General features: G+C 41.4%; 193 protein-coding genes, 4 tRNA genes, 2 other RNA genes and 1 riboswitch (2 of these 200 cut by a window edge). Of the genes, 98 read left to right on the top strand and 101 right to left on the bottom strand.

Going from position 1 to position 230,686, the window contains the following annotated elements; translation table 11 throughout:
• The 16 genes from ACFQZX_RS09900 to ACFQZX_RS09975 all read right to left on the bottom strand — a co-directional run.
• On the bottom strand, positions 1–2,014 hold the 5' portion of the coding sequence (locus ACFQZX_RS09900) for an ABC transporter permease (protein ID WP_377114492.1). Its footprint begins 353 nt before the window's first position; 2,014 of the gene's 2,367 nt are visible here — the first part of the coding sequence; its start codon is at positions 2,012–2,014; the stop codon falls past the left edge of the window.
• Between the two features lie 135 nt (positions 2,015–2,149).
• On the bottom strand, positions 2,150–4,606 hold the full coding sequence (locus ACFQZX_RS09905) for an ABC transporter permease (RefSeq protein WP_377114495.1): 2,457 nt from the start codon (positions 4,604–4,606) through the stop codon (positions 2,150–2,152).
• A gap of 33 nt (positions 4,607–4,639) precedes the next feature.
• Positions 4,640–7,051, bottom strand: coding sequence for an ABC transporter permease (locus tag ACFQZX_RS09910; protein ID WP_377114498.1), 2,412 nt, complete (start codon positions 7,049–7,051; stop codon positions 4,640–4,642).
• 15 nt (positions 7,052–7,066) lie between these two features.
• Positions 7,067–9,490: an ABC transporter permease gene (locus ACFQZX_RS09915; protein WP_377114501.1), complete on the bottom strand. Its 2,424-nt coding sequence runs from the start codon at positions 9,488–9,490 to the stop codon at positions 7,067–7,069.
• Positions 9,491–9,547: 57 nt separating this feature from the next.
• Entirely contained in the window at positions 9,548–11,971 is a 2,424-nt protein-coding gene (locus ACFQZX_RS09920; protein WP_377114503.1) for an ABC transporter permease, read from the bottom strand.
• Between the two features lie 262 nt (positions 11,972–12,233).
• Positions 12,234–14,603 carry an ABC transporter permease gene (locus tag ACFQZX_RS09925; RefSeq protein ID WP_377114506.1) on the bottom strand — a complete coding sequence of 790 codons (2,370 nt, stop codon included), beginning with the start codon at positions 14,601–14,603 and terminating at the stop codon, positions 12,234–12,236.
• 23 nt (positions 14,604–14,626) lie between these two features.
• The gene (locus ACFQZX_RS09930; protein ID WP_377114509.1) at positions 14,627–15,652 is read right to left on the bottom strand and encodes a DUF4097 family beta strand repeat-containing protein; all 1,026 of its coding nucleotides are present in this window, start codon (positions 15,650–15,652) and stop codon (positions 14,627–14,629) included.
• A 158-nt stretch (positions 15,653–15,810) separates the two neighbouring features.
• Positions 15,811–18,204, bottom strand: coding sequence for an ABC transporter permease (locus ACFQZX_RS09935; protein WP_377114511.1), 2,394 nt, complete (start codon positions 18,202–18,204; stop codon positions 15,811–15,813).
• A gap of 20 nt (positions 18,205–18,224) precedes the next feature.
• Entirely contained in the window at positions 18,225–20,627 is a 2,403-nt protein-coding gene (locus ACFQZX_RS09940) for an ABC transporter permease (RefSeq protein ID WP_377114513.1), read from the bottom strand.
• Positions 20,628–20,886: 259 nt separating this feature from the next.
• Positions 20,887–23,292 (bottom strand): ABC transporter permease, encoded by a 2,406-nt coding sequence (locus ACFQZX_RS09945; protein ID WP_377114515.1) that lies wholly within the window; start codon positions 23,290–23,292, stop codon positions 20,887–20,889.
• Between the two features lie 49 nt (positions 23,293–23,341).
• On the bottom strand, positions 23,342–25,699 hold the full coding sequence (locus ACFQZX_RS09950; RefSeq protein ID WP_377114517.1) for an ABC transporter permease: 2,358 nt from the start codon (positions 25,697–25,699) through the stop codon (positions 23,342–23,344).
• 40 nt (positions 25,700–25,739) lie between these two features.
• Positions 25,740–28,133: an ABC transporter permease gene (locus ACFQZX_RS09955; protein WP_377114519.1), complete on the bottom strand. Its 2,394-nt coding sequence runs from the start codon at positions 28,131–28,133 to the stop codon at positions 25,740–25,742.
• A 38-nt stretch (positions 28,134–28,171) separates the two neighbouring features.
• On the bottom strand, positions 28,172–30,529 hold the full coding sequence (locus tag ACFQZX_RS09960; RefSeq protein WP_377114521.1) for an ABC transporter permease: 2,358 nt from the start codon (positions 30,527–30,529) through the stop codon (positions 28,172–28,174).
• Between the two features lie 34 nt (positions 30,530–30,563).
• Complete coding sequence (locus ACFQZX_RS09965) at positions 30,564–32,993, bottom strand: ABC transporter permease (protein WP_377114523.1); 2,430 nt, start codon at positions 32,991–32,993, stop codon at positions 30,564–30,566.
• A 264-nt stretch (positions 32,994–33,257) separates the two neighbouring features.
• Positions 33,258–33,935, bottom strand: coding sequence for an ABC transporter ATP-binding protein (locus ACFQZX_RS09970; protein ID WP_377114526.1), 678 nt, complete (start codon positions 33,933–33,935; stop codon positions 33,258–33,260).
• A gap of 134 nt (positions 33,936–34,069) precedes the next feature.
• Positions 34,070–35,323, bottom strand: coding sequence for an efflux RND transporter periplasmic adaptor subunit (locus ACFQZX_RS09975; protein WP_377114528.1), 1,254 nt, complete (start codon positions 35,321–35,323; stop codon positions 34,070–34,072).
• A 309-nt stretch (positions 35,324–35,632) separates the two neighbouring features.
• On the opposite strand from ACFQZX_RS09975, the gene ACFQZX_RS09980 reads away from it, so the two are divergent.
• From ACFQZX_RS09980 to ACFQZX_RS10005, 6 genes are all read left to right on the top strand, one after another.
• Entirely contained in the window at positions 35,633–36,991 is a 1,359-nt protein-coding gene (locus ACFQZX_RS09980; protein WP_377114531.1) for a sigma-54-dependent transcriptional regulator, read from the top strand.
• Positions 36,981–38,333, top strand: coding sequence for a sensor histidine kinase (locus ACFQZX_RS09985; protein ID WP_377114534.1), 1,353 nt, complete (start codon positions 36,981–36,983; stop codon positions 38,331–38,333). The genes ACFQZX_RS09980 and ACFQZX_RS09985 overlap by 11 nt, the downstream gene beginning before the upstream one ends.
• Positions 38,334–38,418: 85 nt before the next feature.
• Complete coding sequence (locus ACFQZX_RS09990) at positions 38,419–38,994, top strand: thioredoxin family protein (RefSeq protein ID WP_377114536.1); 576 nt, start codon at positions 38,419–38,421, stop codon at positions 38,992–38,994.
• A gap of 146 nt (positions 38,995–39,140) precedes the next feature.
• Positions 39,141–41,024 (top strand): molecular chaperone HtpG, encoded by a 1,884-nt coding sequence (gene htpG / locus ACFQZX_RS09995; protein ID WP_377114539.1) that lies wholly within the window; start codon positions 39,141–39,143, stop codon positions 41,022–41,024.
• Positions 41,025–41,234: 210 nt separating this feature from the next.
• Positions 41,235–41,747 carry a DUF4251 domain-containing protein gene (locus ACFQZX_RS10000; protein ID WP_377114542.1) on the top strand — a complete coding sequence of 171 codons (513 nt, stop codon included), beginning with the start codon at positions 41,235–41,237 and terminating at the stop codon, positions 41,745–41,747.
• Between the two features lie 4 nt (positions 41,748–41,751).
• Positions 41,752–42,018 carry a hypothetical protein gene (locus ACFQZX_RS10005; protein WP_377114544.1) on the top strand — a complete coding sequence of 89 codons (267 nt, stop codon included), beginning with the start codon at positions 41,752–41,754 and terminating at the stop codon, positions 42,016–42,018.
• Positions 42,019–42,040: 22 nt separating this feature from the next.
• On the opposite strand, the gene ACFQZX_RS10010 is transcribed toward ACFQZX_RS10005, so the two are convergent.
• The 15 genes from ACFQZX_RS10010 to ACFQZX_RS10080 all read right to left on the bottom strand — a co-directional run bounded on the left by ACFQZX_RS10010 (position 42,041) and on the right by ACFQZX_RS10080 (position 57,935).
• Entirely contained in the window at positions 42,041–42,967 is a 927-nt protein-coding gene (locus ACFQZX_RS10010; RefSeq protein ID WP_377114547.1) for a sugar phosphate isomerase/epimerase family protein, read from the bottom strand.
• Between the two features lie 89 nt (positions 42,968–43,056).
• Positions 43,057–45,660: an MGH1-like glycoside hydrolase domain-containing protein gene (locus tag ACFQZX_RS10015; protein ID WP_377114549.1), complete on the bottom strand. Its 2,604-nt coding sequence runs from the start codon at positions 45,658–45,660 to the stop codon at positions 43,057–43,059.
• 8 nt (positions 45,661–45,668) lie between these two features.
• Positions 45,669–46,742, bottom strand: coding sequence for a dipeptidase (locus ACFQZX_RS10020; protein WP_377114551.1), 1,074 nt, complete (start codon positions 46,740–46,742; stop codon positions 45,669–45,671).
• A gap of 15 nt (positions 46,743–46,757) precedes the next feature.
• Positions 46,758–47,870 (bottom strand): D-TA family PLP-dependent enzyme, encoded by a 1,113-nt coding sequence (locus tag ACFQZX_RS10025; RefSeq protein ID WP_377114554.1) that lies wholly within the window; start codon positions 47,868–47,870, stop codon positions 46,758–46,760.
• 9 nt (positions 47,871–47,879) lie between these two features.
• The gene (locus ACFQZX_RS10030) at positions 47,880–48,344 is read right to left on the bottom strand and encodes a RidA family protein (protein ID WP_377114555.1); all 465 of its coding nucleotides are present in this window, start codon (positions 48,342–48,344) and stop codon (positions 47,880–47,882) included.
• A 105-nt stretch (positions 48,345–48,449) separates the two neighbouring features.
• Positions 48,450–49,529, bottom strand: a complete 1,080-nt coding sequence (locus tag ACFQZX_RS10035) for a hypothetical protein (protein ID WP_377114556.1) — start codon at positions 49,527–49,529, stop codon at positions 48,450–48,452.
• 85 nt (positions 49,530–49,614) lie between these two features.
• Positions 49,615–50,415, bottom strand: a complete 801-nt coding sequence (locus ACFQZX_RS10040) for a hypothetical protein (RefSeq protein ID WP_377114557.1) — start codon at positions 50,413–50,415, stop codon at positions 49,615–49,617.
• A gap of 6 nt (positions 50,416–50,421) precedes the next feature.
• A complete protein-coding gene (locus tag ACFQZX_RS10045; RefSeq protein ID WP_377114559.1) occupies positions 50,422–51,975 on the bottom strand; it encodes a phosphatase PAP2 family protein in 1,554 nt (517 codons plus the stop codon).
• 3 nt (positions 51,976–51,978) lie between these two features.
• On the bottom strand, positions 51,979–52,914 hold the full coding sequence (locus ACFQZX_RS10050; RefSeq protein ID WP_377114562.1) for a hypothetical protein: 936 nt from the start codon (positions 52,912–52,914) through the stop codon (positions 51,979–51,981).
• 166 nt (positions 52,915–53,080) lie between these two features.
• Positions 53,081–53,635, bottom strand: a complete 555-nt coding sequence (locus ACFQZX_RS10055) for a hypothetical protein (protein ID WP_377114565.1) — start codon at positions 53,633–53,635, stop codon at positions 53,081–53,083.
• A 95-nt stretch (positions 53,636–53,730) separates the two neighbouring features.
• Positions 53,731–54,426 (bottom strand): class I SAM-dependent methyltransferase, encoded by a 696-nt coding sequence (locus ACFQZX_RS10060; protein WP_377114568.1) that lies wholly within the window; start codon positions 54,424–54,426, stop codon positions 53,731–53,733.
• A gap of 33 nt (positions 54,427–54,459) precedes the next feature.
• A complete protein-coding gene (locus ACFQZX_RS10065) occupies positions 54,460–54,951 on the bottom strand; it encodes a DUF421 domain-containing protein (protein WP_377114571.1) in 492 nt (163 codons plus the stop codon).
• Positions 54,952–55,057: 106 nt separating this feature from the next.
• On the bottom strand, positions 55,058–55,855 hold the full coding sequence (locus ACFQZX_RS10070; RefSeq protein ID WP_377114573.1) for an SDR family NAD(P)-dependent oxidoreductase: 798 nt from the start codon (positions 55,853–55,855) through the stop codon (positions 55,058–55,060).
• 37 nt (positions 55,856–55,892) lie between these two features.
• A complete protein-coding gene (locus ACFQZX_RS10075; RefSeq protein ID WP_377114576.1) occupies positions 55,893–56,753 on the bottom strand; it encodes an SDR family oxidoreductase in 861 nt (286 codons plus the stop codon).
• A 24-nt stretch (positions 56,754–56,777) separates the two neighbouring features.
• A complete protein-coding gene (locus ACFQZX_RS10080; protein ID WP_377114578.1) occupies positions 56,778–57,935 on the bottom strand; it encodes a zinc-dependent alcohol dehydrogenase in 1,158 nt (385 codons plus the stop codon).
• Between the two features lie 175 nt (positions 57,936–58,110).
• Between ACFQZX_RS10080 and ACFQZX_RS10085 the strand changes: the two genes are divergently transcribed.
• The 7 genes from ACFQZX_RS10085 to smc all read left to right on the top strand — a co-directional run bounded on the left by ACFQZX_RS10085 (position 58,111) and on the right by smc (position 66,155).
• A complete protein-coding gene (locus ACFQZX_RS10085; protein WP_377114581.1) occupies positions 58,111–58,950 on the top strand; it encodes an MBL fold metallo-hydrolase in 840 nt (279 codons plus the stop codon).
• A gap of 193 nt (positions 58,951–59,143) precedes the next feature.
• Positions 59,144–60,004, top strand: a complete 861-nt coding sequence (locus ACFQZX_RS10090; protein WP_090466905.1) for a sigma-70 family RNA polymerase sigma factor — start codon at positions 59,144–59,146, stop codon at positions 60,002–60,004.
• Positions 60,005–60,057: 53 nt separating this feature from the next.
• Positions 60,058–60,765: a deoxyribonuclease V gene (nfi, locus tag ACFQZX_RS10095; RefSeq protein ID WP_377114584.1), complete on the top strand. Its 708-nt coding sequence runs from the start codon at positions 60,058–60,060 to the stop codon at positions 60,763–60,765.
• A gap of 13 nt (positions 60,766–60,778) precedes the next feature.
• Complete coding sequence (locus ACFQZX_RS10100) at positions 60,779–61,096, top strand: hypothetical protein (RefSeq protein ID WP_377114586.1); 318 nt, start codon at positions 60,779–60,781, stop codon at positions 61,094–61,096.
• Entirely contained in the window at positions 61,080–61,733 is a 654-nt protein-coding gene (locus ACFQZX_RS10105; RefSeq protein WP_377114589.1) for an ATP-binding cassette domain-containing protein, read from the top strand. The genes ACFQZX_RS10100 and ACFQZX_RS10105 overlap by 17 nt, the downstream gene beginning before the upstream one ends.
• Before the next feature lie 11 nt (positions 61,734–61,744).
• Positions 61,745–62,530: a PhzF family phenazine biosynthesis protein gene (locus ACFQZX_RS10110; RefSeq protein WP_377114592.1), complete on the top strand. Its 786-nt coding sequence runs from the start codon at positions 61,745–61,747 to the stop codon at positions 62,528–62,530.
• Between the two features lie 82 nt (positions 62,531–62,612).
• Positions 62,613–66,155, top strand: a complete 3,543-nt coding sequence (gene smc / locus ACFQZX_RS10115) for a chromosome segregation protein SMC (protein ID WP_377114595.1) — start codon at positions 62,613–62,615, stop codon at positions 66,153–66,155.
• 49 nt (positions 66,156–66,204) lie between these two features.
• Here smc and ACFQZX_RS10120 read toward each other — a convergent pair whose 3' ends face one another.
• Genes ACFQZX_RS10120 through ACFQZX_RS10135 form a run of 4 tightly spaced genes read right to left on the bottom strand, consistent with a single transcriptional unit; the run spans position 66,205 to position 69,362 of the window.
• A complete protein-coding gene (locus ACFQZX_RS10120; RefSeq protein ID WP_377114598.1) occupies positions 66,205–67,752 on the bottom strand; it encodes a S41 family peptidase in 1,548 nt (515 codons plus the stop codon).
• 59 nt (positions 67,753–67,811) lie between these two features.
• Positions 67,812–68,426 carry an HAD family hydrolase gene (locus ACFQZX_RS10125; protein ID WP_377114600.1) on the bottom strand — a complete coding sequence of 205 codons (615 nt, stop codon included), beginning with the start codon at positions 68,424–68,426 and terminating at the stop codon, positions 67,812–67,814.
• Positions 68,410–68,703: a hypothetical protein gene (locus ACFQZX_RS10130; RefSeq protein WP_377114603.1), complete on the bottom strand. Its 294-nt coding sequence runs from the start codon at positions 68,701–68,703 to the stop codon at positions 68,410–68,412. Before ACFQZX_RS10130 ends, ACFQZX_RS10125 begins: the two co-directional genes overlap by 17 nt.
• On the bottom strand, positions 68,703–69,362 hold the full coding sequence (locus ACFQZX_RS10135) for an ABC transporter ATP-binding protein (protein WP_377114606.1): 660 nt from the start codon (positions 69,360–69,362) through the stop codon (positions 68,703–68,705). Before ACFQZX_RS10135 ends, ACFQZX_RS10130 begins: the two co-directional genes overlap by 1 nt.
• A 174-nt stretch (positions 69,363–69,536) precedes the next feature.
• Here ACFQZX_RS10135 and sucC point away from each other — a divergent pair, with 174 nt between their 5' ends.
• The 3 genes from sucC to ACFQZX_RS10150 all read left to right on the top strand — a co-directional run bounded on the left by sucC (position 69,537) and on the right by ACFQZX_RS10150 (position 72,179).
• A complete protein-coding gene (gene sucC / locus ACFQZX_RS10140) occupies positions 69,537–70,730 on the top strand; it encodes an ADP-forming succinate--CoA ligase subunit beta (RefSeq protein ID WP_377114609.1) in 1,194 nt (397 codons plus the stop codon).
• Between the two features lie 182 nt (positions 70,731–70,912).
• On the top strand, positions 70,913–71,443 hold the full coding sequence (locus ACFQZX_RS10145) for a YceI family protein (protein ID WP_377114611.1): 531 nt from the start codon (positions 70,913–70,915) through the stop codon (positions 71,441–71,443).
• A gap of 115 nt (positions 71,444–71,558) precedes the next feature.
• Positions 71,559–72,179, top strand: coding sequence for an L-threonylcarbamoyladenylate synthase (locus tag ACFQZX_RS10150; RefSeq protein WP_377114613.1), 621 nt, complete (start codon positions 71,559–71,561; stop codon positions 72,177–72,179).
• A 13-nt stretch (positions 72,180–72,192) separates the two neighbouring features.
• Here the strand turns inward: ACFQZX_RS10150 and trpA are convergent, their stop codons facing one another.
• A complete protein-coding gene (gene trpA / locus ACFQZX_RS10155; protein WP_377114616.1) occupies positions 72,193–72,963 on the bottom strand; it encodes a tryptophan synthase subunit alpha in 771 nt (256 codons plus the stop codon).
• Between the two features lie 142 nt (positions 72,964–73,105).
• Here trpA and ACFQZX_RS10160 point away from each other — a divergent pair, with 142 nt between their 5' ends.
• The 4 genes from ACFQZX_RS10160 (at position 73,106) to ACFQZX_RS10175 (ending at position 78,021) form a co-directional block, all read left to right on the top strand.
• Positions 73,106–74,608, top strand: a complete 1,503-nt coding sequence (locus ACFQZX_RS10160) for a sodium:solute symporter (RefSeq protein ID WP_377114618.1) — start codon at positions 73,106–73,108, stop codon at positions 74,606–74,608.
• Positions 74,609–74,686: 78 nt separating this feature from the next.
• A complete protein-coding gene (locus tag ACFQZX_RS10165) occupies positions 74,687–75,394 on the top strand; it encodes an LOG family protein (protein WP_377114620.1) in 708 nt (235 codons plus the stop codon).
• Between the two features lie 94 nt (positions 75,395–75,488).
• Complete coding sequence (locus ACFQZX_RS10170; RefSeq protein ID WP_377114622.1) at positions 75,489–76,751, top strand: TCR/Tet family MFS transporter; 1,263 nt, start codon at positions 75,489–75,491, stop codon at positions 76,749–76,751.
• A 7-nt stretch (positions 76,752–76,758) separates the two neighbouring features.
• Positions 76,759–78,021, top strand: coding sequence for a TCR/Tet family MFS transporter (locus tag ACFQZX_RS10175; RefSeq protein ID WP_377114624.1), 1,263 nt, complete (start codon positions 76,759–76,761; stop codon positions 78,019–78,021).
• Here the strand turns inward: ACFQZX_RS10175 and ACFQZX_RS10180 are convergent.
• On the bottom strand, positions 78,005–78,598 hold the full coding sequence (locus ACFQZX_RS10180; protein ID WP_377114626.1) for a DUF502 domain-containing protein: 594 nt from the start codon (positions 78,596–78,598) through the stop codon (positions 78,005–78,007). The two genes, ACFQZX_RS10175 and ACFQZX_RS10180, sit on opposite strands and share 17 nt — an antisense overlap.
• Positions 78,599–78,617: 19 nt before the next feature.
• Positions 78,618–81,077 (bottom strand): bifunctional UDP-N-acetylmuramoyl-tripeptide:D-alanyl-D-alanine ligase/alanine racemase, encoded by a 2,460-nt coding sequence (locus ACFQZX_RS10185; protein WP_377114629.1) that lies wholly within the window; start codon positions 81,075–81,077, stop codon positions 78,618–78,620.
• A gap of 56 nt (positions 81,078–81,133) precedes the next feature.
• Between ACFQZX_RS10185 and ACFQZX_RS10190 the strand changes: the two genes are divergently transcribed.
• The 12 genes from ACFQZX_RS10190 (at position 81,134) to ACFQZX_RS10245 (ending at position 92,547) form a co-directional block, all read left to right on the top strand.
• Positions 81,134–81,616, top strand: coding sequence for a regulatory protein RecX (locus tag ACFQZX_RS10190; RefSeq protein WP_377114631.1), 483 nt, complete (start codon positions 81,134–81,136; stop codon positions 81,614–81,616).
• A 107-nt stretch (positions 81,617–81,723) separates the two neighbouring features.
• Positions 81,724–81,799 (top strand) — tRNA-Gly (locus tag ACFQZX_RS10195).
• A gap of 46 nt (positions 81,800–81,845) precedes the next feature.
• Positions 81,846–81,931, top strand: a tRNA-Leu gene (locus ACFQZX_RS10200).
• A gap of 256 nt (positions 81,932–82,187) precedes the next feature.
• Positions 82,188–83,912 carry a serine hydrolase domain-containing protein gene (locus ACFQZX_RS10205; protein ID WP_377114634.1) on the top strand — a complete coding sequence of 575 codons (1,725 nt, stop codon included), beginning with the start codon at positions 82,188–82,190 and terminating at the stop codon, positions 83,910–83,912.
• A 444-nt stretch (positions 83,913–84,356) separates the two neighbouring features.
• On the top strand, positions 84,357–85,124 hold the full coding sequence (locus ACFQZX_RS10210) for a DUF6882 domain-containing protein (protein ID WP_377114636.1): 768 nt from the start codon (positions 84,357–84,359) through the stop codon (positions 85,122–85,124).
• 495 nt (positions 85,125–85,619) lie between these two features.
• Positions 85,620–86,462 (top strand): hypothetical protein, encoded by an 843-nt coding sequence (locus tag ACFQZX_RS10215; protein ID WP_377114639.1) that lies wholly within the window; start codon positions 85,620–85,622, stop codon positions 86,460–86,462.
• 632 nt (positions 86,463–87,094) lie between these two features.
• Positions 87,095–87,748, top strand: a complete 654-nt coding sequence (locus tag ACFQZX_RS10220) for a GNAT family N-acetyltransferase (RefSeq protein WP_377114642.1) — start codon at positions 87,095–87,097, stop codon at positions 87,746–87,748.
• 94 nt (positions 87,749–87,842) lie between these two features.
• A complete protein-coding gene (gene argG, locus ACFQZX_RS10225; RefSeq protein ID WP_377114645.1) occupies positions 87,843–89,033 on the top strand; it encodes an argininosuccinate synthase in 1,191 nt (396 codons plus the stop codon).
• Positions 89,033–89,383 carry a cupin domain-containing protein gene (locus ACFQZX_RS10230; RefSeq protein ID WP_377114647.1) on the top strand — a complete coding sequence of 117 codons (351 nt, stop codon included), beginning with the start codon at positions 89,033–89,035 and terminating at the stop codon, positions 89,381–89,383. The genes argG and ACFQZX_RS10230 overlap by 1 nt, the downstream gene beginning before the upstream one ends.
• Positions 89,364–90,359, top strand: coding sequence for an N-acetyl-gamma-glutamyl-phosphate reductase (argC, locus tag ACFQZX_RS10235; protein ID WP_377114650.1), 996 nt, complete (start codon positions 89,364–89,366; stop codon positions 90,357–90,359). The genes ACFQZX_RS10230 and argC overlap by 20 nt, the downstream gene beginning before the upstream one ends.
• Before the next feature lie 54 nt (positions 90,360–90,413).
• A complete protein-coding gene (locus tag ACFQZX_RS10240) occupies positions 90,414–91,544 on the top strand; it encodes an aspartate aminotransferase family protein (RefSeq protein ID WP_377114653.1) in 1,131 nt (376 codons plus the stop codon).
• 52 nt (positions 91,545–91,596) lie between these two features.
• Complete coding sequence (locus ACFQZX_RS10245; RefSeq protein WP_377114656.1) at positions 91,597–92,547, top strand: acetylornithine carbamoyltransferase; 951 nt, start codon at positions 91,597–91,599, stop codon at positions 92,545–92,547.
• A gap of 55 nt (positions 92,548–92,602) precedes the next feature.
• Here the strand turns inward: ACFQZX_RS10245 and ACFQZX_RS10250 are convergent, their stop codons facing one another.
• Positions 92,603–93,853 (bottom strand): cation:proton antiporter, encoded by a 1,251-nt coding sequence (locus tag ACFQZX_RS10250; RefSeq protein ID WP_377114659.1) that lies wholly within the window; start codon positions 93,851–93,853, stop codon positions 92,603–92,605.
• 27 nt (positions 93,854–93,880) lie between these two features.
• Positions 93,881–95,176, bottom strand: a complete 1,296-nt coding sequence (locus ACFQZX_RS10255; RefSeq protein WP_377114662.1) for an NAD(P)/FAD-dependent oxidoreductase — start codon at positions 95,174–95,176, stop codon at positions 93,881–93,883.
• A 204-nt stretch (positions 95,177–95,380) separates the two neighbouring features.
• Here ACFQZX_RS10255 and argB point away from each other — a divergent pair, with 204 nt between their 5' ends.
• Positions 95,381–96,172, top strand: a complete 792-nt coding sequence (gene argB, locus ACFQZX_RS10260) for an acetylglutamate kinase (RefSeq protein WP_377114664.1) — start codon at positions 95,381–95,383, stop codon at positions 96,170–96,172.
• Between the two features lie 2 nt (positions 96,173–96,174).
• Positions 96,175–96,990 (top strand): pyrroline-5-carboxylate reductase, encoded by an 816-nt coding sequence (gene proC / locus ACFQZX_RS10265; RefSeq protein WP_377114667.1) that lies wholly within the window; start codon positions 96,175–96,177, stop codon positions 96,988–96,990.
• Here proC and ACFQZX_RS10270 read toward each other — a convergent pair.
• Positions 96,987–98,165: a threonine aldolase family protein gene (locus ACFQZX_RS10270; protein ID WP_377114669.1), complete on the bottom strand. Its 1,179-nt coding sequence runs from the start codon at positions 98,163–98,165 to the stop codon at positions 96,987–96,989. The two genes, proC and ACFQZX_RS10270, sit on opposite strands and share 4 nt — an antisense overlap.
• Before the next feature lie 241 nt (positions 98,166–98,406).
• Complete coding sequence (locus tag ACFQZX_RS10275; protein WP_377114672.1) at positions 98,407–98,613, bottom strand: hypothetical protein; 207 nt, start codon at positions 98,611–98,613, stop codon at positions 98,407–98,409.
• 342 nt (positions 98,614–98,955) lie between these two features.
• Between ACFQZX_RS10275 and ACFQZX_RS10280 the strand changes: the two genes are divergently transcribed.
• Complete coding sequence (locus tag ACFQZX_RS10280; RefSeq protein WP_377114674.1) at positions 98,956–99,081, top strand: hypothetical protein; 126 nt, start codon at positions 98,956–98,958, stop codon at positions 99,079–99,081.
• 51 nt (positions 99,082–99,132) lie between these two features.
• On the top strand, positions 99,133–99,348 hold the full coding sequence (locus ACFQZX_RS10285) for a hypothetical protein (protein ID WP_377114677.1): 216 nt from the start codon (positions 99,133–99,135) through the stop codon (positions 99,346–99,348).
• A 146-nt stretch (positions 99,349–99,494) separates the two neighbouring features.
• Here the strand turns inward: ACFQZX_RS10285 and ACFQZX_RS10290 are convergent, their stop codons facing one another.
• From ACFQZX_RS10290 to hscB, 5 genes are all read right to left on the bottom strand, one after another.
• Positions 99,495–100,163: an FISUMP domain-containing protein gene (locus ACFQZX_RS10290; RefSeq protein ID WP_377114680.1), complete on the bottom strand. Its 669-nt coding sequence runs from the start codon at positions 100,161–100,163 to the stop codon at positions 99,495–99,497.
• A 51-nt stretch (positions 100,164–100,214) separates the two neighbouring features.
• Entirely contained in the window at positions 100,215–100,520 is a 306-nt protein-coding gene (locus tag ACFQZX_RS10295) for a tyrosine-type recombinase/integrase (protein WP_377114683.1), read from the bottom strand.
• Positions 100,504–101,442 (bottom strand): phage integrase SAM-like domain-containing protein, encoded by a 939-nt coding sequence (locus ACFQZX_RS10300; RefSeq protein ID WP_377114687.1) that lies wholly within the window; start codon positions 101,440–101,442, stop codon positions 100,504–100,506. Before ACFQZX_RS10300 ends, ACFQZX_RS10295 begins: the two co-directional genes overlap by 17 nt.
• Before the next feature lie 119 nt (positions 101,443–101,561).
• A tRNA-Leu gene (locus ACFQZX_RS10305) sits at positions 101,562–101,641 on the bottom strand.
• A 20-nt stretch (positions 101,642–101,661) separates the two neighbouring features.
• The gene (gene hscB, locus ACFQZX_RS10310; protein ID WP_377114690.1) at positions 101,662–102,186 is read right to left on the bottom strand and encodes a Fe-S protein assembly co-chaperone HscB; all 525 of its coding nucleotides are present in this window, start codon (positions 102,184–102,186) and stop codon (positions 101,662–101,664) included.
• Between the two features lie 50 nt (positions 102,187–102,236).
• On the opposite strand from hscB, the gene ACFQZX_RS10315 reads away from it, so the two are divergent.
• From ACFQZX_RS10315 to ACFQZX_RS10325, 3 genes are all read left to right on the top strand, one after another.
• Positions 102,237–103,028: a cobalamin-binding protein gene (locus ACFQZX_RS10315; protein ID WP_377114693.1), complete on the top strand. Its 792-nt coding sequence runs from the start codon at positions 102,237–102,239 to the stop codon at positions 103,026–103,028.
• A gap of 79 nt (positions 103,029–103,107) precedes the next feature.
• A tRNA-Leu gene (locus tag ACFQZX_RS10320) sits at positions 103,108–103,192 on the top strand.
• A gap of 208 nt (positions 103,193–103,400) precedes the next feature.
• Positions 103,401–103,835, top strand: coding sequence for a BLUF domain-containing protein (locus ACFQZX_RS10325; RefSeq protein WP_377115325.1), 435 nt, complete (start codon positions 103,401–103,403; stop codon positions 103,833–103,835).
• A gap of 37 nt (positions 103,836–103,872) precedes the next feature.
• Here the strand turns inward: ACFQZX_RS10325 and ACFQZX_RS10330 are convergent, their stop codons facing one another.
• Both ACFQZX_RS10330 and dinB read right to left on the bottom strand, forming a co-directional pair.
• Entirely contained in the window at positions 103,873–104,622 is a 750-nt protein-coding gene (locus ACFQZX_RS10330; protein WP_377114695.1) for a DUF481 domain-containing protein, read from the bottom strand.
• Between the two features lie 55 nt (positions 104,623–104,677).
• Positions 104,678–105,862: a DNA polymerase IV gene (gene dinB, locus ACFQZX_RS10335; protein ID WP_377114697.1), complete on the bottom strand. Its 1,185-nt coding sequence runs from the start codon at positions 105,860–105,862 to the stop codon at positions 104,678–104,680.
• Between the two features lie 71 nt (positions 105,863–105,933).
• On the opposite strand from dinB, the gene ACFQZX_RS10340 reads away from it, so the two are divergent.
• Positions 105,934–106,536, top strand: coding sequence for a 2'-5' RNA ligase family protein (locus ACFQZX_RS10340; RefSeq protein ID WP_377114699.1), 603 nt, complete (start codon positions 105,934–105,936; stop codon positions 106,534–106,536).
• 1 nt (position 106,537) lies between these two features.
• Positions 106,538–107,113, top strand: a complete 576-nt coding sequence (locus ACFQZX_RS10345; protein WP_377114702.1) for a 2'-5' RNA ligase family protein — start codon at positions 106,538–106,540, stop codon at positions 107,111–107,113.
• On the opposite strand, the gene ACFQZX_RS10350 is transcribed toward ACFQZX_RS10345, so the two are convergent.
• From ACFQZX_RS10350 to ribD, 9 genes are all read right to left on the bottom strand, one after another.
• Positions 107,094–108,059: a YpdA family putative bacillithiol disulfide reductase gene (locus ACFQZX_RS10350; protein WP_377114704.1), complete on the bottom strand. Its 966-nt coding sequence runs from the start codon at positions 108,057–108,059 to the stop codon at positions 107,094–107,096. The two genes, ACFQZX_RS10345 and ACFQZX_RS10350, sit on opposite strands and share 20 nt — an antisense overlap.
• A 198-nt stretch (positions 108,060–108,257) precedes the next feature.
• Positions 108,258–108,356, bottom strand: an RNA gene (gene ffs, locus ACFQZX_RS10355) — signal recognition particle sRNA small type.
• Positions 108,357–108,466: 110 nt separating this feature from the next.
• A complete protein-coding gene (locus ACFQZX_RS10360) occupies positions 108,467–109,156 on the bottom strand; it encodes a DUF6624 domain-containing protein (protein WP_377114705.1) in 690 nt (229 codons plus the stop codon).
• 67 nt (positions 109,157–109,223) lie between these two features.
• Positions 109,224–110,240, bottom strand: a complete 1,017-nt coding sequence (gene bioB / locus ACFQZX_RS10365; RefSeq protein WP_377114706.1) for a biotin synthase BioB — start codon at positions 110,238–110,240, stop codon at positions 109,224–109,226.
• A gap of 121 nt (positions 110,241–110,361) precedes the next feature.
• The gene (mgtE, locus tag ACFQZX_RS10370) at positions 110,362–111,711 is read right to left on the bottom strand and encodes a magnesium transporter (RefSeq protein WP_377114709.1); all 1,350 of its coding nucleotides are present in this window, start codon (positions 111,709–111,711) and stop codon (positions 110,362–110,364) included.
• 108 nt (positions 111,712–111,819) lie between these two features.
• The gene (locus ACFQZX_RS10375; RefSeq protein ID WP_377114712.1) at positions 111,820–113,214 is read right to left on the bottom strand and encodes an outer membrane protein assembly factor BamB family protein; all 1,395 of its coding nucleotides are present in this window, start codon (positions 113,212–113,214) and stop codon (positions 111,820–111,822) included.
• A gap of 31 nt (positions 113,215–113,245) precedes the next feature.
• Entirely contained in the window at positions 113,246–113,860 is a 615-nt protein-coding gene (locus ACFQZX_RS10380) for an IMPACT family protein (protein WP_377114715.1), read from the bottom strand.
• An 8-nt stretch (positions 113,861–113,868) separates the two neighbouring features.
• Positions 113,869–114,738 carry an EamA/RhaT family transporter gene (locus ACFQZX_RS10385; protein ID WP_377114718.1) on the bottom strand — a complete coding sequence of 290 codons (870 nt, stop codon included), beginning with the start codon at positions 114,736–114,738 and terminating at the stop codon, positions 113,869–113,871.
• Positions 114,739–114,749: 11 nt separating this feature from the next.
• The gene (gene ribD, locus ACFQZX_RS10390) at positions 114,750–115,802 is read right to left on the bottom strand and encodes a bifunctional diaminohydroxyphosphoribosylaminopyrimidine deaminase/5-amino-6-(5-phosphoribosylamino)uracil reductase RibD (protein ID WP_377114721.1); all 1,053 of its coding nucleotides are present in this window, start codon (positions 115,800–115,802) and stop codon (positions 114,750–114,752) included.
• 33 nt (positions 115,803–115,835) lie between these two features.
• On the opposite strand from ribD, the gene prmC reads away from it, so the two are divergent.
• Complete coding sequence (gene prmC / locus ACFQZX_RS10395; protein WP_377114723.1) at positions 115,836–116,717, top strand: peptide chain release factor N(5)-glutamine methyltransferase; 882 nt, start codon at positions 115,836–115,838, stop codon at positions 116,715–116,717.
• Here prmC and ACFQZX_RS10400 read toward each other — a convergent pair.
• Complete coding sequence (locus ACFQZX_RS10400; RefSeq protein ID WP_377114726.1) at positions 116,714–117,619, bottom strand: site-specific tyrosine recombinase; 906 nt, start codon at positions 117,617–117,619, stop codon at positions 116,714–116,716. The genes prmC and ACFQZX_RS10400 overlap by 4 nt on opposite strands.
• A gap of 40 nt (positions 117,620–117,659) precedes the next feature.
• On the opposite strand from ACFQZX_RS10400, the gene aroQ reads away from it, so the two are divergent.
• Positions 117,660–118,088, top strand: a complete 429-nt coding sequence (gene aroQ, locus ACFQZX_RS10405) for a type II 3-dehydroquinate dehydratase (RefSeq protein ID WP_377114729.1) — start codon at positions 117,660–117,662, stop codon at positions 118,086–118,088.
• A 116-nt stretch (positions 118,089–118,204) separates the two neighbouring features.
• Positions 118,205–120,679, top strand: coding sequence for a mechanosensitive ion channel family protein (locus ACFQZX_RS10410; RefSeq protein WP_377114732.1), 2,475 nt, complete (start codon positions 118,205–118,207; stop codon positions 120,677–120,679).
• Here ACFQZX_RS10410 and ACFQZX_RS10415 read toward each other — a convergent pair whose 3' ends face one another.
• Genes ACFQZX_RS10415 through ACFQZX_RS10425 form a run of 3 tightly spaced genes read right to left on the bottom strand, consistent with a single transcriptional unit; the run spans position 120,680 to position 124,482 of the window.
• On the bottom strand, positions 120,680–121,747 hold the full coding sequence (locus ACFQZX_RS10415; protein WP_377114735.1) for an SGNH/GDSL hydrolase family protein: 1,068 nt from the start codon (positions 121,745–121,747) through the stop codon (positions 120,680–120,682). It lies immediately after the preceding gene.
• A 13-nt stretch (positions 121,748–121,760) separates the two neighbouring features.
• Positions 121,761–124,121, bottom strand: a complete 2,361-nt coding sequence (locus tag ACFQZX_RS10420; protein WP_377114738.1) for an endonuclease MutS2 — start codon at positions 124,119–124,121, stop codon at positions 121,761–121,763.
• A complete protein-coding gene (locus tag ACFQZX_RS10425) occupies positions 124,102–124,482 on the bottom strand; it encodes a DUF4296 domain-containing protein (protein WP_377114740.1) in 381 nt (126 codons plus the stop codon). The genes ACFQZX_RS10420 and ACFQZX_RS10425 overlap by 20 nt, the downstream gene beginning before the upstream one ends.
• 41 nt (positions 124,483–124,523) lie before the next feature.
• Here ACFQZX_RS10425 and ACFQZX_RS10430 point away from each other — a divergent pair, with 41 nt between their 5' ends.
• From ACFQZX_RS10430 to ACFQZX_RS10445, 4 genes are all read left to right on the top strand, one after another.
• Entirely contained in the window at positions 124,524–125,204 is a 681-nt protein-coding gene (locus ACFQZX_RS10430; protein WP_377114743.1) for a YggS family pyridoxal phosphate-dependent enzyme, read from the top strand.
• A 145-nt stretch (positions 125,205–125,349) separates the two neighbouring features.
• Complete coding sequence (locus ACFQZX_RS10435; RefSeq protein WP_377115328.1) at positions 125,350–125,769, top strand: GNAT family N-acetyltransferase; 420 nt, start codon at positions 125,350–125,352, stop codon at positions 125,767–125,769.
• On the top strand, positions 125,766–126,578 hold the full coding sequence (locus ACFQZX_RS10440) for a DUF3298 and DUF4163 domain-containing protein (RefSeq protein WP_377114745.1): 813 nt from the start codon (positions 125,766–125,768) through the stop codon (positions 126,576–126,578). Before ACFQZX_RS10435 ends, ACFQZX_RS10440 begins: the two co-directional genes overlap by 4 nt.
• Entirely contained in the window at positions 126,579–127,835 is a 1,257-nt protein-coding gene (locus tag ACFQZX_RS10445; RefSeq protein WP_377114748.1) for an aspartate kinase, read from the top strand.
• Positions 127,836–127,846: 11 nt separating this feature from the next.
• Here ACFQZX_RS10445 and ACFQZX_RS10450 read toward each other — a convergent pair whose 3' ends face one another.
• The 5 genes from ACFQZX_RS10450 to ACFQZX_RS10470 all read right to left on the bottom strand — a co-directional run bounded on the left by ACFQZX_RS10450 (position 127,847) and on the right by ACFQZX_RS10470 (position 131,923).
• Positions 127,847–128,560, bottom strand: coding sequence for a DUF92 domain-containing protein (locus tag ACFQZX_RS10450; protein ID WP_377114751.1), 714 nt, complete (start codon positions 128,558–128,560; stop codon positions 127,847–127,849).
• A gap of 34 nt (positions 128,561–128,594) precedes the next feature.
• A complete protein-coding gene (locus ACFQZX_RS10455) occupies positions 128,595–129,338 on the bottom strand; it encodes a menaquinone biosynthetic enzyme MqnA/MqnD family protein (RefSeq protein WP_377114753.1) in 744 nt (247 codons plus the stop codon).
• A gap of 12 nt (positions 129,339–129,350) precedes the next feature.
• The gene (locus tag ACFQZX_RS10460; protein ID WP_377114756.1) at positions 129,351–129,977 is read right to left on the bottom strand and encodes a histidine phosphatase family protein; all 627 of its coding nucleotides are present in this window, start codon (positions 129,975–129,977) and stop codon (positions 129,351–129,353) included.
• Between the two features lie 94 nt (positions 129,978–130,071).
• Positions 130,072–131,265, bottom strand: a complete 1,194-nt coding sequence (mqnE, locus tag ACFQZX_RS10465) for an aminofutalosine synthase MqnE (RefSeq protein WP_377114759.1) — start codon at positions 131,263–131,265, stop codon at positions 130,072–130,074.
• Between the two features lie 133 nt (positions 131,266–131,398).
• Entirely contained in the window at positions 131,399–131,923 is a 525-nt protein-coding gene (locus ACFQZX_RS10470; protein WP_377114762.1) for a hypothetical protein, read from the bottom strand.
• A gap of 98 nt (positions 131,924–132,021) precedes the next feature.
• Here ACFQZX_RS10470 and ACFQZX_RS10475 point away from each other — a divergent pair, with 98 nt between their 5' ends.
• Positions 132,022–133,137, top strand: coding sequence for a trans-sulfuration enzyme family protein (locus tag ACFQZX_RS10475; RefSeq protein WP_377114765.1), 1,116 nt, complete (start codon positions 132,022–132,024; stop codon positions 133,135–133,137).
• 11 nt (positions 133,138–133,148) lie between these two features.
• On the opposite strand, the gene ACFQZX_RS10480 is transcribed toward ACFQZX_RS10475, so the two are convergent.
• From ACFQZX_RS10480 to ACFQZX_RS10495, 4 genes are all read right to left on the bottom strand, one after another.
• A complete protein-coding gene (locus ACFQZX_RS10480) occupies positions 133,149–133,832 on the bottom strand; it encodes an SIR2 family NAD-dependent protein deacylase (protein WP_377114767.1) in 684 nt (227 codons plus the stop codon).
• An 81-nt stretch (positions 133,833–133,913) separates the two neighbouring features.
• Positions 133,914–134,486, bottom strand: a complete 573-nt coding sequence (locus ACFQZX_RS10485) for a DUF6580 family putative transport protein (RefSeq protein WP_377114770.1) — start codon at positions 134,484–134,486, stop codon at positions 133,914–133,916.
• Between the two features lie 48 nt (positions 134,487–134,534).
• A complete protein-coding gene (locus ACFQZX_RS10490) occupies positions 134,535–135,611 on the bottom strand; it encodes a YncE family protein (protein ID WP_377114772.1) in 1,077 nt (358 codons plus the stop codon).
• 11 nt (positions 135,612–135,622) lie between these two features.
• Positions 135,623–137,647: a TonB-dependent receptor plug domain-containing protein gene (locus ACFQZX_RS10495; RefSeq protein ID WP_377114775.1), complete on the bottom strand. Its 2,025-nt coding sequence runs from the start codon at positions 137,645–137,647 to the stop codon at positions 135,623–135,625.
• A 95-nt stretch (positions 137,648–137,742) separates the two neighbouring features.
• A riboswitch (cobalamin riboswitch) is annotated at positions 137,743–137,946 on the bottom strand.
• Between the two features lie 111 nt (positions 137,947–138,057).
• Between ACFQZX_RS10495 and ACFQZX_RS10500 the strand changes: the two genes are divergently transcribed.
• A complete protein-coding gene (locus ACFQZX_RS10500; RefSeq protein ID WP_377114778.1) occupies positions 138,058–138,939 on the top strand; it encodes an SRPBCC family protein in 882 nt (293 codons plus the stop codon).
• A 100-nt stretch (positions 138,940–139,039) separates the two neighbouring features.
• Here the strand turns inward: ACFQZX_RS10500 and ACFQZX_RS10505 are convergent, their stop codons facing one another.
• Genes ACFQZX_RS10505 through ACFQZX_RS10515 form a run of 3 tightly spaced genes read right to left on the bottom strand, consistent with a single transcriptional unit; the run spans position 139,040 to position 144,445 of the window.
• On the bottom strand, positions 139,040–140,467 hold the full coding sequence (locus tag ACFQZX_RS10505) for a dihydrolipoamide acetyltransferase family protein (protein WP_377114781.1): 1,428 nt from the start codon (positions 140,465–140,467) through the stop codon (positions 139,040–139,042).
• 44 nt (positions 140,468–140,511) lie between these two features.
• Positions 140,512–141,759 (bottom strand): competence/damage-inducible protein A, encoded by a 1,248-nt coding sequence (locus ACFQZX_RS10510; RefSeq protein ID WP_377114784.1) that lies wholly within the window; start codon positions 141,757–141,759, stop codon positions 140,512–140,514.
• 1 nt (position 141,760) lies between these two features.
• A complete protein-coding gene (locus ACFQZX_RS10515; protein ID WP_377114787.1) occupies positions 141,761–144,445 on the bottom strand; it encodes a putative LPS assembly protein LptD in 2,685 nt (894 codons plus the stop codon).
• Between the two features lie 104 nt (positions 144,446–144,549).
• Between ACFQZX_RS10515 and ACFQZX_RS10520 the strand changes: the two genes are divergently transcribed.
• Together ACFQZX_RS10520 and ACFQZX_RS10525 are read left to right on the top strand one after the other, a co-directional pair.
• The gene (locus ACFQZX_RS10520; protein ID WP_377114789.1) at positions 144,550–145,473 is read left to right on the top strand and encodes an N-acetylmuramoyl-L-alanine amidase family protein; all 924 of its coding nucleotides are present in this window, start codon (positions 144,550–144,552) and stop codon (positions 145,471–145,473) included.
• Positions 145,474–145,492: 19 nt separating this feature from the next.
• Entirely contained in the window at positions 145,493–146,437 is a 945-nt protein-coding gene (locus tag ACFQZX_RS10525) for an MlaD family protein (RefSeq protein WP_377114792.1), read from the top strand.
• A gap of 147 nt (positions 146,438–146,584) precedes the next feature.
• On the opposite strand, the gene ACFQZX_RS10530 is transcribed toward ACFQZX_RS10525, so the two are convergent.
• The 4 genes from ACFQZX_RS10530 to ACFQZX_RS10545 form a co-directional block, all read right to left on the bottom strand.
• On the bottom strand, positions 146,585–147,502 hold the full coding sequence (locus ACFQZX_RS10530) for a ribonuclease Z (protein WP_377114795.1): 918 nt from the start codon (positions 147,500–147,502) through the stop codon (positions 146,585–146,587).
• Between the two features lie 19 nt (positions 147,503–147,521).
• Entirely contained in the window at positions 147,522–147,899 is a 378-nt protein-coding gene (locus tag ACFQZX_RS10535; RefSeq protein WP_377114797.1) for an STAS domain-containing protein, read from the bottom strand.
• A 52-nt stretch (positions 147,900–147,951) separates the two neighbouring features.
• Positions 147,952–148,896, bottom strand: coding sequence for a phosphoribosylaminoimidazolesuccinocarboxamide synthase (locus tag ACFQZX_RS10540; protein WP_377114800.1), 945 nt, complete (start codon positions 148,894–148,896; stop codon positions 147,952–147,954).
• 106 nt (positions 148,897–149,002) lie between these two features.
• Positions 149,003–149,965, bottom strand: a complete 963-nt coding sequence (locus tag ACFQZX_RS10545) for a PhoH family protein (protein WP_377114802.1) — start codon at positions 149,963–149,965, stop codon at positions 149,003–149,005.
• Positions 149,966–150,067: 102 nt separating this feature from the next.
• Between ACFQZX_RS10545 and ACFQZX_RS10550 the strand changes: the two genes are divergently transcribed.
• From ACFQZX_RS10550 to ACFQZX_RS10565, 4 genes are all read left to right on the top strand, one after another.
• Positions 150,068–150,844 carry an SAM hydrolase/SAM-dependent halogenase family protein gene (locus ACFQZX_RS10550; protein WP_377114805.1) on the top strand — a complete coding sequence of 259 codons (777 nt, stop codon included), beginning with the start codon at positions 150,068–150,070 and terminating at the stop codon, positions 150,842–150,844.
• A 117-nt stretch (positions 150,845–150,961) separates the two neighbouring features.
• Positions 150,962–151,390 (top strand): hypothetical protein, encoded by a 429-nt coding sequence (locus tag ACFQZX_RS10555; RefSeq protein ID WP_377114807.1) that lies wholly within the window; start codon positions 150,962–150,964, stop codon positions 151,388–151,390.
• 31 nt (positions 151,391–151,421) lie between these two features.
• Positions 151,422–153,248, top strand: a complete 1,827-nt coding sequence (locus ACFQZX_RS10560) for an ABC transporter ATP-binding protein (protein ID WP_377114809.1) — start codon at positions 151,422–151,424, stop codon at positions 153,246–153,248.
• Positions 153,249–153,355: 107 nt separating this feature from the next.
• Positions 153,356–154,753 carry an MBL fold metallo-hydrolase gene (locus ACFQZX_RS10565; protein WP_377114812.1) on the top strand — a complete coding sequence of 466 codons (1,398 nt, stop codon included), beginning with the start codon at positions 153,356–153,358 and terminating at the stop codon, positions 154,751–154,753.
• A gap of 3 nt (positions 154,754–154,756) precedes the next feature.
• On the opposite strand, the gene ACFQZX_RS10570 is transcribed toward ACFQZX_RS10565, so the two are convergent.
• Positions 154,757–155,320 (bottom strand): hypothetical protein, encoded by a 564-nt coding sequence (locus tag ACFQZX_RS10570; RefSeq protein WP_377114814.1) that lies wholly within the window; start codon positions 155,318–155,320, stop codon positions 154,757–154,759.
• Between the two features lie 355 nt (positions 155,321–155,675).
• Here ACFQZX_RS10570 and ACFQZX_RS10575 point away from each other — a divergent pair, with 355 nt between their 5' ends.
• Genes ACFQZX_RS10575 through ACFQZX_RS10585 form a run of 3 tightly spaced genes read left to right on the top strand, consistent with a single transcriptional unit; the run spans position 155,676 to position 159,369 of the window.
• Positions 155,676–157,457 carry a carbamoyltransferase family protein gene (locus ACFQZX_RS10575; protein ID WP_377114816.1) on the top strand — a complete coding sequence of 594 codons (1,782 nt, stop codon included), beginning with the start codon at positions 155,676–155,678 and terminating at the stop codon, positions 157,455–157,457.
• Positions 157,402–158,370: a glycosyltransferase gene (locus ACFQZX_RS10580; RefSeq protein ID WP_377114819.1), complete on the top strand. Its 969-nt coding sequence runs from the start codon at positions 157,402–157,404 to the stop codon at positions 158,368–158,370. The genes ACFQZX_RS10575 and ACFQZX_RS10580 overlap by 56 nt, the downstream gene beginning before the upstream one ends.
• Positions 158,371–158,376: 6 nt before the next feature.
• Positions 158,377–159,369 carry a glycosyltransferase family 9 protein gene (locus ACFQZX_RS10585; RefSeq protein WP_377114821.1) on the top strand — a complete coding sequence of 331 codons (993 nt, stop codon included), beginning with the start codon at positions 158,377–158,379 and terminating at the stop codon, positions 159,367–159,369.
• Here ACFQZX_RS10585 and ACFQZX_RS10590 read toward each other — a convergent pair.
• From ACFQZX_RS10590 to ACFQZX_RS10605, 4 genes are read right to left on the bottom strand one after another with little or no spacing between them, the layout of a single operon-like run.
• On the bottom strand, positions 159,296–160,426 hold the full coding sequence (locus ACFQZX_RS10590; protein WP_377114823.1) for a glycosyltransferase family 9 protein: 1,131 nt from the start codon (positions 160,424–160,426) through the stop codon (positions 159,296–159,298). The two genes, ACFQZX_RS10585 and ACFQZX_RS10590, sit on opposite strands and share 74 nt — an antisense overlap.
• Positions 160,407–160,988 carry a D-glycero-alpha-D-manno-heptose-1,7-bisphosphate 7-phosphatase gene (locus ACFQZX_RS10595; RefSeq protein ID WP_377114825.1) on the bottom strand — a complete coding sequence of 194 codons (582 nt, stop codon included), beginning with the start codon at positions 160,986–160,988 and terminating at the stop codon, positions 160,407–160,409. Before ACFQZX_RS10595 ends, ACFQZX_RS10590 begins: the two co-directional genes overlap by 20 nt.
• A complete protein-coding gene (locus tag ACFQZX_RS10600) occupies positions 160,988–162,262 on the bottom strand; it encodes a glycosyltransferase family 4 protein (RefSeq protein WP_377114827.1) in 1,275 nt (424 codons plus the stop codon). The genes ACFQZX_RS10595 and ACFQZX_RS10600 overlap by 1 nt, the downstream gene beginning before the upstream one ends.
• Positions 162,259–163,236: a glycosyltransferase family 4 protein gene (locus ACFQZX_RS10605; RefSeq protein WP_377114830.1), complete on the bottom strand. Its 978-nt coding sequence runs from the start codon at positions 163,234–163,236 to the stop codon at positions 162,259–162,261. Before ACFQZX_RS10605 ends, ACFQZX_RS10600 begins: the two co-directional genes overlap by 4 nt.
• Before the next feature lie 509 nt (positions 163,237–163,745).
• Between ACFQZX_RS10605 and ACFQZX_RS10610 the strand changes: the two genes are divergently transcribed.
• The 3 genes from ACFQZX_RS10610 (at position 163,746) to ACFQZX_RS10620 (ending at position 167,903) form a co-directional block, all read left to right on the top strand.
• Positions 163,746–165,242 (top strand): MFS transporter, encoded by a 1,497-nt coding sequence (locus ACFQZX_RS10610; RefSeq protein ID WP_377114832.1) that lies wholly within the window; start codon positions 163,746–163,748, stop codon positions 165,240–165,242.
• 157 nt (positions 165,243–165,399) lie between these two features.
• The gene (locus ACFQZX_RS10615) at positions 165,400–166,389 is read left to right on the top strand and encodes an SDR family oxidoreductase (RefSeq protein WP_377114835.1); all 990 of its coding nucleotides are present in this window, start codon (positions 165,400–165,402) and stop codon (positions 166,387–166,389) included.
• A gap of 209 nt (positions 166,390–166,598) precedes the next feature.
• Positions 166,599–167,903, top strand: a complete 1,305-nt coding sequence (locus tag ACFQZX_RS10620; RefSeq protein WP_377114837.1) for a PQQ-dependent sugar dehydrogenase — start codon at positions 166,599–166,601, stop codon at positions 167,901–167,903.
• Between the two features lie 63 nt (positions 167,904–167,966).
• Here the strand turns inward: ACFQZX_RS10620 and argS are convergent, their stop codons facing one another.
• Positions 167,967–169,733 (bottom strand): arginine--tRNA ligase, encoded by a 1,767-nt coding sequence (gene argS, locus ACFQZX_RS10625; protein WP_377114840.1) that lies wholly within the window; start codon positions 169,731–169,733, stop codon positions 167,967–167,969.
• Positions 169,734–169,904: 171 nt separating this feature from the next.
• Here argS and ACFQZX_RS10630 point away from each other — a divergent pair, with 171 nt between their 5' ends.
• From ACFQZX_RS10630 to ACFQZX_RS10670, 9 genes are all read left to right on the top strand, one after another.
• On the top strand, positions 169,905–171,347 hold the full coding sequence (locus ACFQZX_RS10630; RefSeq protein WP_377114843.1) for an arginine deiminase family protein: 1,443 nt from the start codon (positions 169,905–169,907) through the stop codon (positions 171,345–171,347).
• Positions 171,348–171,427: 80 nt separating this feature from the next.
• Positions 171,428–172,354, top strand: coding sequence for a citrulline utilization hydrolase CtlX (gene ctlX, locus ACFQZX_RS10635; RefSeq protein WP_377114846.1), 927 nt, complete (start codon positions 171,428–171,430; stop codon positions 172,352–172,354).
• Positions 172,355–172,466: 112 nt separating this feature from the next.
• Positions 172,467–173,861: an arginine decarboxylase gene (locus tag ACFQZX_RS10640; protein WP_377114848.1), complete on the top strand. Its 1,395-nt coding sequence runs from the start codon at positions 172,467–172,469 to the stop codon at positions 173,859–173,861.
• Between the two features lie 402 nt (positions 173,862–174,263).
• Positions 174,264–176,357: a HEPN domain-containing protein gene (locus ACFQZX_RS10645; RefSeq protein WP_377114850.1), complete on the top strand. Its 2,094-nt coding sequence runs from the start codon at positions 174,264–174,266 to the stop codon at positions 176,355–176,357.
• Positions 176,354–177,139: a uroporphyrinogen-III C-methyltransferase gene (gene cobA / locus ACFQZX_RS10650; RefSeq protein ID WP_377114852.1), complete on the top strand. Its 786-nt coding sequence runs from the start codon at positions 176,354–176,356 to the stop codon at positions 177,137–177,139. The genes ACFQZX_RS10645 and cobA overlap by 4 nt, the downstream gene beginning before the upstream one ends.
• Positions 177,117–178,622 carry a TSUP family transporter gene (locus ACFQZX_RS10655; protein WP_377114854.1) on the top strand — a complete coding sequence of 502 codons (1,506 nt, stop codon included), beginning with the start codon at positions 177,117–177,119 and terminating at the stop codon, positions 178,620–178,622. Before cobA ends, ACFQZX_RS10655 begins: the two co-directional genes overlap by 23 nt.
• Positions 178,623–178,624: 2 nt before the next feature.
• Positions 178,625–179,344: a phosphoadenylyl-sulfate reductase gene (locus ACFQZX_RS10660; protein WP_377114856.1), complete on the top strand. Its 720-nt coding sequence runs from the start codon at positions 178,625–178,627 to the stop codon at positions 179,342–179,344.
• On the top strand, positions 179,341–180,246 hold the full coding sequence (gene cysD, locus ACFQZX_RS10665; protein WP_377114858.1) for a sulfate adenylyltransferase subunit CysD: 906 nt from the start codon (positions 179,341–179,343) through the stop codon (positions 180,244–180,246). The genes ACFQZX_RS10660 and cysD overlap by 4 nt, the downstream gene beginning before the upstream one ends.
• A 79-nt stretch (positions 180,247–180,325) precedes the next feature.
• The gene (locus tag ACFQZX_RS10670) at positions 180,326–181,576 is read left to right on the top strand and encodes a sulfate adenylyltransferase subunit 1 (RefSeq protein WP_377114860.1); all 1,251 of its coding nucleotides are present in this window, start codon (positions 180,326–180,328) and stop codon (positions 181,574–181,576) included.
• A 69-nt stretch (positions 181,577–181,645) separates the two neighbouring features.
• Here the strand turns inward: ACFQZX_RS10670 and ACFQZX_RS10675 are convergent, their stop codons facing one another.
• From ACFQZX_RS10675 to ACFQZX_RS10695, 5 genes are all read right to left on the bottom strand, one after another.
• Entirely contained in the window at positions 181,646–181,885 is a 240-nt protein-coding gene (locus ACFQZX_RS10675) for a DUF3820 family protein (RefSeq protein ID WP_377114862.1), read from the bottom strand.
• 21 nt (positions 181,886–181,906) lie between these two features.
• Entirely contained in the window at positions 181,907–182,827 is a 921-nt protein-coding gene (locus ACFQZX_RS10680) for an MBL fold metallo-hydrolase (RefSeq protein WP_377114864.1), read from the bottom strand.
• 81 nt (positions 182,828–182,908) lie between these two features.
• On the bottom strand, positions 182,909–183,385 hold the full coding sequence (locus ACFQZX_RS10685; RefSeq protein WP_377114866.1) for a DUF4920 domain-containing protein: 477 nt from the start codon (positions 183,383–183,385) through the stop codon (positions 182,909–182,911).
• Between the two features lie 35 nt (positions 183,386–183,420).
• Positions 183,421–185,799: a GAF domain-containing protein gene (locus tag ACFQZX_RS10690; protein ID WP_377114868.1), complete on the bottom strand. Its 2,379-nt coding sequence runs from the start codon at positions 185,797–185,799 to the stop codon at positions 183,421–183,423.
• Positions 185,800–185,916: 117 nt separating this feature from the next.
• Positions 185,917–186,531 (bottom strand): phosphatase PAP2 family protein, encoded by a 615-nt coding sequence (locus ACFQZX_RS10695; RefSeq protein ID WP_377114871.1) that lies wholly within the window; start codon positions 186,529–186,531, stop codon positions 185,917–185,919.
• Positions 186,532–186,651: 120 nt separating this feature from the next.
• Here ACFQZX_RS10695 and ACFQZX_RS10700 point away from each other — a divergent pair, with 120 nt between their 5' ends.
• The 6 genes from ACFQZX_RS10700 to ACFQZX_RS10725 all read left to right on the top strand — a co-directional run bounded on the left by ACFQZX_RS10700 (position 186,652) and on the right by ACFQZX_RS10725 (position 194,918).
• Complete coding sequence (locus ACFQZX_RS10700; RefSeq protein ID WP_377114873.1) at positions 186,652–187,890, top strand: Pycsar system effector family protein; 1,239 nt, start codon at positions 186,652–186,654, stop codon at positions 187,888–187,890.
• Positions 187,874–189,928 (top strand): polyphosphate kinase 1, encoded by a 2,055-nt coding sequence (gene ppk1, locus ACFQZX_RS10705; RefSeq protein ID WP_377114876.1) that lies wholly within the window; start codon positions 187,874–187,876, stop codon positions 189,926–189,928. Before ACFQZX_RS10700 ends, ppk1 begins: the two co-directional genes overlap by 17 nt.
• On the top strand, positions 189,925–190,770 hold the full coding sequence (locus ACFQZX_RS10710; RefSeq protein WP_377114878.1) for an SdiA-regulated family protein: 846 nt from the start codon (positions 189,925–189,927) through the stop codon (positions 190,768–190,770). Before ppk1 ends, ACFQZX_RS10710 begins: the two co-directional genes overlap by 4 nt.
• A 12-nt stretch (positions 190,771–190,782) precedes the next feature.
• Positions 190,783–191,472, top strand: coding sequence for a hypothetical protein (locus ACFQZX_RS10715; protein WP_377114881.1), 690 nt, complete (start codon positions 190,783–190,785; stop codon positions 191,470–191,472).
• A 56-nt stretch (positions 191,473–191,528) separates the two neighbouring features.
• Positions 191,529–192,710, top strand: a complete 1,182-nt coding sequence (locus ACFQZX_RS10720; RefSeq protein ID WP_377114883.1) for an acyl-CoA dehydrogenase family protein — start codon at positions 191,529–191,531, stop codon at positions 192,708–192,710.
• Between the two features lie 141 nt (positions 192,711–192,851).
• Positions 192,852–194,918: a tetratricopeptide repeat-containing sensor histidine kinase gene (locus ACFQZX_RS10725; protein WP_377114886.1), complete on the top strand. Its 2,067-nt coding sequence runs from the start codon at positions 192,852–192,854 to the stop codon at positions 194,916–194,918.
• Here ACFQZX_RS10725 and ACFQZX_RS10730 read toward each other — a convergent pair.
• A complete protein-coding gene (locus tag ACFQZX_RS10730) occupies positions 194,874–196,241 on the bottom strand; it encodes a GH1 family beta-glucosidase (RefSeq protein ID WP_377114889.1) in 1,368 nt (455 codons plus the stop codon). The genes ACFQZX_RS10725 and ACFQZX_RS10730 overlap by 45 nt on opposite strands.
• A gap of 290 nt (positions 196,242–196,531) precedes the next feature.
• Between ACFQZX_RS10730 and ACFQZX_RS10735 the strand changes: the two genes are divergently transcribed.
• From ACFQZX_RS10735 to rnpB, 5 genes are all read left to right on the top strand, one after another.
• The gene (locus ACFQZX_RS10735; RefSeq protein WP_377114892.1) at positions 196,532–196,990 is read left to right on the top strand and encodes a DinB family protein; all 459 of its coding nucleotides are present in this window, start codon (positions 196,532–196,534) and stop codon (positions 196,988–196,990) included.
• Between the two features lie 15 nt (positions 196,991–197,005).
• Positions 197,006–197,419 (top strand): hypothetical protein, encoded by a 414-nt coding sequence (locus tag ACFQZX_RS10740; RefSeq protein WP_377114895.1) that lies wholly within the window; start codon positions 197,006–197,008, stop codon positions 197,417–197,419.
• Positions 197,416–198,078: an SCO family protein gene (locus ACFQZX_RS10745; RefSeq protein ID WP_377114898.1), complete on the top strand. Its 663-nt coding sequence runs from the start codon at positions 197,416–197,418 to the stop codon at positions 198,076–198,078. Before ACFQZX_RS10740 ends, ACFQZX_RS10745 begins: the two co-directional genes overlap by 4 nt.
• Positions 198,075–198,497 carry a c-type cytochrome gene (locus tag ACFQZX_RS10750; RefSeq protein ID WP_377114901.1) on the top strand — a complete coding sequence of 141 codons (423 nt, stop codon included), beginning with the start codon at positions 198,075–198,077 and terminating at the stop codon, positions 198,495–198,497. Before ACFQZX_RS10745 ends, ACFQZX_RS10750 begins: the two co-directional genes overlap by 4 nt.
• A 53-nt stretch (positions 198,498–198,550) precedes the next feature.
• Positions 198,551–198,922: RNase P RNA component class A (rnpB, locus tag ACFQZX_RS10755), an RNA gene on the top strand.
• Between the two features lie 47 nt (positions 198,923–198,969).
• Here rnpB and ACFQZX_RS10760 read toward each other — a convergent pair.
• Positions 198,970–200,520, bottom strand: a complete 1,551-nt coding sequence (locus ACFQZX_RS10760; RefSeq protein WP_377114904.1) for a M20/M25/M40 family metallo-hydrolase — start codon at positions 200,518–200,520, stop codon at positions 198,970–198,972.
• Positions 200,521–200,698: 178 nt separating this feature from the next.
• Between ACFQZX_RS10760 and ACFQZX_RS10765 the strand changes: the two genes are divergently transcribed.
• Complete coding sequence (locus ACFQZX_RS10765; protein WP_377114907.1) at positions 200,699–201,352, top strand: OmpA family protein; 654 nt, start codon at positions 200,699–200,701, stop codon at positions 201,350–201,352.
• Between the two features lie 17 nt (positions 201,353–201,369).
• A complete protein-coding gene (locus ACFQZX_RS10770) occupies positions 201,370–201,831 on the top strand; it encodes a PRC-barrel domain-containing protein (RefSeq protein WP_377114910.1) in 462 nt (153 codons plus the stop codon).
• Positions 201,832–201,854: 23 nt separating this feature from the next.
• Here the strand turns inward: ACFQZX_RS10770 and ACFQZX_RS10775 are convergent, their stop codons facing one another.
• The gene (locus ACFQZX_RS10775) at positions 201,855–204,011 is read right to left on the bottom strand and encodes an FUSC family protein (protein ID WP_377114913.1); all 2,157 of its coding nucleotides are present in this window, start codon (positions 204,009–204,011) and stop codon (positions 201,855–201,857) included.
• Positions 204,012–204,199: 188 nt separating this feature from the next.
• On the opposite strand from ACFQZX_RS10775, the gene ACFQZX_RS10780 reads away from it, so the two are divergent.
• Positions 204,200–206,773: a phosphoenolpyruvate carboxylase gene (locus ACFQZX_RS10780; RefSeq protein ID WP_377114916.1), complete on the top strand. Its 2,574-nt coding sequence runs from the start codon at positions 204,200–204,202 to the stop codon at positions 206,771–206,773.
• A 28-nt stretch (positions 206,774–206,801) separates the two neighbouring features.
• Here ACFQZX_RS10780 and ACFQZX_RS10785 read toward each other — a convergent pair whose 3' ends face one another.
• Together ACFQZX_RS10785 and ACFQZX_RS10790 are read right to left on the bottom strand one after the other, a co-directional pair.
• Positions 206,802–207,521 (bottom strand): ThuA domain-containing protein, encoded by a 720-nt coding sequence (locus ACFQZX_RS10785; protein ID WP_377114919.1) that lies wholly within the window; start codon positions 207,519–207,521, stop codon positions 206,802–206,804.
• A 41-nt stretch (positions 207,522–207,562) separates the two neighbouring features.
• Positions 207,563–209,272: a GMC oxidoreductase gene (locus ACFQZX_RS10790; RefSeq protein ID WP_377114922.1), complete on the bottom strand. Its 1,710-nt coding sequence runs from the start codon at positions 209,270–209,272 to the stop codon at positions 207,563–207,565.
• Between the two features lie 133 nt (positions 209,273–209,405).
• On the opposite strand from ACFQZX_RS10790, the gene ACFQZX_RS10795 reads away from it, so the two are divergent.
• Positions 209,406–210,251: an MOSC domain-containing protein gene (locus ACFQZX_RS10795; protein ID WP_377114925.1), complete on the top strand. Its 846-nt coding sequence runs from the start codon at positions 209,406–209,408 to the stop codon at positions 210,249–210,251.
• Here ACFQZX_RS10795 and ACFQZX_RS10800 read toward each other — a convergent pair.
• Positions 210,232–211,332 (bottom strand): SMP-30/gluconolactonase/LRE family protein, encoded by a 1,101-nt coding sequence (locus tag ACFQZX_RS10800; RefSeq protein WP_377114928.1) that lies wholly within the window; start codon positions 211,330–211,332, stop codon positions 210,232–210,234. The genes ACFQZX_RS10795 and ACFQZX_RS10800 overlap by 20 nt on opposite strands.
• Positions 211,333–211,518: 186 nt before the next feature.
• Here ACFQZX_RS10800 and ACFQZX_RS10805 point away from each other — a divergent pair, with 186 nt between their 5' ends.
• Entirely contained in the window at positions 211,519–213,852 is a 2,334-nt protein-coding gene (locus tag ACFQZX_RS10805; protein WP_377114931.1) for a penicillin-binding protein 1A, read from the top strand.
• Between the two features lie 54 nt (positions 213,853–213,906).
• The gene (locus ACFQZX_RS10810) at positions 213,907–217,125 is read left to right on the top strand and encodes a tolB protein precursor (protein ID WP_377114933.1); all 3,219 of its coding nucleotides are present in this window, start codon (positions 213,907–213,909) and stop codon (positions 217,123–217,125) included.
• Between the two features lie 87 nt (positions 217,126–217,212).
• On the opposite strand, the gene ACFQZX_RS10815 is transcribed toward ACFQZX_RS10810, so the two are convergent.
• Positions 217,213–217,575 carry a GIY-YIG nuclease family protein gene (locus tag ACFQZX_RS10815; protein WP_377114936.1) on the bottom strand — a complete coding sequence of 121 codons (363 nt, stop codon included), beginning with the start codon at positions 217,573–217,575 and terminating at the stop codon, positions 217,213–217,215.
• A gap of 85 nt (positions 217,576–217,660) precedes the next feature.
• Between ACFQZX_RS10815 and ACFQZX_RS10820 the strand changes: the two genes are divergently transcribed.
• From ACFQZX_RS10820 to ACFQZX_RS10845, 6 genes are all read left to right on the top strand, one after another.
• Positions 217,661–218,437 (top strand): XRE family transcriptional regulator, encoded by a 777-nt coding sequence (locus ACFQZX_RS10820; protein ID WP_377114938.1) that lies wholly within the window; start codon positions 217,661–217,663, stop codon positions 218,435–218,437.
• Positions 218,438–218,523: 86 nt separating this feature from the next.
• Entirely contained in the window at positions 218,524–218,871 is a 348-nt protein-coding gene (locus ACFQZX_RS10825) for a hypothetical protein (RefSeq protein ID WP_377114941.1), read from the top strand.
• A gap of 66 nt (positions 218,872–218,937) precedes the next feature.
• On the top strand, positions 218,938–220,053 hold the full coding sequence (locus ACFQZX_RS10830; RefSeq protein ID WP_377114943.1) for an aminotransferase class I/II-fold pyridoxal phosphate-dependent enzyme: 1,116 nt from the start codon (positions 218,938–218,940) through the stop codon (positions 220,051–220,053).
• Positions 220,046–220,657, top strand: a complete 612-nt coding sequence (bioD, locus tag ACFQZX_RS10835; RefSeq protein WP_377114945.1) for a dethiobiotin synthase — start codon at positions 220,046–220,048, stop codon at positions 220,655–220,657. Before ACFQZX_RS10830 ends, bioD begins: the two co-directional genes overlap by 8 nt.
• Before the next feature lie 31 nt (positions 220,658–220,688).
• Positions 220,689–221,576 carry a 3-hydroxybutyryl-CoA dehydrogenase gene (locus ACFQZX_RS10840; protein WP_377114948.1) on the top strand — a complete coding sequence of 296 codons (888 nt, stop codon included), beginning with the start codon at positions 220,689–220,691 and terminating at the stop codon, positions 221,574–221,576.
• A gap of 81 nt (positions 221,577–221,657) precedes the next feature.
• The gene (locus ACFQZX_RS10845) at positions 221,658–221,939 is read left to right on the top strand and encodes a hypothetical protein (protein ID WP_377114951.1); all 282 of its coding nucleotides are present in this window, start codon (positions 221,658–221,660) and stop codon (positions 221,937–221,939) included.
• A 44-nt stretch (positions 221,940–221,983) separates the two neighbouring features.
• On the opposite strand, the gene ACFQZX_RS10850 is transcribed toward ACFQZX_RS10845, so the two are convergent.
• The 5 genes from ACFQZX_RS10850 to ACFQZX_RS10870 all read right to left on the bottom strand — a co-directional run bounded on the left by ACFQZX_RS10850 (position 221,984) and on the right by ACFQZX_RS10870 (position 225,702).
• Positions 221,984–222,502, bottom strand: coding sequence for a tetratricopeptide repeat protein (locus ACFQZX_RS10850; RefSeq protein ID WP_377114953.1), 519 nt, complete (start codon positions 222,500–222,502; stop codon positions 221,984–221,986).
• Positions 222,503–222,841: 339 nt separating this feature from the next.
• A complete protein-coding gene (locus ACFQZX_RS10855; RefSeq protein WP_377114955.1) occupies positions 222,842–223,084 on the bottom strand; it encodes a hypothetical protein in 243 nt (80 codons plus the stop codon).
• Between the two features lie 37 nt (positions 223,085–223,121).
• On the bottom strand, positions 223,122–223,871 hold the full coding sequence (locus tag ACFQZX_RS10860; protein WP_377114958.1) for an ABC transporter ATP-binding protein: 750 nt from the start codon (positions 223,869–223,871) through the stop codon (positions 223,122–223,124).
• The gene (locus ACFQZX_RS10865) at positions 223,868–224,734 is read right to left on the bottom strand and encodes an ABC transporter permease (protein WP_377114961.1); all 867 of its coding nucleotides are present in this window, start codon (positions 224,732–224,734) and stop codon (positions 223,868–223,870) included. The genes ACFQZX_RS10860 and ACFQZX_RS10865 overlap by 4 nt, the downstream gene beginning before the upstream one ends.
• Entirely contained in the window at positions 224,734–225,702 is a 969-nt protein-coding gene (locus ACFQZX_RS10870; protein ID WP_377114963.1) for an ABC transporter substrate-binding protein, read from the bottom strand. The genes ACFQZX_RS10865 and ACFQZX_RS10870 overlap by 1 nt, the downstream gene beginning before the upstream one ends.
• Positions 225,703–225,816: 114 nt before the next feature.
• Between ACFQZX_RS10870 and ACFQZX_RS10875 the strand changes: the two genes are divergently transcribed.
• The 4 genes from ACFQZX_RS10875 to ACFQZX_RS10890 form a co-directional block, all read left to right on the top strand.
• Positions 225,817–227,064 (top strand): TPR end-of-group domain-containing protein, encoded by a 1,248-nt coding sequence (locus tag ACFQZX_RS10875; protein WP_377114965.1) that lies wholly within the window; start codon positions 225,817–225,819, stop codon positions 227,062–227,064.
• 63 nt (positions 227,065–227,127) lie between these two features.
• Complete coding sequence (locus ACFQZX_RS10880; RefSeq protein WP_377114967.1) at positions 227,128–228,273, top strand: methionine aminotransferase; 1,146 nt, start codon at positions 227,128–227,130, stop codon at positions 228,271–228,273.
• A gap of 56 nt (positions 228,274–228,329) precedes the next feature.
• A complete protein-coding gene (locus tag ACFQZX_RS10885; RefSeq protein WP_377114970.1) occupies positions 228,330–229,112 on the top strand; it encodes an amidohydrolase in 783 nt (260 codons plus the stop codon).
• A gap of 91 nt (positions 229,113–229,203) precedes the next feature.
• Positions 229,204–230,686: the beginning of a GH92 family glycosyl hydrolase gene (locus ACFQZX_RS10890; protein ID WP_377114973.1), read on the top strand. It continues 1,550 nt past the right edge of the window; the window shows 1,483 of its 3,033 coding nt (coding positions 1–1,483); its start codon is at positions 229,204–229,206; its stop codon lies beyond the right edge, outside the window.

The raw sequence follows: 230,686 nt of genomic DNA on the forward strand, positions 1-230,686 counted from the left end.
GGCAGGTAAACGTTACCGCCATTGAACCTAAAACCTGCTCGCTTTGAAATTTTTTGTCGAAGTTTTCATCTGTAAAAGTGTATTCAAACGGATAGGCAGGATTATATTTTTTATATAACTGGTTAAGTAACGCAATGCTATTAGATGCAGATAATTGCGGGTTTAAACGTAACCCGATATTCCCCGACCAACCGGCTACAAAACCGATAATGGTTGGTTTAACCGGTTCGTAAGGCGATCCCCATACAAAATTGTCTACTACACCTATAACTGTACGTTCAGCGCCCATCCATTTGATGACCTTCCCTATCGGGTCCTTAAAACGCATCAACTTCACCGCAGCTTTATTAAGGATAACGGCGGTAGAGTCCGACGGTCGCCCTGTATCAAAATCCCGCCCCTCTACAATCTTTAATTGATAGGTATTAACAAAATGATGCGTTACTCCAATGCAATCTATCGGCACCTTATCTTCACCAGGTAATTGGCCGGGCCAGTAATTCTTCCAGTTGGCGCTGGTGATTTTAGTGATGGGTTCAGAAATCGAGGCGCCGTCTGATATCGCTCCGGCAGCAATAGCCTCCTGTCTAAAGCTTTCAAACTTATTGTACATAGCGCCATCTACCGGCATCTCAATTAAACCGCTTTTATTGTAGCCAACGGGTTTATTTGCAATAAAGGCTATTTGCCTGTATACGGCTATACTGCCCAATATTAAACAAATGGAAAAACTGAACTGGAACACAACCAATGCCTGCCGCGGTTTAAAAGCAAATGTACTTGCCGTTAACTGGCCTTTGATAGCTTTAACTGCGTTGAAGGATGACAGATACAAGGCCGGATAACTCCCTGCAAGTGCTCCGGTTAATATGGTAACAGCCAATGCCATGCACCAGGCTGCCGGATTAAGGTAAGGTACAGACAATTGAATATGCATAGTGTTGTTAAACACCGGGGCCAACAACATCATTAAAAGTATCGATATCAAAAAAGCGAGCAGCGCCATCAACACCGATTCGGTCATGAACTGCTTTATTAAAGCAAAACGCCTTGCCCCTATTGCTTTACGTACGCCCACTTCCCGTGCCCTGCGCTCAGACCGTGTCGTAGAAAGGTTCATGAAATTGATACAGGCTATCAGCAATATGCCCACAGCCAAAAGCAGAAATAGCCGCACATAGTTAATGCTTCCACCTACGTTTACTCCATTTTTGAACTCGCCGTATAGGTGCAGCCGGTTGTATGGGTACATAAAAAGCTTGATATCTTTATCAGGCGCAAAATACTTTCCTATCAGGTTTTTGATCCTGGCGTTTGCCGATGCAACTGACGCACCTTTCTTTAATAAAACATAAGTTGCGTAAGCATAATTATCCCACCCTGTATCTTTAAGCCAGGGCTGCTGGTCCATAAAACCTTCCCATGGAATAACTGCCTGAAATTTAAAGGAGGAATTGACAGGATGATCTTTGATAACAGCGCTTACCTTCAACGGAAACTGATCATTATATCTTATTACTTCCCCTATAGGGTTTGTACTGCCAAAAATTGCTTTAGCTACAGATTGTGTAAGTATAATGGACTTTTCGTCTGTAAGCGCCGCCGCTTGATTACCTGCTACAAAATCAAAACTGAATAACCGCATTAATGACGGGTCGGCCGCCACGGTTTGTAACTTCAGGGCTTTGTTTTCATGCGCAATCAAAGCGCTCATTGCCTCGCTCATACGGGCAGCGCTTTCTACTTCGGGAAAATCTTTTTGCAATACAGCGGCAAGGGGCCGGGGTGTAATATCCTTGGTTTTTATCTCGCCATTATTTGGCTGGTTTTTAAATACCTGGTAAAGCCTATCGTTGTTGGTATGGAATCTGTCAAAACTATACTCGTTATATACATAAAGCAGCAGCATAAAACTTACCGCCATACCAATTGCAAGTCCGCTGATATTTATACATGATGATACTTTGTTATGTATGATATTTCGCCATGCTATTTTTAAGTAATTCCTGACCATCTGCTTAGGTTTACAGCTGCAATATCAACACTTTAAATATTAAAGCCTAAGCATTTAACATATCTTAACTAAACAAAAACAGCAATGCTAAAGCATTGCTGTTGAACTTATTTGGTTTTTTGGAATTTGGCGGGTTTACTCGCTTCTTAAACTCTTTACCGGATTTGAAACAGCCGCTTTTACTGTTTGCAAGCTTAAAGTACAAAGCGCTATAAACAACATCCCTGCCCCGCTAAGCGCGAATATCCACCAGCTGATGGTTGTGCGGTCGGCAAAGTTTTCCATCCATTTGTGCATGGCATAATAAGCCAGTGGTGTTACCAGTACAAAGGCCAGTACAATCAGCCAGATCAACTCTGTTGAAAGCAGTGTTACTATTTGGGTTACGGTTGCACCTAACACCTTACGCACACCAATCTCTTTGGTGCGCAGGCTGGTAGTATACATGGCCAGCCCTAACAAGCCAAGGCAGCTGATGAGTACAGATAAGCCGGTGGCCCATGATAAAAGTGTTGAGGTATGTTGCTCTTCTGTATAAAATTTAGCAATATCTTCATCGAAGAACGAGTAGTCGAACTCATCATCAGGATATACTTCTTTCCAGGCCTTTTCCATTGTGCTGATAGCAGTCTTCCATTCGTGTCCACCGGCAGTTTGCGGTTTAAGCGCTAAATGGAAGGTACGGTTATTATAGCGGGCAGGCTCTATAATAGCTAATGGCTTTATAGGCGAGCGTAATGATTTCTGATAAAAGTCGGCCATTACTCCTACTACCTGGCGCTGCTTGCTGTTGTAATCAAGTGTGATACCAACTGCGTCTGCCGGGTTTTTAAAGCCCAACGCCCGTGCGTAGGTAGCGTTAATAATGGTAGCCTTGCCTGTATCGGCCTCGGTAAGGTTTCGCCCGGCCAGGAACTTAATGCCATATACCTTGACATAATTTTCATCGCCAAACTTTTGCTGAAGATCTACCTTAACCTCTTTTTTACCGTCTTTATAAGTTACTTCTGTTGAGTGGATACCACCAGATGAAGGCGCCTCGCCACCAACAGCCATCATGCTGATCTGCGGGATAGCGCTTATTTTGTTTCTGAAAACATCTTTTTTGTCGGCGGTGCCTTTCCAGGGTGTATGAACCGTTAGTATGGCGTCTTTTTTAAAGCCAAGGTCCTTATGCAGCGCATAATAAATTTGCTTGCTTACCAGGATGGTAGCCATTATAAAGAATTGCGCAATTACAAATTGAGTAACCGTTAATGACTTTCTTAACCATGCATTTCGTGTTTTAGCGGTATTGGTACCCGCCTGATTCTTTAACACCGATACCGGTTTATATCCGGATAATACCAGGGCAGGGTAAAAGCCAGACAGTGTACTTACCACCAGCGTAAGCATTACTAAAAATAAAATGATGCCCGGGTGTATAAAATCGGCTTTAACGCCCTCGGGTATAAAATCGGCAAATAGTTTTAAGATAACCGGTGTAAGGCCTACTGATATAATAACAGCAAAAAGAGTAACCAAAAAAGTTTCGCTCATAAATTGCAGTATCAGCTGACCACGCCTGCTACCCATAGTTTTACGTATACCTATCTCTTTTGCACGCTGCGAAGCCTGGGCAGTGGTAAGATTTATAAAATTGATACAGCCCAGCAGCAATAAAAACCCTGCTATCACCAGCAAACCATACAGGGTGGTTTTGCTTGCTGTACGGGCGCCATCAAAGTTGCTGTAGTTTTGGTCGAAATGCATATCACTCAGCTTTTGCAAATGAAACTCGGTAGTGCTGCTCCTATTTTCCGGTGTTTTTGGTACACGTTTACTGCGTAATACATTAAGCTGTTTAGTTACGTTTGCCGGGGACGTATTAGCTGCAAGCTTAACCATTAGTACAGATGCAGAATTTGTACTGCCCCACTCGGTAGGCTGAAAATAATCTTTAAAAAGGCTGTTAACCTGCCCGGTGCTGTAAGAGATAAAATCATGAAAGGCAAAATCGGTATTGCCTTTCAAATCCTCCACAATACCAGTCACCGTTGTTTTAACCGAGTCTTCGTAAACAACCTGTTGTCCCAGCATTTGAGCGTATTGCATTCCAGGAAAGTACTTTTTTGCCTGGCTGGCTGTCAATACAACCTGGAACGGCTGGGCCAAAGAAGTTTTAGGCGAGCCGGCAAGCCAGTTATATTCAAACATATCAAAGTATCTGCCGTCGGTTATAGCTATGTTTTTTTCTTTTTTAAAAACTACCGGTGCGTTTGCATTGCTTTTAATTTCAACACGAGGTTCCCAAAGCGTATAAATAGGCGCCGATTTTTCAATGCCGCTTATATCAGTTTTAACTGCTTCAACCAATGGAGTGCATACTCCGCCGTTATACCCTACTTCGCCCGAAAAGGAGTATTGTGTTACTATGCGATAGATGTCTTTATCGCGCCCGTTAAACTTATTGAAAGTGAAATCAAATTGTACTATCAGGTAAATTACCAGTGCAGCGCTGATGCCTATAGATAATCCAATAATATTTATTCCTGTAAAAAATTTATGCTTCCTGAATCCGCGCAGCGCAATTTTAAAATAGTTTTTTATCATGATCGATTGTGGTTTAGTAGTTGTTTGGGGTATTCATTCGCTCCGCAGGCTTTTTACGGGGTTTGTTAAAGCGGCTTTAAACGCTTTGTATCCAACGGTAAGCCAGGCAATAATTAATGATAAACTTATAGCCGTGATGAACATCCCTATACCGGGATGTATACGATAAGTAAAATCCTGCAGCCATTGGTTCATGAAATACCATGCAAACGGCGCCGCAACGCCAAATGCAATTAAAATAAGTAAAGTAAATTCTTTAGAGAACAGGTAAACGATACTGCTTACCGATGCGCCGAGCGTTTTGCGTATACCAACCTCCTTTGTGCGCTGCATGGCCATGAAAGAGACCATGCCATATAACCCAAGGCAGGAAATGAACACCGCTATACCGGCAAAGATTTTATAAAGCTGGGATAGCTGACTTTCCTTTTTATAAAAGTTGGCTATTTTTTCATCCAGAAATTTATAGGTGTAAACATCATCCGGAAATGTTTGGTTCCAGATGTTTTGAATGGATGTAAGGGTTTGCTTCAGATTATTATCCTGAACCTTGATATTGGCAATCTCATACTGTTCTGCCCATGAAGCCATAAGCACCGGCGGTATCTGATCACGTAACGAGGTTGTGTTGAAATCTTTTACAACGCCTACTATCCGGGCTGATTTATCATCCCATACAGTAATTTTCTTGCCGATAACATCTTTGGCCTGTTTTACTCCCAGGCTTTTTACAAATGCCTCATTCACTACAAAACCGCTTATGGTATCGCTAAGATTGTAGGGCCCGCCGGCAACAAACTTGATATTGTAAATTTTATAAAATTCCGGATCGGCCCATTTTAAGGAAACCTTAAAATCTTCTTCTTCTGGTTTATCATTGTAATTAATGGTTGTACCCCAATTTTTATTATCGGAAGGACTTCCAAAGCTATAACTGATATCTTTAACACCGGGCAAAGTTAAAATACGACTGCTTAATGATTTAAGTGTGTGCCTGCTGAGGCTATCGTTAGGCAACTGAACCGTTAACATGGCATCCTTATCAAACCCAAGCGGGCTTGTCTTAAAATAATCCAACTGATTGATCACAATAATTGTTGCTATAACCAGTACCTGGGCTATACCAAATTGTAATACCACCAGGCCGCGCCTTAAAGTAATACCTTTTTTGTTGCCGGATGTCACCTTGTTTTTAAGCGCCTTTACGGGGTTATAACCCGATAACACAAGGGCCGGGTAAGTGCCCGAAAGTAAGGTTATGGAAATGGTTGCGATTACTAAAAAGCCCAGCACATTAGGGTTTTGTATAAAGTTAGCCGTAAGATCAAGCTCGAGTAACTTATTTAACCATGGCAACACAGCTATACTCAAAACAACTCCTAAAACCACTGCAAATACGGTTATAATAAATGTTTCGCTCACAAACTGCATGATGAGTGATAAACGTGCGCTACCCAAAACTTTCCTGATGCCAACTTCTTTTGAACGGTTTACTGCCTGCGCAGTAGCCATATTGATAAAGTTTACGCAGGCTATGATGATAAGGAAAATACCTATAAGCGTTAGGGTATTGATCAACTCTTTACTAAATATATGGCCATTGAAAGCACCAACCCTTACATCAAAGTGCATATCGGTAAGCTTTTGCAAAACTAAATAATCAGAAATTTTCTCATTCCCGCGTTGCGCTTTTGTAAAGCCGTTTAAAAACTTATTAAAATTTGCAGCAGTAACATTTGGCGGCAGTACAACAAAGCAGTTATGAGCGCTCATATTGCTTCCCCAGTCTGTCAATATCGGCCCCTGGTCAGTGCTTTTAAGTGTAAGATATGATGCAGCGATATCAAACGGAATATCAGTATTGCGGGGAGGATTTTTCAATACGCCAATAACCTTCAGGTTTACCTTTTTTTCGTAAGTGATGATCCTGCCGGTTGCATTATGCCAATTACCAAAGTATTTTTCGGCAATACGCTGTGATAGCAGCACCGTGTTTGGCTCTGTCAATGCTCCTTTTTTATCTCCTTCAAGCCATTCAACATTAAACATCTTAAGTATTTCTGGCTCGGCAAAATACACGTCATCATCTTTAAACTTTTTAATCTGGTGATTACGGTCATCAGTAATAGTAACGAGTGCATTTTCACCGTTGAAAATTGATGCAACCAAAGGCAATTGCGGGTAGGCTAACCTTAATGCCGGCCCTGTAGGGAACGGCACACCTTGCTTGTATTTAATACCATCCGGCGCATGTCGTTCCGTTATAACACGGTATATTTCATTTTTTCTGTCATGAAACGAATCAAAACTGGTTTCAAAGCCAATAACCAGGAAAATAAGCAAGCCAGCCGTTATTCCAATGGCTAAACCTATGATATTTATGGTAGTGTAGCTCTTATTTCTAAGCAAGCTTCGCCATGCGATCTTAATATAATTTTTAAACATTGTTGTAATAATATTCTATTCGCTTTTTAAACTTTTAACCGGATTTGTCAGCGCTGCTTTTATCGATTGGAAGCTAATGGTAGCAAAGGCGATGATTACAGCGCCTGCTGCTGCAGTGGCAATTATCCACCATTTGATACTACTATGATAAGCAAAACTATTCAACCATCCCTGCATTATATACCAGGCCAGCGGCGAAGCTATCAGTATAGCTATGATCACCAGTTTTATAAAATCGGCCGATAGCATAGTAACAATGGTTGAAACGTTTGCGCCAAGTACTTTTCTGATTCCTATTTCTTTGGTGCGCTGTTCGGCAGCATAAGCAGCCAGCCCAAATAAACCAAGGCAGGCTATAATAATGGCCATTGTGGTAAAATAAATAAAGATGGTACCTATGCGCTGTTCAGTACGGTAGGTTGCGTCAAACTCTTCATCCATAAATGAGTAATCGAATTGCAAATTTGGTGATACAGCCTGCCACTTGGCTTTTATACGGCTTATAAGGCCGCTCATATCAGCCGTTTTTACCTTTAGTGAAAGCTGACCGTGATTATCTGATAAAGTGAATACTAAGGGTGTAACGTTATCACGCAGCGAGTTAAAATTAAAATCTTTAATAACACCTACTATATGCATACGCTGCAGCTTTAATGCTTTATCATCCATAGGCAAATAAAGTTCCTTGTTTATTGGATTGGTAAAGCCTAACTGCCTTGCAGCCGACTCGTTGATAATCAGCGATAGTGAATCGGTTGTGTAATCTTTTGAAAAATTTCTGCCGGCTGTTAGCTTCATACCCATTGTTGGCACATAATCTTCATCTATTTCCCAAAGCTGGGTAGCAAGCGCTGTTTTGCTATCCCTGGCCTCGCTGGTAAAAAACGTAGTGCTGTTACGGTAACCGCCGGTTGGTGTAAAGCCTGTTAAAGATGCGCTTTTAACTTCAGGTAAGCGTAGTAGCTCCTGTTTTAAGGGTTTTACCCCTTCACCCAGATTATTGGTATTTTTTATAATTACTACCTGATCGCGGTCATAGCCCAGATTTTTACTTTGGATATACCTAAGCTGATTATAAATAACCATAGTACCTATTATCAGGAAGATGGATATACCAAATTGAAACACAACCAGAAAACTGCGTAAAAAGCCCCCTTTAAAACCAGTTGACAACTTTCCTTTCAATACATCTATCGGTTGAAACGCCGAGAGAAAAAACGCGGGATATGAGCCTGCAAGGCTTCCGATCAGAAATACGCCTGCTAACAGACAGGGTATCAACCACAACAAAGTTTGCGAGGTTAATGCAATTTCTTTACCGGATGTTTCATTAAACAGTGGCAACAACAACACTACCCCTATTACCGCGATAACGGTTGCTACAAAGGTTACGATGATAGATTCTGACAGGAATTGTGCGATTAGAAATTTCCTGGCCGAGCCCAGCACCTTGCGTACGCCCACCTCGCGCGCCCTGTTTGATGAACGCGCTGTTGACAGATTCATGAAATTAACGCAGGCAATAAGTAGTATAAAAATCGCTATAGCAGAAAAGATATATACATATTGTATATTACTGTTACTTTCCATCTCTGCAATACGGTTTGAGTATAAATGAATATCCTTCAACGGGGTAAGGTTCATTTTATAATAATTACCCCCTTTTTCAAACTGATCAAAATTTATCCTGATAGCCGCCTCCAGTTGTTTGCCAACGGTTTGCCTTGTCATTTCAGGTAACTTTGCTTCCAATTTTTCTGGACTCGCACCTGGTTTCAATAAAACATAGGTATTATAATTATTGGTTAGCCAGTTCTCTATTTTGCTATCTGCCAAACCTTCCATCGATAAGAAAAAATCGAACCTGAAATGCGATTGTTTAGGCATGTCTTTAATTACACCGGTTACCTTGTAGTTTAATGAATCGTTCATTAAAAGCATTTTGCCAACTACATTGGTGCTGTTAAAATACTTTTTTGCCACGGTCTCGTTGATTACCACCGTGTTAGGTTCCTTTAGTGCAGTATTTGGATCGCCCTGGATCATCGGCAGGGTAAACACTTTAAACAGCTCCGGATCGGCATAAACAACGCCGTGTTCCTGCACATTCTGGTCGCCTTTCCTTATCTTGTACTCTCCCCAGGTTCTCAGGCGCACCACCTTCTCAACTTCAGGAAAGTCTTTAATAAAAGTGGCCGCCAAAGGCGCCGGTGCTTCTGCAAACGACCTGGTTTGGCCGGCAAACTTTACATCATTGTTAACACGGTAAATACGGTCGGCCTTTGTATTATACCTGTCATAACTTAACTCATCAATCACATAAAAAACAATCAGCATACAAATACAAAGCCCCATTGCAAGGCCAAGCACATTAATAATTGTGAATGCCTTATTTTTTATTAAACTCCTGTAAGCTGTTTTTATATAGTTTTTGAACATGACGATAAGATTAAATGATCAGTAATTTTAAGTATTACCATTAGTTAAACAGACAGATTACTCGCTCCGTAAGCTTTTTACAGGGTTGGCCAACGCTGCTTTGATAGTTTGAAAACTTACCGTAATAAATGCAACACCAAGCGCCATCAAACCTGCAAGTGCAAATACCCACCATTGTATATCTATGCGGTAAGCAAAGCCCTGTAACCATTTATGCATGGCAAACCAGGTTAATGGCGCGGCTATAATAACCGCTAAAGCAACAAGCTTTAAAAATTGTATAGATAGCATATTGGTGATAGTGACTGAAGACGCACCCAGGACTTTACGAATACCAATTTCTTTAACGCGCTGACGTATGCTAAAAGCCGACAAGCCAAACAGCCCAAGGCTGGCAATAATTACAGCCAGTATAGCAAATGAGGTAAATATTTTTCCGGTGCGCGCCTCTGAGACATATAATTGCGCAAACTGGTCATCAAGGAAATTATAGCTGAACGGCGTACCCGGGTGAAAGCTTTCCCACTGCTGTTTAACCGCTTCTATAAGGTTATGCATATCGGCAGCCTTTACTTTTACCATCATGCTGCCGTTACTGTGGCCATAAAGCATCATTAATGGTGCTATTTTTTCTTTGGCTGATGAATAATGAAAATCCTTAACAACGCCTACAATGGTAAACTCATGCTGTCCCGAGCGCACAATGGTTTTACCTATCGGGTCGGTTTTGTCCAAACCAAGCTCTTTCACTGCACTTTCATTTACAATTACAGCTGCTGAATCTGCGGGGTATGCAGGTAAAAAGTTTCGCCCAACAGCCATTTTCATGCCCATAGTTGGCAGGTAATTTTCATCTATGTGGTAAATGTTTGCATGTACCTCGGCATGTGGTTGATTATAATTATTTGAAGATGATTTCAAAAAGATCTGGGTACCATCAGCCGTGCGGATAGGCACATCACTGGATATTGCTGCGTTAATTACACGCTTATCCTGCAATAGCTGATTGCGGAAAGGCTCCAGATTATTTTGCAGGGTATAAACATCATTCAGTACCAACACCTGGTCTTTATCATAACCCAGCTTTTTGTTTTGCATAAAGTTTAACTGCTGGTATACTATGAAAGTAGCAATGATGAACGCCGTGGAAATAGAAAACTGAAACACAATAAGGCTGTTGCGCAGCAAGCTTTTACTTGCCTTTACATCACTGCTGCTATTACCCTTTAATACGTTAAGTATTTTAAATGATGATATGAAAAACGCAGGGTAAACACCTGCTGCTAAACCTACTACAAGTGCAACCAATAATTCTATAGCAATTGCCATGTAGCTTAGGTAAAATTTAATAGATATGTTTTTACCCGCAACATCATTAAAGTATGGCAGCAGTAAATATACCATTACAACAGCCAGCACCATTGCCAGGGTAGTAAGTAGTACGGATTCTGTTAAGAATTGAGATACCAGGCTGCTTTTGAGTGAACCTAATACTTTGCGTATACCAACTTCTTTTGAGCGTTTGGCAGATGCAGCGGTAGATAAATTGGTGAAGTTTATGCCCGCAAGTACTAAAATAAATATTGCAAGCGCGCCAAATATGTAAACATAATTAATATCGCCATTAGCTTCGCGTTCGTATTTGGTGTGCGAGTATAGGTGTATATCGGTTATAGGGGTTAAAGTAAATTTAAATGTATTTACCGATTTTTGTGCCTCGGCAAGGCTTATGCCCATATCCCGCTGAATTTCCGGCACTACATATTTTGCAACTAACTGAGGGAAACGCGCTTCAAGCTTTTTAGGGTCGGCTGTTTTATTAAGCAACAGGTAGGTAAAAAAGCTAACATTGCTCCAGGTTTGGGGGCGGTTTTGTGTAAACGTGATAAGGCTCATAAAGGCATCACCATGAAAGTGTGAATTATCGGGCACTTTGTTGATTACTCCGGTTACCTTCATGGGTTGTTTTGCTACCAGCAATGTTTTACCCACAGCATTGTCTGCCCCGAAATATTTTTTAGCTAAGTCTTTTGTAATAACTATGGAGTTAGGATTGGCCAGGCAGGTGGCTGCATCACCGTCTATAAGTGGTATTGAAAACAGTTGCAGGAAATTGGCGTCTGCGCGCACAAAGTTGCTTTCTTTAAACTGTTGGTTACCATATTCAACAAATACCGGTTGATTGGGCGACATACGGGTAGATGCCTCTATTTCTGGGAAAGCGTTTTTCATGCCCTCGCCTACCGCTATATCTACTAATGGATAATTGTCAGATCCGCCATTGGCCAAAACCCCAAGGTTTACCCTGTATAATTGCTTTGAGTTGGCCGAATAAGTATCATAAGTAAGCTCCTGGTAAAGGTAACCGCTTATCAGCATACAACAGGCTAAACCTATAGCCAGCCCAAACATATTTATAAAGGAAAACACCCTGTTTTTTGTAAGGCTTCTCCATGCGATGGTTAGGTAATTCTTGATCATGCTGTTAATATCTTTAAAAAGATACCAAAACAATAATAATATGATTTTCAGGTGATTAAGTACGAATAGTATGTTTTATCCGTACGCTTATGTAACACCTGCTGTTCGGATTTGATACAGTCTGGTGGTGAGTAATGAATGGTGAATGGTAAAACTGCAACAATTTTTTTTGATTAAACTAAAAGAGTGAATAACATTATGTGTTATTCACTCTTTTAGTTTAATTTTTAAAAAGTGGTTAGCTCTAACACTACTCACTAAATTATTCGCTGCGAAGGCTTTTTACTGGATTTGCTAAGGCTGCGCGAATAGCCTGGTAGCTGACTGTGGCAACGGCTATTATAACAGTGATCAAACCCGCTACTACAAACATCCACCAGCTTAAGGTAATGTGATATTCGTAATTTTGCAGCCATTTGTTCATCATCCATATAGCAAAAGGCACAGCTAAAACTATCGCGATAGCAACAAGCTTCAAAAAATCTTTAGATAGTAACGCCGCCAGATTGGTAACACTTGCACCTAAAACCTTACGCACGCCTATTTCTTTAACGCGCTGCTCTGCCGCATAGGCTGCTAAACCAAATAAACCAAGGCAAGATATTATTATGGCAAGGCCGCCAAACAGGTTGGCAAGTGTAGCCAGCAGTTTTTCGTTTTGAAACTTCTTTTCAAAATCGCTATCCACAAAGTTTACCGTTGGCGGGTAAGCCGGATTAACGTTTTTAAGCGCTTTGTTAATGGCTTCCACATTTGCGGTTATGCTTTTACCAGGATTTAAACGCACATCAATTACAGACGAATAATCACCTGCAAACTGTGTCATCATGGGCCTTGTTTTTTCATAAGGGGAGCCCCATACAAAATCCTGGTACACACCTACTATGGTCATCCTTGCATCGCCCCAGTTAATGATAGTGCCTACAGGATTTTTTAAATTCATCACTTTAGCAGCCGACTCGTTAATCATCACCGTTTTGCGGGCAGTATCAAGCGGATTAGATGACGAAAGTTCGCGCCCGTCCAGTAATTTAACACCTGCTGTTTTGGTAAAATCATCCCCAGCATGAAATATATCAATTAAAACTGTCTGATCATCCCGCTTGCCTGGCCAGCTCACCCCCCATGTGTTATTACCTGACGATGTTATGCTGGCCGAAAAGGTGGTGCCGCCGGTTATTACACCATCGGCCTTTAATTTATTGATTAAAACGTTGCTTTGTTTTTGCAGGTCGCCCTCTATCGGTATTTCCACCAGGTTATTTTTATCAAACCCTGTAGATTTATCCTGAACAAATTTGATTTGTTTGTAAATACATATCGTAGCAATGATAAGGAAAACCGCAAAGCCAAACTGAACCACCACTAAAACCTTGCGCAGCGATAATGCTGATGTGCTACCCTTAAACAAGCCCTTCAATACTTTAATAGGCTCAAATGCCGATAGATAAAACGCCGGATAACTCCCCGCCAGCAAACCGGTAAATAAACCGATACCAATTAATGCTGCCCAGGCCTCCCACTGGCCAAATGGCAATTGCAGTTGTATGCCTAAAAGGGTATTAAAATATGGTAAAGATACAATGACGATAACCACCGCTATAGCTGTTGAAAGTAACGACAGGATAACCGACTCGGTAATGAACTGGCTGATAAGCGCTCCCCTGCCAGAACCAATGGCCTTACGGATGCCTACTTCTTTAGCCCTTTCTTCAGACCGGGCGGTGCTTAAATTCATAAAGTTTACGCATGCTACTAACAATAAGCATATAGCTAACAGCACAAATAACTTTATCTGATCTATCATCCCCCCCGCCGGTTTGCCGTTTTCAAAATTGGAATACAGGTGGAGCTTTGGAAACGGATACAAAAACAATTGGTTGGTATTACCGTCGTTATGGCGGGCTACCATGTCCTTCATTATTTTATTGGCTCCGCCCAATGCGGCCGGGCTTTTTAACTGTACAATGGTACGGGCAAAGTTGCTTCCCCATGATGCATCTTTGGCCCATGCGTTCGAGTCTTCAAACATCACCCATGGCATCACAAACTCAAACTGAAAGGTAGCATTTGAGGGCACATCCTTAATTACACCGGTTACCTGTAAAGGCAACTGGTTGTTGCGTTTGATTATCTTACCAATCGGGTCCTCATCTCCGAAAAGTGTTTTAGCCAGCTTTTCGGTAACCACTACCGAGTTAGGTAATTTTAGGGCATTGGCTGCGCTTCCTTTAACGAAATTGTAAGAGAAAACATCAAAAAAACCGTCATCGGCAAAAAGGCCTTGTTTTTTGAAACTGTTGTTTTTATAAGTCAATAAACCTTCGGCGGTGTAATTTATCACTCTAACCGCTTTCACTACGTCTGGTATCTCGGTTTTGATGGTCGCGGCAGCCAAACGGGGTGTAGATCCGAAGGTATAAGTCTTACCATCGCCCTGCTGGTTATTTTCTACCAGGTATATGTTATCGATGTTATTAAACTGCTTATCAAAATTTAAATGATAGCTCACATACAACAATAGCAGCAGGCAGCTTGCCATGCCTAATGCCAACCCGCCTACATTTAGAAAAGAAAACCCCTTGCGTTTGGTAATGTTACGCCACGCGATTTTAAAATAATTCCGGATCATGAGCCTGATATTGAAATAAGTGTTTAGTTAGATGCTACATTTATACTGCCATCAGCATGTACTTCAACCAATGCGCCGCCACCGTTAAGTTTGCCTACAACCTCTTCTTTTTCTTTACGCCCCTTGAAGTTGCCGCCCGCGTTAAGGCTTACATTATCGCCGCGAAGATCCAGATCCAACCCCTGTTTTGCAGGTAACCAAAGGTCTACATGGCCTGCGCTGCCATCAAGCTTAACATATTTATCTACGCGTGCCATTTGTACGTGTATGCTGCCGGCACTGGTACCTGCATCAACACTGCCTGAAATGTTGTTGAGGCTAACGCTGCCCCCTGATGTACTGGTGATCAGTTCGCCATCAATATTGCTGCCTTTAATACTACCACCACTGGTTTCGGCATTGATAGTGCCTTTTAAATCATTCAGGTTTAAAGAGCCGCCGCTGGTTTCAAGGCGTATTTTACCATTGCAATTTGTAGCGGTGATGCTACCGCCGCTAGTCTCCAGGTCAATATCATTCTTGCTGTTAATAACATTAATGCTGCCACCACTGGTTTCACCTTTGATTCTACCGGAAACACTATTCACCCTAATACTACCACCACTGGTTTCAAAGTTTTGCGACCCGCTAAGGTTATCTATCTGGATACTGCCACCGCTGGTATTTAAGTTGGTAGAAGTTTGGCTGTTTACATAAACTTTAAAACCAATACTTAACGACCGCCTCCAGTTCATGTTATTTCTGCGGCTTTTAGCGGTTGCATGCAGTTCGCCGTCATGAATGTCAATGTTCAGGATATAATCTTCCTCAAGGCGCTTTTTAATCTCCTCCTTGGTTAAATCCTGGTTGTTGTTCCCTACCACATATACATCAATATGGGGTTGCTGGCTTGTGCTGCCACTTACCAAAATGCTGCCCCCGCTGGTATTAACAAATACATTTTTGATACCATCGTTAGCTAACGAGCGGGTATAGTAAGGTGCTCTATCGGTTTGGGCAAATGCAATTGCAGGCGCTGCAAGCATTAAAAGGAATAGGTGCTTTTTCATAATTGTGTTTAAGTTTCTTATAAGATGCTCTTTTTATCTAATTAGTTGCATGTAGCGAGTAGTTAACGGTGAATAGTGAATTATAAATGGTGAGTGTTACTTGAAGCACTTAAAATATCCATTAACTATTCACTACTATTTATTCACCACTCACTGCCTCATTCGCTTCTCAGGCTTTTTACCGGGTTTGCCAATGCGGCCTTTATCGACTGGAAGCTTACAGTTACCAATGCAATTACTATAACTGCAGCAGCCGATATGATGAATAACCAACTGCTGATTGTTGCGCGGTAGGCATAATCCTGCAGCCAGGCATTTGTTGCGTACCAGGCTAAAGGCAATGCAATGATGATCGAAATAAAGACAAGCTTTATAAACGATGCAGATAAGGATGCGCTGATGTTAAGCATACTTGCGCCAAGCACTTTACGGATGCCAATTTCTTTAACCCTTTGTTTGGCTACATAAGATGACAAACCGAAAAGCCCCAAACAAGCCAGTGCAATGGCTATGGCAGCAAATACGTTAAGCGCTTTACCAAGTCTTAGCTCCGAGTTATATAAGGCGTTAAAATCATCATCCAGAAAACGGTATTCAAACGGACGGTAAGTGATCAGCTCTTTCCATTTAGCCTCAAGGTGACTGATAGTTTGCGGGATGTTATTACCGCCGATTTTTACCAGCATCATACGGCCTCGTGGCTCGGGGAACAATACAAGCGGTTTTATAGCATGGTGTAACGACTCGAAATTGAAATCTTTAATAACCGCCTTAACAAAACCCGGCCTTGATGCATCAAGGTACATGCGTTTGCCTATGGCCTGCTCGGGCGTCCAGCCCAATTCTTTAGCAGCCGACTCATTCAGGATAAATTGATAAACGTCCTGCTTATAATCATCGTGCGATACATCTTTAACATCCTGCTGCGTAAAATCCTTCCCTGTTAAAATATGCAGGCCTGTGGTTTTTATAAAATCTTCATCAACAGGGTTAGCCGTAACCGCTATCTGCTGGCTTTCGGGCATTACGTCGTTACGCATATTGTAGCCGCTTACAATGTTTATCGGCGGATTAACGCATCGCGAAACACTTAAAACGTTTTTATCGGTTTTAAATTCGTTTTTTATCAGGTTAAGCTGATTTAGCATACGAGATTCATAGGGTAAAACAACCACCCTTTCACGGTTGTACCCTAAATCCTTATTACGGATAAAGCTAAGCTGCTTTTGTATAATAATAGTTGAGGCGATCAGCATCACCGAGATTGAGAACTGGAAAACAATAAGCGCTTTACGGGTAATTTGCCCCGAGCCTGTGTTTTTGAATGCGCCTTTCAAAACTTTAACCGGCTGAAAACTGGTAAGTACCAGCGCCGGATAACAGCCAGCTAAAAAGCTCACTATTATTACAACCATAATTGCCCCTATCAAAAACGGGGGTGCAAAAAAGGCACCTATGTGCAGCTGACGGTCGACAAGGTTATTAAATGATGGCAATACCGCTATTGCCACAAATACACTGATAATAATTGCGACAAACGATATCAAAACCGATTCGCCAATAAATTGCCAGAATAATTGCTTTTTGCCCGCACCTATAACTTTCCGGACACCAACTTCCTTTGCCCTTTCCATAGAGCGGGCTGTGTTGAGGTTTACATACGTAAAACAGGCTATAACTAATATCAAAATAGCAACTGCTTCCAGTATATAAATGTACCTGATGTTGTTGTTGGGTTCAAATCCATCGTAAGGCGAGTGCAGGTGAATACTTTTAAATGGCTCCAGTGTAAAATTAATACTTGCTCCCTGCCCGGCCATTTCCTTTTGCATAAACGGACCTATCTTGGCTTGCAAAGGCTTAATAGCAGCCGGATCTTTTAATAGTAAAAAAGTAGTGTAGTTTGCACTCCAGTAACTTTGTTCTTCATTAGTAATGCCTAACGATGAGAAAGAGGCGAGAAAGTCAAATTTAATCTGCGAATTTGAAGGACAATCCTGCATAACGCCGGTAATCTGGTATAAGATGCTGTCGTTATCTATCTTTAAACTTTTACCTACAGGGTTTGCATCACCAAAATACCTTTTGGCGGTAGATTGTGTAAGCACCACTTTATGCGGTGCATTAAGCGCTGTCCTTCTATCTCCTTTTAACAATTGGAAAGAGAACATTTTGAAAAACGATGAATCTGCATACATGAACGACTTTTCGTTAAGCAACTTATCGTTGTATTGTATAACTACATTATCGTTGGACATACGTACCGCATCGGTAACTTCCGGAAAAGTACGTTTGAACACAGGCGCTACCTTAACACTTGTGTAATTGCCCTTTTTTGATTCGGAACCTCCATTAAATTTATATTCCATTATCACACGCGCAATTCGGTCGCCGTTTTGCTGCATATCATCATAGTTCAGCTCATGTATAATATATATACCAATGAGCAGACAACTGGTCAGGCCGATCACAAGGCCGAATAAATTGATAAAAGTAAATCCCTTGTTTCTCCACAAGTTTCTCAGGGCTATTTTAAAGTAATTCTTAATCATGATATAGTATAGTAGTTCAATTATTCGCTTTTTAAACTTTTAACCGGGTTGACAGTGGCTGCCTTTACCGAACGTACACTTACAGTAGCTAATGCAACTATTGCTGCTGCTCCACCGGCCAGAACAAAAACCCACCAATGAATATCTATTTTATAAGCAAAATTTTGCAGCCATTTATGCATGGCAAACCACGCAATCGGGAACGAAATAAGCACGGCTATACCTACCAGTTTCATCAGGTCGGCAGTTAATAATTTTACAATCCCCGCTACGCTTGCACCCAACACTTTACGTATGCCAATCTCTTTAACGCGTTGCTCTGCAGTAAATGTTACCAGTCCGAATAAACCAAGGCAGGCAATGCATATAGCCAGGATGGTAAATGCTAATAAAATATTACCCTGTTTTTGCTCTGTTTGATACTGAGCAGCAAAGTTCTGGTCGAGGAAATGAATCTCAGCTTTGTTTTCAATATCGAAGGCGCTGTAAATTTTAGTTATATAATCCAGGGATGCCTGGATGTCATTGCGGCTGATGCGTACATATAGATTGTCTTTATCTTTTGCCTGTGCCGGCAGGGACAATACCATCGGCGCTATTTTATGCTGAAGTGAGTAAGTATTAAAATCCTTCACAACCCCAACTATGGTTTGCTCAATTACATGGCCATTGCCATCAACGCCGGTACGTACACGCTTGCCTATCACATCCTTCCATCCCATCTCTTTTACAAGAGTTTCGTTTACAATAATGGCATCGGCTACATCAGTGGTTATGCTTTTTGAAAAGTTACGACCGGCTGCCATTTTTATCTGCATGGCCGGGATAAAATCTTCGTCGATCTGCAGGTTTTGTACAATTTTAGATTCTGATGTAGCTTTACCATCCGGGCCAAGATTGAAATCGCCACCACCGATATTATTATTACCTATAGGATTACCTGCCACGCCAACCGCCTCAATATGCGGATTTTGCAAGAGCTGTTGTTTAAGCGCATCTACCTTGCTGCGTACATCACGGTTGTTTATATGGAACGTCAGCGTTTGTTGCTTGTTGAAACCAAGCTCTTTTTTGTTAAAGTAGTTCAATTGCTGGTAGATGATGAATGACCCGGCTATCAATACAATGGTGATGACAAACTGAAATACCACCAGCCCTTTACGGAACATAACAGTAGTTAATTGATTACCAGTTTGACCTTTCATTGCAGAAATTGTCTTGAAGCCGGATAAAAATAAGGCCGGATATATACCGCTTATTAAACCTGTCATCAGTGAAAAAATAATGAATAAAGCAACAGTATTAACCGTACCAAATTGTAATAACTGCAGGGTTTTGCCCGATACCTGGTTAAAGTAAGGCAAAGACAGTTGTATAAATGCGGATGCAATGGCAGTTGCTATGAAAGTGAGTAATATACATTCGGCGAAGAACATGGCCACAAGCTGCCCCCTGCCAGAGCCGATGACCTTGCGTACTGCAACCTCTTTAATCCGAATGGATGCGCGGGCGGTTGTAAGGTTTACATAATTGATGATGGCTATCAACAGTATTAGTAAAGCGGTAATAGCAAACACATAAACATAAGTAATATTGCCATTGCTGCCCAGTTCATAACTCAGGTTTGAATGTAAATGTATGGATGTTAGCGGCTGCAGTTCCAGCTTAAATTTCATCGGCCCAAGGTCTTTCTGAACATACTTGCTAAAAAACGCTTCACCGGATGCCTCGATCTGTTTATAATCGTCTGCATTTTTAAGTAGCAGGTAGGTATAGATAGATGAGTTGCCCCAGTTTAAATTATAGCCGCTGTAATAATCAGCCGGAAATGAGCGTAAAGCTTTAAAAGTGAAATGTGAGTTTTCCGGTACATCCGCAATAACGCCACTCACAGTTGTTGGTGTGCCGTCAAGCAAAACAACTTTATCCACTACATCGCCGGTGCTGCCAAAAATGTTTTTGGCTAAAGTTTCTGTTAGTACAATTGAGTTTGGTTTTGCAAGCGCATTTGCTTCATCGCCATATAAAAAGTGGTAAGTGAATATTTTGAAGATACTGTTATCGGTAAACAGCATGCTGCCTTCATTAATGGTTTTATCACCATAGGTAATTTTACTTCCGCCTTCGGCATCTATACGGCAGGCTTCAACCACCTGCGGAAATTCTGATTTTAAAGTAGGCGCATAAGGCGGCGAAGTAACCGCCAGATCAAACTTACCACCATTCCATTGCCCATGCTGCGTTACCCTGAAAATACGATCGGCCTTGGTGTGGTAGCGGTCATAGTTCCACTCATCGGCAACATAAAGTGTAATCAGCCAAAAAGCAGCGATGCCTATTGCTAAGCCAAAAATATTTATAAAAGAAAACGCCCGGTGCTTATGCAGGTTCCTCCAGGCTGTTTTAATATAATTTTTAATCATGGCGATGTAGTTTGGTATTGTAAACTTAAACATAATGCCATAACCATAAAATATTAATTTACAGCAATTTATAAACAAATAGTACAACAGGGCTTGTTCGCATGTGTAACACCAACTGTTCGGTTATGATACAATTGGGTGATGGTCGATAGTCCATAGCAGATAATCCATAGTCATAGATTATAAATCATGGAATTGTGAACTATAAACAAGCTTAATCCTTACTATCGACTATAATCTATAGACTATCGGCTTTATATCATTCGCTTCTTAAGCTTTTAACCGGATTAGCAATTGCTGCCTTAACGGCCTGAAAGCTGATTGTAACAAAGGCTATTGCCACAGCTAAAGTACCAGCTATTAAAAATACCCACCATTGCATCTCAATACGGTACGCAAAATTTTGAAGCCATAAATTCATTAACCACCAGGCTAATGGAGAAGCTATAAGCAACGCGATAAATACCAATACAATGAAATCAACCGATAAAAGCGATACAATGCCTGATACCGTTGCACCAAGCACTTTACGGATACCTATCTCTTTTCCGCGTTGCTCGGCTGTAAAGGCAGCTAACCCAAACAACCCAAGGCACGAAATTATGATTGCCACAATCGCAAACACAGCCATTAAGCCCGATGATTTCGCGTCGTTGCGGTACATATTATCAAATTCCTGATCTACAAACTTGTATGAAAACGGCTCGCCCGGAAAGTTTTGCTTCCATATTCCCTCAATTGCTTTTATGGCGTCCGCTTGTTTATGGGGCGCTACCTTTACCTGGAAATTAAAGCACCATTCATCATCGTATCTGATAACGAGCGGAGTTATCTTTTCATGAAAGCTTCTGAAATTAAAGTCTTTAACAATACCTATTACGCGGCCCGTATCGCCCTGGGCAACAAAACGCTGGCCAATGTAAGGCTTATGAAGGTTAAACTCGCGGGCGGCTGTCTCATTTAGTATCACGTTATGCTGGTCGGCATTGCCCTGTAAAAACCATCTGCCCATAGCCATCTTTAAATTTACAACACGTGTATAATCATTGTCGACACTTGCAAATGTAATTGGAGGTACAAAATCCTTCGGACGGCCATCCCAATCATTGCTTTCGCCGGATGATGAACTATTATTGTTGAGTACCGATTCAAAATTAGTAAGCGAAGCAGACTGAATTGCTGATTGCGATAACAAGCTTTGTTTAATGGTTTTCATAAACGCGGCCCGCTGTTTGTCCTCGTATTTTTTAAGCAAATTATAGGATACATTGAATGACATTACCTGCGAGCGGTCATACCCCGGGTTTTGGTTACGTATAAAAGCCAGCTGACGGTATATGGTTATAACCCCTACAATCAAAAATATGGAAAAGGTGAATTGCAGTACTACCAGAGCCTTACGTAATGATACATCTTTTAAACGCAATACGCTTGCCCCTCTGAAAGTATTAAGGGGTTTAAACGATGATAACAATAAGGCCGGGTAAATGCTGTTTAAAACAATGGTACCAAACAAAGTACCCAGCAGAATTAACCATAAGTAGCCCGAGCTTACCGACAAGGTAAAATTACGCTCTGTAAAGCTATTGAACGATGGCAGGCAGGCCGCTATAATTAAAATAGTTAAGGCCAGCGCCATAACACTTATCAGTGCCGACTCGGCCACAAACTGCATAAAAAGCTGGGACCGCTCTGCCCCCACTATTTTTTTGATGCTTACTTCTTTCGCCCTTAAACTGGCCCTGGCTGTGGTTAAATTAACATAGTTGATACACGCTATCAGTAATAATAAAATGCCCAGGATAACAAATATGTAAACTATCTTTTTTTCTCCGTGAATAATGCTGGAGTTTTGCAGATCATTTTCAAAGTGCATGTCGGCCAAAGGTGTTAAACCGATCTCCAGGTTCTTTTGCTTACGGTTTTCTTCAAGGATGGATTTTATTTTGCCAGAAACAGTTTTTGTGTTTGTACCAGGCCGTAGTTTTAAAAAAGTAAGGTAATAGAAATTCCCCCACTGCAGTTCATTTTTTTGCTCTTTTACATCTGCAAACCGTGCGGCAACGGGTATGTAAGCATCAAACCTGAAGCTGGAATTTGCTGGAGCATCTTTTACAATGGCCTGTACCTGGTAATTGTTGGAGTCTATTTTAATTATTTTACCAATAGCATCCTGATTGGCAAAGTATTTTTTTGCTTTGCTTTCAGATAATATAATGCTAAATGGATGCTGATTAAATGCTGTAGCATTACCGCTTACAAAATCACTTTTAAACACTTTAAACCATTTCTCGTCTACATAAGCTGCATTTTCTTCCGGAAAAAATTCGCCATTTATGTTAAAGTAAACTGGTGCGTAGTTAACTGGCTTTATCCTTGTCACTGCTTCTACTTCGGGCAATTGTTTTTTAACAGCATCCCCTACAAGGTATGGCGAGTTTTCCCATACCCATGTGGTGGTTTTGTCTAAGGCCAGATAGTTTTTTATCCGATAGATGTTTTGGGCATCAGGCTGGTCGGTATCAAAGCTTAGCTCGTTTTGTACCCATATAAAAATGAGCACAGCGGCTGCCATACCAACAGATAAACCGGCAATATTTATAAAGCCTGTCGATCTGTGTTTCCAAAAATTTCTCCAGGCGGTGTTGAAGTGAGTTTTTATCATATCAATAATTTATAGCGATCAGTCAATTATTTCTTTTTCAGGTTAGGATTTATTCTACCCGAAGGCTTTTTACCGGGTTTGCAAGCGCAGCCCTTATGGTATTAAGGCTCACAACTACCAGCGTTAAAAACAGTATCAAGGCGCCAACCACACCAAAAAGCCAAATACTAATGCCAATATGGTAAGTATATTTCTGCAGCCAGTTATGCATTAAGTACCAGGTAATGGGCACGGCAATAACAAAGGCAATCAATACCAATTTCAAAAACTCTGTTGATATCAGCATCAGCAGCTGGCGTACCGTTGCCCCAAGTACTTTGCGTACGCCTATCTCCCGGAAACGTTTTTCGATGGTGAATGATGCCAAACCTGCAAGGCCTATACAGCATATAAATATGGCTAACCCGGCAAATATGTTGGTTATGCGGCTGATTAATTCTTCGGTAGCAAATTTCTTCCCAAATTCCTGATCTACAAACTGGTATTCAAACAAGTTCTGCGGATCATATTTTTTTACCATGCCTTCCAGTAATGATAAGGCTTTTTGCGGCTGCACACCATTCTTAAGACGCACACTTACAACACTTGAGCCATTAGGGCTATAATATACCATCAATGGGTCAACCGGGTCAAACGGTGAAGCCATAACAATGTTATCAATTACCCCTGCTACGGTATATTTTCTGGGGCCATAACGCATAACCATGCCTATGGGGTGTTTCAGGTTCATGGCATCTACAGCTGCTTTATTAAGGAGCATTACTGATGAATCGCCGGGTGTATTTATGAAATCGCGGCCCATTAATACTTTTGTGCCCATTGTTTTTGTGAAATCAACATCGGTTTGCAAACCCGAAAAAATAATATCAGCATTTGCAGGGCGGCCATCATAGTCCGGGGATGGCGACTTCCACCAGATCTCAGTAATGGGCGATGAAGTACGGGTGACCGAGCTGACCATATTGGAGTTAAACAGGTCCTGCTTTATTGCCGCGTAATTTTTATTGATATTATCTGACGATGGTATCATGATCAGATTATCCGGATTATAGCCTATACTTTTATTTTTAATGTGCTGTATTTGCTGATAAACTATAATAGTAGCTGAAATCAGCAGGATGGACATCACAAATTGCCCTACTACCAAAATGCGCCTTGGCAAAATGGCCGCTTTGCCAGCAGCAAAAGTGCCTTTTAATACCTTAACAGGGTTAAATGACGACAGGTATAATGCCGGGTAACTGCCTGCAACAATACCAGTAAAAACGATGATCGCGAGTGCACCAAGCAGGAAAGCCGGTTCAAAAATATGGAGGTGCAGATTTTTGTTAACCAGCGAATTAAACAACGGCATTGTTACAAATACTACAACAATGGCCAACACAAAGGCTATTAATGCAAGTATTACGGATTCAAAGAAAAACTGGGTGACCAGTTGCTTTTTATCAGATCCTAACGTTTTTCGGATGCCTACTTCTTTCGCACGCTTTTCACTGCGTGCGGTGCTAAGGTTCATGAAATTAACGCAGGCAATAAGCAAAATGATAAGTGCTATAATGGTAAATAAGCGCACATATTCTATCATCCCTCCTACATTTTTGCCATCCTTAAATTCGCTGTATAAGTGCCACTTATTCATCGGGAAGGTATAGTAGGTGCTTATTTTATCATTAGTTGCGTGCTGATGCTTGACCTGATCGATATATTTGTCTACAGCGGCCATATTTGCGTTTGGCACTGTTTGTACAAACACACTATGCGATGAATTATACCACTCATTCATCCTGTTTTTGATGTCCTGGTTGGTGTAGTCGAAAGGGATAATGAAATCAAATTTAAATGTTGAGTTACCGGGCGGGTCTGCTATTACCGCGCTTACTTTATAATTATTGCTGTTATCCAGTTTAAGTACTTTGTTTATCGGATCGGCGTTCCCGAAAAAGGATTTGGCGGCCGATTCGGTAATTACTATTGATTTAGGATCTGTGATAGCTGTCGCAGGGTTTCCTTTCAGAAATTTCCAGCTAAAAATATTAAAGAATTGTTCGCTAACCTGGTAAAGGTCCTTTTTAACTTTTATACTGCCATATTGCGCAATGTGCGATTCCTGATGCGTTGTAACAACTGCCCGTTTTATCAACGGATTACCGCCCTCAATTGCTTTAGCCAAGGGCAAAACCATATTGGGGTCGGTAAAAATATTGTTTTTAAAATCCCGCGTAGCCATTACCTGATAAATGTTATCATGGTCGGTATGGAACTTGTCGAATGATAACTCATCCTTTACCCAAAGAAAAATAAAAATGGTACATACCATACCTATAGTTAGCCCTAATATATTAGTGAGGGCAAAGCCTTTATTGCGCACCAGGTTGCGCCAGGCTATTTTAACATAATTCTTTATCATAATTCTTTGGTTTAATGGTGATTGGGTTGTTTATTATGGTTCAGTCATTATTTTTAAGGCTTTTTACCGGGTTGGCCAGCGCCGCTTTAACAGATTGTATGCTAATGGTTAACAAGGCGATAGCCATAGCGCCGATTGCGGCTATGATAAATACACCCGCGCTTATAGTAATTTTATATGCAAAATCCTGCAGCCATTTTTGCATAGCATACCAGGCAACAGGCACAGCAATTACTATGGCGATGATAATGAGTATCATAAACTCTGTAGCCAGCAGTCCGATGATTCTTGAGACACTTGCACCTAAAACTTTGCGTATACCAATTTCTTTGGTTTTTACCTGTGCGGAGTAAGTTGCCAGGCCAAAAAGGCCCAGGCAGGAAATGATAATAGCTATAGCAGAAAAGATGTTGAACAGATCCCCTTGACGCTGATCGTCAGTGTACAGGTTACGGAAACTTTCATCTAAAAATGCATAGGTTAACGGTATATCATCGTTATACTGCTTCCAAATATTTTGAGTGGCCGCTATAGCGCGCTTTGCATTTTTATTAGTTGTTTTGATATACACACGCCAGCAGCTTTGCGGCCGGTATTGAAAAACAATAGGTTCTATCTTTTTATGCAGGGTCTGAAAGTTAAAATCTTTAACAACCCCTATTATCGTTCCGTTGATGGTTTGTATACGCAGGCGCTTGCCTACAACAGGGCCTTTAAGCCCCATTTCCTTAACCGCTGTTTCATTAATGATAAAGTGAGAAGTATCCGCTACTGAGCCGGTGAAATTGCTGCCCTCGACAAATTTTATCTTGAAAAAATCAATAATATTTCTTTCACCATGTATCTGATTGAACCACAGGTTATCCCCTTTAGGTTTACCATCCCAGTCGTTATCTCCGGTAGATGAGCCGTTGACTACTATATTGCGGCTCGATCTGGTAACAGCCAGTATGGAAGGGTCTTTTTCCAGTTCGGCTTTCACGGCATCCCAATGATCATGCATGTCATTGCGCATGCTGAAGGATAGTATGTTTTCCTTATCATACCCCAGGTCTTTAGAAAGCATATATTTCAATTGCTTTCCAATGATCAGGGTGCCAACAATCAGAATTACAGATACTGTGAATTGTAGTATAACCAGTATCCGCCTAAACGCTACGTTGCCAATACTGGCAGATATTTTTCCTTTAAGAGCTTTTAGCGGCTCAAAAGATGATAACAGCAATGCCGGATATATACTTGAGGCTACAAGCGTACCCAGCAGCGTTATCAAAATACAAGCCCAGATATTGAAGTTGGTTAAACTTAAACTGATCTGCTTGCCGGAGAACTGGTTGTAGTAAGGCAGCAGTAGATACATTAATACAAATGCAAATATTGCCGCTACAACAAACAAGAGGGTAGTTTCTACAACAAACTGCATAAACAGCTGAAGTTTACCGGCTCCAATTATTTTACGCATACTTACTTCTTTAGCGCGCAGCATAGATCGTGCTGTAGAAAGGTTTACATAATTTATACAAGCGATCACCAGTATCATTATGGCAACAATAGCAAAAGTGCGCACGGTAGACATACCGGCATCCGTACCATCTGCCTGGTATAAGTGCATTTGGGGCAGTGGCTGGGTGAGGTATGGCACAGGAGCATCTTCTGGTTTTTGACGTTCATGCACTGCCTGCAATTTCTTTTCAAGTGTTTTTATATTAGTATTTGGCTTTACCAGCAAATAGGTTTGGAAACCAAATGCCGACCAGTCTGCATCCATGGATGATATGACAGTTTTACCATCGTAGCTGGTTTTGTTTTTAACGTATGCCAAATAGTTGAACCTGCTTAACGGCAATAGTACCTTATATTGAAAACTTGAGTTTACAGGATAGTCGGGTATCACACCGGTTACCTTTACCTGCTCATTCTGCCCCATAATCACAAACTTGCCTATGGGGTCATCTTTACCAAAATATTTTTGAGCTATACTTTGTGTAATAACTACCGAATTGTTATCGGGAAATGGATGGCGTTTATCGCCTTTTATCAACGGAAAATCAAATACGCTGAAGTAAGATGGGTCTGTAAAAGCAAAATTATCCTCGTAAAAAACCTTGTCTTTATATTTGAAAGGGGCGCTTCCCACTCCCATTATACGCACACCGTCTGTAACCTCTGGTATTTCGCTTTTAGCAAAGGTTGCCACAGGAGCAATAATGTTATTAAATATCTGTTTGCTGATGCCTGTGCCTGCAACTATTCCAACTTTGTAAATATTGTCGGCCTTTTTGTTAAACCTGTCAAAGCTTAGCTCATCCTGTACCCACAGCAGCATAAATAAGCCAACCACCAGGCCAACCGTTAACCCTGTTACATTTATGGTAGCGTAAAACTTATTTCCCAATATGTTTCGCCAAGCGGTTTTGATATAATTTTTTATCATTTCTGTAGATGTTAGTAACCGACAATTATTTGTTTTTTTTATTCGCTTCTGAGGCTTTTTACAGGATTAGTAAGCGCGGCTTTAACAGCCTGCGAGCTAACTGTTAATATGGAAATAAGCGTAGTTAAAATTGCTGCTATTATAAATACCCATACACTTATATCTACCCGGTACGAGTATTTAAGCAGCCACTGGTTCATTAAATACCAGGCAATTGGCACCGAAAGGGCAAAGGCTACCCCTACCAGTTTAAGAAAATCTTTTGACAGCATGGTGGTAACACCAAACACCGAGGCACCTAATACCTTACGGACACCTATTTCTTTGATGCGGTTTTGAGCCATGTAAGTGGCCAGCCCGAACAAACCGAGGCAGGATATAAAGATGGTAAGGCCTGCAAACAACGAAGCAAGTGTGCTCATGCGTTGCTCATCCTGAAACTTTAAGCCGTATTGCTCATCTACAAAATTGTAATCAAACGGGTATTCGGAGTTGTATTTTTTGAAAACACCTTCGGCCAGTTTCAGGCATTCGGCTACGGATTTTTTATCATTCAGTTTGTAATGTATTACATTGAACCATGATGCCGGGCCATGAATAACCATTTGTTTAACAGGTTCATAAGGAGATTGCAGTATAAAATCCTTCACTACTCCCACCACAGTCAGCTTCCTATCGCCGTTACGTACAATCTGGCCTACCGGATGTTTAAAACCCATAACTTTAACAGCGGCTTCGTTCAGCATGATAGAGGTTGAATCGCCCGGATATCTGGTAGCATCAATATCACGGCCGTCCACTATCTTAAGGCCCATTGTTTTAGTGAAGCTGCCATCTGTATTAAATACGTTAAAGTCTATTTTAGCGCCCTCCTGTTTACCATCCCAGGTATAGTCCCAGGTGTCGCTCCAACCTTCGGTTATTGGTGCGCTGGTTTTGCTTACAGCAGTGGCTGCACCACTTGAAAGCAATTCGTTTCGTATTAGCGAATAATTTTTATCAATTGTGCCAGTCATAAATGTGTATACCAATTTATTTTTGGCATATCCAGTATCCCGGCTTTGTGCATAATCCAGTTGGTTCTTAACTATGATAGTGCAGATGATGAGCACTATGGCAAATGTGAATTGGGTAACTACTAAAATTTTGCGTGGCGAAATTGCCGCATTGGCCGCTTTAAATGTACCTTTTAACACTTTTACCGGCGCAAATGATGATAGGTACAGTGCTGGATAGCTTCCTGCTAATAAACCGGTTAATAGGATGAAGCCAAAAACGATAAGCCAGAAAGACGGATTACTATAGGGTATAAATAATTGCTTTTGAGTAAGTGTATTAAATCCGGATAACGAAAGCTGTACAATTAGTAAGGCTATCGCACCAGATATGATGGCGATCAGAATCGACTCTCCCATAAACTGAGCTATCAGGCTGCTTTTACCGGCACCAACTACCTTGCGTATGCCCACTTCTTTCGCACGCTTCTCGCTCCGGGCGGTGCTTAAATTCATGAAGTTGATACAGGCTATCAGCAAAATAAAGCCGGCAATAAGGCTGAATAGCTTTATCGTTTCTATTTTGCCCCCAACCTGCTTTCCTTCCTCAAAATTCGAACGAAGCCTCCATTTACTTGCCGGGTGTACAAATACGTCTATATCCTTTATATCGGAGTGTGACCGGGTAATATCTTTTACGCGTGCGTTAAAAAACTGTTCGGTAACTCCTGGCTTTAAAGTAATGTAAGTTTGTACCGAGTTGTTACCCCAGTTAGTATCTTCGCCGCCACTTGTTTTTTCCCAGTATTTCCAGGGCATCAGGTAACCAAACTTAAACCTGGTATTATTGGGCAGATCTTTCATTATACCGGTTACGGTAAAATAATCTACGCTATCAATTTTTATTGTTTTACCATAGGCATCCTCATTACCAAAAAGCGCTTTTGCAGTAGTTTCAGTTAATACAATGTTTTTCATCGTATTAAGCGCGGTATGAGCATCACCTTTTATCAGCGGAAAGCTGAACATGGTCAGAAAGTCAGGGTCAACAAAGTTTCCCTGAAGGTTCATGCGTTTATCACCAACGGTAAATAAAAAGTTACCGCCCGTATTGCGCGATGCCTCATCTACCTGCGGATAGTCCTGTTTAAGGGCCTTCATCATGGGCTTTGGTGTGGTGTTCCAGCACCAAAGTTTACCATCAAACCTTGATTTATTGTACATGGTATACAAGCGGTCCTTCTTATCATGGAATTGATCGTAGCTAACCTCATTTTGCACCCAGAAAAGTATTAAAGCCGCGCTGGCCATACCTACTGCAAGGCCGGCTATGTTGATGGCTGTGAAACTTTTGTTTTTCATCAAGTTTCTCCAGGTGATTTTCAGGTAATTCTTAAACATTTTTATCGTGGTTTTAAATAAAACTATCTGTTGATTATTCGTCTTTAAGGCTGTTAACGGGGTTTGCCAATGCTGCTTTAACCGACTGAAAACTTATAGTTATGAATGCTATAAAAAGGGCCGAGCTGCCAGCTACCGCTAAAACCCACCACTGGATGTTTATGCGGTAGGCAAAATCCTGCAGCCATTTTTGCATCAGATACCATGCTAATGGCGACGCGATGATTATAGACAGTACCACCAGTTTGATAAAATCCACGGAAAGCATGTTCACAATGGCGCTTACGCTGGCGCCTAACACCTTGCGTATGCCTATCTCCTTTGTACGTTGTTCCGCCGCGTAAGCGGCCAGGCCAAACAGGCCTAAACAGGCTATAATAATAGCCATCGTAGTAAATATGACAAAGATTCCGCCCACGCGTTGCTCGCTGCGGTACATGGCATCAAAATCCTGGTCCATGAATGAATAATTCATCTGCAGGTTTGGCGACAGGCTTACCCACTCATTTTTTATCTGACTTATTAAAGCAGGCAGGTTAGCGGTATTCACCTTTATGCTTAAAGCGCCATTGTTTTGGCCAAAAGTCAAGATAATGGGCTCCACTTTTTGCCTAAGCGACCTAAAGTTAAAATCTTTAACCACCCCTATTATGTGGTAAAGTTTGGTGTTAGACAGCTCGGTTTTGCCACCTAAAGACTGGTACAGATTTTTATTTACCACATCTTTAAACCCAAGAAACTTCGCCGCAGCTTCGTTGATGATGATAGCCGAAGAGTCGGTAGCCATCTCCTTAGAAAAATTGCGTCCGGCTGCCATTTTCATTCCCAGGGTTGGTATATAGTCGGCATCCACTTCCCAGGTTTGCGGGAATAACGATTCTTTCTGATTCAGGGTTGCATCCTTAAAAAAGATACGTGTGTTGCCCCAGCCCGATGTTGGTAAAAACCCGGTCATAGTTGAATTGACAACACCCGGCAGCTTTGCCAATTCCTGCTTAAATACGCTTGCTTGCCCGTTAAGCTCGTAAGCGTTTTGCACTATAAGCACCTGGTTACGGTTATAGCCCAGGTTTTTTGTTTGTATATAATTTAACTGATTATAAATAACCAGCGTGCCAATTATCAAAAATATAGATATGGCAAACTGGAATACCACCAGGAAATTGCGCAGGAAACTGTTTTTAAATCCTGTTGAAAGCTTGCCTTTTAATACAGCAATTGGCTGGAAGGCTGAGAGAAAGAATGCAGGATAAGAACCCGCTAAAGCACCTACAGTTAACACAATTCCAAACAACACAGGTAGTATCCACTTAACGGATGATGCAGTAAGGATTATGCTTTTACCAGAAAGCTGGTTGAATAGCGGCAACAACAGCATCCCCGATATAACTGCAATAACAGCTGCAAACAGTGTAACCATAACCGACTCGGCCAGGAACTGAAATATCAGATGTTTGCGGGATGAGCCAAGCACTTTTCTTACACCAACCTCGCGTGCGCGGTTGGCAGAGCGTGCCGTGCTCAGGTTCATGAAATTAACACAGGCTATAAGCAGGATGAATATGGCGATAGCCGAGAATATATAAACGTACTGTATGGTGCTATTTGCCCCAAGCTCGCCTACCCGCGCTGATTTAAGATGGATATCATCAAGCGGAGTTAAATTTAAACGGAAATAACTCCCGCTTTTTTCAAATTGGGCATAACTCATCCCAATTTCTGACTGCATTTGGTCGCCGCTGAACTTTTTTAAAAACGCGGACAAACTTGTTTCAAGCTTTTTAGCGTCGTTTTTATTTTTTAACAGCACATAGGTGTTATAATTATTCTCCAGCCATCTGTTTGACCGGCTATCCGGAAACGACTCCAGTGAAACAAAAAAATCATAATTAAAATGCGATTGCTGAGGAATATCCTTTATAACTGCTGTTACTTTAAAATTATCTTTTTCGTTAAAAACGATGGTTTTACCTACAGCCTCAGTGGTGTTAAAGTATTTTTTGGCGGTAGAAGCTGTTATGACAACAGTTTGCGGATTATTAAGTGCTGTTTTGACATCGCCGCTTATGGCAGGCAAGGTAAACATGCTGAATAAAGAAGCATCTGCAAAAGCAATGCGGTTCTCTATCATTGTGATGTTTCCTTTTTTAACATGCGTTGTCCCGGCTGCTTTAATCCTGGCTGATTCAATAACAAAGGGATACTCCGCTTTAAGGGTTTTAGCCAGTGGCGGCATACAAACTGCATAAGCCACCTGGTTATCACCAAGTTTAAGATCGGCATTTACCCTAAAAATGCGTTGATGATTTACATTGTATTTGTCGTAGCTAAGCTCGTCAACCACGTAAAGCACAATCATCAGGCAGGATGTAAGGCCCAAGGCCAGTCCCAGTATATTTATGGCAGTAAAGCCTTTATTTTTGTAAAGGCTTCTGAATGCGGTTTTTATATAGTTTTTTAACATGGCAAATTGATTATTATGTTATTGCCCGCAGATATATACTGGCTTAGTTAAGGAGCGTATTCTTACTATCTGTTGTTAAACTGCAATGTTTATAAAGAAACAGCTTTGATTATATGAGGTACAGGAAGCCAATTTTAAGTTGATTTCTTAAAACATTGCGATATTTTTGGCAAAACTCAAGCTAACCCCTCTGCTGTTCGGGCAGCAGAGAGGGTAAGCAGGAGGCACACTTAACTATATACTATTAACTAAAGATCAGTAGGTTTATACCATAATATTTTCCATCACGGTTTGTCCGTCCAACAAACGGATAATACGGTGACTATAACGGGCATCGTGCTCAGAGTGGGTAACCATTATAATGGTTGTTCCCTGCTCGTTAAGGTCTGTTAAAAGTTCCATTACATCGTTACCGTTGCTGCTATCCAGGTTACCGGTAGGCTCATCCGCAAGTATCAGCTTTGGTTTGTTTACAACTGCACGTGCAATAGCCACACGTTGCTGCTGACCACCCGATAATTGCTGCGGGTAATGGTTACGACGGTGCATGATCTGCATTTTATCAAGCACTTCTTCTACCCTTTTAACACGTTCTGCCGCACCTACACCGGTGTAGATCAACGGAAGCTCTACGTTTTCAAAAACGGTAAGTTCATCAATCAGGTTAAAGCTCTGGAAAACGAAACCGATGTTATGTTTACGCAGATCGGCACGCTTGCGCTCGTTAAAATGAGCAACTTCGATACCGTTGAAAACGTAACTGCCTTCATCCGGATCATCAAGCATACCCAAAATATTTAGCAGGGTTGATTTACCGCAACCTGAAGGACCCATAATGGCCACAAATTCGCCGGTATCAACATGCATCGATAATTTGTTCAATGCAATTGTTTCTACCTCTTCTGTACGATAGAACTTCTCAAGATTAGTAATTTTTATCATTTGGCCTCCTTAAATCCTTCCGCCATTTCGTGCGGAAGGATTTGTTGTTAATTGTGATTTATGTTTTGATTTAATTATCTCTTTCTATTTTTTATCAGACGCTTGTTGTAATGGTTAAGTTGCACCTGATGCTATCATTCTTTTAGCACTAATTCCTGTATATCACCATAATTTTCGTAGCTCGAGGTTATAACTTTATCGCCAGGTTTTAAGCCTTGCAATACTTCGTAGTAATCAGGGTTCTGGCGGCCAATCTGTATGTCGGCTTTATAAGCTGTTTTGCCATCCTCACTTACTTTGAATATCCAGTTACCACCGGTTTGCTGATAAAAGCCACCTTTAGGCACCAGTAAAGCTGTGGTCTCGTCGCTAAGTGCCAGGCGTATCTGTAATGTCTGTCCTTTACGGATACCTTTAGGCACCGCACCTACAAATTGCATATCAACCTGGAAACGGCCATTGGTTACCTGTGTATACACCTTTTTAATGGTAAGCTTATAAGTTCTATCAGCGAAGGTAAAATCGCCCATCAAACCGTTAAATATACGCGACAGGTAATGTTCTTCCACATCAACACGCACTTTAAAACCGTTTTGCGCATCTATCTGGCCCAAGTGTTCACCTTTGTTTTTGTTCTGGCCAACCTCAGCATCCATAGATGTCAGCTGCCCGTCTATAGGCGCCCTTAGTGTAAGGCTTCCAACTTTTTTACGCATCAGTGTCAATGCGTTTTTCATTTGCGCGTAATGCTCCTGCGCCTGTTGTTCCTGTTGTTTGGTAAGGGCAGTATCCTGCTTTAATATCTGTGTAGTAAGGCGTTTGCGGCGCAATTGATAATCATAGGCATTTTTAGCAGCCTGGTATTCCTGTAAACCAATGGCTTTTTGCTCGTAAAGGCTTTTATCAAGCAGGTATACACGCTCCGCTTCTTTAAAGGCGTTGTCAACATCGGCCATCTGGTTTAATTTGGACACAGTATTTTGCTGGGCATTGTTGTGCGCAATTTGCATCTGCGTTTGCTCACCAAATACCGCCGACTCCTGAGAGGCAAGACTAAGCTCTTCGTCAATATTTGAAAGCTTTAATATTGGGTCGCCTTTTTTAAGCATGGCGCCATCTTCAACATATTTTTCTTCAACTTGCCCGCCTTCAACAGCGTCAAGGTATATAGTAGTAAGGGGCATTACCACACCATTAACCGGGATAAACTCCTGGAAAGGCCCTTTCTTTATTTCACTAACAGTTATGCGCTCAGTATCAACATTTAACTTACTTTTTCCCGACGTAAATAATATGCTGCCGGCAACCAAAACCACAACACCTGTAACACCGGCAATGGTCATCAGGCGCTTAGTACTCCATTTCTTTTTTTGTATAACTCTGTCCACGTTGTTTATTAATGTTTGATAAGTGAATACAAAAACACATGCCACAAATTAAACAACTGTTTTTCAGTAACTTAAAGCAAAAAGTCTATATTTCACCGTTCGCTTCTGTTACAGCATGTGTTCGGTTATGATACAGTGTTATTTTAAAGCCTGTTAAAGGTGTATCATACATCATACTTGATTATCAGCGCAATACTTATTATAAGCCGAATGGTACGATATTTCGTGGTAAAATATTAAATTGCATGAGCATATTTACATTATATGTAATATGATGCATATACCAAACTAATCACTGGCAATACATATATGATACTTAAAAAAGCCAATATTTTAATAGTTGATGACGACCCAGATGTACTTACCGCTGTTAAGCTATTGCTAAAACCAATTACACAGGAAATCATCACTGAAAAAAATCCTGAAAACCTTAACTGGCTGCTGCAAAAAAATCAGATAGACCTGGTATTGCTGGATATGAATTTCAATAGCGCTATCAATACCGGTAATGAGGGTATTTACTGGCTGCGTAAAATAAAAGAGTGGAAACCAAACGTATGTGTCATCATGATTACTGCTTATGGCGACATCGACCTGGCGGTACGCTCGTTGAAAGAAGGCGCAAACGATTTTGTGGTAAAGCCATGGCACAACGAAAAACTGATAGATACCATTACTGATCTGCTGGATAAAAAGGAAGGCGGTACAAAGGCAACAAAATCTGGCGGGAAGAGCTCAACCGGCCAAACTAACATACTTGGCGAATCGGAAGTAATGGAGGACATCTTTCATAAAGTGAATAAAATAGCCCCTACCGATGCCAATATATTGATACTTGGTGAAAATGGCACAGGTAAGGACCTGATGGCTAAAGCCATTCATGAGCGCTCTTTACGCGCCGACAAGCCTTTTGTTAAGGTGGATGTTGGCGCGCTTACCGATTCACTTTTTGAGAGCGAATTGTTTGGCCACAAAAAGGGTGCCTTTACAGACGCTCGTGAGGACCGCATGGGCCGCTTTGAAGAAGCCGAGGGCGGCACTTTGTTTTTGGATGAGATTGGTAATATCACGCTTCAGCAGCAGGCCAAATTGCTCACCGTACTGCAAAACAGGCAGGTTACACGCCTGGGCACCAACAAACCGGTTGACGTTAATATCCGTTTGATATGCGCTACCAACGTACCATTGCAAGAGCTTGCCAATGAAAATAAGTTTCGGAAAGACTTAATTTACCGTATCAATACGGTTGAAATTAATATGCCACCGCTGCGCCGGCGTGCCGAAGATATTGTGGTACTTGCCAGGCACTTTGCTAAAATGTACAGCAGCAAATATCTGAAGCCGTCTATGAACTTTGACATTACTGCTCTTAACAAGTTACGCAGCTACAGCTATCCGGGTAACGTACGCGAACTGCAGTATACTATTGAACGGGCAGTTATCATGGCTGATGACAGCCTGCTTAAGGCCGACGACCTGATATTTTCCGTATTGGAATCGCCCGCTGAGAGTATTGTAGATGAGGATAACATCCAGTTAAGTACGCTTGAGAAGAATGCCATACTGCGCGTTATCGACAAGCATAACGGAAACATCACCCGGGCCGCAAAAGAATTAGGTTTAACACGTACGGCACTTTACCGCAGATTGAGTAAGTATGATATTTAACCGTTACGAATGGCGGCTGGTGCTGCGTGTGTTGCTCCTGTTTATTGCAGTTACAGCTACCGCCCTTGTGGTTATAAACGGGCACAGTACTTTTTTATACGCGGTGATAACCGTGCCACTGGTGGTTTACTCCTTGCTTGATCTGATACGCTTTAATAAAAAGGCGCAGGACGAGGTAAACCAGTTTGTAGAATCTATACATTACCGCGATTTTTCGCGCCATTTTGATGTACGTAAAGCACCTAACGAACTTAAACCCCTGCGTAAAGGCTTTAACGATATCAATACCACCTTTAAGCTCATAAGCCGCGAGCGCGAGACGCAATACCATTATCTGCAGAAAATATTGGAACTGGTAGACACCGGCATTTTAAGTTACGAGCAGGAAACCGGCGAGATCAGCTGGATAAACGAAGCTTTTAAATCGCTCATTGGCATTCCTTACTTAAAAACCATCCATTCCTTACAAAAGCGCGAGCCGTTACTGTACGCTGATGTGATTAAACTAAAGCCTGGCGAGGCTAAGGTAATGACTATTACCCGCGAGCAGCAACAGATTAAAATGCTGGTAACAGCAAGTATTATGCGCAGCGAGGATACCTTGTATAAACTGGTTGCATTTCAGAATGTGAGTGAGGCTTTGGATGAAACGGAATCAAAAGCATGGTCTAAACTGCTGAACGTAATGACGCATGAGATCATGAACTCGGTTGCGCCTATTTCGTCCCTTGCGGATACGTTGAAAAACCGTTTACAGGCCCCGGATATTGGCGAGAATTTGCAGCACGCAGATTTGGAAGATATTGAACTGGGGGTAGATACCATTAAACGCCGCAGCGAAGGATTATTAAAATTTACTGAAAGCTACCGTAGCCTGAACAAAATAACCAAGCTGGACCTGAACAAAATATTGGTGCGGGATATGTTTGAAAACCTGAACAGCCTGATGACGCCAACGCTTGAGAAGAAAAACATTGAGCTTGACATTATTCTGCGCGATCCGGCACTTACCATTGAGGCTGACATTAACCTGCTCGACCAGGTGCTGATCAACCTGTTGGTAAATGCCATTGAGGCAGTTAAAGACCGTGAAGAACCACAAATTATATTACAGGCGGATCAGCAGGCTGGTAAACTACAGGTTAAAGTGATTGACAATGGTGTTGGAATGCCTCCTGAACTGATGGATAAGATATTTATTCCTTTCTTCAGCACCCGTAAAACGGGCAGTGGCATAGGCCTTAGCTTATGTAAGCAGATCATGCTGCTGCACAAGGGTAATATCCAGGTACAATCTACCGAAGGTAAGGGGTCGGCTTTTATCATGACTTTCCCGGTTTAAGTTATTCGGCATACTTTAATAACCAGTTTTCAATCACTTTCCTTAATGTATATTTAAGTTTGTAATTTAGTATAAATCGCCAGTCATGAAAAAATATACCCTTATAATAGCACTCTTATTTGCGGCTAAAATTGGTTTTGCGCAGGAAGTTACAATGCCATCTTCAGAAAATGTTTTAAGAAATGCGTACGCAAAGGCAGCTAAAGAAAATAAAAATGTAATGCTGATTTTTCATGCATCGTGGTGTGGATGGTGTAAAAAAATGGAAGCATCAATAAATGATCCACTTGTTAAAAAAATGTTTGATGATAACTACGTGATTACTACACTTGACGTAATGGAACAGCCTGCGAAAAAAAGCCTGGAAAATCCCGGTTCTTTAGAGGTAATGACCAAACTGAAAGGCGAAAAGTCGGGCCTGCCCTTTTGGGTAATACTTGATGCTACTGGCAAAGTTTTAGCTGATAGCCAGATACGGCCTGCCGGCGCTTCTTTAGATACCTATGGAGACAATGTTGGCTGCCCGGCAAGTGAAAGCGAGGTAGCTACCTTCACTAAAATATTAAAAGCAACCTCTAAGCTGAATGATGGGCAATTAACTGTAATAGCTAAACGCTTTGCATTGAACCAGCCTTTTCCTGTTACCAAAACTTCCAAATAAGATTTATATAAAATTTCGCTTTATAAGGCGATTTGTAATCAATCGTCAGCTTTAGTATCCTGCCAATTTGTCAACCGCTGGCCTTTTGGAACACGCATTGATATTGAGCTTACATCACTTTTAATTAAACAAAAACACTCAATACAATGCAAGAAAAAGGAACCATCTCGATACATACCGAGAACATTTTTCCCATCATTAAAAAATTCTTATACTCTGATACCGAGATTTTTTTACGTGAGCTGGTATCAAACGCGGTAGACGCTACTCAAAAAATCAAACGCCTTGCTTCCCTTGGCCAGTACAACGGCGAGCTTGGCGACCTGCGTGTTGAAGTTGCATTTGATGCCGACAAAAAAACCATCACCATATCTGATAATGGTATAGGTATGACGGCTGAAGAGATCAAAAAATACATCAACCAGATAGCATTCTCTGGCGCTACCGAGTTTATGGAGAAATTCAAGGAGGCTAAAGATGCCAACGAGATCATCGGTCGCTTTGGTTTAGGCTTTTACTCGGCATTTATGGTGGCAGATAAAGTTGAAATTGAAACCTTAAGTTATCAGGATGGCGCTACTCCTGCTCACTGGGTTTGCGATGGCAGCACCGAGTTTGAGATAAGCGAAGGCAGCCTGGCCGAACGAGGTACCGAAATAACGCTTCATATTAACGCTGAATCTGAAGAGTACTTAAGCAAACATAAACTGCAGGAAATATTAGATAAGTATTGCAAGTTTTTGCCGGTGCCTATTAAGTTTGGCACCCGCACAGAAAGTGTTGAAGATGGCACCGACGATGAAGGTAAACCAAAATACACTTCTGTTGAGGTTGATAATATTATAAACGATACTAACCCTATCTGGACAAAATCGCCAAACGAACTGAAGGATGAGGATTATCTTAAATTTTATAAAGAACTTTATCCCTTCAGCGAAGATCCGTTTTTCTGGATACACCTTAATGTTGATTACCCTTTCAATTTGACTGGTGTATTATACTTCCCTAAGCTGAAGAATGATTTTGAGTTTCAAAAAAACAAGATCAAGTTATTCTCCCGCCAGGTATTTATCACCGAGGAAGTAAAAGACATTGTGCCTGAGTTTTTGATGCTGCTGCACGGGGTAATAGATTCGCCTGATATTCCATTAAACGTATCGCGTAGCTTTTTACAGGCCGATAGCAACGTTAAAAAGATCAACAGCTACATCACTAAAAAAGTAGCTGATAAATTGGCAGAGCTGTTCAAAGCAGATCGTAAAGCTTATGAAGAGAAATGGAGCGATATTGGCCTGTTTGTAAAATATGGTGCAGTAAGCGAAGAGAAATTTTACGATAAAGCGAAGGATTTCTTACTGCTTACCAATACTAAGAAAGAAAACTTTACCCTTAACGAGTATAAAGATAAGGTTGAAGGCACTCAAACAGATAAAGATGGCCAGCTAATTTACTTGTACACCAACGATGCTGAAAAACAGGATGCTTTTGTACAGGCTGCCGATAGAAAAGGCTATGATGTATTGTTGATGAACTCTCCTATTGATAATCATTTCATCAGCCACTTAGAGCAAAAGCTGGAAAAAACTTCCTTAAAACGTGTTGATGCCGATGTAGCTGATAAGCTGATCAAAAAAGACGATGCGCCTGAGCATGTACTTACCGAAGAGCAATCAAAACAGATAAAAGAGATATTTGATAAAGCTATAAATAAGCCGGCTTACAGGGTCGAGCTGGAAAGCTTAAACCCCGATGAATTGCCTGTAACCATAACCATGGACGAGTTTATGCGCCGTATGAAAGACATGGCAGCCATGGGCGGCGGAATGGGTTTTTACGGCAGTATGCCTGATAACTATAAAGTTATAGTAAATGGTAATCACAAACTGATAACCCGTATACTGCAGGATGATAACGCTGAAACACAGGCACAGCTTGCAAAACAGGCTTTTGACCTTGCATTGTTATCACAGGGCTTACTAACCGGTGCAGACCTTACTGAATTTGTAAACCGCAGCGTAAATCTGATATAAACACAGATCAAGTAAATTTTCAGGCCGCTCTTGTTATCAGGAGCGGCTTTTTTTTGTGATTATTTATGGAAAACATCTCACCGCTGCATCTTGATGTTAAAACAAATGATCATGCAAAAAAATAATCGTAACTTATTAAAAACCATCAGCTATACTTTAAACTTAAGACAGTATAGGCAGTCTAATTTTAACAATTTCAGAGACATTCAAATGAAAAAAATATTATCAGTAATACTTGCTTTTACCTTATGTACAGGCGTATTACAAATAGCTAATGCACAAAACACCAAGGCCGAAAAAAACGCGGCTAAAGCAGCGGAGATGAAAACGATGTTAGATTCAAAGAAATTCACCTTTATAGCTAATTATGCTTATCCGGGTTACGGCGGACAACGTTATTTAACACCCAATTACGATGTTAAAGTTTCGCAGGATACCGTAGTATCTTACTTGCCTTTTATGGGTGTGGCTTATATGGGCGCGGGATATAACAACAGTGAAGATGCCGGTATTAAATTTACCTCAACTAACTTTAGCTATGACCTTACTGCAAAAAAGAACGGCATGTATTACCTGGTTATCAAACCAATAGGGGTAAAAAATGTTAACCAAATGATATTCAATATAGCGTCTACCGGATATGCTGACCTTGTAGTATTAAGTAATAACCGCGAAAGGATGCGTTTTACCGGACTTGTACAGCAAACCGAAACAAAAAAATAAAATCATGTTAATAATCAGCGTCCCATCATCCACTTCTTTAACTAACGCATTTGATCAATTCGATCTGCCCAGGCCATTATCAGGTACTGACACAGAGGGTACCGATACCATGGTATTACTGTTTGAAGATGAGGAAGAAGCAATTGAGTACTTAGATGCATTGGAAGATTATTCAACCGGGCTTGATGACGATGCTATACAAAAACCATACATCAACGCCCTTGTTAGCGCTATAAGTAATGATGATTTTGTGCAGGGTTATTTAAGATAAACCTGCACAAATCCCATAACTGCTAAACGTTTATGTTCTTGTTGATGTATTGCATACTGCTGGCGATGCTTGCAAAAGGATCTTTAGGCATATCATGTTCTACAAAAAAGCTTTGCATACCTGCTATTGATGCAGCTGCAAAAAATGGCTTAAAATCAATTGTACCACTGCCAACAGGCATTATATTTTCCCGGCTGGCATCCAAGTCCTTAACGTGCCATAATGGATAACGCCCCGGGCTCGCCTTGAACATATCAACTGGGTTCTTGCCTGCCTTAACAGCCCATGCCAGGTCAAGTTCCATCTTCACGTTTTTAGGGTCTGTTTCTGTCAACAGCAAATCATACGGAACTTTATCACCAATTGGTTTAAATTCCATATCGTGGTTATGATAGGCAAAAGTAAGTCCGGCTTTTGCAGCTGCCTCTCCGGTTTTATTTAATACATTGATAGATGATTTCAATTCCTCGAGCGTGGCGGTTGGTGTATTGGCACAAACCAGATATTTTACACCACCTTCTGCAGCTTCATCTACCAATTGCTGCATATTTTCCTGCAGGTTAGGCATCGGTGGTATCACCATCGGCTTACCATCAGGCATGGTTGGCATTTTGGCACCGTCAGGCAATTTAAATGGAGCACCCAATACGTGATGCGATTTCCAGCTAAGGCCTAAACTGTTGGCCATTGCTTTAAACTCTTTGGGTTTCATTCCGTAATAACCGCCTTTTTTACTAAAAGCCGATTCCAGCTCTTTATAACCGTCCGCAGCGATCTTAGTTAGCGAGCCTTTTACATCTTCATCAATTACATTAAAAAATGTAAATAGTTGTACACCTACCGAGTGCTTAGCGGGTTTAAATAAACCGGTAGCCTTAGCCGGTAATACTGCACTACCCAGCGCCAGCGTACCCGCGCTTTGTATAAATTTACGTCTGTTTAAGTTCATATAAAGTTAGATTTAGTTTTGATTGGTAAGTAAATCTAACTCAATGTTTTGAAAGAAAGAAATTTATTGTGTCTGATAAACACAATAAATTAATGATAAAGGCAGTTTGCTATTAACCCTGTCCACCCTGTTTGATGCGCTGCACCTAAGCCTTTACCGGTATCGCCATCAAAATATTCATAAAACAGGATATGATCTTTAAATTCAGGATCGGTCTGGACCTTTTCGTTTTCGCCATTAGCGGGGCGCCGACCTTCACCATCTTTGACAAATAAAGCAGATACCCGACGGTAGATTTCATTGGCTACTTCTTTAAAGTTCATCATGTTACCAGATCCTGTAGGGCATTCAACCTTAAAGTCGTCTCCGTAATATTCATGAAAAATGTTAAGACTTTCAATGATCAGGTAGTTAATAGGCAACCATACCGGGCCACGCCAGTTGCTGTTACCACCAAACATATTGCTGTCGCTTTCTGCAGGAGTATAACTTATGCTAAAGTTTTCGCCATCAATAGTAGCTGTAAAAGGATTATCCAGGTGGAATTTAGACACCGAACGTATACCATATGGGCTCAAAAACTCATCCTCGTTAAGCATGTAACTTAAAATACCCTTCATTCGATGACCACGCAGCAGGCTTATAAGGTGTTTACCATCCCGGCTTTTCTGATCCCATCGTGATACAAGCGCGGCAAGGTCAGGCCTGTTCTCAGCAAACCAATCCAACCTGTTCCTAAAGATCGGGTTGTTGGTAATATCGTCATCATCCAATACCTCTACTGCAAAAAGCGGTGTAAGCCCTACTATACTGCGTACGCGCATCTTTTCGGCCGTACCATCCGGCATACGTAGCTGATCGTAAAAAAAGTTATCTGTTTCATCCCATAACCCATCCTGGCCACCTTCGCCTAAGCTCGCCATCGCACCAGAGATGTATATAAAGTGCTCAAAATACTTGGATGCGATATCTTCATAAGCTTTATTAGTTTCGGCAAGTTCGGCAGCCATGGCCAGCATGTTAAGCGAGTACATGGCCATCCAACTGGTACCGTCAACTTGTTCCAGGTGGGCGCCGTTGGCAAATTTAGTGTTACGGTCAAATACGCCAATATTATCCATGCCCAGGAAACCTCCCTCAAAAATATTGTTTCCTGCTTCGTCCTTGCGGTTTACCCACCAGGTAAAATTGAGCATCAGTTTATGAAATATACGCTCCAGGAAAAAAGTATCCCCTTCGCCATTATTAGCCTTTTTATCCTGTTGGTAAAGTTTCCAGGTAGCCATGGCATGTACGGGCGGGTTAGCATCACTAAAATCCCACTCGTAAGCCGGTAACTGCCCGTTAGGGTGCATATACCAGTCGCGGATTAAGAGTGTGAGTTGATTTTTGGCAAAAGCCATATCAATATCCGCTAACGGTATACAATGGAACGCCAGGTCCCAGGCTGCGAACCAGGGGTACTCCCATTTATCGGGCATGGAAATAATATCTCCACGGTTGTTGAAGTGCTGCCATTTGCTATTACGCCCATGTAAACGTTCTGCCGGGGGTTGAGGCCCTGCCGGGTCGCCATTAAGCCATTGATGAATATCAAAGTAATAGAATTGCTTGTTCCATAGCATACCGGCATAAGCCTGCCTGCGTATCATTGCCTTATCAGCATCATTATTAACCGGAAGCAATTCTTCATAAAACTCATCGGCCTCGTGTTTTCTGGTATCAAATACACTATCAAAATTATCAAAGGATGTGTTTGATAAATCGCCCAATTTCAAACGTATCACATAGCTTTCGCCGCCTGCTATCTCAATATCATAATTAAAAGCAGCCTTAGTACCTTTATTAGCCGGGTTAACTGTTGACGCCTTTGCTACAATGTATTCATTAATCCCATCCTTATAAAAAGACCCTTCTGTATGCTGGGCGGTAAACCGGTCGGTATTTGTTTCGTTATCACAAAACAGAATTTCCGGTTCACCTTCGGCTACCAGGCAGCACTCATCAAGGTCACGGTGCTTAATATTGATCCTGTTTTTCGAATCTGTTGAAAATTCAGGTTTATAATCATCATATCCCCAGGACCAGGTATTACGAAACCACAAGGTTGGCAACACACTCAATTTAGCCGGCTGCACGCCACGGTTCTGAACGGTTATCCTAACCTCGATCTCATTTGGCGATTGCTTGGCATATTCAATAAATACATCAAAATATTCGTTGTCATTGAATATCCCGGTATCCATAATCTCAAACTCCGGCTGTGTACGGTCGCGGTTTTGGTTTTCCGCTACCAACTGGTCATACGGAAATGCTTTTTGCGGATACTTGTAAAGCATTTTCATGTACGAATGTGTAGGCGTATTATCTAAATAGTAATACAACTCCTTAACATCCTCGCCATGGTTTCCTTCAGCATTACTCAGCCCAAAGAAGCGCTCTTTAATAATATGATCCTGCTTGTTCCATAAAGCCACCGAAAAACAAAGCAACTGTTTGATATCGCAAATACCGGCAATACCGTCCTCGCCCCAGCGGTATGTTTTGCTACGCGCTATATCATGTGTTACATAATCCCAGGCATCACCATTTGCGCTGTAATCCTCTCTTACTGTTCCCCATTGGCGGTCGCTTACGTAAGGCCCCCATTTTTTCCATCCACTTGTTTGTAGTCGTTCCGATTCGGCCCCCATATCTCAATTTATAATTTCCAGGCGTTCCTTAAGAAACGCAGCCAATTATCATACATCATATTGGTTATATCTGTTTGCGTATAACCCCGTTTTTTAAACAATTCAGGAATCATTTGCAAGCCAGCTATAGTTTCCAGGTCATAGGGGCATTGTTCGCGACCAAAAGCACCATCTAGGTCGGTACCTAAGCCAACATGATGTGTATTACCGGCTATCTGGCAAATATGATCGATATGATCAACCATCACTTCTAAACTACAGTTCATACCTTTTGGTGTCGATTGCCCTCTAACCCAATTGGGTACCATCATCCAGGCATCAAGCGCAGCACCTATTACAGCACTGCGGTCAATCAGGGCCTTTATCATATCATCGCTATACTGCCGATTATGGTTAACAAGTGCGCGGCAGTTGTTATGGCTTGCCCAAACAGGCCCGTTAAAGTTATCAAGCGCCTGCCAAAAGGCATCATCGCAAAGATGGGTAGCATCTAAAATGATATTCAGTCGCTCCATTTCCTTAAGCAAATGTATGCCATCGGCCCCCATTTTACCGGTAGCATCTGTACCGTTTGCATACCGGCCGGGGCCGTAATGTGCGGGGCCCAAGGCCCTAAGGCCATAATTGTAAGCCTTTTCCAAATAACTGATATTAATGATGGAATCGGCACCTTCTAAACTTAAAATATACCCTACCGGCTTATGAGTGGTAATGGAGTCATTGTTCCACAAATTAATGTGTTGTTCAAGATTTTTGAGGTTGTTTATCTGTACCATCTCTCCCGCATCTTCCATGGCATTGTACCAGGCAAGTTGCCCCTGTGTTTGTGCCCAGGCTTGCGCGGGTGAATGCCAGCCGGGTAAGGGATTGTTGGGCGCCACATAACGCCCTATCTGTGTTGCAACCACCAGGCCGATGTTCCCCTTACGCAGTTCGGGTAATGACACTACGGCCTTTCCCCTGTCCGGCTTATCGGTAAGCCCTTGTTCCCGCTGATTAATTTCGGCTACGGGCCTTGTAAGGTCGCGGTTCCATTCAAGCGCGTTCATGCTCAGGTCCAGGTGAGCGTCTATGATAAACATAAGCTGTGGTTGGTTTTAAACAGTTATTTTACGATTGCGTGCCTCTGTGATCCATTCGCCGGCTAAATAACTGCCTTTGATCGTTATCACTTTTTCATACAATGCTACAGTTGGGCAAATATGATAAGGAAGACCGTACAGCACGTCGCCTATCTTGTAGGAATGATTCTCTTCCGTTTCGGCCACTAAATGTTCTTCGCTCTGGCTTATCAATTTTAATTCAGGCGCATTTAGAAAATATACTCGCTTAGCCAGTTCATTTTCTGCTGCTACCGATTTATGCCCCAGATCGATACAAACTTTATTCTTAGCAGGTAATGATATAACACGGGCAACCACCAGCACGGCAGGTTCAAATTGCTGTTCGGCAAATGCCAACTGATAGCCCCTGTCCCAGTATACAAAAGTACCCGGGCAACATTGTATATTATGCTGTTCCATTAAGATTGGCAATGTAGGCGAACTACTGCAAACCAGCTGCAAATTTGTGTAACCAGTATTTTGCAAAGCATTCTGCAGCTCCAAAACCGGCTTAAGGGCTGCCAGCGCTTTTTCCCGGCGTGTACCATAATCGGCATCGTGAATATGTCCGTCGTAAGCATGCAGCCCGGTAAGTTTAAGGTTTTTAAAATCCGCGATAATATTAATTAAAGGTTGTGCTTCCTGGGGGGGTATACCTGTCCGGTCCATGCCCACATTTAGGTCGATATAGATATTGATGGTTAACCCCGCCTTTTCAGCTTCCTGGTTTACCATTTCGGCCGTTGCAGCATTATCTACGAGGCAAGAGTAACCCGTTTGCGGATATTTAATGATCAGCTTTATCAATCTTTCAAGCTTTTGCAAGGTAGGCTGATAGGCCAGCAAAACATCCGGCGCCTGGTTACGGCCTAACATCTCTGCCTCGGCAATAGTAGCACATTTAAATTTATTGATACCGGCGCGCAGCATCATTTGGGTTACCTCATCACTCTTATGCGTTTTCACATGAGGGCGAAGCCGGGTAACATCATTGATCATGGCAATCAATGCGTTAATATTGCTCTGTACCCTATCTGGGTAAACAACTAACGCTGGTGTATCCAGTCTGTTTTTATCATTAATGTGATACCACTCTGAAGCTTGCATAGTAATGATTTAAACAAGTTCAAACATGGCTTCAATCTCTACCGGAATATTATCCGGCAACGAGCCCATTCCTACAGCGCTGCGAACGCCTATGCCATTCTCCTCTCCCCAAACTTTCGCAAAAAGTTCGCTGGCCCCGTTTATGATGTATGGATGCCTTTCAAAATCGGGCGTGCAGTTCACCATTCCCAAAACCTTAATTACACGTTTCACCCTATCAAGGCTGCCTAATTTGGCTTTGATGGTTGCCAGCATTGCCAGGCCCACCTGCCTTGCTGCAAGTTTTCCATCTTCCATGTTGATGGTATCACCAATCCTACCAATTATCAATGAGCCATCATCCTGTACGGTGCCATGGCCCGATAAGTAAAGGTATTTGCCATCTATTAAGCATGGCTTATATACGCCAAGTGGTTTTGGAGCGGGCGGCAGGCTTAAGCCTAATTCCTTAAAGTTTTGTTCAGCTGAGTTCATATTGTAAAGCTATAAAACTAAATTTTCAATGCAAATCTGCGTCGCTTTAAAAAACAAAAGGCAGGGAAACCACGCCCTGCCCTTGCTTATAATATAACCAATTGATTAAAGTTTGAACGAGATACCGAAGTTTAATGAATAATCAGCGAATGCGGCATCGCCATTTACATAAGTGCCGGTCCTTTCCGAGTTTGCCTTATCTGTTACGCTTTGCGTGCGATCTCTTTTTACCGCTACTGGCACGTTTGCAAATATGTTGAACTTTTTAAAGCTATAGTTTACTGATGGCTCAACAGATAACACATAACCAGGGCGACGGAACGCATCGCTTTTGCCAATAAGATCATACACGGGGATACCTTCGATACGGCCACCTGCTGACAGTGTTAGTGCCTTGAAAGCACCGCTGAGCGTATAATTAAAACCTAGGCGTGCAAGAAACTGATCTGGCACACTCATAATATCTTCATTGGCCAGGTTAGCACTTAATGTTTCACGGTAGGTACGGGTACCGTTTGTATTACGCGGGTTGGCCATGTAATATAAGTTAGTGTAACCGCTGAATTTACCACCCAGGTTTAAGTATCCGTTTATCTCCGCAATAATGCCAACACCACCATCGCCTAATTGTATAGATTGGTCAACCGGCCTTTTAGAAGGGCTTACATTGTAAAAGTTACTCATGTAGTTATAATCGCCGGTTGGTAATTTTACGCCTAAGCCAACCTGAATGTTACCATTATGAGACTTATGCGTATCAAACAACCAACGGTTACCTACAATGCGCATATCACCAAAGCCATGAGAATAGGAACTATGACGCTCTTTGCCACCATGCTCATATAATGATGAGCGGGTGTTGATGAGATAAGGTATACCAACCGTTACCGACCAATATTTATCAAACGTACGGGTAAGGCTCAGGTCAATAGTATTTTGCCAGTTGATTACCTCGTTATGTAATACCTGTCTTTGCTTTTGCTCCTCTGTGCCTTTAAAGTGCCTAAAGGAACGGAAATAGCGGTATGATGCTGTAAAATACCACCCCTTATCTGAATTGGCATTAAGAACAGTATCAAAAATTGGGTGCTCCATAGTATTAAATGCACCATTTCCACGAATAGCTACGCAACCTTGCGCGTTTGATTTCAACGAATTAAAAAGCATGATTATAGCCATGCTCATAAAAAATTTATAAGTCAGTTTCATTTTTTGTGAATGATTAGGAATAAGTGTAAATGCCTGTTGCAGGCTATACCGGTTTAATTAATTAGGTTGATATTGTTATATTTTTTGAGATATGCGTATAAGATTTCATGAATCCGGGCTTGATAATCAGCCATAAGGCTATCAGGGTGCCATAACTTCCGCCGCGTTCTATCCATTCAAATAATTCATACTTAGGGTAAAATAACTCGCTGGCAACTTTCCAGATAACAAATAATAACACAACGTACCTGACTGGCTTGAGCAGGACGATGACTGCAGCTAACAACTCAAATACGCCAACGATCTGTGCAACCTTTGCCGGATCTGAAAACCCTAAAGCGGCGTACTGATTAAGCAGACTCTTTTTCTGGATCAGGTTAAGCCATCCATGCCCGGCAAGTAATAAAAAGCCTACCATTTTTAAGCAATTGTAAATGTTATGGATAGTGCGCTCATCTGCTTGTGCGTTCGGGTCAATCGGATCAAGTAAATGCTTAAAGCTTTTGATACCGCCAGATAATATCAGCATGGCCAACGGTGCCCCAAAATTACCGGCACGTTCAATAAATTCGGCAAAGGGTTCGCCGGATGCAGGCCTTAAAAAGGCAGTGAGACCACCCCAAATAACAAGCCATAAAGCAATAGCCCGCATAGGCCTTAACAGCATAACCATGCCAAGGGCTATATCGGCCGCGCCAACCCAGGGCATTAATGCGTAGGCTGTTTTTGTATCAATGCCAAATACAGCAAAATAGTTACACCATATCTGCTTGGTAATGATACCGAATGAACCATGGCCAATAAAACACATGGCTATAGCTATGCGTAAAACGTAATGTATTTGTTGTTGATTTTTGATCATGTTTATTTATTTATCAGCTCCATCTGCTTTGGCACGCATAACCGCGTACTCTCCTACCTTAATACCTATTTGCAAACCAACTTCACAATCGCTTCTGTAATGTATGGCACCATAAAGCCTTGACATTGCCGCCTCATGAGCCATATTCATAAAGGCTTGTTTTTTTTCTGGTACCAGATGCCCTAAAATAGTAGCCGCAGCACCACTGAAATTTGAGTGCCCGGATGTGTACGATGGAAAGTTTGGTATACCTGTGAGCGTTTTGATATCAAACATAACTTGTGTTGGGCGCGGGTTAAAATAATAGTATTTAGCATCCCAACATACAATTGCGGCATCCATTTCGGCCATATTCAATAAAGCCAGGTTACGCGCCCAGCGTACTTCGCTGTAGTTGTGCTTAACAAACTCATCGGCTGCTATACTGTTCCAGTGTCCCGGTGGGGTAACGGTACCTACACCATCGGCCCAAAAGGCCACTATACGCTGATGCTCGCGACTGTTGTTTCTGCTCATGGCCAATACCTCATCGGCCTCTTTCTTAAACTCTGGCGAGCTTGTTGAATACGGTGCGGGCGGCCTCAGATCAACAACAGTTTGTGGTGAAAACAGAAAAGGAATCACCTTTGTAAATAACGGCAGCATAGGCGGCCTTTTAGGTAGTTCAAGGCTTATCCACGGTAACTGCCCGGTAGAGCGGGTATCGTTTTCCAGTTTAGCCCAATCATCTTTAGTACCTATTGCCTTACCAGCGTTATCTGTACGTGCACGGGCTAAAAACACATCGGCAACCTGTTTACCTAATGATTCACCGGCGTCCATATCCGAACGTGTATTTGCACCTGCCATTATACGGTAAAGTTTCTCTTCGGCTGCTTTCTGACGGATATATTCCAAATCACCCGGAAAAAGCAACTCCATCATTTTTGAAGTAACACCTGCTACAACAGCATCTTCGCTTGGGTAAGCAGGCAGGTTTGACTGGGGCACAAGCGCTTGTATGCTCGCATCTGTTTTGTATGGTGCCGGGCGATTAAATTGTTTCTTAAATTTCCATGCCTGCACCAAAGCATCATATTGCGCGGCACTTACATAGGCATAAGCACGTGCCGCATATGGCGGGTTAGAGAATGGAAACAAAGGATAAGCCAGCGGATTAGCCGCACTGGGCGCCGGATAAGTACCATCATCATTTTGGTAAGGCGGTAAGTTATGCTTGGCCACAAGATCACGTAATATCTCGTTCCATCTTAATACCGAACCAGCGCTCCAGTATTTTATGATATCTTTTTGTTCCTTGGTTAAATTACGCTGATAACTTTTTATCTCATTTAGATCAGCCAGGTAGTTTGGTGAGGTAACAGCATCAGGTGTAGCAACTGTAAATGTAGACGATGCTGTAAGCACAGGTGTCCAGGTATCGGCATCCAGATCCTGATCAGATGGATTGAGCGCCGGATAAACCTCGTTGCGTTCAACTATATCCTTTTTGCAGCCGGCGTTAAAAAGCGATAATCCTAAAAGCACCACCGCTGTATATTGAGTTATGATTCTTTTCATCGCTTATTTTTCTGATTTATCTTTTTTTACTGAAAACACATAGTACACTCCGCCAAAGGCAGATAAATTCTGGCCATAGTTACGTCCTTTTAATACATAGCTTCCGCCGGCTGTAAACTCTAAACCGGGTATCGATTGAAACATATACTTGAACACTGCGCCCGCAGCTGTAGCCTCCATATTATTGCTTGGAAAAGGCATGTTGTTTTTAGTGATATCAAAGCCGCCAATAGTATTCATGTGCGTTAAAGTGGCCTCAGCATTAAATTTTAAACTGCGAAAACCAGTACTGAATAAAAAGTTGGTTACGTTGGGCATGGCTACCTGGTTGGTATAATGCATTTGGGTGGTATAGTAGGCGTCGCGGTCAATAGTGATATTGTCCCTGCGCATGTACTGCCCGGCACCAGCTACAAAGAAGCGGCCTATCTGATAGTTTACGAGCCCCCTAAGTGCAATATTTTTACTGCGGACGCCTATAGACAACGGCAGATAATCGGCCTGATAATTACCTAAAGGCAAACTTCCGGAAGCAATTGCATGAAAAGTAAGAAAACCGCCACCTAACTCCTGGTTAAACGCCAGCCACTTTACAGCCAGATTAATATCCTGTATACCTGTATTGTTTTTTAAGGTACCTGCAGATACATGTGTTTGCACATAGGGAACCATAAAAAGCACGTTTACTTTGTTACTTAAACCATAGTTTCCGCCAAGGGCAATGATATCGCTGCTAACAGTGCCCAGATTTAAGTTTTCTCGTTTAAAGGTGCCCTCCCAGTACTTATCCCAACTGTTATGAGTATAAACACCGGCAGCACAAAAGTAATTTTTTGGTATCATAAGCGCGTCGGTTTCGGTTTGAGCTACTGCCACGGTAGACAGCATGATACCAACAAGCGCCATACAATACACTTTATATTGTAAAGCTTTTTTCATAAATGGTTAATTAAAAAATTGGAATATTAGCATCAGCAACTGACAATCTCACTAATCAACTGCTGATGCTAAGCAAAGTATTTATGATGCCTACGTAAGCGCTCTGACAAAGCGCTTGGTAATGTCATTATGAATACAATTGCTGAAAAAAATCAAATGCTATTAATCAACCTATGGTGTTGGGCGGTTTGCCCGGAGATTCGATGTAAGGATGAGATAATATAGAAGATAAATAGTTATCTCGTTTTAAGGATTGGTCTTCAAAGCTAAGAAAGCTGTATTTAAAAACAGGATTATTGTATTCGCTGACAGGCGAATTTAATTTTTTTACAGGTGCCTCCTGTCCTTTTTTGCTAAGGGGCGCATCACTTACATTTTTCGCGATTATAGTATTAGCGTTAAAAAGTTTGTTTTTTACCTCGTTAGCCACGCAAACCAGGTACATGGTATCACGGGTCATTTTAACACCTACATAATTATAAAAGCCGTTTTTTAATTGTATCTGGCCTTGTATCCTTTCATAATCAGGCCAGTCATGCATGCCAGGGTTGTGTACCGGTACTTTTATCTGAACAAGTTGGGTAGCGTCAACTTTGTTTTCATAAATTTCTTTGACAATCTGTTGCTCGGAGCGATGAATAAAATATTCGAAGATGAGCGTATAACCACCTGCATTAAACAAGTGAACACTTAGCAGCAGTATTGCCAATAATTTTCTCACCAACAGGGTTATTTTAGGGTTATAACGATGTAAATTTATTTATTAAATTGAATATAACAAATTTATTACAACATTTTTAACCCTCTGATATACAATCAATCAGCAATAAACGTTAAACGCGCTAAATATTGATCCATATCATCCTCAAACAGCATTTCTGCCTGCCAGCCTTCTTCAACAGCAATCGTTTTTAATGTTTCAAAATCGATGTACAGCCATTTAAACCAATCAGTTTTTTGTCCCCTATACATGTATTGATATACTAATTCGCCATAGTAGCTGTCTTGTACAGGGGGTTGGTAATCATATAAATAAGCAATGTCAGACGAGTCAAACAGCAGCTGCCCACCTTTGTTTAACAGATTTTTTGCATGTTTAAAAAAAGCCCGCAGCCTGTTAATAGTACCACATAAGCCAATACCATTCATCATCAGCAATAAGGTATCATATTTTTTTGAATTGAAACTAAAGATGTCAACCTGAAAAGCATTTATAATTCCTCGTTGTTGCATAACCGTTACAGCAAGCGTGGAAATATCTATAGCCGTGACTTCAAAATTTCTTTGCTGCAGTACTAAAGCATGGCTGCCAGCACCTGCACCAATATCTAATATGGTTCCCAGGCAGTTATTCAATGCAACCTGTTCTAATTCGGGCATTTCGCATTCCGTACGAAAGTATATTTCAACAGGCATTTCTTCTTTTGGCCCATACTTGTTGTTGATCCAAAGTTTGTGATTGCCGTTTTGTTTAAAGTAATCAAATAATGCTTGCCCGAATATATCTTTCACTTTTGTGCTTTTTAACAAAGTAAGCGAAATGATTTATTTTTTCTTTTTTACAACGCTCAATTCACCGGTATTCTCACGATAAATTTTATCTACATCATTGTAATCTTCAGTATTAGCTTTAAGTCGTACATCGCTCATCAGGTCATCCTGTGTCATGAGGCATTTACGCAGGTTTTGCTCATGTATACGCCCATTTTCAAAAAGCACTTCCCTGTCTCCTTTTATAAACTTGTCAACCCATTTACGTTTGGTGATCAGCCATGCCAATGCCCTGTGTAAAATTACCATTGCAAGGCAGGCCCCTACTGTAGACCAAAAGGGCGAGGCGCCCACTATAGCCCTGCTTAGCACTGCGCCAAATATTATCTGGATGATTGTATCAAAACCCGTCTTTTTTGCAAATGTACGTTTGCCGGAAATGCGTATCAGTGCCATTGCTATAAAATAAATAACAACCGCACGGGCACTCATCTGATAAACTGTGAGATCTTTCCCTTCGCCAAATATTTTAATTAACAAATCCATAACAGTATATTAATAATACTGATAAGATTATTGTTTGAATACGAGCTACAGTAAAAGCAAAAGAGGCGGATAATCTATCCGCCTCCCCATTTTAATAACGATTATGTTATTTTTTATCAACAGGCTTTTGCATTTCATTCATGTTATGCGCTACCATAGTCTCAGGCATAATATTGCTCATACCCACCATCATTTTATTTTTAAAGCCCGATGTTACTTTATCATCACCAGACATTAAAGCATCGTAACCATCTTTTGCCACATCCGCCGGGTTAGATAACGAAGATTTATCCTGTACTATTTTAGCATCCTGCATATGTGCTTTATTGAAAAAGTCGGTATCCGTAGCACCGGGCAATAAAGCAGTTACTGTGATGTTATATTCTTTCACTTCTTCCCTTATTGCTTCTGTAAGCGATAACACATAGGCTTTAGTGCCATGATATACTGCTTGCCATGGGCCCGGAGTTACACTCGCTATTGATGCAAGATTAAGTATTTTACCTTCATTACGGGCTACCATTTCTTTAAGAAAGTGCTTGGTTAAAATGGTCAAAGCGCCTATGTTAAGGTCGATAATATTTAGCTCACGCTCTATATCGTTATCTTTAAACAAACCATAAGCACCCTGCCCTGCATCGTTTACCAAAGTATCAATCTGGTAGCCTTTAGCGGTAACCTCCTGGCAAAATTCAAATACGTGATTACGTTTCGACAAATCTTTTTCAAAGCCTATTACCTGAATACCCTCCTGCTTGAATTCTCGGGCTTTGTCTTCCAATATTTGTTTTTCGCGCCCTACTATAACCAGGTTGTATTTATCCTTTGCAAAAAGTTTTGCCAATTCATATCCTATTCCGCTGCTGGCCCCGGTTATGAGGGCCCATTTTCCTTGATTGCTCATTGTTTTTCGTTTTAATGTTAGATGTTTGTTTTTTAGTTTATCCGTTGACTACCTCGCCACCGTTAACGTGGATTACCTGCCCGGTGATATATGATGAATCATCTGAAGCAAGAAATACGTAGGCCGGCCCCAGTTCTGATGGCTGCCCCGCCCTTTCCATAGCCACATCTGTACCAAACGATTTAATTTTATCTTCCTCAAAAGTCGATACGATAAGCGGCGTCCATATAGGCCCTGGCGCAACTGCGTTTACACGTATTTTCTTTTTTGCAAGATTTGTGCCTAAAGAGCGGGTGAACGCAGTTATAGCACCTTTGGTTGATGAATAATCTATTAAATTTGGTGATGAACGGTATGCCGTTACAGATGTAGTGTTAATGATTGTATCACCTTCCTGTAAATGGTCTAAGGCTGCAGTAGCAAAATGAAAGTATCCAAAGATATTGGTTTTATAAGTAGTTTCCAGTTGTTCTTGGGTTATATCCTGCAATTCCTGCTGAGGAAATTGCACAGCAGCATTGTTAACCATGATGTTTAACTTACCAAATTCCTTTACCGTTTTTTCTACGGCTTGTTTCGCAAATGCCCTGTCTTTTACATCGCCTTGTATCAATAAACATTTGCGCCCTGCTTCCTCAACTATTTGCCTGATATCTTCAGCGTCCTGACTTTCCTCCAGATAGACAATAGCTACATCGGCCCCTTCTTTTGCAAAATGCACAGCAACTGAACGTCCTATGCCGCTATCGCCACCGGTAATTAAAGCCACTTTTTCTTCCAGCTTACCGGCTGCTTTGTAGGTAGGTTTAATATATTCAGGCTTCGGATCCATCTCAGCCTCTACACCCGGCTGATGTTCCTGCTTTTCTGCTACTTCTACTCCTTTATCATTTTCCATAACGTACTTTTTAACTGTTTACAATTAAGGCTTTAAAACCACTTTAACACAATTGTCTTCCTTCTTTTGAAATATATCGTACCCTTTAGATACATCACTTAATGGCAAGGTATGGCTGATGATATCATCCAGCACAACCTTTTCCTCTTTTACCAGGTCAATTAGATGGTCAATATAATTTAACACCGGTGCCTGTCCCATTTTAAGAATAATACCTTTGTCAAACAGCCTGTGCAATGGGAAGTTATCATAAGTTGACCCGTAAACACCCATAATGGTAACAGTCCCCATTCTTCTGACCGCTTTAAATGCCAGATCCAAAACTTTCATGCTGCCTATTTCAAAATTGATTGCTGCTTTGGCTTTATCAATAAAAGTGCGGTCCGGTTCAAAGCCTACGGCATCAACACAAACATCAGCGCCGCGGCCGCCTGTCATCTCGCGGATGGCTTCAACTACATCAACCTCGTTCGGGTTAAGCGTTTCCACTTTGTTCACAGCACGGGCTTTATCTAAACGGTAATTTAAAGGATCAATAGCAATCACCCTGCTTGCGCCGTTCAGCCATGCTGCTTTTTGCGCCATCAAACCAACCGGCCCTGAACCGAATATGGCTACTACTTCGCCGCCCTTTAGCTGTGCCCAGTCAATGGCCGACCACCCTGTTGGAAAAATATCGGTCAGGAACAGCACCTGCTCATCAGTCATATTATCTGGTACAACACGCGGACTAATATCTGCATACGGCACCCTTACATATTCCGCCTGTCCACCTGAGTAACCACCGTAAAGATCTGTATATCCAAACAAGGCCGCGCCTTTTTGGTCAAGCATATCTCCGTCCGGGCCATAGTGTTTGTAATTTGAGTTTTCGCACGCAGGCGATGCGCCGTGCTGACAAAAAAAGCAATGTCCGCATGCTATCGGGAATGGTACTACCACACGGTCACCTCGTTTTAAATTAGTGATATCTGCGCCAACCTCTTCAACAATACCCATAAATTCGTGGCCCATTACCATAGGCTCTTTCTGCGGAACCCCGCCACTAAGTATATGTAAATCTGACCCGCAAATTGCTGTAGACGTAACTTTTAATATTACATCCCGGGAGTTTTCAATGCGGGGATCTTCAACTGTATCGTATCTGATGTCACCTGGTTTATGGAATACTGCTGCTTTCATAGTATTTGTATATAATTAGTTTTAAATATAACAGTGGTTGTTTTTTATAGTTTCAGGAAATTTATTTAATGTGTAAATAAAACATTATCTAAAATCATTAATTGAATGCTATTATAAAGCAAACAATCCATCCTTAATCATACTGTATTGATAAAATCGCTATACTTGATGCACCATGAAATTACATACAATAGACACAGGTTTTTTTAAACTAGATGGCGGGGCAATGTTTGGTGTAGTGCCAAAATCGATCTGGCAAAAAACCAATCCGGCTGACGATAAAAACCTTTGTACCTGGGCTATGCGCTGCTTATTGATTGAGGAAGGCAACCGGTTGATCTTAGTGGATACCGGCATAGGCAATAAGCAGGACGAAAAATTTTTCAGCCACTATTATTTGCATGGCGATGCTACGCTTGACAGTTCTCTGGCTGCTAAAGGTTTCCACAGGAACGACATTACTGATGTGCTTTTGACCCATCTCCATTTTGATCATGTGGGTGGTGCGGTAGAAAGACTTGGTGATAAATTGCAGCCTGCGTTTAAAAATGCTATTTATTGGAGCAATGCCCAGCATTGGGATTGGGCTGTTAACCCTAACGAGCGGGAAAAAGCATCTTTTTTGAAGGAAAATATCCTTCCTATACAGGAAAGCGGTCAGCTCAAATTTGTTGATACGGTAGATGGTATAAGTTTTACAGAAGATATTACCATACGATTGGCTTATGGACATACCGATGCCATGATGTTGCCTCAGATCAACTATAAAGGAAATACCATTCTTTACATGGCCGATTTATTACCATCTGTAGGGCATTTGCCGCTACCTTATGTAATGGCTTATGATATGTTTCCTCTAAAAACTTTAAATGAACGAAAGTTGTATTGGAATGAAGCAGTTGAAAAGAATTACATTCTTTATTTAGAACACGATCCTGTAAATGAATGCTGCACTTTGCAACAAACCGAAAAAGGAATACGGGTAAAAGATGTATTTAAATTAGAAAATGTTTAACTTAGATTATTGTTAAATTAACACCAAACCTAAACCGTAAACCACAAAAATTATTCCAAAAATGCCTAAATAATTACTTTCTCATTTTATGGTAAAATACTGGTTTTCTTTGTATAAAAGTGGTATTTTAAGAAACAAATTTGTACCTTTGCACGTTCAATTCTAAATCAAAGAATCGAGGCTAATTAAATAAATGAGACAACTCAAAATAACTCAATCCATTACCAACCGTGAGTCACAGTCCCTCGACAAATACTTGCACGAAATTGGTAAAGTTGACCTGATAACTGCCGAAGAAGAAGTAATCTTAGCACAGAAAATTAGAGAGGGCGACCAGGCCGCATTAGAGCGTCTGACAAAAACCAACCTTAGGTTTGTTGTATCGGTTGCTAAACAATATCAAAACCAGGGGCTTACCCTTGGCGACCTTATTAACGAAGGTAACCTTGGCTTAATTAAAGCAGCAAAGCGCTTTGACGAAACAAAAGGTTTCAAATTTATTTCATACGCGGTATGGTGGATACGCCAATCTATTTTACAGGCCATTGCCGAACAAAGCCGTATTGTACGTTTGCCATTAAACCAGGTAGGTTCATTAAGTAAAATAAGCAAAGCTTTCTCAAAACTTGAGCAGGAGTATGAGCGTGAGCCATCACCTGAAGAGCTTGCTGATATTTTGGAAACAACTGTCGATAAGATATCAGACACGCTAAGCAACAGCGGCCGCCATGTATCTATGGACGCACCATTTGTACAGGGCGAAGAAAACACCCTATTGGATGTACTGGAAAACCAGGAGCCGAATACCGACTCGATATTGATCAATGAATCATTATCGGAAGAGATCAAACGCTCATTATCCACTTTAACAGAGCGCGAGCGCGAAATCATCGTTTTGTTTTTTGGTTTAGGGACCAATCATCCTCTGTCGCTTGAAGAAATAGGCGAAAAATTTAACCTGACACGTGAGCGTGTACGCCAGATAAAAGATAAAGCATTGCAGCGGTTAAGACATACGTCCAGAAGCAAGATATTAAAATCATACTTAGGTTAACAATAAAAAAACCTCCCTTAAACAAGCGGAGGTTTTTTTATGTTATAAAAAATATGGAGGATCCGAGCGGCTATGAGTTTTTTACACCTGCAGAGGCAATTGCTTACCAGGAAGAATTGCGCAATCGAATCACGATAAAGGAATTGATAAAACCTATCAAAACAATTGCCGGCGCTGATATATCATACAACAAATACTCAGAAATTTTATACGCTGCAATTGTGATGTTCAAGTACCCCGAGATGCAGGTTATTACTACATCAACGGCAATATCTCACACCTCTTTTCCTTACATTTCTGGCTTATTGGCTTTTAGGGAGGTGCCGGCATTATTTATAGCCTGGAATAACCTTTATATTAAGCCTGATGTGCTTGTACTTGACGGCCAGGGAATAGCTCATGAAAGGCGCACAGGTATAGCTACACATTTCGGCCTGCTTACCAACGCGGTTACCATAGGTAGTGCTAAAAGCCGCCTTGCTGGTAAATATCAGGAACCGGCCAACAGTACATTTGCAGAAAGCCCCATGTATGATAAAGACGAGCAGATTGGCGTTGCCTTACGAAGCAAAAAGAATTGTAACCCTATTTATATATCGCCCGGGCATAATATCAGCATACCGCAAAGCGTTGATGTTATTAAAAATTGCATTCGCGGCTACCGCATACCTGAGCCCACAAGGCAGGCACACCTGTTAGTAAATAAAATCAGAATAGAGCACGGGGATAACAATACTACACAGCTGGGGTTGTTCGATTGACAAGTAAACAACTATGTTAAACTCAAAAGGCGTAGTAAGGCAATTCAATAAACCTTATTATACGATTAACAACCTTATTAGTATTATTTGCGTGCTCGGTTTAATTAAATACGGAGCCGGTTTTATAGCTTTGGCCATTTTATTCAAACTCTCAGGATATGCGTTTCTGATACTTTATCAGCATTACGTTAAAAACAGGTCTATTTTATACTTTCAAAATGCCGGCTTTAGCATACGCCGTTTATACCTGCGCTCGTTCGGAGCAGACATGATCAGATTTTTATTACTTGGCTTAATAACAATATTCATACTGCATGGTATTAAAAGTTGACAGTGTGGAACTTGCCTTTGGCAACCGTAAAATATTACAGGATGTTTATTTAAGCTGCAGGCAAGGTGAAATAGTAGGTTTACTTGGCCGTAATGGCTGCGGGAAATCGTCACTATTAAAAATAATTTTTGGCGTATTAAGCTGTAACTACAAACATGTAAGTATTAATGATAATTATATCGTTAAAGGGTACTACAATAACCGTATAGCTTATTTACCACAGCACAACTATCTACCGGGAGAAATTAAAATAAAAGACCTTGCACCTGTATTAGTTGATCCTTTGTTTTGGGCTGAGTTTTCCGATCATTCGATATATAAAACGACCTCCAATTCAACACCTTCCGAATTATCCGGCGGCCAATTGCGTCAATTGGAAACACTCATGATCATTTACAGTCGTGCCGACTTTATTTTGCTGGATGAACCTTTCACCCATATCACACCTGTTATGGTGGATGAATTTAAGCACATCATAAAAAGATGTGCCGCTAAAAAAGGGATCATAGTTACAGATCATCAATATTATAACATCCTGGACATCAGCGATCGGATTATACTTATTAAAGATGGTTGTACTAAACATATCACTGACAACCAGGAATTAGTTACTTACGGTTATCTTAGCAGATACTAAACAACACTGTCATGACTATCAAAATTTACCAGGCCGACGCCTTTACAGATAAACTTTTTGGTGGCAATCCTGCAGCTGTTTGCCCGCTGGATGAGTGGCTGCCCGATGCAACCATGCAGAAAATCGCGATGGAGAATAACCTTGCCGAAACCGCATTTTTTGTTAAAAAAGACGATGGTTATTTACTGCGATGGTTCACACCAGAACTTGAAATTGACCTTTGCGGCCACGCTACACTTGCATCCGCCCATATCATTTTTACCGAATTAGGTTATGGCAAAGACACCATATATTTTGATACCGTAAAGGCAGGTACTTTAATAGTTAAACGTGATGGTGACAAATACCTGCTTGATTTCCCGTCGCGGCCACCTTTTGCAGCGGATATTCCGGAAGGCTTGATAGCAGCTTTAGGCGGTGTAAAGCCGAAAGAAGTATACCGAGCGCGCGATTATATGCTGGTTTATGAAAATGAAGAGCAGATAACAGCAATGGTGCCTGATCATTCTGCATTGGCAAAAATTGACACACTTGGCGTTATAGTAACAGCGCCAGGCAAAGATGTGAATTTTGTATCCCGATTTTTTGCACCTGCAGCAGGCGTGCCGGAAGATCCGGTGACTGGTTCGGCACATTGCAACCTCATCCCCTACTGGGCAAGCAGGTTGGGTAAAAACGAGTTACATGCCTATCAGTTATCCAGCCGCAAGGGAGAGCTTTGGTGCGAATTAAAAGGTGACAGGGTGATAATGGCAGGTAAAGCGGTTACCTATTTAAGAGGCGCTATTGAGGTGTAATTAGTATTGGTAAGCACTTTTAGCTTTCGGTTTAAATCCTTATTTTAAGCCCTTGTTTTAGGTTGAGCACGCGTCCTGATTAATGCAACTTACTAAATTAGAAATTAAGGGTTTTAAAAGCTTTGGCGATAAGATCACCATCAATTTTAATGAAGGTGTTACCGCCATTGCAGGCCCTAATGGTTGCGGCAAGAGCAACGTAGTAGATTCTATCCGCTGGGTTTTGGGTGAGCAGAGCACACGCATGCTGCGGTCGGAGAAAATGGACAACGTTATTTTTAACGGTACCAAAAGCCGTAAGGCAGCTAACCTTGCCGAAGTATCGCTAACCTTTGACAACACCAAGAACATCCTTCCTACAGACTTTTCGCAGGTTACTTTAACACGCAGGCTATATCGTACCGGCGAAAGCGAATATCGCTTAAATGATGTACAATGCCGCCTTAAGGACATCACCGACCTGTTTATGGATACCGGTGTAGGGCCCGACTCCTACTCTATCATCGAGTTACGGATGATAGATGAGATCATCAATAATAAAGAAGGGTCACGCCGTAATTTGTTTGAAGAAGCATCGGGTATATCCAAATACAAGCTCCGCAAGAAGCAAACCTTCAATAAGCTTAAAGATACGGAAGCTGATCTGGAACGTGTTGAGGACTTGCTTTTTGAGATTGAAAAGAACCTCAAAACTCTTGAGAACCAGGCTAAAAAAACAGAGCGTTATTACCGTTTAAAAGATCAGTATAAAGCACTCAGCATATCGCTGGCATCTTTTCGCATTGCTAATTTCAGCAAATCGCTTGCCCAAATAGAGGACAAAGAACAGGCCCAACGTATAGAGAAATCTGCCATAACCACACAGATAGACACCTTGGAGGCGGCTTTGCAAAAGGACAAGCTGGAAAGTATCACTCGTGAAAAAAACCTGGCAGCGCAGCAAAAAGCCAATAATGAGTTTACTGCCAAAATTCGTGCTTATGAAAGCGAAAAACGGATAAAGAACGAACAGCTTAAACACCAGCAGGATAAAGAAGCCCGTTTAAAAGAAGAGTTGGAACGGGATACTAATCAGCACAAGCATGTTCAGTACAACATCAAGCGGCTTAATGAGGAGAAGCTTCAGGAAGATGAAAACCTGCAGGCCATCACTCGAAAGGTTGCCGAACTAAAGGAGGCTGTTGACGAACTACGCGAGCAGCAGGCCGAAGCACGTAACGAACTGAATGAACTGAACTCGGTAAGTAACCGCCTACAAAGCCATGTTTATAAGGTTGAAAAAGATATTGATATCCTAAACATACAACAGCAGGCGCTTGAGCAGGAAAGCCAGCGCAATATGGAGGATACCACCAATAAAGAGGCTGAGCTTACCCTTTTCAATACCGTTGTAGCAGAATTGAGCAATCGGGTTGAGACGCTTAAAAATGAATACGAACTTGCCGTTGATGCTGAAAATAAACTGCAGGAGCAAATACAGCAAACAGAAAGCGAACTTAAAACGGTAACAGAAAGTATTGCTGCTGATAGCCGTAAACTCGATGCAAGGCAAAACGAATACAACTTAACGAAAAGCCTGGTGGACAACCTCGAAGGTTTCCCGGAGTCGATACGTTTTTTAAAGAAGACTTCCGGCTGGGCTAAAACGGTTACTTTGTTTAGTGATATACTGTTTTGTAAAGAGGATTATCGTGTAGCCATTGAAAACTACCTTGAACCGTTTATGAATCACTATGTGGTGAATAATTACGAAGAGGCAATCGCGGCAATTAACCTTTTAAGCAATTCAGCCAAGGGGCGGGCTCAATTTTTTATATTGAGTAACTATAAAGATGAACCTGCTATCAACAACAGCCTAATTGATTCCGCTGCAATTCCGGCCCTTTCTGTAATTGAGTTAGACGACCGGTATAAGTCATTGTGTACTCACCTGTTAAACGGCGTTTACCTTGTAAACGATAGCACCGATAATGATATTAACGGATTACCACTGCCTGATGGTGTTGTTTTAATAGGTAAAAGCGGTAAATTCAATAAATCGCAACATACAATGGCAGGCGGCTCGGTAGGTTTATTTGAAGGTAAACGTATTGGCCGGGCCAAAAACCTGGACAACCTGCTGAAAGAAATCAAACAGTCAGAAACCCGCATACAAACCCTGAAAAGCAATACGGAAGAACTTCAAAGCCGTTTAACAGCTTTGAAAGCGGCTGGTAGAGCTAACGAAATACGGCAAAAACAATTTGAACTTAACCAGTTGAATACTGAACTGGTAACCGTTAAAACAAAGCAGGAACAATATCAGGCGTTTATAGAAAACAGCCTTAACCGTAAGCAGGATATAGCCAACAAAATAGCAGGCATTAAACTGGAGATAGCAGATCTTGGCCCTCAACTTATCGACCTTAAAGATCAAAAGCAAACGCAAACCGAACTAATGGTTGAAAAGCAGGCTTTGTTTAATGAACTGAATGAGATGCTTACTATCCGCTCTAACGCTTATAACCAGGAAAATATTCGCTTCCATCAGCAGCAAAACAAAGTATCTGGCCTGGTTAAAGACCTTGAATACCGCGAAACACAGCTTGAGCATCTTGATGCACGGATTAATCAAAACAGCACCGAACTTGAAAAAGTAAAGGCCCTGATATTAGAAAACCTGCAGCAAACCGGCGATAGTGACGATAACCTGCTGGAAATGTACGAGCAGAAAGAAGCGTTGGAAAAAGGCACTGCTGAAGCCGAGCAGGAATATTATAAATGGCGGGCAGCTATCACCGAAACCGAGAACGAAGTGTCAAAGCTGCGCCAGCAAAAAGACCGTACAGAGGCAATAGAGAACGAATTAAAAGACCAGCGCAATAACCTGAAGCTGGAGCTAAATGCCTTACGCGAAAGGCTTTCGGTTGAGTTTAATGTTGACATCAATGACCTGCTTGAACTGGAGGCTGATGAAACAGAAAACGAAGAAGAAACACGCGAAAAAACAGAGAAGCTGAAACGCCAGCTGGACGACTTTGGCGCCATCAACCCCATGGCTGTTGAAGCTTATAACGAAATGAATGAGCGTCATGGATTCATTCAATCACAGAAAAAAGATCTGGCAGAAGCTAAAGCTTCTTTGTTAGCTACCATTCAGGAAATTGACGATACAGCCAAAGAAAAGTTCATGAATGCTTTTATATTGGTTAGGGAAAACTTTATTAAGGTATTCCGGTCATTATTCAATGAGGAGGATTCCTGCGACCTGACCCTTACTGACCCTGAACATCCGCTGGAATCTGACATTGATATCATTGCCAGGCCAAAAGGTAAGCGGCCGTTATCCATCAATCAGTTATCTGGGGGTGAAAAAACGTTAACGGCTACGGCAATTTTGTTTTCGCTCTACCTGCTAAAGCCTGCTCCGTTTTGTATTTTCGATGAGGTTGACGCGCCGTTGGATGATACCAATATTGATAAATTCAATAATATCATTCGTAAGTTCTCAAAAGAATCGCAATTCATTATCATATCGCATAATAAACGCACCATTGCCTGCACAGATATTGTTTATGGTGTAACAATGGTTGAGCAAGGTATTTCCCGGGTAGTACCTGTAGACCTGCGCGAACTTGCCGATTAAATAAAAAAAGCCGGACATGTTTAATATCCGGCTGTAAAATTTTTATATATCAGTTAGGTTTAAGATTTTTCAGAATCATTCCTTTAAATTTATTCCCATCCATTTTTATACCTGCTTCTCTCGATTCGTCGGCTGAAAAGGTTTGTCCTGCTGCCAAACTTTGAACCCTCGGGCCAGATTCTTCAAATGTTCCTTTATTTACATAATTCAACGCATAAGAAAGTAATAGTTCAGAAGGATCGCCAAAATCTTTAGTCAAATCATCAGCGGCCTCTTTACCCGGATACTTTGATGAGCCTGGTTTCATACCTGTATAGTAGCCTCCCTGAATCAATGAATTCTTTGTCTCAAATTGTGGAACATAAAGCTCATACTTGTTAATTTTAAGTGGAAAAAAGCCAACTGGCTTTCCGTAGCTGGTAGTGCCTATAAGCTTTACATTTAAACCAGAAACAGGGATCAAATTGTTGATAGTAAGTTCGCTGGCTGATGCCGTGGAACCGGTTACTATAAAAAAAACATTGTTTAAACTTAAGTTTGGCAAACCAGACTTTGAAAACAGGGACACATTATCATCTGATTTAAAGCTATAATCAAACATGGTATAATGTTTTCCCTGAAAGGTGAATGGCTGATTTTTGAGTATTGTTGCCTTACCGTTAGCCATTGTTTCATTAAAGTACATTTTAAACATAACGGTACCATTAACCGTAGAAGGCGCAATCAGATTTGTCAAATATTCTGCAGTTTCAACTTCTCCCCCACCATTATAACGCAGATCGACCACCAGACTGGAAATATTTTCCGACTTAAATGTATTGAATGCGGCAAGCAATGGTGCCTGCGCCAGTTCTAACGACACAAAACTGTTAAAGGCAATATAACCAACTTTTTTACCATTCGCTTCAATCACTTTTGAAACCAATACAGGGTTTTTTTGATAATTAGAGGCAGATAACGTAGCATCAAACTTTGAGCCATCTGGCTTTTTAAGTGTCATGGTAATGCTTTTGCTATAAGCATAAGCGTTCACAATAAATTTAACGTTTGGGCCGCCCTTATCATACTCTAACCCACTGCCACTACGGCCATTTATAGCGGTGATTTGATATCCGCGTTTGATACCTTTTACATCGGCAGGCGACCCCGGATAAACATATTTTACACGCAAGTCCTCATCTGTTTCATAAGCCGGGGCAAAGCCAAAATCCTTTTGTTCACCATTCAATTCACCCGAGGTAGAGCCATCATCGATAAAAGAATATTTAGCATAGCCGGGAGCATCTTCATAGTACTCATAAGCTTTGCCGGTTTCAGGGTTTACGGTCTGTTGAGTCAATGCGTCAACTTCATTTGATAAAGCTTCTAAATCTGTGGAACCATTATATGCGCGCGGATGAAACTTGGCGTAAGTAGGTAGCAGGTCATTCCAGTAATAGGTTTGCTGCGCGTATAAATAAATCGAGTCTTTGATCAAGTCAAGTGTCGAACCCTCCTTCGATGGCCCGTCAACTCCGGGGGTGAATTTATTATCTTTCTTACACGAAGCGATAAAAATTGCTGAAAGCAAAAAGACGGAGTATAATAGTTTTCGCATACTTTTATTAATATTCAGAGAGTTAACGGTGTTAATTTACATAAATTATACTGTGGTAATTATATTATTTCATCAGCTCCGGCATAATCTATACCGCATGCCTCTGCACATAGAATATCTGTTTCAGAACCAGAAATCATAAAAAGGTCCCTTCGCTCAAAATTGTGCTCCTGCATTAACCGCATTATAATGTCAGGTTCAGGTTTTGGTAGGGTTTCATTCGCAAAATAGCAGGTTAAATACGGCTCAAGCCCGTGCCACTCTACCTGTCTTATTTTGTTCAGTTGCATTTGAGGATCACCGTTTGTTACAACGAATACCTGTTTGCGGTCTGTTACAATCTCCTGCAGAAATGCTAACATATTTTTATACAGCAAAAGCTTTAAAGGCAATCTTGATGTTAACAGCATCAGCTCAAGTTTACTGCGGTATTTCTCATCAATATCGAGTTGATTTAAAAGCGCATTATAAACTTCTTCCTCACCTTTAGTATTATACGTATTTATCATCAGCTCGGTTGTCCTTGCTGCGTTATTTAATTCGGTATACTCCAAAAGATTAGCAAACAGGTAATATATCTGGTAATAGTAATCCTTGGCAGGAAAAAGCACATTATCCAGTTCAAAAATAAAAGCTTTCTTACGCTGATCTATATCGTTATAAGTTAGTGGCATCAATCAAATCGATATTGTATTCATAAAACAACTGACTGGATTTTAACAAAACATCCGCTTCTGCCCGGCTGAGCAGGTAAACGGTTTCAACTTTATTATCCAGGCAAAGCGTCAGCATCTCGTGGGTATAGGTATCACTTGCGGGGTTGGGCAGTGTAAGCATTTTCATAAAAGCCGGCACCTCATTGTAATCGCCTAATATAACATCTGCATCATCTAACCCTGCTTTAAGCTGGTATGCCCTTGCTGAAGTTGCTGCGGTTATAAGTACTTTCACTATAAACTTTCTACAATTAAACCATCTTTCATTAATATGGTGCGGTCGGCCATATCCGCCAGATCTTCATTATGTGTCACTATCACGAATGTTTGATTAAAATCTTTCCGAAGTTTTATAAATAATTCATGCAATTCCAGTGCATTTTTAGAGTCGAGGTTACCTGATGGTTCATCAGCAAATATCAGGGCCGGGTTGTTAATCAATGCACGGGCCACGGCTACCCTTTGCTGCTCCCCTCCAGACAATGCCCCGGGTTTATGCGTTATCCTGTGCTCCAGGCCCAGCATTCTCAGCAGTTCTACGGCTTTCTTTTCAGCCTCCTGGCGAGGTGTTCCTGCAATAAAAGCAGGAATGCAAACATTTTCTAAAGCCGTAAATTCTACCAGTAAATGATGGAACTGAAAAATAAATCCTATTCGCTGATTACGAAAAATACTTAGGTTTTTGTTATTGAGCTTACTTACCTCTGTACCATCTATATAGATATTGCCTTTGTCGGGTGTATCTAAAGTACCCAATATATTCAGCAAGGAACTTTTACCTGCTCCGGATGCACCAACAATGGTTACTATCTCCCCTTTTTTTACTTCCAGATCAACTCCCCTCAGAATATGTAGGTTGCCGTACGATTTATGGATGGATTGCGCTTTTAGCATAAGACGAAGTTACTATTTTTTGCCCCTATTGTATAGGCAGATGAACAAGAGCGTAGTACTTTTGTAAAAAATCAGCAGCAATGCTGCTATTAATGAAACTAATATTCATTATAAGCGCTATCAACTTTAAAATAAAAAACAAAATTGTAGCTTTACCGCAAATACTTCGACAATATGAATATTCACGAATATCAGGGCAAAGCTATTTTAAAGAGCTTTGGCGTAAGAGTACAGGAAGGCATTCTTGCTGAAACGCCGGAAGAGGCGGTTTCTGCAGCGCAAAAAATGAAAGAAGATTTCAACTCCGACTGGGTTGTGGTAAAAGCGCAGATTCATGCCGGCGGCCGTGGTAAAGGCGGTGGCGTAAAGCTGGCCAAAAATCAGGATCAGGTAAAAGAGTTAGCCAGCCAGATCATCGGTATGCAATTGGTTACCCCGCAAACCGGCCCGGAAGGTAAAAAAGTTAGCAAGGTTTTAATTGCGCAGGATGTTTATTATCCAGGCGAAAGCGAAACCAAGGAATATTACATGAGCGTACTGCTCGATCGTGCAAAAGGACGTAATATCATCATGTACTCTACCGAAGGTGGTATGGACATTGAAGAAGTTGCACACTCAACTCCTGAAAAAATATTTAAAGAAGAAATTGATCCAAAAGTAGGTTTGCAAGGTTTCCAGGCACGTAAAATTGCCTTTAACCTTGGTACAAGCGGCGAAGCATTTAAAGATATGGTTAAATTTATAACCGCTCTTTACAAAGCTTATGAAGCAACAGATTCTTCACAATTTGAGATCAACCCTGTCCTGAAAACATCTGATAATAAAATTTTGGCTGTTGATGCCAAGGTAAACCTGGATGATAACGCATTATACCGCCATGCTGATTACGCGGCTATGCGCGATACCGCTGAAGAAGACCCTACCGAGGTTGAAGCAAGCAAAAGCAATCTTAACTATGTAAAACTTGACGGTAACGTAGGTTGTATGGTTAATGGTGCAGGTTTGGCAATGGCTACTATGGATATCATTAAACTTGCCGGTGGTGAGCCTGCCAACTTCCTTGACGTTGGCGGTACTGCTAACGCGCAAACTGTTAAGGCTGGTTTTAACATCATCCTGTCTGATCCTAACGTTAAAGCTATCCTGATCAACATTTTCGGTGGTATAGTACGTTGTGATCGAGTAGCACAAGGTGTGATTGATGCTTACAACGAAATTGGAAACATTCCTGTGCCAATTATTGTTCGCTTGCAGGGTACTAATGCCAAAGAAGCTAAAGAACTGATAGATAACTCTGGTTTGAAAGTTTATTCTGCGATTTTGTTAAAAGAAGCTGCAGAACGTGTTAAAGAAGTTTTAGCACAATAATATATAGTTGCTTAAGTATTAAAGGGGGCATCTGCCCCCTTTTTTGTTAAAATCAATAAAACAATAATGTTGTCAAAACTTGTTATTAATCTAATTGTCTGACTATTGTAATATCAAAAAGTAAATTATATGTTTAAACATACAATTTATACCTTTGTCTAACAAAACAAACTAAAAATATCATGGCAACAACAAAATGGGTATTAGATCCAATGCACTCAGAGGTTCAGTTTAAAGTTAAACACCTTGTAATATCAACAGTGACGGGCTCGTTCAAAACTTTTGAAGGCTCCCTGGAAACAGAGGGCGATGACTTTGATGATGCAACAATCGATTTTTCATTAGATGTTGACAGCATAGATACCAACCAGGGCCAGCGTGATGAGCACTTGAAAGGACCTGATTTTTTTGATGCTGCTTCGCATCCAAAAATTACTTTTAAATCAACATCATTTACAAAAGATGGCGATGATTATAAACTTAACGGCGACCTTACCATTAAAGGGGTTACTAAACCAGTTACCCTTGATGTTGAGCACGGTGGTACTGCTACTGATTTTTATGGCAATAACAAAGCTGGTTTTGAAGTAACGGGCAAAATTAACCGTAAAGAGTTTGGTTTGACATGGGATGGCGTAACAGAAGCTGGTTCAATTGTAGTTGGTGAAGACATTAAACTGATCATCAACGTACAATTCGCTAAACAGGCATAAAACTTATTGCAATTGATTAATGACAGATTGATTGCTTCATATATTATTGAGCCATTCCTAACGGAATGGCTTCTTTTTTTTAAAACTATTTACGGTTTATATTTGCTGTACCAGTATGCTGATTAAGATATATCCCGAAAATCCAAATCCGAGGGCCATCGAGCAGGTGACAGATGTATTACGCAAAGGTGGTCTGATCATCTATCCTACCGATACAGTTTATGGTTTAGGCTGCGACATTACAAACCAGAAAGCTATTGAAAAGATAGCCCGGTTACGAAACATTAAACCGGAAAAAGCCAATTTCTCTTTCATTTGCTACGACCTTAGCCATATATCTGATTATATCAAACCAATAGATAACGCCACCTTTCGCTTGCTGAAGAAAGCATTGCCAGGGCCATTCACATTTATCTTCAATGCCAGCCATGCAGTACCAAAACTTTTAAGTTCCAATAAAAAAACAGTGGGTATACGTGTACCGGATAACAATATAGCCCGCGAGATAGTGAAAGTTTTAGGTAATCCTATCCTATCAACCTCTATACATGACGATGACGACATTATTGAGTATTCAACAGACCCCGAGCTTATTCATGAAAAATATCAGGAACTGGTTGATATTGTGATAGATGGTGGTTATGGCGAGAATATACCTTCAACTGTAGTTGATTGCACATCAGGCGACTTTGAGATTTTGCGCGAAGGTAAAGGTGATTTACAGGAATATTTATGATATAGATAAAAGTTTAGCCCTTGATACTTTTTATAAAGCCGGGGATTTGAGCAAGATAATTCTCCTGAGCAAGCAGTTTCACAAACGCGCTACCTACTATAGCCCCATTTGCATATTCACAAGCTTTTGAAAATGTCTGATGATCTGAAATACCAAATCCGATGATCGCCGGATTATTTAATTCCATGCCTTTAATGCGTTTATAATAACCTTCTATACTTTCGGTAAGTTGAAGGTTGCCGCCGGTTATAGATGAAGATGATAAAAGATATATAAAACTATTGCTCAGCTCATCTATTTTGCGTATGCGCTCCTCAGAGGTTTGAGGTGTAACTAAAAATATATTGCTCAGGTTATTATCTTCAAAATAATCCCGGTAAAGCATTTCATATTCATACATTGGCAAATCCGGCACAATTACCCCATCAACGCCAACGGCTGCTGCTTCTTTGCAAAAACGCTCAACCCCGTATTGAACTATTGGATTAACATACCCCATCAACAATACAGGGACATTAACACGCTCGCGTAAACCTTTAAGTTGATCAAACAAAGCGTTAAGCGTCATGCCATTGTCTAAAGCAATTTGTGAGCTGTTCTGGATAATAGGGCCATCAGCAACCGGATCGGAATATGGAAACCCAACTTCCAGGAAGTCGGCGCCCGCTTTTTCAAGCGCCTCGGCAATATCAAGCGTGCTGTTAAAATTCGGGTAACCGGCAGTAAAATATATAGAAAGCAAATTTTGTTTCTTTGTCGAAAACAGTTGATTGAGGCGATTCATTTGAACAGTACTATTGAGCATAAACATCCGGCTGAACAGTTGTAATGCCGGCGCACAAAAATATCGTTAATAAATATCTTTTCCGCTTTTTTGTTTACTATATCATAATCATTTACTTTAGGGCACAACGTTAAATTAAATTATGTCGCCCGGAGTACTTCTTACATTTATTATAGGTTACTTTTTGGTGTTGATGGTTATTTCATACCTCACATCACGCAAGTCATCAGACAATGATACCTTCTTTATAGCAAACCGTAATTCCAAATGGTACCTGGTTGCTTTCGGCATGATAGGTACTGCGCTTAGCGGTGTAACGTTTATTTCTGTACCCGGTAAAGTCGGCGCCCCAAGCGGCGACCAGTTTGCATACTTTCAATTTGTATTGGGCAATGCCGCAGGCTTTATAGTCATAGCCACGGTGCTTTTACCGCTGTACTACCGCATGAAGTTAACATCAATTTACAGTTATATTGAGCATGCCTTAGGTACATGGAGTTACAAAACTGCAGCAGCTATATTTTTATTAAGCCGCACTATAGGTTCTGCTTTCAGGCTTTACCTGGTGGTTATTGTGCTGCAAAGGTTTATTTTTGATAGCTACGGTATACCCTTTAGTATTACGGTACTGATTTGCCTTCTGCTCATCTGGTCGTACACGTTCAAAGGTGGTCTAAAAACCATTATTATAACCGATAGCCTTCAGACACTGTTTTTGGTTTCATCCGTGTTTCTGTCGATATATTTTATATGCCGCAGCCTGGACATGAACATCTTTCAGACGGCTGAGGCTATCAAAGAAAGCAGTTATTCAAAGATTTTCTTTTTTGAAAATTTCCTGAGCAGTCATTTTCATTTCAGTAAACAGTTTTTAGGCGGATTATTTATTACCGTAGGCATGACCGGCCTGGATCAGGACCTGATGCAGAAAAACCTGAGCTTAAGCAACATCAAAGAGGCGCAAAAAAACATGTTCAGTTTTACAGCGGTTTTTGTAGTGATAAACATATTTTTCCTGAGTGTTGGCGCCCTGCTGTATATGTATGCAGCTAAAAATGGCATCACTGTCGAAAAAACCGATTACCTGTACCCTACTATCGCGTTAAAATATTTAGGCATTATACCTGCCATGGTATTTATGCTGGGGCTAACTGCGGCAACCTTTGCCACTACCGATTCGGCGCTTACGGCTTTAACTACATCTTTTTGTGTTGACTTTTTAGGCTTCAATAAACGAAAGGACACAAATAGCAAGAAGATGGTTAACCTGCGGCACTATGTGCATATCGCTTTTTCCGGCCTGATGTTTTTAACCATTATTGCGTTTAACGCCCTAAATAACGATGCTGTAGTAACTGCCATATTTAAAGTTGCTTCATACACCTACGGCCCGTTGCTTGGTTTGTACAGCTTTGGCCTTTTCATGAGCAGCAGGCAGGTTAATGATAAATTTGTTCCCTTCATCTGTCTAATTTCTCCGGCGGTTTGTTACTTTTTAAGTACCGATTCTAAAGAAATATTAGGCGGTTACGTTTTTGATAATGAGTTGATCATTGTAAATGGGCTGATCACGTTTATGGGGCTTTGGCTTACATCAAAACAAAGGCTTAATCAGCCGGTTGCCAGTTTAAAAGGCTCAGTATAAAACTTACCAAACAAATTATTGTAATATATATACCTTCCGGATTTAGCTCATTCTGTGCGTCCGGATTAAATTTTGAACATGACTGGTGACGAGAAAATAAGACAAGCATTTGAAAACAGGAACTGGCAGGAAATTAAGGTAACCGATTCCTGGCAGATATTTAAAATAATGGCCGAGTTTGTAGACGGCTTTGAGAAACTGGCTAAAATTGGCCCATGCGTATCTATCTTTGGTTCGGCGCGTACACATATTGATAATAAATTTTACAAAATAGCCGAAGATACCGCACGATTGTTAACAGAGCGGGGCTATGGGGTTATATCCGGTGGTGGCCCGGGAATTATGGAAGCAGCAAATAAAGGCGCTTATGAGGCAGGAGGTAAATCGGTAGGCCTGAACATTGAGCTTCCGTTCGAGCAATTTCATAATAAATATATCGACAGGGATAAACTGCTGGAATTTGATTACTTTTTTGTGCGGAAGGTAATGTTCATGAAGTACTCACAGGGCTTTATTGTTCTACCTGGCGGCTTTGGCACTATGGATGAATCATTTGAAGCGATTACACTCATACAAACCGGTAAAATTGCACGCTTTCCGATAGTATTTGTAGGCCGCGATTATTGGGGTGGCTTGTTTAAATGGGTGGAAGAACGCATGCTGGACGAAGAACATAACATCAGCCCTGACGATTTAAACCTTTACCGCGTGGTTGATACCGCTGAAGAAGCTACCGAGCATATCTTCCGTTTCTACGATAAGTATGTGCTGAAACCAAACTTCTAAAATTCAATAGCCGGCTCTGTTTACAGACCAGCTATTGAATTAAACTCTGGCATTAGCTGAATTAATTAAATATTAGTTGTTTATTTACAACTTAATGGACCCGCTACAACCTAAAAAGAAACAGGCTGCCCTACGCTTTATATTTGTAACGTTATTAATTGATGTTATTGGCCTTGCCATTATTATACCTGTTTTTCCTAAACTGATTGAGACACTTATACATGGCAACATCAGCCAGGCTTCACGGTACTCTGGGTTGCTGCTTGTGGCTTACGCGGTAATGCAATTCTTGTTTTCGCCAATGGTTGGTAATTTAAGCGATAAATATGGCAGGCGACCGGTATTGTTGTTTTCGCTGCTTGGTTTTGGTATCGATTACCTTTTCCTGGCATTTGCTCCAACTATTGGGTGGCTATTTGTAGGCCGGGTTATAGCAGGTATTACAGGCGCAAGTTTTACTACGGCATCTGCTTACATAGCTGATGTAAGCGAACCTGAAAAACGCGCGCAGAACTTCGGAATGATTGGCGTAGCATTTGGTCTTGGTTTTATCATAGGCCCGGTTATAGGCGGCATATTAGGTAAGCTGGACACCCACTACCCTTTTTATGCGGCGGCGGCCCTTGCACTGCTTAATGCTGCTTATGGTTTCTTTATTTTACCCGAGTCGTTAGATAAAGAACACCGCCGAGAATTCAGTTGGAAGCGGGCTAACCCCATGGGTTCATTACTTCAGCTTAAAAAGTATCCGGCGGTTATAGGCCTGGCTGCCTGCTTATTCATCGTTTATTTTGCAGGCCATGCCGTACAAAGCGTATGGACGTTCTACACTATAGAAAAATTTAAATGGAGCGAAGATACCGTTGGCTATTCATTAGGCTTTATTGGCTTGATGATAGCACTTGTACAAGGCGGTCTTATACGTGTTGCTATCCCTAAACTTGGCCAGCAGCGCAGTATCTGGCTGGGATTAGTATTATACGCTATAGGGATGCTGCTATTTGGCCTTGCAACTAAAAGCTGGATGATGTTTGCTTTTATGATACCTTACTCTTTAGGCGGTATATGCGGGCCGGCATTACAAGGTGTTATGACTAACGAAGTACCCAAAAACGAACAAGGCGAACTGCAGGGCGGACTTACCAGTTTAATGAGCCTGAGCTCGATTTTTGGTCCCTGGTTCATGACTTACGTATTTTATTATTTTACAAGCCCTAAGGCGCCTGTATTTTTACCAGGTGCACCTTATTATATTGCTGCCGCTTTAATGCTGATAGGCGCTATTCTGGCCGTCCGCAGTTTCAGGAAAGAAAAACAATCCGGCGATAATGTTTATTATAACAGCAGCCTTCATTAAATAGCCCATGACTAAAACCGCCCAACACGGCAAAGCTGCATTAGGATTCATTTTTGTTACCATCTTTATTGATGTACTTGGTTTGGGTATCATAATCCCTATTCTGCCAAAGCTTTTGGAGGAACTGGCTGGTGTTGACATCAGCATGGCAAGCCAGTACAGTGGCTGGCTTACTTTTACTTACGCCACCATGCAGTTTATTTTTGCGCCGGTTTTAGGCAACCTGAGCGATAGATATGGAAGGCGGCCTGTACTGCTTACTTCGTTATTCGGTTTTGGTATCGATTACCTGTCTATGGCCTATGCCCCTACTATTGCATGGTTGTTTGTAGGCCGCTTTATAGCCGGTATGGCCGGCGCAAGCACCACTACGGCAACGGCATACATAGCAGATGTAAGCACGGGAGAAAAAAGGGCGGCAAATTTCGGACTTATTGGCGCGGCGACTGGCCTTGGTTTTATATTGGGTATTGGCTTAGGTGGCTTTTTGGGTGAAATTGGTATTAAAATACCGTTTTTGGTTGCAGCGGGCCTGGCTTTTTTAAACTTCTTTTATGGCCTTGTGGTACTGCCCGAGTCGTTGGCAAAAGAGAACAGACGAGCGTTTATGTGGAAACGGGCAAACCCGGTAGGCTCGTTATTAAGATTGCGCAAATACTCGTTAGCGGTAAGCACACTTATAACTGCCTATACCATTGTTTATATAGGCCAGAAAGCGGTAGAAAGTGTTTTGCCATTTTATCTTATCGAAAAATTTAAATGGACCTTACCCAGCATCAGCTCTTTAGGTATATTCATAGGATTACTTATCGCGGGCATACAAGGCGGTTTTGTACGGTGGACTATCCCAAAATTTGGCCTTAGGAAGAACATACTTGCCGGTATAGCATTTTACGGCATAGGTTTGATACTGATCGCCTTTAACAACGTTGGGTGGCTAATGTATATTTTTATGATACCTTATTGCCTTGGCGGCCTTGGTGGCACGGCGCTGCAAGGCTTTATATCAGACCATGTACCCGCAAATGAGCAGGGCGAATTGCAGGGCGCATTAACCAGTTTGGTAAGCATAACAACTGTTGTTGGCCCACTCCTCATGACAAGCCTGTTTCATCACTTCACAACCAAAGAATCTGACATATATTTCCCTGGAGCACCATTTCTTATGGGCGCTATATTAATGATGATAAGTGTACTGTTAACAATCAGAAGCTTTAAAAAGAAAGACGACTCTAAAACTTTACCGCCAAATACTATTCTAACCCACTAACCCCACCGGATATAACAAACTTCATCATATCAGCGGCATTCTTATCAACGGGCTTAACCTTGCTTGCTGATACAATTACTACCTGCCCCGCAAAAGAGTAAGAGTACGGAAAATACACGGCTACATCTCCAGGTAAATCAAGCTTGGAAAGGTCCTTTTGTACAAGAAATCCAATTTTTTTCAAACCGAACTCATTTATCTCTACAATAACGGGTTCGTTGAATTTCTTTTCTTCGCCTACGAAGGCTTCAGTCAGGTCTTTTATGGATGAGTATAAGAATTTAAACAAAGGCAGGCGGTTAATCCAACGATTAAACCAGGCCTTTATAGGGTCTGTAATTACATTGGTTACCAATATGCCGGCTATTAGCAAGGCAACGATCACGGTAAGTATGCCCAGACCGGGTATGTATAATGGTTTTCCCTGGCTATCTACCCAAAATTCGCTGCTCAGGTTGAGCGCATTATCTATACGAGATATGATCCAGAAAACCAGGAAAAAAGCCGCGCCTAAGGGCACTACTATCAGCAGCCCCTTTATAAAATAGTTTAATAGCGCACGGAATACTTTAGACATCTGCCAGCAGAAAAAAAATCTACTCGTAAAAGTACACTCTTTTTACACGCTGTGAAACATTTGTTAATATTTCGTAAGGTATAGTGCCAATCTGTAATGCAAGTTCCTCTATACGCTGCTGCTCATTGAACACTATTACTTCATCGCCTTCCCTTACCTCAACATTGCTTACATCCAACATGCACATATCCATAGTAATATTGCCTACAGTAGGCACCAGCACGCCGTTTACCAGCATTTTACCCACCCCATTACCAAATGCCCTTAAGTAGCCATCAGCATAGCCTATACGCACGGTGGCTATCTTACCATCGGCCTTTAAGCTGCCGTTACGCATATAGCCTATGGTTTCAGCCGCCGGGATTCTTTTCACCTGCGATACGGTTGTTTTTAAGGTTGCAATAGGTTGCAACCCCGTGTCATCACGTGATACAGCTCCGTCTACACCATATAACCCGATACCCAGCCTTACCATATCATACTGTGCGTTAGGCCAGCGGGTTATACCAGATGTATTGGCGATGTGTTTGATAACTTGATAACCCAGTGCATCTTCTATTTGCCGGAAAGCGTTTTCGAAGGAAGTGATTTGTTTTAAGGTGAAAAGGTCATGCTCTTCAGCATCGCTGGCTACAAGATGCGAGTAAACCGACTTTACACGGATATACGGGTTAATTTCCAGCATGTCACAAAGCGTTTCTATTTCAAAAGCTTCAAATCCCACACGGTGCATGCCGGTATCAATTTTAATATGAACAGGGTAACTGCTAATCAATTCATCCTGCGCAAACTTTATGAACTCATCATATAAGGTAAAACTGTACAATGCCGGTTCTAATTTATAGGCAACAAGTTTGTCAAAAGCAAGAGGTTCGGGATTTAAAACCATTATCGGCAACTCAATGCCGCCTTCCCGTAAGGCTATTCCTTCATCTGTATATGCTACAGCCAGATAGTCGACCTTGTTATATTGAAGCACATTAGCTACTTCAAAAGTACCGCTGCCATAAGAAAAAGCCTTAACCATGGCCATTATCTTTACACCAGGCTGTAACTTGGCCTTATAAAAGTTAAGGTTATTAATCAGCGTATTAAGGTTGATCTCTAAAATGGTTTCGTGAGCCTTTTGTACAAGCGCCCGGCTTATCTTTTCAAATTCAAAGCTTCTTGATCCCTTTATCAAGATCGTCTCTTCATGTAAATGCAGGCGAACAAGATCTTTAAGTAATGAAGGTGTATCTGTAAAGAAATAGGTTTTTGGTACATCAAATAACTCTTTGTACTCAGCTATTGAGTTGCCTACTCCTATCAAACGGTCAATCTTAGCATTGTTGATTAGCCGTGCCACCTGCTCATATAATGCATTTAGCTGCAGGCCCGATTGGTATATATCCGAAAGTATAAGTGTTTTCTTTTGATGCTGATTTTGCTGGCTTAAAAAATTCAGAGCTATTTCTAATGATTGAATATCAGAGTTGTAGGAGTCATCAATAATAGAGCAGTCATTTATACCATCCTTCAGCTCCAGGCGCATGCTTACATTGGTAAGGCGCTCAATACGTTCATCGCATTGGGCTGGTGTATAACCCAAAGCCAGCATAGTTGCCCAGCAAACGATAGCATTCTCAATAGACGCTTCATCTTTAAACGGAACCAGGCATTCTATCTCCTCTTCTTTATATATAGCCCGCATATAGTATTTGCCTGAGATAGATGTCTCGCTGAATACATATAACGTGGCGATATTAAACTTACGGCTCCAGGTAAAGCACTTACGCTCTCGCATATCATCCGGAAAATCTATCAGCAGGTCATAATTGTAAACGATCTGTTCGCAGTTTTTGAAAAGCTTTAACTTCTCCTGTAGTTTTTGTTCGGGCGAGTCAAAGCCTTCGTCATGAGCTGTGCCCATATGTGTAAGTATACCTATATTAGGTTGTATAATAGCCTCAAGCTTATCCATCTCAGCGGGTCTTGATATACCAGCCTCAAATATCCCAAGGTTGTTTGCCGAGTTGATCTGCCAAACAGATAAAGGCACACCTATTTGCGAGTTATAACTTTTTGGGTTACGTACAATATTTTTTTCGGGGCACATTAACTGGTATAACCACTCTTTTACAATTGTTTTTCCGTTACTGCCGGTTATCCCTATTACATCAAGACTAAACTGCTTGCGATGATATGCTGCAAGTGATTGTAAGGCGGTAAGTACATCCGGCACAATCAGGAAAGTAGCATCTGTAACCGCCATATCAGGCTGGCTGTTTACAACAAAGCTCCTAACTCCCCGTGTGTAGGCATCTGCAATAAATTCGTGCCCGTTACGGCGGCCGCTGAGCGCAAAAAAAAGCGATGTAGCACGGTTATTGATTCGCCGGCTATCAGTTACCAGTATGGTTATGGTTATATCTTCAGCTATATTGCCAGATGCAGAAATAATGCCTTTAATCTGGCTTACAGTATAGGTAGCTTGCATGGTACTAATTTGTGTATATTTCTGCAAAGAGAAGAATTTTGACGAATTTTGGTTTGATGGAAGCCTCTAAAAAAATTAAAATAACTGATATAAATACCGCTATGGCGAAAGCCGAGCATTACTGCGCTTATCAGGAGCGCTCCCAGCAGGAGGTGCGCGATAAACTGTATGAATGGGGCCTTTGGCCAGATGCCGTTGAAAATGTTATAACCGGGCTGATAGAAAATAACTTTTTAAACGAAGAACGTTTTGCAAGGGCTTATACGCTTGGTAAATTTAACCAAAAAGGATGGGGTAAAATAAAAATAAAGCAGGGTTTAAAATTTAAACGGGTATCCCCTGCGCTTATAAAAAAATCGCTCTCCATGATAGATCCTGATAATTACCTGGAAAAGCTGACAAAGATCCTGGAGAAAAAAGCCGCTACTATTTCCGAAAAGGAGCCTTTTAAAAGGCATTATAAACTACAGCAGTATGCACTTAGCCGCGGATACGAAACAGACGTTACCGCTGATGTTTTGAAAGCCAGCAACTTATAAAAAACTTAAAAAAAAGTTAACTTTTTACTTGCAGAAGATTCATTTCTCTCTATATTTGCACCACGCAAACGCAATAAGACAGTTATTTCAAGTATGCGTAAACCATTGCGAAAGTAGCTCAGTTGGTAGAGCACGACCTTGCCAAGGTCGGGGTCGCGAGTTCGAATCTCGTCTTTCGCTCCAATCCCTTCCCAGCCGAAGGGATTTATTTTTAAAAGGTTAATCACCTGCCTGGGTGGTGGAACTGGTAGACACGCAGGACTTAAAATCCTGTTGCACTTAAATGCAGTGCGGGTTCGATTCCCGCCCCAGGTACAAACGTTCGCAAGTTGCTAAGCACTTGCGAACGTTTTTCATTTAAATCACTTCTAAAACTCCACGCGAGCAAACTGCCAAGGTTAGTTGTTCAGTAGTACGGATCAATACAAAAACCTGGAGCAAACAGCGGTTCGCACTCAAAACCTTCGTTTTAACGAGGAGCGCTTCTTTTAGAGTTTAATGCCCATTCTTGAGACTATCATACTAGTTAAAAACAGATTTTTAAAGATTAGAAAATGTTATTTTTAGCGTTATGAAGATGCTGTTATTATCCCTTTTGTTAATTACTACCAGCGCTGTTGCGCAGCAAACTGCTGACCAAACCGATCTTATCAAAACTTCTGAACAATATTTTAACGAAAAAATGGCATCTGACCATATTGTCGGACTGAGTGCTGCTATCATACTCGATGGTAAGGTAATCTGGCAAGAGGGGTTCGGTTATGCCGACAGAGAAAACAAAATTGCAATGACGCCTCAGACGGTGGTCAATATCGGTTCTATAACCAAGACCTTTACTGCATTGGCATTGATGCAGTTAAATGAGCAGGGGAAACTGGATATTAATAAACCGTTAAAAACCTACCTACCCATATTTCGCCCGATGGCAAGGCCGGGCATCAGTCCAGATAAGATCACGGTGAGAGCGGTAATGACCCATACCTCAGGCATCCAATCAGACATCTGGAAAAACTCGGACCTGGAAAGCGGAAAATATACTGATATTCCTGGCTTTATAAACCAGACCTATTTGTTATACCCGCCTGGCATGGTAGGGCTTTATTCAAATGCGGGCTATAATTTACTTGGTAATGTCATTAAGGTCGTTAGCAAAGAGGACTATGCTGATTATATTCACCGCCATATCCTTGATCCTTTAGTTATGTCGCACAGCGGATTCGCTATGGACAGCCTACAGAACCGAAGTAAAATATATGCCTATGGACAAAACTTCAAGGTGTTTGAACTCCGGGATATCGCTTCTGGGGGTATTTACACAGATCTGAATGATTTTACTAAATACGCGACAGGCTTGCTGAAAGCTTACCGGGGCGAAACCAATTCTATTATTAAAGCGAGCACCATTCATGAGATGTTCAGCCTCCAAAATGTATCGGTACCGATAGAAACCAACAAGAAGGGCTTGGGCTGGTTTATGTTCAAAAACGACTCGACCTTTGCAATGTACCACGCAGGCAGCGCTGGTTTTGCCCAGGCCAAATTGCTGCTCTTTCCAGAGAAAAATGCTGCTGTTATAGTAATGACCAATACAGCCGAGGGAGGACAGGCGGCAGAAGATTTCTGCTTTAAACTGCTGCCCAGGTTCGGACTGCGTATTTCTGATCTATTTCCTGCTCCGGTAACGGGGTTAGTCAATGATACTTCTCATATTGTTCAGGTGTCCCCAGCCGATCTAAAGAAACACGAAGGCAGCTATGCTAAAGCGACATCTTATGCAACCATTTCTGTAGCGAATAAATACCTTAGAATGCGTGAGAACGATAAAATAACTATCTTGAAGCCGCTCAGCGCAAATCAATATGCGCCTTATGAGGTTAGCGGCAAGGATACGCTGATGAAAAATAGTAACCAGCGTTTTTTCTTTACCAACATCCGGGGGTATCATTATCTGATCCAGCGGAATGGAGAAAGGGAGTATAGCTGGGGTTATCAACTGAAGCCGATCGACGTCAGTATTTGGCAGAAGCGAACAGGATTATACCATCAATACGGTTATCAGATGCTAATCGGCGACAGCAAGTTTAAAAGCGTTGAGCTGTACATTACCCCAGATAAAGTACTGATGTGCCGGCTCAAGACTATGGGCAGTACCAATGAGATCCCTTTGGATGTTATCGACAATAACCATGCACTTTCTTCAGGCGTTAACGCTGGATTTGGCGGCTTTACGGTTACCTTTAAGACAAATAAAGGAGAGCGGTTGGTAGATTTTGCCGGTATAACGTTCCGTAAATAACCAGTACCATTAAATATCCTACAACTACTTAATTATTAACTGGTATTTTTTCATCTTTCCGACCCTTTCCTGGCTTTGTATGTCATCGGCGATAATAAACACGCCTAATTGCTGAGTCGGCAAAAATGCTAGTAAGATTAAAGCTCTTATCCTCCTTGAATAATATGCATGTTAAAATGATGCTTGGCAAGTTATGTTCAGTTTTAACAATTGTTGCATACCCGCTTTGCTCCGGTTATTCATATCAAAAAGCTGATTGGGTAAATTTCCCATCACACTTCATTCTTTTAAATGTTTGAGAGTTCAATAACTTCTAAAAATAATCAGAAATTTGGATCTTCTAATGTACAAATGCTATGACCATAAGTTGAACGTATATTTGGCTTACTGTGTCTTTATTATGGGATATTGAGTTTATTTGTTTAAGAAAGTAGTACCCAACTGATGCATGCGTCAAAGCAAAATTTTGAAGATTATAAAAGTCGCTGTGTGACAGATATCATTTCATTGCAACCTGAGTTCATGAAGTTGTATAACATTGACAGCTATGAACATTGGTTTTATGATCATGTTACCGGTGCTTTTCATTTCAAATCAGACGATGGGAGAAATCTGTATTTCAAATACGTCGATGTTGGATCATTTTCTACAAAAACCAACACATGGAATTGGTCATGGAATAGTAGCTCTATACCGAAACATGTTAGCAGACCTCTGAAAAAGGTAACAACCTTTGGTGCAGATAACAACTTTGAACAACTAACCAAAGGATTATTTGAAGGCGATGAATATACTGGCTGGGAAATGACAGCAATTTCAGCAAAATTGCTAAATACAATTGGTTGTTATCGAATCCCTCAAGACCACTTATTCATTTATTTCATTTTTACAAATGAACTAACTCACGAAGAATACGAGGATTTAAAAGATAAATATGTTAATTGCAACAAACATATTTCAGACAAAGTAGCCTTTGTATGCCAACATCTAATCAATTATACTTCTGTTGGCTTTCATGAGGCATTTGATTCTGACCCAATGATTCATCCTTACGATGACCGTCAAGCATGGTGTGATGAATGCGAGAAAATAAGACTTAAAGAAGGTAAATGGACGGATGAGGCAATGACTCTTGCAAACATCAAAGTAGTTTGTGACCAATGCTATTTTGAAATTAAAGAACGGAACCAGACAAATGAAAGTATCTCGTAAGTGTCTGTAAAATTTGCACATCGCCTTAAACACTCGCTTCTATTCAACTAACCTCAATTAACCATCAGGTTATCAACACTTTATTATCACAAAACCAAGCCGGGCAATTACACCGGCTTTTTAATTATCCTTACCCTCTATTTCCATTTTATGACATTGCCAATTGTCTCATCAAACCATCACCATTTCATACTTTTCGCGTGATGCTTTTATGTGCGATATGCTTTTATTTGCCCAATTATACAAATTGATCAATGGTAGCATAAGGCTATCTCCAAACAATCAAGGTGCTACTTCTTTGCTGATAGATACTTTTTCCTATTTAATCAGAAAGAAAATGATATTATGCTACCCTCTTATCGGAATTGTTAAGTAGTTAAACACTGGCCGATTAAATGCTGTTTATTGTTATTCGTCTGCCAGAATTGGCTGTTTAGCGACAATATTTTCTATAATATTTTAAGAGACCAAACTTTGTCTTGTTAAATTATTGTTATGACTAAAAAGCTATCCGGAAAAAGCATCTCCGGCATTTTATTTTTTGTATTGCTTGCGTTTACACTATTTAGTTCCTGTAAAAAAAGCGCAGATATTAAAAAGGATGACGACAAACCAGATACGCTTGGTGGTTATTATACTGATAATTATATACCTAAAGAAGGGTATATCTATGCTTATAAGTTCACCGCCGAAGATGGCTCTGCTCACACAATTTACAAAGGAAATTTAGGTAGTAAGGATTCTGCTGGTATGAAGGTCTCGGAAATCATGACCACCATGAGTTTTAATGGAGAAGAACTTCACCTGAAAAATAAAATGTATGATAGAAATGGTACTACCATAACCACAGTGTATGCCGCACAGGAATGGGCAAGATACCTGAACATGATGCGAAAAAACGTTGAGGAATCGGGAGGCCAGATACTGCAGACAAGTTTAACAGGCATGCCTTTTAACATGATAATGGAAAACCAGCCAAAGGTTGGCAGCTCTTTAAAGTTTACCGGCGGCCCTACTAAGTTTTACCTTAAAGCCGTTATGGGTACAGGTTCAAATGCCCTGCTATATGAAAGCCGCCAGACCATTACCAGGTATAACGGAACAGCGGTGCGCCAGGAAACTGTCGAGATCCCGTCAGGAAAATATGATTGCACTGTATGGAAATACGATGTTGATAATAGAATTGATACTTATATAAACGGTAATTTGGCAAATACCTTGACTTCTACTGATAAGCTTACCGTATGGACCAAACCTGGTTTAGGTGAAGTTTTATCCATACAGGAAAATACTAAAAGTGGAACCAGCACAACTGAATTGATTACAATAAGCAGATAATTGCAGGATTGCTACTATAAAAGCATTTATGCCTTTAAATATAACTCAGCATTCATCCTTATGGTGCTAATGATCAAGCGATTGATTGCATTCTATCACACTTTCATAACAAAATCTTCTTTTATTCTAAACTATAGGTAAACGTAAGTATCCATCACACATAGTCGCATTAATCAATGTTATCTTCGGGGTAATAGTATTTATCATTATTATCAATGTCCTACTTATATTAAATCGTAGTATATATGCTACTTTGTTAACCTATTATTTCTCAATTGTAATGTTTTAATTTCATCGTTAAATAATAGCAGTTTTTTCTTGCATAAATAAAATATAATGCAATAATTTGCACAAATTTAAAAGCCACTCAACTTTTAATATACAATGAAAAAACAAAATATAAACAGAATGAACACCAAGGCCGTATTTGCCTCTGTTAGCGCTGTTTTGTCTTCTGTTATTTTGTTTTTCTCTCCATGCCGACGACGGGTGTTTATCCCTCGGTTTTGAATTGCTTCAGGAGCCTTTACCCAAAACAAAGAAGCCGACTTAAACTTCTTTACACAATGTCCATCTAATTATTAAGGCAAACAAAGCCAATAATTTACCGGTAATTTTTCTGTTTATTTATAATGACCATACAAGATTTTGATATAATCGTAGCATCTGCACAACACGCAGACTTTGCGCCTATAATTTGTGATGAGATGGCCGAGTCGGCAAAGGCGCGCGGTACAGGTATAGCACAAAGGTCGCCCGAATATGTTGCCAATAAAATGCTTGAAGGCAAGGCGGTAATAGCGCTACACAAAGACGGTACCTGGGCCGGCTTCTGTTATATTGAGACCTGGAGCCATGGCGATTTCGTTGCTAACTCCGGACTGATTGTGAATCCTGTTTTTCGTAAGGTAGGTTTGGCAAAAGCCATCAAGGAAGAAATATTTAAACTTTCGCGTAAAAAATACCCTAAAGCTAAGATATTTGGCCTTACAACCGGCCTTGCTGTAATGAAGATAAACTCAGATTTGGGTTATGAACCAGTGACTTACTCTGAACTTACCCAAGACGAGGAGTTTTGGAAAGGCTGCCGGAGTTGTGTAAATTACGATATTTTGATGAGCAAGAACCGCAAAAATTGTATGTGTACAGCTATGCTTTTTGACCCTGAAGAGATACAAAAACAATATGAGGAAAAAATGAAAAAAATCACTCATAAGGCTACGCTTTTGGAGCGTATTGAAGCTGCGATTAAGCGTAGAATGGAGAAATTTGTTTCAATTACTTAAAAGCAAAATTATAGACACAAAACCTGCGTCAGCTTAATAGCATTTATTATAACATAATACCAGATGCGAAGTATCGCATCTCTACCAAAAAAAAATGGAGAAAAAGAAAGTAGTACTGGCATACAGCGGCGGATTAGACACATCCTTTTGCTGTATTTATTTAACACGCGACCTTGGTTATGAGGTACACTCGGTAATTGTAAACACAGGCGGTTTCAGCGATGAAGAACTGAAGAGCGTTGAAGAACGTGCCTACCAAATGGGCGTGACTACTCATAAAACGGTAGATGAGACCGAAAATTTTTACAACACCTGTGTGCGCTATCTTATTTATGGTAACGTATTAAAAAACAATACTTATCCCCTTTCTGTAAGTGCCGAACGGGTGAGTCAGGCTACAGCCATTGCTAATTACGCCAAAGAAATAGGTGCCGAGTTTGTAGCCCATGGCAGCACCGGTGCCGGTAACGACCAGGTAAGGTTTGATATGATCTTTAATATTCTGATACCGGATGTACAGATCATCACCCCTATTCGTGATTTAAAATTAAGCCGCGAAGAAGAGATCGAGTACTTGAAAAAGCACGGGGTTGAGATGAATTTTGAGAAAGCGAAGTATTCTATCAATAAAGGCATTTGGGGTACATCCGTAGGTGGTAAGGAAACCCTTACCTCAAACCTTGGACTGCCTGAAGATGCCTGGCCTACTCAAGTTACCAGCAACGAACCTAAAACTATTGAGCTGGTGTTTGAAAAAGGTGAACTAACCGCTATTGACGGCACAACTTACGATCACCCTACTAAAGCTATACAGGCCTTACAAGCTATAGCACAACCTTACGGCATAGGCCGTGATATCCATGTTGGCGATACCATTATTGGTATTAAAGGCCGCGTTGGTTTCGAGGCTGCAGCTCCAATGGTTATCATCAAAGCACACCACACTTTAGAGAAACATGTGCTAACAAAATGGCAACTTTCCTGGAAAGATCAATTATCATCATTCTATGGCAACTGGCTTCATGAAGGTCAGTTTCATGATCCTATTATGCGTAACATTGAGGCCTTCCTTAACGATACGCAGAAACAGGTGAGCGGTAAAATATTTGTTGAGCTAAATCCTTACCGTTTCCAGGTGATAGGTATTGAGTCTGATCATGACCTGATGTCGAACAAATTTGGCAGCTACGGTGAAATGAACAATGCCTGGAGCGGCGAAGATGTTAAAGGCTTTAGCAAAATTTTTGGTAACCAGGTGATGATATACCACAAGGTAAACGGTTAATGGTAAATTTAGCCTTTTCAAAATCTGAATGCATTGAGCATTACAACTGGGGCGACGATTGCCACGGCTGGGCTTTCATTGAAACCGATGCAATTTCAGTTAAGCAGGAGTTGATGCCGCCGGATACTGCAGAGCAAATGCATTATCATGAAAAGGCTACACAAGTGTTTTTTATTTTGAAGGGACGGGCGGTGTTTAACATTGATGGCTTTGAAAGTGTTTTAAAGCCCCAACAGGGAATACAGATAAATCCAGGTCAAAAGCACTTCATTAGCAATAAGGACCAGGCAGACCTTGAGTTTATTTTATATTCATATCCTAATACAAAGAATGACAGAATCAACCTCTAAGATACGGGCCGGTATAGTTGGCGGTGCCGGTTACACTGGCGGCGAAATGCTGCGCATACTGCTTAATCACCCCAATGTGGATATAATTTTTGTGCATAGTAATAGCAACGCAGGCAACCACGTATATGATGTGCACAAGGACCTGTTTGGCGATACAGATCTAACCTTTTCGTCGGAACTGGCCAAGAATATAGATGTACTTTTCTTATGCGTTGGCCATGGGGATGCACGTAAGTTTTTAGAGACTAACGATATCCCTGATTATATTAAGATTGTTGATCTTAGTCAGGATTTCAGGTTAAGCCAAAATGCAGTATCTAAAAATAAAAAATTTGTATACGGTTTACCGGAGCTGAATCGCGAAAACATAAAATCAGCCCAAAATATCGCTAACCCGGGTTGCTTTGCTACCTGCCTGCAGCTGGGTTTACTGCCCCTGGCAAGTAAAAGTTTATTAAATAACGAAGTGCATATAACGGCTACAACGGGTTCTACAGGTGCAGGCCAAAGCCTCTCGCCTACCTCGCATTTTACCTGGAGAAACGACAACCTATCTGTATATAAAGCTTTTAACCATCAGCACTTAAACGAGATAGGACAGTCATTAAAGCAATTACAGGGCAACTTTGGTAAAGCTATCAATTTTATACCTTATCGCGGTGATTTCACCCGGGGGATCATTGCCTCTATATACACTGAAAGTGAACTAAGCGAAGCTGAAGCGTTAAACCTTTACCAAAGTTACTATGCAGGCCATCCGTTTACGCATGTTACCAATAAGGATATCGACTTAAAGCAAATTGTAAATACCAATAAGTGCTTCATACAGGTAAAAAAACACGATAACAAAATATTCATTATCAGCATAATGGATAATTTACTTAAGGGCGCATCCGGCCAGGCCGTACAAAACATGAACATCATGTTTGGTTTGGATGAAAGCGCCGGATTACGACTTAAGGCGATCGGCTTTTAGGCCGTTCGCCACCATTAGCGTAATCACTAAGTATTAATCCATCTTAAATTTATAATGAAATTATTCGACGTATACCCAATTAATCCAATCAATATAATTAAAGGCACAGGCAGCCTTGTTTATGATGACAAAGGCACCGAGTATCTCGACCTTTATGGCGGCCATGCTGTAATTTCCATAGGCCATACGCATCCGCACTATGTAAAGCGCCTGCAAGATCAGTTACATCAGATCGGTTTTTATTCTAACTCAATAGAAATTCCGTTACAAAAGCAATTGGCCGAAAAATTAGGAAATGTATCAGGAAAAGAAGATTACCAGTTATTCCTTTGTAATTCCGGTGCCGAAGCAAATGAGAATGCCTTGAAGCTGGCCTCATTTTACAATGGCAAAAAGAAAATAATCGCTTTTAAAAAGGCTTTTCACGGTCGCACTTCATTGGCTGTTGCTGCAACTGATAATCCAAAAATTGTTGCACCGGTAAATGAAACCGATAACGTGGTGTTTCTGCCATGGAACGATGAAGCAGCGCTTGAACAGGCATTTATTGACAACGAAGTATCTTCTGTAATTATAGAAAGTATCCAGGGCGTTGGTGGTATACAGGTTGCTGAGTTAAGTTTTTTACAGAGAATCCGTTCGCTTTGTGATAATTACAATGCTGTTTTTATTGCCGACGAAGTACAATGCGGCTATGCACGTACTGGCAAATTTTATGCAGCCGACCATGCCGGTATCAATGCCGACATTTACACCATGGCTAAAGGCATGGGTAATGGCTTCCCTATCGGCGCTATCAGTATATCGCCTAAAATACAACCGGCTTACGGCATGTTGGGTACCACATTTGGAGGTAATCATTTAGCCTGCGCCGCGGGCTTAGCTGTACTTGAAGTAATTGAACAGGACAACCTGTTGCAGAATGCAGCCGAAGTAGGTGCCTATCTTATTGGTGAAGTAAAAAAGTTGGATAAGGTTAAAGAAGTACGTGGCAAAGGATTGATGATAGGCATCGACCTACCGGAAGAACTTTCAAACGTAAAGAAAGACCTGCTATTTAAAAATCTGATATTTACTGGCGAGGCGAAACCAAATGTAATACGCTTATTGCCTGCATTAAACCTGAGCAAGGCACATGCCGACAGGTTTTTAGAAGCCTTTGCAACAACTTTAAGAAACACATAATTAATCAACTACTCTGATCCCCCTTGTTAAAGGGGGACTTAAAATAATGCCCATGAAACTATTTTCTTCAGTAAACGATGTTAACGATGTAGCGGCTTTAGTTGCTGATGCATTAGCGCTTAAACAAAACCCTTATGCATATCAGGATTTGGGTAAGAACAAAACCATTAGTCTTGTTTTTTTGAACCCAAGCTTACGTACGCGTATGAGTACGCAAAAGGCTGCCATGAACCTGGGTATGAATGTTATTGTGCTGAACATAGATAAAGAAGGATGGGCATTGGAACTAAGGGATAACGTGATAATGAACGGTACTACGGTAGAGCATATTCGCGAGGCAGCGGCGGTTATGGGCGAGTATTCTGACATTATTGGTGTGCGCTCGTTCCCGGGCTTAAAAGACCGTGAAGAGGATTACAGTGAAACTACATTTAATAAGTTTGTAGAGTTTTGCAAAGTGCCGGTGGTAAGTTTGGAGTCAGCCACACGCCATCCCTTGCAAAGCCTTGCCGATCTCATCACGATTGAAGAATTAAAGACCACAAAGCGCCCTAAAGTGGTTTTAACCTGGGCGCCACATATAAAGGCCCTCCCACAGGCTGTGCCTAACTCTTTTGCCGAGTGGATGTGCAAAGCAGATGTTGATTTTGTGATTACCCATCCTGAAGGTTATACCCTCTCAGAGCAATTTACCAATGGTGCAACTATCACTAATAACCAGGACGAAGCTATAAAAGATGCAGATTTTATCTACGTAAAAAACTGGTCGGCTTATGAGCCTTATGGCGCTGTAAAAGGTGGTAATGAGGGTTGGATGCTTACAAACGCGAAGCTTGATGAACTTGCGCCCAGCGCCAAAGTAATGCATTGTTTGCCGGTAAGGCGCGACCTGGAACTTTCGTCAGAAATTCTGGACGGCCCAAAGTCTGTTGTGATACATGAAGCAGGAAACCGCGTATGGGCAGCCCAAGCTGTATTAAAGAAGATGCTTGAAACGTTGTAACGCAATCTTTTATAAAAAAACGAAAAGGAAATTGCAGCCCGAGTAATATAGCTGATTAATCTACCACATGGTTTTTATAAATAGCATTAATCACTTTGTTAAGCGTTAAGCCTTGTACAATAATTGAAAAAATTACTATAAAATAGGTGCCAGCAAGTATGAGGTGCCGATAATCTGACTGAGGTAAAGATAATGCCAATGCAATAGAAATGCCGCCGCGTAGCCCGGCCCAGGTAAGAATATTGATACTATTGTAATTTACATTAAGAGAACGGCGCAAAAAAGTGAGCGGTAACATAATACTGCACCAACGCGCTGCCAAAATAATCACTATACCAATAACACCTACAAACCAATAATGCTGCAAGAATGGGAAGTTCACCATTTGCAGGCCTATCATCACAAAAAGCATGGTATTGAGTAACTCATCTAACAGTGTCCAGAATTTTTCGAGCGCCTGATGTGAACGGTCGTTTCTATCAACATTTATGGATCGCCCTCCCGCAAACAAGCCTGCTGTAACTACAGCAAGCGGAATAGATAAATGCAGATAATATGCCACCAGGGAATTGATCATTACCAGGGCCATAGAAACCAATACAATTGTTTGAAAATCATCAATGGACTTCATGAGCCTGAAAGCCAGGAAACCTGTAACTGCTCCTAAAGCAATACCGCCAAACACTTCCCTCACAAATAACAAAACAGCGCTGCCAAAATTAACGTTATCACTTCCTGATTGTACTACTTCCAATAATGTAATAAATAATACTAAGCCAATTCCATCGTTAAACAACGACTCACCTGAAATTATTGTTTCCAGGTTATTAGGCAACCTCGACCCGGTTACAATAGCGCTAACAGCAACCGGGTCAGTAGGTGAAACCAAGGCTCCAAATAAAAGACAATAAACATAAGGGATCTTGATATCGATCAATCCGGATATCCAGTAAAGCAGTGTACCAAATACCGCCGTCGACAGTATGACACCTACGGTAGTTAACACAAGAATGGGCCGCACCTGCTTTTTAAGTTTCCTGGTATCCAGGTTGAATGCGCTTGCAAACAACAAAAATCCAAGCAATATATTAAGTACCGTTGTAGAAAAATTTATGTTCTTAGCCAGCAGCGTAAGATATCTGGCAATGTTAGGGTCAGCTTTATCAACAATAATAGTAATGATAGAACCACTTATTGCTAAAGAAGTAATACCTATTGTACCGGGTAATTTAAGCCAGCGCGCATTAATGTATGAATATAGCGCACTTACAACAATTAAAAGTGCAATTATAAGAAATAGGTGCATTTAAAGCATTTAAGCCAACCCTTCCATTTAATGTGAAATGGGGTCAACGGTCATTGTATCTGTCTTAAAATATCTTATAATAAGCCTGTTATCACTATTACGGGTCCAGTAGTTAATTGCCCAGTTAAAAAACACTATCGCCTTGTTTGTAAAGCCGGCTAATGATAACAGGTGCACAAACATCCACAACAACCATGCAAAAAACCCTTGAAAGCGTAATTTTTTAATATCAGCCACTGCTTTGTTTCTGCCGATAGTAGCCATAGTACCTAAATCATGGTAAATAAATGCAGTTGTAGGTTTGCCTTCAATTATGTTAATAAGGTTTTTGGCGAGGTGTTTTCCCTGCTGCAATGCTACCTGTGCAACTCCCGGAAAGCCAAGTGGGGTTTGCTCGGTGGTCACTGCAGAAACATCACCGATGGCAAATACATTTTTATAACCCTTAACCCTGTTTATTTCATCAGTTACCAGCCGCCCGCCTTTAGCAACTGTTTGCTCTGGCATACCTGTAGGTATTTTACCCTTCACACCTGCTGCCCAAAGTACGTTACGAGTGTTAATAATGGTGCCATCATCTATTTTAAGTATGATGCCGTTATAGCTGGAAACATGCACACTGTTGTAGATGGTTACATCCATCTTTTTAAGGAAATCCTTCGCTTTTTTTGATGCCTGAGGAGACATTGCTGCTAACAACTCCGCCTTGCCTTCTACCAGAAACACTTTCATATCGGCATTGCACAGGCCAGGATAATCTTTACACAATATATACTCACGTAACTCAGATATAGCGCCCGCAAGTTCAACACCGGTAGGGCCGCCGCCCACAATTACAAAGGTTAATAAAGCATTGCGTTCTGCCTCATCCTTAGTTACTAATGCTTTTTCCAGATTTTGCAAGATAAGGCTACGAATATTCAGGGCTTCAGCAATATTTTTCATGGGCATAGTGTAATGCTCCAGTTCTTTATTACCAAAAAAATTGGTGTCGGCCCCGGTTGCAATCACCAGGTAATCATAGTCATAATTACCAACATTGGTTTCTACAACATTATTATCGGTATCAATTTTGGTGACTTCTGCCAGATGAAAAGTAAAGTTTTTTTGATGGCTGAATATTCTCCTGATAGGAAAACCTATGGAGTCGGCCTCTAAGGCGCCTGTAGCCACCTGATACAACAAAGGTTGAAATGTGTGATAATTATGTTTATCGAATAGCAGCACTTCAAGCGGTGCATTTTTTAATTTCTTAGCTAACTGTACCCCTCCAAATCCTCCACCTATTATAATTACCCTTGGCTTCTTTTTGTTATCGTTCATATTACTCATTAGCATTATTATGCTAAGCTACTATTACCATGTGTATATTTTAACAGGATAGCCATGTATGTGTTTTAGCAGACTGTATTTTTACATTAAAAGGTGAATGTTAGAATGAAATGCTTAAAGTATTTCAAAAATCACTTTTCATAGCTTAGGCATCAAAAAATTCCTATAATTGCCATAGAACATATTTATATAAGGATGCAAAAGCTGCATGTGATAAAAATTGGGGGCAATGTGATTGATAATTCTGAAAACCTTCACAGGTTTTTGAAAGATTTTACTGCGCTTAAAGGGTTTAAAATACTTATTCATGGTGGCGGCAAGGTAGCTACACAGATATCTGAAAGTATGGGGGTAAGCGCTAACATGGTAGATGGTCGCAGAATAACCGATATTGATACCTTACGCATTGTTACGATGGTGTACGCAGGCCTGATCAATAAAAATATTGTAGCCCAGTTACAACGTTACGGCACTAATGCCATTGGGTTAACCGGGGCAGATGGCGATTTTATACGTGCCACTAAACGACCCATTAAAACCATTGATTATGGTTTTGTTGGGGACCTTTCAGATAAGTCGATTAATCCCGGGAATATATCCAAACTGCTTGAAGCCGGTTTTACTCCTGTTTTTTGCGCCTTGACACATGATGGCGAAGGACAATTGCTAAACACTAATGCCGATACTATTGCATCGGCATTGGCTGTTGCACTATCAACCTTATATGAAACCACACTTATTTATTGCTTCGAGAAAAAAGGCGTATTGCAGGATATCAATGATGATGACTCGCTGATCAAAGAGATCAATCCTGAACGGTATGAAAAACTTAAGACCGGGCAAATCATTCATAGCGGTATGATACCTAAACTGGATAACGCTTTTGCTGCTATATCATGCGGTGTTAAATCGGTAATTATAGGTCATTCAGATGATCTGGGGCAATTAAAAGGCACGCAAACTTTTGGTACACGCTTAACTAACTAACAATGGAAACACAACAACATATTGCCATTTTAGGCAGTGGTAACATAGGTTTGGCCCTTGCTAAGGGGCTGGTTAAAGCAGGGATATTTACTCCACGGCAAATCACTTTAACACGCCGCAATATCACTGCGCTGGCAAGTTTAGAGGCCGAGGGTTATAATGTAACATCTGATAATGCAGATGCTGTTACCAGGGCGGATATTGTGGTGCTGGCCATATTACCGCAACAATTAAATAAACTGCTGGACGAGATTAAACCCGCATCCAACCAGGCCAAACATTTGCTGATCTCTGTAGTATCGGGTGTTAGCTGCCAGGATATCCGCAATCAGTTAGGAATTGAGGTTCAGGTAATACGTGCAATGCCTAATACTGCTATAGCCATTGGCCACAGCATGACCTGTATTGCTACTGATAATGCCTCTGCCGCGAATATCAGTCTTGTAAAATCATTATTTGATACCGTTGGCGTAAGTATACAAATCAACGAGGAGTTAATGACATCAGCCACTGCTTTGTGTGCCTGCGGTATAGCTTTCTTTTTACGATCAATAAGGGCCGCATCACAGGGCGGTACCGAAATCGGTTTCCATGCGCATGACGCGCTTAAAATGGCGGCGCAAACAGCTAAAGGTGCGGCAGACCTGCTTTTACAATTAGCCTCTCATCCCGAGCAAGAAATTGATAAGGTTACTTCACCCAAAGGTTGTACCATTGCAGGGCTCAATGAAATGGAGCACAACGGTTTCAGCTCGGCGTTGATCAAAGGTATAAAAATGTCGGCCGAGAAGGCTGGCGCGCTTTACAAAAACGATTAGCTTTTAGCTGCTGCTTTAAGCGCATCGGCAAAAGCCTTTTCTATCCTAATGTTATCCTGACGCAACAGTGTTTCGTTAACACGTATCTGGCTGCTACCATTACGTGCATGTATATTAATGCTGTATTTTTCCTGCATTGTTTTATTAAATACTTTTGCATCAATATTAGCCAGCTCCAGGTTAAAGATATTTGAACCGTTTGGTATTGAAGCTATTTTTACCCCCTGCAATTGATTAAGCCTTTTAAATAAAGCATCAGCTTTTTCAGCAGTTTGTTTCAGGCGCGTTTCAAGACCATTGAGTGTATGCAGGGCCATTGCCGCATTACTCCAGTTACTAAAAGCCGTACCGCCATGTACTTTTATCAGGTGCTCCATGTGGCCTATCGTCTCTTTATCGCCGCACAAAACAGCACCACCCGCCGCACCAAGATATTTGTATAAAGAAACGTATACAGTATCAAAGTAAGTTGAGTATTCTTTTAGTGATATTCCATTAAAAGCCATTGCCAGGAAAACCCGTGCACCATCCATGTGGAGTTTGTAACCTTTCTCGCTACACCAGGCCGATATTTTCTTTATTTCGTCAAACGGCACATATTTGCCATCGCAGCGCCTTACCGGATTTTCTATGGCTACGGTTCCAATACCGCTTTTAAAAACTTCGCCTTTGTTATGATAATCAACGGCTTCCTTTAACTGTTCTAAAGTAAAATGGGCTTCGCCGGGTGCAACCGGTATCAGGCGTTTATTGAATACTGTTTGGGCGGAATCACCCTCATCGCGGTAGATATGGCTGGTTTCCTGCACAAAAACTTTAGCATTATCGCCGCTTAATACAGATATGGCTAACTGGTTAGCCATAGTACCGCTTGGCATATAAATACAAGCCGGTTTACCGGTTAAATCTGCAAACTTTTCACAAAGCTTAGCCACTGCCCCTCCACCTCCGTAAAAATCCATTTCTATGGGGTTGGCTGTGTTTATTTCCTGAAGTTTAGCAATATATTCGGCAGGTTCATAAAATACCCCGTCATCATTGAAGGATACTGTTTGATTCACCGCAGCTTTTGGCTGCCTGTTAGCAGAAGCATTTACTGTTACTGTAGGCAATATGGCAGGCAATACGCCTAAGCCGGACAGCTTTAAAAAGTTTCTTCTCTTAAGGTAATTCATTGTGCAGGTGGTTTGACTCAAAGCTAACAAAGCTTTATATATAAATAATTAGGTAACAGGTAAATTATTTATTTTTATACTGCTGTTATAAGTCAGTGTGATAGCCGATAGAGTGAAAATTATTCTATATGGATGTAGTTTAAACATACCGTATCCACCTATATAATGTTACTTTAAAGAGTAAACTTACTATATCAAAAGCGTATAGCCTCCTTTTAGTAAGGCCACTGTAAAGCGGCTGTTAGCTTTCTTCCGGTGGCTCTTCGCCCTTTTTTGGTTCTGGTGGTGTGGATGTTAAGTTACCGAACTCATCCACATAGGCAATCATATCATCGGCGCTACCGGTATTTTCTTTCCGCTCCTGTTTGCGTAAGGCCTTTTCTTCTTTCTTTTTTTGTCTGTTTTTTTCTAACTGTTTTTTTGCAAAGGTTGCTTGTGATTTAGCCATATTATTGGGGTTAAAATAAAAAAGCACCTGCCCTGGCAGGTGCTCACAATAGGTACAATATACAAATTATTTTTTTACTTGATAGCCTAATTTCAATAATACACGTTATTGTTGCTTAGGTTGAATCAAAATTAGGCTGCTAAGATGGCCGGCCTCACGTACTTCATGAACGGTTTCTTTCTGATGGGGCCGTTAACAAATAAGCCCTTCCGATTTCTCAGAAGGGCTTTGCGTACCCAGAGCCGAGTACCTCGGCAAAGAAGGCAACGAACAGCTGATACAGCTCATCGCTTTTTAAACCATGTCAATTGGTGCAATTTAATATGGGAAGGATGGTACTACATGCCTAACCCGGAAAAACAATTGCAGTACTGGCAGGAACGTGCCAGGCGCGCAGAAGAAGCGCTCCGCGCAGATCAGCGCAGCAGCGCCGGCCTTAAAGCTTACATCAACGCAATCACCCGGTAATTTACAGCACCTTCAGCTACTTCACCGGCAACCAGGTTAGGAGGCACAGTAATGGCGCGAATTAAAAGAAACGCTGCCTACTGGCAACGCCGTGCAAAGCACTGGAAAGAGAAATTTGAGGATTTTGAAATTATAGCCGCCTGTGCAGAGCGAAAGGTCCACAGGGATAACGCCTGGCTGCAGCAAAACTATCCCGAAATATTAGAAGAGCGCACGCTGGACTATCAACAACAAGCTGATCAAATGCAAATCGAGCTGTTCAGCTGATAAAACAATCAACGAACCGTTCTTAATACACAAACAGCATTCGCAGTGCCGCTATGCGCGCTGATCATTAGCCCACCACTCCGTAGCATGTTGGTGAGTTTTTTGTTGAAGTATTATATAATTTGATTTTGATTTCTATGACAAATTCAATTATCCTTCACAAAGCGAATGTTGTACCATATTACATTATCGCCTGTAGTCATGTCCCTTACTTCTGCGCCAGTTTCTGGCTCACTTCCAGTGCCAGGTGACGAATATCTTCCACTTACACGAAAACAGTAATAATAATTAGGATCAATAGATAAAGCGGGACCTGAAGTAGTTGTCCAGAAATAGGCCATTCCTTTATATTCTAAAAATTCTTTCGAAAATGACTGATAATACCCCCCTGGTAATATATTAAATCCTGAACTATTATCCCCTGGTAAATACCAACTTGATGCTGCTTTCAATACTTTAGCTCCATCAGCATCTGTTGCAGTGACTTCCGGCACGTCTATTGTCAATTCCCCTTGTGATTTCATAAGCTTAACAAAATCTTCTTTGGATGGGACACGCCAACCGTCAGGCAGTTTTATAGCAAGCATTTCTTTCTCGGAATAGTACTTGCCGTAATCATATTCATCATTACGAGGACTTGCTATTCCACCCGGACCGTCATAGTTCATGGTTGTCCATGTCTGAGAGCCAATTTTTACAGTTGGATATGAACGTCCATTTAATTCTAATGACGCAGAGGGATTATTTTCATTCTTTTTAGAGCAGCTGAATAAGATAGTGCAAAGTAGGCTTAGAGTAAGTAGGGTTCTTTTCATATTTGTAATAAGATTGCGGCGAATATAAAGATATGAGGATATAAGTGCAAGTCAATTAAAGGCATCGGTGTTTCGCTTTCGTTTCCTCAGGTCCTTAAACTCCTCTCCTACCAGGTTCGCTGTACTTTTTAAATAATCATTTTCCAGGTGCACATAACGCATCGTAGTTTCAATCTTGGTATGCCCCATCAGTTCCTTTAAGCTTGCCAGATTTTGCACTTTCTGTAGGTACATGTGTCCAAACGTATGCCGGCCAACGTGGCTGGTAAGGTTTTTATTGATGCAGGCAAGGCTTGGAATGTCCTTCAGGGTAATATTATATTCTGCCGGGTTAGGCAAATCAAAAATATATTCCATTAAGGTTTTTTACAAAATCCCTGGCATGGTCTGGTAGTGGTATCCTTATCCATTTACCAGCCCGCTCATTCATCTTTAATATAAAATCTAAAAAGCCCTGAGTTTCCTCCCAGGATGCATTAACACGGTACACATCAGAAATGCGCAATCCTGTAAAACAGGAAAATAAAAACGCGCTTAATACCCTGTTCTGCTTTTCTGTAAGATACCCACTGTTACAAAGCTTAATCAACTGCCTTACCTCATCGGTGGTTAAAAAAGTGGTTTTATACTTGGGTTCCGGATTTTTAAACTTTATAACTTCTTCCTCTATGTGCATCATTGGCTCATACTCGGTAAAGGCCATATATGCCTTGACGTTCTTAAGTACGGTCCAGACATAACTGAGGTTGTAATCCTTATTGATCAACCATTGCCGGAATCGCTTCACCCAGGCAACGGTTAATTGTTCAAAACACCATACCGGTTCAAACTCAACCATTTTTAAGTAAGTGGTGGTATGGTTTTGGAAGGTGCGCCGGGTTATCTCTTTCCTGTTATATCGCTTGAGCGCTTCCCTGGGCACAAACGAAGCAAAGCTTATCTTAGAGTCATAAACCTTTACCTCTTTAGCAAATTTGATTATATCGATATTAGCTTTTTTAAGCCGGTAGGTCATCAATATTTCATTGTGCCGGCCTTGCTCCTGCCTGATGGCCATATTGTAGTCCTGGTAAGGCCTGTCGCCCCGGGCCTTGAGCAATAGCTCGCCTGCAGCCATATCGATACGGTCGACCAGCCATTTGATTTTTAACGGGAAGGCTTTGTGCTTCCTGTTAAGCGTAACCTGTAAATAAAGTGATACCTCTCCCTGCTTTGATATAAAGCGTTTGTCGTACCACAGCTTTGAACTGAAGTTGTACATTTTAGCTACATTTTTCATCTCGGAGCAACCTCGGAGCAAAAATTAGCCGGACGGGAAAAAGCGAAGTCTAAAAAGTGCCTTTTTAGTATAAAAAAAGCAATATCGCATACTTCAATTTTCTGCGATATTGCTTTGCGTACCCAGAGCCGGAGTCGAACCGGCACGGTTTCCCACAGGTGTTTGAGACCAGCGCGTCTACCAATTCCGCCATCTGGGCATTCGGCAAGCAGTGTTTGCTTACAAGCGGGCTGCAAATGTATCTAAACTCTCTTTAATTCGCAACAAATATTTCTGCCTGTAATAAATATTTGCAATCTCATTTAAGCGATCTTCTTTTGCAGTGTCGTTTAAAGTTTCATAGTCTTTAGTAAAGCCATTTAATTCTTCAATCATATCCCCTTCAATTGCAGCAACTTCCGCGCTGATTTCACCAAATTGCTCTGCTGTTTCAATTTCCATCAGTCGCTCGTTGATTTCCATCATTTCCATTAAAAAATCTGCAGGAAGTTGTGGCTTTGCACCTTCGCTAACCAAATCATGAAGCTTTAAAACATATTCAAGCAACTTATTCGGGTCGCTTAAGGTTTGGTAAGCTTTATTGTTGATGGTGGAAAGCTCTAATATTTCCTGTTGCTTTTCATCATCTTCATTGGCATAAAAATCCGGGTGATATTTTTTACTTAAAGCATAAAACTGCTTCTTTATAAAGGCTACATCCGGATGAAAGCTTTCCGGTATTCCGTAAAATTCAAAATAATTCATCAATACAAAACTACTAAATTTACATTGGTGCAATAATAAAGCTGAAAAACATGCCACTATTTTACGATCAGATGAAACGCGTTGTAAATGTGAGCGCTAACCCCAAAAGGATTGTTTCGCTGGTACCGTCTCAAACGGAACTGCTGTTTGAATTAGGGCTGAATGAACAAATAGTTGGAGTAACTAAGTTTTGCATCCATCCGGCTGATAAAGTCAAGAATATTAAAAAGGTTGGGGGCACCAAGCAATTAAATACCGAGCGCATAGATTTGATTAAGCCTGATTTGATAATTGGCAATAAAGAGGAGAATGAGCAAAGCCAGATAGAACAATTATCACAGCATTACCCTATATGGATGAGTGATATTGTTGACCTGGCATCTGCATTGAATATGATTGCAGAGATTGGGGAGATAACCGGTAAAAGTGAAAAAGCCAGTTGGTTAACCGCACAAATAACTACCAATTTTGATAACCTTGAGCCTTTACCTGCAAAGCTCAACGTTTTATACCTGATCTGGAGAAAGCCCTACATGGCAGCGGGCAAGCATACTTTTATTAATGATATGCTGGCGCGATGCGGATTTAACAACATAATTCATCAATCCCGTTACCCTGAGCTTTCAATGGCGGAAATACAGTTACTTGATCCAGACGTGATATTGTTATCATCAGAGCCATACCCTTTTGCTGATCAACACATCAATGAGCTTAAAGAAATAGTTCCGGAAGCCAGAATTTTATTGACCGATGGAGAATTGTTTTCGTGGTATGGGAGTCGTTTACTCCACTCACCAGGGTACTTTAGAACCCTGATTAAAAAATTAAATACAAAGGAATGAGGCAGATAAAGAAAATTTGAAATTTTGGTTTCACATTTTGCGATATTAAGCTATCTTTGCCGTCTCTTAAAAACCAAACGCGGAAGTGGCGTAATTGGTAGCCGCACCAGACTTAGGATCTGGCGCCGCGAGGCGTGGGGGTTCGAGTCCCTTCTTCCGCACCAGGTCAAAAGCAGCCGATAAGGCTGCTTTTGTTATTAAAGGACAGTATTGAGGCGATACAGTAGTGCTATCTTTACCCTGGTTATTATCTTAAAAACACAAAGCCCCCTCCATTGTATTTTCCAAACCTTGTTCTTTTTTGCTCATTTTTTAAACAAATTTTTAAGGGTAGGGTTACTTTATAAATATTAATTGATGCTTTACTACTTAATGTATATGAGCAAGGCGACTCATAAACCTACTCAACAGCACCTTGACGATATTCTTAAAATATCGGTTGATAATAACAAGCAAAAAAACATTACGGGTATGTTGCTATACGTTTCAGAGAAAAATGAAACACAAAATGGCAGGTTTATACAGGTTTTGGAGGGAGAGGAAAAAGTAGTAAGAGAATCATTTGAGAAAATCCGCATGGATGTAAGGCATACTTCTGTTGTAGAATTATTTACTTACAGCATCAATGACAGGAACTTTCCTGACTGGAGCATGGGATACAAAAGAATTGAAAGCGAAGACTTACCGGCCGACTTAAAAGAATGGTTCGATCCCGACAACTTCCCTAATAATAAAGCTAAAGGAATTATTAACGTGCCGCTAACTTACCTAAAGTCGTTCAACCAATTGTATAAACAATTGAAATGAGGAATATTGATAGGTTTATCCTTTCTTAAAATGCCCTTTAAAAATATTTTTCCAGCATTAAACCGTAAGTAAACAACAGGTTTTCGCTTTGTGTACGGTTCACCCTGTTATAATTCAAAGATGTGGTAAGTGCCAGCCAGCTTTGTAACTTAAAAGAAAGATTGGTTGTTGACCTGATATTATAATCGCTGCCCCGCTCAAATGAGTTTTGGAGAAAGTTGGATCCATCAACTACAACTTTATCTTTGATATTAAAACGAAATTGCAGGCGAAACGAGTTCCGGTAGGTAGTATACTTATCTGGCGTATTGTCGGCTAATATTAAATCGCTGGTGTCAAACAAAACACCGTCGCTTATATTGAGATAAGCGTTTGCCGAATCAAAGATACTGTAAGCTATACCAAGCCCGGCCAGTAACTGGTTATTAATTTTTAATGAGTAGCTCGTATTGTAATTAGCCAGTCCCCAATAAAAAAATTGCGTTGTTCTGTACAGATTAAAATCTAATGCAGAAGAAAAATCATTATTGCTTTGGTTACCGTTCTGTTTACCGTAAATCCAATTGTTATTAAAATTAAACGATATGTCCTTTCGCTTAACATTAAACCTGAAAGCGTTGTTAAGCAGGTAAGCGGTACCGTCATTTGTTTTATTGATAGAACCGGTAGACTGGAACGCTGTGTGATAAAAAGTGGTATCGTTAAACTGAGCCAATGCCGTTTTGCCAAGACAGGCACACATTACAGCTACAAGACATAAGATGAAAGATGCTTTTAATTTTCCCATAAGCTTATTGACCAACATTTTTATAAGCTATTGGTTTATTAAAAGTCAATCTAAACTATTTGGTAAGGAACGGGTTAAAAGTTCTGGCGCCAATTTCCATCCCTGCTGCCCGGCATATTGTTTTATCGCCAAACCTGAAATTGATGGTATCCATAGCCTGATAAAGCCTTATGCGCTCCTCATTGTCTTCAAACAAATTGATCTGATAGCTGCCGGTACAAAGGTTGCTTAGCCTTACTCCTATCAGCCTGATCGGCCGGTGCTGGTTCCAGGCTTTGTTAAGCAGATTTTTTATGCCCGGTATCAATATATGTTCTGCAGCGGTAAGCGCTATTTTTTGCTGTTGGGTGTGCGTCTCAAAGTTTGAATATCGCAACTTGATAGCCAGACATGATGATACTTTATTTTCCCGTCTCAGTTTGCCGGCCAGTTCTTCGGTCATAGATACCAGTATATTCTCCAGCGTGCGCTTATCTTTCACATCTGTTTCAAAGGTATGTTCTGTTGATATACTTTTACGGTCGCTATGCGGAATGATCTCGCTGTCATCAATCCCATTGGCTTTATTGTATATAAATAATCCCATCTTACCAAATACAGCTTCCAGGAAACGCAGATTTACCCGTTGCAAATCGCCAATTTTCTCAAGCCCATACTGATAAAGTTTCTGACAGGTACTTTCGCCAAGGCCGGGTATTTTACCGATGCTTAAAGGCGCCAGAAACTCTTTTTCCTTACCATGTGGTATCCAGAGCTGCCCATTTGGTTTTGCCTGGTTTGTGGCCATTTTAGCCACTGTTTTGCCAGATGCCATACCAAAAGATATAGGTAACCCGGTTTCGCGCATAACCTTTTGTCTGAGATCGGTGGCTAACTTATAGGGATCATGGTAGCGCTCCATACCGCTAAGGTCAATATAAAACTCATCTACCGACGACTTTTGATACAATGGTACCATATCATGTATAATCTGCGTAACCTCGCGCGAAGCCTCAGAGTAACGGCCATGTGTACCATGTATCACAATAGCTTCCGGGCATAGCTTTAAAGCTTGTTTGGTAGGCATGGCCGAGTGTACACCAAACTTACGTGCCTCGTAGCTGGCAGATGAAACCACTCCCCTGTCTTTGGATCCGCCAATGATAACCGGCTTACCGATAAGCGAGGGATTAAACTTTCGCTCCACCGATACAAAAAACGAATCAAGGTCAATATGCACAATATGTCTTTTGACATCCATACACAAATTTATAATTTTATTTTTATTTGCTAAAAATATTAGCATAAATTTGTCTTCTCAACCTGTAATTTATGACCGGATATACCGATTATCGTTTCCTTCTTCCTGTTCCAGAAAATATCAACATGGAAATATCACGCTATAAAAAGGCATCGGTAAAACACATCGGCAGCTTTCAGAGTATGGACTCCCCGGCACACATTAGCCTGAAGACGCTTGAAAGACAGAAACCCTATTACGCCGACCAGACTATTGAGCGCCTGGAACTACAATTAAAAACGCTGCCGCCGGTATTACTCCATATCAACGGCTTTGCCTACTTTCCGCACCTGCACGGAAAGATGACTATTTACGCAGCGATAAAATCTACACCAGCTGCAGATAACTGGTTTGAAGAGATCAAGAAACAGCTAAAAGTTAAGAAGGGTATTCTACCGCATATAACTGTATGCCGCAACATTGCCGGTGCCGACTTTGAAAAGCTTTGGCCGCACTTCAGGCATAAGCATTGGTTAGAGCCGTTTTGGGTGGATCAGCTTAAAATTTCCAAAAGAGACTCTCTTGACCGTTATGGCAATTTTAACGCATTTAAAACCATCAGGTTTAAAAATACACAGCATTTGCACAACGAAGCCAACAAATCATCTACCGACGAACAGATCAACCTATTTTGATATGATCAGACAAAAACATTTTCTAAACCTGATATCGCTGCCTGATGAAAATGAAGAGCACATCAAACGGTTCAAACGGGCCTGTGTAAAGCACATCGGCGAATTCAGAAGCATGAAATCGAGAGCGCACATATCTTTTGAACCCTTGATATTTGATGCTGAAACATCTTACAATGCGGTAGATTTTAAAATGTTTTATGATGTTGTAGAAAGTATACTTAACAATGTACCATCTATCAATCTCAAAATTAATGGCTTTGATTATTTTAAACACGGCACAAACAGCATGACCATTTATGCCGCGCTGCAATTGGATACTGTTACCATGCGATGGTTCAACTTTGTTAAAAAAATATTTCTGATGAAGGGAGAGATGAAACCGCATATCACCATTGCAAGAGATATATCAAAAGCATCATTTGATATTTTATGGCCATATTTTAAGAATTATGAATACAAGGATTCGTTTGAAGTAAGCACTATTACAGTACTTGGTAAATACAGTGACGAAAGCGGGCCATATCAAATTTACAAGCAAATAGCTTTAAGGAAGCAAACTAACCTTGCTGTTGTTTAGCGATAATATCTGCAATGATCATCTCCGCATGAATGCGTGAATTTTCAATAAACCAGAGGTGGGTATCCAAGCCGCCGCAAACTACACCAGCCAGGTAAAGGCCCGCTTGATTGGTTTCCATAGTGTCAGGATTGTACTCGGGTATAAACTTTTCTTCGCTAAGGTTAATGCCCAGTTTAGCCAGAAAATCAAAGTTTGGTTTATAACCCGTCATGGCCATAACAAAATCATTGGGTATGGTTATCCGTCCTTCAGGTGTGTCAATATCCACTTCATCCTCGCGTATAGCGGCCAGGTTAGAGTTAAAATAAGCCTGTATACTACCTTCCTTTATACGGTTAATAATATCTGGCCGCACCCAGTATTTAACACGATGGCTTACTTCATCTCCCCTTATAACTAAAGTAACCTTTGCACCTTTACGGTAAGTTTCCAAAGCAACGTCAATAGCCGAGTTACTGCTGCCAACCACCACTATGTTTTGCATGGCGTAGTAATGTGGATCTTTATAATAATGTTTTACCTTAGGCAGGTTCTCTCCGGGGATATCTAAATTGACAGATATATCATAGAAGCCCGTTGCCAATATTATTTTTTTAGCCTGATAAGTTTGCTTGCATGAAATAACTTCATAACCGCCATTTATCGGCCTTACATTTTCAACCTCCTCAAAAAGGTTTATTGGCAAGTGGTTAGAAACAGCCACACGGCGGTAATACTCCAGCGCCTCCGCTCGATTAGGCTTATTGTTGATAGTCACAAAGGGTATTCCGCCAATCTCCAGTTTTTCCGAAGTGGAAAAAAAGGTCATGGTAGATGGATAATTATAAAGTGAGTTAACCAGGCAGCCTTTTTCAAGAATAACAAAGCTAAAACCGGCTTTTTGGGCTGCAAGGCCGCAAGCCATGCCTATAGGGCCGCCACCAATAATCAGTATATCAAGCATGGCGACTAAGATAAGCAGTAAGTTTTTTAAAATATCTAATAATGAATTTGGAAATCTGAATTATGAAGTTTAAAAGACTTTGGCAGGATGCGAAAACGAATTCTTCAATAAGTTTTAAATATCGAATGAAGAGTATTGAAATCTGAATTACGAAGTTTTGATTTTGATGTGATATAAAATCAAAAAAAAGAAAATAAAAATGGGTAAGCTACTTTTATCGCGCCGCTCAACTCTCTACCCTTGCTGCGTTCCCACCCTGGGGGAGTTCAAGAGGAGCTGGCCGTAAAAGACTTACCCGCCGCAAATATAGAAAAAGATGCGTTTTTGATTAATAAAATGTTAAAAAACGTGTTACCACACTGATAATGAACGAGATTATTTATCCGAATCTGGCATTCTGTTATCATTTATTCAATTTCATTGTTCTGTACTTGCTGCAGGGTATAAACTTTATATGTTAAGCCCATACGTTTGGCGTTTTCTTCAACGGTTTGTGTAAAACCTGCCTGTTTTCGCCTCTCGTTCACATGTTCAGGATCGGCAATAGGCCATATAAAAAACTTAAATTCAGCTTTACCTGTTTTTTTGTTTATAATGGTCATTCCTTTTGCCTGGGTGCCCCATATCTGCTCTTTTTTGTTGTACATCAAAGAGCGGTCTTTCATCATAGCATATAAATGAAATGGTAATTCTTTGTCTTTGGCTGCTTTTTCAATCAAAGGCAAATATTTGTCGATAACCGTCGAATGCTGCAATACAAAAAAAGCTGCCTCATTGGTTGGCGTATCTACAAGCGAGCGGCCCGGGTAACCAAATTTAGCAATGATCTCTTCTATCCTTTTAACGTTGGATGAGTCGGCGTCTGTCTGCAGCTTCCATAAATGTTGTACAAGCTGATCTTTACTAACGTTGTAGATTTTGGAAAGTGAATCGGTTTTAGCACTATCAAGCTTTTCTGAAACTAATATCCGATACTTTTGGTCCAGCACATACATGCTGTCCAATTCATGTTTTAATGCTTTGTTAATTTTATGCTGTGCTTTTACAAAGCTTAAGCTAAATATTAGAATAAAACCTGTGAGGATTTGCTTTTTCATATTAAAATTACGAAACTATCGTAAATTTACGATAGTTTCGTATAAAAGCAAAATTTATAATGAGAAATTAAAACACCTCGTTGATGCTCATTTCACGCAATTCTTTTGGTTCGTTCGGGCGGCCATTTTTGAAAGCTTTTCGTGGCTTTAAACCAAGAAGGTCAAACATGAACATATCTTCGTCGAAGGTTGGATTTGGCGTGGTTAATAGCTTTTCTCCTGCAAAGATAGAGTTGGCGCCAGCCATAAAACACATGGCCTGCTCAACAGTGCTCATTTCGGTACGTCCTGCTGATAAACGCACCACCGTTTTGGGCATAATAATACGCGTTGTAGCAATCATACGAACCATATCCCATACAGATACCCGAGGCTGCTCGGCCAGTGGCGTGCCTTTTACCGGTACCAAGGCATTAATAGGTACTGATTCCGGATGTTTAGGAAGGTTAGAAAGCGTTTTAAGCATTGATATCCTATCGGCAGTGGTTTCACCGAGGCCAATGATCCCCCCGCTGCAAACAGAAATTTTAGCTTTGCGAACATGCTCAAGCGTTTGTAAACGGTCGTCGTAAGTACGGGTGGTTATTATACGTTTGTAGTCGTCTTCAGAGGTATCAAGATTATGGTTATAAGCATATAAACCTGCATCGGCCAAACGCTGCGCCTGGTTTTCGGTAAGCATACCTAAAGTACAGCAAACTTCCATATCCAGTTCGTTTACAGCTTTTACCATATCCAGCACTTTATCAAAATCGCGGTTATCGCGCACTTCGCGCCATGCGGCACCCATACACAACCGGGATGCACCACCTTCTTTAGCACGTTTGGCAACGGCTATTACCTCTTCTTTAGGCATTAACGCATGTACATCAACACCTGTGCTGTAACGTGCAGCCTGCGGGCAGTAGGCACAATCCTCCGGGCAGCCGCCGGTTTTTATCGAGATCAGTGAGCTGATCTGCACTTCTGAATAATCCTTATTTTCGCGGTGTATGGTTGCAGCGCGGTAAATAAGGTCTAATAATGGCGAGTGGTATATTTTTGAGATTTCTTCCTGGGTCCAGTCGTGTCTTACCTCGGTCATAGCATTATCGGTTTACGTTTATTACTGATGCATAGAGCATCATAAGTGCAAATATTCAAAGATTATTTTCGATTTTTATTATGTAGGGTCACTTTTTACAAAATTCGCTCACTTTGCAAACTCACAATAGGAGCTTACTTGCCAGCCATAGCGGCAGAAAGAACCCTATGCAATCGGTAAACGTGGTGATAATTATTGACGATGCCACAGCCGGATCAATTCCTATTCTTTTTAAGATCAAAGGTATTGAGGCGCCAGTTATGCCGGCAATTACAAGGTTACCCGTCATGGCCAGGAAAAGCACCAGCCCGAGCATAGGGTTTGCATCATAAAAACAGGCGACGGCTAAAACTATCAGACCGTTGCATGCGCCGTTTATCAAACCTACCAAAAATTCTTTCAAAACAGTGTTGTAAGCTTGCCTGTCGCTCAAATCACTTAACGAGATACGCCTCACTGTTACAGCCAGCGCCTGTGTAGCTGTATTACCGCCCATACCGGCAATAATGGTCATGTAAGCAGAAATAATAGCCAGGCTTTTTACTGTTGCATCAAAATTACGGATAATAGAAGCTGCCAGGAATGCGGTACCTAAGTTAATTACCAACCAGGGCAGGCGGCTTTTAACAGCATCTTTCCAGTTACCGCTCAGTTCTTCATCTTCAGACACACCGGAGATCTTCAATATATCCTCGGTGTTCTCGGCTTCCATAACGTCGATAATATCATCAACCGTAATTCTGCCAAGCAGTTTCATATGGTCGTCAACAACGGGTATACTGGTAAGGTTATATTGAGAAATAAGTTTGGCTACCTCCTCCTGGTCAAGGTCGGCTTTTACAAAAACCGGATCATGCTGATAAATATCGCGCACTTTTATTTCACTGCGCGCTTTTAAAATATCTTTTATAGATACTATACCATGAAGTATCTTAGCCTCATCTACTACGTAAATGGTGTAAAATTCTTCCATTTCTTCCGACTGGCGGATAATGTCTTCTAAAGCTTCTTTTTTTGTAAGATTAATATTTACACATATAACCTGCGAGTTCATTAAACCGCCGGCTGTGTCTTCCTGATAATTTAAAAGGGCGCGTATGCTGGTCGCATCTTCCTGATCAATATCCTGCAGTATTTCCCGCTGATCCTCCTCGTCAAGCTGACTGATGATATCGGTAGCTACATCATAATCAAGCTCTTCAACTATCTCTGAACGTTTTTCCGGGTGCAGGTTTACCAGTAATTCTTCAGGATGGCTCTCCTCAGTCATCTCGGTAATTACCTCAGATGCTTCCTCAGTTGGCAGAATGTTAATGATCCGTTCGCGCGCCTCCTGCGGCAGGCGCTCAAATAAAATAGCGATCTCCGAAGCGTGGTAATCTTTCAGAACCAACTCTAAGTCAGCATCATTCCCCTCAAGCGCGGTTTTGATACGAATCAGGTCGGATTTATCTATTTCAAATGATTGCATATGCAGGCAAAATAACGATTTTTAACCAAAAACGATACCGCTGCAGTGGTAATTTGAAACAGACTCCACACAAAAAGTTAAGTTAAAGTTATCTACTGCAACATACTGTTAATAACCGTTTTTACCAATTACGTAAGGGCGAGACGTTGTTAAACTGTTTTCGATTGGAAAAGCCCATTTCAATGTTCCAGTTAAAGCGTTAAAAGCATTAAAATATCTTCCACCTCCACCACCAGGATAAACTACTTCATCAACAACAGTTGGTACAACCCCATTAGCATAAATAGCTTTTGACCAAACAATATTACCTGTAGATGTATTTACACAATAAATTTTACCATCATCGGCATTGATATATAGATTTCCATTACTAATGGATGGGCCACTTGTAAAACCTAAGGCATCAAGTTTTTTCCATACAAGGCTTCCATCACTTGCATTTATTGCATAAAGGCTTCCAGGATGGTTATTCGGTGGACCATAGTTTAAATCGTAACCGCTTGAAAAATATATAATGCCGTTATATATAACTGGCATGGCATGCTCCATTGTTCCGTTATCGGATTTTATTCGCCATTTTTCAGCGCCGTCAGCTGTATTAATTGCATAAAGATAACCAGTACGACTACCTATGTAAATTACATCTTCTACAACAAGGGGGCTTGATGATACAATCAAGCTACCAGTATTATATTGCCATTTTGGTTGGCCTTTTTTAGTGAGGGCATATAAATAACCATCATCACTTGCAAAATAAACCATATTATTTACAACAACAGGATCAGAATCAATCAGGTAACCTGTAGTAAAGGTCCATTTAGGCACACCAGTTTCAGCATCAATTGCATACAATTTTCTATCATATGAACCAACATACACAATACCGTCTGCAACCGTTGGGCTTGATGTTATAATGCCACCTGTTTTATATTTCCATTTTAGTGCACCTGTTTCTGCATCTAAAGCATATAAATACCCATCTGTATTACCAGCATAGAGTACGCCTTTGCTAAATGCTGGACCCGAGTACGAAAAGTCACCCTCTGCTTTAAAATCCCATATTTTCTTGCCATTACGGTTGTAAAGTGCATAGAAGGTTTTATCGTGCCCACCAAAGTATACCATATTCTTAAGCTTGTCGTGCTTTACAGTTATTATGTATTTTTTAGTTGCAGGGCCTTCACTCTGAATGGTAAATACAATTGGTTTACTAAAGTCAAGTATTTCATCTTCAGAATGCTTAAGAACTTTATCTTCAGCTTTGTATTTCAGAGCTGTGAGATCAGTAAAATGCGGCACCAGGACGTTAATACTATCTTCTTTAATTTCAACAGCTATCTCATCACTTTCAAACGAAGTACCATCCGGATGTAATAGTGTAAAGTCTGTAAGTTTAACTTCTGGCTGTTCTGTGTTATCATCTTTTTTACAACCAGTTGTACATAAGAAAAAAATAACTGCTGAAAAGCGGATTGCGGTTAGTGAAAGAGTTTTTAATGTCATAAGGTTATGCCATAAAAATAATTAAATATTTTTATCCGCTATAATCATATTGCAATTTAACGCCGGCAACCTTGCTCATTTTACTAATTACTACCTCAACCTGTGTTTTACGAACCGAAAATTGAATAGAACAATTAAGTTCGGAATGCTGGGCTAACACCTGCAATTGCTCATCCTTGATAATCCGCATTATATCATTCATCTGCGAATAATCGAAAGTAATCGTATAGATATCATTAACGGTTTTTTCTATAATCTTTGCTTCGCTCAAAGCCATTTCCGTGGCGGTTTTGTAAGCATTGATCAACCCGGGTACACCAAGCAATGTACCACCGAAGTACCGCACAACTACTACCAGAATGTTGGTGATATCTTTAGACAAAAGAGTATTCAAAATTGGCCTGCCTGCTGTACCAGATGGTTCGCCATCGTCGTTAACCCGGTAAACCGACCTGTCGATACCTAACCTTATGGCCCAGCAATGATGATTAGCTTTTGGATGCTCCGCTTTTAACTTACTAACAAGGGGCTTAACATCATTATCGTTGTTTATAGGGTAAGCAAAAGCCAGAAACTTACTGCCTCTATCGCGAAATATAGCCTCCGTAGGCGCGTAAATAGTTTTATAAGTGTCGTCGAACAGCATTTATCACTTTAAGTATTAACGATGGTGATCATGATTATGGAAATTATGGCAAAACCCAAACCCACCTTATTTAGGGTACTTAGCCGTTCATGAAAAACAACCAGACCAACCACCGCCCCTAAAGTTATTACACCTATATTCATTGCAGAGAAAACAAGTGACGGACTGGTTGACAAGGCCTTATGCGCTTTCAGATAAAACAAAATATTCCCAAAATTAGCAACACCCAATATCCAGCCAAACATGATATGTGCCCAATGTATCCGCGTTTGCCTCCTGAACACTTTTACTAACAGACTTATAAAAGCTATTAAAAACGATAACAAATAGATAAAAAACAATGATGTAGTATAAGGCACAGCGGTAAATGCAGCAACGTTTTTAAATAAAATATCTATTGCCCCAAAGCCGACAAATACAAAAAGTAAATAAACCCAGGCGTTACTTAGTACTTTTCGGTTAGCTGTCTTTTTTTGCCATGGTATAGAGCACAGTATGGCTGCAAATCCCACAATAAAGCATGCTAACCTGGCCAAGCTAAAGTTATCTCCAAAGAGGAGAAACGCTGCTAACAGTGATATAAAAAGCGATAGTCTTTGGGCCACATCAGTCCTCACAATGCCGGCTACCCTTACGGATGCGGCCATAATCCAAAAAACCAGCGGTAATAAAATACCTACGGAAATGTAAACACCAACAGGAGCCAGTTTAAAATCAAATGTTTTTAGATCCGGCTTGAAAAAAAACCACGTGAGCAGTATGGCCATGGAATAATTCCAGGTGATGGCCTGAAATATGTCTATGCTGTAACGTCGTGCTAATTTCAGTAATACCGAAACAATAACGCTGCAACAAACACTTAAAAAAACGTATAACATCTAACTAAAGGTTATTTTGGTTGATTGGTAAATATCTGTAAAATATCATCACCAACCTGATAACTTCCGACTTTATTACCACTTAATGACGGTGACTTTATACCTTGTTGCAGTGTACCAGCACCGGTGAAAATGCGTGCCTCGTCCCACAAGCCGGCTTCAATAAATGCCGTTAAAGTTTTAGCACCTCCCTCAATTATAACAGACTGTATATCTTGTAAATAAAGCTGGTACATAATATACTGCGGCACATAATTATCAAAGTCTTCCAACTGGATGTATTTGATATTACCTACAACATCAAATTGATGTTCGTTAAATACAAATGTCTCAACTGTCTGGTCGAAAATATTTAAATCCGGGCCAAGCTCTAACCTGCGGTCTATCACTATCCGCTTTGGTGACTTACCTTTTGTGTAACGCACATTGAGCTGTGGATCATCAGCAAGTACCGTGTTTTTACCTACCAGTATGGCATCTTCTTCAGCGCGCCACTGATGTACCAGCGTGCGGCTTTCAATGCCGGTTATCCAGTGTTGAGATCCATCTGCAGGCGCAAAAAAACCATCGGCTGTTTGCGCCCATTTTAATATGATATAAGGCCTGTGCTGCTGCACACGTGTAAAAAAGCGCCGGTTCAGGCTTCGGCATTCATCTTCAAGTATATCAACAGTTACATTAATGCCGGCAGCCTGAAGCTTTTCAATCCCCTTGCCATCTACATGCGGGAAAGGATCGCGGCAGCCAACCACTACATTGGGTATTTGATGTTTGATGATAAGGTCGGCGCATGGCGGCGTCTTTCCATAGTGTGCGCAGGGTTCAAGAGAAACATAAATAGTAGATTTCTTTAACAGATCAAATGCATTAATATATCTGTCTGTCACTATTTTAACAGCGTTTACCTCAGCGTGTGCTTCACCATATTGTTGATGATAGCCTTCGCCTATTATTTGATCCTCATGTACAATTACAGCCCCTACCATAGGGTTTGGGCTCACGCGCCCTGCTCCCAGTATAGCCAGGTCCAAGCAGCGCTGCATATATATTTCTGCTGATGCCATTGCGCAAAAGTAGCTTTTATGTTACTTTGTTGTATGAAAACTATTAAGGATGTGTTCCTGTCCTTTAAAGATGCTTTGAATAAATTGTATGACTTCCACGAAATTGAGGCTATTACCCTGCTTGTATTAGAAGAAATTACTGGTTTTTCCCGTGCAAAAATTAAGGCGTTTACAAATGATGATCTGCCTGCCGACGCATCTGAAAAGTTAGATGGTATACTTGCCGACCTTAAAACCGGCAAGCCGGTACAGTATGTTTTAGGAACCGCAGAATTTTATGGTTTAAGTTTTTTTGTTAATCCTGCTACATTGATACCGCGACCGGAGACAGAAGAACTGGTTGAGTGGATCCTGAAATCCGCAGCGGATAGCAGAGAGCCCGAAACCGGAAACTTAAATATTTTGGATATAGGGACAGGTAGCGGTTGCATAGCCATCGCTTTGAAAAAAAACCTGCCGAACGCCGCAGTCACTGCTATTGACATATCCGAAGATGCCCTGCAAACCGCCAAAAAAAATGCTGTGATAAATGAAACCGACATAAAGTTTAACAATGTCGACATACTGAATAAAGCTACTCACAACTCATTCCCCACTACTCACTTCAACATTATTGTGAGCAACCCTCCATACGTCACCCTTAAAGATAAGTTGCAAATGCACATCAATGTAAACAATTTTGAACCACATACTGCACTATTCGTCCCCGAGAATGATCCGCTTATATTTTATAAAGCCATAACTAATTTTGCTGCTGAAAAATTAATACCCGGCGGATTATTATTCTTTGAGATAAACGAAGCCTTTGGTAAAGAAACAGTTGACCTTTTAAAGGATAAATCATTTATAAACATCGAATTAAGGCAAGACATGAGCGGACGCGACCGGATGGTGAAAGCTGTGAAACCGTATTAACTTCGGGGGTGAAATTCGATGATCGTACTTTTTAAAAATTCTTTGTCCAGATGAGTATAAATTTCAGTAGTGGTGATGCTTTCATGCCCAAGCATTTCCTGTACAGCGCGCAAATCCGCCCCTCCCTCAACCAAATGGGTTGCAAACGAATGCCTGAAAGTATGCGGACTGACTATTTTTTTTAACCCGGCCAGGGCGGCAAGTTCTTTTATCAGCATAAAAACATACACCCTGGTAAGGCGCTTGCCCCGCCTGTTTAAAAACACAAAATCTTCTTCTCCCCGTTGTATCGGGCTATGCACTCGTATCATTTCTGTCCATATCTTCAAAGCTTTGATGGCTTCGCTACCAATAGGTACAAGTCGTTCTTTATTGCCTTTACCGGTTACCTTGATAAACTCGTCTCCGTTATCAAGAGAAAGATTGGATAAGCGCAGTTCTGTAAGTTCTGATACACGCAGTCCGCAACCATACAAAACCTCCAGCATAGCCTTGTTTCTGCCACCCTCGGGTTTAGATAGGTCAATTGCAGCTATTATTTTATTAATATCCACAATACTTAATGTGTCAGGCAGTTTACGCCTGATTTTTGGCATTTCCAAAAGCTCGGAAGGATCGGCCGGTATGATGTCGTCCAAAAGCATATACCGGTAAAAGGCTTTAACACCCGATAGTACCCTTGATTGCGTAGAAGGTATCATCCCTAACTCACTCAACCAGGTTATAAACCCACGAAGATCATCAAGGTCCATTTTATCCGGCTGTTTATCTGCTTTTTCGGAAGAAGCGTATTGTTGCAGTTTGCCAATATCCCTGCTATATGCTTCCACAGAATTATCGGCAAGCGATCTTTCCAGCTTTAGATAAGTTTTAAATCCTTTTATTGCCGATGGCCAATCCAATTGATTTTACTTTTAATGTTTTATACCTAAGTTTGGGCAAATGAATATACAGATCATAAACGGCCCGAATTTAAACCTGCTTGGCGTGCGCGAAAAATCAATTTATGGCAGCGCTGACTTTGAAAGTTACCTTGCTGATTTACAACAACATTTTACTGACATCAATATCAGTTATTATCAGAGTAACGTTGAAGGCGAAATTATAAATAAACTGCATGAAATCGGCTTTATTTATGATGGCATAGTTTTAAATGCCGGTGCATACACTCATACGTCCATTGCTATTGCAGATGCTATTGCAGCTATTAATACACCGGTGATTGAGGTACATGTTTCAAACGTGTATAAACGTGAGGAATTCCGTCATCACTCCATGCTGGCAGCCAGTTGCAAGGGTGTTATTACCGGATTTGGTTTAAATTCATATCGGTTAGGCATTGAAAGCTTTTTATTAAATATTAACTCTTAATGAAGGAAATCTGCCATTAAATTTTTAAGGTTAATCAAAGAAGTTTTTTTAAATCATTTAAACAAACATAAACTATCAATTTTTCGTTTAATTGCGAATTCTACGGAAATAAAATAATGAATAAAGTATTTAAGATAGCCTCACTTATTTTAATCCTAGTTACTTTATTTACAGTCGATTTATCTGCGCAAAGACGAAAGCCACAATCTGTAAAAGATTCACTCCGCCGCGCCATTTTGCGTCGCGACTCCATGTTGCGCACCTTTAAACGGTCGGATACATCTATTAACAACCTATTACAAAAAATCGAGTATTATACTTCGTCATTCAACCAGATAAAGACCAATCTGTCGCGTAACATTGATACCACTGATATCAGCCTGCAGCTACCAACCTTCGAGAAGCGTATAGGCCTGATAAAAACGCTTATCGACAATGATAAATCGAGCACACTAAGGTACTTGTATGCCATACGGGATATACTTACCCGTAGTGACGATCAGATGGACATATGGCAGGAACGCCTTACAGACATCAACTCCAAGCTTATCCAAAATCAAAATGAGCTTGCCTCGATGCATAAAGATCAAACGCTAAAGATAGTACCGGCTGATAGCAGCCTTTTAAATACTTATCTCACCCAAAAAATAGCGCTTGAAAACCGGTACACCAAACTTGATACCACCAATAAAAAGCTGTTGCTTAAAGTAGGTTTATTACAAAATCGAATTTCAACGGTTTATATTTCCCTGCTTGATCTTAAGGATCAGATCGACCTGAAAATACGTGAATTCAGCCTGCAAGCCCTTGGCGAAGAGAATAACAGCATTTGGGAACCTAATACAACCCATACAAATTTTTCTGCCGCGTTACGTAAAACGGTAAGCATGAATATTAAGCTGCTTACTTTTTTTATTGCCCGTGCCACCATGATACATTTTGCGGGATTAGTATTATTGGTATTATTTTTTGCCTGGATTTATAATAACAAAAGAAAAATTGAGCGATTGAAAGATGTGCCGGAAAACATTTTTGATCAGGCAAAGTATGTTGCCTTCTATCCTATCGCATCATCACTAATAGTGGCTTTGGCTATTGTTCCTAATTTTTATGATCACCCGCCTGTAGTTGTGCTTGAGATTTTTTTTATAGGGCTTATTTTTTCATTGCTATATGTTGTAAAAAAAACCTGTCCACGTGGTTTATATCAGTATCTTTTATCATTAACATTGATAACCATTGTTTACAGCATAAGTAATCTGTTTGTCGAGGTATCCTACACCGATCGTGTAATTGTTCTTTTAGCCGCTCTTTTCTCAACCATTCTCAGCATAAAATTTTACCGTCAGGTTAAAACCAATTCTACTTATTATCTGCCTTATACTAAATTAGTGCTCAGGGTTTTTATTATTCTGCAGGGAGCCGCTTTCTTGTTTAACGTATTCGGCAGGGTGAGCCTTTCAAAAATTGTAGGTGTCACCGCCATTTATAATTTATGGCTGGCCTTAGGTATGTATTACTTGGTACAGATCTTTATGCAAAGCCTGTTTATGCAGTTAGAAACCACGAAATCTAACAACAGTATAAGCTCATACATTGATTTTAAATTACTGCAGCATAAATTCAGAAGCTTTTTAACGGTAATTGCCGTGGTTTTATGGTTGGTAATGCTATTTCAAAACCTGAGCGTTGAGGATGCGGTTTTCGACAGCCTTGAAAAATTCCTGACAACAACGCGCAGTTTAGGCGGCGCTAACACCCAGTTCACATTCCAAAGCGTTATCATTTTTATAGCGGTTATCTGGTTATCATCTATTGTTGCACGGATTATAAGTTACCTGTATGATGTTGCCGGTAGAAACAGCACTGAGATGGACCTGCTGAAAAAGAAAAACCGTACATCCACATTACTGATAAAGCTTGCTGTATTTGCCATTGGTTTCTTTTTGGCAGTTGCGGCATCCGGGTTTCCTTTGGATAAAATTACCATCATTATCAGTGCGTTTGGTATAGGCATTGGTTTTGGCATGCAAAATATTGTAAATAACCTGGTATCAGGATTAATACTCGCCTTTGAAAAGCCTGTACAAATAGGCGATATTATTGAAGTAAATAACCGATCAGGTACAATCATGGAGATTGGTATACGCTCAAGCAAAATTGCTACTTCTGATGGCGCCGAGGTTATTGTACCTAACGGCGACCTGATATCTCAACATGTGATCAACTGGACACTGAGCAATACCAACCGCCGCGTTGAGCTGATCGTAGGCGTTGCCTATGGCTCTGATATTGACAAGGTAAAAGGCATACTGACTGATCTTTTATCATCACGGGATGACATAATGAATAACCCGGCACCGCTGGTATTTGTACACAACCTCAGCGAAAGCTCGGTAGACTTCAGGCTGTTGTTTTGGGCTGCAGAAATTGGAACATGGCTCTCGCTGAAAAGCAGTGTATTAACAGATATTTATCTGGCTTTCGCCAAAGAAGGTATAGAAATACCTTTCCCTCAGCGTGATTTAAATTTGCGGATAACCAGTGAGCAAGCCGAACTGCTTAAGCTACAAAAGAAAGATCAGGTATAATCACCAACCTGTTTTCTGCTTAATAAAACCTATAAGGTTATTCGCCATGGCCTGCTGCTCTTTTACGCTTGGATGCCCAGGTGTGTTCTTATATGGAAATATGTGCGTATAGATATTTTTATCATGCAGGCCGGCCACAGCTTGCTGAATGTAACCCGGCCAGGGAGATCCTGGTTTTGTGGCATCCATTGCGCCTAAAGCACAAATAATTTTAGCTTTGGGATATTTTGCCCTGATGTTATTAACCAGTTGCTGATAATGGCTGATAATAAATTCCGGCGTTGGCGGCGTAGTACCAAACAGCTTTTTAAACTGCTCCTGCTCTTTATTCTTGGTAAGCCATGAGTCGTTTTGAAAGAGGTTGATCACAACCAGTTCGGGGGTGTATTTTGAAAAATCCCACCTGGCGGTATCATGGGCATAGGCACGGTCATAAATATCGGCCATTACATAATCAAACCAACTGATAACAACCCCTATCCCACTTTTTGAGATGCAGCGCATATCTGCGTTAAAATATCTTGCAGTTACATTGGCATAACTTGCATAACCATTCTCATAGTCGTTATCCCCCCGGTCCTTACCTGTTGTATCCTCATCAGCCATGCCGCAGGTTATAGAGTCGCCATAGTATTCAATTTTGTGTTTATATACCGGTGAGGCAAGCAATTTGCCGTTAAGGTTAAAACCGTAAAACCAGGTACGCCCCCAGTCATATTCAGTACGTTTAAACAACTCCAGTTTATGAGTGCCCGCTCGTAAATCTGAAACTAATTCATACTCCTTCTTCCCTTTTGATAGCTTAATAACCCTGGCAACTTTTCCATCAACCACAATATTATAGTAATTGAGGCCAAGTTCATCGTTCAAGGTGGCCCTGGCAGCAGTGCCAATGAAATTAATAATGACTGATGCGCCCGTCCAGGACAATTCCGCGGCACTATCTCTCATTGGTATACGCCCCATGTAAAATATTTTACTGTTATTAAAGGCGATGGTATTTTGCGAGAAAGCTTTATCGGCAGCTAATACAAAAAATGCAAGTAGTATAAATTTAAGTTCCTTCATAGATAGGTTTAGGTTACTTTAAATGAACATAGGTAATACCATCGCCTCCACGGTCCGGGTGCTCATCTTCCATACGTTCAACCTGGTCGTACTTTTTCAAATATTGACGTATCATTTTACGCAATATACCATCCCCTTTGCCATGAATGATCTTCAGGTTTCCAAAGCCCATCATTAAAGCCCTGTCAAAAAGCTTTTCAATTGAGTGCAGCGCATCTTCCGTACGCATACCACGTACATCAATCTCCGGACTAAAATTGGCCAGATCGCCGGTTTGGTTGTTACTGCGCCTTATTTCTTTAGGGACCGAGGCTTTAGACACACGCTCCACCCTTTTCTTTTTAACAACGGTACGGAGGTCGCCCATTGCAATCACCACATTATCCTTTATTACTTCCATTACCTGGCCGGTAGTATCACCATCTATAAGCTTCACCCAGTCGCCGGCTTTTATCTCCTCATCCTGAATTGGTTGTTTTTTCGGAGCCTCAGGCTTAACGGTATTCTTCTTGATCTCGTTATTCAGGTTTTCGCGAAGGTTTTTGGTTACCTCTTTATCAGCATTACTACTTTTAATTTCGGCGATAGTATTTTCAACCAGTTTATTGGCGTTAAGAATAATGCTTTTAGCTTCCTGTTTAGCCTCTCGAAGCAGGTTTTTGCGGTTCTCGTCCAAAAAGGTTTTTAGCTCTTCATTCTCAGCCAACAACGTATTGACCCGGCGCTGCTGCTTGTCCAGCTTTTGTTTAGTATCAAATATCTCTTTCTTTTCGCGCTCAAGGTCTACCAATAAGCTGTCAACCTTTTTTTGCCCGGCGCTGATTTTGTTTTTTGCCAGGTTGAGCACATTTTGCGGCAAACCGATCTTTTGCGCAATTTCAAAAGCATAAGAGCTGCCTGGTTTGCCAACTTCTAAAATATAAAGCGGCTGCATCTCTGTATTGTTGAATAACATAGATGCGTTCTCTATACCTTCGGAATTACTGGCAAATATTTTAAGGTTAGAGTAATGCGTGGTTACCATGCCCCTCACCTTCTTATTATTGAGTGCCTCAAGTACAGCTTCGGCAATCGGGCCACCAAACTGAGGGTCGGTACCGGTGCCAAACTCATCTATCAAAATCAGTGTTTTGCCGTTACCATCTTCAACAAACTTTTTCATTTTGGATAAGTGCGCGCTGTAAGTACTCAAATCACTTTCGATGGATTGATCATCACCTATATCAACAAACATTTGTTTGAATACGCCTACAACACTATCAGCAGCAGCGGGTATCAGCAAACCGGCCTGTGCCATTATTTGCAGCAACCCAACCGTTTTCATACAAACGGATTTACCACCCGCATTTGGGCCTGATACAACGATGATCCGTGTACCTTCATCAACCGAAACGTTAAGCGGCACTACCTGCTTCTGTTCCTTTTTAAAGTTTAAAAACAGCAGCGGATGCCTTGCATTCAACAACCGAAATTTCGCCTCGTTAACCACCTTTGGCATTTCTGCTTCAATCTGTATAGCAAACAAAGCCTTGGCGCGTACAAAGTCAAGCTTGGTTAACAAACTGTGATAGGATAACAGCAAGGGCACATATGGCCTTAATTCTGCAGTTAAGGCTGTTAATATTTTAATGATCTCCCGGCGACGTTCAAACTCCAGGTCGCGGATAAGGTTGTTCAACGAAAAAACCTCTTCCGGCTCGATATAGACCGTTTGGCCCGAAGCAGATTCATCGTGCACAAAACCTTTCAGCTTCCGTTTGTTTTCGGCAAGCAAAGGTATACATAGCCTGCCATCACGAATGGTGAGCGATCCGTCGGCCGTCCAGTTATTGGCAGACGCCTGTTTAAATATCTGGTCAATCCTTTTACGGGCATCCTGCTCGGCACGTGCAATGCCCGAGGTTATATCCATCAGTTCGCGCGATGCGTCGGGCCGTATCCTGCCTTTTGCATCAATCACCTGATTTATCTTTTTCAGGATAGCTTTTTCTACCGGCAAATGCTCAAACAGCGCCTCCAAATTAGGGTAAACGCCCTGGCGCTGGTTAAAGTAGCCTATTACTGCAAATACAGTAGTAAGCGATGCCTGGATTTGGAAAAACTCTTCTTCAGATAAAAAAGCCCCTTCTAAGCGGGCTTTGTTAGCCAGTGTCTTAATATCGTAAAAGCTACTGATGGGTAAAGCTTCATCACTTTGAAGTATACTTTTAAACTCGTGGGCCTGGTGTAAAAATTTAGATATCAGGTCGAAGTTAATCATCACCTGTATCTTATCAACCATGTCCTGGCCCATTGTGCTTAAGCAATTTGCCCTGATGAGTTCTTTTATTTCAGTAAAGCCAAGTTTGTCTGCGCTATTGTTTGGGTACAGCATTTTGAATTTTCTTTTCCGGCACTTTGTTAACAGAATCTACTTTGGCTTTCAACACAACTTCTATCTTATCATACATCTGCTGTATCTTTTCGGGTTGTGCGCTGTAATATTCCAGGCTTTTTTTAAACTGGGTATCGTTAGTGTTGTATCTTTTAAATACGGCAACATACTTGTTGCGGCCATATTTATACAAGCTGTCTGGTATTTGCGGGACGGTTGCAATACTACCATCAACAACATGAATATCTGTTAACAACCTTATCATGGTTTGTTCTTCAATAATCCCGGTGGGTACTTTGTCGTTTTTGCAGGCAGTTAAATAAAGCAATACTGAAAAAAACAAGCCTATATATTTTTGCATTCTGTAATTTAGCGGCGTTTAATCAACAAATTTACGTATTAATGAGCATTGCAGATAATATCAATAGCTTAAAAAAAGAAACCGAACTTATAAATGTTACCCTGCTTGCAGTATCAAAAACCAAACCTGTAACGGATTTACAGGAAGCTTATGATGCAGGGCAGCGTTTATTTGGCGAAAACATGGTGCAGGAAATGGTTGAAAAGCAGGAACAACTGCCAGCCGATATCCAGTGGCATTTGATAGGCCATTTACAAACCAATAAGGTTAAGTACATTGCCCCTTTTGTCAGTATGATAGAATCTGTAGACAGCATTAAGCTTTTAAAAGAGATTGATAAGCATGCTGGCAAAAACAAAAGAGTGATTGATTGCCTGCTGCAGATTTATATAGCCGATGAAGAAACAAAGTTTGGTTTAGGTTTTGATGAAGCCATAGAGCTTTTAAGAAGCGAGGAATTTGCAGCCTTAAGAAACATCCGCATACGCGGGTTAATGGGTATAGCCACCAATACAGATAACGAAAAGCAGATAAAGGAAGAATACTACGAACTGAAAACCTTTTTTGATGGTATAAAGACAAGTTTTTTCAGAAAAGACGATTCTTTCGACACGCTATCTATGGGGATGTCTTCCGATTATAAAATAGCCATTGAGCAAGGGAGTAATTTGGTAAGGCTTGGCAGCACTATATTTGGCAGCAGGCCAAAGAAAAACGTTTAATTGTCTTAATCAGAATTTACAGGATTAAAGAATTTACAGAATTAGAATGAGTGAGGTAATAAACCCAATTAATCAAAAAATTTCCATTCAGGGTAATGAGGACTTTAACCTGCGTGTTGCAGTTAAGACCGACTGCCCGCGGCTGATGGAACTGGTGCACGAACTGGCCTTGTTTGAAAAAGCGCCTGAAGAAGTAACCGTATCACTTGAAGAATTTGAGGAAGCCGGTTTTGGCGCGAACCCGGTATGGAAAGCTTTTGTTGCAGAACATAATGGCGTAGTTGTTGCTTTTGCTTTGTATTATGTTCGTTATTCTACCTGGAAAGGCAGGCGTTTATACCTGGAGGATTTAATTGTTACCGAGGAATACCGAGGTAAGGGTATTGGCAAACTCCTCTTCGACCGCTTATTCCAGGAGGTACGCGAACTTGAGTTCAGCGGAATGGTTTGGCAGGTGCTCGACTGGAATGAGCCGGCCATTAAATTTTATCAAAAATATGGTGCTGCTATTGATGCCGGGTGGCTTAATGCATCGCTATCAAAAGAACAAGTTGCTAAACTATGAAAGAAAATCTAACCCCGTTTATCCTTTTAATCGCTTTGACTGTCAGTTCCTGCAATTGGGGATCAACACCCAAAAAAGACCCGCATAAAATATTTAATGACACACTTGCTTACAAGGTACAAACTGTTCATGAACGTGCTGCTGATTGCGGTGATAAACCGGATAGTACCTGTACAGCTGTAAATATAAAATACCCGGTATTTGAGGATCAGGCGGCACTTAACGATACCATCGTGAAAAAACTTACGGGCATGTTTATTATGGATGACAGCAAGCCGGACACAAGCATTTATGCCCAGGCTAAGAAGTTCATCAGATCATATGAAGATTTTAAAAAAACCGACCGCTCTTCTGCGATGTATTACACTTTAGACACCTATGCCAAAGTAATAACACAGGACTCTGCCCTTGTTACTTTAGAATATGGAGGTTACATTTTTCAAGGAGGCGCTCATGGCGCAAGTTTTACAGGTTTTATAAACTGGAACCCGAAAGCAAAGAAACCGTATTTGCTAAAAGATATTTTGAAAGAAGGCTCTTATACCGGCTTAACAAAGATAGCAGAGCGAATTTTTAGACATAATGAAAAATTAGCAGATACATCATCCCTGGCACGCGATTACTTTTTTAAGGATAATCAATTTGCTCTGAACAATAACTACTCTATTACACCCACCGGCTTAAGATTTGTTTACAATCAGTACGAAATAAAACCTTATGCAGCCGGTAAAACCGAACTGCTTGTTCCTTATTCAGAAATTAAAAATTTATTGCGGCCCGAATCAATAACTGCTCAATTCGTCAAATAAATGCTTGTATTTAAATTTGGAGGCGCATCTGTAAAGGATGCACCAGGTGTTATTAATCTGGGTAACGTAATAAGCGCTTACGCTGACAAAAAGTTAGTGATAATAGTTTCTGCAATGGGAAAAACAACTAACGCCCTTGAGAAGCTTACACGTGCCTATGTGAACGGCAGCGATGATATGAACGGTATTTTCGAAGAGATCAAGGCATACCACTACAATATTATAAAAGAGCTTTTTGGCGATAATCACCCTGTTTTTGACGAGGTGGCCAATACTTTTGTTGAGATAGACTGGATGATTGAGGATGAACCTCATGACGATTATGATTTCATTTATGATCAGATCGTATCTATCGGTGAACTTGTGTCTACCCGTATTGTAAACGCCTGGTTGAACCATCAGGGATTTGCCAGTAAATGGTTGGATGTTCGCGGATATATACATACCGATAACAGTTACCGGGAAGGTGTTGTTGATTGGGATAAGACCTGCAAAAGCATAACCGGCGATATTCCCTCATTTTTGGAAAGCAGCATTGTTGTGACCCAGGGTTTTTTAGGTGGAACATCTGAAAATTTCACCACTACATTAGGCCGTGAAGGCTCTGATTATACTGCCTCCATTTTTGCATCCTGCCTTGGTGCAGAATCGCTTACCACCTGGAAAGATGTGCCCGGCATATTGAATGCAGACCCCAAATTATTTGAAGATACCGTTAAATTTGATGAACTGAGTTACCAGGAAGCTATAGAGATGACCTACTATGGTGCAAGCGTTATACACCCTAAAACGTTAAAACCATTACAAAACGCCAATATTCCGTTATTAGTAAAGCCTTTTATGCACCCGGATGCTCCTGGAACCATAATTAAAGAAAACGCAGCGTATACTTTTACCAAGCCGGTAATTATAGTAAAAAACAACCAGGTGCTGCTATCTATATCAACAACAGATTATTCGTTTATATCAGAGAGCCACCTGAGTGAGATATTTGGCACTTTTGCTGCGCACCATGTAAAGGTAAATATGATGCAAACCTCAGCGCTTAGCTTTAGTATTTGCATTGATTACTCTTCGGAACGCTTCATGCCACTTTTTCAGGCGCTCAAAGCCACTTTTAGGGTTAAATATAATGATGAGCTTACATTAATAACTTTACGCCATTATACAGCGAATGCGGTGGAACAAATTACAGCAGGCAGGATGATCCTGATGAGGCAAACAAGCCGTAATACAGTACAGGTAGTGTTAAAGTGAGAGGATTAACACTATAAAATAATTAAAATGCAGCATATAATAACTGCCGTTAATGTGTTAAGCAGGTTAACGGCATTGTTATTTAAATGACCTTTACGCTCAAGTGCTGCACCTAAAACAGAATCGGCCAGATTGCCTGCTGTGCCGGCTAATATGATATCCAGCAGCATTGTATTCCAACCGTAGAAGAAAGCGTACGTAAGTGCTATCAATCCTGATCCGGTAATACCTATAATTGAACCTTCCAGGCTAATTACGCCATCCCGTCCCTTGGTATCCTGTTTCCAGCTAAGGATGTTGTAAAACCTGCTGCCGTATACTGTACCTAACTCAGAGGAAAGCGTATCGGCAGTAGCAGCAGATAAAGCTGCTGCTACCAGTACCCGGAATAGCATCGACATTTCAGGAAGACAATAGGCTGCCAATCCGCATAAAGAAGCTATACCTCCGTTGGCTAACACCTGCCAGGCATCCCTTATTTGCGGATGCCCTTCATCAGGATATTTTTTCTGTTGCTTTTTATGAGAAGTTGCCCAGGTAGACAATAAAAAATATACGGTCAGCAAGACGATGCCTGCAATGCCGGAACCTAAATATATCAGTACAGCTACAAGTACTCCCGTCAGCGCTCCAACCAAAGTTAGTTTTTGGGCTTTATAACTTAAAGATGCCGCCAGCAAAATAACAAGCAAAACAATGTTACCCGATGTCATGGCATCAAACATAACACATTTATGATACTGTTACCAGCTACTGTGATTATAAAGCTTTGATGTAATCCAGGAACAGGTAAAGGGCTTTTTTCTTATCTGCTGTTAATTCAAAATCCAGTTTATGCATCAGGTAATCTTCCAGATCAAAATCGGCACGATGCGGCAACTCTTTAAGCAGGTTGTGCCTATGTGCAAGGCCGAGGCGCAGTGCCTGGTTAAATTCACTTATAAAACTTTCCGGTATAGGCTTATTAGCAATCCAGGCTGCAAATACAAAAGGTAAGCCTGTGAATTTTATCCATTCTTCGGCAAGGTCATAAACATACTTATATTGGTCTTTTTTGCCAAAAGTGCGGTCGCCAATTTGTACAAAAGCGGTATTAACATCAGCAGGTGAAGCATAATCCGCAGCATCTTTGATAAATTCGGGCTCGACTTTCCAAAAGTTTTTCAGCAGAACACGCGCAAGGTTATTTGAGCTACGCGATTCCGGGTCGAGCTGTACTTTTGTAACTTCCTGTATCGGGCAATTGCTAAAAATAAAAACAGAATTAACAGGACCGCTCGCACCTATGCAATAGTCAGAAACAATTTCCCACTGTGGTAAACTCAAAGCGGCAGCCACCGGTATAAGCCCGATATCTACTTTATTATCAATAAGTTTTTGAGCACAATCAGATGGCATATCCATGCTCAGTTCTATTTTATCGATAATTTCTGAGTGTAGGATGCCGTATAAAAAAGGTTTGGTGTTAGTATAACTAACGGCAGATATTTTAATCTTGTTCACTTATCAGTCTTCTTAAACGTTTTTTAAATGTAGGGCGTTGTTGGCATCAACAATTTCAAATTGTTGGCCATCATACGTTACCTTGTAAAGTACAAGGTTTTGGTGCGGAAAGTTATCCATGTTGGATAAAGGCTGGTTGGTTAAAATACACATCAATAAACGCAAAGCACGGCCATGCATACATATCAGCACCGTTTCTTCTTCCGGGTGGCTCATAATAATATCAAGTGCCTCGCGCTGGCGTATAGCAACTTCGTTCGGGCTTTCTCCGCCTTCAAACTTTGCATCCAGTTTGCCATCGAGCCAGTCGCGCATTAATTGTAAAAAAGCCCCTTTAGTTTCGGGCGTATTTGGCTGCCCTTCGTGTATCCCCCAAGCCAGCTCATCAAGGCCGCTTAGTTTTTCGTAAGGGATGCCGGCATCAATAAATGGCTGAATACTTTGCTGTGTGCGCTTTAAGGCAGATATGTAAATTTTATCGAAGGGAACATCCTTATAAGCATCATAAAATAATTGGGCCTGCCTGCGGCCTTCATCGTTCAGGTCGGTATCACGCCCACGGCCTTGTACAATGCCCAGCTTATTTAATTCTGTTTGCCCGTGGCGTACTATATAAAGTGTTTTTTTTATATCGTTCATTTAAATGTTCGTTCATTGGTTCACTGGTTTATTGGTAATTAGTTTATCTCATCTGTCAGTAACTGATTTGATAATAAGCCAATAAACCAACCAACTAATTTATAACCGGCAGTTTGTAATAGGCCGGCTTAGGAGTATCCTCAAACTGGTAGTCCTGGTAATCGGTAATTACATTGTATAAGGTATCACGTTCTATCGGATGACGCCCAACGTTCTTGATCAGTTCTACCAGTTCTCTCGTACTCATGGCCGGATGCTGCTCCTCTGCCCCTGCCATTGAATATATTTTGGTAGTATCATCAAGCGTACCATCGATGTCATCAACACCAAAGTTTAACGAAAGCTGCGCTGTTGTGCGGCTTATCATAGCCCAGTAAGCTTTTATATGATCAAAGTTATCCAGGTAAATGCGCGCTATGGCATAGTTCCGTAAATCTTCAATAACTGTAGATTCAGGCACATTACTCATCTGGTTATCCTGGTTGCGGAATTTTAATGGTATAAAGGTCTGAAAACCACCGGTGCGGTCCTGCAACTGGCGAAGGCGGTCCATGTGGTCCACACGATGCCAGTATTGCTCGATATGGCCGTAAAGCATGGTAGCGTTTGAACGCATGCCCAATTTATGCCACTCTTCGTGTATGGCCAGCCACTGCTCGGCGTTGCATTTATCTTTAGCTATTTTATCGCGCACTTCAGGATGAAATATCTCTGCTCCGCCCCCCGGGATAGATTCTAAGCCGGCATCTTTCATCATCTTCATGCCGGTAGCGTAATCTATTTTTGCTTTTTTAAATATGTAATGATATTCTACGGGAGTTAGTGCCTTTACATGCAACTCCGGGCGATGCGCTTTTATACTACTGAATAACTCTGAGTAAAACGGAACATCGTACTGAGGCAATACGCCGCCCACTATATGCACTTCAGTAACCGGCTGACCGTCGTATTTCTTTACGATATCCAACATCTCCTGCATGGTATACTCCCAGCCGTCGGCGCGTTGTTTGATCAACCTGGAGTAAGAACAAAACTTACAGTCGTAAACACACAGGTTTGTTGGCTCGATATGAAAATTACGGTTAAAGTAGGTTTTATCGCCGTGCTTTCTTTCGCGGATGTGATTGGCAAGTACCCCCAGATAGCCCAGTTCTGCTTTCTCATAAAGCAAAACGCCTTCATCAAAAGTGATGCGCTGGTTATGGAGTACCTTCTCAGCAATGTCTTTTAGTTCTGGTAGAAGCTGAGGATTATTCAACAACACCAGTAAATCATCTGATACTTCCATTTAGAAAAATGTTTGAGCAAATGTAGCAAAATGCATTAGCTTTAAAACTAATGCACACATTTAACTGGTGTTTAAACACCGAAGTATGACAATGATGTTACAGTGAAACAGCATGATCTTTTACAAGGTGTTATTACAGCTTTTTCAGATCCTTTATAGAGATACCTGTAAAGCAATCATCCTGACAGCCTTTTGATACGTATCCCGCAGAGGAGATAATACCATCATTATCAGTTCTGAAAGATACATCGTTATCTTTTTTGCTAACGTTTAGCCATTGCTTTTTAGCTTTAGCATATATCTCGTCAAGTGTTAATGTTTCAGCTGCGCGCAATTGATCATGAGTATTTAAAGAGTCTTCGTTTTCCATCCATGTTTCCACTACAGATGGTGGAGTACCACCACCCGTTGCCTGGTTAGACCACATTGTAAATTCGCGCTGCACTACTTTACCGTTTTTTACAGTAATTTTTGTTTCTGTACGTTCTGCAAAAAAAGCGTATGCCCGGTAAGCTGTATAGGAATAAGAGTTGTTACTCTGTTTTTTAAATGCCTGCCACTTTTCAAAGCTATTATCATACACTGAGTTTATCTTATCTTTTTTACATGCCGACAAAACAGTGACCAGGAATGTTAAAACGTAAAGTAGCCTTTTCATTTGTATGTAGTTTATATATCAAAATACGCGAATATGCTGTGATATGCTATATTATTCACAAATTTTCTTAGTTACTTTGAATAGCATACTTTGATACCATGAAAATAGAAACTATTGCCATCCATGCCGGTAACTATATAGATCCTTCATCTAAAGCGGTTATACAGCCCATTGTAATGGCCACAACGTTCGAGCGCGACGAAGATGGTGGGTTTTCATCAGGGTATCAATATAGCCGTTCTGCCAACCCTAACCGCGCAGCTCTAGAGCAGGTGGTGGCACAACTTGAAAACGGTGTGGAAGCAGCCGCATTTTCATCAGGTAATGCAGCGGGTATGTCGGTATTTCAATCGCTTGAACCCGGAACGCATATCATAGCGCCTGATGATATGTATCATGGCCTGCGTAACCAGTTAAAAACACTTTTTGCCGGTATATTAGAGTTTGATTTTATTGATGTGAATGACACAGACATTTTAAAATCACATATAAAACAAAATACAGGAATTATCTGGATTGAAACACCATCTAACCCTCTCCTTAAAATAACAGATATAAAAAAGGTAGTTAATGTTGCACGTGAGCACAACATCAAAGTTGTTTGCGATAATACTTTTGCTACGCCTATATGCCAGCAGCCGCTTACCCTGGGTGCCGACCTGGTGATGCACTCATCAACAAAATATTTTGGAGGTCATAGCGATTTAATGGGCGGTGTGTTAGTTACAGCCGAAAAAAGCGATTGGTGGGAAAAAATACGTAATGTACAAACCATGGGGGGTGCAGTGCCATCGCCTATGGATTGTTATTACCTTACCCGCAGTATTAAAACCCTTCCATACCGTGTTAAAGGGCATGTACATAATGCGCAGCTATTAGCCCGGTTTTTACAAAACCATCCACGGGTTGAAGAAGTAATGTATCCAGGATTAGCCTCACACCCGCAGTACGAGATTGCAGAGACACAAATGAGCTATCCGGGTGCAATGATATCCTTTACCTTAAAAGGTGGCGAACAGGAAGCCAAAAAAGTTGTGAATGCCTTAAAGATATTTATTCAGGCCACAAGCCTGGGTGGCGTAGAAAGCCTGATTGAACACCGCGCATCAGTTGAAGGACCTGATACCAAAACACCGCTTAACTTATTGCGTGTATCGGTTGGCTTGGAGCATATTGATGATCTGACTGCCGATTTAGAACAGGCAATGGCATGAGTGGGCTTATATTAAACAGCCAGTAATTTTTCTACTATCATAGGCACACCAACTGAGGCTTTGCTTGGCACCTCCGTTATACCCTGGATATGCACTGCCGGGATGTGAGGATCGATGATATATTTGGGCACCTCCCGGGGCACGTAATTGATGAGCCCGGCAGCAGGGTAAACCACAAGTGATGTTCCAACCAGAATAAAGATATCTGCAGACGCACATACCTGAGCAGCAGTTTCTATCATGGGCACAGCCTCGCCAAACCAAACTACATGAGCACGCAACTGTGAGCCCATTTCGCATTTCTCGCCCATCTTTATCTCCCAACCATCAATAGGATAAGTAAGCTTTGGATTGATACTGCTTTGCGAGCGGGTAATAATACCATGCAGATGCAATACATTTCTTGAACCTGCCCGCTCATGCAGATCATCTATATTTTGAGTGATGATAGTAACATCATACTTATCCTGTAATTGCGCAAGGGCATAATGAGCTGCGTTGGGTTGTGCCTCTAAGACAGATTTTCGTCGCTGGTTGTAAAAATCCTGTACCAGTTGCGGATCGCGGGCCCAGGCCTCGGGGGTTGCAACATCCTCAATGTTAAATCCCTCCCAAAGCCCGTCACTGTCCCTGAACGTTTTTAAGCCGCTTTCCGCGCTTATCCCGGCGCCGGTTAATACAACTACCTTTTGCATAATAAATATTAATCAGCCTAAAATACAAACATAAAAGGCGGCTACACAAAATAACCGCCTTTGAATATAATAAAGTACCTTTTAGAGGACCAGCTGCCTTTCGTTTCGTAGTACAGTAAATTTGGCTTTTGCAAATTCAAAGCCACCAAACAGCAAAAACCCAAACACAATATCACCAAAAACCATATTTCTTTCAAACGGGATGGCGGCAACAAGTGATTGGCCATAGCCTGCAAGCGTATGTGGGTACATTGTTCCGTACAGCCATGGCAGGTCCATAATCAACCAGTGAATCAAAACGCCGGCCAATGAACCAAGGGCTACATTCGTAACTGTAACTTTCGGAATGATTGTACCAATAAATACCATAAGCGCGAAACAAACATACATCCATATTGCACCGGTATTAAAAAGTATCCATTTTGTAGTATAAAGGTAATTGATAAAAATATCGCTTATAAACAGCGCAGCTACCGGTACCAGATAAGCCTTCCATTTTTCGTTAAAATACGCTCCGCCAAATAGCGCTATGGCACCTACCGGCGTAAAATTGCTTAATACCTGGAATTTATAGCTTACCAGGCGCATGCTCGCAGCGGCGAATATCATTAAAATTAGCACCAAAGTGCGGGTATTGGCTTTTTGTGTAGACATAACAATAACTGTTAGGCAAATTTACTGATTATATGCAGCAATCAAAACTTACTTGTTCACTAAAACAATTGCACCCGGATTGATGCCTGTTTTTACCGAGTACTCCATTTTTCCGGTTTTATCGAATGCGTAAAGCAAGCCACTGCTACCTGTATAACTTACGGCATCTCCTACAAATAACTCGCCGGTGTTATTGTCTATAGCTAAACTATAAGGTATAGCTAAAGTTACATTTCCGCTTATAAAACTTTTAGTTTTAACGGTTTCAGTTTTCACATCATAAACCTTGATCTTTTTTGCATCAGAGTAATAATAAGCCACATCCCCGCTTACCAAAAACTCCGACCCATAACCGAGATCAATATCCTTTGTGTTTTTTACAACATCAGTTTTGTTATCAATAATAGTAAGCTTTGGCGAGGCAGAATAGTTTCCGTAAGATACTACATATACATCCCCAAACCCATCTGCAGAAATGGTTGTAGGGTTAGCCGGCACCTCTATTTTTTTTGTTTCGGTAAGTGTATTTAGATCGATGACAGACACCGTTTTATCAGGAGTATCAAGGTCAAGCCCACCTGAATTAGCTACATATAATTTCCCGTTAGCTATAACCATTTGCTCGGGGTTACGGCCAACCTTGATGTATTTTTCTATGGTTAGTGAAGCTGTATCCAGCACTGCAATTGTTCCGTCGTAAGATGAGATGAAAGCTTTGTTTTTATTAAATACTACATACCGTGGTTGTCTGTCAGTACCGTTATCATCCATTTTAATTTGCTTGATAGACCTGGCGGTTTTTGCATTCAATACCTCAAGCGTGCTTGATACGTTTACTGTAATGTACATTTTTGAGCCATATATCTGCGCATCATTACCTGTATCGCCCAACCCGCGTGAATTAACTTTGCTGAATATATCATCAATAGCCACCTTTGTTGTATAATCATAGTATGTCAGAGTACTATTATTCTGGTTAAAACTACCCTCGTTTAATATATATACACCTGCCCTTTCGGCCACAGGGTTTACAGGATTGGGCTCCACCCTATCCTTATGACATGATGTAAATGCGACAGTAAGTGCAGCGGCGGTTATAAAACTTCTAAGTTTAAGTTTGTTCATGCTATGATAATTTAAATAGTTACTTGAATAGAAAAACGATACGAGCGCCCCGGCATAGGGTAGCTCCTGATAATTGAATAATATTTATTGAAGATGTTATTTGCTTCGGCAGAAAGACGTACCGGTAATTTATTAAATTGAATGTCGTAAACTGCCGATGCATCACTTACCGAATAACCAGGCAAACGGTATTTTACATCCTCTGAGCCGTTATAATTGCGGTGCGAGGATAAAACCTGGTTATAATAAACACTTAAACGCTTATAATTAATGCCTGCGTTTAAAGCGAGTGTATTTTTAGGTGTATAAGGTATTTGTTCTAAGTAATTGCTGCCAGGAGAGTCGCTAACATCCAAAGCATCCTGATAAGTGTAATTAGCCGCAAAAGATAACGACAGGTTATTAATTCTACGGCTTGCCGCTTTAAAGCCGAAATCTATCCCTTTTATATCAACCTCACCAACATTACTATACGAAAACACTGCCGGGTTTTGGTTTGGCAGCGCGATAATCTTGTTATGCACATTGTTATAATAAGCATCTGCATTAAGACTAATATAATTTACAAAACCGTCGAAGTTTTTACTGTAGGTAGCACCCAGATCATATTGTTTAACAAATTCTGGCTTTATAATACGCTCTGCAAAAGCAAAATAATACAGCTCATCTAAAGTTGGGTACCTGAAAATGTTTTTATAGAACGCCCTGATGGTCAAATTCGCGGCAGCCAATGGCCGGAACGATGCAACAACCGTAGGCGATAATACAGGCTGCTGCTGTAAAGCCGATCCGCGCTTAACACTTTCATGCAAGTAAGTATACAGTAGGTTACCGCTAAACTCCCAGCGATTAAGTTTTATGTTGCTGGCTATAACATTCAGTAATGTAAAACGTGTTGGATAAGCGTAACGCTCTATATCGGCGTTTACTTTGGTAACAGAGGCATCAGCAGCATACGATATCACCCAAAAAGGTTTGATATTGTAAGTAACGGTCGCCGATTGATATGCCTCCTGCTGTTTGTAGTGCTGCAGTATAAAGCCCTGTGTATTGAAATATGGCGAATCGAGATAACGGGTTTTTAATTGAGATAACTTGCTGTTCAATAGTAATTGTAAACTATTTCTCCAGATGTGCTTATAGCTTGCCTGTACAAATACATCATCATTATCCAGATTTTCTCCTGGCGACTGGCTGTAATATACAACCGCGCCAGGCAGTCCGCGCTTTGCATTGTAATAGTTTAAGTGGATATTAAAGGTACTGCTGTCGCTTTTATGCCAGTATAGAGCTGCATCTGTTTGAAAAGATCTTACCTCGCTATGCCTGCGGGTTGCTAATGTATCGCTACCGTCACCTTCCACCTTGTATTTATACCTTCCGTTAGAGTTGATATAATTGGTGCTTAATACTGCATACCAATTGTTATTAATATGCTGCTGCAATTGAATAAAAGGATTGAACAGACCGAAACTACCACTTTTTATGCCAGCAGTTATCCCAGTGGTTTTGCCGGATGGGAGCTTGTTAGTTTTAGTGGTAATATCAAGCACGCTGGCAAAAGCAAATGCCCGTGCATGTTGCAGCAAATCATCCGGCTGGGCGTTATAAAGGGTTATCTTATCAATGTTGCTAAGATTAAGTTTACTTAGGTCTATCTGGCCGGTCTGAGCATCATTAATTTGCAGGCCATCATAAAATACTGCTGTATGATTTGAGGCTAACCCTCTTACAGAAATTGTTTTGATGCCACCAATACCGCCATAATCTTTAATATTTACGCCACTAAAACTTCTTACTGCATCGGCAACATTGAAAGCGCCGTATTTCACAAAATCTGCGCTGGTTATTTGTTGTGCGGGTGTCTGCGATTTTAAAACAGGTATTACATTAGCCTTTACTGATACCTCACGCAAGCTACGGCTGGTATCCGTTTGCGCGGATATCTTTTGAGCGAACAAAGTGATGAAACTCAGCAGTACCCAAAACCTGCAAAGTCTGAAAAAATAGTATTCGCTTGATATGCAACGCCTCATGAGTACTGTTTAACATGACGCGCAATAGCAAAACGGAAATGAGATACCTGTTAAAGTGCAAGATCCGAATGCATGCTTTATTACGCGAAAGCCATGAATTTATAATGCTAAAGGCAGGTATTCTGACTTACTCCCCTCTGCCCTGTCTTCCCATCCCCCGCAGGCAGACAGTGACATATTGAACGGACATTAGTTAACGGAGCTTACAGCTGCGCGACAGTTACGGATTTTCACCGTATTCCCTTTTAATCCTATATATTTTAAAATAATATATAAAAACCTAAAGCGCTGCAAAGGTAATGATACAGATGGTAAACGCAAACAATGATTACATACACGGGTTAAAAATATTACGGATTAAGCAAACCCGGTTTATTTTAAATTGTTATCAAATCAACAAAACATTCAATATGACAACATTAGCAGCAACTAACCGATGGAGAGAAACGTCGGCTGATATAGAAAATGAAAGGGCTTCGCAAAGCGTTAACCTGTCGCAGGCAGAGCGCACCATTTCAATTGCAGGTGGCGTAAAACTGGCGCTTTCCGGCTTTAAAGGATTGTTTAAAAGTCCGTTTGCAAGTATCATAAAGCTTGGAGCCGGTGGATACCTGCTTACCCGTGGCATCACCGGCCATTGCGAGTTATACTCGCGTATGGGTCGCAATACAACAGAGCCGGTCAATGTAAATATCCGTTCATCTTATTTAATTAATAAACCACGCCAGGATGTTTATGATTTTTGGCGCAGACTGGATAACCTGCCGTTATTTATGAAGCATCTTGAAAGTGTGGAAATAATTGATGATGTGCGTTCGCATTGGGTATTGAAACTACCTGTTGGGGCAGCAAAAGTAAGCTGGGATGCAGAAATAGTTAAAGATGAGCCAGGATATAGTATAGGATGGAGCTCTCTTCCCGATTCGCTGATAGACAATGCAGGCAAAGTAACATTTCAGGACAGCCCGGATGGCGATGGTACGCTGGTAGATGTAGTTATCTCCTACCGGCCACCTGCTGGTGGTTTTGGCGGCAGCATAGCCCATGTGCTTAATCCTGTATTTAAAAACATGGTTGATAATGATGTACGTAACTTTAAACAGTACATGGATATAGACGGCGGCAACACTAATTCTGAAAAAATTTCGGAACCAGTTGCTCTAATCATTGAAGAAACTATCATTGAAACCGAACCGGAGCAGGAAGGTAATACGCGCATTCAATCAAATTCTGAACCGATGGATGTTCCTCGGAGCAGTAGTTCATCAAACGACCTTGGTGCTAACCAATAAGCATATAATTAACTTGGAAAGCATAAAATAATTAAGGCTTCCTCATTAGGGGAAGCCTTATACATTTAAAAACTCACAAATTAAATTAACTATATATTGGTTATAAACTTCTCGTTGTATCCCAATTTTCAAGGTATTGGGCAACGCGGCTTACAAAAGAACCGCCCAAAGCGCCGTCTACCACCCGGTGATCATAAGATAGCGAAAGAAACATCATATGCCTTATGGCAATGGCATCACCCTGCGGTGTTTCAATAACCGCGGGTTTCTTTTTTATAGCACCTACAGCAAGTATAGCTACCTGTGGCTGATTGATAATAGGCGTACCCATAACATTGCCGAACGAACCCACATTGGTAAGTGTAAATGTTCCGTCGCGCACATCATCTGGTTGCAGCTTATTGTTGCGGGCACGATTTGCCAAATCATTAACCGCCTTGGTTAAACCCGTTAGGTTTAGCTCATCTGCTTTACGGATGACTGGTACTATAAGGTTGCCGCTGGGTAAGGCGGTGGCCATGCTAATATTAATATCCTTTTTCCGGATGATCTGATTACCGTTAACAGATACATTGATCATTGGAAAATCTTTAATGGCTTTTACAACGGCTTCAATAAAGATTGGTGTAAAGGTAATTTTCTCACCCTCACGTTTTTCAAAAGCGCCTTTTATTTTATTGCGCCATAAAACCAGTTCGGTAACGTCAGCTTCCACAAAAGAGGTTACGTGTGGTGATGTTTGCTTGCTATGAACCATGTGCTCGGCAATAAGCTTACGCATACGATCCATTTCAATAATTTCTTCCCCGCCGGATACTGATGAAGCTGCTCTGGGCTTTTCGCTTATAAAGGCTGATTTTGCATCAGATTGTGAAGGATAATCGCCCGAAACAGGTTGTTGTTGAGTTGCAGTACCGGTTTGTGACACATCGGCTACGTCATTCCCTGAAGTAGATTTATTCCTGTTACTTATATATTCAAGTAAATCATCTTTTGTTAAACGGCCTTCTGCTCCACTGCCGGGTATAGTATCCAGTTCTTTGTTGCCAATACCTTCTTGCATGGCGATGTTTTTAACCAATGGTGAGTAAAACCGATTCTCGTATTTAATACTATTAACTGGTATAGATTCGGTTTGATTCAGTTGAGCGATACCGGGGATATCGCTAACACCTTCTTTCTCTTCTGTATTTATATGGGCCTGTTGTGTAGTATCTGGTTTTTCTTGATTAACAACTGCAGATGCAACTGACGAATCAGTTACCGGTTGGGCGCTTAGTTCTTCTTCCTCAGTTTCTATGATAGCAATTACAGATCCAACCTGTACTACCTCATCTTCTTTACAAAGCTGTTCGGCTAATTTGCCCGATACCGGAGAAGGAACTTCTGAGTCTACCTTATCGGTAGCTATTTCCATAACTGCCTCATCTGCCTCGATATAATCGCCTGGTTTTTTAAGCCATTTAATTATTGTTGCTTCTGCAACACTTTCTCCCATTTTCGGCAATAACAATTGGTATTTGGCCATAAGTAGAAATATAGATCAACGGTCAAAGTTAGGCATTTCAAAGTTTAGATAGTAGCCTCTTTTAGCAAAGTATTCAACATAAAAAAGGCTGCTATTGCACTTCTTTCTATATTTTGTGCTCTCTTGTTGCCAAATGTGAACTGTTTTACCATGGTTTTAGCAGCATTTGCCGCGGCAATCCATACGGTACCAACAGGCTTATCGTCTGTACCACCACCAGGGCCTGCAATTCCCGTTATGGCAATGGCATAGTCAGATTTGAACTGCCTTAAAGCGCCTTCCACCATTTCTGTAACAGTTTGTTCGCTAACGGCGCCAAAACTCCATAAGGTTTCATTATCTACACCTAAAATATCATGTTTTAATTGATTTGAATAGGTAACGGCTCCACCTAAAAACACAGATGAGGAACCTGCATGCTGAGTGATCAGATGCGATACATAACCGCCAGTGCAGCTCTCGGCAGCAGAAAGAGTGAGCCCGCGGCTTTCCATCAAATTCAATATTACTTTTTCAATCGGCAAATCCTCTCCGGCGATAAAATTGATACCTACCCTTTCGATGATTCGGTCGGCATAAGTGTCAATTGCTTGTTGCAAAACGCCTTTATCCTCACCATAACCACTTAAACGCAAACGCACCTGTCCCATTTTAGGCAGGTAAGCCAATTTGATGTTTGCCGGCAGATCGTTTTCTATATCAGCTATCTTTTCCGCGAGGTAAGATTCACCTTCGCCCGCCGTAAGAATAGTTTTATGAATAATTACAGGCAGGGACAGCGTTTGCTTAAGTTTAGGTATTATCTGCTCCTCCATCATGTACATCATCTCGAACGGTACGCCCGGCATGGATACATAAATTTTACCCCCTTCGTGAAACCACATACCCGGAGCAGTGCCATTATTATTTGGTATTACCACACAGTTTTGCGGCACCTGTGCCTGCATCCTGTTAACATCCAGCATAGGGCGGTTATACCTCTTAAAAATGTTTAACACATTATTCAAAGCCTCCTGGTTTAAAACAAGTGGCACATCAAAATACTGTGCAAGGGTTTGTTTAGTGATGTCATCTTTGGTTGGACCAAGGCCGCCGGTGATCAAAATAATATCCGCCCGTTGTGCAGCGCCGGCTAAAGCAGAAAGTATATGCTGCCTGTCGTCAGATACTGAAGTAATTTGCTTAACACGTATCCCTTCGGCATTTAACTTCTGTGCCATCCAGGCCGAATTAGTATCAACTATCTGGCCTATAAGTATCTCATCGCCTATGGTAATTATTTCTGCTATCATATTAATAAAAACCTGGGTTGTTAGTATAATCGCTGCGTTTGCTCAACTTCAGGTCCTGCAAAATGGATGCCTTAACTTTAAGCGTTACGTTGTATGATTTATAATAGCCAAATGGCAGCCATTGTATGGAAAGGTCCCAACAATGCAGATCGCGATATATGGCGAATGAAGTAGCATCAGATATTTTCCCGGCCTTAAAATCATAAGTGGTATTATATTGTATTTTCCACTTTTGTGTAAGGCTTACGTCGCCGCTTATCATTAATGTATTGCTGGACGAGCTGTTTACAATATTGTTAGCATAAGTAAAACTGTAATTTAATGATATGTTCCATGGCACATTAAAATCAATGTATGCGCCCGGATCACCGTTGATCAAAGCCAGCCGCTGTGCCTGGTCTGCTGTCATGGTTTGCAATGTGGACCCCGGTGGCGGTGTTGCTTTTGGCTTGAATGTCGACGAGTTTAAACTGCTGCTCATAGAGAAATTAAACTGCCTTAACAGCGGGAATCGCCCATCCTGCCACCTGTAACGGTTTATCGGGCGGATATAATGTATCAGTTGGCCGTTGGAAATAGAATCCCGTACCAGCGTAACATATGGATCAAAAGATCCGCTGAAATTCAGGTTGACCTTCTGGTTTAAAATTGAGGTATGGCCATTAAAGTTTATATTGGATAGTTTAAGTGAATCCGCCGCAAAGTTATAAAAGGTAGACAATGTTAAACCTTGTAGTATAGGTACTTTTCTTGATGTGCCGGAGGTATCTGTACTTTTTGGCTTCACCTTCGCTTCAATTGTGTTGTCAAGCGAAAATCCGATACCTGCCTGTTTACCTGCGGATGGCCCGCCGTATACCGACTGCTCATATATAGAATAACGTTGCGCGTAGTAAGGATATGGTACTGTCGCACTGCTTACAGCTGTACGATAATAACCGTAGCTTGGATCGCCAAAATCCGGACGGTAATTAAAGCTGATTGAAGGAGTTGTAACGTGACGGATAGCTTGTATATTTCCCTTTTTAAATGGAACAATGCCATACAGTTTGGTAGAAACGCCTGCACTTAATGTATATTCATAATTACGCGAAAAACCAGGCACCGTATCGGTAATAGGTACTACCTGCCCAGCTACAGTACCACGCTGAAAACTTTTATTTATGGTTTGCAAATACCAGCGCTCGGTATAGTTTACACCGGTGTTAAATTGAAAGTATTTAAGAAATGTAGAGTTGAATGCAACCGGAATTGTATGCTGTAAACCGTTTTGCAATCTTTTTGCAAACGTATTTGATTTAAACAGCTCCGACTCGGGGATGTTATTCAGTTTATTGGTACCCACAAGGCTGTAACCAACAGTTATTTTCTGATACCACTTTTGTTCGCCTACCCTGTCTTTCGAGTCGAACGGACTAAGAGTTGACATGTTAAAGCTAAAGGTTGGTAGCTCAAGCGTTACTGTTTTTTGCTGAAGGTCCTGGCTATGGCCCAAACTGACATTTAAATTAAATGGCGAATTGGCCCAGGTTTTCCCGTAAGATATGCTTGAACGTAATGTGTTACGTGTAAGCGACTCTAAATTGTACCCGCTTTGGTTAACACTGTTTGAATAAAATGTTGAGGTACCTGCATTCACCGATGCACTGAACGTTGTACCCGGATTAGCGTTGGGATCTTGAGAGTGGTTCCAGGTAATGTTAAAGTCCTTTGCAGCAGGATCGCCGGGAAGCCCATAATTATGTGAGCCATAACTTAGCGTTAAGCTACCACCGTATTTATAACGTTTTAAATAACGGGCGTTTGTATTTACCTCAAACGATCCTTTGGAGTACAACGTCGCCATTGTAGTAAGGTCAATATTATCATTTAAGGCCATGTAATAGCCAAGGTTACGCAAATAGAAACCCAGTTTTTGATCCTCGCCGAACGAAGGCAGTATAACGCCTGAAGATCGGGAATTAGGCTTTGGGAAAAAGCCGAAAGGAATGCCTAAAGGCAAAGGCACACCGGCAATTTCCAGGTAGGCAGGACCCGAAATGATCCTGTTTTTTTGGCCGATACCTTTTGTTATAACGACACCAAAATGCGTATCAGGATAAGGCAGGTCGCAGGTACTAAAGATTACATTCCTGTAGGCCACCTCTTCCTCATTAAGCCTTTTTGCCTGGCCGCCAGACAGAAAATTCCCTTCCTGCTCTGAGGCCGGGTTCCATATCTTACCTTTTTTGGTTTTATAATCAAACAAAAGTGAATCTGATGCAACCGGTTTTTCTGTGCCAGATTTAGATAAGGGGCGGCCAATGTGCCGCCTGGTACGTGGGTCTATTGCGCCACTGGCAAATATCAGGTGCTTTTTTTCATCAAGGCGGATGTATTCGGCATCAAGTTCAAAGTCCTCATAAGTAACCCTGGCCTTACCGTATAGATAGGTTATTTTATTTTCATTATCTACAAAGGTGGAGTCTTCTGCAACGGCTTTTACTATTGATTTTAAACCGCCTGCACTTGGTGTTGTATCATTCTTAGTGGTATTCGCAACGGTTGCAGCAGTACTTTTTTTACCCTTGCCGGCTACAGGTTTTTTACCGTACTGAATCAGTTTTTTATCCCTTGCCGAGTCGAGTTTTATGATAGTATCTCTAAAAGCTATGCTATGGTAACCTTTTTTTGCAGAGGCTATCATGTTAACCGTCAACACAAACGCGAGTAGAAAAAAAAGCCTAACTAATTTCAAAATTGATTATGAATACTATTTTTGCAAGGTACAGTTAACAGCCCCCAAACATAATGAAAAATAAACTATTGAACAGGTTGAAAAGAGCGATTTGTGGCGTTGGTGCATTAACAATCTGCTTTTCATTATTTTCCTTTACATCTAAAGATCTGGTTAAAAAAGATACGGTTGTAAACAACAACTTTAAACTTCGTACGGTGATAATTGATCCCGGTCATGGGGCAAAACCCGATAATGCGCCACCCGGGCATTACTCACGCGGCGCCGACGGTTCTTTTTCCAACGAAAGAAGTGTAACGCTGGCAATAGCATTAAAATTGCAGCAGGCAATTGAAAAAGATTTACCAGGTGTTAAAGCTGTTTTAACCCGCTCGACTGAAGAAGATGTTTCTTTTGAACGGCGTGCTCAAATAGCCAATGAAAACAAAGGCAACCTTTTCATTTCTATACACTGCAACTCTCTCGCAGACAGATTTGTCCGACAAAAAGTGGGTACCCGTCGTGGTAGAGCTATATATCGTTCTGTACGTGTGCCTGATAGGTCTGGCCGTGGTGCGTTGATGCTGGTATATGGTTTACATCGGTCCCGGGAAGAACAAAATGCTATTAAAAATAATCAATTAGAAGATGATTCTGACTTAAATGGTGATGGATTAGACCCCAACGATCCAACAGTTATTATACTTACTGATGCCTATATGCGAAAATTCCGCAAGCAAAGTGTAAATATTGCAAACTTAATTAACGATGAGATTGTTGGAACAGACGGTAGACGCAGCGAAGGCTTAAGAGAACAGGGAATTTATGTACTTTGCCATAGTGCAATGCCATCTGTACTTGTAGAGACAGGCTATATCAATAACCCCAACGATGAGGAGTACCTTAACTCAGAAAACGGGCAAACAGAGATAGTTAACTCAATTGTACGGGCTATAACAAAATATAAGGCTCAATTTGAGCAAGTAGCGGCTAAATAAAATCAAATAACATCAACCTATGAAAATATCGAACGAAACAAAAATTGGTGCACTTACGGCTGTAGCCATTACCATACTAATATTAGGATACAGTTTTTTAAAGGGCAACGACGTTTTTTCGGGTTCAAATAAATTTTATGCAGTGTATCGTAGCGTTGAAGGCTTAACTATATCAAAGCCGGTTTTAGTAAATGGTTTCCAAATAGGGCGCGTATCTAAAATGGAGCTTCACCAGGATGGCCGCACCACTGTAGAGTTTAAGATAGATAAAAAATATAATGTTCCGGACAATACATTAGCTAAACTGCAAAGTACCGACCTGCTTGGCGGTAAAGCTATTGTTTTTGAGTTAGGCAACAGCCCAAGGCCTGCCGAAGACCAGGATACCCTACGTGCAGACATACAAGGAAGCCTGGCAGAAAGCCTGCAACCGATACAAAAGAAAGCCGAAGTTTTAATAGCGAAGGTTGATTCGGCACTTAGCTCCATTAACCAGATCATGAACCCAAGGTTTCAAAAGAATGTTGACCGTAGTTTTGCCAGCATAGCCAATTCGTTGCAGACGCTTGAGGGGACGACCAAAAAGATTGATGCTATTGTAGGAGCTCAAACCAGCCATATTAACGGCATCATGACAAATGCCGAAGCTGTGTCGGCTAACTTAAAAACAAGCACCGTAAGATTAAATGGTATCTCAGCAAATTTTGAGCGCTTTAGCAATGATATTGCTAATTCTAACGTAAAAGGCACGCTGGATAACGTAAATAAAGCAACATCTGATCTGCAGGCTACTATGTCAAAAATCAATAGTAACCAGGGCTCGTTAGGATTGTTAATGAACGATACTAAAATGTATGACAACCTTAACTCAGCATCTGCCAATTTAAATAATCTGTTTATTGACATCAAGGCCCATCCAAGCCGCTATGTCCACTTCTCAGTATTTGGAAAAAAGGGAGATTGATTTGAAGGGTTGACAGTAATTGGGCTGTGAGTGCTAGTGGTGAATCGTGAGTAGTGAATTATAAGCAAGCGATAAAGATCATTAACTATTCACTATAAGTTATTACAGTCGCTTTATTAATCATTAACTATTGCCACTCTTACGCTATCATTCTGATATTACAAAAGTTCGCCCTTCTATTGCCAGCTCTGTTTTGGGAAAAATGCTTTGTGCTTCTTCAAGCAACTCAATTAAAGTTTTGTAGCGCGCAGAAAAATGACCGATAACTAATTTATCTGCCCCTGTAGCCAAAGCAACATTTGCCGCCTGTAAAGCTGTGGTATGGTGTGTTTGATTTGCCCTATCAAGCATATCATGCATAAACGTAGCTTCATGATATAACAATGATGCTTTACCTATTTGTTTAAAATAACTTTCGTTATACTTGGTATCAGATACGTATGCGTAAGATTTTGGATCGGCCGGAGACGTTGTTAAAGTATCATTTTTATATACTGTGCCATCAGCTGATGTATAGTCATGTCCTTTTTTTATAGCACTATAATACGGTACAGGTATCTGTAACTCTTCTATCCGCTCTTTTATCAGCTTTCGCAGACGTTTTTTTTGCTTAATTAAAAACCCAGTGCAGGATATACGATGATCAAGCGGTATGCTTTCTACACACATATCCTGGTTTTCAAATATCAGTTCTTTCTGTGCAGCATTGGTAAATATATACTCAAGAGGGTAATTAAGTGTTGTTTCAGAATACTTTAATTGTATCTCAATGATCTCTTTTAATGGGGCCGGCCCAAAAATTTTCATCACTTTCTTACGGCCGTTAAGGTGCATGGACGATAGCAAACCTACCAACCCAAGATAATGGTCGCCGTGTAAGTGGCTGATAAAAATGTGATCTATGCGGCTTGCCTTTATATCAAAGCGCAGCATTTGCTGTTGCGTACCCTCAGCGCAGTCAATCAGATAAAGCTTATCATTAACATTAACTACCTGTGCAGTTGGGTTACGGTTAAAAATGGGGGTTGCAGAGCTGCTGCCCAGTATAGTTACTTCGAATTTCATACCGGGATAACAGGCTGATCTATTTAACTTCTTTCTTCAATTCTTTCTCAATCTCTTCCATAAAGATCAGATCGATAGCTTCTTCGCAGGTTGGTACAATAGAAAGTACGCTTTCTAACTGTGATATGGTAACCAGGCGGGCCACAGCATCATTTAAGCCGCAAAGTATAAATAAACCTGATGAGTTTTTACACAGCCTGTGCCCTACTAATAAACTGCTTAAGCCTGATGAATCAGCAAATTTAACCTGTGAAAGATCAAGGATAATATTGCGCTGGCCTTCGGTATTTATTAATATAAGTTCGGATTTTAATTGAGGAGTAACCAGTGAATTTAGCTTAGACTCATTCAGCTTAACCAATATATATTTTTCGTGCTTATCAACCGTAAATTTCATTTGTGTTCAATTTAAAGCTAAGGTATAATAAATTTATTTTTAAATAAAAAAATTACAGTGTTTCAAGCGCCTTATTAATGGCCATTTCAACCCTGTCAACAACATTTTCCTGTTCTGTTTTAACAAACTGTTCACCTGTAATTTTTTCGTACAGTTCTATGTATCTTTCAGATATCGAATCAACAATCTCTGTACTCATTTCTGGTATCTGCTGGCCATCTTTACCCTGAAATCCGTTCTCGATCAACCATCTTCTAACAAATTCCTTTGAGAGTTGTTTTTGTGGCTCTCCGTTGGCTTGTCTTTCGGCATAACCTTCCGCATAAAAATAGCGCGAAGAATCTGGCGTATGTATTTCGTCAATCAGGTAAATGATATCACTAATCTTACCAAATTCGTATTTGGTATCCACCAGTATTAAACCCTGGTCAGCAGCTATTTCCGTACCCCTTTTAAATAACAGCCTGGTGTATCTCTCAAGCTGAACATAATCTGCTTCGCTTACAATGCCACGTTTCAGGATCTCTTCACGTGAAATATCTTCGTCGTGCCCAATAGCTGCTTTAGTAGTAGGAGTGATAATAGGCTCAGGTAACTTATCGTTTTCCTTTAAACCCTCAGGCAATGTAACACCGCAAACCTGCCTTTTACCAGCAGCATACTCGCGTGCTGCATGGCCTGCCAGGTATCCTCGTATTACCATTTCTACTTTGAAGGGTTCGCAGATTCGGCCAATGGTAACAGTGGGATCAGGGACGGTGACTACCCAATTCGGTACTATATCTGAAGTTGCCTGTAAAAATTTAGCAGCTATTTGGTTAAGTACCTGCCCCTTGTAAGGTATCGGCTCAGGTAATACCACATCAAAGGCCGAAATACGATCGGTAACCACCATGGCCAGGTACTCATTATTGATGGTATAAACATCGCGCACCTTGCCTTTATAAAAACCGGTTTGCCCTTTAAACTCGAAATGTGTTTCTTTAATTGCGTTCATTTTTGTAGAAGTAATTAGTATCAAGTAGCAAGTAATTGCTTTATGTTAATTCAAATAAAAAAGAAAGGCACCTTTATACTTGATACTAACTACTTGATACTTATTTCTATTGTATATCTCCGTAAGCTTCCAGTATACGTTTCACCAGTTTATGGCGCACAACATCCTCTCCGCTAAGGTAAACAATGTCAATTCCTTTAATATCTGTTAATATACGCAAAGCGGTATATAAGCCCGATTGCTGTTTTTTAGGTAAGTCTATCTGTGTTACGTCGCCGGTAACAATAAATTTAGCCGATGGCCCCATACGCGTCAGGAACATTTTTAACTGCATGTCTGTAGCGTTTTGGGCTTCGTCTAATATCACAAAGCAGTTATCAAGCGTGCGGCCGCGCATAAAAGCCAATGGAGCAATTTCAATGGTGCGGTTTTCCAGGTACAGTTTCAGCTTTTCAGCAGGGATCATATCATCCAGCGCATCATAAAGCGGGCGCAGGTAAGGGTCTATTTTTTCCTTTAAATCTCCGGGTAAAAAGCCAAGGTTTTCCCCTGCCTCAACAGCCGGGCGTGTAAGTATGATACGCTTTATCTCCTTATTCTTTAATGCCCTTACCGCTAATGCAACAGCGGTATAAGTTTTACCTGTACCAGCAGGTCCAATAGCAAACATAATATCGTTTTTATTAAGGCTATCTACCATGCGGCGCTGATTTGGCGTACGCGCCTTAACCATTATGCCATTAGGGCCAAAAACAATAACCTCGCTGCTTGCAAATTTATCTGTACTGCCATCTTTAGCGTTTGCGTCTGCAGAAGGTTTTGCGCCAAGTATGCGCTCCACATCATTGGCGTTAAGGCTCTCGTATTTTTCTACATGCTGTACAAGCGTACTAAATTTTTCGTTAAAAATATTCAGTTCATTTTCATCACCCAGCACTTTTACTTCGCTGCCGCGTGCAACTATTTTAAGCTTAGGATATTGCTTTTTTATGATCTCGAAATGATCGTTATTGGGGCCCCACAATACTGCAGGGTTTATTTGTTCAATTGATAACTTTAGCTCGTTCAATACTAATTGATTTTTGTTCGATTGCAGAATTTTATGAATTAAAATTGAATATTTGCACCTTCAAATGCTTTACAAGATTAGCAATAAATATTTACAAAATTAATGGCAATTATAACTTTAACTACTGACCTGGGCGATAAAGATATTTATCAGGCTGCCCTTAAAGGTAGTATTTATAAGTTGCTGCCAACGGTTACTGTTGTAGATATTACTAACAATGTTGCAGCCTTTAATATTCAGCAGGCAGCGTTTATTTTGAAAAATAGTTTTCACTACTTTCCGGATAACACTGTTCATCTTATCGGGATAGATACCGTATACAGCAATTACACCCGGTACCTGGCTATCAGGTATAAAAACCATTATTTTGTTGGGGCAGATAACGGCATCTTTTCGCTGATGTTTGAGCAGGAACCTGATGCGGTGGTGGAAATTAACATTATGCAGGACCTTAAATTCCTTCATTTTCCGTTGGCAGATATTTTTGTGAAGGCTGCCTGCCACCTTGCAAACGGTGGTACACTGGCGGATATCGGCCTGCCCGTTGCCGGAGTTGAGAACAAAATGAACCTGCAACCTGTTATAGAAAAAAGCCTTATTAAAGGGGTGGTTATCTATATCGATTCGTTTCAAAATGTGATTACTAACATTACCAAAGAGTTTTTTAACCGGGTGCAGCAGGGCCGCAGGTTTGTACTTTACTTCAAACGTAACGAAACCATCAATCACCTTAGCTGGCATTATAACGAAGTACCCGAAGGTGAAAAGCTTTGCCTTTTCGGTATAAGTGATCACCTGGAAATTGCTATCAACAAAGGCAATGCAAGCGGCTTGCTGGGCCTCAACCTTGGCGATAGCGTAATTATCGATTTTCAATAATAAGTCATGAAGTATTTGTTACTAACCTGTTTATTATTTTTAACTACTTATTGTGCTCTTTGTCAACCAAACGTCGATTCAATTGCCTTTACCAGACAGCGCAATAAAATTAACGCAATGCTTGCTGAACGGCGCAGCAAGTTTGGTCAGTACGATACCAGCTTAACTCAACGGAGTGGTATTTTTGGCATGCAAACCAAAGGTGATATCCGCCGCTCGAATGAAATTTTAATGGACATTGCCGCTACAGATGATGAGATATTTATTGAGCTTAAAAAGTTATTTGATTACCGTACTAATCAATTGAATTACCGCAGGTTTCAACAAAAGCAATCTGACAGTACCCTTAAAGAGCTTGAAAAAAGCCGTAATGCTTTTATGCAAACCATAACCAGGCTACAAAATAAAAATGAAAGCCTGCAGGTACAGCTTATCAATCAAAAAGCTGATCACAAAAAGTGGCAGGGTGTGCTGATAGCTATAATAGTTCTCATGCTTGCGTCAATTTTACTGCTATTACTCTCAAGAAAAAAAAGAAAGGCGTAATTTAGCGGCTTTGCGTATATTAAAACATTAGATGGCACGAGGACGATTGAATAGTGGCAGCAAGGCCGAAGCCGAATTACCCAAGGCTAAATTAAATCTGGATAACTTAAAGCGGATTTCAAAACTTATCTCCTATTTAAAACCTTACCGGGGCAAGTTTATCGCTGGGTTGATATTTCTCTTTTTATCAAGTTTAACAGGGCTGGCTTTTCCTTCGCTCCTGGGCGCGTTGATAGATGCTGCACAGGGTAAACAAAAATACACTTTCTTACCGCCTACTATTAATGCTATCGGCGCACTTGCTTTTGCCATTTTGTTTGTACAGGCGTTTGTATCCTTTTTCAGGGTAGTATGGTTTGTACAGGTGGCCGAGAAGGCTTTGGCAGATATCCGAAGAGATACTTATTTCAAACTGGTAACCCTACCTATGAACTTCTTCGCCAATCGCCGCGTTGGTGAACTGAACAGCCGTATTTCTGCCGATCTTTCGCAGATACAGGATACCATGACTACCACCTTTGCCGAAATAATAAGGCAGTTGGTTTTGCTTGTGGGTGGGATAACTTTACTGGTCATCGTATCATTCAAACTAACGCTGGCCTTACTGGTGATGCTGCCGGTGTTGATAGTTATCGCGGTATTCTTCGGACGTTTCATCCGTAATTTATCACGCCAGGCGCAGGATAAGCTGGCAGAATCCAACACCATCATAGAAGAAACATTACAAGGTATAGCTAACGTAAAAGCTTTCGTTAACGAAGCTTTTGAAGCCGGCCGGTATAACAAAAACCTGCGTGAAGTTGTGAAGATTGCTGTAAAAGGGGCTGTTTTCCGCGGAATATTCGCCTCTTTTATTGTATTTTGTCTTTTTGGTGCTATTGTAGGTGTTATATGGTATGGCTCGATACTGGTACACCATCACGAGCTTTCGATAGGTAGCTTAACTACTTTTATCCTATACTCCATTTTTGTAGGTGCAGCCATGGGCAGCTTCCCTGAGTTGTACGCGAACATGCAAAAAGCTGTAGGCGCGAGCGAACGTGTTTTGGAGATATTAGATGAAAAGGGCGAAGATGTTTCTATTAACGTTGAAGATAATGCCATTAAGCAAAAAATTACAGGTAATCTTGAATTTAATAATGTAGAGTTTGCCTATCCATCAAGGCCGGAAATCACCGTACTTAAGGATGTGTCTTTCACAGCCAACGCCGGTCAAAAGGTGGCTATAGTGGGCCCAAGCGGTTCGGGCAAATCAACCATGGCAGCATTGATATTGCAATTTTACCATCCGCAAAACGGCATCATAAAGTTTGATGGAAAAGATGCTGATCGCTATGCGTTGACAGACATCCGTAACCAGGTAGCTATAGTACCTCAGGATGTACTACTGTTTGGTGGTACTATTGCCGAAAACATTGCCTACGGCAAACTTGATGCTACTAAAGAAGAAATTATTGCAGCAGCAAAAAAAGCCAATGCAGATAGCTTTATAAACGGTTTCCCTGAGGGGTATGATACGGTTGTGGGTGAGCGGGGCGTAAAACTTTCGGGCGGACAAAGGCAGCGTATTGCTATTGCCCGGGCCTTACTTAAAAATCCGGCTATATTGATATTAGACGAAGCTACTTCATCGCTCGATTCGGAATCTGAGCGTTTGGTGCAGGAAGCTTTGGAAGTATTAATGAAAGGCCGTACTTCCATCATCATAGCTCACCGTTTATCCACCATTCGCGAGGCTGACAAGATTATTGTACTTGAAAAAGGCAATATTGTAGAGTGTGGTAACCATCAGGAATTAATTGCCAACGAACAAGGCTTGTACCGTTATCTGAGCCAGTTGCAATATGAAAATGCGTAACAGGCCCATAGCCTATGGTCAATAACCCATAGTGATTAAGGAAAATTTACAAGATAAAATAAAAAGTAATTAATCCATGGACTATAGTCTATGGTCTATCGACTATAATGAAACTAACCATATACGGGGCGGCTCGTCAGGTAACCGGCAGTATGCATTTACTGCAGGTTGGCCAATATAAAATACTTATTGATTGTGGGCTTGATTATGAGAAGGAACATAATATCCACATAAACGAGGATTTCGGTTTCCGCCCGGAAGAGATTGACGTGGTTATACTTACTCATGCCCATATTGACCATTCGGGCAACCTGCCAACCCTTGTACGGATGGGTTTTAACGGGCAGATACTATGTACCCCTCCCACTGCTGATCTGACCGAATTACTATTAATGGACTCGGTAAGTATATTCTTGCAAAAAGCGCAGAAAGGTAACAGGCATCGGCGTAAACATAAACACAGTGCCGGCGGCCCTCAACCTTTATACCTTCAAAAACATGTAATGGATACGGTTGAACGGTTTGTTACTATTGGCTTTAATAAACCCTTTAAAATAACGGGCGACATCGAGCTGACGTTCATCCCTGCAGGGCATTTGCTTGGCGCAGCATCGGTAGTGCTTAAAGTAAACGATGAAGGTACTGAAAAGACTGTTGCTTTTACGGGCGATATAGGCCGAAAAAACTACCCGGTGTTAAACGATCCGCAACCGCTGCCACCTGTTGATTATATAGTATCTGAGGCTACCTATGGGGGCCGTTTCCACACTAAGGACAAAACAGTACAACAAACATTAGAGGAGATTATTGATAAGGTTTGTGTAAAAGAACAAGGGCGACTTATTATCCCTGCATTCAGTATCGGTCGTACACAATCATTGGTATTTGTACTGAATAAAATTTTTAGCAGCGGCGCATTACCGCCTGTTAAAGTATTTGTAGATAGCCCAATGGCCAGCATGGCTACCAGCATTTACCGCAAACATCATAACCAGGTTAACCCCGAGGCACAGGAATTCTATAATACTCAAGGTGATGAATTTGAATTTGATAACCTTACCTATGTAGAAACACTTAAAGATAGCAGGCAGGTATCTAACTATTACGAGCCATGCATCATTATTTCCTCCGCCGGTATGTTAGAAGGTGGCCGCATACAAGACCACCTATTCTATAATATACAAAATTATTACTGCACCATTCTGTTTATCGGCTATTGCGCTAAAGGCACATTAGGCTACAGGTTGTTGCGTGGCGACCCTATTGTCCACATCAAAGACCGCGATTTAGCTGTTTATGCCACCATCAAACAAACCGATGTATTGAGCGCCCACGGCGATCATGAGGACTTGCTGAACAACATCAAAGTTCAGGACCCGGCGAAGCTGCGTGCAGTTTATCTTGTGCATGGCGAAATGAGCAGCATGCAGGAACTTTCTAACTCGCTTGAAACAGGAGGCTACAAGGCTATAATTCCTGAAAAAGGCGTATCTTATGAGCTATAGTAATTACTCACTTTTAAAAGTGTAAGGCAGATCGGTAAATGTACCTGATGTTATATTGGCAATGTCTACTAAAATAACATTGCCTTCAGCGTCGTAGTTGGTTTTCCTGGCAATAAAGTTATAAGTACCTGTTATGGTTTTATTATCAGCATTTACAGATGTTATTACAAGTGTGCCAGAACCGGTTTGAACTGCACCGAATGGTTCAAACACATACTCGCCGGATGTATTTTTAACTTGAGTGTAATAGGTAAAGTTCAAGTTAGTTGAGCCATTAACCTGGTAAGTACCGGCTGTAAAGCCCTGATCATTTGCCGGGCTGCTGTCATAAACTATTGCGTCAATTTTCTTCTGATCTTTTTGGCCTGAAAAATTGAACACCTTTGTTTTGGCAGCAGCATTGTAGGTAATGCCTGCCGATAGGGTATCAGGCACCCAAATTGTACCGCCAATGTAGGCACTTAGTTTATAAGTTGTAGTTTCAGTATCAGTACTTTTATCTTTTTTACATCCGAAGAGTAAAATAAACAGCGGTACAAAAAGCGATAGCAATAGGTTTCTTTTCATTTTTTTATTTTCTGCGCTAAAAGTAAAACGAAAAAACACCTTCCAGCTAAATTTCACATTTTTTAACATTTACTGCTCGATATGGCTTTAAAGGCATTTTGTATAGCTCATGATCAAGTTTAATTTATATGTGTATTTAATAAGAAGCACAAATCAACTACCTCAAACCAGCTTAATTACACTCTTTCACTTACATTGTAATAAGTCCTAAAATTAATCAGTTATTATTTTATTTTTCTTAAAACTATAACATCCACATCATGTTTAAATACTGTTGCGTAAATATTACACTATTTGCCAAATAGTAATACCCTTATCAACATAGTTTATTTACTTACAGTTAACACTAACATTGATGTATACCTTAGGAATTAATGCCGCCTTTCACGACTCTGCGGCTTGTATCGTAAAAGACGGTATTTTACTTGCTGCCACTGAAGAGGAGCGCTTTACGCATTTTAAACATGGTAAACGCCCGGTACCCTTTTCTACATGGGAATTGCCTTTCCATGCTATTGATTATTGCCTAAAGGTTGCAGGGTTACACATCAATGATATCGACAATGTGGCTTATTCTTTTGACCCTTATTTACTGATAGGAGAAAAATACCGTAATCAGCCTACTATTGAAATTCCGTTTGAGGGCGGCCGTTCGCATTTGAATGATGATTTTGGTAACCCTTGGGAATCTTTATTTTTATCATCAATTGTTAACGCTCCCGGCCAACTGCGCGACGGCTGGCCACATCACCTTCAGCAGCGTTTTATAGGCTGTAATATAGGCCGCGAAAAATGGCACTTTGTTGAGCACCACATATCACATGCCGCAAGCGCATTTAACTGTTCCCCTTTTCGCACAGCCGCTGTTATGACGGTTGATGGCCGTGGCGAACAAGCTACTACAACATACAACATTGGACATGGCCAGCAGTTGGACAGGATTGGCCAGGTTAATATGCCGCATTCGTTAGGTTTGTTGTATGAAGATGTTACTACACACCTTGGCTTTTTGCACTCTTCAGACGAATATAAAGTAATGGCCTTAGCTTCTTATGGAAAGCCCGAATTTGTAAATGATTTCCGCGAGATTGTACAAATAGGCAGCAATGGCCAGTACACCATCAACAATCAGAACCTTACCGAGCGCTTTGGACCTAAACGCCTGCGCCACGAAGAATTTACCGCTCATCACTTTAATGTTGCACACTCTTTACAACTGGTACTTGAAGAAGCAATGCTTGAATTAACCGGCTGGCTGCAAAAAGAAACCGGTGAAGAGAACCTATGTCTTGCAGGTGGTGTTGCATTGAACTGCGTTGCCAACGCTCGTATCCGCGATAAAGGGTTCTTTAAAAATATCTGGGTTCAACCGGCATCAGGCGATGATGGTACTGCACTGGGCGCTGCTTTATGGGTAGATGCGCAGGAACGCAAAAACGATGAAAAAACCTTTGTGATGGACCACTGCTACTGGGGACCTCAATACACCGATACAGAAATAGAAAAACAACTGAAACTCTGGAAAGTTCCTTACCGCAAACTGGAGAATATTGCGGAAGAAACCGCTGATATTTTGGCTCAGGACAAAATCATTGGCTGGTACCAGGGGCGTATGGAGTTTGGCCCACGCGCTTTAGGAAGCCGTTCGATACTGGCCTCCCCTATTAACCCTTCAATGCAGGCACGCTTGAATGAGGTTAAAGATCGTGAAGATTTCAGGCCTGTTGCACCTGTCGTTTTGCAGGAAAAAGCATCTGAATGGTTTAATAATGCCGAATACTCCCCTTTTATGTTATTTGTGTATGATGTAAAAGAAGATAAAGCTGATAAGATCCCTGCAGTGCGCCATACAGACGGTACGGCACGTATACAAACTATTAACGAACAGCAGCATAAAGATTATTACGATCTTTTAAAAGCCTTCGAGCGCAAAACAGGGGTACCTGTTTTAGTGAACACATCTTTCAATACGTTAGGTAAACCTATTGTTTGCACACCGCGCGATGCTATTGAATGCTTCTGGTCATCGCCGTTTGATGCTTTGGTTATTGGTTCATTTGTTATTGAGAAGGAAAGAGGAAATGATAACGGTATCTATAGTAATTCCAACTTATCGGCGGCCGAAGCTGTTAATTAATTGTCTTAAGGCGCTGCTGCTGCAAAAATTCGATAAAAGACAATACGAAATAATAGTAGTGAGCGATGGCCCGGATAATGAAACGGCGCAAGTATTTAATGATTGGATGGGCTATGATTATCCGGTAATGCGCTACCTGCCCCTGCCTCAAAAAAAAGGACCGGCAGCAGCACGCAATTACGGCTGGCTAAACGCTCGTGGCAGCATAATAGCTTTTACCGACGATGATTGCCTGCCGGATGCTCATTGGCTGCATGAAATGGTAGCCAACTGCAACCCCGAAGAAGATGTGGCCCTCACTGGTAAAGTAATTGTACCGGTGGGCAAACGCCCTACTGATTATGAGCAGAATACTGCTCACCTGCAAACGGCCGACTTTATTACGGCCAACTGCGCCTGCACCAAAAAAGCGTTGATGAAAGCCGGTGGCTTTGATGAGCAGTTCAGTATGGCCTGGCGCGAAGACAGCGATCTTGAGTTTAAGTTCATAAACAATAAAATACCTATTAAAAAAGTTGAAAGCGCTGTTGTTGTGCACCCGGTTCGCAGCTCCAAATGGGGCGTTAGTGTAAAGGAACAAAAGAAAACCATGTACAATGCACTATTGTATAAAAAGTTTCCGGATTTATACCGCAAAAAAATCAATCAAAAATCGCCTGTGCTATATTATTGCATCATAGCAGCATTTATGATGATGATTATTGGATTGGTGTGCAGACAGCACAGTATAGCATCGGTAGGTTTTGCAGGATGGATTGGACTGACAGGGTACTTTATATTTAAACGCCTTTATAAAACCAGTCTATCATTAAGCCATATTGCTGAGATGATAGTAACTTCATTTATTATTCCTTTTGTATCGGTATACTGGCAATGGTACGGCGCCGTTAAATACCGTGTTTTATTCATTTAAATCCTGATGAAAATTCCATCCGCTGAAGTAAAAAAGATTGCCATATTCAGGGCCCTGCAACTGGGCGATATGCTTTGTGCCATCCCCGCGATAAAGGCGTTAAGGCATGCTTATCCTAACGCTAAAATAACTTTACTTGGGTTACCCTGGGGTAAATCTTTTACGGAAAGATTTAGTGATTATTTTGACGACTTCATTCATTTCCCGGGGTATCCCGGCTTGCCTGAGCAAATATTTAAACCGGCAGATTTTACCCTTTTTTTAGAAAAAGTGCAGCAGGAAAAATTTGATCTTGCTATACAAATGCAGGGTAATGGGTCGGTTATTAACCCTATGGTAGAGCTATTTGGAGCCAGGTACACGGCAGGTTACTCAAAAGAAGGGCATTACGCACCAGATAACGGCTTGTTTATGCCCTACCCGGATTATGGCCATGAAATAGAACGCCATTTACAACTGATGGAGTTTTTAGACATAGAATCGCAGGGCAGCGATCTTGAATATCCGCTTACTACTGCAGATTATGATTCGCTGGATGAACTGAATTTGAAAATAGAACCCAAAAAATATGTATGTGTGCATCCCGGCTCGCGCGGCTCGTGGCGGCAATGGCCTGTAAAATATTTTGCAGCCCTTGCCGATTACTGTTTTGAACAAGGTTACCAGGTAGTAATTACTGGCATTAAGGAAGAGGCCGAGATTGTAAACGATGTAATAAGCCACATGCGGCACGAAGCTATCAATACGGTAGGTAAAACAAGTATGGGAGGAGTCGCTGTTTTAATACAGAATGCAGGCATGCTGATATCTAATTGTACCGGTGTATCGCACATAGCATCTGCGTTTAAAACGCCAAGTATTGTTATAAGTATGGATGGAGAGCCTCAACGGTGGGGGCCGTTAGATACACGTGTCCACCGCACCATTAACTGGCTGGAATCGCCTGACTTTCATTCGGTATTTCGTGAAACTGTTGAGCTGGTAAGCCTCGCAAGCTGATCAGCTCGTTAACTGCATTAACAACATCTGCTGAGGTAGGCAAAGCTGTAGGCTTGCTGTATACCGTTTTATTAACGTGCATAATCACCTCGTTCCTGCTCCGTAAATATGCAGGTACCGGAAACTCCAAAACTCTGTTTGGAATATTCCAGGGCGTATGCTGTGGGTTAGTTTGCGCATATAGCACTACCACAGGTGTCCCTACCGCTGTTGCTATATGTACCGTACCTGTATTTACGGATAACATTACAGGTGCGTGTTTGACCAGGCATATAAATTCCGCAAGAGGAAACAGTCCGCCGGCAGAAAAGCTGCCCTGCCCCACTTCACTTTCCAATTCATCTGTCAGGTGCTTTTCTGCGGTCGATCCTGTTAATATTATCTGAAAGCCTTGTTCAATCAACTGCTTTGCTGCAGCCGCCCATTTTTTTATCGGATAAGTCCGTTTTTTTTCGCTAACACCAGAATGTACAATTAGCCATGGTTTATTAACATCAACACCAATCCCCGTAAGTTTACTTGCAACCGTCATCCATAAGCTATCATCTGCTTCAAGGTGTAAGTCTTCGTTAGATGTTTTAGCACCTACAGATGCCACTAAATCGAGGTCGCGGCGTACCTGATGCTTTATAAAATCATAAGGTTCCTTATCAGGAACCCAATTATTAATCAAATGATAGGGGTTTTCACGGCAGTAAGCCAATACACGTGGTATGCCTGCCAAATAAGCCAGCATTGCTGTAGGCAAAGGATTTTGACTGTAAACCGTAAAAATTACAGCAGCATCAAACTTCTTCTCTTTTAAAACATTTACTATTTGTTGAAACTGCTCATTATCAGGAATATCAGCGGTTTTAACCCAGGGAAGGTCAAAAATTATCGCATCGTCTATTTCGGGAATAAAATTTACAATGCCTTTAGCCATTGAAGATGTAAGTACAGTAATTTTGGCGCCAAACGATTCTTTTAACGCTCGGATAGCCGGCGCGGTCATGATAAGGTCGCCCATGTTATCGGGACGAATACAAAGAATATTTTTACAGTTTTGCCAATTCATGCGCATTTGTATTTAACATTAGCCTGGCTGCTTCATTAATGCTGTTGCAGGTTAACGTAGGTATACGATATGCTCCCTGTACCCACTCGGTTTCGTTGCCGTTATCTATCAATACAGACCTGCATCCGGCCCGGTTACCGGCTTCAACATCATTTAGAATATCTCCAACCATCCATGATTGAGAAAGATCGATATTTAAATCTTTCGCAGCCTTGAGCAACATTCCGGGTTTAGGTTTGCGGCAACTGCAATCTTTATCATAACCTTCAGTTATACCTTCCGGGTGATGCGGGCAATAGTAGAATCCGTATAATTCAAGTCCGTTATCAACGAACAACGCTTTCATTTTCTCGTGAACAGCCAATAATCGGTCTTCAGTAAAATAACCGCGTGCTACGCCCGATTGATTGGATACGACGATATGTTTATAGCCTGCTTCTTGTAAACTTTTTAGACCTTCAACCACGTTGTTTTCTAAAGTGATAAGTTCGGGGTTTACATTGTATGGAATGTCAGGTATAAGTGTGCCGTCTTTATCTAAAAAAACTGCTTTACTTTTCATTACGCTGCCTGTGAACGCTTTTGAACCATTTTGGCAACCGGGGTAAGCTTACGGTAAATATTACTTATCTGTGCTGCAACATTAGCCCAGGTAAACAGCCTGTTAACCCTTTCAATTGCGTTCTCGCTCATTTGTTCTAAAAGCGCTTCGTCGGTTAATAACTCACTTACTTTATTTGCAAGCTCGGTTGGGTTATTAGGGCTTACCAAAACTCCCGTTTCGCCATCTTCAACGCTGTATTTTATACCTCCAACATTTGATCCAACCACTGGTGTGCCGCAGGCCATTGCCTCAAGCGGGGTGATACCAAATGGTTCGTACCATGGGGTAGTAATAAATAAGTCGGACGCCGAGTAATAGTATTTAAGCACATTACGATTTTTGCGCCCCGCAAAGGTAACCCTGTCAACAATACCATGTTTACGCGCTATGTTAAGCAGGCGGGCAAATTCTGGGCAGGTTTCTTCTTCAAGCTCTTCACATTCGCCGCCAACTATCACCAACCGCACACGTTTATTTTTAACATTTACCTGCGATAAAGCCTCTATCACATTATCCACGCCCTTACGCGGCACCATCCGGCCAAGCTGCAGTATAATGCGCTCGTCCTGTGGTAATCCTAAAATACGGCGTGCTGCTTCTTTATCCATCGGGTTAAACTCGCCGGCGCTGAAGCCACAAGGCACAATAGAAATTTTAGATTCGTTGGCTTTGTAATATTTTATCAGATCTTCTTTATCCTGCGGGCACTCTGCAATAATATGATCGGCTTTTTTTACAGCCATTTCTTCAATTGCAAGGCGCTCAACCGGAAATTTATCGGCTTCTGCCTGATGAATACGGCGAACATGCCCAAGTGCATGGAAGGTAACAGCAAATGGTATTCCTAATTCTTCTTTTATACCTATGGCTACCAAGGCCGACATGAAGAAATTAGCATGTACCAATGAGTAGCTTATGCGTTCTTTAAGGATGAATTTCAACATATTCTTTCTGAATTCATCCATGTATTGCAGTAGATCTTCTTTTATAACATTAGCTACAGGCCCGGCTTTGATATGCATTACCCTTACCCCAGGTACCCAATTCACCACATCAGCCAATTTATTATCATCTTTACGGGTGTAAACGTCTACCATATAACCCTGTGCTGCCAAATGCCTGGCTAACTGCGCTACATAAACATTTTGTCCGCCTGTATCAACCCCGCCAAGGTCTGCCAGTGGCGAAGCATGCTCGCTTATCATCGCTATTCTTTTGGTCTGATATTTCATAGTTCTATAGTTTCGGCCGCTGGTTGTGTATTTTTATATATTACTTCATTAAACAGCTGTTCCCAATCATTTGTAAACCGTTTTATGTTGAAGCGTTGCATAGCAACCTTTTTGCCGTTCTCTCCAATTTCGCGGGCCAGTTCAGGCTCTTTGATCAAAAGTTTCATTTTATCTATCAGGTATTCCACATCGGTATGAATAAAGCCTGATACACCATTTTCAATCACTGCCGAAAGCTCAGTAGTTGCCAGGCCAACAACGGGTATACCCATCATCATCGCCTCGCAAATGGCAAGGCCCAGGCTGGTGTATCTTATCGGGTTGAAAAAGAAACGATAATGGCTCTGAAATTCGGGCAATTGCGGATGTAATACCTCGCCAAGCCCAAGGTCGCCTGTCCCCATGCCCACTAAATCAAGCGGTACATGTTTACGCGCCTCCATAAATATATCATAACCCAACAGGCGGCCACGTGCCGGTAAGTTGTTTATCACTACAATTCCTTTGTCGATGTCCCCCTTGTATTCGATGCCTGAATTTGTAACACCATGCTCAATAACACGTGTTGGCGTATTATTGCTATCCCACATCAGGCGGTTAAAATGGGTTACGTGAACAAGTGTTATCTCCGGATCATTCACAGCATGTTTGGTATCTGTAGGGTGCTGGCGGGGCGGATCGTGCTCAATATAAATTCGTGGAAGTTTACGCTGATCTTCAGACAATATCTCATATTGATCAACCAGGTAATTATTGTTGGTTTGAAAAATTATACAATCAAACTCATAATTCTTTACTTCTTCGGCCGGAACTTCTATAACATTATTGCCAAACGGAAAAGTTTCACCCCGTCCGTAATATCCTTCGGTCTTTTCGGGTTTGGTTGGAATGTATATATCGTAATTTCCCTGAGAAAGATAGAACAAGTAACTGCCGTGTATATGCCACGTAAATATGCTGAGTTTGTTTTGCATGAGTAGTTGTTAGGTAAACACTCAGACTGATACCAACAACAAAGCCAAAAGGCCTTTAACTTTTAAATAATTTAGTATCGTTATGGGATTTATAATTTATTGCTGGTTTTCAATACACTTTTTATATTTTTCATAAAAATTTATTTTTTTGGCATTCGTTTAATCGTTCGTTTAAAATAACAATGTGTCCACTTCTCATTACAATGCAGTATCATTTATTTATCTAAACAATAATTAAAGCCATAATACAATGCCAATAAACGTCTTTCTTCCTCATTATGAGGAAGCGATTACTGCATTTTTCCACACTCCTGAGGTAATTTCAATCATCCACCTTTTTTAACTTTCAATTAATTTACTGTAAATCAATTGTTTATATCTCCCTATATCCATACGTAGCACTTGGTAGTAAATTTGCCTGTTATAACACACAGGTTAACAACCTGTTCCCTATTAATTAACTATTTATTAAATGCAAAACCCGGTTACCCGTTTGCGGGTACTTTATTATGAATTTACATCCGTCCGAACAGATCACAAACAGCCAGTTAAACTCGGGCCTTAAACTGGTTATTGCCGATGGCTTATCGGCAGAAGCAATGGTAGTTTTTACCAGCGGTACATTTTTAACCGCGATGGCCATTCACATGGGTGCTACAAATTTTCAGCTTGGTTTATTTGCCGCCCTGCCCACATTCACTACTATATTTCAGCTGGCCTCCATCTGGCTTGTACAAAAGTGGAACAACCGTAAAGTAATTACATCAGCATTTAACCTGCTGGCGAGGCTGCCGCTTATAGCAATAGGCCTGATGCCTTTGTTATTTACCGGTACCACCACCATACAGGTGCTGTTGGTACTGCTTTTTTTTCAGCACATATTTGGCGACATTGCGGGCGCCAGTTGGAACTCCTGGATGAAAGATCTAATTCCTGGCGAGCGGCTTGGCAGCTTTTTTAGCAGGCGCAGCCGTATGGCGCAAACGCTTAATGTTACGCTTAGCCTTGCAACGGCAATGGGGATAGATTATGTTAAAGCGCACTACCCTGCCCATGAAATTACTGCTTACACTACCCTATTTTTAGCAGGCGGCGTATTGGGTATGCTCAGTGTGTTCTTATTATTGCGCACCCCCGAGCCAAAGCCAACACCTATGAATGATAAGGTGCTTAAGCTTTTTGGCCGCTCGTTAAAGGATAAAAATTTCAGGAATTTACTGGCCTTTAACTCGCTATGGGCTTTCGCACTTAACCTGGCCACCCCGTTTTTTGCTGTATTCATGCTAAAAACCATTGGGTTACCTTTGTCTTACGTTATTGGTCTGGGTATTATAAGCCAGTTAAGCAGTATTGCATTTATTAAAATTTGGGGTAACTATTCAGACAGGTTTAGTAATAAAACAATAATTAATATTTGCGCCCCTTTATATATAACCTATATCCTGGCATTTGCCTTCACCGCACTGCCATCGTCTAAATTAATTACATTGGCTGTTTTGGTAGCTATACACATAGTGAGTGGCTTATCTACAGCAGGCATTAACCTTGCGCTTAGTAATATTGGCATTAAACTCGCACCAAAAAAAGAGGCTATCGTTTATATTTCGGCTAAAAACATGTTTGTCGCATTTTCTTCGACCATTGCACCGATGGTTGGCGGCTTACTGGCAGATTTTTTTGCAAATCATCACTTATTATACGATGTAAGTGTTGCCGGATCAAGCGTAAAACTTGTTGACCTGCAAGGTTGGAACTACTTTTTTATTATAGGTGGCGTACTGGCTATTGCTTCATTAAAACTTTTGAAAAGAGTAAGTGAACAAGGCGAAACTCATAAAAGAAAAGTAAGGATGCACATGCGCGCCGCATTACGCAATAAACTTCGTAAAAACCTTGGTCGCGAAGTTACTGATAACCTTTACGCCCCATCTATAGCGGTAAGCCGCAAAGTAGTAGGCATGCTTGGGCAAAAAACACCGCATGGCAGGTTCAGGCAATCTGCATAATAATAAACCATCATAACCTCTTACTTTGACGCTCCGAATATAACCGGGGCGTTTTTTGTTGCTGATTTTTTTAATTAACTCTTTAAAACTTATAATCTCGCATTTGGTTTATATTTTAAACTATAAAGAAACTTTAGCAATGAATAACGAGAATAAAATGAGCAGACGCACTGTAATAACAGGCCTCGGCGCAGGATTGGCTGCGGCTGCTGTGACCCCTGTGCTTGGCGCAACGGAAGCACCGGCGCAAAATAATTTTGAAGCCGTTGGGCTTGAAGACCCTACGTCCAAATATCCGAAACCGCCTTTTAACGGCCAATCTCAGCCCTGGCCTGGCCTGGCTTCGAAAATGGATCCGAGGCCCGACCATGGTGAAAAAAGCTATAAAGGATCTGGACGCCTGGCAGGCCGCAAGGCATTGATCACAGGGGGCGACTCGGGTATGGGGCGCGCAGCCGCCATCGCTTATGCCCGTGAAGGAGCAGATGTTGCCATTAATTATTATCCTACCGAAGAGCCGGATGCTAAGGAAGTGGTGGAATTGATAAAAGCTGCCGGGCGTAAAGCCGTAGCCATACCCGGCGACCTGCGCGACGAGGCATTTTGTAAAAAGATGGTTGATGAAGCTGTAAAGCAGTTAGGTGGACTGGATATTTTGGTTAATAATGCAGCCAGGCAACAAACAAAGCCATCTGTGTTGGACATCACTTCAGAAGATTTTGATGCTACCATGAAAACCAATATATATGCTCCATTTTGGACCATCAAGGCTGCTTTGCCACATTTGCAACCTGGTTCAGTAATTATTGGTACAACTTCAGAACAGGCATACGACCCATCGTCAGATTTATACGATTATGCCCAAACCAAGGCTGCTACTATGAACTATGTAAAATCTTTAGCCAAGCAACTGGGGCCTAAAGGTATTAGGGTAAATGGCGTTGCACCCGGGCCCATATGGACACCATTACAGGTTAGCGGCGGCGCTACACAGGAAAAGCTGAAACAATTTGGTGGCGCAACTCCGCTGGGCCGCCCCGGGCAACCTGTGGAACTTGCATCCATATATGTACAATTGGCTGCCAACGATGGTAGTTATGCTACAGGCCAAATCTACGGATCATCCGGTGGTGGCGGTCAGCCCTAAAAATAAACAGATGGTTAACTTAACGGCCATGAAGTCAACTTATAGCTTCATGGCCGTTTGTTTTATAAAGTTGTAACTGTCTTTAGTAAAATAACATGTCAGAAGCAATACTTTATATAAAACAGATTTCTTTAAAAGCTGTATATAATTTAACTTGGTTACCAATACCGCTTGGCTAAAGCGGTTACATTCTGCTAAAACTCACAACAATGAAAAAACAATTTAATCTTACCTTACCGGTATTGGCTGTTGCAGGGGCACTGCTATTTAACGCGTGTAACAGCAACGGCACAAAAAGTACAACAGACACACTGACTCAGGACACCTCTAAAACTACAGAAACGTCCGCAGGAATTGCCGTTCCGGAAGGGTTTACAGCTACAGTAATTGCCCAAGACCTGGGAGGAACACGCCATATAGCGGTATCGCCTAAAGGGCTTATATATGTTAAGTTGGGCAAACCAAAAGATGGAAAAGGCATCCTGGTTTTACAGGAAAGCAATGGCAAGGCTGAAGTAAAAAGCGGGTTTGGTGACTATGGCGGTACCGGCATATTTATTAAAAATGGATACCTGTATGCTTCCTCAAACGAAGAAATTTTCCGGTATAAACTAAATGCTAACGACGAAGTGGTTGATCCGACAAAACCAGAGAAGATAGTAACCGGATTAATAGACCGCCATCAACACGAATCAAAATCAATAGTGCTTGATGACGCCGGCAACCTTTATGTAAATATTGGCGCTTACTCCAACTCATGCCAGATAAAAGATCGGGAAAAGGGATCTTTGGGACAAAAAGGCTGCCCTATATTAGATTCGGCAGGAGGTATCTGGCAGTTTAAGGCTGATAAACTTAATCAGACTTATAAAGACGGTGTGAGATATGCTACCGGCCTGCGTAATGTGGTTGGTTTAGACTGGAATAAAGAGGATAACAAGTTATTTGTTATGCAGCATGGCCGCGATGGTTTGCACGATTTGTTTCCTGACATGTATACTGTGCAACAACAGGCCGAGCTACCGGCTGAATGTATGTATGCCTTAAATAAAGGAGATAATGCAGGCTGGCCTTACATCTACTACGACCATCAGCAAAACAAGAAGATTGTAGCACCTGAGTATGGCGGTGATGGCAAAAAAGAAGGCGATAGCAAGTTTATTAATCCTGTAGCTGCTTACCCTGGTCACTTAGCCCCTAACGGCTTGTTGTTTTACACAGCAGCTCAGTTTCCTGAAAAGTATAAAAATGGCGCATTTATCGCCTTCCATGGTTCATGGAACCGCGCGCCTGAGCCTCAGGCTGGTTATTATGTAGTATTCCAGGCGTTTAAAGGTGGCAATCCGGATGGTGAAGGTGTAGTATTTGCCGATGGTTTCTCCGGCTCGCCTGAAAATACCGCCAAAGGCGCTGCTGAGCACCGGCCTTGTGGACTGGCACAAGGCCCTGATGGTTCACTTTACGTAACCGACGACTCAAAAGGGTTTATTTATAAAATAAGTTACACCAAGTAATACATAGTTATACAATAAAAAATGCCTCTACTTTTACAGTAGAGGCATTTTTATTACTTTGGCTTACATACGTTCAGGGACATCAATGCCCAACAGCTTCATTCCTTTGCTTATAACTTTAGCAGTAGCGGCCGATAATTGTAAGCGAAACTGCTTCAGTCCCTCACTTTCAGCCTGCATGATCGACTTTTCGTGATAAAATTTATTATATAGCTTAGCCAGTTCATAAATGTAATTAGCTATTACCGCCGGGCTATGATTAGCTGCCGCATCTGTTATAGTTTCCGGGAATTTAGTTAAGCTGACGATCAGGTCGCGCTCAACAGCGTCAACTTCTGTTATGTTAACAGTTGCCGTGCCCGTATAACCGGCCCTGCTTAACACAGATTTTATACGGGCATGAGTATATTGTATGAAAGGCCCGGTATGCCCCTGAAAATCCACCGATTCATTCGGGTCAAACAGCAAGCGCTTTTTAGGATCAACCTTCAGCAAAAAGTATTTCAAAGCCCCCATCCCTATGGTATGGTAAAGCGTTGTCCTTTCTTCATCAGACAAACCTTCTACCTTCCCCATAGCCTCTGTTTGCTGTTTGGCAGTATCAAACATATCAGCCATCAGGTCGTCGGCATCAACCACAGTGCCCTCGCGTGATTTCATTTTACCCGATGGCAAATCAACCATACCGTACGACAGGTGATATAGACCCTTCGCCCAGCTTTTACCCAGCTTTTCCAGAATTAGGAACAACACTTTGAAGTGATAATCCTGTTCGTTCCCTACCACGTAAATGGATTCGTCCATGTGGTAGTCGTTGTATTTAAGTTGCGCTGTACCAAGGTCCTGGGTGATATAAACTGATGTACCATCGGAGCGCAGAACCAGTTTTTGATCAAGGCCATCTTCAGTAAGGTCAATCCATACAGACCCATCATCCTTTTTAAAAAATACGCCTTTTTCAAGCCCCTCTTCAACTATATCCTTACCTAAAAGGTAAGTATTGCTTTCGTAATAATATTTATCAAAGCTAACGCCTAAAGCCTTATAAGTTTCGGCAAAACCATCGTAAACCCAGCCGTTCATGGTTTTCCAAAGGCTGATAACTTCCTCGTCGCCGGCTTCCCATTTCTGCAGCATTTCCTGCGCTTGCTTGATTAGCGGCGCGTTCTTTTTAGCTTCATCCTCAGTTTGGCCTTCTTCTATCAGCTCTGTTATCTGTTGTTTGTATGCTTTGTCAAACCAAACGTAATATTTACCTGCCAGATGGTCGCCTTTTAAGCCTGAGCTTTGCGGCGTTTCGCCATTCCCAAATTGCTGCCAGGCCAGCATGCTTTTACAGATATGTATACCGCGGTCATTAACCAGGTTAGCTTTAACCACCTCATAACCAGCCGCAGCTAATATCTCTGCTAATGAAAACCCTAACAAATTGTTGCGGATATGTCCAAGATGCAAAGGCTTATTGGTATTAGGAGACGAATACTCTACCATTACCTTCTTACCATTGGGTTTTACAGTAGCGAAATCATCGGTTAATATTTCATTATTGAGTTTTTCGAGCCAGTAATCATCTGCTATGGATATATTAAGGAAGCCCTTTATCACGTTAAAAGAAGCAATTTCTTTAACATTGTTTCTAATATACTCGCCTATCTCGTTGCCGGTTTGTTCAGGACCTTTGCGCGAAACCTTGGTGAACGGAAAAGTCACCACAGTAATCTGCCCTTCAAATTCCTTACGGGTTTCCTGCAGGTTTACATCCTTAGCCGTAATATTAGTTTGGTATAAATCTTTTACGGCTTTTACAACAGCCTCAATAATAAAATCCATCGCGCAAAAATAGCTATTTAGTCCGAAAGTCAGTGAGAAGGAAAGTCCGGAAGTCATAATATTAACTTGTAACGTCAATATTCATACAACAACTTTAGGACGATTCAACGACTTCCAGACTTTCTGACTTACCGACTAAATTCCATAACTTTGTTATCGACATAACCTTTTATGCTACCTGAAAATAACGACTTCAAAATTGATGTAACATCAGAAATTGGTAACCTGCGTACATTATTGATACATAGCCCCGACAGCGGCTTGGGTAAGGTAGTACCATCAAAAGCCCAGGACTGGCTTTTTGAAGATATAGTACACTTGGATACCATGCGGCGTAAAGAGTACGACTATTACATTAAGCTGTTAATGTACTTTCTTGATCCTGCTAAAATAAAGGGTCGTTTAAGCGAAATTGACAGCGCCGCAAGTAACAGGGTCTTTTTTAAACCTGATAATCCGGCTTTTCACAACTCCAATAAAGTGGTGGAAATCCAAACGCTTTTGAGCGATATTTTAGAGCAGCCTGATATCCGCAAAAAGCTTGCAGCATCGGTTTGTGCGATAGAGAACTGTACCTACAAATTACAGCAGCAGTTAATCAATACAGATCCTGTTAAGTTGGCCAAAATATTCATTTCAGGTTCGCTGGATGATGATACTATGATCTTTGCCCCTATCCCAAACATGATATTTACAAGGGATATTGGTATCGCTATCAATAACCACATGCTGCTTAACAAACCTGCTAAAAAGGCGCGTGCACGGGAGACACTGTTAGTAAGGTATATTTTTTTCAATCATCCCCTATTTGCCGCTTACCGGGATAACATCCTGGAGATACCCGATACTGTACAGCACTTTTTGCGCCCGGGCGAAGATCAGGAAGAAAAAACAACACTTGAGGGTGGCGATGTGATGATGGTTAGTCCACAGCATTTGCTGATAGGTTGCAGCGAGCGGACGTCCGTAAGTGGCGCGAACGAGGCCATCAAACTTTTGTTCGATAACAACGTAGTAAGCAAGGTAACCATCATAAAAATACCGCATAAGCGGGACTACATGCACATAGACACCGTTTTTACGCAGGTGAAGCGCGATACATGGGTGCTGTTGCATTCACTTTCTATTGCCGAACCCGCACAGGCGGAAGATGAGCCCATAAGCTGGTTTGCAGATAAAAAAAATAAGGACAAGCCGGAGATCGTTCAGTTTGAAAGGGGCAAAAAACCACAAACCTTTGAAAGCCTTGAGGCATTGCTGACTGATGTCAGTAAAAATGATCTGGGGTGTACCGGTGAAGTAAAGTTCATTTATTCCGGTAATAATGAGTTTCCGTTTGATGCCCGCGAACAATGGACCGACAGTTGTAACCTGCTGGCCCTTAAAGAAGGCGTAGTATTAGGTTATGACCGCAACAACAAAACTGTTGAGGCTTTTAAAAAGAATGGATTTAAAACTTTGAACGTAAAAAGCGTTCTTCAGAAATTTGAAAACGATGAACTTGACCCGCAAACCATGAAAGATACGCTGATACTGATGCCATCTGCAGAACTTTCACGTGCCCGGGGGGGCTTTCATTGTATGAGCATGCCGCTGATGAGAGATAATATTTAATAATGGTTCATTAGGTCATTGAGTCATTGACCTGATGATAATATTGAATAATGACTCAATGACAGCGAAGCAAATACCCCATGAGTACTCAAAGCACCTCCAACATATTAATGATCCGCCCGGTCGCGTTTGGCTACAATGCCCAAACTGCCGAAAGCAATGCCTTTCAGATACGCGGGGAAGACCAATTGGCCGTACAGCAAAAAGCTGTGGAAGAATTTGATGGTTTTGTACAAGTACTGCGCGATAATGGTGTAAATGTAACCGTGATAAATGATACCATAGATCCACATACTCCTGACTCCATTTTCCCGAACAATTGGGTATCTTTTCATGATAATGGCGATATCTTTCTTTACCCTATGCAAGCCCAAAACCGAAGATTGGAACGCAGGGAGGATATTATCCGCCAACTGGAAGAAAATTTTGTGGCTAACCATGTGATTGATTTAAGTCGCTTCGAGCTAAAAAATCAATTTCTGGAAGGTACCGGCAGTATGGTACTCGACAGGGAAAACAAAATCGCTTATGCCTGCCTTTCTCCACGGACTAATCCTGAAGTGTTGAAAGCCTTTTGTGATTATACCGGTTATACGGCCGTTACCTTTAACGCTTTCGACCTAAACGGACATGCTATTTATCATACTAATGTGCTGATGGCAATTGGAAGTAAATTTGCAATTATCTGCCTGAATAGCATCAGCGATGCACAAGAGAAAAGTCATATAGTTGATTCACTGCAAGCTACCGGCAAGGAGGTGATTGCGATTAATTTTGACCAGATGAACCACTTTGCCGGCAACATGCTGGAGGTAAAAAATAAGGCAGGTGAAACCTTGATCGTGATGTCGCAAACGGCCTATCACTCATTAACTGACGTACAGAAGGCTATTCTTGGAAAATACGGTAAACTGATTTATGCTGATATCAGCACTATTGAAAGCAATGGTGGTGGAAGCGCCAGGTGCATGATGGCTGAGGTGCATTTGGAGTTGAAAGATTATTGATAATTAAAGTAACATTGCGCTTTTAAACAAATTACATTCCTACTATAATTATACCCCAACTTTTTAGGAAATAATCCGTTAAAAAATTACATTTTTGCCAAAATTTTAAAGAATGCAGAGTTACCAGGAATTTCTTGACCTTAGCGTTGGTTTTCCACAGGAAGGTTTCGAGATAATAGAGGACGAATTATACTTTCACGACCTGAATTTAATGGAGATGATTGAAACGTACGGTACTCCGCTACGTTTTACCTATCTGCCGTTAGTCAGCAAAAAAATACAGCAGGCTAAACTTTTGTTTCAGCAGGCTATTATAAAAAACAATTACCGGGGAACTTATAAGTATTGTTACTGTACAAAAAGCTCACACTTTAAACACATCGTTGAAGAGGCGTTGCGTAACGATATTCACCTGGAAACCTCATCGGCTTTTGATATGCCTATGGTTGATGCGCTTGAAAAGAAAGGTGCAGTAACAAAGGATATCACCGTTATATGTAATGGGTTTAAAACTTTCCAATACAAGCAGTATATTATTGATATGCTGCATGATGGTTTTAAGAACATCGTTCCGGTACTGGATAATAAGGAAGAATTCAACCTGTACGACGATGAGATTGAGATGGACACCCCATGTAATCTGGGCATTCGTATCGCATCTGAAGAGCAGCCAAATTCGCAATTCTATACATCTCGTTTAGGCGTACGTATGGAGGATGTGATAGATTTTTATCACAGCAAAATTGAGCAAAACCCAAACTTTCAGGTTAAGTTGTTACACTTCTTTATCAATTCTGGCATATCAGATACGCCGTATTACTGGAATGAACTGGAAAAATATGTAACGCTTTACTGCAAGTTCAAGAAGGTTAACCCTGCTTTGGACACATTAGATATTGGCGGGGGTATGCCATTTAAAGACTCGTTGGTGTTTGATTTTGACTACGAATACATGATCAATGAGATTGTGAGCCGTATCAAAGAAATTTGCGCCGAGAATGATACCATTGAACCGGATATTATTACCGAATTTGGTAAATACACCGTTGCAGAAGCGTCAGGCATATTATATAAAGTACTTGGCCGTAAACAACAAAACGACCGTGAAAAGTGGTTAATGCTTGATGGTTCATTTATCACCAACCTGCCCGATGTTTGGGCGCTTAACCAAAAGTACATTTTGTTACCTATTAACAACTGGGATAGTGAATATGAACGTGTAAACCTTGGAGGCATCACTTGCGACGGGCAGGATTATTACAACCAGGAGGCACACATGAACAGCGTTTTTATGCCTAAAACACGTAAAGTGCAATACCTGGGCTTTTTTAACACCGGAGCTTACCAGGAAGTGCTAAGCGGATACGGGGGTATACACCACTGCCTGCTGCCATCACCAAAGCACGTGATCATTCGCCGCAATCGTGATGAAACATTCAACTTCGAGGTTTTTGGCGAAGAGCAGAACAGCAAACAGGTATTAAAGATCTTAGGTTATACAACCTGATAATAATAATACAAACAGGTACAAGCACCCCTTAAAGCGGTGCTTTTTTTTGATATCATTGGAGCTATTTAATTTGCCTGTAATCAGTTTCAAATTTACATACGCCATCATTCTCTAATGTAGCTTAGCTCTCCTGTTTGACTATATATAACCAGAACTTGTTGGATTGTTCTTGACAAATATGATTCACAATTATTTTAAATTAAATTCTACTATTTCGGTATACTATATATATATTTGGTGCTTTATAATGAAATTAATACAATTTACATATCACACCACCCAATATAACTGCTGTATGCGGTATAAAAACTCGTGGCTGTAACCGTGTAGATATAAATATCCGCCTCTTCAGCCGCTGCAGAAGAGGCTTTTTTTTGGAGAAAACTAATACGTACCGATATGCAAAGCTTCAGGACGGAACTGGAGAACCCCGTAGTAGAGCAGGATATAATTGACCTGGAACTAAAAATACGCGCCTTTCGTGAAGGGAAAATACATGATGAAAAATTCAGAAGCCTGCGTTTAGCACGCGGTGTTTATGGCCAGCGCCAGCCGGGTGTACAAATGGTGCGTATAAAACTGCCATTTGGTAAGGTTACTTTTAAGCAGCTATTAAAAATTGCCGACATAGCCGATGAGTACGGAAGCGGCAACCTGCACCTTACCACCCGCCAGGACATTCAAATACATTACGTAAGCCTTGACCGTACTCCTCAGTTGTGGGCGGAGCTTGAGCGCGATGATATTACCCTTCGTGAGGCATGCGGTAATACGGTAAGAAATGTCACCTCCTCGCCTATCGCCGGTATTGATCCACAGGAACCTTTTGATGTGTCGCCCTATGCCCATGCTACGTTTGAATATTTTTTGCGTAATCCTATCTGCCAGGAAATGGGACGCAAGTTCAAAATAGCTTTTTCGTCCAGCGATGCAGATACGGCATTTTCTTATATACATGATTTAGGCTTTATACCAAAAATAAATGCTAACAGAGAACGAGGATTTAAAGTAAACTTAGGTGGCGGGCTTGGTGCGCAACCACTGCTGGCAAGCATTGTAGAAGAATTTTTGCCCGAGGATCAATTGATTCCCTATATCGAGGCTATCATACGTGTATTTGACCGTTATGGCGAACGTAATAATCGCAATAAGGCCCGTTTAAAATACCTGATACAAAAAATAGGTTTGGAGGAGGTGCTGCGCCTTGCTAAAGAAGAGCGTTTGGCCCTAAAGGTTAAAACTTACCCTATTAATCGGGATGGAGTACCGCAACCGGTAATCCCTGAAACGATTAGCCCACAAGCCGCAACTATAGATAATCCCCTTCGTTACGAACAATGGTTAGCCACCAACGTATTCGAGCAAAAGCAACAGGGTTTTTACGGCGTGTACATAAAAGTACCCGTTGGGGATATTCATACACCTGTAGCCCGCAAATTAGTTGAAGCCATTCGCCCGTATGTGGCTGACGAGATACGCATCACTCAAAATCAGGGATTGCTATTAAAATTCGTTCGCAAGGAAAATCTTGAAGCATTATATACCGGTCTACACGATTTAGACCTTGCAGCACCTGGTTTTGATAGTGTTGCTGATGTTACCACCTGTCCCGGTACAGATACCTGTAACCTGGGTATCAGCAATAGCATGACCATGGCTAAGGTGCTGGAAGATGTAATATATAATGAATATGAGGATTTTATATTTAACCGCGAGATCAAGATAAAAATCAGCGGTTGCATGAATAGCTGTGGGCAGCATGGGCTTGCTCATATCGGCTTTCACGGCAGCTCATTAAAGGCTGGTACAAAAGTGCTTCCCTCAGTACAGGTAATGCTTGGCGGTGGTACAGTTGGCGATGGCGTTGGCCGTGCAGCTGAGCGTGTAATAAAAGTACCATCTAAAAGAGCGACAGACGTATTGCGTAAGCTATTGGATGATTACAAGACTCAATCTATAAAAGATGAAACCTATCATAACTATTACGACAGACAGGGCAAAGACTACTTTTATCGCCTGCTGAAGCCACTGGCTGATCTGAATACGCTTACTGACGATGAGTTTGTAGATTGGGGTCACCAGGAAACCTTTGCTACTGCTATTGGCGTAGGCGAATGCGCGGGAGTGATAATTGACCTTGTTGCTACCCTGCTTTATGAAGCTGAAGAAAAACTTGGCTGGGCTAATGGCGCTTACCAAAAAGGCTTATGGGCCGACGCCATTTATCACTCATACAACACCTTTGTTAGTGCAGCTAAAGCTTTATTGCTTGATAAAGGCATCAATGCCAGCACCCAGGCAGGTGTAATTAAAGAATTTGATAACAACTATGTAGTAACCGGTGAGGTGATACTTGAAGGCACATTTAATGATTTGGTGCTGCAAATAAATAAAAATGAACCTTCTGAAGAATTTGCTGCCAATTACAAACAACAGGCTACACAATTTTTAGAAGCAGTTAAATTAAAAAGAGAGGCCCTATTGCAATCATGATAGCAAATAACAAAACTAATACAGAACCGCGCATAACGCTTGTTGGCGCCGGCCCGGGTGATGCCGAATTGATCACCCTGAAAGGCATTAAGGCGCTGCAAACTGCAGACGTAGTTTTATACGATGCTTTAGTGAACGAGGAGTTGCTTGATCTGGCGCCTGATAACGCTACTAAAATATATGTAGGCAAGCGCTCGGGCGATCACTCGTTTTCACAGGATAATATTAACAGGCTGATGGTTGATTACGCGTTGAACTATGGCCATGTAGTGCGCCTTAAAGGCGGTGATCCTTTTGTATTTGGCCGCGGACACGAGGAACTTGAGTTTGCAGCCCGCTATGATATATCTACGCAAATAGTTCCGGGTATTTCCAGTTCTATTGGCGTGCCAGGCTTACAGGGCATTCCTGTTACTCATCGTGGCCTTAGCGAAAGCTTTTGGGTTATTACAGGCACTACCAGCGACGGAAAAATATCTGCCGACCTATACACCGCCGCCAAAACCAATGCTACGGTTGTGGTGCTGATGGGTATTCACAAGCTGGAAAAAATAACAGAGATATTTAAAGCTGAAGGCAAGGGGGCGCTACCTGTAGCCGTTATTCAAAGCGGAACTACGGTTAACGAAAAAGTCGCTGTAGGTACCGCAAATACCATTGTAAATATAACTAACGAGCAGCAAATATCTTCGCCTGCACTGATAGTGCTTGGTGAAGTTGTTTCGTTGCATCCTCAATATCAGCTGGTAAAAGAAGTATATGACGTTGTTGCCCGGGGATAAAAGTTTAACGGCTCGTCCGCAGCAAAAGCCACAAGGAAACCTGCTGTTTCCGGTGTTTTTAAAGCTGGAGAACCTGCATACCGTACTGGTGGGGGCGGGTAAAGTTGGTTTGGAAAAGCTGACTGCCCTGTTGCTTAACAGCCCGGCTGCTGCCATTACTATTATTTCAAGGGAAGTGTTGCCGCAGGTGAGCGATTTGGCTGCCAGGCATCCGGCTGTAAATGTCGTGGAAAAGCTTTTTGAAGATGCCGATCTGAACAACGCCGACATTGTTATAGCTGCTACAGATGATAGCGAACTTAACAGATATATTCGCCAATCGGCACATGACCGCAAACTGCTTATCAACGTTGCGGATAAACCCGAACTTTGTGATTTTTATTTAGGTTCGATAGTACAGAAAGGCGACCTGAAGCTGGCAATATCCACTAACGGTAAATCGCCAACTATTGCCAAACGCCTTCGTGAAGTATTGACAGAAGCTTTGCCTGAGGAACTGGATACTACCCTGCAGCAAATGCATGATATTCGCAACAATCTTTCCGGCGATTTCACGCATAAAGTAAAAGAGCTTAACCGGGTAACGGCCATACTGCTCGGCCCTAAGAAAGCGCCAAGCAACAAAAATTTAAAATTGATTGTATGGGCTACGTTTGTAGCCTTCCTGGCCGTTACTATCACCGCCTTGTGGCTAAAAGACCCGGCATTTAAAAACTATGTAGAAAACATCCCGACAATGTTTTACTACTTTTTAGGCGCCGGATTTTTGTTTGCTTTAATTGATGGTGCCATAGGTATGTCATACGGTGTAACATCAACTACTTTCTCACTTTCTATGGGCATCCCTCCTGCTTCGGCAAGTATGGGCGTGCACCTTTCAGAGATCATGAGCAATGGTATTGCCGGATGGATGCATTACCGCATGGGTAACGTTAACTGGAAGCTATTTAAGCTATTGCTGCTTCCGGGTATAATTGGCGCAATAACAGGCGCATACATTTTGTCATCGTTAGAGCATTATGCCATGTACACCAAGCCAATAGTTTCTCTTTATACGTTGATATTAGGTATCGTGATCTTTACTAAAGCTATCAACCTGAAAAAGAAACGCACTAAAGGGAAGATACAACGAATATCGTTGCTGGGCTTAGGCGGCGGTTTTATAGATGCTGTTGGTGGTGGTGGCTGGGGGTCAATCGTACTGTCCACCTTAATTGCGGGGGGCCGGCATCCAAGGTTTTCATTAGGCACAGTAAAATTGTCGCGCTTTTTTATAGCATTGATGGGGTCTCTTACTTTCATCACCATGCTGAATAGCTCCCACTGGGACGCAGTGGCCGGCCTGGTGATTGGCAGCGCCCTGGCATCGCCGGTGGCAGCCAGGATATCAAATAAAATATCTGTAAAGACCATTATGGTTGCGGTATCTGTAATTGTTATCCTGATAAGCCTGCGCAGCATATTTAATTTTTTAACAAAATAAAAGTGGCAGATCTTTCTTACATATCGCAGTTGCTTAAGGATAAGGATCCGGTAGACGCATTACAGGCATTGGCAGGGCTTTTTCCAGGCGAAATTGTATTTTCTACAAGTTTTGGCTGGGAAGACCAGGTGATATCACATATGATATTCGCTAATAACATCCCCATAAAAGTTTTCACATTAGAAACAGGCAGGCTTTTCCCAGAAACTTACTACGTATGGAACCGCACTATGGAAATGTACAGCCAGCCCATTTACGCTTACTATCCTGAAAATAATAAATTGGAAGCCATGGTTAATGCTAAAGGACCCAACAGCTTCTATGAATCGGTTGCTAATCGTAAGGAATGCTGCGGCATCCGTAAGATAGAGCCTTTACATCGTGCGTTAAAAGGAAATCAATGCTGGATAACCGGTATACGTGCTGAGCAATCGCCCAACCGCGAGGATATGAGTAACCTGGAATGGGATGAAGTCAATCAGATCATCAAGTTCCACCCCATCTTCAATTGGACGCTTGATGATGTAAAAGCCTATATCAAACTACACAATATACCCTACAATACATTGCATGATAGGGGCTTTCCAAGCATTGGCTGCCAGCCATGTACCAGAGCTGTACAACCTGGCGAAGATTTTAGAGCTGGCCGCTGGTGGTGGGAAGACCAAAGCAAAAAAGAGTGCGGTTTGCATGCAGTGACTTTAAATGATTTAAAAGAATGAGTAATTACCGGTTAGACTATTTAGACGAATTAGAAGCAGAAGCCATATACATTCTGCGTGAAGTAGCCGGGCAGTTTGAAAAACCTGCATTGCTGTTTTCGGGTGGTAAAGATTCTATTACCATTGTACATCTGGCATTAAAAGCATTTCGTCCGGGTAAATTTCCTTTCCCTTTAGTGCATATCGATACCGGGCACAATTTTCAGGAAACTATTCAATACCGGGATGAGATGATTACCCGCATTGGCGAAAAGCTGATTATTGGACATGTGCAGGATAGCATTAACGAGGGCAAAGTGATTGAGCAAAAAGGCAAAAATGCCAGCCGTAACGCGTTGCAAACTGTAACTCTACTTGATACCATTGCCAAACATGGCTTTGATGCCTGTATTGGTGGCGCCCGCAGGGATGAGGAAAAAGCCCGTGCCAAGGAACGTATATTCTCGGTACGTGATGAATTTGGCCAATGGGACCCAAAACGCCAACGCCCGGAGCTTTGGAACATTTATAATGGGAAAATACACAAAGGCGAGAATGTTCGGGTATTCCCGATAAGTAACTGGACGGAACTGGACGTATGGAATTATATCCGCCGGGAAAATATTCCGCTGCCTACCATTTACTTTGCGCACCAACGTGATTGTATAACCCGCAATGGCCAACTGATGGCAGCATCGCCATTCCTGAATATGGATGATGAAGATGTGGTAGTCCGTAAAAATGTACGTTTCCGCACTGTGGGTGATATGACCTGTACAGCCGCCGTTGAATCATACGCTTTTGAAATAGATGATATCATTGATGAAATTGCATCATCCAAGATAAGCGAACGTGGCGCCCGAATGGACGATAAAGTGAGCGAGGCGGCTATGGAAGATCGGAAAAAAGGAGGATATTTTTAACTCATACAGCTATCCGTTTCAGGAAGCTAAACAGGGGTTATCAATTAAAAATTTTAAATCTGAAATCTAACATCCAACAATGGATATACTAAAATTTATAACAGCAGGAAGTGTTGATGATGGCAAAAGCACATTGATAGGCCGCCTGCTTTATGATAGCGATGCTATATTGGCCGACCAGATGGAAGCCTTACATGCATCAAACCGCAAAAATGACGATGGCACCATTGACCTGGCTATTCTGACAGACGGGCTTAAGGCTGAGCGCGAACAGGGCATCACCATTGATGTGGCTTATAAATACTTTGAGACGAACAAGCGTAAATTTATCATTGCCGACGCGCCGGGGCATATTCAATACACGCGTAACATGGTTACAGGTGCCAGCAATGCTGGCTTAGCCATTATACTGATTGATGCGCGCAAGGGTGTGGTTGAGCAAACCACCCGTCACTCCTTCCTGGTATCGCTGTTGCAGATACCGCAGGTTGTGGTAGCCATTAACAAAATGGATATGGTTGACTACAGCGAAGATGTTTTTAAACAAATCGTGGCCGACTACAAAAAACTTGCAGCAAAGGTTAACATCAGCGATGTAACTTTTATACCTGTAAGTGCTTTGAAGGGTGACAACATTGTTTATCAGTCTGAAAAAATGAGCTGGTATTTAGGCGATAGCCTGCTGGAGCACCTTGAAAATGTAGAGCTAAAAATTGACGACGCGTCTTTACATGCCCGCCTGCCGGTGCAATGGGTTGTACGCCCTCAAACAGATGAACTACACGATTATCGGGGATATGCAGGCCGTGTATGCAGCGGAGCATTTAAGGTGAACGACAAGGTGACTGTTTTGCCATCAGGCTTTAACTCTACCATCTCAAAAATTGAGATGTATGATAAAGAGCCGCAGGAGGCCTTGGCAGGCATGTCCGTAACGGTGCATCTTCAGGACAATATTGATGTCAGTCGAGGGGATATTATTGTAAGCAGTGCAGGCCAGCCGCAACTAAGCAGCGTTATTGAGGCTGATCTTTGCTGGATGGATACCCGCCCGATGGATACGTCGTTGACTTACCTTGTACAGCATAATACCAAAACGGTGCGATGCAAAATAAGGGAGGTGCTTTATAAGGTAAATATCAACACACTTGAAAAAGACTTCGACGAAGATTTTAAGCTGAATGACATTGGCCGTGTGGTGATCAAAACTGCTGAGCCGCTTGCTTTTGATGCATACCAGGATAACAAAGCGAATGGCGGCGCTATCATTATAGATAGCCGGACCAACGTAACGGTAGGTGCGTTAATGTTGCGCCAGTCGGTAGAATAGCAGATTAATTATTTATAAGTGATACCCCATGAAAGTTGCATCTTTCATGGGTTTATTGTTTCAACAGCTTTACCTTTTACCGTATCGCGTTTTAATCTCTCGTAATATCTTGTCCACACCGTTTGTTTTGATCTCATAAACGGTACTTAGCATCATACCAAGCTTCCCTTGTGGAAAGCCTTTTTTATACATCCATTCCAGGTAGCTAATCGGCACATCGCAAAGCAGGTAATCCTTATATTTACCAAAAGGCATTCGGGTATTCACAATATCTACTAATATCTGCGGGTTGGGTGTAAGGTCTTCCACGCAGTAAATGTAGCACAATGTTTACCACAATTTACGCACAATTAAAAATCCGGCAAGCATGCCTGCTAAAGCAATACCGGCTTTACGTTTTGCACTGGCATGGTAGGGAGGTATATACCTAACCCCATCCTCGTCAGCTATCGCGCTATGCCCTACATAGCGGCCTTCTTGAGGCACTGCTATGCTTTCAAAACGGTTTGCCAGCAAATTCAATTCTGTTGAAAGCTCACGACCACGCATTACCGGCCCGTGCCCCGTAGCTGCAATACGAGGCTGTAACGATGCCAGCTTACGCACCGATCGTGCTGCAGCTATCCAATCTGTAGTAATGTATTTTGGCGGGCCGCTTAATTTCTTGACATAGCTTAGCGCATAAAAGGCGGACTCTGCAGGTATAGTAGTAAAAGCATCACCTGCAATTAATGTGGTGTTAAGCGGAAAAAAAAGTGAAATATGCCCGGGTGTATGCCCTGGGGTGTGTATAATTTTCCACTCAGGTAATTCAGGTATACCTTCGTAAAGATCAATCTCTCTTAAATTGCGGCTTACATTAATTGGTTTTATGGGCCACATCCATGATATGAGCGACATGAACCCTCCCCCTACTTCAGGATCGGCGGGCGGGTATGAAGACCGGCTGGTAAGATATGGCATTTCAAGGTGATGAGCATAAACCGGTACATCCCAATACCTTAACAATTCCTGTAAGGAACCGGAGTGATCAGAATGGCCATGCGTCAAAACAATAGCAGCAGGCTTTGTTCCGGGGCCAAAAAGCTGCTCGGCCATGTTTATGATCTTTTTTGCAGATCCTTTAACACCTGTATCAACAAGTACCCAACCTTTGCCGGCACCCCTCCGGTTGGCAACCATGTATATGTTTACGAAGTATATACGCAGCCCCCAAACGCCCTGCGCCACCTGAAAATATTTAGATGTCATTATATTAAGTTAACTTAATTGGTTATTGAATAAGTTAACCAATATAAAAATATGTTATATTGTTTGGGGTGATAAGAATTTTTAATTTACTACCAGTACTCCATCAGCCATTATACCTATATCACGTTTAGGTTCTTTTATCTGAGCTATTTCTTCCTTGCTTTTACCGGCATCGGCAGCGTAATGCCTTAAACGCTCCACAGAAGTTTCTTTTACCTTGGCTTTACCTTCAACCACGACAGTTTTGCCCACAATATTTTGTGGCATAAAGTAAGCATACTCTGTAAACTGAACCATTATAGGTGTACCGTTGGCTTGCTCCAGCTTCATGAAACAACCTTTCTTTTTGCAAACCTCAACTACTTTACCTGTAATTTTTCCGTTGTAAACTGAATCATTACTTAGGGTTTTATTAAGCGCTTCGGTATTCAGCGCATTATCGGCGGTAACGTTTTTACCGTAGGTTACACCCGGTGCAGCAGGTGTTATATTACTTTGGGCGAATGAATACTTTGCAACGCCCAGGCAAATAGCTATAGTAAGAATGAGTTTTTTCATGGCTTATTGAATTTTAATATTTAGTACTTAACATATTACAAACTAAATGTCGCGTTCTGCTTTGTTAATTCCTGGTAAGTAAAAAAATTACGAACAGGCAGGCTTGTATTATAACGTATCCTCACACGCAATGCTTTTAAACCCGATACGGCCTGGAGGTCTTCAACCTCAAGCATTTCTATTTCATCCTCTAATAACTTGTTACTTTGTAAAAAACGTATGTAATTAAGGTATTCAACCTCTTCTTCATGATTGGAGTATACAATGGTAATTTTACCAATAGCTGTAAGCCGCTCACTGGTATTTTTAATAAAGGCCTTATCAATACGTTTTTTTACGATCTCAAACCGGGCATTGTAACTGCCGTCCACATCAAAACGCTTTTCGTCCATCCGGAAACGGATAGACATTGGCTGATTAAAAACCAGTATCAGCGAGGTAACATTTAATGGATATGGCAAAGTATCTTTAAAATAATGATGTTCCAGTTCCATCTGGCACATAACCTGTAACTGCCACAGCCTCAAATTATAAAGATAAGTGTTATTATATTTTTTGGCCGGTGCAATTGACGCGCCGACATACATGTTGTGCTCAACGCCATCTGTTTTAAACCGCTCGTAATAATGCGGAAACATAGCTTGCGCCTCTGTTTGTGCCCGGTCAAGCAGCATTGCCATTTTTTCGTTTATTAAACCAACTGTATTTTCATACTTACGACGGTTATGATGAAAATCTCCGGTTTTACCCGCCTGCAGAAAATAATTATCAATATTTTTCTTTTGCGCTACAGGCTGTAGTGCATAAACGTCTTTCAACAACGGATGTATGTGTGTTTCAAGATAAGCCTGTATAAATTGCTCAGTATCGGCTTTTAAGGCACTCTGTACATCCATAACCAATTCCTGCAGGTTATGTACGTTTTGTTTGATGTCACTTTCGTTCGATTGCGGCTGAAGTTGTTCAACTATAGGAATCAGCGCCGTAAGTTGCGCCTGTAAGTCGAGCTGAACACTATAGTTACGCGTTTCCGATGATCCTTTTATATCTATCTGCCCATATAAAGGGTATACATCGGTAAATGTGATCTCCTTTAATAAGTAATCACGCTTTTGAGCATTATATTTAATAAATTTTATAGCTTCCTTCCTGAACTTCCAGTAAACGCTTGGGTGGATGGTAGTATATTCATTTTGTATAAGCGCCTGTATGCGGCTTTGCATAAAGCTGTACTGCCTTTCAATAGTATCTGTTATGTACGGCATTACAATTTCCAGTTGATTGGCATTGATGCTGTTAAGATCACCCACCCTGGGAGACACCAGTTCAATTATTCCCAGCAAATGCCCGTTCTTAACAACAGGCGCAAATATCATACTGTAAATACCCTGATCAAGAAAACGCTGCGCCATCAAATTTTCAGGATCGCTTTGCAAAAACTTGGGTACATCTGATATAGCAAGATATACTTTGTCCTCAACAAGTTTTGGCATGGATTTCATACAGATGGACTCAAAACATTCTTCCTCAACCCCATTAGGCAGCAAATAACTTTTTAATTGAGGATTAAAAGTAGCCAGTGTAAAAGTGTTTTCGGCCTCATTAAACGAAGTGAAACCAATATTAAGATCGGGTATCTTATAAATAGAACGAAATACTTCTAATATCTTGTTTTTAAGATCATCGCCGTAATCTGCGCCTAACAATGTACCTTTCAAAGCCGATACCGCATTTTCGACAGTGGCATCGTATAGGTTTACAATGGCAAACCCTTTAAGTATCCAGCTATTTTCCGGGAAATATTTTTTCCAAAGCTCCAGGTCGTTAAAGTTATCTCGTAATAATTCAATATCGGCCTGTGTAATTTCCGGAGCAATTGCTGTGGGCACCAACTCCATAAAATCCGCATTGTAAAGAATACGGTAATGTTTCATGATGCCCTGTTTGTTAGGTATATCATAAAACAACGGTCTGGAAAAATTAAAATTGGTACCGTAATGCTCGTTAAGGATAATGCAACAGGTGTTAATGTAAACCTGGTGATCGTTAAAATCCCTTATATTAATATCAAAATTTGGGCCTGCTTCTTCTAAAATACCCTGCAAACGTTTTGTAGGGTTAAGCAGCACATCCTGGAAAGGAATAGTAATGGCCTTTATTTCGTTATAAGTAAGTATCTCCGGGAAAATGTCAGCTAAAAGATCCTTAATAAGCGTTGCATTTGATTCTATTGCAGATATATCAGTTGTACCCTCACGCAGTTCCGGAAATGGTTCCAGTTCCATAAGTAACTGCCGGGCTCTTTTTGCCTGTAATCCTTCGCCTGCAGATGCTACCCTTTCAAGGTGTTCTATCACCATATGAAAAGAAAGTCGCATTTGTAATGGGCTGCTGCTATATTGTTTAAGATCCATGGCTTTATGAGATGCCGTTGCTAAAAAATCAAAAATACGTAATATACTTATTACAGCTATCTTAATATTATCTTTTTGACGATAATAAGATGAAAATCAGGGAATATTAACGTTAATTTATTTTTTTAACGGTTGTAATAAAAGAGCTGTACCTGTACCCAGTATGGCACCGGCCGTAACATCTGTTGGGTAATGTACGCCAAGATACATACGCGAATAACTGACAGAACCAGCCCACAGCATAGACGGCGCTATCACGTACCACTTAGGATAAGCATTTGATAAAGCCATAGCTGTTGAAAAAGAAGATGTAGCATGCCCAGAGGGAAACGAAGAACTGCTTGCCCGGTATACTGGCACAATTTTAATATTTTTTTCAAATGGCCTTGGCCGCCTTACAATGTGCTTTATCAGTAACATCATCCCGTAAGATATAGCGGTGCTGCTAGCTATATACAACGAATTTTGACGCATTTGCTTATCGTTACTGATGATGCCGCCAATAAGCAATCCGGCAGGTACCCCAACGTCCACATATTTATAACTGCGTGATAAAAATAACATCACATCTGTTTGTGCAGGTGTACGGCTTGCAGCCAGATCAAGCATAATTCTGTCATCAAACTGTTGAATTTGCGACTGTCCATAAACCCTTGTGCCAAACAACGTCAATATAAACATCTGTACAGCAACAATTAACAAGTAAAGATATTTATTACCGGGGTGCTTCATTAAACAGATACCTGATTATTAATTTTTATATTTTTACCAAAGTAAATAATATTTATGCTTTGAAAAGGTCAGTAAGCTGTAATAAATATTTTTGGCCGCTTGCTATCTAAACATATATCAATGAATTACTCTGGTTTGCTCCACACAGTAAGGGACTACGCATTGCTTTATTACAAAACACATGTCGATGACCGCCTTTTATACCATGATCAGAAACATACCGAAAAAATGGTGGATGCCGCAACCCGCATTGGCAACCACTATCAATTATCAGATCGCGACTTTTTTGTGATACAGGCTGCCGCATGGTTTCATGACCTGGGTTACATGGTGAACCCCAAATTACATGAAGAAGAAAGCGCCACACTTGCAGCAAACTTTTTAAAACAGCATATCATCCCTGAAGCCGATATCAACGATGTAAAAGCCTGCATAATGGCTACCAAAATGCCGCAAAGCCCAACATCGCTGTTAGAAAAAATTATTTGCGATGCCGACCTCTTTCATTTAGGTACTGATGATTTTATTAAAACCGATAAGCAACTGTTTAAAGAGGTAAAAACTTTGTATGGTATAGAAATGACCAAAGTTGACTGGCGCCTCAAAAGCATTAGATTTTTACAGGCTCATCATTACCATACCGATTATTGCCAATTGTTACTGAATGATGGCAAACAAAAAAACATCAGTTATCTTGAAGATAAACTTGCATCAGCAGCGCAAAAAACAGCAAAATCGGATATATCAGATCACGCTGCAAACCAACCCGAAACCTTACACAACGTAATGACACAAGAAAACAAAAAGAAAAAATCTGACAGGCCTGATAAAGGTATCGAAACCATGTTCAGGATAAGCAGCAGCAACCATCAGCGGCTAAGCGATATGGCTGATAACAAAGCGCATATCATGATAACGGTTAACTCTATCATTTTGTCCGCTATTATCAGCTTGCTGTTGCGCAAACTTTCGGAATATGAGTATTTCATTATTCCTACTTTCATTCTCCTGTCCATCAGCTTGCTGGCCATGACGTTCTCCATATTATCTACCCGGCCTTCAATACCAAGCGGTGAGTTCAAAAGGGATGATGTGGATCAGAAAAAGGTGAACCTGCTGTTCTTTGGTAATTTTTACAAAATGCCCTTGGACGATTATACTTATGGCATGGTGAAAATGATGGAAGATAAAGATTTTTTATATGGCAGTCTTATCCGCGATGTTTATGCACAAGGCGTTGTGCTTGGTAAAAAATACAGATTATTGCGCATTGCCTATAACATATTCATGTTTGGCTTAATTGTATCTGTACTGGCATTTATCATTGCCTCTACCCTGCATAATGTTAAAGCCGATTAACATGATCAAACCTCAATACTTCGACAGGGATATCAGCTGGCTTACATTTAACGGGCGTGTACTTGAAGAAGCTGCATCTGCTAATGTGCCATTAGTAGAGCGTATTAAATTTCTTTCTATATACTCCTCCAACCTCGATGAGTTTTACCGTGTACGGATGCCGGTGCTGCGTGCCCTTAAAAAAATCAGCAAGAAAAATGATGATATAGACAAAGAAGCACAGGAAACTATTTTGCAACAGGCAAGCCAGATGGTTTTGCAGCAGCAAGTTCACTTTGGCCGGATATTAACACAAAAGCTTGTACCTGCGCTACGCACTCACGGTATCACGCTTGTTTACAATGAGGAATTGCCGGATCAGATCCTAAAGGAAACAACGGCCTATTTTTTATCAGATATACTGGCTTTTCTGCAACCTATACAAATAAATCAGGACACCACTTTTTTTCCTGAAAACAACAAACTTTACTTTGTTATACAATTGCTTGAGGATGCAAATGAGAAACTGGTATTGTTAAATATTCCATCTGATGAATTGCCCCGCTTTTTCAGCGCTCAGCATGATCAAACGCAGTTCATTTGTTTCCTGGACGACATCATACGCCACAACTTATCCCTGCTTTTCAGGCATGCCAAAGTTGGAGGCTGCTACAGCATAAAGGTTACCCGAGATGCCGAACTCGACCTTAAAGATGAATACCCCGGCGAACTTTCTGAACAGATAGAAAAACAGCTACAAAAACGTGATCAGGGCTTTGCTACGCGATTTTTATATCAGGCAGACATGCCTTTGCGTGTTATACAGTTACTTAACCAGCATTTGGGCCTGGAAAATGCTAACGCTGTTGAAGGCGGCAGATATCATAATCTGAAAGATCTGAATGATTTGCCGGTCAAAAATCCGGCGCTATCTTACGATAAGTGGCCCGCAATAACGTTACCCCTACCCGATAATGAAGCACTTATATCTGTAACCAACAAAAAAGATCTGCTTGTTAACACACCTTATCAATCTTACAGTGTTATACTTCGCTTTTTTAATGAGGCCGCTGCAAATCCGGACGTAGAAGAAATTAATGTTACGCTATACCGGGTAGCAAGCGACTCGAGGATAGTGAACGCCCTTATCAGCGCCGCCAGGAATGGCAAAAAGGTGAACGTAGTAGTAGAGCTTAAAGCCCGTTTCGATGAAGCTAACAACCTTAAATGGGCTAAAAAAATGAAAAACGCGGGCGTACGCATTATCTATAGCGTTACTGCACTTAAGGTTCATGCTAAAATTTCTCTAATAAAAGTCCGCAAAGGCGACAGGATTACCTACAGCGGCCTGCTGGCGACCGGCAATTTTAATGAAGGCACTACCCGGTTTTATACCGACCATATATTGCTTACAACCAACCACAAATTATTACGCGAGGTAGAGCTGCTATTTATATTTCTGGCCAAACGCGAAAAGCCGACAGCAAAAAATCAGATAGACTTTAAGTACCTGCTGGTAGCAGGCGTCAATCTGCAACGCGATTTCATCAACCTGATAGATAGGGAGATAGCTTTTGCGCAAGCAGGACAGCCGGCGGCAATAACCATCAAACTAAACAACCTGGAAGAAAGAGTATTGATAGATAAGTTGTACGAGGCATCACAGGCAGGAGTAAAAATTCAATTGATTATACGCAGTATATGCTGCCTGGTGCCCGGCGTTAAGGGACTGAGCGAAAATATCACCATAAAACGTATTGTAGACCGTTATCTGGAACATGGGAGAATATTTATTTTTAATAATGATGGCGACCGGCAGGTTTTTATGGGATCGGCCGACTGGATGAATCGTAATATATACCACCGGATAGAAGTGTGTTTCCCGGTGCTTGATGCAGATATTAAATTCCAGATTGAAAAACTAATCGAGTTTCAGTTGAATGATAACGTACAGGCAGTGGTAATAGACAAGCATTTAAACCAGCACCGGCTAAAAGCATCAAATGAAGCAATTGCCTCGCAGCAAGCTATTTACCAGTACTTAAAAGCATCAACATGAACAAATTAACGTTTATAACTTCAGTTTTGTTAATTGCATTGGCAGGTACGTCTTGCGGACAGAGAAAGTATAAAAGCCCGGCCGGGTACGATCTTAATAACCCGATAAAATATAACATGCCGCCGGAGTTGCTTGAAATATCGGGCATTGCTTTTAATAATGGCAATGCAGGTACCATTTATGCCGAGCAGGATGAGGAAGGTAAACTGTTTTATTTTCGCCCCGGTGATAAGCTACCTAAGTATACAAAATTTGGCAAGCGTGGCGATTATGAAGATGTAGCTATTTTGAACAACTATGCCGTTTTATTGCGCAGTGATGGCAGTTTTTATACCTTCCCTATAAGTGATATAAAAGCCCGGGATGCTGCTCATGTTAAAGAGTTTAAAAAGTTACTGCCTGCAGGCGAATATGAAGGCTTGCATGCTGCTGGCGGTAAGCTTTACGCACTTTGCAAAATTTGCAAAGGTGTAGATCATAACAAGCAATGTAAGGGGTACATACTAAATCTGTCAACTGATGGTGAGCTGTCCCAAAGCAGTGATTTTGTAATTGATGTAAAAAAGATAGCGGCTATTACCGGCTCAAAAAAATTGAAATTTCATCCTTCTGCTTTAGCCAAAAACCCATTGAACGGACTATGGTATATATTATCTTCTGTAAATAAACTCCTGGTGGTTACAGATGGTAATTGGAATGTTCAGCAGGCTTATCCCATCAATCCGAACTTGTTTCTACAACCCGAAGGTTTGGCCTTTGACAGCCAGGGTAACCTTTATATTTCAAATGAAGGCAATAAAGCAACACCCGGCAACGTGTTGCTTTTTGAATATAAAAGATAAACTTTACTATTAATGATGAGCACCACAACAATACACACCAAGAAAATATATCCGTTCGAAGCTATAATGCTGGGATTATTGCTGATACTAAGCGTTACAGGCATAATTGTTTGTTTTAACGATAAAAAGTATTTCGAGAACGTATTTACCAGCGAAGACGGTTTTGTAGAGTACTCTACCCTTATACCCTTAAGCATAGCTTTTGGAGTATGTATGTATTATTTAATTGTATTAAGCCGGCAGCGCTCATGGATGTTTACGCTTTGTGTAATACTTGCTGCCTTGTTCAGTTTTTTTGTTATGGGCGAAGAAGTGAGCTGGGGCCAGCGTATTTTTCATGTGAGTAGCTCAGAATTTTTTAAAGAACATAATGCCCAGGGAGAAACCAACCTGCATAACCTTGTAGTAGATGGCGAAAAAATCAACAAAATAATATTTACATTTTTACTTTCTATACTGGTAGCCCTGTATATGTTTTTGCTGCCTTACCTGTATAAGAAGAAATTAGCTGTGCGTAATTTTATCGATAGGTTTGGCATACCGGTTCCACGCCCGTTACACATTTTGAGTATGCTGGTTTTTGGCATTTTACTGGCCATGATGCAAAGCCCCAAAAACTCAGAGATATTAGAAGTTGGCGTATCAACCATATTCTTACTTATATTACTTTATCCGCAAAACCTACGCGTGTTCCGCAAATAGGTTTATTTAATTGGATTTAAATTCATCTATATTTGAATAACCAATTGTAAACCCCCATGGCCAGAACCGACTTATATGAAGCACCTGATTATTACCTTTTAGATGAACTTTTAAGCGAAGAGCATAAACTGATACGGGCCAGCGTACGTGAATGGGTTAAAAAGGAGGTGAGCCCTATAATTGAGAATTACGCCCAGAGGGCAGAGTTCCCAAAACACTTATTACAAGGCCTTGCGGAAATTGGTGCTTTTGGCCCTACCATACCTGTAGAATATGGCGGTGCCGGCCTGGATTATATGGCTTACGGCATCATCATGCAGGAAATTGAGCGTGGCGACTCAGGAATCAGATCTACGGCTTCGGTACAAGGCTCATTAGTAATGTACCCTATTTATGCATACGGAAACGAACAACAAAAACAAAAATATCTGCCAAAGCTGGCAAGCGGCGAACTGATGGGTTGTTTTGGCCTTACCGAACCCGATCATGGCTCAAATCCCGGCGGTATGGTTACCAATATAAAAGATAAAGGTGACCATTACCTGCTTAATGGGGCTAAAATGTGGATATCAAATGCAACGTTTGCAGATATTGCAATAGTTTGGGCCAAAGATGAGCAAGGAAAGATCAAAGGATTGATTGTTGAGCGCGGGATGCAAGGTTTCAGTACACCGGAAACGCATAATAAATGGTCGCTGCGAGCATCCGCTACCGGCGAACTTGTTTTTGACAATGTTAAGGTACCTAAGGAAAACCTGTTACCAAACGTTTCAGGTCTTAAAGGGCCTTTAGGATGCCTTAATCAGGCACGTTACGGCATTGCCTGGGGAGCTTTAGGTGCTGCCATGGATTGTTATGATACAGCGCTACGCTACGCAAAGGAACGCGTACAATTTGACAAACCTATCGCAGGCTTTCAGCTTCAGCAAAAAAAACTGGCCGAAATGATCACCGAGATAACTAAGGGACAGTTGCTGGTATGGCGCTTAGCCACATTGAAAAATGAAAACCGTGCTACAGCTGCTCAAATATCAATGGCTAAACGCAACAGTGTTGAGGTTGCTATAAATATTGCCCGCGAGGCACGCCAGATATTGGGCGGCATGGGTATAACCGGTGAATACCCGGTAATGCGGCACATGGCAAATCTCGAATCGGTAATTACTTATGAGGGTACGCATGATATCCATTTACTGATTACCGGCATGGATATCACCGGCGAAAATGCGTTTAAATAAGCAGAAATTAACTATAAGCAGAAGTGGTAGTTTTCATCAATATTGCTATATTTGTTTGTACCTCTAACTATTAATGCTTTGATCTGCACTGATGCCAGTTTTGTTAAAAAGTTAATATGGCATTTCTGTCTCTTAAGCTTTTTGCTAAACTTTACGGCATGCTCACAAAAAAAGAGCGATGACGGCGAACATTCAGAAGAATTTTTAGCCATTATAAAAAAGACTGAAGACTTTTGGAATAAAGGCAAGATAAAAGACGGCCTTGATTATATGGATAGTGCCTTCAACCAGATGGTGCATCCTACCCTGCAAGACCGTTACCGGTTTTATGGTTTCCATTATGTTTATTATCAAAAAACCGTCAGCCAATTTGAATCTGCCTTAAAATATGCCGACAGCATGGTGGCGGTAAATAAAAAAATCACCAATCCGGTAACCCATAGCCGGAATACTGCAGATGCAAGTTTTGCTCGAGGAGATGCGCTTTTTGAATTGAAGCAATACGCGGATGCGTATGAATCATACTATCAGGGCTATTATGCAGGAAAAGACCAGGCACATTTTAACCCCGAAGCGCTTGGCGATTATACCTACCGGATGGGTATGATCATGTATAAAAAAGGGCATTTTAAACTGGCATTAACTTATTTCAAAGACACTTATAAATTTTTTAAAAATTCGGGCGACGACTTCGTCTTTTTTTACCGTCGCCAGGAGCTGTTAGATAATGTTGGGCTTTGTTTCCGTAAAATTGATATGCCTGATAGCGCCCTTGTATATTTCAATAAAGCCGTAGATCTTATCAATAAAAACGCTTACCGGTATCCGGACAGGAAACTTCACTTAGAAGCGGCCCGGGGTGTTGTATACGGCAACATGGCCGATGTATATATCAAAAAAGAAGATTATGCATCTGCTATCAGTTTACTTAAAAAAAGTATTGCCATTAACCTAAAACCAGGTTATGATAACAACGATGCCGAATTGTCTGAAATTAAGCTTGGGCAGATATATCTTAACACGAATCAGCACGATTCGCTTTTAAATCTGCTAAATAATTTGCGCAGACAGTTTGATACTGTTCGAAATGCGGATGCCGAAGCCGATTATAATCGTTTACTTGGTAATTATTACGTTAAACAAAATAAACTTAAAGAGGCTATTGCCCATATCCAAACATACAATGTAATGAAGGACTCGCTCGTAAAACGGGCAAGCCTGCTATTGGAAACGGACGTTAACCAGCAACTGGCCACTTATGAGAAACAACATGAAATAGACCTGTTGAACAATAACAGCAAACTGCAAACTATTTACCTTTATGTAAGCGTGTTTTTTGCGGTTATGGCGCTTGTTATCATTTTTTTGATATATCGTAACTTTAAACAAAGCCGCAAAGAAGTCAAAACGGTCAACCTGTTGAACTTACAGATCAATGAAAAGAACAGTGAACTTGAGAAAGCATTAAATGAGCTTAACAACAGCAGCCAGGAAAAAGACAGGATTTTGCGTACGGTAGCCCATGATCTGCGAAACCCTATAGGTGGCATCGCTTCGCTTACCACCATAATGGCCGAGGATGATTATACGGATGAACAGAAGGAAATGATCAACCTGGTTAAAGAAACATCCTTAAATTCCCTTGAGCTGATCAACGAGATACTGGAGGCAACTAATCTGAATTCTGTTGAATTAAATCTTGAAAATATAGATATTAACTCGTTGGTAAGCAATAGCGTTGAACTGCTTCGTTTTAAGGCTGCTGAAAAAGGACAAATCATATTACTGGAAACACTGGATAAACCATGTGAGCTATACATAAGCCGGGAAAAAATATGGCGCGTTATCAGTAACCTGATAAGTAATGCTATTAAATTTAGCCCCACAGGGGGTAGCATATTTGTTAAAGTGGCTGAAGTAGGCCCAAAAGTAGTGATCGCTGTAAAAGACAACGGCATTGGAATACCAGATAATTTAAAAGATAAGGTATTTAATATGTTTACAAGCGCTCAACGCCCCGGCACTGCCGGGGAAAAATCCTTTGGTCTGGGCTTGTCTATCTGCCGGCAGATCATAGAAAAGCATCACGGTAAAATATGGTTTGAAAGTAACCAGGATTCGGGAACTACCTTTTTTGTCAGCCTGCCTGCTGCTAATGCTCAATTAAGCGCCGGTTCCCCGCAGGAAATCAGCATACCAGCTACCTGAGGATTTGATGATGCGTTGCTGTGTACTGAAATCCACATAAACCAGTCCAAACCGTGGGTGATAACCTTCCGCCCATTCAAAGTTGTCAGTTAAAGTCCACACAAAATACCCGTCAACTTTTAAGCCTTCCTGTTTAGCCTTTAAAACCTGCTCCAGATGAGTTTGCAGGTACGTAACCCTCCGCAAATCATCAACTTTTTCATCAAAAACAACATCTGGAAACGCGGCACCGTTTTCGGTTATAATTAGCTTTCTGATTTGAGGATAGGCATTGAACTTTTTAATCATCTGATATATAGCAGGCGGATATACCTCCCACTTCATGTCCGTGAGTTCTACGCCACGGTTTTCTGCCTTAACTAAAGCCGCGCCAATGTATGGGGTAAAGAATGAATATTTTACGATCTCACGCGTATAGTTCTGAATGCCTATAAAGTCGAAATCAAAACTCATATCCGCCTCATCACCTGGTTGAACATACTTGTAAATACCCTTCAATGCAGGCACTTCATCTGTAGGATAACCCAAACCGAGCAAAGGCTCAATGTATAAACGGTTTATCAACGCATCGGCACGTTTGGCTGCATTGATATGTTTAGGCTTATTGGCATAAGGTTCTATATAAGAACACGAAAAGGTATTGCCTATTTGAGCATTAGGGCATAGGTTACGCAATATCCTGGCCCCGGCCACAATACTTAGTACCACATGATGAATAGCCGGTAAAAAGTTGCGCAAACCTGTTTTGCCAGGCGCATGTATCCCTAAAAAGTATCCGGCCCCGGTAAATACCGCCGGTTCGTTCATTACCATCCAGTGTTTTACCCTGTTGCCAAAGTTTTCGGCACATATAGTAACAAAGTTGCTGAACCATCCAATAATTTCACGGTTGGTCCATCCGCCTTCATCCTCAAGTGCCTGGGGTAAATCCCAGTGATATAAAGTTATCCAGGGCTCAATGCCCTGCTGCAGGCAGTAATCAATAACGCTATTATAATGCGCTATCCCCAATTGGTTTATTTCCCCCTTACCTTTTGGCAAAATCCTGCTCCAGGCAATAGAAAACCTGAAATTCGGAATATTAAGATTTTTTACAAGATCAATGTCTCGCTGGTATTCATTGTAAAAGTCGCAGGCATGTGTAGGTGTGTCACCGTTCAGTATTTTACCCCTGCGGGCGCTAAAAGTATCCCATATAGAGGGGCCTTTGCCATCAGCATCGCATGAGCCTTCTATCTGCAGGGCTGCAGTAGAAACGCCCCAGGCAAAATCATTGCCGAATGAATCTTTACTTAAATTGGTGGTAGTTGAGACAGTATCCATTAATTTGAGCTGATGCAAGCCCAAAATGTGCATTATTGTTTACAAATGAAACTACAAAAATAAATTAATGCATGAATGACGAACGCATGCTTTTTAAAAACAACCATTCGCGAAGATCGCTAATGATAGTTGTTATTCTTTTGATGAATTTCATACCGGACTTGTTTGATGTTCAATCAAATTTAACATACCGACATTTATTTATAATAACGCCAATATTATTTTAGTGTTAAACAAATTAACAACCGCGATCCACATATTTACCGCCAGTATTTTTACTTTTGCAGCCTATGACAAACTATTTTAAGCGCTTGTTTGATTATGATCAGTTTGCCAATAAACAAATGATTGATCTGCTGCTTAAAACCGGCGCTGCTGGCAAACCAATAGATCTGATGGCCCACCTGTTAGTTGCGCAACAAAGATGGCTAACCCGTTGCAAGTACCTGCCCGAGCCACAAACCCCGCTTTGGCCTAACTGGGAAACTACCAGCCTCGCTACATTCGCAAATAGTAATTTTAACGAATGGATGGAGTATCTGGACAGCTTGACAACAGATGATTTTGACAGGATTATTACTTACAAAAACACCAAAGGCGTTACCTTTAACGACAAATTGAGCGATATACTTGCACATGTTATAAATCATGGCACCCATCATAGGGCTCAGATTGGGTGGATTTTAAAACAGAGCGGAACAGAGTTACCTGTATCCGATTACATCATGTATATCAGAGAACAATCATAACCACATAATCATTTTATGATGAAAAAACTTATTGCCGTTTCCCTGTTAAGCTTTACCTTATTTAGCTGTGCCGATAAACAAAAGCAGGAGAAAGAGCTGCTTAATGAAGTTATACATGTGCATGACCGTGTAATGGGTAAAGATGAACTGATAATGATCAATAAAATGAAACTTGATACAGTAATAAAGCGTAATCAATCGCCTGACCTGGTTGCAAAAGCAACCTCATTGCGCGCGGCCTTAGATACGGCTGATACCCGCATGGAAAACTGGATGCATAATTTTGATGCAGAAAATAAAGGAAAAAATCATGAGGAAATTATAGCTTACCTTACCGACCAAAAAAAGCAAATAGAGGCAATTGATAGTAACTTCAATAGGGCTGTAAAAACCGCGGATACTTTCATCAAACAAAACAACATTAAATGAAAAAATTAATTGGGCTGTTAACAATTTTAGTTTTAGCCACAACGGCCTGTAAATTCAATAATACCGATAAACCAACTTTGCCCATTTTAGGGCAGCGCGAGGCGGTTACAAAAACCGTTAACGGCAAACAGGTGGTTGATACTGTTTATCAAACCATACCCGATTTTAAATTTGTTAATCAATACGGAGACACCATTACTCAAAACAGCCTTAAAGGAAATATTTACGTGGCAGATTTCTTTTTTACCACCTGCCCTTCAATCTGCCCTATTATGCACCGTAATATGCTTAAAGTTTACAACGACTTTAAAAATGTACCGGATTTTAAGATCATTTCCCACACCATCGACCCTAAACACGATAGCGTTGCTGTGTTAAAGAAATATGCTGATAAATTAGGAATAAGCGGTAATACCTGGTGGTTGTTACAGGGCAATAAAGAAGAAACTTATACGCTTGGGCAAAAACATTACCTGGTATCTATCACCCAGGATGATGGTACGCCGGGCGGGTACGTGCACCAGGGGTGGTTTGTACTGGTTGACAAGCAAAAGCGGATACGTGGTTACTATGATGGCACTGATGAAAAGCAGGTGGCCAAAATGATTGACGATATTAAATTATTGCGCGCCGAAGTGAATACCGAAATTGCACAATGAGGGTCAAGATTATAATATTTTTAGTCCTGTTAATTCCCGCAGTGATCTGCTCGTGCCAAAACGATTCGGAGCTTGAATTTAAACGCTATTACACCGGGGGTGCGCAGCTGTATAAACAAAAATGCCAGAACTGCCATGGCAACAACGGCGAGGGTTTAACCAGCCTTATCCCTCCTCTTACAGATACTATCTTTCTTAAAAAGAATAAGAACCTGCTGGCTTGCATTGTAAGGAATGGCATCACCGAAAATATACTTACTATTAACAGTAAAGCCTATGAAGGCTCGATGCCTGCAAATACAGACATGGCACCCGTGGATATTGCTAAAGTATTAACTTTTATTACCAATTCCTTTGGTAATAAGCAGGGCACAATTACGGTTGATGAAGTAGAGAAAGATTTAAGCACTTGTAAGTAAAACGTATTTACATTTCTGGCACCGCAGGTACAACTAAAATCAGTACTTTCGTAATTGCAAAACGTTCTATCGCTGCAGGCTTGTACTGCAGAGGAAAGTCCGGGCAACACAGAGCATCCTGCTTCCTAACGGGAAGGCGCCGGCAGCCGGCGACAGCAAGTGCCACAGAGAATATACCGCCCGCAAGGGTAAGGGTGAAAACGTGAGGTAAGAGCTCACGGCTTTTCCGGGCGACCGGGATCGCGGTAAACCTCAGGAGTTGAAAAACCAAATAGGTTCTGAAAGTGAAGCTGCTCGCTTCCGCGCCTGCAAAGGCCGTCAGAATGGGTAGGTTGATAGATCCGGCTGGCAACGGCCGGGCCAGATTAATGATAGAAGTTTCCTAACCGGAAATACAGAACCCGGCTTACAGATTTGCTGCTGTACAAAAAACCCCTCTTTCGAGGGGTTTTTTATTTTAAGTAAGTTCGATTTATTCAAACCCGCCATGCCGGTTGGCCTTGCCCGGCTCCGGCCATTTACGTGGTTGCCCTGTGCTGCTATCTGTAGATAGCTCCGCCTTATCCCTTGGAAATTTCTGCGGATCTTCGCTCGCCATATAAATCAATATAGCCGTAAGTATGGCATTACTGCGCAGGTCATCAAAAACTATTTTATCATAAGTATCGCGGTTGGTGTGCCATGTGTAATTGCCGTACGACCAGCTGTTTGATCCTAATGAAAAACCCGGCGCACCTACTGCCACAAATGAAGCAAAGTCTGACCCGCCGCCGCCCGGCATACCCGGGAAGCTGGTTTTTATCTGATGCTTAATGGTATCTGGCACAACCTCTAACCAACGGCTTATAAAATCGCCCGCTTTGGCAAAACCTTGTCCGCTGATATTTACAACACGGCCTGTACCGTTGTCCTGATTGAACAGCGCCTGCAGATTAGCTACAATTACGGGATGGTCTTCAACAAAGGCACGCGAGCCGTTCAGGCCCTGCTCCTCACTGGCCCAATGCCCAACCAGTATAGTTCTTTTAGGGTTCGGATATACTTTTTTCAGGATGCGCATAGCTTCCATCATGGTGAGTGTACCTGTACCATTATCAGTAGCTCCTGTACCGCCATCCCATGAGTCGAAATGCGCCGAAAGCATAACATACTCGTTTGGTTTTTCGGTACCTTTTATTTCACCTATCACGTTAAAGGTTGGTTTGGTGCCAAGCTCTTTTGATTCTGTCTGGATGGTTATACGAGGTTTCTCGTTGTTTTCCGTCAAGCGGTAAAGCAATCCATAATCTTCAAGCGCTATATCAACAGTAGGTATGGTTTTGGTATAAGCAGCAAAAATTTTATCAACCCCAAATCCTGCCGACCAGTAATTGGTGATGATACCTGCCGCCCCGGCTTTTTCAAGCGCTACAGGAAGCGTACGTGTGGTATAACCGGTCTTTTTTATCCGGTTGCGCCATGCGGCTGTCTGCGCAGTGCGGTCCTCTTTCATTTTATCTATCGATTCTTTCAGCGCAAACTCTTTCCAGTTATCATCGGGCCTTCCGGTTGGCTGGTTCATAGATATCATAACAAACTTGCCTTTTACAGCTGGCAACCATTTCTGGAAAGCTATAGAGTCAGCTACATCGGGCAAAATAATGGTTTCGGCGGTAACAGGCTTCTTCATGCCCGGGCTCCAGGCAAGTTGTGTTCCTTCAATACTGTGCACACGCGGGTAAACCATATCAATGTGCGATACGCCGCGCTCCCACCCGCGCCAATCGCCCCACTTTTCCTGGCGGGCGGTAATGCCCCAGCCTTTGTATTTATTCAGCGCCCACTCACCGGCCTTGTCATATCCCGGAGTGCCCACCAGCCGGGGGCCTATGCCGTCTAAAAGTTCATGTGCAAGCTTTGGCAACTGCGAGTTCTCAGTCGCCTCTTTAACAATGTTGTTAACAACCGCGTTTTTGGTTTGCGCAAATGTTTGGCTGCTTGCACATACCGCCGCGGCAATAAAAAATTTGTATACTTTCTTCATATCTTTTGATATAGGGCTTAGTTTACATCTAATGTAGCAAATAGCAGTCGGGATCAGCGTATTTACCTGTAACTTTCCTGTGGCGATAACGATTTTTAAATTTTAGTAATGCCTGATGGCGCTTGTAAGCCGTTTGGCGTGGTTTATGCTTCGTGCTTAGCAAAAAAGATAATAAGCAATGGCACAATTAGATGTTCAACCCAAACGACATAGTTCTTGGTGGCTTTGGATAATTTTTTTCATACTTGCATTAGGTGTAGCCGTTTTATTATATAAGGGCTGTAACCGTACCGCGCCGCTAAAAGTTGATGCTACCGACACTACAGAACGTAAAGAAATCACAGCCGACAGCAATGTGATAGTTACCACTCAGCCCGACTGGAACAGTGTTGATTTTAACATACCTAAAGCGAGTTATAATGAAGTGACCGATACCGCTATAATTGTAAAAGGAAACGATCAATATACTATTTACAGCCTTGGTGAGAACGTTTTGTTCCCGGCCGGAAAAAGCAATATACAACCTTCTGCAGAGGCAGCACTGGAGCAAATATCAAACTCGCTGAAACAACGCTTTAAAGATGCCAACATTGCAGTTTACGGGCATACAGATTCTACGGGAGCAAGCGGAAGCAATAAGGTTTTAGCCGGAGACCGCGCTAACGCTGTTAAAGAATGGCTAATTACCAAAGGCGAATTCAATACGGGCAAAGTATCTGTACAGTCGCTTGGTGAGGAAAAGCCCCTGGCAAGCAATAACACCAAAAGCGGCCGTGCCCTTAACCGGAGTGTAGAAATTGTGGCTTATCCTGATAAAGCCGCTCAAAAATAAACTAAGACGTACGAAAAATGAATTTTGCAGATAACAGTGGTGATTACAGTCACCTTGAAGAGTTAAGTGATAGCGACTTTGAAATTGTTGATGATCAGCCAGACATTTTAGGCTGGGATATACATGACACACATCAGAATAAAATAGGTGAAGTTTACGAACTGCTATTCAACCCCGAAACGCGCAAGGTACGTTACATCATTCTGGATATGGAAAACAACGATGTAAATTTGGAAGAAGGCAGACTAATTATACCGATAGACATTGCCGAGTTTGACACCGACAAGGACATCGTAAAGCTACCAGGCGTGAGTACAACTACGCTTGATTACCTGCCGATCTATGAGCGCGGACGTGAAATTAATAAGGACACCGATGATGATATAAGGAGTGCGCTTGATATACCTGAACGGGATGCACCTATTCCGCCGGGATCGTTAAACGTTGCCCAAACTAAATTTTACAAGAAGAAGATTTAAGTATCGGCGGTAAAAAACAGTTTTTACACCAGGCCATCGGTCACTTTTGCCATATCAACAGCTATCTTATGGATAAAGCCTAATTGTTCTTTCATTAGCTTTTCGTCCTCGGTAAGTGGTATAGATTGAGCATCCTGCTTAACTGACGTTTCTGTTAACTGTTGATCTGCAACAGTAACAGGCAGAAGAGTGTTGAACTTCTGAAGCGTATCCTTTAATACTGCAATGCTCTTCTTTATAAGCTTTTGCATATCGGCATGCGGGTTTTGAAGCTTATTACGTATAAGTGCAGTAGCTATATTGGCTGTATAAGAAGCCATTATATGATTAAGCACTACAAATTTATGTATATCCTTAATATTACGTTGCTTGCTTTTGGGCTCGGAGGTCATCCTTTCAAACGCTGCTGATAAGTTGGCAGAGTTTACATACACATCTTTACGTGCAAGTTTGTACTCGGTAGTGGTCACATCCTTACCAGCTAAACTTTCTGATACTTTTTGCAGATAGTTAACATCAGCATTAATTACAGCCTTAAGGCTTTCCTGTACCAATTGAAACTCCCAGGTAGGGAATATCAGATAGCTTGCAATAAAAGCGATACCCGAGCCGATAAGCGTATCAATAATACGCTCTTGCGCCACGTTGATTAAACCAAGCCCTAAAAATTTGAACAGGATAAGCACATACGGTGTCATGAAAATAACGGCCACTACATAATTTAACCGCAAGAAGCTATAGGTGCCTATCATCAAAATAACCAGTATGATGAACTGTGCTGTTTTATCAGGCACAAAATAAAGTATGGCTATGCCTATAACCCCGCCGGCAATAGTACCTGTTAACCTTTGATAATTGCGTTGCTTTGATAAACTGAAACCGGGTTTAAGTATCACAATAATGGTAAGCAAAACCCAGTAACTATGGCCTCCTAACGAAAAGTTTTTAGCCGTAATAAAACCAACCAAGCATACCAGCGCCACCCGCAGCGCATGTTTAAATGCACCCGATCTAAGCGTAAGGTTATCTGTAAAAATATGCGGTGCAAAATCCTGATGGGTCACAAACTTTGAGTATTCAACATCACCTGCGTTTTGAAGCAACCCTTCTGATGCCTTTGAATGATAATATTTGTAAATGTTGGTAATGCTCTTACTCAGATCGCGCAGGTTGATCAATATTTTTTTCAACACCAGGTTGCTGGTTTCCTTATCATCATTACCCACGTTATCAATCTTATTTTTCAGGTTTTCCAGCGCCTGGTTCAGGTTGTTCAGTTTCTCGGGGCGCGAGTTAGCCAGTACAGCATAGCCAATATTATCCAGATCATCCGCTATCAGGTGCAAAAAACTGTTTACCTCTGTTAAAATGCCCGTTTTTTCAAACCTATCACGAATATAGGTATAGTCATAATGGGTCGCCATTATTTGCTCGAACATATCCACCAGATCGTTAAAGGTAAGCACAAGTATACGACTTGCCGCTGTCGACTCTTTTACCAATAACCGGCTTTTAAATAGTATCTCTCTTACAGCGTCCTGATGGTTACTTACCTGTATCTGGGCCAGCACCAGCTTACGGTAGTTTTCATCAATATCAGTTTTAGGGTCGTAAAAATCAGCTTTGATCCTTAAAAACCGGGCTACATCGGCTACGCTTTCGCCAAGCGTTTGCTGCGCGGCACGGTATGGGCGAATGCCAAAAAACACCATTGCAAACACCATATACCATACGCCACCTGCTAAAAGGGTTAGGCAAAACACAGGTACCTCGGCAGGCGGTACCTGCTTATCCATCATAAATATCATGATAAGCAAAGCCGCAGTGCCTACAGAGGCGGCCCGGTTGCCGTAAACTGTAAGCATTGAGAACAAGAAGGCAAATGCAGTAATTTCAATGCCAAGGGTAATCACATTAAGGCGGGCATAACCGGTTATCAAAGAAACTACAAGCAATAAAAGATTGCCAATAGCCATACCGTTACGTTTATGCGCCAATGGCCCGGGGCTATCAATGGTACAGATACACAGTGCACCTAATGACAAAGTTAAACCGATGTCAAACTCACCAAGTTCCATCATGATAAGTGACGGAGCTAAAATGCCGGCACACATGCGCAGTCCATCAGAAAAATACTGACTATAAAAAAAGCTTTTAATTTCCCGCTGATGGCGCTTCATCTACTAAATATTAGGCACGATATTTATGCTGCAAAATTAAACAAATAATACAGCTAAGGTTTTACAATAACAATAATTAAACTAAACCTGCTAAACATTATAAATTTTGCAGTTTTTAATGTATTTAAATTTTAGATAATTAAATTCACCCCGTTAATACCATTTATCATACTTATAAACCTGTAATTATGCCATCAACAGTAAGGCTCAGTCAAAAGGAATCTGTATTTAATCATGAGGTTGTTAAACGCTTTGAATTGTATAACAGCTTGTTTCAAACGCTGCCTTTTTACCAGGTTAAAGAGATTGGTATTTTACTTCCCTTTTTCAGTTCGCATTGCGAAAAAGGTGCTGCTAATCAACTATCTCCTACCGAGATCATTGAGTCGTTCTTCGAAAAATATGTACCAGGGATAGATCACCGTGAACAACTTAACAGGCTTTTCAGGTTTATTCAATACATAGAGCGGCAGGTAGTATTGTTTGATGCCATTGAAGACTCCTCATTTAGCAAAGTAGGCCGGTCTGATGATACCGGGACTCTACAAAGCATGATACAGCAAGCCTCATTAAATGAGCAGGCCAGGGCAACTATCAGTAAAAAACTGCAGGATTTTTCATTAAGATTGGTGCTTACTGCACATCCAACCCAGTTTTATCCGGGCACAGTGCTGGGCATCATGACGGATTTGATTGAGGCACTTAAAACTAACGACATATCAAGCATTGATGCGCTGCTGCAGCAATTAGGCAAAACACCATTCTTCAACAAAACGTCACCAACACCTGTTGATGAAGCAGTGAGCCTGGTATGGTTCCTGGAAAATATTTTTTACCATGCGCTTTCATCCATACAGGCTAAACTGGAGGATGAATTTGACATTGATGCCAATAAAAACGTGCTGGAACTTGGTTTTTGGCCGGGTGGCGATAGGGATGGCAACCCAAATGTAAATACCGAAACCACCCGATCCGTGGCTTCGCTGTTGAGGCAGACTATCTTCCGGTGTTATTACCGCGATTTCAGGAGCCTTAAAAGGCGTATTACCTTCCGCGGCTTTGCCGATAACATAGCAACCCTTGAGGCACTGCTTTATGATAACGCATTCAACGCGCAGGAAAACCCGAAAGATCTTCAGCCGGAAATATTGAGGATTTTGCGCGAAATGCATGAAACACTGGTTAGCAGCCATGATAGCCTTTTTGTAAATATTGTAGATAGCCTGATACAAAAAGTACAGTTATTTGGTTCGTATTTCGCTACGCTTGATATAAGGCAGGATAGCCGTGTATTGCGTGATGTGTTTAAGTACACCACCGAAAAGGTATACACTGGCGTACCTAAAAATTATGCAGAAATGAGTGAGGAGTCAAAAATTAAAAGCCTGCCGTTTAATCAGGCGGATTTTAAGTGCCCCGAAACTGCAGAGCCGCTGATACGCGATACGCTGGATACTATCAGGCTGATGAAACAGATACAGCACAGCAACGGCCAAAAAGGCTGCCAGCGCTTTATTATAAGCAACTGCCAGCAAGCTTCGGACATACTGCAACTAATTGCTTTATTTTTGTGGAGCGGATGGGAAAAAGACAAGCTCAGCGTTGATTTTATGCCTCTGTTTGAAACCGTTAACGACCTTAAGCATGCAAGCGAGGTAATGGAACGTTTATATACCCATCCTTTTTACAAATCGCACCTTAAAAAGCGGGATAACAAGCAAGCCATTATGCTTGGTTTTAGCGATAGTACCAAAGATGGCGGGTATCTGATGGCGAACTGGAGTATTTATAAAGCCAAAGTTGAATTAACAGCCATGGCGCGAAAATATGGTGTACAACTGGCATTTTTTGACGGCCGTGGCGGCCCGCCAGCCCGTGGTGGTGGCAAAACACATCGTTTTTATGCTTCCATGGGTAAAGAAATTGCAAATGATCATATTCAGCTTACTATACAGGGGCAAACTGTTAGCTCGCAGTATGGATCAATAGAAACAGCAAGGTTCAATACCGAGCAATTGATAAATGCCGGTGTCACATCCGCGTTGCACCCCAGTCATCATGATTTGCTCGATGATAATCATAAGCAACTGATAGCTATCATGGCCGAAACCAGCCATAAAATGTTTTTAGACCTGCGCGAACATCCTTTGTTTGTAGAGTATCTCGAAAAATACAGCCCGCTAAAGCTTTTATCGCAGATAAATATTAGCAGCAGGCCTACAAAGCGTAATGCAGGCGCTAAACTCAAGCTTGAGGATTTGCGTGCCATTAGCTTTGTAACATCATGGAGCCAGTTAAAACAAAATATACCTGGTTTTTACGGTGTAGGTACCGCCCTTAAAAAGATGAAGGATGAAGGTCATTGGGAAGATGTTAAGGATTTATATTATCAATCCGGCTTTTTCAAAACCATGCTGGATAACTGCATGATGTCCATGTCTAAATCCAATTTCAACGTTACGGCCTACATGGTGAAGGACAAAAAGTTCAGTAAATTCTGGAAAGGCTTAAAAAGTGAATACGAGCTGACCAGGGATATGTTACTTGAGTTGACCGGGACCAAGGTATTGATGGAAGAATTTCCGGTTGACAGGCGCTCTATTGCTATCCGCGAGCGGATAGTTCTTCCTTTGGTAATTGTACAGCATTATGCGCTGCAACGCCTTAACGAAACTGAAGATGAAGAGCTGACAGGCATATATAATAAACTGGTTATACGTACGGTATATGGCATTGTAAACGCAGGCCGTAACCTGGCTTAACATTCTGATGCAAAGAGAGAAGTGCTGGTCACTTCTCTCCTATTGCATATTTAATCCCGCCTGCTAAATGCTGTAAAAACAATGGTTCGCTGTATGAGGCATCGGTATGGCCCAATGCCGTATAAAACGCACGTCCTCCGTCATAATCATGGTACCAGCTCATGGGGTGATCTTCGCCATTTTCGCCGCCGGTATAACTTTTTTCATCAATTTTTATCAGCACGTGCAAATCGCTGGCTATCCATTTGTAATTGTACCATTCGTCCAACCTTCGCCAGGTAGCCGGTAAATGTTTAGTTGCAACAAAACTCTTGTCTACAACCTGCAGGTTAGCCTCCTGCTGCTTGCTGGGATGGCTTTTAAAATAAGCGCCAACAAGGTTACCATACCAGGGCCAGTCGTATTCGGTATCGGTTGCAGCATGTACTCCAACAAAACCGCCGCCATGTTTAATATACTGCTCAAATGCGGCTTGCTGATCATTGTTCAATACATCACCGGTAGTACTTAAAAAAATCACCGCTTTATATTTTTTTAAATTATCAGCGGTAAAAAGTTCAGCATTGGTAGTGGTATCAACATCAAAGTTGTTTTCCTGGCCCAATTTGATTATTGCTGGTACACCAACCGCTATTGACTCGTGATGAAAACCAGCCGTTTTACAAAACACCAACACTTTTGGCTTAGCAAAACCGGAGGCATTGCAAATGGCTATCAAGGCAACTAAAAGGCTGTATTTAAATTTCATACTATTATTTGTAATCATCTTCTGTAATTGTAATAGCTCAATCAGATATTACCTTTCTTTAACTCATCCACAGCAAAGTTTGCAGCACGAGCGGTAAATGCCATATAAGTTAAAGACGGATTTTGACAGGCTGACGATGTCATGCAGGCGCCATCCGTAACAAATACATTCGGTGCATCCCAAACCTGGTTATGTTTATTTAACACAGATGTTTTCGGGTCGAGGCCCATTCTTGCGGTACCCATTTCATGGATTCCATCGCCAATATTGTGTCCATTATCATGTGTTTCTACATTTTTTACGCCCGCTGCTTCCAGCATCGCTTTGGCTTCTTTTACAATGTCGAGCCGCATTTTGCGCTCGTTATCCTTGATCTCGGCATCCATAGATAAAACCGGCAGTCCCCATTTATCTTTAACCTGTTTATCAAGCGTTATCTTATTTTCATGATAAGGCAGCAATTCGCCAAAACCGCCAATCCCCATTGTCCATGGGCCTGGTTCGGCCAAAGCGTCTTTATATTTAGTCCCAATGCCATATTCGGCTATTTCGCGGCTCCAGCCTTGCCTGCCAGCGGCTCCCTGATAGCCAAACCCACGCAGGTAATCGCGTTTATCGTTCCCAATATTGGCAAAGCGTACAACATAAACACCATTAGCCCTGCGGCCAAAATAGTATTTATCTTCATAACCTTCCACCATGCCACTGGCACCAAGATTATAATGGTGATCCATAATATTATGGCCCAGTTCGCCGCTACTGCTTCCTAAGCCATCGGGCCATATATCAGTAGCAGAATTCATTAGCACCCAGGCGCTGTTCAAAGCTGACGCGTTAAGGAACACTACTTTTGCATAGTACTCATAGGTTTTGTTAGTTTCGGCATCAAGCACCTCTACACCTTTTGCACGCCTGGTATCCTTGTCGTACAGTACTTTGGTTACTATAGATTGTGGCCTTACCGTAAGATTGCCGGTTTTTACAGCGGCCGGTAATGTTGAAGCCTGAGTACTAAAATATCCGCCAAACGGACATCCTTCCCAGCAGCGGTTACGGTACTGGCAGTTTGTGCGGTTGTTGTAAGGTACAGTGATGTTTGCCGAGCGACCGATGATCATGTGCCTGCCAAACTTTTTTTTGATGCTGGCAGCCACATCTTTCTCTACCACATTCAGGTCCATCGGCGGTAAAAAATGGCCATCGGGTAAGTTAGGGATACCTTCTATTGAACCGCTTATCCCAATGAATTTCTCCACATGGTCATACCAGGGCGCGATATCCTTATAACGGATAGGCCAGTCTATCGCCCAACCATCTTTTGCATTAGCTTCAAAGTCCAGGTCGCTCCAGCGGTAACTTTGCCTGCCCCATAAAATGGAGCGGCCGCCTAAGCGGTAAGAGCGCCACCAGTTAAAGGGCTTAACCTCTGTGTAAGGCGCCTGCTGCTCATCAACCCAGGCATCCATAATAGGTTCGTAAGCGCCCCAGTTGCGTGATATAACCGGCCGCTCCTTGCGCTGAGCTTGCGTAACATTGCCCCGGTGCTCAAATTGCCAGGGTGCATTATTCGCGGTTTTGTAATCCTTGATATGCTCGTAGTTGGGCCCACGCTCAAGCATAATGGTTTTAAGGCCCAACTCGGTCAGTTCTTTGGCGGCCCAGCCACCGCTGATACCGGAGCCTACTACAATAGCATCATAAGTATTTCCTGCAGTAGCTTTACCGTTGATGTTTGGTGCTGAGTTTTCCATATTTAGGGTTATGGTAATAAGTAGCTGGATGATGTTAATTGGTTAAACAATACTATTAATTAATTATCAATAAACCAATTGAATATAAACATAAAACGCCGATATCTTACGATGGCAAAGCTTATATTTGCATATGCTCAGGGTATCACAACTAATCATCTATCCAATCAAATCCTTAGGGGGCATTCATTTAAATAATGCAAAAGTTACCAGCCGCGGCCTTGAGCACGACAGGCGCTGGATGCTGATAGATGAAAACCATCGCTTTTTATCGCAACGCGAACACGCGCAATTAGCCCTTTATACGGTGCAACTGATCAATGAAGGACTGAAAGTGACTTTCCGGCCCGATGGCTCGTCCATTGTTGTACCGTTCAGGCCCATAAAGAATGATTTTATAGAGGTATCCATTTGGGATGACACCTGCCACGGTCAATTGGTCAGTAATGAAATTGACGCGTGGTTTACCGCCGGTACGGGCATCAATTGCCGGCTGGTTTACATGCCCGACAATATCGAACGACCTACTGACCCAAGATATACCGAAAAAGGGACTATAACATCATTCTCCGACGCTTACCCAGCTTTATTGATTGGTGAGGAATCGTTAAACGATTTGAACAAAAGACTAACTGATCCGGTGCTCATGAACCGTTTCAGGCCGAATATCGTATTCAGCGGCGGAGAACCTTATGCCGAGGACCTGATGAAGCATATCAGTATTAACGGCATGGATATGTACGGTGTAAAGCTATGCGCCCGCTGTGTGTTAACAACCATTGATCAGGAAACTGCCGAAAAAGGTAAAGATCCGTTAAAAACCCTTGCAACCTATCGGCGAAAGGGCAACAAAATCAACTTTGGTCAAAACCTGGTTTTAACGGGTAATGGTATGTTGAATGTAGGTGATGAGATAACCGTGATATCTACTCATACCGAAGAAAGATTTTTAATGGCTACTAATCCTTTGGTAACCTAACTTTATAAACCCGGTACGGATATACAACCTTATCTACCCCGTTATTATACTGCGGCAAACGGTTCATTTGCGAGGCGCTCAGATACAGGTAACCATCGCTGCCTATACCAAACGAATCGGGCCAGCTTAAGCGCTCGTCTTTTACCAATGTATATACTTTACCTCCGGGTTTAACATATTGTATGGCATGTTCTGCCGAGTTACTCAGATAGATGTATCCTTTGCTATCGGCTATCATGCCATGACAGATACCTGTTTCAGCAACTGTTTCAACTTTGGCGCTAAGGTTAGCATCTGTCAAGGTAACGTTTACCAAATGTTCGGTAGCGATACGGTACAGCTTAGTCTGGTTAATAGCCCTGAAATAAAACCAACGGTTATCTTTTGTGAGGGCTATTCCGTTTACGTTTGATACAAAGGGTTTGCCAGTATTATCTTCTACATCTTTGCCATCAAGGTGAAGTTTAAAACCAGGTGTAGCAACGGTTGATTTATCGTCCTTAAGTACCACACGGCTTTTACCACTGTTCAGATCAAGCACTACAATAGCATGCAAGCCTGGATCTGACAGATAGGCCAACTGCCTGCTGTTATCAATGCACATATCATTGAGCGCGCTTTTATTTTTTGGCAAATCATCAAAGGTGTATATACGTTGTACTTTATTATTATCAAGGCTTATCTGTATCAGTTTAAATTTACCTTCTTTTTTCTTACCCTCGCCTATTACTGCGGCCCCTCCTGCCGGGGCCGAATCGAGCACCCAAAGGTTATTCATACCATCGGCATAAAGGTCCTGCACGTTTACAAAGTGGCTTTTGGTAAGCGTAGTATCGTACTTATTCCATTCTTCATCAGGAAATGGTATACGTTTGCCATTAACGATCTCGGTTAAGGCGTATAAAAATGGATCCTTATGCGGAAAGGACACAAACAAGCGGTTTGATGCAGGGGCAACAGTAACACCAATTGGCTGGTTATGATCAAACGATGCTACTTCAATAAGTTTCGCATCTTTTTGAGCGTTTGCTATGAACGGCGCAAACAAGCTAATCATCAAAATAAAAACGGGTGTTTTCATGTTATTTAATACCTGTAAATTAATATTTGGTTTTACCCACTATCCGGAATGTTATAATTCTTGCTAACATTTCTTCAAATATTTCCGGGTATCTATACTAACTTAAAATTTACTTGTTAAAATTGCGTTGTTAACTTTTGAATACGTCTGCTATGATTTGGGCGTATAATTTTACATCTTTACCCAATGTTCAGACGTATAAAAAACCGTTACCTTAGATACTTCATCGTTTTTATATACTGTATTATCATCTTTTTCTGTGCCGTTGAATTAAACTTTTTATGGTTGTTCGGCTATTCGCCGGATATGAAGGACATTAAAAAACCTACCATGTCCCTTGCATCAGAAGTTTATACGGCAGATGGCAAATTAATAGGACGCTTTTATAAGGAAAACCGATCGCCGGTAGATTATAAAGACATTTCCCCTAACATCATTCATGCACTTGTAGCCACAGAAGACGCGCGCTTTTATAAACATAACGGGGTTGATTTTATTGGCTTTATAGGCAGTATGTTATCTACCGCAACTGGCGACAGGCGCGGCGGCAGTACCATTACTCAGCAATTGGCTAAGAACCTTTTTAGTACACGTAAACGTAAATCGCAAGGGCTGTTAAGCCATGTACCGCTGGTACGTACAGTGGTATTTAAATGTAAGGAGTGGCTTACCGCCTTTAAAATTGAACGCCAGTACAGCAAAGAGGAAATTTTAACACTTTACTTAAATACCGTGCCTTTCGGCAACAATACTTTTGGTATAAAAACCGCTACTTTAAGATATTTTAATAAACTTCCGGGTGCTGTTAACGCTGCCGAATCTGCCACGCTTATCGGTATGCTTAAAGCTACTTCAACCTACAATCCTAAAAGCAACCCAGCCCGCTCGCTGGAACGCCGTAACATTGTATTAGGCCAGATGGAAAAATACGGCTATCTGAACAATAACCAGTTTAAAGCGGAAAGCGCTAAACCCCTGGGGCTGGATTTAAGCTACATTGACAATACCGGCGCCAATGATTCATACATACGCCACGCGGTTGAAAAATGGCTGGACAAATGGTGTAAGGATAACAATTATGATTTGTATGAGGATGGGTTGAAAATTTATACCACCATCGACTCCAAACTTCAACAATACGCGGAAGATGCAGTAGCGCAAAAAATGAAAATGCTGCAAAGGCGTTTCAATAATCTTTGGGGCAATAAAACTCCATGGCGCGACAGCAAGGGTGTGGAGATTAAAGATTTTGTGCTGAAAGCCGAACAACGGTTGCCTATTTATAAACTACTAAGCAAAAAGTATAATGGCGACACTACCGAAATAAATAAGTATTTCCAAAAAAAGAAACGCATGACGGTTTTTACCTGGAACGGCGATCAGGATACTACCTTTTCCAGTGTCGACTCCATAAAATATTACGCCAAAATACTTAATACCGGCATGATGACCATGGAGCCCTCCACCGGTAAGATCAAGGTTTGGGTGGGCGGTATCAATCACCGGTATTTCAGTTATGACCACGTTAACCAGGCAAAGCGCCAGGCAGGCTCTACTTTTAAACCTTTTGCCTATGTAACCGCACTCGACAATGGCTTTACTCCTTGCGACAAGTTCACCGATAAGCCAGTAACCATAAAGTTCAAAGATGAAGGAAAAGATGATATCTGGGAACCCAAAAATGCCGATTTTCATTTCTCCTACCGCGAAATGTCATTAAGGTGGGCGATGGGTAAATCGGTAAACTCTATCACCGCGCAACTTACCGAACATGTGGGCTGGGATAAAATTGTACAATACGCGCATAAGATAGGCATCGAAAGCCCGCTCAAATCCGTACCATCTGTATCGTTAGGGTCTAATGATGTTTCTGTTTATGAAATGGTGAGAGCATACAGTACTTTTTTAAATAAGGGTGAAAAGGTTGACCCTTTACTGGTAACTAAAATTACCGATAACGATGGTAATGTGATAAAGGAATTTGAGTTAAAATCTGAACGGGTTTTAAGTGAGGAAACCGCGTGGCTGATGCTGTATATGTTCCGGGGCGGCATGGAGGAGCCGGGGGGAACATCACAGGCACTTTGGGAGTATCCTGGCCTGTGGAAGAAAAACAATCAGATAGGCGGCAAAACAGGTACTTCGTCCGACTATGTGGATGGCTGGTACATGGGTATTACTAAAGATTTGGTAACCGGTGTATGGGTAGGCGCAGATGACCGCAGCGTCCACTTCACCTCTTCAGAAACTGGCGAAGGATCGCATACGGCGCTGCCTATATTTGGGGCATTTATGGAAAAAGTATATGCAGATCCTAACTCTGGTTATACTTACGGACCCTTTCCAAAGCCATGGGTGAAAATTACTAAAGAGTATATGTGTCCATCGCCAATTATCCATGAGGATACTGCCTCTACCGATACCACTGAAATGCCAATGGATACAGTTGCGGCACCTATAACTGCCCCTCAGCCCGAAGAAGGAACAGGCGAAGGGAGTGCACCACCAACTACACCGTAATTAATTGGTTTAGAACTTTGTATTATTAAATTAGTCTGCGTATATCCGTTTTATATGAAAAAACGTTTCCTTTTTAATTTAAGCACTAAACACGTTATTGCATTATTGTGCTTTGTACTTAGTATTAGCATACAAAATGCAAACGCCCAATATTTTGGGCAAAATAAGGTAAGATATAAGAACCTAAAATTTAAGGTTTATAAAACACCACATTTTGAGATCTACTATTACCTGAAAAATGATAGCATGATCAAGCGCTTTGCCCAGGAAAGCGAGCTTTGGTACACACTGCATCAGCAGATATTCCGCGATACTTTTAACAGACCCAACCCAATTATATTATATGCCAATCACCCCGACTTTCAGCAGACTACGGCCATACAAGGCGATATCAGCGTAGGTACAGGTGGTGTTACAGAAGGCTTGAAGAACCGTGTAGTAATGCCGGTGATGGAAACCAACCAAACTACGCGCCACGTATTGGGGCACGAGCTGGTCCATGCGTTTCAGTATCACACCTTATTGGGTCGGGATTCGTCAAACTTTGAAAATATTGGCAACCTCCCGCTTTGGATGATTGAAGGTATGGCAGAGTATCTTTCAATAGGTAAAAAGGATGCTTACACGGCCATGTGGATGCGCGACGCTTATTTAAATAAGGACATCCCTACTGTACGCGACCTTACCGAAAGCAATAAATACTTTCCTTACCGTTACGGCGAAGCTTTTTGGTCATTCCTGGGTTCTACCTATGGAGATACTATCATAGTTCCATTTTTTAAAAATGTGGCCAGGTATGGTTTACAATACGGTATACGCCGCACATTTGGTTATGATGATAAAACATTATCCAGCTTATGGCAAAACTCCATCATAAACACTTATAAGCCTTTACTGAAAGATACGGTTCAAAAACCGGTAGGGCTACGCATTATTGACGATAAAGCAGGCGGCGACCTGACTGTTGCTCCAGCTGTGAGTCCCGACGGTAAATACCTTGCTTTTCTTTCATCAAAAAGTCTTTTCAGCATAGATCTGTACCTGGCCGATGCCAGGACAGGGCGTGTAATAAAGCGCCTTACAAGTAAAATATCAAACACGCATATTGATGAATTTAACTTTATAGAATCGGCCGGCACATGGTCGCCGGATGGGAAAAAATTCGCGTTCAGCGTTTTTAGCAAAGGCCGCAACCGCATGCTTATCGTAAGTGTTCCGGATGGCAGGATCCTGAACGACTTGTCGATGGAAAAAGCAGAGCAGTTCAGTAATTTATCATGGTCGCCTGATGGAAGGTATATAGCGTTCCAGGGATTGTCCGAAGGACAGAGCGATTTATACATGTATGATTTCGGTGCTAAAAAAGTTATACAGCTTACCAATGATAAGTACTCAGATTATCAGCCCAGCTTCTCAAGGGATAGCAAACGAATAATTTTTAGCAGCGACAGGGCCACTTATGACAAAGTTTTGTCGCAAGACATTACCTTTAATCTGGCCGAGCTGGATATAGCCACTGGTCATATAACTGATATTAAAGTATTCAATGGCGCAAATAACCTTAATGCCCAGTACTCTGGTGATGGGTCGCAGGTTTATTTCCTGTCAAACCGGGATGGTTTCAGAAATTTATACCGCTATACATTGGCATCGGGCAAAACAGAGCAAATGACCGATCTTTTTACCGGTATATGCGGCATTACTGAGTTTTCACCTGCGCTTAGCATTTCTGGAAACGATGATGTGGTGTACTCCTACTATAAATCTCAAAAATATTCGGTGTATAATGCTAAAGCTTCAGATTTTAAGCCTGTAACAGTAGATGCCGGGAATACAGATTACACCGCAGCATTATTGCCTCCGCCAAAGGCTGTAGGGGTTGATTTGATAAACAGTAACCTAAACAACTTTTTGGCATACCGCCGTATACCTGCCGATTCTATCCATTCTATTCCCTATCGCCCCAAATTTAAGCTCGACGCTTTGGCCAGTAGCGGTATTGGTGTTGGTGTAAACAGCTTATATGGCGCAGGCCTGTCAAGCGGGGTACAGGGTATATTTAGTGATATTTTGGGCAGAAACCAGATTTATGCGGGAGCAGCAGTGAATGGTGAGATATATGATTTTGGAGCTTCTGTTTTGTATGTGAACCAGGAGGGTCGCTGGAACTTTGGCTTAGGCGGATCACATATACCTTACCAATCGGGATATTATAGCTCTGCCTTTACCACACGTAATATAGGTGGCACCGATGTGCCTGTTTATGAAGAACGTACTGATATTATCCGCACGTTTGAAGATGCCGTTCAGGGTTTCGCATCTTATCCTTTCTCACGTACACTAAGGGCTGAAATTGGAGCATCTGCTTCCCATTATTCCTACAGGGTAGACAGGTATAGCAGCTATTATGACTACCAGACCGTAACGGATGCTCAGGGCAATGAATTCACCAACATTGGTTACCAGGTTGATTTTCAAAAACACAAAATATCAAGGGAACAATTTTTATCCGAGATGGGCATTGATCTACGCTCGTTCCAGATATATGGCTTAAGTACTGCCCTGATTGGCGATGATTCTTATTTCGGTATTGCTGCCCCCCTTAACGGGCACCGTTTCCGGTTAGAGGCGGAGTATAATGTGGGTACTTACCAGTTTTTCTCCCCTACTGTTGATCTGCGTAAATATGTACGTGTAGCACCGGTAACTTTTGCTGCAAGACTTTATGGCTATGGTCGCTTTGGCGATAATACCGAAAATTTATATCCTTTATATATCGGGTATCCGTTTTTGATACGCGGTTATGAATCACAAAGCTTTTATAACGCTAAAAATTCTACAAATAACAATTTTACTATAGATCAGCTTTCAGGGAACCGGATTGCGGTGGCCAACTTCGAGGTGCGACTGCCATTTACCGGCCCGGAAAAGCTTGCAGCAATAAAATCTAAATTTCTGTTTACAGATCTTAACCTTTTCTTTGATGCCGGTTTGGCCTGGAATAAAGGAGATAAAATAACTTTAGGAAAGACTAATCCGGAGTTTGTGAGAAATGATGTGGTGAAAGACCGCGATGGTAACCCTGTGCTGGACGATCAGGGCAATCAACAGCAAATAAGTGTATACAGCAGGGTCCCTGCGTTAAGTGCAGGTATATCGCTAAGGGTTAATTTCTTCGGTGCCATTATTCTTGAGCCCTATTATGCCATTCCGTTTAACCGTACAGACGTAAAAACAGGCGTATTTGGTTTAAACTTCACACCAGGATGGTAGCGTTATATAATATATAATCGAAGGACATTCGTTGGTACTGGTGCCGCAATAGACATTGTATTGATTAAGCAAAGTGCGCTGTAACTATTATATGGCAACAGCGCGCCTTACTGCCGGTATTGATGGCCTGCTGTAAACGGTAGGCCTTACGCGCTGTCCGCTTTCGTATTTTAAACCGGCAGTCAGATCAACCCAATCAGGATTTACGGGGCGTATCATTTTTTCTTTTTGCGGGCGGGTATAGGTACTAACAGTCTTAAATCTTTCCAATGCCTGCTCTTCGGTATTTATCTCCTCAAAATAAACCAGGCGGTTTAATTGCTGGGCATTATCGAAAAATAAGGTAGGCATTTCACTGTAAAATTTAATAGTTTTAAGTAAATCAGTACACATGCCTACATGTAAATTCTTCCTGTTTCTGTCTGTAATAATATATACGAAGCTCTTCATTTGATAAAAAAATTTGCTGTGTCAAAAATAATTACTAATTTTATGAGCATAAAAATACTAAACATTTTAGCAATTGCAAATTTTTATGTCAAAAATTTCATCAAATATTAAATATCTTAGGAAAAAGAAAGGTCTTACTCAACAGCAATTTGCTGATCAGGTAGGCATAAAACGTTCATTAGTAGGCGCATATGAGGAAGAACGCGCCGAGCCTAAATATGAATTACTAAAACAGTTAGCAATATTTTTTGATGTGTCAATTGATGATTTCATAAATGAAACCATTGATGATAAATGGGCGCCTAAACCCAAAGGCAACCCGGCTAACCTGAGAGTGTTAAGTATTTCTGTTGATAAGGATGACAATGAAAATATCGAATTGGTGCCTGTCAAAGCAAGTGCCGGCTATCTAAATGGCTATGCAGACCCCGAATATGTGGCGCGACTCCCTAAGTTTTATCTGCCTATGTTTAAACAAGGCACTTATCGCGCTTTTGAAATTAAAGGGGATTCAATGCTACCTTTGCAATCAGGTACCATCATAATAGGCGAATATCAAGAAAATTGGGCTGATGTTAAAATAGGCGAAACTTATGTGTTTATAACCAAAAGCGAAGGTGTGGTATACAAACGCGCCGGTAATAAATATAAAGAAGGTAGAAATCTAAAATTAATATCTGATAACCCGGTTTATGACCCTTACGAAATTGATGCCGAAGATTTGATTGAGGTTTGGAAAGCCAAAGCTTATATATCAACCCAATTGCCGCAGCCAACGCCAGAGCCTACAATGGAAAGCCTTACCGCAATGATGGCGCAAATGCAGCGATCAATTGCCAATTTAAATAAAGACGTAAATTAGTACGGCAACAATTAAGTTACACAGGTGCAGGTTAAACTATAGCAGGTTATCTTTATCATACAATCAGTTAAACAAAACAAGTAGAAATGAAAAAGATTTTAATGATCTGCTTATTCGTATTAGGAATATCAGCAGTTAGCCATGCACAAGGCCGTATGAGAATGAGCCCTGAAGAAAGGGCTAAACAAATGAAGGAAAGTTTGAAACTAACCGATGATCAGGCGGCTAAAATTACAGTAATTTATCAGGCGCAAGCTAAATCATTCGACAGCCTGCGTAATGCTGGTGGCGATATCAGGAGCCAGATTCGCCCGATGATGGAAGCTACCAATAACAAAGTTAAAGCCGTATTGACTGCTGAGCAGGCAGCAGCATGGCAAAAAGAGATGGAAGAAAGACGCGCCCGTATGCAAAACGGGGGCGGCGGAAACTAAGCCATTATATGATTTTTAAAGCGGCCATAGTGCCGCTTTTTTTATTTTAGCGAAAAAATTAAACATTTGTCATCAGCAAATACCTATATCTACGATAAATTAAGGGAGCGCAGCAACTTGGGTTTGTACCGTACGCTTACCACCGGGCGTGGGTTAATAGACTTTTGCTCGAACGACTACCTGGGCTTCGCACGCTCCGAAGCGTTAAAAGACTTGATAAGGCAGGAGCATGATAGTCAGTATCCTGTTTTAAACGGTGCCACGGGCTCAAGATTAATATCCGGAAATATGGCTTATACCGAGGCTATCGAACAGCATCTCGCAGCTTATTATGGCAGCCAAGCAGGTTTGTTATTCAATTCAGGCTATGACGCGAATTTGGGTTTATTTTCCTCGCTGCCCCAAAAAGGCGATACCATTATTTGCGATGAACTGATACATGCGTCAATAATAGACGGCGCAAGGTTGAGTTATGCTAACCGGTATACCTTTAAGCATAACGACCTTGATAGTTTAGAAAGCAAGCTAAAGGCGGCTAAAGGGTTAATCTATGTAGTTATAGAAAGTGTATACTCGATGGATGGCGACACTCCTCCTATCGCCAGGATACTTGAATTAACAGACCGGTACGGAGCTAACTTGATTGTTGACGAAGCGCATGCTGTAGGCCTCTACCCCGCCGGATTGGTTAAATATTTGAATTTAGAAAACAAAATATTCGCACGCATTATAACTTTCGGAAAAGCTTTAGGCTGTCACGGTGCCATAGTTTTAGGAAAAAACCCGTTAAGAGAATATCTGATCAACTTTGCACGGTCCTTTATTTATACTACAGCACTGCCATTCCATTCTTTAGTCGCCATCAAAATGGCGCACGGGCTTTTGCAGGAATCTACCGAAACGATAACTAAGCTGCGTGAGAACATAAAAACATATAAGCAGGTCATTCCACAGTATGATGCATATAGTGAAAGCCCTATACAATGTGTGATACTGGGCAGCAACTCAAAGGCGAAACAGGCAGCCGCTGCATTGCAGCAGGAAGGTTTGGATGTACGCGCTATATTAAGCCCAACGGTTGGCTTGGGTACCGAGCGCATTAGAATCTGTCTGCATGCTTTTAATACTTTTGGTGAAATACAGCAGCTTAGTTCTGCTTTAAATAAAATCAGTAATGCATAAACCATTATTTGTTACCGGCATAGGTACCGGAATTGGAAAAACATTAATATCAGCAATCCTTGTAGAAAAACTAAAAGCAGATTATTGGAAACCCGTACAATCCGGCGACCTGGACGATTCAGATACGTTGAAAGTACAAAGTTTAGTAAGCAATTCCGCATCGGTATATCACCCGGAGACCTACCGTTTAACCCAACCTTATTCCCCGCATAAATCAGCTGCCCTGGACGGAATTGTCATAGATGAAACGGCCTTTGTTTTGCCTCAAACAAACAACCGGTTGATAATTGAGGGCGCAGGTGGTTTAATGGTACCCTTGAACGATCATTTTTTGATGATAGACCTGATCAAGCAGTTAAATGCTGAAGTAATATTGGTATCCCAAAACTATCTGGGCAGTATCAATCACACGTTGCTATCTGCCGAAGCTTTATCAAACCGTGATATCCCTGTAAAAGGCATTTTGTTCAATGGCGAAGAGAATCCGTCGACAGAAGATTTTATAAAGAACTATACCAATCTTGCTTACCTTGGGCATATCCCGGCTTTTGAAAAGGTAACAAAGGAAACAATTGCAAAAGCCGGTGCATTAATATCGTTGTAAAATAAGAAGTTTGCACTACCAATTATACAGCATGAAAAACATAACAGTTATAGGTTCCGGAACCATGGGTAATGGCATTGCGCACACCTTTGCACAAAATGGTTTTAATGTGTCTTTAGTAGATATTAATGAAAGCGCTTTGCAAAAGGCGCTCCAAACTATCAGCACCAATCTGGACAGGCAGATTAAAAAGGGCGCGATAGAAGAAAGTGCAAAAGCTGCCACACTTGCCAACATTAAAACTTTTACCAATATAAATGAAGGGGCTGCAACAGCAGAACTTGTTGTAGAAGCCGCCACAGAAAACCGTGACATTAAACTAAAACTGTTTAAACAGCTGAGCGAAATTTGTAAAGACAATGCGATACTGGCATCCAATACCTCATCAATTTCTATTACAGAAATCGCTGCTGTTACCACCAACCCGGGTAACGTAATTGGTATGCACTTTATGAACCCTGTGCCGGTAATGAAGCTGATAGAGGTGATACGCGGTTATGCTACTACTGATACGGTTACAAACACGATAATTGATCTATCGCGGCAGTTAGGTAAAGAACCGGTTGAGGTGAACGATTATCCCGGCTTTGTTGCCAATCGCATCTTAATGCCTATGATAAACGAAGCAATTTACACCTTATTTGAGGGCGTTGCCGGGGTATATGAAATAGATACCGTAATGAAACTGGGTATGGCACACCCAATGGGGCCACTGCAACTGGCAGATTTTATCGGGCTTGATGTATGTTTGGCTATCCTTAAAGTTTTACATGCGGGCTTTGGCAATTCCAAATATGCGCCATGCCCTTTGTTAGTAAACATGGTAACCGCCGGCCATCTGGGCGTTAAAACAGGCAGCGGTTTTTACACATATACGCCAGGAAGTAAAGATCTGGTTGTAGCACCAAAGTTTGTTTAGATACTTCGCCCTCCTGCTGCTGTTAAACCTTCCGGAAATTCATCTGTCCTACTTGAAAGTACATTACAGATGAAAACAATAATGAAATTTGAAATGTTGGCGGCAGTGGCCGGCTCGCTGTTCCTGACATCATGTGCAAGTGATTATTATGTAGCTGACCGGCCGGTAGAACCTGTATATTCAAGGCCGCCCGCTCCTTATGCCAATGCTTACTGGGTACCGGGCGAGTGGATTTATCGCGGGCACCGCTATGTTTACCGTAACGGTTATTACATCCGCCCAAGAGCCAACAGAGTATACGTACAAGGTGGTTGGGTGCATACCAATAGGGGTTATAGCTGGCGAAGAGGGCATTGGAGATAGGAGGTTTTCCAGATAAGCTAAAAGGTTGGTATTAGCCCAACCTTTTAGCTTACTAAATAATGATAGACAACCGCGGGGCGTTGTTTAAGCTTAACCCGGTTGATACTTTCTGTAACATTGTCTGTTTGCTCTTTAGTAGTCGCCTCTGTTAAGGAGTTTTGATAAGCACTTAAAGCTTTCCTCCAATTTTTATTCTTCTCTGCATGCAGGCCAAGCTGTTCATAAATAAGTGCATGGTCCACTCCTGCTGTTGTTAAGGCTGCGGTTGCAACTTGTTGCACCTGTTTGTCCATCTGCAAAAAAACCACCAGGCTCAGGTAATCAGTATAATTATCCGGAAACGCAGGTTCCAGTTCCATACATGTTTTGAAATGGTACCCTGCAGTTTGATAATCTTTCAGATCGTAATAATTTATCTTGCCTAACAAGTGGTGCGCCCGTGCAAACATTGCGTCTTCGGCAATGATCATATTTAGCAGCTTAAGCGCTTTAGGTGTTTCACCATAATTAAGCTCCTCTACCGCCTGCAGATATTTTTCGTCGGTGGTATAATAAGTTTCCATAATAAAATGTGGGCATTGCACCCGTAAATAAAAATAATAAAATAAAAGGTGTAAGGTAGCGGCTGACCCGACGCTATGAGAAAAGATTGGCTTTGATGGAAAGACTTTTCCCGCGCAGGTGTAACAACTGCTCACGATACTCAAAGGAAAAGTTTAACAATAACATGGTAGCTTACTTTATACGAAAGTAAACAAATTTATGGAAAGAAAAAAGGAATGAATATCAATAAAACAAAGGCGTCTTTGATTTGCAAATAACCGGTTACAGGGCGATAAGGCATTTCCTACACCAAGGTGCACCCTGTTCCCAGCATTTACAGCAACGACGCCTGTTGAAGCTTAAGCTGCTTCGTTTACTTTTACTCTCTCTATCTGGTAATTATTCATCAATTCGTTTTCAGATATAATTACACTAAAGTCATCAAACCTTACACCATCTTCAAAGGCGTAAAGCGTATAACCACGTTTATTCCCATCATATGCGCCTAATTCAAAAATTTCATCGTAGTTCTTAGCTTTTATTTTAGCGCCGCTTACTAACTGGTAAGCATCAAATATATTTTCAAAAGTTGAGTTTTTCATAGTACACATGGCAATACAATTTCTTTGCCATTTTTTATCAGGTAAACCATTCATACAGTTGCGTTTGCTTCAATGTATACTTTTCTGTACCCCTAATGTCTTTTATGATATTCCCCTCATCCATCTGTATCAGGCGCGATCCATAATTCACTGCATCTTTAAGATTATGGGTAACCAAAATAGCAGTAAGTTTATATTGGCTGATCAATTCATCGGCTATTTTAAGTACGTTCTCGGCCGATCGCGGGTCGAGTGCTGCGGTAGGTTCATCCAGCAGTAATACTTTGCAAGTGTCCATAACGCTCATCAGAAGGGTAAGTGCCTGTCGCTGCCCTCCTGATAATGTTCCAATAGGCTGCTCAAGCTTATTTTCAAGGCCCATATTAAGTGCGGCTATCCTCTCCCTTACATAGTCTTTAAATTGCGCTGTTTTCCCTATACTTAATCCCTTACTTTGTGTACGTAATGCTGCAAGCCTGAAATTATCTATAGTGCTCAATTCGGAAGCTGTACCTAACAGCGGGTTTTGAAATATGCGGGCCACCCACTTGCTGCGGTTATACTCTGGTAAACGGGTCACATTGTTACCGTCGATGTTTATGGTACCTTGATCTGGCCTTAAGTTACCGGCAACCAAATTCAGCAGGGTTGACTTCCCCGAGCCGTTAGAGCCGATAATTACTACATACTCCCCCGCTGCTATCTGCAAATCAATATTATTCAGGGCGGCTATCTGGTTAGGTTTACCTGCATTAAAAGTTTTGCGGATGCCACTCAAGGTTATCATATTTGCCTCCCTGTTAAACGTGGTATGCCTACAATTATCAATACAAATAGCGCTGTTACAAGCTTCAGCAAGTTGGGATCGACCCCGATATTGAGTGTAAAGGCCAGTACCGATTGAAAAATAATAGCTCCTGATAAAACCAGTATAAGGCTTAGCCAAACAGATGTTACCTGCAACCAATTAATGATGGTTTCGGCAATAATTACCGACCCCAGCCCTATAATTACAATGCCTATACCCATACTAATGTCTGCAAAGCCCTGTTGTTGTACCACCAGGTAACCACTTAGCGCGGTAAGCGCATTAGCCATGGCCAGGCCTGTAATTTTCATATTGTCGGTATTTACGCCAAGGGCGCGTACCATAGCCTCGCTGTTACCAGTTGCACGCATGGCAATCCCAAAATCTGTTTTGAGCAGATAACCTATTATAAAGGTTATGATCAGTACAAACCCAATTAAAATTATCAGAGAGTTTTGGTTGACGTCTTTAACGATGTTAAGCATTGTAAACAGCCCCGGCAGATTTAGTAGTGGTAAGTTAGAGCGGCCAAGGATGGTAAGGTTAACGGAGTAAAGCGCCGTCATGACCAAAATACCGGCAAGCAAAGCATTAATTTTTAATTTGGTGTGGATTAGCCCGGTGAGCGCGCCGGCAATTGCTCCGGCAAAAATAACAACCGGTAAAATCAGGTATCCGGGCTGGTGATGCACCATCATGGCACCCGTTACCACCCCTCCTAACGTATAACTGCCATCGGTTGTAATATCAGGAATATTAAATATTTTCATGGAAATATAAATCCCGAAGGCTAATCCTGCAAAACAGAATCCCTGTAACAGAACGGTCAGATAAAATTCCATTATTGTACAGGTTCAAACCCTACCGGGATGCTGATATTATATTTCTGTGCGGCAGAGGGGTTAAATACATGTCTGCGTACTTCCACCATCTCTAATTTTAAACCATCTGTTTTATGGGTTTTTAAGTACTGTGCAGCCTGCAGGCCAGACTGGTACCCCCATCTGTAAATGTCGGCGCCGTAAGCTGCAACTGCTCCGCGCTTAACAAGTCCTGCCTCGCTGGTAAAAATCGGAACATTTTTATCATTACAGCTTTTAAGAATTGTTTCAAAAGCAGCGAAAACGGTATTGTCCGGATTGGCGAAAAAAGCGTCTATCCCTTTACTAAGTAAAGCCTGGGTAACCAACTGCGCATCGGCTGATGAATTTAAAGGCAGTGCGATAACTTTTACTTTAAGTTTTGAAGCTTCACTTTGAATACGCTGCAGCGCATCAGCAGATTGTGGCTCCGCCTGGTTATAAATCATCCCGACGGTAAGCTGCTGCCCTTTAGGTTTCAGCATTAAGGGAATCAGGCTGAACGAAGCATCAATATAATTAAGATCTTCCATAGTACCAAACAGGTTAGCGGGGCTTTTACCGTTGGGGCCAATTACCTTCATACGTTCAGGTGTTGGCGATACCATTTGAAAGATAGGTATGGTCTTGGTTTTTTGTATAGCCGCCACAGTTGCCAGCGTGGTTGATGTAGCCAGCAGATCCACCTTATCAGACACAAACTGATTGACTATTTGTGTAAGTGTGGGTATACTGCCCTGGGCGTTACTGTATTTTATTTCGATATTATGCTTCTTCTCACTAAAACCGCTTTGTTCTAACGCATCAATAAAGCCGGTTTTAGCTCGTGAAATAGTTGCATCCTCAAAAGCATCAATAAAGCCAACAACAGGCACATCGCTTTTTTTTGATGAACAGGAAATTACAATTGAACTTAAGGCTATAAAGGAAATTATTCGTAAGCGTTTCATATCACTAAGGTAGATAATCAGCATAATACCCAAAACATTTAAAAGTAACGTTTTAATGCTTTTGAGCGTCTTGTAAATTAATTGATGTTATATTTACATGCTAACTAACTAAAAATGAAATTTAAACTACTACTGCCTGCCCTGCTGGTTTATGCAGGTAATTTATTTGCTCAAAACACCACTGAAAATACTTTTAACACATTTGCCAACCGCCAAAGCCAGTTAATCAGAAAAGCTTATGATGAACGTAACGATACTGAAGTCATTAAACTAATGAGCGATTTGACGGTCCGTTACAATCAGCTTGATGCAGCTAACCAACGCATGTATAAACCATACATAAACAATAACTGGTATAATATCAGCTGCCTTTATGCGCTTATCAATAAAAAGCCTGAAGCTTTGAACACATTGGATAGCGCTGCACATTACGGTTACAGTAACTATAGCCACTTGCTGGAAGACACTGATTTTAATAATATTAAAAACGAGCCAAAATTTAAACAGATAGCACAAGCGCTGCGTGCAGTTGGCGATTATAAATACATTTTGCAAAAAGGCGAAAAGTACAATGACAAAGATGCAAGGCCGGTACCTGCGTTCAATTATCAGGCGGCAAATGATGCTAACCTGGTGGCATTACGTAAACAATTTAAGCTTGATTCTATTGCCGATAAAGGCGATGAGGCTTCTAAAGCTATTAACCTTTTAAAATGGGTGCATAATACTGTCAATCACGATGGGCAGCACGAAAGTGGCATTAAATTAATTAATGCGAACGAGATCATCAGCAAAGCCACTTCGCAAAAAATTGGTGTATCGTGCGGTGAACTGGCTACAACTTTAAATGAATGTTACCTGGCAATGGGCTGGAAAGCAAGAAAAGTATATTGCTTTCCTAAAGACAGCCTGAACATCGATTTCGACTCGCATGTTATAAACGTGGTTTACCTGCCATCGTTAAAAAAATGGGTTTGGATGGACCCAACAAACAATGCTTATGTACGCGATGAGCATAATAACTTATTGGGTATAGCCGAGGTTCGCCAACGACTGATTGACAACCAGCCGCTTGTGTTAAATGAAGATGCGAACTGGAACAATCGCTCTAAGATAACCAAGGCAGATTACCTGGATAACTATATGGCAAAAAACCTGTATATGGTTTACAGTCCGCTAAAAAGCGCGTATAATTATGAAACCCGCGACAAAGATAGAACTATTACCTACGTAACCCTTTTGCCATTGGATTACTTTAAACAAAGCCCTGATAAATCTGAAAACACTAACAAAGAAACGCACCTTACTATTGAAAGATACAAGACCAATAATGAGGCTGCTTTTTGGAAGTTAAGCAATTAAAGCAAGCTATATTTTTTGAAAAAACAGCCCTACCTAAGGCATTTTGGCTTAATTTAGCCGCTGATGATACCTGTGATTTCAAAATTGCCGCAAACGGGCACAACAATATTTACCACCATGTCGGCGCTTGCCGCTGAGTACGGTGCCATAAATTTGTCCCAGGGCTTTCCTGATTACAACTGTTCTGAAGAACTGGTTGAACTGGTTAATAACGCGATGCGAAATGGCCATAACCAGTATGCCCCCATGGCTGGATTGATGGCTTTGCGTGAACAGATCGCTATTAAAACGGAGAAGCTATACGGTGCTGTTTACAACCCGGATACAGAAGTAACGGTTACTGCCGGTGCAACACAAGCTATATTTACTGCCATAAGCGCTGTGATTCATCCTAACGATGAAGTAATCATGTTTGAGCCGGCTTATGACTGTTATGCCCCGGCTATTAAGTTAATGGGCGGTGTGGTTAAATCGTTACAACTGGAGCCACCAGATTACCGCATCCCATGGGATATGGTAAAAAGGCTGATCACCAATAAAACAAGGATGATCATCCTGAATTCGCCCCACAACCCTACCGGTACCATTTTAAGTAAACACGATATTGATGAATTAACCGCCCTGGTTAAAAATCAGGATATATTTATTTTAAGTGATGAGGTTTACGAACACCTGGTTTTTGATGGTAATATCCATCATAGCATGGCCAGGTACCCCGAGTTACAACAACGTAGCCTTATTGTAGCTTCGTTTGGTAAAACTTTTCATGCTACCGGATGGAAACTGGGATATTGTATTGCCCCGGCGTATCTGATGCAGGAATTCAGGAAGATACACCAGTTTTTAGTATTTAGTGTAAATACCCCTGTACAGTATGCCATCGCTGAATTTTTGAAAGATGAAAACCATTATCTTGGCCTGCCAGATTATTTTCAGCAAAAGCGGGATTATTTTAACAAAGGGCTGGAACAAAGCCGTTTTAAACTATTACCTTGTTCGGGCACATACTTTCAATCGGTAACTTATAATGCTATATCTGACGAAAAGGATACTGATTTTGCCATACACCTTACTAAGGAGATTGGCGTAGCCGCTATACCTGTATCAGTATTTTATCGCAACAATACCGACAGGCATATTTTACGATTTTGTTTTGCTAAAAGACAAGAAACTTTGGATAAAGCCGTTGATAGACTATCAAAGGTTTAATCTTAAGGAAAATTTTAAATATAAATTTATTGCCGAACCTATTAAAAGCGCAGTTTATGGATAACTTAAAAATCACCGTTTATCAAGGTTATTTGTTTTGGGAAAACATCGACAAAAACCTTAAGAATATCTCGTTGAGGTTATCCAATATACGCGAAAAAACCAATTTGATTATCCTGCCGGAAATGTTTAACACCGGTTTTACCATGAACGCCGAGCAATTGGCTGAGCCTATGGAAGGTAAAACAATGCAATGGATGAAGCAAACCGCTGCGAAGTTTGATTGTGTGTTAACAGGGAGTATCATTATTAAAGAAAATGACAGTTTTTACAACCGGTTGATATGGATGCGCCCCGACGGCAGTTATGAGCATTATGACAAACGCCACCTTTTTGCTTTAGGAAAAGAACACAATACATACACTCCCGGCGCAAATAAATTAATAGTTGAGCTTAACGGCTGGCGCATTTGCCCCGTAATTTGCTATGATCTGCGTTTCCCGGTATGGTTGCGCAATATCCCTGCAGAAGAATATGACCTGCTGATAATTGTGGCTAACTGGCCCGAAAAACGCGCTTTACACTGGCGTACACTCATACCTGCCCGTGCTGTAGAAAATCAGGCTTATGTAATTGGCGTTAACCGTGTTGGGCACGATGGCAATGAAATTTACCATTCCGGCGACTCCACCTGTATCGACCCTAATGGCAATGTGGTTTATTACAAACGGGATGAAGAGGATGTGTACACCTTTTCGATAATAGGCGACGAGGTTAAAAAGGCGCGCCGTGCACTCCCCTTTCTAAAAGATGCAGATAAATTCGTAATTGAAGATTGATTACTTTCTTACCTGAAGAGGCATAAAACAGCTGCTTTCTTTTCAATTCGCTGCGAATCTTGTTAACTTGCAAGCTTAAAGTCTGCAATAAATGAGATTGATTTTACGCGCGGCAATCATAACAACCGCCCTATTAGCTACTTTACCTTCGTTCGCTCAAAAGAAAAGAAAAGATGTAACCAAATATGTCGACCCATTTATAGGTACAGGCGGGCATGGCCATACTTATCCCGGCGCTGTAATGCCATTCGGCATGGTACAGCTTAGCCCCGATACGCGTTTGGAAGGCTGGGATGGCTGCTCTGGTTATCATTATACCGACACCGTAGTCTACGGCTTTTCGCATACCCACCTAAGCGGAACAGGGATCGCTGATTTATGCGATGTGCTGTTTATGCCTACTACCGGCGAACCGCAATTAAATAATAACAACTATCGTTCGGGCTTTCAGAAAAAAAATGAAGACGCCTCTCCGGGGTATTACAAAACCAAGCTGGATAAGTATAACATTGATGTTGAGTTAACTGCCACCACCCGTGCCGGCCTGCATAAATATGATTTTAATAATGCTAAAGAAGGTAATATCATCATCGATTTAAAACACCGTGACGAAGTGCTGGATTCGTGGATTGAAGTAGTGAACGATCATGAGATACGTGGCTTTCGCAGGTCAAAATCATGGGCGACTGACCAACATGTTTATTTCTACGCCAAGTTTTCAAAACCCTTTAAAAAATATGGTATAGCACTGGATGATAAGGTTGAGGAAGGTAAGAACAAGCTGCAGGGTAAAAATGTAAAAATGTACATTCGCTTTGATGACCCGGGTACGGTATTGGCCAAAGTGGGTATATCAGCTGTAAGCGCTGAGGGAGCACTGAAAAACCTCGACACAGAACTTCCGGACTTTGACTTTAAAAAAGTTACCAAGGCGGCTAAGTTGGCCTGGAATAATGAGCTGACCAAGATACAGGTTGAAGGTGGCGCACCTTCTATGGCCGAGCAGCAGTCTGCCCAGCAGTACAATCCTTACGGTTATAATAAACCCGCACCAAAGTCAAAAAAATTGCCTGCGCCAGATTATGGCCGTTTAAAGCTGGCCATGTTTTATACAGCGCTTTATCACTGCATGTCGGCACCAAGCCTTTATAACGATGTGGACGGGCAGTACCGCGGGCTTGATAATAAAATACATACCGCAAACGGCTTTAACTATTATACGGCATTTTCACTATGGGACACCTACCGGGCAGAAAATCCGTTGCTGAACATCATCGACCGTAAGCGTACGCTGGATTTCATTAAAACCTTCCTGGCGATTTATGAGCAGGGCGGCCTTTTACCAATATGGCCTTTGGCAACAACAGAAACTTATTGCATGGTGGGCAATCATTCCATTCCGGTGATTGTGGATGCCTACGCCAAAGGCATACGCGGTTTTAACGCCGAAGAAGCATTTACCGCTATGAAAGCCGCTGTTAACCGCAATCAATTTGGGTTGGATAATTACCGTGCTACCGGTGCTGTTAATGCCGATGTAGAGCATGAGTCGGTAGCTAAAACACTTGATTACG

Source organism: Mucilaginibacter litoreus, assembly GCF_042676805.1.
In the GTDB taxonomy this organism is placed as follows: Bacteria; Bacteroidota; Bacteroidia; order Sphingobacteriales; family Sphingobacteriaceae; genus Mucilaginibacter; species Mucilaginibacter litoreus.

Coding starts and splice junctions, on each gene's coding strand:
- ACFQZX_RS09905 (WP_377114495.1), bottom strand. CDS start 4,606: ATGATAAAAAACTATTTTAAAATTGCGCTGCGCGGATTCAGGAAGCAT.
- ACFQZX_RS09910 (WP_377114498.1), bottom strand. CDS start 7,051: ATGTTTAAAAATTATATTAAGATCGCATGGCGAAGCTTGCTTAGAAAT.
- ACFQZX_RS09915 (WP_377114501.1), bottom strand. CDS start 9,490: ATGTTCAAAAACTATATAAAAACAGCTTACAGGAGTTTAATAAAAAAT.
- ACFQZX_RS09920 (WP_377114503.1), bottom strand. CDS start 11,971: ATGATCAAGAATTACCTAACCATCGCATGGAGAAGCCTTACAAAAAAC.
- ACFQZX_RS09925 (WP_377114506.1), bottom strand. CDS start 14,603: ATGATCCGGAATTATTTTAAAATCGCGTGGCGTAACATTACCAAACGC.
- ACFQZX_RS09930 (WP_377114509.1), bottom strand. CDS start 15,652: ATGAAAAAGCACCTATTCCTTTTAATGCTTGCAGCGCCTGCAATTGCA.
- ACFQZX_RS09935 (WP_377114511.1), bottom strand. CDS start 18,204: ATGATTAAGAATTACTTTAAAATAGCCCTGAGAAACTTGTGGAGAAAC.
- ACFQZX_RS09940 (WP_377114513.1), bottom strand. CDS start 20,627: ATGATTAAAAATTATATTAAAACAGCCTGGAGGAACCTGCATAAGCAC.
- ACFQZX_RS09945 (WP_377114515.1), bottom strand. CDS start 23,292: ATGATAAAAACTCACTTCAACACCGCCTGGAGAAATTTTTGGAAACAC.
- ACFQZX_RS09950 (WP_377114517.1), bottom strand. CDS start 25,699: ATGATAAAGAATTATGTTAAAATAGCCTGGCGCAACCTGGTGCGCAAT.
- ACFQZX_RS09955 (WP_377114519.1), bottom strand. CDS start 28,133: ATGATAAAAAATTATATCAAAACCGCTTGGCGAAACATATTGGGAAAT.
- ACFQZX_RS09960 (WP_377114521.1), bottom strand. CDS start 30,529: ATGTTTAAGAATTACCTGAAAATCACCTGGAGAAACTTGATGAAAAAC.
- ACFQZX_RS09965 (WP_377114523.1), bottom strand. CDS start 32,993: ATGTTAAAAAACTATATAAAAACCGCATTCAGAAGCCTTTACAAAAAT.
- ACFQZX_RS09970 (WP_377114526.1), bottom strand. CDS start 33,935: ATGATAAAAATTACTAATCTTGAGAAGTTCTATCGTACAGAAGAGGTA.
- ACFQZX_RS09980 (WP_377114531.1), top strand. CDS start 35,633: ATGATACTTAAAAAAGCCAATATTTTAATAGTTGATGACGACCCAGAT.
- ACFQZX_RS09985 (WP_377114534.1), top strand. CDS start 36,981: ATGATATTTAACCGTTACGAATGGCGGCTGGTGCTGCGTGTGTTGCTC.
- ACFQZX_RS09990 (WP_377114536.1), top strand. CDS start 38,419: ATGAAAAAATATACCCTTATAATAGCACTCTTATTTGCGGCTAAAATT.
- htpG (WP_377114539.1), top strand. CDS start 39,141: ATGCAAGAAAAAGGAACCATCTCGATACATACCGAGAACATTTTTCCC.
- ACFQZX_RS10000 (WP_377114542.1), top strand. CDS start 41,235: ATGAAAAAAATATTATCAGTAATACTTGCTTTTACCTTATGTACAGGC.
- ACFQZX_RS10005 (WP_377114544.1), top strand. CDS start 41,752: ATGTTAATAATCAGCGTCCCATCATCCACTTCTTTAACTAACGCATTT.
- ACFQZX_RS10010 (WP_377114547.1), bottom strand. CDS start 42,967: ATGAACTTAAACAGACGTAAATTTATACAAAGCGCGGGTACGCTGGCG.
- ACFQZX_RS10015 (WP_377114549.1), bottom strand. CDS start 45,660: ATGGGGGCCGAATCGGAACGACTACAAACAAGTGGATGGAAAAAATGG.
- ACFQZX_RS10020 (WP_377114551.1), bottom strand. CDS start 46,742: ATGTTTATCATAGACGCTCACCTGGACCTGAGCATGAACGCGCTTGAA.
- ACFQZX_RS10025 (WP_377114554.1), bottom strand. CDS start 47,870: ATGCAAGCTTCAGAGTGGTATCACATTAATGATAAAAACAGACTGGAT.
- ACFQZX_RS10030 (WP_377114555.1), bottom strand. CDS start 48,344: ATGAACTCAGCTGAACAAAACTTTAAGGAATTAGGCTTAAGCCTGCCG.
- ACFQZX_RS10035 (WP_377114556.1), bottom strand. CDS start 49,529: ATGAGCATGGCTATAATCATGCTTTTTAATTCGTTGAAATCAAACGCG.
- ACFQZX_RS10040 (WP_377114557.1), bottom strand. CDS start 50,415: ATGATCAAAAATCAACAACAAATACATTACGTTTTACGCATAGCTATA.
- ACFQZX_RS10045 (WP_377114559.1), bottom strand. CDS start 51,975: ATGAAAAGAATCATAACTCAATATACAGCGGTGGTGCTTTTAGGATTA.
- ACFQZX_RS10050 (WP_377114562.1), bottom strand. CDS start 52,914: ATGAAAAAAGCTTTACAATATAAAGTGTATTGTATGGCGCTTGTTGGT.
- ACFQZX_RS10065 (WP_377114571.1), bottom strand. CDS start 54,951: ATGGATTTGTTAATTAAAATATTTGGCGAAGGGAAAGATCTCACAGTT.
- ACFQZX_RS10070 (WP_377114573.1), bottom strand. CDS start 55,855: ATGAGCAATCAAGGAAAATGGGCCCTCATAACCGGGGCCAGCAGCGGA.
- ACFQZX_RS10075 (WP_377114576.1), bottom strand. CDS start 56,753: ATGGAAAATGATAAAGGAGTAGAAGTAGCAGAAAAGCAGGAACATCAG.
- ACFQZX_RS10080 (WP_377114578.1), bottom strand. CDS start 57,935: ATGAAAGCAGCAGTATTCCATAAACCAGGTGACATCAGATACGATACA.
- ACFQZX_RS10085 (WP_377114581.1), top strand. CDS start 58,111: ATGAAATTACATACAATAGACACAGGTTTTTTTAAACTAGATGGCGGG.
- ACFQZX_RS10090 (WP_090466905.1), top strand. CDS start 59,144: ATGAGACAACTCAAAATAACTCAATCCATTACCAACCGTGAGTCACAG.
- nfi (WP_377114584.1), top strand. CDS start 60,058: ATGGAGGATCCGAGCGGCTATGAGTTTTTTACACCTGCAGAGGCAATT.
- ACFQZX_RS10100 (WP_377114586.1), top strand. CDS start 60,779: ATGTTAAACTCAAAAGGCGTAGTAAGGCAATTCAATAAACCTTATTAT.
- ACFQZX_RS10105 (WP_377114589.1), top strand. CDS start 61,080: ATGGTATTAAAAGTTGACAGTGTGGAACTTGCCTTTGGCAACCGTAAA.
- ACFQZX_RS10110 (WP_377114592.1), top strand. CDS start 61,745: ATGACTATCAAAATTTACCAGGCCGACGCCTTTACAGATAAACTTTTT.
- smc (WP_377114595.1), top strand. CDS start 62,613: ATGCAACTTACTAAATTAGAAATTAAGGGTTTTAAAAGCTTTGGCGAT.
- ACFQZX_RS10120 (WP_377114598.1), bottom strand. CDS start 67,752: ATGCGAAAACTATTATACTCCGTCTTTTTGCTTTCAGCAATTTTTATC.
- ACFQZX_RS10125 (WP_377114600.1), bottom strand. CDS start 68,426: ATGCCACTAACTTATAACGATATAGATCAGCGTAAGAAAGCTTTTATT.
- ACFQZX_RS10135 (WP_377114606.1), bottom strand. CDS start 69,362: ATGCTAAAAGCGCAATCCATCCATAAATCGTACGGCAACCTACATATT.
- sucC (WP_377114609.1), top strand. CDS start 69,537: ATGAATATTCACGAATATCAGGGCAAAGCTATTTTAAAGAGCTTTGGC.
- ACFQZX_RS10145 (WP_377114611.1), top strand. CDS start 70,913: ATGGCAACAACAAAATGGGTATTAGATCCAATGCACTCAGAGGTTCAG.
- ACFQZX_RS10150 (WP_377114613.1), top strand. CDS start 71,559: ATGCTGATTAAGATATATCCCGAAAATCCAAATCCGAGGGCCATCGAG.
- trpA (WP_377114616.1), bottom strand. CDS start 72,963: ATGAATCGCCTCAATCAACTGTTTTCGACAAAGAAACAAAATTTGCTT.
- ACFQZX_RS10160 (WP_377114618.1), top strand. CDS start 73,106: ATGTCGCCCGGAGTACTTCTTACATTTATTATAGGTTACTTTTTGGTG.
- ACFQZX_RS10165 (WP_377114620.1), top strand. CDS start 74,687: ATGACTGGTGACGAGAAAATAAGACAAGCATTTGAAAACAGGAACTGG.
- ACFQZX_RS10170 (WP_377114622.1), top strand. CDS start 75,489: ATGGACCCGCTACAACCTAAAAAGAAACAGGCTGCCCTACGCTTTATA.
- ACFQZX_RS10175 (WP_377114624.1), top strand. CDS start 76,759: ATGACTAAAACCGCCCAACACGGCAAAGCTGCATTAGGATTCATTTTT.
- ACFQZX_RS10180 (WP_377114626.1), bottom strand. CDS start 78,598: ATGTCTAAAGTATTCCGTGCGCTATTAAACTATTTTATAAAGGGGCTG.
- ACFQZX_RS10185 (WP_377114629.1), bottom strand. CDS start 81,077: ATGCAAGCTACCTATACTGTAAGCCAGATTAAAGGCATTATTTCTGCA.
- ACFQZX_RS10190 (WP_377114631.1), top strand. CDS start 81,134: ATGGAAGCCTCTAAAAAAATTAAAATAACTGATATAAATACCGCTATG.
- ACFQZX_RS10205 (WP_377114634.1), top strand. CDS start 82,188: ATGAAGATGCTGTTATTATCCCTTTTGTTAATTACTACCAGCGCTGTT.
- ACFQZX_RS10210 (WP_377114636.1), top strand. CDS start 84,357: ATGCATGCGTCAAAGCAAAATTTTGAAGATTATAAAAGTCGCTGTGTG.
- ACFQZX_RS10215 (WP_377114639.1), top strand. CDS start 85,620: ATGACTAAAAAGCTATCCGGAAAAAGCATCTCCGGCATTTTATTTTTT.
- ACFQZX_RS10220 (WP_377114642.1), top strand. CDS start 87,095: ATGACCATACAAGATTTTGATATAATCGTAGCATCTGCACAACACGCA.
- argG (WP_377114645.1), top strand. CDS start 87,843: ATGGAGAAAAAGAAAGTAGTACTGGCATACAGCGGCGGATTAGACACA.
- ACFQZX_RS10230 (WP_377114647.1), top strand. CDS start 89,033: ATGGTAAATTTAGCCTTTTCAAAATCTGAATGCATTGAGCATTACAAC.
- argC (WP_377114650.1), top strand. CDS start 89,364: ATGACAGAATCAACCTCTAAGATACGGGCCGGTATAGTTGGCGGTGCC.
- ACFQZX_RS10240 (WP_377114653.1), top strand. CDS start 90,414: ATGAAATTATTCGACGTATACCCAATTAATCCAATCAATATAATTAAA.
- ACFQZX_RS10245 (WP_377114656.1), top strand. CDS start 91,597: ATGAAACTATTTTCTTCAGTAAACGATGTTAACGATGTAGCGGCTTTA.
- ACFQZX_RS10250 (WP_377114659.1), bottom strand. CDS start 93,853: ATGCACCTATTTCTTATAATTGCACTTTTAATTGTTGTAAGTGCGCTA.
- ACFQZX_RS10255 (WP_377114662.1), bottom strand. CDS start 95,176: ATGAACGATAACAAAAAGAAGCCAAGGGTAATTATAATAGGTGGAGGA.
- argB (WP_377114664.1), top strand. CDS start 95,381: ATGCAAAAGCTGCATGTGATAAAAATTGGGGGCAATGTGATTGATAAT.
- proC (WP_377114667.1), top strand. CDS start 96,175: ATGGAAACACAACAACATATTGCCATTTTAGGCAGTGGTAACATAGGT.
- ACFQZX_RS10270 (WP_377114669.1), bottom strand. CDS start 98,165: ATGAATTACCTTAAGAGAAGAAACTTTTTAAAGCTGTCCGGCTTAGGC.
- ACFQZX_RS10275 (WP_377114672.1), bottom strand. CDS start 98,613: ATGGCTAAATCACAAGCAACCTTTGCAAAAAAACAGTTAGAAAAAAAC.
- ACFQZX_RS10280 (WP_377114674.1), top strand. CDS start 98,956: ATGCCTAACCCGGAAAAACAATTGCAGTACTGGCAGGAACGTGCCAGG.
- ACFQZX_RS10285 (WP_377114677.1), top strand. CDS start 99,133: ATGGCGCGAATTAAAAGAAACGCTGCCTACTGGCAACGCCGTGCAAAG.
- ACFQZX_RS10290 (WP_377114680.1), bottom strand. CDS start 100,163: ATGAAAAGAACCCTACTTACTCTAAGCCTACTTTGCACTATCTTATTC.
- ACFQZX_RS10295 (WP_377114683.1), bottom strand. CDS start 100,520: ATGGAATATATTTTTGATTTGCCTAACCCGGCAGAATATAATATTACC.
- ACFQZX_RS10300 (WP_377114687.1), bottom strand. CDS start 101,442: ATGAAAAATGTAGCTAAAATGTACAACTTCAGTTCAAAGCTGTGGTAC.
- hscB (WP_377114690.1), bottom strand. CDS start 102,186: ATGAATTATTTTGAATTTTACGGAATACCGGAAAGCTTTCATCCGGAT.
- ACFQZX_RS10315 (WP_377114693.1), top strand. CDS start 102,237: ATGCCACTATTTTACGATCAGATGAAACGCGTTGTAAATGTGAGCGCT.
- ACFQZX_RS10325 (WP_377115325.1), top strand. CDS start 103,401: ATGTATATGAGCAAGGCGACTCATAAACCTACTCAACAGCACCTTGAC.
- ACFQZX_RS10330 (WP_377114695.1), bottom strand. CDS start 104,622: ATGGGAAAATTAAAAGCATCTTTCATCTTATGTCTTGTAGCTGTAATG.
- dinB (WP_377114697.1), bottom strand. CDS start 105,862: ATGGATGTCAAAAGACATATTGTGCATATTGACCTTGATTCGTTTTTT.
- ACFQZX_RS10340 (WP_377114699.1), top strand. CDS start 105,934: ATGACCGGATATACCGATTATCGTTTCCTTCTTCCTGTTCCAGAAAAT.
- ACFQZX_RS10345 (WP_377114702.1), top strand. CDS start 106,538: ATGATCAGACAAAAACATTTTCTAAACCTGATATCGCTGCCTGATGAA.
- ACFQZX_RS10350 (WP_377114704.1), bottom strand. CDS start 108,059: ATGCTTGATATACTGATTATTGGTGGCGGCCCTATAGGCATGGCTTGC.
- ACFQZX_RS10360 (WP_377114705.1), bottom strand. CDS start 109,156: ATGAAAAAGCAAATCCTCACAGGTTTTATTCTAATATTTAGCTTAAGC.
- bioB (WP_377114706.1), bottom strand. CDS start 110,240: ATGACCGAGGTAAGACACGACTGGACCCAGGAAGAAATCTCAAAAATA.
- mgtE (WP_377114709.1), bottom strand. CDS start 111,711: ATGCAATCATTTGAAATAGATAAATCCGACCTGATTCGTATCAAAACC.
- ACFQZX_RS10375 (WP_377114712.1), bottom strand. CDS start 113,214: ATGACATTAAAAACTCTTTCACTAACCGCAATCCGCTTTTCAGCAGTT.
- ACFQZX_RS10380 (WP_377114715.1), bottom strand. CDS start 113,860: ATGCTGTTCGACGACACTTATAAAACTATTTACGCGCCTACGGAGGCT.
- ACFQZX_RS10385 (WP_377114718.1), bottom strand. CDS start 114,738: ATGTTATACGTTTTTTTAAGTGTTTGTTGCAGCGTTATTGTTTCGGTA.
- ribD (WP_377114721.1), bottom strand. CDS start 115,802: ATGGCATCAGCAGAAATATATATGCAGCGCTGCTTGGACCTGGCTATA.
- prmC (WP_377114723.1), top strand. CDS start 115,836: ATGAAAACTATTAAGGATGTGTTCCTGTCCTTTAAAGATGCTTTGAAT.
- aroQ (WP_377114729.1), top strand. CDS start 117,660: ATGAATATACAGATCATAAACGGCCCGAATTTAAACCTGCTTGGCGTG.
- ACFQZX_RS10410 (WP_377114732.1), top strand. CDS start 118,205: ATGAATAAAGTATTTAAGATAGCCTCACTTATTTTAATCCTAGTTACT.
- ACFQZX_RS10415 (WP_377114735.1), bottom strand. CDS start 121,747: ATGAAGGAACTTAAATTTATACTACTTGCATTTTTTGTATTAGCTGCC.
- ACFQZX_RS10420 (WP_377114738.1), bottom strand. CDS start 124,121: ATGCTGTACCCAAACAATAGCGCAGACAAACTTGGCTTTACTGAAATA.
- ACFQZX_RS10425 (WP_377114740.1), bottom strand. CDS start 124,482: ATGCAAAAATATATAGGCTTGTTTTTTTCAGTATTGCTTTATTTAACT.
- ACFQZX_RS10430 (WP_377114743.1), top strand. CDS start 124,524: ATGAGCATTGCAGATAATATCAATAGCTTAAAAAAAGAAACCGAACTT.
- ACFQZX_RS10435 (WP_377115328.1), top strand. CDS start 125,350: ATGGAACTGGTGCACGAACTGGCCTTGTTTGAAAAAGCGCCTGAAGAA.
- ACFQZX_RS10440 (WP_377114745.1), top strand. CDS start 125,766: ATGAAAGAAAATCTAACCCCGTTTATCCTTTTAATCGCTTTGACTGTC.
- ACFQZX_RS10445 (WP_377114748.1), top strand. CDS start 126,579: ATGCTTGTATTTAAATTTGGAGGCGCATCTGTAAAGGATGCACCAGGT.
- ACFQZX_RS10450 (WP_377114751.1), bottom strand. CDS start 128,560: ATGTTTGATGCCATGACATCGGGTAACATTGTTTTGCTTGTTATTTTG.
- ACFQZX_RS10460 (WP_377114756.1), bottom strand. CDS start 129,977: ATGAACGATATAAAAAAAACACTTTATATAGTACGCCACGGGCAAACA.
- mqnE (WP_377114759.1), bottom strand. CDS start 131,265: ATGGAAGTATCAGATGATTTACTGGTGTTGTTGAATAATCCTCAGCTT.
- ACFQZX_RS10470 (WP_377114762.1), bottom strand. CDS start 131,923: ATGAAAAGGCTACTTTACGTTTTAACATTCCTGGTCACTGTTTTGTCG.
- ACFQZX_RS10475 (WP_377114765.1), top strand. CDS start 132,022: ATGAAAATAGAAACTATTGCCATCCATGCCGGTAACTATATAGATCCT.
- ACFQZX_RS10480 (WP_377114767.1), bottom strand. CDS start 133,832: ATGCAAAAGGTAGTTGTATTAACCGGCGCCGGGATAAGCGCGGAAAGC.
- ACFQZX_RS10485 (WP_377114770.1), bottom strand. CDS start 134,486: ATGTCTACACAAAAAGCCAATACCCGCACTTTGGTGCTAATTTTAATG.
- ACFQZX_RS10490 (WP_377114772.1), bottom strand. CDS start 135,611: ATGAACAAACTTAAACTTAGAAGTTTTATAACCGCCGCTGCACTTACT.
- ACFQZX_RS10495 (WP_377114775.1), bottom strand. CDS start 137,647: ATGAGGCGTTGCATATCAAGCGAATACTATTTTTTCAGACTTTGCAGG.
- ACFQZX_RS10500 (WP_377114778.1), top strand. CDS start 138,058: ATGACAACATTAGCAGCAACTAACCGATGGAGAGAAACGTCGGCTGAT.
- ACFQZX_RS10505 (WP_377114781.1), bottom strand. CDS start 140,467: ATGGCCAAATACCAATTGTTATTGCCGAAAATGGGAGAAAGTGTTGCA.
- ACFQZX_RS10510 (WP_377114784.1), bottom strand. CDS start 141,759: ATGATAGCAGAAATAATTACCATAGGCGATGAGATACTTATAGGCCAG.
- ACFQZX_RS10515 (WP_377114787.1), bottom strand. CDS start 144,445: ATGATAGCCTCTGCAAAAAAAGGTTACCATAGCATAGCTTTTAGAGAT.
- ACFQZX_RS10520 (WP_377114789.1), top strand. CDS start 144,550: ATGAAAAATAAACTATTGAACAGGTTGAAAAGAGCGATTTGTGGCGTT.
- ACFQZX_RS10525 (WP_377114792.1), top strand. CDS start 145,493: ATGAAAATATCGAACGAAACAAAAATTGGTGCACTTACGGCTGTAGCC.
- ACFQZX_RS10530 (WP_377114795.1), bottom strand. CDS start 147,502: ATGAAATTCGAAGTAACTATACTGGGCAGCAGCTCTGCAACCCCCATT.
- ACFQZX_RS10535 (WP_377114797.1), bottom strand. CDS start 147,899: ATGAAATTTACGGTTGATAAGCACGAAAAATATATATTGGTTAAGCTG.
- ACFQZX_RS10540 (WP_377114800.1), bottom strand. CDS start 148,896: ATGAACGCAATTAAAGAAACACATTTCGAGTTTAAAGGGCAAACCGGT.
- ACFQZX_RS10550 (WP_377114805.1), top strand. CDS start 150,068: ATGGCAATTATAACTTTAACTACTGACCTGGGCGATAAAGATATTTAT.
- ACFQZX_RS10555 (WP_377114807.1), top strand. CDS start 150,962: ATGCTTGCTGAACGGCGCAGCAAGTTTGGTCAGTACGATACCAGCTTA.
- ACFQZX_RS10560 (WP_377114809.1), top strand. CDS start 151,422: ATGGCACGAGGACGATTGAATAGTGGCAGCAAGGCCGAAGCCGAATTA.
- ACFQZX_RS10565 (WP_377114812.1), top strand. CDS start 153,356: ATGAAACTAACCATATACGGGGCGGCTCGTCAGGTAACCGGCAGTATG.
- ACFQZX_RS10570 (WP_377114814.1), bottom strand. CDS start 155,320: ATGAAAAGAAACCTATTGCTATCGCTTTTTGTACCGCTGTTTATTTTA.
- ACFQZX_RS10575 (WP_377114816.1), top strand. CDS start 155,676: ATGTATACCTTAGGAATTAATGCCGCCTTTCACGACTCTGCGGCTTGT.
- ACFQZX_RS10580 (WP_377114819.1), top strand. CDS start 157,402: ATGATAACGGTATCTATAGTAATTCCAACTTATCGGCGGCCGAAGCTG.
- ACFQZX_RS10585 (WP_377114821.1), top strand. CDS start 158,377: ATGAAAATTCCATCCGCTGAAGTAAAAAAGATTGCCATATTCAGGGCC.
- ACFQZX_RS10590 (WP_377114823.1), bottom strand. CDS start 160,426: ATGAATTGGCAAAACTGTAAAAATATTCTTTGTATTCGTCCCGATAAC.
- ACFQZX_RS10595 (WP_377114825.1), bottom strand. CDS start 160,988: ATGAAAAGTAAAGCAGTTTTTTTAGATAAAGACGGCACACTTATACCT.
- ACFQZX_RS10600 (WP_377114827.1), bottom strand. CDS start 162,262: ATGAAATATCAGACCAAAAGAATAGCGATGATAAGCGAGCATGCTTCG.
- ACFQZX_RS10605 (WP_377114830.1), bottom strand. CDS start 163,236: ATGCAAAACAAACTCAGCATATTTACGTGGCATATACACGGCAGTTAC.
- ACFQZX_RS10610 (WP_377114832.1), top strand. CDS start 163,746: ATGAATTTACATCCGTCCGAACAGATCACAAACAGCCAGTTAAACTCG.
- ACFQZX_RS10615 (WP_377114835.1), top strand. CDS start 165,400: ATGAGCAGACGCACTGTAATAACAGGCCTCGGCGCAGGATTGGCTGCG.
- ACFQZX_RS10620 (WP_377114837.1), top strand. CDS start 166,599: ATGAAAAAACAATTTAATCTTACCTTACCGGTATTGGCTGTTGCAGGG.
- argS (WP_377114840.1), bottom strand. CDS start 169,733: ATGGATTTTATTATTGAGGCTGTTGTAAAAGCCGTAAAAGATTTATAC.
- ACFQZX_RS10630 (WP_377114843.1), top strand. CDS start 169,905: ATGCTACCTGAAAATAACGACTTCAAAATTGATGTAACATCAGAAATT.
- ctlX (WP_377114846.1), top strand. CDS start 171,428: ATGAGTACTCAAAGCACCTCCAACATATTAATGATCCGCCCGGTCGCG.
- ACFQZX_RS10640 (WP_377114848.1), top strand. CDS start 172,467: ATGCAGAGTTACCAGGAATTTCTTGACCTTAGCGTTGGTTTTCCACAG.
- ACFQZX_RS10645 (WP_377114850.1), top strand. CDS start 174,264: ATGCAAAGCTTCAGGACGGAACTGGAGAACCCCGTAGTAGAGCAGGAT.
- cobA (WP_377114852.1), top strand. CDS start 176,354: ATGATAGCAAATAACAAAACTAATACAGAACCGCGCATAACGCTTGTT.
- ACFQZX_RS10655 (WP_377114854.1), top strand. CDS start 177,117: ATGACGTTGTTGCCCGGGGATAAAAGTTTAACGGCTCGTCCGCAGCAA.
- cysD (WP_377114858.1), top strand. CDS start 179,341: ATGAGTAATTACCGGTTAGACTATTTAGACGAATTAGAAGCAGAAGCC.
- ACFQZX_RS10670 (WP_377114860.1), top strand. CDS start 180,326: ATGGATATACTAAAATTTATAACAGCAGGAAGTGTTGATGATGGCAAA.
- ACFQZX_RS10680 (WP_377114864.1), bottom strand. CDS start 182,827: ATGACATCTAAATATTTTCAGGTGGCGCAGGGCGTTTGGGGGCTGCGT.
- ACFQZX_RS10685 (WP_377114866.1), bottom strand. CDS start 183,385: ATGAAAAAACTCATTCTTACTATAGCTATTTGCCTGGGCGTTGCAAAG.
- ACFQZX_RS10690 (WP_377114868.1), bottom strand. CDS start 185,799: ATGGATCTTAAACAATATAGCAGCAGCCCATTACAAATGCGACTTTCT.
- ACFQZX_RS10695 (WP_377114871.1), bottom strand. CDS start 186,531: ATGAAGCACCCCGGTAATAAATATCTTTACTTGTTAATTGTTGCTGTA.
- ACFQZX_RS10700 (WP_377114873.1), top strand. CDS start 186,652: ATGAATTACTCTGGTTTGCTCCACACAGTAAGGGACTACGCATTGCTT.
- ppk1 (WP_377114876.1), top strand. CDS start 187,874: ATGTTAAAGCCGATTAACATGATCAAACCTCAATACTTCGACAGGGAT.
- ACFQZX_RS10710 (WP_377114878.1), top strand. CDS start 189,925: ATGAACAAATTAACGTTTATAACTTCAGTTTTGTTAATTGCATTGGCA.
- ACFQZX_RS10715 (WP_377114881.1), top strand. CDS start 190,783: ATGATGAGCACCACAACAATACACACCAAGAAAATATATCCGTTCGAA.
- ACFQZX_RS10720 (WP_377114883.1), top strand. CDS start 191,529: ATGGCCAGAACCGACTTATATGAAGCACCTGATTATTACCTTTTAGAT.
- ACFQZX_RS10730 (WP_377114889.1), bottom strand. CDS start 196,241: ATGGATACTGTCTCAACTACCACCAATTTAAGTAAAGATTCATTCGGC.
- ACFQZX_RS10735 (WP_377114892.1), top strand. CDS start 196,532: ATGACAAACTATTTTAAGCGCTTGTTTGATTATGATCAGTTTGCCAAT.
- ACFQZX_RS10740 (WP_377114895.1), top strand. CDS start 197,006: ATGATGAAAAAACTTATTGCCGTTTCCCTGTTAAGCTTTACCTTATTT.
- ACFQZX_RS10745 (WP_377114898.1), top strand. CDS start 197,416: ATGAAAAAATTAATTGGGCTGTTAACAATTTTAGTTTTAGCCACAACG.
- ACFQZX_RS10750 (WP_377114901.1), top strand. CDS start 198,075: ATGAGGGTCAAGATTATAATATTTTTAGTCCTGTTAATTCCCGCAGTG.
- ACFQZX_RS10760 (WP_377114904.1), bottom strand. CDS start 200,520: ATGAAGAAAGTATACAAATTTTTTATTGCCGCGGCGGTATGTGCAAGC.
- ACFQZX_RS10765 (WP_377114907.1), top strand. CDS start 200,699: ATGGCACAATTAGATGTTCAACCCAAACGACATAGTTCTTGGTGGCTT.
- ACFQZX_RS10770 (WP_377114910.1), top strand. CDS start 201,370: ATGAATTTTGCAGATAACAGTGGTGATTACAGTCACCTTGAAGAGTTA.
- ACFQZX_RS10775 (WP_377114913.1), bottom strand. CDS start 204,011: ATGAAGCGCCATCAGCGGGAAATTAAAAGCTTTTTTTATAGTCAGTAT.
- ACFQZX_RS10780 (WP_377114916.1), top strand. CDS start 204,200: ATGCCATCAACAGTAAGGCTCAGTCAAAAGGAATCTGTATTTAATCAT.
- ACFQZX_RS10785 (WP_377114919.1), bottom strand. CDS start 207,521: ATGAAATTTAAATACAGCCTTTTAGTTGCCTTGATAGCCATTTGCAAT.
- ACFQZX_RS10790 (WP_377114922.1), bottom strand. CDS start 209,272: ATGGAAAACTCAGCACCAAACATCAACGGTAAAGCTACTGCAGGAAAT.
- ACFQZX_RS10795 (WP_377114925.1), top strand. CDS start 209,406: ATGCTCAGGGTATCACAACTAATCATCTATCCAATCAAATCCTTAGGG.
- ACFQZX_RS10800 (WP_377114928.1), bottom strand. CDS start 211,332: ATGAAAACACCCGTTTTTATTTTGATGATTAGCTTGTTTGCGCCGTTC.
- ACFQZX_RS10805 (WP_377114931.1), top strand. CDS start 211,519: ATGTTCAGACGTATAAAAAACCGTTACCTTAGATACTTCATCGTTTTT.
- ACFQZX_RS10810 (WP_377114933.1), top strand. CDS start 213,907: ATGAAAAAACGTTTCCTTTTTAATTTAAGCACTAAACACGTTATTGCA.
- ACFQZX_RS10815 (WP_377114936.1), bottom strand. CDS start 217,575: ATGAAGAGCTTCGTATATATTATTACAGACAGAAACAGGAAGAATTTA.
- ACFQZX_RS10820 (WP_377114938.1), top strand. CDS start 217,661: ATGTCAAAAATTTCATCAAATATTAAATATCTTAGGAAAAAGAAAGGT.
- ACFQZX_RS10825 (WP_377114941.1), top strand. CDS start 218,524: ATGAAAAAGATTTTAATGATCTGCTTATTCGTATTAGGAATATCAGCA.
- bioD (WP_377114945.1), top strand. CDS start 220,046: ATGCATAAACCATTATTTGTTACCGGCATAGGTACCGGAATTGGAAAA.
- ACFQZX_RS10840 (WP_377114948.1), top strand. CDS start 220,689: ATGAAAAACATAACAGTTATAGGTTCCGGAACCATGGGTAATGGCATT.
- ACFQZX_RS10845 (WP_377114951.1), top strand. CDS start 221,658: ATGAAATTTGAAATGTTGGCGGCAGTGGCCGGCTCGCTGTTCCTGACA.
- ACFQZX_RS10850 (WP_377114953.1), bottom strand. CDS start 222,502: ATGGAAACTTATTATACCACCGACGAAAAATATCTGCAGGCGGTAGAG.
- ACFQZX_RS10855 (WP_377114955.1), bottom strand. CDS start 223,084: ATGAAAAACTCAACTTTTGAAAATATATTTGATGCTTACCAGTTAGTA.
- ACFQZX_RS10860 (WP_377114958.1), bottom strand. CDS start 223,871: ATGATAACCTTGAGTGGCATCCGCAAAACTTTTAATGCAGGTAAACCT.
- ACFQZX_RS10865 (WP_377114961.1), bottom strand. CDS start 224,734: ATGGAATTTTATCTGACCGTTCTGTTACAGGGATTCTGTTTTGCAGGA.
- ACFQZX_RS10870 (WP_377114963.1), bottom strand. CDS start 225,702: ATGAAACGCTTACGAATAATTTCCTTTATAGCCTTAAGTTCAATTGTA.
- ACFQZX_RS10875 (WP_377114965.1), top strand. CDS start 225,817: ATGAAATTTAAACTACTACTGCCTGCCCTGCTGGTTTATGCAGGTAAT.
- ACFQZX_RS10880 (WP_377114967.1), top strand. CDS start 227,128: ATGATACCTGTGATTTCAAAATTGCCGCAAACGGGCACAACAATATTT.
- ACFQZX_RS10885 (WP_377114970.1), top strand. CDS start 228,330: ATGGATAACTTAAAAATCACCGTTTATCAAGGTTATTTGTTTTGGGAA.